This is a genomic window from Paenibacillus sp. 1_12 (assembly GCF_900114475.1).
GTDB lineage: Bacteria > Bacillota > Bacilli > Paenibacillales > NBRC-103111 > Paenibacillus_S.
In genome coordinates, this window is record NZ_FOTE01000013.1 from 1 (window position 1) to 167,704 (window position 167,704).

The following is a 167,704-nucleotide window of genomic DNA, read 5'->3' on the forward strand; positions in this document are numbered from 1 at the left end:
AGATTGCTCCGTGTTTCTTGATCTCAACATGCGTCAAAATCACTTATCCGGTCTTAGCTACCGTTTCCGGTAGTTATCCCGATCCTGTAGGCAGGTTGCCTACGTGTTACTCACCCGTCCGCCGCTAACTGTTCCCGAAGGAACAATCCGCTCGACTTGCATGTATTAGGCACGCCGCCAGCGTTCGTCCTGAGCCAGGATCAAACTCTCCATTAAGGTAGAACTTGAATTGCACTCATTCGTATTGCTGGCGAGAATTTGCATTCTCTTGTACTGCTATTTTACTCACTCGTTGATTCAGTTTTCAAAGGACAAACGCGATTCGTCAACATTGCTGCCAACTTTTCACTTCATTCATTTTTTAACCGCTGTTTAGCGGCGACTTCTTTAATATAACACACATCACTTCAGCATTGCAAGCTTTTTTTTAAGGCTTTAAAAAGTTTCTTATAAAAAATCTTCGTTGCTTGAAGCAGCGAAGATTAATTTACCACATATGATGGTCAAGCGTCAAGCAAAGACTGAAAATAACTATTTTTGAATAACGTCTTGTATATATAGACTGCGCTCTATAACCAAATTAATAATCTGACCATTCACATTAATCCAAGGACGAGTAGGGTTAGCACGATCTGAAAAGACAATTTCTCCAATACGTTTATCATTCAATTTAACGAGAACCCCATTATGGAATTGCGTCACTTTCTGTATGAACGTTTGAACTAATGCAGGATCCAATTTTCCAAACGATTCTGTAAACAACTGATCTAACACCAAATATGGAGAAGCTGCTTTTTTATGATACCGATCGGAGGTCATGGCGTGAAATATATCACTAATCGAAACAATTTTAGAGTAGAGATGAATTTTATCTCCCTTTATTCCCAATGGATAGCCTGACCCATCTTCACGTTCATGATGCTGAATGGCTGTCAGTTTGACACCTTCATTAATAGCAGCCACGTTCTTAATTAAATTGTATCCAATTGTAGTATGCTGCTTTAGTTCTTCAAATTCCACAGGGGTCAGCTTATTCGGTTTATATAAAATACCGGGATCAACCTTTGCATTGCCTATATCGTGCAAAAGACCGCTTATCGCAATAGGCATAAGATCCTTAGCTGCCAGCCCATGCCATTTAGCCAAAGTATAAGATGTCAAGCTGACCATGATGCTGTTATGGATAAGATAATCATTCAATTGAAATGCTCTTGGGCTAAAAGTCAAAATATGATATTGGTCAATATGTTGGAGCAGCGCTTCTAATTGTGTTCGAACCTCCAGTATAGGGAAGTTTTGTCCATTCGCTGAGCTAAATACCTTTTTTAAAAGCGCGAGCATCTTATCATATTGTATATGAAAAGGCAGAATGGTGTTATTCGGCACTTCTGCCACATCGTCAATAACAAGTTCATTTTCTTTCGATTCTATAGATATGGAAGGTATTAAAAATGCTTTCAGGATCTCGATATCCTTTTCGCTTACTATTTTCCCTTTAGTAAATAAAACGTTCCCAAGTTTCGTTTGTACGTTATCGCTTATCTTTTCGCCGGTCTTTAATTGGGAAACGGAAATTGTGGCCATGTTATTCCCTCGCTTTATTTTCTATCTTCTCCCTATTCTAAACGAAAAAGAATGGGGCTGTCACCCCATTCTTGAACCTTTTTTCATAATTTTATTTATTCTTCAATCTCCGTGGACAAGGCTGAATCTTCTCCATCGACTTCATCTTCTGAGGCATCTTCACTCTTTTCAACTCTAGCTACTGTAGCCACTTCATCTTCATCGCGAATATGAATCAGTCTTACACCCTGGGTATAACGTCCCATGATAGAAATGCCCGCCATACTGGTTCGAATGATCGTACCTAATGCTGTAATAATCATTAGATCTTCATCATCTTTTACGATCTTCAAGCTAACGACAGGTCCATTCTTCGGAGTGACATTCAATGTTTTGATACCTTTACCACCGCGTGATTGAAGTCTGTAATCTGCAACTGGTGTTCGTTTGCCAAACCCTTTGGAGGTTACAATCAGTACAGTGTCATCTGGATGAACGACATCCATCGCAATAACGGTATCGTCTTCTCCAATATTAATACCCTTAACTCCCGTTGCTGAACGGCCCATCGACCGGACATCCTGCTCTGGGAAGTGAATCGAGACTCCTTGTGCAGTTCCCATAATGATCGTTTGATTGCCTTCCGTCAGCCTGACTCCGATCAGATCGTCATCTTCACGCAGCGTGATCGCAATCAAGCCACCCTTACGGATATTTCCGTATTCGTTCAAAGCCGTCTTTTTGACCAGACCATTTTTGGTAGCAAAGAAAAGCTCCTGCTCGGATTCAAAGCCCTCCACCGGAATGACCGCATTAATGGTTTCACCCTGCTCAATCTGTAATAGATTGATAATCGGCGTTCCACGAGCTGTACGGCTAAGATCAGGGATCTCATAAGCCTTCAGACGGTACACCTTGCCTTTATTCGTAAAGAAGAGCAAGAAGTGATGCGTATTGGTAACAAATAAATGCTCGACAAAGTCTTTGTCCTTTGTATCCATCCCAATAACGCCTCGACCGCCGCGCTTCTGACTGCGATAAGTTGTGACAGGAAGTCTTTTAATATAACCGCTATGCGTGATGGTAATAATCACTTCTTCTTGAGGAATCAAATCCTCATCTTCGATGCTTTCTCCACCAATCGTAATTTCCGAACGGCGTTCATCTCCGAATTTTTCTTTGATTTCATTAAGCTCGGTGCTAATAATCGCTAATACCAATTGCTCGTCTCCCAGGATAGCGCGGAACTCAGCAATTTTCTTCAATAATTCTGCGTATTCTTCTTCAATCTTGTCGCGTTCCAAGCCGGTTAGGCGTTGCAGACGCATATCAAGAATAGCCTGAGCTTGATCATAGCTTAACGAAAATCTTTCGATTAAGCCTTCACGTGCTTCTTCCGCATTTTGAGATGAACGGATCAGTGTGATGACTTCATCTAGATGATCGAGGGCAATACGCAAGCCTTCCAAAATATGCGCTCTGGCTTCAGCTTTACGTAATTCAAACTCAGTCCTACGACGAATAACGACCTTCTGATGCTCCAAATAGTGATACAGCATATCTCTCAGATTCAGTACCTTCGGTTCTCCGTTAACCAGAGCAAGCATAATGATACCGAAATTGGACTGCATAGAGGTTTGCTTGTATAGGTTATTCAAGACTACATTCGGGTTCACATCACGGCGCAGCTCGATAACAATCCGCATTCCGTTACGGTCAGACTCGTCGCGCAGGTCGGTGATACCATCAATCTTTTTATCTCTGACCAATTCTGCAATTTTTTCAATTAAATGAGCTTTATTTACCTGATAAGGCAGTTCATGAACCAAAATCTTTGCTTTGTTATTGTTTTCTTCTATAATGGCTCTGGCTCTCATCGTAACGGACCCGCGGCCTGTATTATAAGCTTGCTTGATGCCTTCTCGTCCCAAAATAAATCCCGCTGTAGGAAAATCCGGGCCTTTGATCGATTGCATTAATTCCATCGGTGTGACGTCCGGATTTTCGATTAGCTGCTGAATACCATTAATGACTTCCGTCAGATTGTGCGGAGGAATACTCGTTGCCATTCCTACCGCAATACCGGAGCTGCCATTTACGAGCAGATTGGGAAAACGCGAAGGAAGAACGGCAGGCTCATGCTCTTCACCATCATAGTTGGGTATAAAGTCGATCGTTTCTTTGTTGATATCACGTAGAAGCTCCATCGCAATTTTAGATAGACGGGCTTCCGTATACCGCATCGCAGCCGCCATATCTCCATCTATCGAACCAAAGTTGCCATGGCCATCGACAAGCATATACCGCAAGGAAAAATCCTGTGCCATCCGTACCATCGTGAAATATACGGAGGCATCACCATGGGGATGGTATTTACCGATAACTTCGCCGACGATTCTAGCTGATTTTTTATGTGGCTTGTCTGAATACATGCCCAGCTCCGACATCGCAAACAAAATTCGGCGATGAACCGGCTTCAGTCCATCTCGAACATCAGGAAGAGCGCGACTGACGATAATGCTCATTGCGTAGTCCATAAAGGATGTCCGCATTTCCAAGCCAATATCTATTTCTTTTATTTGCGAAAACTGTTCTTCCGACATATTGCCCTCCTAAGAACTTTCCTTTCAGGAAAGTTTACTTCGTAAGCGTTACTTAAGTTTTGCTAAAGCAAAACTGACTTCATAAGCATATACTGAACTTTCACTTCAGGAAAGTTTACTTCGTAAGCGTTGCTTAAGTTCTACGATGCCAAACTGACTTTGTAAGCAAATACAGCTTAAAAATCTAGATTTTTTACGTATTTGGCGTGCTCCTGAATAAAATCTCTGCGTGGCTCTACGTTATCGCCCATCAGCGTATCGAAAATTGCATCGGCCTCGATTGCATCCTGAATGCTGACCTGCAGCAGTGTCCGACTATCTGGGTCCATGGTTGTTTCCCATAGCTGACCCGGGTCCATCTCACCGAGACCTTTATAACGTTGTATATTCAGTTTGACGCCTTCCCCGAATTCCTGCGTAATGAGATCCTTTTGTTTATCGTTGTATGCATATCGGATTGTTTTGTTGCGCTCGATCTTGTATAACGGCGGTTGAGCAATATAAATATATCCAGCCTCAATCAGCTTACGCATATAACGGAAAAAGAAAGTAAGCAACAAGGTACGGATATGTGCACCATCAACGTCCGCATCAGTCATAATTATAATTTTGTGATAACGGGCTTTGGCAATATCAAAATCATCACCGATACCTGTTCCTGAAGCTGTAATAATTGCGCGAATTTCCGCGTTCGATAAAATTTTATCAAGACGTGATTTTTCAACATTCAATATTTTACCGCGAAGTGGCAGTATCGCCTGAAAATGACGATCACGCCCTTGCTTGGCTGAGCCGCCGGCAGAGTCACCTTCTACGATGTAGACCTCACTGATCGAAGCATCCTTAGATGAGCAATCAGCCAGCTTGCCTGGCAATGAGCTGACTTCCAGAGCACTTTTACGGCGTGTTAATTCGCGGGCTTTACGGGCCGCTTCGCGCGCTCGCGAGGCTTGGATACCTTTTTCCACGATTTTTTTGGCTGTCGCCGGATTTTCATTCATAAATTCGCTAAGCTTCTCGGAGAACAACGATTCCACGATTCCGCGAACTTCACTATTACCAAGCTTAGTTTTGGTTTGTCCTTCAAACTGCGGATCAGGAATTTTCACGGAAATGATCGCAATCAAGCCTTCGCGCACATCATCACCGGATAAATTGGCGTCGCTTTCTTTAATCGCATTATATTTACGCGCGAAGTCATTCATAATTCGGGTCAAAGCACTCTTAAACCCTGATTCATGTGTTCCGCCTTCATGTGTATTAATGTTATTCGCAAACGAATAAATATTTTCCGAATAGCCTTCATTGTATTGAATGGCAACTTCAACCTGAATGTTGTCCTTGGAACCTTCCGTATAAATCGGAGCATGCAGTGCTTCACGATTACGATTCAAATACTCGACAAAAGAGACGATACCGCCTTCATACAAAAAGGAGTTGGCCACCTCTGTCCGTTCATCCGTCAACGTAATTTCAATACCTTTATTTAAATACGCCAGCTCACGAATCCGTGATTGCAGCGTGTCATAGTCATATTCAGTAACTTCCGTAAAAATTTCATCATCAGGCCAAAATCTAATTTGAGTTCCGGTATCCTCAGCTTCTCCAACCACTTTGATATCGTACTGTGGCGCTCCTTGCTGATATTCCTGCTGATGAATGTGTCCGTCTCGCTTAACCTGTACGACTAGTTTCTTGGAAAGCGCATTAACAACCGATACACCAACCCCGTGCAGTCCCCCGGAAACTTTATAGCCTTCTCCGCCAAACTTACCGCCTGCATGCAGCACAGTCAAAACAACTTCAAGAGTAGACTTCTTGAGCTTTACATTTTCACCTACAGGGATACCGCGTCCATTATCTATAACTGTGATGCTGTTATCAAGATGGATAATAACATCGATTTTGGAACAATAACCGGCAAGAGCCTCATCGATACTGTTATCTACAACTTCCCAAACCAAATGATGGAGTCCTCTTGAGCTGGTGGATCCGATATACATCCCCGGACGCTTACGCACAGCCTCGAGACCTTCAAGCACCTGTATTTGACTTTCATCATATGCATTTGCATTTGCATTTTCATTCACAGACATGCTGACACCCTCTTTTCCAAGGTAAGATCTAGTTTGTTAACAATTGGTTCGCCCGTTTCTTGAGGGTCATGGATGAAATCGGAGAGTAATATACCTTAGATTTTGTAACGACAAGCGACTTGCTGTCTTCCTCCCCGATCACTTCAACCTTTTTTTCTTTATTGGCATAGCTTAAAAATTGCTTCGATATTTTGGATGATTTCTCTATGGATAGATCGAAAATAGCCACGAGCTCGGATGCACGAATAATTTTTTCTCCGCCTAAATGAATGAACATGGGTGACCATCTCCTCAAAACGTGGAACTAATTATAGTAAATATATTAAATCAGGCTTCCGTTCCGCACATGAATCACAGAAGCATTTTCCAGTTTTGAACGATCTATGCTTTCAATTCCGGTCGTCGTAATAAAGGTTTGTACTTTATTTTGAAACGTTTCGATCAGTTGAGTTTGTCGGTTCTGGTCAAGCTCGGATAACACATCATCCAAAAGTAAAATAGGATATTCGCCTACTTCCTCATGAATCAGTTCGATTTCCGCAAGCTTCAGAGAAAGCGCCGTGGTCCTCTGCTGGCCCTGTGAACCGAAGGTCTGTACATCCTTGCCATTGATCGTAAACAACAAATCATCCCGATGCGGGCCTACCATAGTCACACCGCGCCGAAGCTCCTGTTCTTTCACCTGTGATAACTTTATCATAAATTGCTCAAATAAAACAGTTTCATCTTCTAGGCTTCGAGCGTCGAACGAGCTGGCATACGATATCTGGATATGCTCCTGACCTGCAGTAATCCCATAATGAATTTTTTCTGCCCACCGCTGGAGCTTCTGTATAAAGCTTTGACGTTTTTTAATAATTTTAATACCTAACTGGATCAATTGTTCATTCCAAACATCCAGTAGTACGGCTTTCGTGTCCCGCGTAGTAAAAAGCTGCTTTAAATAATTGTTCCGCTGCTGCAGTACTTTTTGATATTGGGATAAATCGTACAAATAGGTGGGATGGACCTGGCCAATTTCCATATCGAGAAAACGTCTTCGGACAGATGGGGAGCCCTTCACAATTTCGAGATCTTCAGGTGCAAACATCACGACATTGACAGAGCCGATAAAATGGCTCAGCTTCTTTTGCTCCAAGCCATTAATTTTAGCTTTTTTACCCTGCGGAGAGATGGTGAGATCGAGCTTGCAGGTTCCGTATTTTTTTTCTACTTCCCCATGCAGCATCGTTTGGCGTGCATCCCAATGAATCAATTCTTTATCCTGGTGAGTGCGATGGGATTTGGTAAGAGCCAGCACATATATGGCTTCCAACAGGTTGGTCTTGCCCTGTGCATTAGGGCCTATAATGATGTTAACCATGTCTTTCGTTTCAAAATGCACTTCTTCATAGTTGCGGTAATGCCGCAAGGAAAGCTTATTCAGATGCAAAACGGTTCCTCCTACAGACTGACTCTGCCAAGCAAAGCCGTTTTACAAGGTTATTAAGTACGGATGACTTGAAATTCCCCGCAGCCGTCGACAATGACCTGATCGAGATGAACCAGTTTTTTACCCCGTCGATTTTCCAGCTCTCCGTTGACATGAATGACTGTCTCCTGCAGAAAAAATTTCGCCTGTCCTCCTGTAGAAATGCAATCTGCCAATTTCAAAAATTGGCCTAACGTGATGTAATCCGTGTGAATGGATATAGGATTCATGACTAGCCGTGCTCCTTTAGCTTAATTAGTTGTCCGGTAAGGCAGAATCAATTGCAGAAGAGAGGACGTTTCTTCAGGTCGTATAATGATAGGCTGCATCGCACCCGTAAATCCGATATGAATCAATTGACTGTCCATAACCTTAAGTGCGTCCAGCATATATTTGGAATTGAATGATATGCGAAGCAGCTCTCCGCTTAAGCTGGAAACCTCCAACTGCTCGGTTACTTTTCCAAGCTCGGAGGAGCTTGAGGATATCTCGATAGTGTGGTCCTCATGCATGATTAGCTTGACGATGTTTGTCTTTTCTTCTCTAGAAAGCAGATAGGCACGATCAATGGCATCAGCCAGCTGATGAGCATTAATGACCAGTTCCGTCTTATAGGATTGCGGGATCAGCTTGGAGGTATCCGGGTAAGTTCCGTCCAAAATCCGAGTATAAAATAAAATCGAGCTCAGCTTAAACAACACCTGATTCTCAGCAAAAATAATATCGATCAGTGTATTTTGATCCGGCAAAATTTTGGAAAGCTCATTTAAAGTTTTCCCAGATATGGAAATATTATTAAGGCTGAAATCAGCATCTACTTCAATATTTGTTTCGCGTGTTCCCAGACGATGCCGATCACAGGCAGTAAATTTAAGCTTTCCGTTCTCTACAGTCCATAGAACACCGGTAAGGATCGGCGTCGATTCGTTAGTGGATACTGCAAAGGTCGTTTGTTTGATCATCGTTCTTAATAAATCACTTGGCAGCTGAAATCTTCTATATTCTTCGATACTTGGCAAGGTTGGATATTCTTCCGGATCAAGTCCTACTAATTGAATTTCTGAAGAACCGGAACGAATGATCGTTTGGAAATTATCTTTAACCTCAATTTCAACCTTTTGGGCCGGCAGCTTGCGAATAATTTCAACGAAAAATTTGGCTGACAGTACAATACTGCCTTGACGCTCTATTTCAATGATGCTGAGCTCATTTTTTTCTAAGGGGATAAAGCTTTGAATGGAGATGTCAGTATCACTAGCAGTCAGGGTCATACCGCTTGAATCCAGATCTATTTTAATCCCACTCAAAATAGGGATCGGTGTTTTGCTCGATATGGCTTTGGATACATGCTGGATGGATTCATTCAAGTATTCCTTTAGGATCGTTAATTTCATTCTTTCACTCCTAGATTTCAAAAATGGGTTAACAACTTTTATCCCCTTATATTACTCTTTTTTTATTAGTAATAGTAGTAGGGGCTCTGGATATGTGGATATGTGAACAAAAGGCGCAATACAAAAGCCTATCCACATGTGAATAGTTTGTGCATAGGCCTCAAGTTATACAGACTCATTATTTGGTTGTGGATAGCTTTTTTTTAGAAGTAATCAAAAAGTCGAATCTTGCATTTAGGCTCGAAGCCCAGTGCTGAAATGTCGACTTTTGAAATTTCATTTTCAAGCAGTAACGTTTTTAACTTTTTCAATCAGGCTGTGAACGATTTTATAGAGCTCTTGATCAGTCTTCAGCGCTACAGAAATTTTCTCATGGGCATGAATTACGGTCGTATGGTCACGTCCGCCAAAAGCTTCACCAATTTTGGGTAACGAAAAATCGGTCAACTCGCGTGACAGATACATCGCAATTTGACGCGGATATGCGACCATTTTGGTACGTTTGCGCGCCTTAAAATCCTCCATCTTCATTCCATAAAACTCTCCAACCTTTTGCTGGATATCCTGGATCGTGATGACACGAGGACGGCTGCTTGGCATGATGTCCTTTAATGCTTCAGCTGCTAGATGGGAAGTAATATCCGCATTAATCAAGGATGAATACGCAACGACGCGAATTAATGCACCCTCTAGCTCTCGAATGTTAGTATCGATTTGATTGGCTATGTAAACCATCGCTTCTATAGGAACCTCAAGATTGTCTGCTTTCGCTTTCTTTCGCAGGATAGCAATCCGCGTTTCGAGATCGGGCGGCTGAATATCTGTAATTAATCCCCATTCAAAGCGGGATCTTAAACGTTCTTCAAGCGTTGGGATTTCTTTGGGAGGCCGGTCACTGGAAATGATGATTTGCTTGCGTTCCTCATGAAGGGCATTAAATGTGTGGAAAAACTCCTCTTGTGTTCCCTCTTTACCAGCCAAAAATTGAATATCATCGATCAGCAGCACGTCAATATTACGATATTTGTTACGGAAGCTTTCGCCGCGGTTATCCCGAATCGCATTGATAAATTCATTCGTAAACTTTTCGGAAGAAATATAAAGAACCTTGGCACGCGGGTTATGCTCGAGAACAAAATGTCCGATCGCATGCATCAAATGTGTTTTTCCCAGTCCTACTCCTCCGTACAAAAACAATGGATTGTAGGCTTTGGCCGGCGCTTCTGCAACAGCGAGCGACGCTGCGTGAGCAAATCGATTACCTGAACCTATGACAAACGTATCAAATGTGTATTTGGAATTCATCATATGACTGAAGGTTTCTTCAGGGACAGCTAGCGTAGATTGCGCACTGGATTGCGCTGAAGAGGAGGGAAGATCAGCATTTTTGTCTTCCTCGGATTCGATAATAAATTTCACATCTGTAGACTTCCCATTATAATCGACGATGGTATCCCGAATCAGCTTGGTGTAACGATTTTCAAGCCATTCGCGGGCAAAGTTGTTAGGGGCACATATGACAACCTTGGCGTCATTAAAAGTTACGGCTCTTGTGGATGTAAACCAGGTCTCGAAGCTTGGTTTACTAAGCCGTGTTTGAATAATGGAAAGGACTTGCTGCCATTGCTCGTTAGGATGGCTTTCCACAATCTATTCACTCCTTTGAAAATTAAGCGATGTGGCGTAAGCCGGTAATACGTATATATTAGAAATATCGGTATCTGTCGAATATTGTCCACAGTGTGCAAGGTATATCTGATAACTTATACATAGGACAAATACTTGTGCACAAAGATATCCACAGCATGTTGATAACATTATCACAAAAAAGTGGCTATCCACAGGGAGGGCATAACCATAATATCAAAATTTATGGGCATTATCAATGTATTGTTTGGAATTATCCACATTGTCTATAGCTTGTGTGTAAGTTTTATCAACAGCACTATATATTGTTAGTACGCTGTTATTAATTCGACAGAAGGCGTGAAAATGTTAACTTTTTATACACAGGTCGTAATTTTCGACGAAAAGTTATTCACCCGTCTGTAAAAATTTGCGGATTTTGTGCTGATTTATTTAGATTGACTTTTCTTATAATTCTATGGTTTAATATTAAGAGGTATTTTTGGGAATGCTTTTTCCTCAAGGAGGTGCAGGATAGATGGGTCCTACGTTTAAACCGAATACTAGAAAACGCAAGAAGGTACACGGCTTTCGCAAAAGAATGAGTTCCGTGAATGGTCGTAAAGTATTAGCTGCTCGCCGTTTAAAGGGTAGAAAAGTTTTAAGCGCGTAATACAAGAGGCCACTAATCAAGTGGTCTTTTTTGTTGTTCAGATAACTACATGTATAATGGAGTCAAAGGCGCAACGATCCGGAACGTAATGGAGAGCTGAATGTGGATAGAGAACATCGTCTAACGAAGAGAGAATATTTTGACAAGGTATATCGCGGAGGGAAGTCGGTGGCTAACCACCAGTTTGTGCTCTATTCCTATACCCGTGTTCGACAGCCGTCTTTTCGTCTGGGGATTTCGGTAAGTAAAAAGCTGGGTAACGCCGTTGTACGAAACCGAATTCGCCGCATGGTCAAGGAAATTGTCCGGTTGAATGCCCCCAAAGTGATGGGCGGTTATGACTTCATATTGATTGCACGCAAACCTGTAGTCGGGATGAAATATAAGGAAATGGAAAAATGTATTTTGCATGTGTTAATGCGCGGCTCTTTACTTAAGAGAAAGTAGAAAGCTGCATTTCTTTTTTGGGGTGAGATATGCTATAGTTTATTATTGGAAAAGAACATTTAGGAGGATTTCATTTTGACCCGTCGATTAGCTAAATATTGGCCGCTTTCTTTCGTCTTTTTACTGCTTGCTGGATGTACTCCGGCAACAACTAAAATCGACCCTACCAATAGTTTTTGGGACAAGTATTTTGTAGGTCCTTTGGCTGATGTTTTGGATTGGTTTGCGGCAGCGCTTTGGGGACAGTACGGATTGTCCATATTGGTTGTTACCATTATTATTCGATTGATTATATTACCGCTTACTTTGAAGCAGTATAAAAGCTCCAAACGGATGCAGGATTTGCAGCCCGAGCTTAAAAAGCTGAAAGAGAAATACAAGGACGATGCTAAAAAACAGCAGGAAGAAACAATGAAGCTGTTTCAAAGCAATGGTGTCAATCCACTAGCTGGTTGTTTTCCGCTAATTGTGCAGATGCCGATCCTGATTGCTTTATATAACGCGATTATGCGAAATCACTCGATTGCAGAGCATTCTTTCCTCTGGCTCCAATTGGGAACAAAAGATCCTTACTATATTCTTCCGCTACTAGCTGCGATCACTACCTTCTTCCAACAGAAGATGATGTCTTCGCAAATGACTCCACAAATGCAAAATCTAATGTTTATTTTCCCTGTACTGATCTTTGTGATGGCGATGAATTTTGCTGCTGCCCTCCCGTTGTATTGGGTATTCAGTAATACGTTTACAATCGTACAATCGTATTTTATTTATAAAAAACCTAAACAACCTCAAAACAATAAGGGTGGCCTGACAAAATGAAAAAATTGTTGGTTACGGGTAAATCGATTGAGGAGGCCGTGAAGAATGGCCTTCGCCAATGGAGTACCACGGAGGATCGGGTAAAAATTGTTGTGCTTGAACAGCCCTCTAGAGGGTTGTTTGGCCTAATAGGAACCAGGGATGCGAAAGTTGAGCTGGAGCTTATTCCTGATGCTGTTGAAGAAACCATTTATTTTTTACAGGATGTCTTTCGAACCATGAAGCTTGAAGTGAGGATTGAACAAAAGCAGGATAACGAAAGTTTGGAGCTTCATCTATATGGAGCTGATCTGGGGATACTGATTGGCAGGAGAGGGCAAACCCTGGATGCCCTGCAATATTTAATGAATATTGTTGCTAATCGATATTCGAGCACTCATATGCGAATCGTACTGGATGCAGAGAATTTTCGCGAGCGTCGGAAAAAAACATTAGAGGAATTAGCCGATCGATTGGCGGAGAGAGTTATTCGCACCAAAAAAGAGGTTATTCTTGAACCGATGTCTCCACATGAGCGGAAGGTGATTCATGCTCAGCTGCAGGATCATGCTAAGGTCCGTACGTTCAGTAGAGGTGAAGAACCGAATCGAAGAGTCGTAATCGTATTCAGATAAGGTGCGCTACTGCAATGATGTCATCGTTATGACTCATTGCTTTTTTTTAATAGATTTTCTTTAAGCTCGAAATGCTTAAGTATAAGAAGTTGAGGTGTTATTATGATCCAAGATACGATTGCTGTTATTTCCACTCCAATGGGAGAGGGCGGTATTGCCGTTATACGCATAAGCGGTGATGAGGCGGTTGCGGCGGCGGATCGCATTTTTTTTGGTAAAAGCGAATTAGGTGTAGTGCCTTCACATACGGTACATTATGGTTTTATTAAACATCCCCAAACACTGGAGAGAGTGGATGAGGTGCTGGTCACGGTTATGAAAGCACCCAAATCATTTACCATGGAGGATGTCGTGGAGATCAGCTGCCATGGCGGATTTATTTCGGTGAAAAAGGTGCTAGATCTCTTGCTAGAGCAGCAGGTACGCTTGGCTGAGCCTGGTGAATTTACGAAGCGTGCTTATTTGAATGGACGTATTGATCTGTCACAAGCAGAAGCAGTCATTGATTTAATACGGGCCAAATCGGATCGTGCCCATCGTATTGCCATGAAGCAAGCAGAAGGCAGCCTCTCCACGAATATTAAACGGCTGCGGCATAATTTGGTGGAATTGATGGCACATATCGAGGTCAATATCGATTATCCGGAGCATGATGTGGAAGAGATGACTAATGCTTATATAACGAACAGCTGTACCCAAGCGAATGAAAAAATCGAGCAATTATTGAACACAGCCAATCAAGGCAAAATATTGCGTGAAGGTATTGTTACTGCGATTATTGGCAAGCCGAATGTCGGGAAATCTTCGCTTATGAATACACTTGCCCAGGAAAATAGAGCTATCGTAACCGAAATTCCAGGTACAACGCGAGATGTTATTGAAGAGTTTGTTACGGTCAATGGAATTCCGCTAAAGCTGTTGGATACTGCCGGCATTCGGGAAACATCGGATATCGTTGAGCGGATCGGTGTAGAAAAATCAAAGGGTGCACTCGCGGATGCAGATTTGATCCTACTAGTGTTCAACGGCTCTGAAAAGCTGGAATCTGATGAGCTGAGCTTGATTGAACAGCTGAAGGATAAGCAAACGATTGTAATCGTGAATAAACTTGATTTGCCGCAGCAGATTGAGACTGACATTCTGGAGGGACATTTTCCTGCCGAACGTGTGGTGTCGATGTCACTCCTGGAACAGCAGGGGATTGCCGATTTGGAAAAAGCTATTGCTAGCCTATTTTTCAGTGGACAGGTAGAATTAAATGATCAAACCTATGTGAGTAATGTGCGTCATATTGCTTTGTTAAAAAAGGCAAAAAACGCGATAGATGATGCTTATGAGGCTGCAGGTGCTGGGGTGCCTATCGATTTGATTCAAATTGATATTCGTAACGCATGGGAATACCTTGGTGAAATTATTGGTGATGCTGTCGGTGAATCGTTGATTGATCAAATATTTTCGCAATTTTGTCTGGGGAAATAATAGTCTTCCATTTTAGATATGGGTTTGAATATATTCAGTTTTAATTACATGATGCTTGCAAACAAGCGCAAGCGATTCTATAGAATGATTTAAGGAGGTTTCACAATGAGTTATATTGCAGGGAATTATGATGTCATTGTTGTGGGCGCAGGTCATGCTGGCTGTGAAGCGGCTTTGGCCGCTGCAAGAATGGGCTGTGAAACATTAATGATTACGATCAATTTGGATATGGTTGCGTTTATGCCATGTAATCCTTCCATTGGTGGTCCGGCTAAAGGCCATGTTGTTCGTGAGATTGATGCGCTCGGCGGAGAAATGGGTCGTAATATCGACAGAACTTATATCCAATTGCGGATGTTGAATACGGGAAAAGGTCCTGCCGTTCATGCGCTGCGTGCACAGGCAGACAAGTTTTTGTATCAGCACACGATGAAGCAAACGATGGAAAATGAACCTAAGCTGACGCTTCGTCAAGGCTTGGTTGAAGAATTGATCGTTGAAGATGGTGTCTGTAAAGGTGTTATCAGCCAGACAGGTGCACGATATATGGCTAAAGCGGTCGTTGTAACAACCGGAACGTATTTGCGCGGTAAAATCATTATGGGTGAATTGATGTACGAGAGTGGACCGAACAATCAGCAGCCATCAGTTAAGCTGTCTCATTCCTTAAGAGAGCATGGACTTGAGCTCGTTCGATTTAAAACCGGAACACCACCTCGTGTACGCATGGAGTCGATAGATTTTGATCAGATGGTTATTCAACCAGGGGATGAAAAGGTGAGGTTTTTCAGCTTTGATTCCACTGAAGAAATTCCTAATCAGCTTCCTTGTTGGCTGACCTATACAACAGAAGAAACGCATCAAATTATTACAGATAATTTGCATCGGGCCCCGATGTTCTCTGGTGTTATTGAAGGAACAGGCCCCCGTTATTGCCCATCGATTGAGGATAAAATTGTTCGTTTTAATGATAAGCCGAAGCATCAAGTTTTCTTAGAGCCGGAGGGTCGCAACACTTCTGAATATTACGTTCAAGGCTTATCGACGAGTATGCCTGAGGATGTGCAGTTACGTATAGTACGTTCGGTTCCTGGTTTGGAAAAGGCTGAAATCATGCGTAACGGCTATGCGATTGAGTATGACGCTGTCGTTCCAACGCAGCTTAAACCATCATTGGAAACGAAAGCTGTTGCTGGCTTATTTACAGCTGGGCAAATCAACGGAACCTCCGGATATGAAGAAGCGGCGGGTCAAGGTGTTATGGCTGGGATTAATGCAGCTCGCAAGGTACAGGGAGAAGAAGCGGTTGTACTTGATCGCTCGGAAGGCTATATCGGTGTATTGATTGATGACCTGGTAACCAAGGGCACTAACGAGCCTTATCGTTTGCTGACTTCGCGGGCGGAATATCGTTTGCTGCTTAGACATGACAATGCGGATCAAAGACTAACTCCTATCGGTTATAAAATTGGATTAATTTCGGAGGCTCGCCATCAGCGTTACCTTGAAAAGGTGCGTCTTATTGAAGAAGAAATGGAGCGTTTGAAAACAGTCAAAGTGAAGCCGGTCGATATCCAGGAGCTTTTGATCTCGATAGGCAGCGCGGAAGTGAATAACGCCATTGATCTGCTTTCCTTGTTGAAACGTCCTGAGATATCTTATACGCATATTCACCAAATGTCTCCTTCTCCAATTGAACTTTCTGAAGAAGTAACCGAGCAGGTGGAAATACAAATCAAATATGCAGGATATATTGATAAGCAATTAATACAAGTGGAACGGCTGCGGAAGATGGAGAAAAAGAAAATTCCAGACGATATTAACTATGATGAAGTATATGGAATTGCAACGGAGGCAAAGCAAAAGCTGATGAAAATTCGTCCGCTTTCGATTGGTCAGGCTTCCCGGATGTCCGGGGTAACGCCAGCCGACATTTCCGTATTGCTAGTTCACCTGGAGCACTATAATCGAGTATTGGCGGCTAGAGGATAAATGACAATGGATATCATACAAACACGTTTCCGAGAGCAGCTCGCTTTGAAAAACATAGAAATAACTGAGCGCCAGCTGGCTCAGTTTGAAATTTATTTTCACGAGCTTATTTCTTGGAATGAAAAAATGAATTTGACAGGTATAACTGATAGAGAAGAAGTATACGTAAAACATTTTTACGATTCTCTGTCAGTTTCTTTTTTTGTTTCGATGCGTGATGTGACGCAAATGGCCGATATTGGATCTGGCGCAGGATTTCCAAGCATACCTTTAAAAATTATGTTTCCTCATATAAAGGTAACGATCGTGGATTCATTAAATAAACGCATTCAATTTTTAAATCATTTAACGGCTGCATTAGGCCTAAATGAAGTAAACTGTGTACATGGCAGGGCTGAGGATATAGCACGATTACCGGAGCATCGGGATCAGTATGATCTTGTAACGGCGAGAGCAGTCGCGAAGCTTGCTGGTTTGAACGAGCTCTGTTTACCCTTCACTAAAGTTAATGGTACATTTGTAGCTATGAAGGGAAGCGATTATCAGCAGGAGCTGGATGATTCTTCCTATAGCCTGAATGAACTGCGTGCCAAATATATTTATACTAGAAGCTTGAATTTACCTGATGCGGAGCATTCAGCCCGCAACCTCTTATTTCTACGTAAATTCTCACCTACACCTAAAGCTTATCCGCGTAAGGCAGGTACGCCTTTGAAATTGCCATTGATAAAATAATGTTCCACGTAGAACATTATTTTGCTGTGACATAATATTCTTATAGTCTGTCTATTGTTGGCAGGAAAAAGGATATTACTAGAGAATATTTAATAGTAAGGCAACGAGATGTCTGGGTAAACTTTGATGCATATAAAGATCGGATGGTAATTGAATGAAGGAACAACTTTCGAAATTGTTTGGATTTACGGAAAAATCATCGTCTGATGAAATTAAAAATATTTCCATCCAAGATATTGTCCCAAGTCCATATCAGCCCAGAACTATTTTTGATGATGAGCGGATTGAAGAATTGTGTCAAACGATTAAAACTCTCGGAGTTATACAGCCTATCATTGTACGGGTTCGGAATAATGTATTTGAGCTGATTGCTGGAGAACGCAGATGGAGGGCGGTTACGAAGCTCGGGCTGGAAACGATTCCTGCTATAGTTCGGGATTTTAATGATTCACAAGCTGCCTCAATTGCTTTAATTGAAAACTTACAACGTGAAGGTTTGACTGCGATTGAAGAGGCTAGTGCTTATCAGCAGCTCATCGATCTGCATCATTTGACGCAGGAAAGTCTTGCTCAGCGGATAGGAAAAAGTCAATCTACGATTGCTAATAAAATTCGTTTGTTAAATCTCAGCGAGCCTGTAAAACAGGCTTTAATGGAGCGCAAAATTACGGAGCGGCATGCGCGCGCTCTATTATCTTTAAATCAGGAAGAGCTTCAACAGAAAGTGTTGGATGAAATTATTGTTAAGGAATTAAATGTTAAACAAACAGAAGCTAGAATACAGCTTTTGAAAGAAGTGGTTGCTGTTAAAAAATCTAAACGTGTATCTTTTTCTAAGGATGTCCGATTGGCATTAAATACGATTAGACAATCCGTGGATATGGTCACGTCTTCAGGTCTGCAAATCAATACCTCGGAGCAAGATTATGAAGACCACTATGAAATTGTTATTAAAATACCTAAAAAGTAGCTAATGGTTCCATACTTCTTTTATATGCAGCATGCGTTGATGGGCAGAGTTCGTTTGTATGTTTTTCATTTAGATACTGAGGTGAACAGATTTTGGCTAAGATTATTGCAATTACAAATCAAAAGGGTGGGGTTGGTAAAACGACTACATCGGTAAATTTAGGTGCTTCATTGGCAGCATTAGGAAAACGGGTATTGCTTGTTGATATTGATCCCCAAGGGAATACGACAAGTGGTATTGGAATTAATAAAGCCGATGTTGTTTACTGTATCTATGATATGATTATTAACGATATACACCCTAAAGATGTCATGGTCGATACGAACATACCGAATTTGAAAATCATTCCAGCAACAATTCAACTTGCGGGTGCCGAAATTGAGTTAGTTCCCACGATCTCCCGTGAAGTCAGATTGAAAAAGTCTTTGCAACTGGTCAAGCATTTATTTGATTATATATTGATCGATTGTCCGCCATCACTCGGTATCCTTACAGTTAATTCTCTGACTGCTGCGGATTCGGTTATTATTCCCATTCAATGCGAATATTATGCTTTGGAGGGACTAAGTCAACTTTTAAATACTGTGCGTTTAGTGCAAAAGCATCTGAATACGACACTGCAAATTGAAGGTGTGCTGTTGACGATGTTTGATGCCAGAACGAATTTGGGCATGCAGGTTATTGAAGAGGTTAAAAAGTATTTTCAACAAAAAGTATATAAAACCATTATTCCTCGTAATGTCAGACTGAGTGAGGCGCCGAGCCATGGTCAGTCGATCATAACGTATGATCCTCGCTCTAAAGGTGCTGAAGTGTATATGGAACTTGCGAAGGAAGTGATGAGTTATGAGTAAACGACTTGGAAAAGGATTGGATGCGCTTCTTCCTGCACTTAGTATTAACGATGATGATAAAGTAATGGAAATTCCTTTATCACAGCTCAGACCAAGTCCTTATCAACCTCGTAGAAATTTCAATGACGAATCGATTAATGAGCTTGCTGCTTCTATTAAGGAACATGGAATTATTCAACCTATTATAGTGAGAAGTGTTATGAAAGGCTATGAAATCATCGCTGGCGAGCGCCGCTTTAGAGCTTCTCAAGTATGTGGACTGGCTACTGTTTCTGCAGTAATAAAAAAATTCACTGACCAACAAGTAATGGAAATTGCTCTCATTGAAAACTTGCAAAGAGAAGATCTGAATGCATTGGAAATCGCTATTGCTTATCAGGCTTTAATTGATCAATTTTCTTTGACTCAAGAAGAGCTTTCCGTTAAAGTCGGAAAAAGTAGATCGCATATTGCCAATTTTTTGAGACTGCTTCAATTGCCTGATGAGGTGAAACAGTATGTTTCACGTGGAACACTTTCGATGGGACATGCAAAAGCAATCATTGGCTTGAAGGATGCAAAGCTGATTCGTGCTCTAGCTGAAAAGTCGATTAAAGAGCAGTGGAGCGTTCGAGAGCTGGAAGAGGAAGTAAAGCGGCTTGAGGATAAACCTGAAACGGCTAAAGCAAAATCGAAATCAAAAAAGAGTGATCCTTATATCAATGAATTGGAAGAAAATTTAAGAGAACTATATAGTACCACAGTGAAAATCAAGCATAGCAATAATAAAGGGAAAATCGAATTGCTCTATTATTCCAAAGATGATCTAAATAGGTTGTTGGATATTCTGCAAGGCAAAATTTCATAGTTGTTATGCAAAAGGTTCAGTGTGAAATCAATCATGATAACATAGGTAGCATACCTGATTATTGCCATCTCACTTGGGCAGAATAGGTATGCTACTTTTTGTGAAGGAGAGTGTTTCGGTTGAACGTTGCTTACTTTGATCATGCGGCTTCATCGTGGCCAAAGCCCCCGGAGGTATTACTGGCGATGCAGGATTGCATGCTGCATGCGGCAGCTAATCCAGGGAGAGGCAGTCATCAAATGGCTGTGAAGGCGAGTCGTATCTTATTTGACACTCGTAAGCAGCTGGCAAAGCTGTTTAAAATCAAAAACCCAAATGATATTTCATTTGCTTTAAATACGACGATGGCACTGAATCAGGCAATCCTTGGCTTCCTAAAGGAGGGTGATCATGTAGTATGTACATCGATTGAACATAATTCGGTCCGCAGACCTCTGGAATATTTGAAGAAAACTCGTGGTGTGCAGATCAGCTATGTGGAAACCAATTCAAAGGGCGAGCTTAGTATTGACAAGGTAAAAGAAGCGATTACTAATCGAACTACGCTTATGGTGTGCAGCCATAGCTCGAATTTGCTTGGCAGTATACTGCCTGTAGAACAATTGGGTGATCTTTGCCGAGAAAATAAAATCAAACTGTTGGTAGACGCAGCACAATCGGCTGGAACTTTAGATATCGATGTTGTAAAAATGGGTATTCATATGCTCGCTTTTCCCGGCCACAAGAGCTTGTTGGGACCTCAAGGAACTGGTGGGTTATACATAGAACCGGAACTAGAGCTGGAACCGCTAATATTTGGGGGGACAGGCAGTCAGTCTGAAATGATTGAACAGCCGAATGTACGTCCTGATCGTTATGAATCGGGCACTCAGAATACAGTCGGAATTGCGGGATTAGGCGAAGGTGTGAAGTTTATTTTAAACGAAACTGTGAGTAAAATTCATGGAAAAGAATGGGCACATACGCAGCAGCTCATGTCATCGTTAATGGAGATTGAAGGGGTGCAGCTATTAGGGCCGGATCTGGGGCAAAATAAGACAGGGATTGTTTCTTTTACGATTCATCAAACCGATTCCTCTGAGGTTGCTTTTATTCTTGATCAAACCTTTCATATAGCTGTTCGTGCTGGCTATCATTGCACACCACTTGCTCACGAATCGGCAGGTACTCTTGAACGGGGAGCTGTGCGAGCAAGTATTGGTTATTTTACGACGGACGAAGAAATTGATCGATTGGTGGGAGCCGTTAAGGAAATTGCCAAGCATATGAAATCATAAGGTTAGACAGACATGCAGGGGGAATTATTATGGAAAATCTGGTACAATTATTAGATGCGAGATTGCTTTTATTAGCATGCTCGATCATTAATCTTGTATTTCTGATTGTGGTTATACTATTATGGAGCAAGTTGAATAAGCTGCGTAAAATGTATAAGAGTATGCTTAATGGAACTGGAGAGCTGAACGTCGAGGAGACATTAATTGAAATTCAACAAAATAATGCCGCGTTGAGGATGGAAACAGAAAATGCCCAGCAGCAAATGAAAGCCATTGTTGGACAAATGAAAAAAATGAAATCCAATTTGGGCGTCTACCGCTTCAATGCGTTCGCAGAGAGCGGCAGCGACCAGAGCTTTTCTATTGCGTTAGTGGATGATGAGCAGGATGGAGTGGTTATATCAGGTATTCATAATCGGGATGAGACCTATGTATTTGCCAAGCCGTTAGAGCGTGGAACGTCCAAATACATGCTTTCACCTGAGGAAAAAGAGGCTATCCTTCGATCTGGGCAAAAGAAGCAACTGTGAATCGGTGCTGACTGCTGAGCGCGATCTGAAACGATTGAGCAATAACTTCGGCCATATGCACGACCAAGCTGAGTCTCGTATTTTGCAGCACAAAGTATTCCATAAATCCGCCAACATTGACAATGCCCGTTATGTGCATATTGCCTACTGGTGGGAGATCCTTATTAACGCCTGCACCGGGCTTGACAGGGCCGTTGCCGATCTGAATGCAGCCTACACTTGCCAGCTGTCCTAAACAGGCATCAATGGCGATAATAAAGGGATCGTGATGCAGCTGGTGGATCGATTCCAGTGTATCCTTTAAGTTCACGGCGTGTACAGGCTGATCTAGTGTCCCATAGAGGTGGAGGCCGTGCAGGGTTTGTTTTTCCAAATAGGAGCCGACCAGCGGGCCGAGGGAATCACCTGTAGAACGGTCTGTGCCTACGCATATAATGATGATGGGCTGGTGGCTTGGGATTTGTCCCAATATCGAATAAAGTCTTTCGGCTAGAGTGTCAATCGTGTTATGTTCTGAGTGGAGCACTTTTAAATTTTCGATTATTTGCGGGCTAGCAACCTCTCTACGAAAAGGCAATTTCATCTTAATAACCTCCGTATCTGTATGAAAGAATGATATTTTTATTAGTATACGGATAGTGGTGGTAATTTATACGTAACTCCATAAAAAATGGGGGAGGCATCCATATGCTGCTCATGGCTTTTGACTCCACGCAGCAGGCGCTGCGAGCCGAAATGCTGCTTGAATATGCTGACATTGAAAATGATATGTGCCCTACTCCCAAACAAATTACGGCAGGCTGTGCATTGTCATTGGAGTTTCCCGAAGACGATTTGGAGCAAGTAAAGCAAATAGTAAGGGAAGAAAGTGTAGAGATTCGAGGTATTTATATCAAAAAAGAAGACTATTATGTTGAGGTATAAGGTGGTTTGACAGATGAAGCATTGGCAGATACCCTTCCTGAAGGGAGAAAGCGCAGCTTCGGTAATTTCGTCCTGGGAGAAGCTTGGAGACGAATTATTCCAGTATATTGCCGACCCTGCAGTATGGACAGGATTTATCATCATTATAATAAAAGTAGCTTTTATTTTATTGGGTGCGAGAATTATTATTAAGCTGGCCGACAAGACTTTAGAGCATGTGATGGTGGAGCGGGAACGCAACCCTTTGAATCTGGATCGCAGACGCACCAAAACGATTGTCAAGCTGTTGGGGAATATTACATCGTATGTTGTGAATTTTATTATGATCTTAATGGTGCTTAATCAATTTGGTATTCGGTTGGAGCCGTTATTGGCCGGAGCCGGAGTTGTGGGCTTGGCTATCGGCTTTGGGGCACAAAGCTTGGTAAAAGACGTAATAACCGGATTTTTTATCATTTTTGAAGATCAATTTGCTGTTGGCGATGTGATTCAAACCGGCACTTTTAAGGGTACTGTCGAGGAGATCGGATTGAGAATCACTCGGATTAAAAGCTGGACCGGTGAGGTTCATATTATCCCGAACGGTACGATCACGCAGGTTACTAATTTTTCGGTCAATAACTCGCTTGCCGTTGTAGATGTATCCATTCCCAGTGATATGAATATTGATAATGCGATGCAGATTCTGAAAGATACCGTTATGAAAAATTACGAAAATAACGTAAATATGGTCAAAGAACCAGAGGTGCTGGGCGTACAAACGTTAAGCGCTTCAGAAATCGTTATTCGAACTACGGTCGAGTGCAAGCCTAACAGCCAGCTGCAAATATCACGCGAGCTGAATGCAGAGGTGAAAAAGGCGCTGGACAAGTATCGCTCGGAAGTGGCTTACACAAAGGGGGGATAGCATGGAAAGAAAACAGTTTCAGCTGGGCGATATTGTGCAGATGAAAAAACCACATCCCTGCGGAAGCAATGAGATGGAGGTTATCCGTCTGGGCATGGATATCCGTATCAAATGCGTAGGATGCAAGCATAGCGTCCTCGTACCTCGTGCCAAATTTGAAAGCAAGCTTAAAAAAGTACTGCGCTCTAGTCCCGAGGCTGCTTCCAATAAAGACGAGGATTAATTCCAATAAAAAATCCAGCCGAGGGGTTGCAATTTATCTCTCGGCTGTGATATAATAGCACTTGTCCGATTTCACATAACATGGAAAGGTACCCAAGTGGTCCAAGGGGGCTGACTCGAAATCAGTTAGGCGTCGCAAGGCGTGCGTGGGTTCGACTCCCACTCTTTCCGCCATTTTTGTAAAAGATCCGCTGCATGCGGTTCATATACGTGGGTACAATCAGTAAAATAAGTTTAAGCACTTAAAGAAAGCCATTTGCGATTCTTATCGTGAAGGGCTTTTTTTGTTGTCCTGTTATCCCTATGTGGATATATTGGCATGAATTTATAATTATCAACATTGGGGATAACGTGGATCTGGACATTGTTCACATGTGGATAAACTGGCGAATAACGCAATTCAGCGAACTGTACACATATCCACAAAATAAATCCACAAGGATGAATAGAGATCAAAAAGCAAAAAACCACGATCGTGATGATCGTGGTTTTTTGCTTGGACAGTTTTGGGAAAAGATTACTTACTGTCTTTTTTTGCGTGAGATCCGTCGCAGTTGCCTTCAGTGTTTTGAGTGTTACCACATGCACATTTGCCCATTTGTGTAGCCTCCTGCCTATTGGTTTTTCATAATTTTAAGTATACATTATTCACTTACTAAAGTAAAGCTTGTTATAAAAAATAAGTAAATGAGAACGATTATCCTTCTCAACGAAATCAAACTAATGCCGAACTTTCTTTCTCCATAACAAAGAATCGATAACGTATCCAATAAGAGTCCATGATAAAATCGTCGTGACATAGAGAAGAGCCTGGTTTATATGCGTGTACGTATACAAGGAATAAATCCAGGCGGGAACACTAAGACTGTAAAAAATCATATAGACTGGGTCCGAGTCATGGCCAATCATATGCATCAAGCAAAGGGCGGCACCTATAATTGTCAACAAGAGTGTGTATGTGTATTTCATAGGGGATATCTCCTTTAATGTTCTAATGGACCTCTACACCCACTCTGAAGCTGTCTGAGCGGGTGTAGAGGGCTTGACCTACGGTTTCTTACGTATCCACTTGCGGTTATGGTTGGAAGTTTGCGGGAAAGGTTCGCCTTTACCCAAGGAAACGATTTGGGGATCATTGATACCCATGTGAAAATCATTTTCGCCGACTTCGATGTACTTCCCTTCGTTGGGAGCTGTATCACCTGGATTAAATTTACGCCATTCGCCCATCGCTGTTTGACCTCCTTACGAAGTATATAGATAGAGTGCCCTGCATGTGTTCAAGTCATGAGGATAAATATTGCCAACTTTAGCTTTTTGGTGACATTAAGAAGAAGCATTGGAACTTGCACTTGTTATTGTCCGCACGTTTTGATATAGTATTACAGTGCGAGTTTTGAATACTATTTAATTGCTCGCTCCTTGCTCCGATCGACAATCGTTGATCTGTGGAGCCGTTTAGTCCAAAAGGAGGTGAAACCATGCGCAAATATGAGATTATGTATATCATTCGTCCGGATATCGAACAAGAAGCTGTTCAGGCTACGGTTGAAAAGTTTCAAAACATCATCAACAACGGTGGAGAAATTACGAAGCATGATGTAATGGGTAAGCGCCGTCTTGCGTATGAGATCAACAAGCATCGTGATGGCCATTATGTGTTAGTGAAATTCAACGCTAACAATGCGGTATTGACCGAGCTTGATCGTGTAATGAAGATTTCTGATGAAATCATTCGTTTCCTGATCACACAAGATGTAGCGTAAGCAGTACAAAATGCTGTAATTGACATGCTGGGAGGGTTTAGATTGCTAAATCGTGTGATTCTGATCGGAAGGCTGACTAAAGACCCTGAATTACGTTATACTCCTGCGGGAGTAGCTGTAACTACGTTTACACTCGCTGTGGATCGTCCTTATGCGAACCAACAGAAGGAACGGGAAGCAGACTTTATCCCTGTTGTGACATGGCGTCAGCTTGCTGAGACATGCGCCAACTATTTGCGTAAAGGAAGACTTGCCGCAGTAGAAGGCAGAATGCAGGTTCGTAACTATGACAATAACGAGGGCCGCCGCGTATATGTGACGGAAGTCGTTGCTGATAATGTGCGTTTCCTGGAATCTTCCAATAGTGGTGGAGGAAATCGTGAAGAAGGAATGGGTGGCCGTCAAGATCAAGGCTATGGTCAACAGCGTAATGCTGGACCGCGCGACAACAATCAAGATCCATTTCAGGATGACGGAAAACCGATTGATATTTCCGATGATGATTTGCCATTTTGACGTAGAAAGGACTGAATAAACGAATGGGTTTTCAAAGAAGAGATAACAATAGCGAAGAACGTGGCGAACGCAAATTTGGCGGCCGTAAGGGTGGCAAAGGCGGAAAACGTCGTAAAGTATGTTACTTCACTGTGAATAAAATTACTCACATTGACTATAAGGATATCGAAACTCTTAAGAAGTTTGTAAGCGAGCGTGGTAAGATTCTTCCGCGCCGTGTAACAGGAACTTCTGCTAAATACCAACGTGCATTGACAATTGCGATCAAACGCTCCCGTCAAATCGCGCTGTTGCCTTACACAACGGAATAAAGAACGAGAGAAAAACCGCTGCATATGTAGCGGTTTTTTTTCGTTTTATGGTATCATCAGAATCTCGCGAAGCTCCTGCTCGGTTAAGGTAGATAATGCCTCTTGTCCAGGCTGGATAACTTCATCGATTAAATTCTTTTTCTTTTGCTGAAGCTCGTACATCTTATCTTCAACGGTGCCTTGGGTAACCAGACGAATTACCTGCACAACGTTTTTCTGCCCTATGCGATGCGCCCGGTCTGCTGCCTGCTGCTCCACCGCGGGGTTCCACCATAGATCGTAAAGGATTACCGTATCCGCTCCAGTCAGATTGAGTCCAGTACCGCCTGCTTTTAATGAAATGAGAAATAGGTCATGTTCGCCTTCGTTAAATCGATTGCACAGCTCTACGCGCTCAGGAACAGGTGTGCTGCCGTCCAGGTAGAAATGAGGCAATCCCAGATAGCCAAGCTCTCGTCTGATCAGACCGAGCATTTCGGTAAATTGGGAAAATACGAGCATTCGTTTCCCCGCACTACGACATTCCTCTATGATTTCCATAAGCTGTTCGAACTTGGCGGAGCTTCCGGCATAGCCCTCGACAAAAAGTGCAGGATGGCAGCAAAGCTGGCGAAGTCGAGTCAACCCGGCGAGGATTTTGATCCGGTTTTTCTGAAAACCTTTCTCGTTCAAATGCTTCACGGTTTCCTGCTGCAGCTTGGCCAAGTAGGCAACATACAGCTTCTTCTGCTCTGGCAATAGCTCAGAGGCCTGCAGGGATTCGATTTTATCCGGCAGCTCCTTGAGTACGTCTGATTTTAACCGGCGCAGCAGGAAAGGGCGAACCCGTTTGGCGACAACCTCTCTCGGCAATTCATTAAACGCTTTGCGGCTTGGGAACAGCTCAGGAAATACGGCATCGAAGATTGACCACAATTCCTCCAATCTATTCTCCACAGGCGTTCCAGTAAGCGCAAACCGATATAAGGCTTGAATTTCCTTGACTGCCCTTGCCGTTTGTGTGGCATGATTTTTGAAAACTTGTGCCTCATCCAAAATGAGGGTATGAAACGAAAGCTTGGCATAAAGCTCGATGTCTCTGCGTAAAAGCGGGTAGGAGGTAATCAACACATCCGCCTGATACTCAGGTGCTCCCTTCAAGATATGGCAGCGCTCTTCCTTGCTGCCGTCCACAATGACGGTGCGCAGCTCGGGCGCGAATTTTTTTAATTCATTTTGCCAGTTATAGATGAGTGAAGCAGGGGAGACGATGATTGCTGGCTGCTGTCGAGTACGAATCTCAGGAAGCATCGATAGGATAAAGGCGATACTTTGCAGGGTTTTGCCGAGTCCCATATCGTCGGCCAAAATGCCCCCAAAGTGGTAGTGAGCCAACGTCCTTAACCATTGATACCCATATTGCTGATAATTCCGCAGAACAGGAGTTAGGCTTTCAGGAACAGGAAAATCAAGATGATCCGGGTTTCGCATATTGTCCAAAAGCCTGCGGAATGATTTGCCGAGCTTAATGGCATTGCCTTGTCTAGGTGAATCCAACAAATGCATGCCGCGGAGCAGGGGCAGCTGAATATTCGCTCCCGACAAATCGGCATTTTGGATACCGAATTCGTTCATAAAGCGGATAATTTCCTGAAATTCCGCGCTTTCGAGCGGAAGCATGGCGCCATTCGGCAGCCTGTAGAACTTATGCTTCTCCTCAAGAGACTTTAACAGATTGCGAATGTCCGCCTCTGGGATCCCGTCCATTTCAAAGCGGAATTCGAGCCAATCCGTCCGTTCATTCACTTCAACGGTTACTTTTGGAGCAGCAGGGCCGCTATGCAGCCTTGCCTTTACAGCAGAGGTTGCGTATACCTCAAGAAGCTTTTCAAGTTCAGGGAGAGTATGATATAAAAACTCGTATTCTGAATCTTCGTCATCCAGAAAATATCCGGCTTCGGTTTTGGCAAAAGGAGATTGCTCCATCAGCTCCAGAATGCGCCGTTCCTGCTCTCCGTCCCGCATCAGAATCCAGTCCGAGCCGCGCACGGGGCCGTGTGCCTCCAGAGGGTTGATCACAATATCCCCATATTGAAATTCCAATCCGGCCAGCAGGCGCGACTTAATCCGGTCTAAATAGAGCTTGGCTTTTAAAGACAGGTGAACAATACGCTCTGAAATAGCATGAGCGATGCTAACGCTGCCCAGCTTCATGAGACTTGGAATGACCTTTTCCATAAAAGATTCCATGTGTTCTTGTGGAATCTGAATGTGGTCTTTACGAGAATCGGCAAGGATATGCTTCAGCTCCGAAAGCCGCTTGATCGCATCGTTCTGCAGCTTCAGCAGCTTTCCTTCGGACAAAACGATCCCGTATGCATCCATCACAGTCAGATTTTCCATGCCTTGAATGTCCAGTTGGTAGCCTTCCACTTGTGATTGATCAAATTCAAACTGGAGCGGGATGCGTTCATCGGATAGCTGAATACCTTCATAGACCCGGTTGCCTTGATGGAGCTGTACGGCAGGTGCTGCGGCAAGCAATGGATAGAGGGTTTCCCATGAGAGCGGGGGAATCAGCAGCATGCGATCACCGCTTGAGCCGCTAGTCTGCTTGGAGTAGCCGTTCAGAGACTCACGGTACATGTTTTCATTATGACAGATCTGAATCAGCTGTTGAAGAATGGCAGCATGCTCCTTCTGAAAGCTGTGCAGCAGCGGATCATATATAAAATGCTTGGAAAATACGTATGCTTCCTGCTTGTCGAGGCGATCGAGAAACTCTCTTATTTTTTGTACGATATAGAGTCGCTTCGATCCGATCTTGAGTTCAATGCCAAACATATGCTTGCGATAGCTGTAGGGGAAGGGTCGGCAAATAATTTCTATATCCAGCTTCATGCGTGTATTCGTTAGCACCCGTGAACTGTCGGAACGCAGCGGTTTATCGCTAAAAAGTCCCAGCATTTCATCCATAAGCCGCAAATCTCCTGCAGAAACCCCGGATGCTCTAAAAGTAGAAGCTCCTGATCTTGCCCCTCTGCTTTCCTCGCCATCGATAACTCCATCTCTATGCAGCAGGGAAGAGCTCCTGGCACGAATAAGTGATCGGCCAGTATGCTGGATATCATGAATGTGCAGCAGCAAGGCGGCAATATGCTTGCAGTAATGATGTTGCGAATATAAAGAGCAGGTGCAATCGGCATGGATGTCGCCCTGTCTATCGATTTGTGCCCTGACTTGGTAGAGTCGGGTTCCTTGAACTTGAGCTTCATAAATGTGTTCTTCGGGATCATAATCAGTCAGCTTTACTTTATGGTCAAGGTAGTAAGCCTCTCCATCTTCATAAGCAAAACGTCCGCATAATAATTTAATGACCCGCTGGGTCAGTTGAAAGCTCATGAAAGGAATCCTTCTTTCTTCGTATATACGGGTTTCATTTCCAGAATGGTCCTGCATCTTATGATAACAGAATCGTATGCAAAAAAAACGAATGATCCTTATCGTTAAGTTGTAAATAAATGGAGCTGGCTTGAAAGGTGCAGCAAAGAATCGACAAGCAGGTATTCATTTTGGTCGATCAAATTCCGATAAAACTTAGAAGTCATGCAATTTGCAAAAAAACGAATGTCCTGATGCCAATGTCGATAGTAGGATCAAGTATAGCTCGACCTGAAAGAAAGAAGATTTATATTAATGGAGGTAAATTATTTATGATGGTAAGAATGGCTAGAGTGTTATCCTTGTTACTCGTGCTGATGGTGGCAGCAAGCAATTGGAGCGGAGCCCGTGTGTTGGCGGCAGACGACATTGCAAGTTTAGTAGTGAGCAAGAATGAGTTGACTCTAGAGGTAGGAAGTACGTCGAATATCACAGCAACAGCAGTGTTTACAAGCGGTACAACCGAGAATGTAACAGTCAAGACGGATTGGAATTCCGGATCGACGGATGTGGCTACGGTTTATGCCGGTGCGATATCAGCGAAGAAGGAAGGAAGCGCCACGGTAACCGCCACGTACATGGGCAAAACCGTAATTATCCATGTGACAGTAACCAAAAAAGTGAAATCCTTAACCAAAGATAAGCAATTAATTAATTTGCGCTTGAATCAGTCTGACAACGTACAAATTACAGCTTATTATGACGATGGAACGTTTGCAGATGTGACCAGTAAAGCGGACTGGAGCAGCGACAACAACTCTATCGCTACGGTTACGAATGGGGAGGTAAAAGGTCTTAGCTCTGGTAAAGCGACGATCACGGCTAAATACAACAGTTTAACGTTGAGTCTTCCGGTCAATGTTGAAATTGTCCAACGTATTGATCCCGATAAGTCACAGGTATCCCTGCTGTTGAAGGGTACAGAGAAGATCAAGCTGATGGCGACCTATCCCGATGGCACGCAGGTGGATGTAGCGGACAAGGCAGAGTGGGAAACAGATAAGGACACGGTTGCGGATGTACTTAAAGGCACCATTACCGGATATGGCCCGGGTCAAGCTACAATAAAGGCAACGTATGGCACAAAAAGCACGACGATTAAAGTAGATGTCGATAATGCGATCAAGCTGGATTTCGTTGAACAAACGCATCTGATGAAGAAAAATGGAACTTTGCAGCTTACGCTTAATGCAACCTATGCCAATGGGAATACAGAGAATATTACCGATCGTGCAGAATGGTCATCCAGTGATGACAGTATCGTTTATGCGTTAAAAGGCAAGCTGACAGCCAATGCGATTGGTGAAGTTACGATCACAGCCAAGTATGGCGAAAAGCAGATTACAAGAACCATTTATGTCGATGTACCCCGTCGACTGGAAGTCGATGAAGAAACGATCTCGTTAAAATCGGGAACCAATACCCAAATTATTTTATATGCTACTTATGCGGATTCTACTGCGCCAAGAGAGGCTGTCACGGACCGTGCGGAATGGACCGTAGACAACAGCTCAGCTATCGATGTAGTAAAAGGTAAGATTACAGCCTATAAATCCGGTGAGGCGCTGGTTACAGCAACTTACGGAGGTAAAACCGTTCAAATTAAAGTATTGGTGGATATCCCGAGCTTTGTAACGGCGAATAAGAAAACTTTAAATTTAGCGGTTGGCAGCTATGAACAAATTACGCTGGAAGCTTCATATGCCAATGATGCAACCAGAAAAGATACGGTGACCAACGCTGCGGAATGGAAATCGAGTGCTCCTGAAGTTGTTGATGTTTCCAGTGGTCTTATAACAGGTCTTGCTACAGGCTCTTCCGTGGTTACGGCCAAATATGGAACAAGAACGGTGACGATCCAGGTAACTGTCGGCGTACTGGAAAGCCTGACAACAGAGAGCACGGAACTGGTTTTAAAAAAGGGCGACGTTAGCAATATCGCAGTCAAAGCCAAGTACAAAGACGGTACCGTTAAGGAAGCTGCTCCGGAAGCGGTATGGACAAGCTCCAATCTGAAGGCTGTAACCGTAGATCAGGGGAAAGTGACAGCTGTTGGTTCAGGCGAGTCAACAATTACTGCAACCCTGGACAACAAGACAGTGAGTATCAAGGTAAGTGTAGATACGGCTGATGATTTAACCGCAAGCAGCACTTATCTCGTATTTGATCTTGGTGAGATCAAGCAAATTGTCTTAACAGCAACAGATCCATTAAATGTTACGAAAAATGTTGAGGCTGAAGCCGAATGGAAAACGAGCAATGCGCAAATTGTGCAGGTATCCAAGGGGACGATCACCCCAATAGCCAGAGGTAAAGCGACGATCACAGCGAGCTACGGTGGAAAGAGTGTTACGATTAGCGTAGAAATCGGTGTTGTGCAAAGTCTGGAAGTCGATCAACGCTTCATCTCGATGAAGACAGGTAATTCGGTTTCCGTTAAGCTGACCGCAACGTTGTCGGATGGTAGCAAAAGAGACGTGACCTCGGCCGCTACCTGGAAAACATCTGCCTATAAAGTAGCGGATGTTAGTGCAGGAACGATCACGGCTATCGGCTCCGGTAAAGCCAGTGTGACAGGTACTTTTGGCGGTAAGGCTATCGCTTTACCCATTGATGTGAACACACTCAAATATTTGAAGACCGATGTGGTGAAGGTTGATCTCACAGAGGGTCAAGAGGCACAAGTTACTGCAACCGGTACTTATTCGGATGGCTCAGATGAAGATGTTACGATCCCTGCATTATGGACATCTGCGAATAGTATGATCGCAGATGTAAAGGACGGCATAATCAAAGCGACCGGTAAAGGGAAAACGCGAGTAACCGTTACGTATTCCAATATCAGATGGTACGTGCAGGTAACTGTAAAATAATATAGAATGGCAATGTTGAACACAGTCAGCCTCGTGCTGGCTGTGTTTTTCCTATAGGTATACGTTTAAACTTGCAGATTAGCATGAGGAATATTCCGCGACAGACTTACCGTCCCTCCAAAAACGCGGGTCCTCAATGCCGAAATCGCAACGGCTTCTATTGTCTACCATGGTTACATATAGAAGAGGTATAGTTGTATATCTTCTATTTGCGTCATAGTGTATTATGAAGTAGATAGGATACACTGTTATTTCAGTCAAGAAAGGATTGGTTTTGTGAACATCGCGTTTTTTCTTGTTCCTAAAGAAGACGTTATTTACTTATCCCCTAACTCCACGATGCGCCAGGCGCTAGAAAGAATGGAATACCATCGATATTCGGCAGTGCCGCTTATTGATGAGGCTGGCAAGTATGCCGGAACGATTACAGAGGGCGATTTATTGTGGAAGCTCAAGCGTGAGCCGCAAATCGGGTTTGACCATACGCACAAAGTCCTCTTAAAGGATGTTGCACAGCATATGGAGATCAAGCCTGTCCGGATCGACCAACAAATGCAGGATCTGATTCTGCTCGCCACTAACCAGAACTATGTTCCTGTAATCGATGACAATGAGGTATTTATCGGAATTATTCGCAGAAGAGAAATTATTGATTATTGCTTCAAGTTGTGGCAGGCAGAACAAAAGGTTTGAGATGTGTTATAATGGTCAAGTCATCGTTAGCAGGTTAAGGGTAAGAACATATGTGTAAGAGGTGAACGGATTGAGGAAGGATTCCTTGTTGGGATTACTGGGTTGGGGCTTGGCGACGGTTATTTTAATGCTGTCGATTTCGGTACCATTTGTTAGTCAAATTACGATTTGCTTTTTGATGGTGCCGCTGCTAGTACAGTATGTGAAGCTGGATACGAAACGGTTTTTATTATTTTATATGATTAGTTTGGTTGTCGTTTATCTGGTAGCTACATTGCTGATAGCAGGATTTGTAGCTGTCATGCTTATTGCCGTATCCATATTCTTTTTACCCCCAGTTATCCAAATGGGCAATCAATACAAAAAAGGTGCGCCAGCGCGAAATGTTGTCACTGCGGGCACACTTACCCTGTTGGCGGAAATGCTGCTTAGCTTGGTAGTCTGCTATGCTTTTGGAATCAATTTGATTGAAAAAATGAAGCTGCTTATGTTGGAGAGCATAAGTATCATGCCTGCTTACCTGCAAAATGCAATGGTCATGGATAAAGATATGCTGGTTCAGATTGCAAGCCATATGCTACCTCTTTATATGATCGGGATTTCATTATTTCTCGTATTGGTAGCGCACTGGGCATCAAGGAAGCTGCTCAATCGGACGGGTGAGCATATTCTCGGGTTCAAACCTCTGCGCGATTGGATGCTTCATAAATCATTGGTATGGTACTACATGATCGGCTTGTTTTTGGAGTTTTTTGTGAAGGACACGAGCTCGATTCTATTTACAATCCTGATTAACCTACTGCCGATGCTGTCGTTTTTGTTTGCGGTTCAGGCGATTTCCTTTCTGTTTTTCCTGGCTCACTTCAAACGTTGGAACCGGGTTTTGCCGATTTGCGGAATTATTGTATCGTTGCTTTTTGCACCCTTCTTGTTAAGCTTGCTGGGCGTGTTCGATACTGCTTTTCCGCTCCGTGAACGTGTGACTCGAAAATAAGATTGGATTAGGGGCGAAAGGGATGCCGAAGTTCTTGTTAAAGCGATGGCATGGCTCGCATATCGTATGGATTTTTGCTGTAATGACGATATTAATTTTTGTACTTATGTTGTTTCAATGGATAGTCGGTATAATCGCTTTGCTTGTATGCGTTATTCTAGGCTTTTTTACGATGAGGGCCGAGCAGGCATTCAGCAGGGATATGAACAAATACGTAACGACATTGTCTCATCGCATCAAGCGGGCGGGTAATGAAGTTATCAACGAGCTGCCAATCGGGATTTTGCTGTATAACGAAGAAAAAATCGTGGAGTGGCACAATCCTTTTGTAGCCAAAATGCTGGGCAAGGACTCCTTAATAGGCGAACCCTTGCTGGAGCTGTTCCCGATATTAAAAGGCCGTAAGGATAAGGATCTTGCTAAAGTTGAGATCGCTATTGGTAAAAGTATTTATCAGGTACAGGTTAAGCCGAATGAGCGGCTGCTGTATGTGACGGATATTACGGCCTATAAAACATTATCCCTGCGTTATGAGGAAGAGCGGTTGTCGATCGGTATTATTATGATGGATAATCTGGATGAAGCGACGCAAGGCATGGACGATCAATCAAGGAGTATTATGTTGGCCAAGGTAACCGGTGAAATTACCGAATGGGCGCAAAAGTACAACGTGTACTTGCGTCGTACCGCCTCCGATCGCTACTTGATCTTGATTGATCAGAAGGGCTTGAAGATGCTGGAGCAGTCGCGTTTTGAAATCTTGGACGAGGTCCGTGATTTGACGATCGAGCATAAATTGCAGCTGACTTTAAGTATCGGAATCGCTTCTGGCAACAACTCCTTAACGGAATTGGGGCAATTGGCGCAAACCAGTCTAGATATGGCACTGGGCCGCGGCGGTGATCAGGTTGCAGTGAAGATCGGCGAAAGACTATCCTTCTATGGGGGCCGATCCAATGCGGTCGAGAAACGGACGAGAGTTCGGGCAAGGGTAATTTCCCATGCGCTGCGCGATTTGATCAAGGAATGTGACAAGGTTATCATTATGGGTCATCGGTATCCCGATATGGATTCGATTGGTGCGGCTATCGGCGTGCTGAAAGCGGCCCATGTCAGCAATAAAGAAGGTTACATTGTGCTGGAAGGGGTAAACCCTTCGATTCAGAAGCTGATGGAAACGATTTATGAAGATGAGAAGCTGAACCGCTGGTTTATAACGCCGGATCAGGCGATGCAGATTACGAATCAACGGTCACTGGCCGTTGTTGTCGATACTCACAAAGCGTCGATGGTAGCCGAGCCAAAGCTGCTGCAGCTGACACAACGTAAATTTGTCGTTGACCATCATCGGCGCGGTGAGGAATTTATTCAAGATGCGACGCTGGTATATATGGAGCCGTATGCTTCCTCGACCTGCGAGCTGGTAACTGAGCTGCTGCAGTATTTCAACGACCGATTGACGATGGGTGTGCTTGAAGCAACTGCACTGCTCGCTGGTATTGTTGTCGACACAAAAAGCTTTTCACTCAGTACGGGTGCCCGTACCTTTGAAGCAGCGTCCTTCCTAAGGCGCAATGGAGCGGATTCCTCGCTCATCCAAAGGCTGCTGAAGGAGGATTTGGAGGCTTATATCCAGCGTGCGGAAGTCATTAAGAATGCAGTCGTCATCTATGAACATATCGCGCTAGCCATAACGGAGCCAAATCGCAAATATCCACAGCTGCTGATTGCTCAAGCAGCCGATACGCTGCTTACGATGACGGGGGTATCGGCCTCATTTGTTATTAGTGAAAGACCTGACGGATTAGTCGGTATCAGTGCCCGTTCGTTAGGACAATTAAATGTTCAGGTTGTAATGGAACGAATGGGCGGCGGTGGGCATTTAACGAACGCAGCTACGCAATTCGAAGGAACGCTTGATGCGGCTGCACAAAAGCTAAATGAAGTTTTAAATGAGATGAATGCTGAGGAGGCGCTTTTCGAATGAAAGTTATCTTATTAAAGGATGTTAAGGGACAAGGCAAGAAGGGTGAAATTAAAGAGGTATCTGAGGGATATGCAACGAATTTTCTACTGCCACAGAAGTTGGCGGCACCTGCTAACGAAGGTTCTGTAAAGATGCTGGACCAGCAGAAGAAGGCAGAGCAGCGCAAGAAGGACCAAGAGAAGGCTGATGCTGTAGAGCTTGGAAACAAGTTGGAATCGGTAACGGTGGAATTAAAGGCGAAATCAGGTAAGGATGGCCGTTTGTTCGGAGCCATTCCAAGCAAGCAGGTGGCTGAGGAGCTGGAAAAGCAGTTCAAGCTGAAGCTGGATAAACGGAAAATTCTTATGGATGAGCCGATTCGTACGTTAGGTGTGACAGAGGTTGGCGTAAAACTGCACCCAGAGGTTTCTGGAAAACTGAAGATACATGTGAGTGAGGATAAGTAAACTTTCGTGATGGAAGTGCCCAGGAGGGGAAATCATTGAACGAGGGCATGTTTTTGGATCGTATCCCTCCGCAAAATTTGGAAGCCGAGCAGGCCGTGCTCGGCGCTATTTTGCTTGACGGCGAATCGCTCGTTACTGCGATGGAGCGGATCAATAGCGATGATTTTTATCGCACCTCGCATCAGCGGATTTTTGAATCGATGCTGGAGCTGGCCGAGGAGGATGAGCCCATTGACTTGATCACGCTGACGTCCAAACTGCAAAATAAGCAGCAGTTGGAGGAGATCGGCGGGATCAAGTATTTGTCTGAGCTTGCAAATGCGGTGCCTACTGCGGCTAATATCGACTACTATGCTCAGATTGTAGAAGAGAAGTCGATGCTGCGGCGGTTGATTCGGGCGGCAACGAATATCGTTACGGATGGCTATGCCAGTACGGACGATGTCGCTGAGCTGCTGGGTGAAGCAGAGAAGAAGATTCTCGAAATTTCCCAGCGTCGCTCTTCAACAGGGTTCATTGCGATTCGCGATGTGTTGATGGAGGTTTTTGACAAGGTTGAATACCTTTATAACAATAAAGGGGGAACGACCGGAGTCAGGTCAGGCTTTCAGGATTTGGATAAAATGACATCGGGGTTTCAACGTTCGGATTTAATTATCGTGGCGGCGCGTCCTTCAGTGGGAAAGACGGCATTTGCTTTGAATATAGCCCAAAATGTAGGTGTGCGGGAGAAGGAAACGGTTGCTATTTTCAGTCTGGAAATGGGCGCTCCTCAGCTTGTACAGCGGATGATTTGTGCGGAAGCCAATGTGGATGCGACTCGGATGCGTACGGGTTCGTTGGAGGCTGAGGATTGGGAAAAGATGACGATGGCGATCGGTTCCCTGTCTGAAGCGAACATTTATATTGATGATTCTCCTTCAGTTACGGTTGCCGATATTCGAGCCAGATGCCGGAGACTTAAGCAGGAGCGGGGGCTTGGGATGATCCTGATCGATTACCTGCAGCTGATTCATGGCCGCGGTAAAGGGGATAACCGGCAGCAGGAGGTATCGGAAATTTCACGTACCTTGAAGCAAATTGCCCGTGAGCTGGATGTACCGGTCATTGCGTTATCCCAGCTTAGTCGTGGGGTCGAGCAGCGTCAAGACAAACGTCCGATGATGTCGGACTTACGGGAATCCGGATCTATTGAGCAAGATGCTGATATCGTCGCCTTCCTGTATCGGGATGATTACTATGATAAAGAATCCGAAAAAAAGAACATCATCGAGATCATCATCGCCAAACAGCGGAATGGTCCGGTAGGAACGGTAGAGCTTGCCTTTTTGAAAAATTATAATAAATTTGTCGGGCTGGACCGCACGCATCAGGAAGCGGCAGGCAGATAATTCAATGAACGAACATTACAACACGATGGTCCGAAAATGTTCGTTTTTATTGACTTTAGATCCAGTAACTGCTAGAATACTAAGGGTGCTTTATGCCTTTTTGGCTAATTATAGGTGAAACTTTCACCTGATGGGGGTTAGATTGCATGTCAACGGTTGTGGTTGTCGGAACCCAATGGGGCGACGAAGGAAAAGGTAAAATTACCGATTTTCTTGCTGAGTCTGCAGAAGTGGTTGCACGTTACCAAGGTGGTAACAATGCAGGTCATACGATTTTGATCGATGAAAAAAAGTACAAATTGACAATGGTTCCTTCGGGCATTTTTTATGAAAATAAGGTGTGCGTTATTGGTAATGGTATGGTTATTAACCCAGGCGCGCTGCTTGAAGAGATTCAATATATTCATGATAACGGATTTACTACGAACAATTTGAAAATTAGTGACCGCGCACATGTCATTATGCCGTATCATCTGCTGCTTGATGGTCTGGAAGAAGATCGCAAGGGTGAGAACAAGATCGGTACGACACGTAAGGGAATTGGTCCTTGCTATATGGATAAAGCTGCACGTAACGGTATCCGGATTGCCGATTTGATGGATGCAGAGGAATTCACGAACCGCGTACGTCAGGTTGTTGCTGAGAAAAATGTGTTGATCGAGCAAGTATACGGTGCAGCGGCTGTAGACGCAGAGGCTATCATTTCTGAGTATTTGGGCTATGCAGAGCGGCTACGTCCTTATGTAACAGATACCTCCGTAATCTTGAACGATTTGATCGACGCAGATAAGAAAGTACTGTTTGAAGGTGCTCAAGGCGTTATGCTTGACATTGACCAAGGCACTTATCCATTCGTAACTTCTTCTAACCCATCGGCAGGTGGCGTTTGTATCGGTTCTGGTGTAGGACCAAGCAAAATCCAGCAGGTTATCGGTGTTGCCAAGTCGTACACGACACGTGTAGGCGATGGTCCGTTCCCAACGGAACTGAACAACGAGATCGGTGACTGGATTCGTGAAAAAGGCCATGAGTACGGCACTGTAACAGGTCGTCCTCGCCGTGTGGGCTGGTTTGACAGTGTGGTCATTCGCCATGCCCGTAGAGTAAGCAGCATTACAGGATTATCACTGAACTCACTGGATGTGCTGGCAGGCCTTGAAACGGTTAAAATTTGCACATCCTATCAATATCGCGGACAAACAATCGAGCATTACCCAGCCAGCTTGAAAATGCTGTCCGAATGTGTGGCTGTTTATGAAGAGCTTCCAGGTTGGAGCGAGGATATTACAGGCGTTCGTAAATTGGAGGATCTGCCTGTGAATGCCCGTAAATATATCGAACGCGTCGTAGAATTAACCGGGATTCCGATCTCGATCTTCTCTGTGGGCCGTAACCGTGAGCAAACGAATTTGGTACACGAAATTTTCTAAAGTATAGTGTATATCCAATCTCTCAAGACCTGTTTGACAGGTTTTGGGAGATTTTTTTGATCAAAATGGGTTGATTTGGTAGAAAGCCGTCCATACTGAAGGAAGCAAGCTGAATCTGCAGCTGCTGAGAACTGAATGGCGGGAGCGGATAACGAATGAAGCTAATCCAAGTTATGATCAAGCTGATTGTAAGCATGATGATCACCTCTATCGTATGTGTAGTGTGTACGTTCACGGTAATGAATGCCTATATTGACATGGTTCTAGATCAATATCAATTGAAATCAAGTGCGATGACGGCACCAAGCTGGTCGCAATTTATTGCGCATTTAGGTAAACAAGCGGAAGGCTTTCACTTATTTGCGGAGGGAAAGAACGATACCCGATCAGAGGGAACGAATCTTAATAATCGTACGGGTACTACCCAGGATACACCACCAAATGATGCCATAGCGGTATTTGGGCAGCAGGGTACAGATAAGAAAACGGAAAACAAAGTGAATACAGGAGGCTCAGCAGCTGAAGCTGGCACCGGATTATCGAAGCCAAGTGCTGGTGCTGTTTCTGAGGCTTCACCGAACAGTTTAAGCAGCGGGCTCAAAGTGGATGGCAGTACAGACTTGGGTTCAGGCGGGAAAGTGGTCGTTTCTGGAGAAGAGTTCACGAAGAAAAAGGAGCAACTATCGAACGAGGATAAGAACCAAATTTTCAAGCTGCTGCTGACTCGTGTCCCTCAGACTGAAATTCAGCATATTTCCAGTATGATGGAAGATGGCATCACAGCCAGCGAGTTGAATGAGATTGAAAAAATTCTCAAAAATTATTTGAAGCCGGAAGAATACTCCCAGCTTCTTGGTATGATCAAACCTTAGTCTTGCACCCCAGCTTGTCCTGCAATTCCTCCATATCTCGCAATAGTATCCTCCGCTTGGCGGAGTCGCGATGACTCGACAACGATCTGCATCATGAATCCAGAGGCGGGTTCTGATGTATCATTCGACAAGCTCGGGATCGCTGACTCTGCCCCGCCAGCTGGCGCCAAATCTCCAGATTGCATGTTGATATCAATCACTCCTTGCTCTTTTAGCAGGTGAATTGCGGAATCCATTTCTGCCTGACTGCTAAAAACGGCCGTTAAACTTTCCATATTATGGCTTCACTCCCCCGTCATGTTTCGACCTTCCTCTACAACCATCCTTACAAATGTGTTGAAATTCACAGTTCACCTATGTTAAATTGATTAAGAGCCTACGGCTTTCATTAGTGTGCCTACTTAAGTTTTGTTTATGTATTTGGCAAAAAACAAGATAAAGGAGAACAACATGAGTGTTTTAAAAGGAATGAGCTGGGCTAAGGAGCTGCTGGACAAGTCAAAGCAGAAGCTTACCAAAAACCCGTTACGTAATATGAAATTAAAGCTTCATTTGAAATCGGCAGTATCGGCGAATGAGCAATCACATAGATCAGCAGAAGAAGTACAATTAATAGAATCGGTAGATACCGTAGAATCAAGCACACCTGTACAAGTGTCTGAGCCTGTTGAATCGAATGAAACGATACAATTGGTAGAGAAGTCAGCTTTGCTAGAAAAGGCAAATTTGATAGAGACAGAAGAAGGGTCAAATCACGTTCAAGCCGCAGAAACTGTGGAAACGGCGCAAGTATTGACATCAGTAGAAACTGAAGAAACGATACATAAAGCTAAAGGAATTCTTGGACATAAGTGGACACTTATCAAGACTGCAGCTGTTGCCAGTGTAATTACGGCAGTTGTATGGGGCGGTAACCATTATATTGTGAGCAATATGAACCAGGTGTATCATGTGTTCGTGAATGGAACAGAGATTGGTGTTGTATCCGACAAATCAACGGTGGAGCAGTTTGAAGCCTCCAAAGTCAAAGAATTAGCCAGCAGTAAAGAAGATTTGAGAATGGTTGTTCAGGAACCTACCGTCACATATACCGCTGAAAGGGCTTTCATGGCTAAATCCAATGATAAGGAAGTATTGGACAAGATAGTTGGTTATATTTCAGCTTACCCAATTGGGACCGAGCTGTTGGTTGACGGTAAAAACGTAGGCGTGCTGAAAAACAAAGAAACAGCTAATCAGGTTTTAGAGCAGATCAAGACTAATGTGCTGGATAAGAAAAAAGACTCTAGTAAGGTTCGGGTTTTATCAGCGGCTGCGCCTGTGGAATCAGGTGAACTGCAGAAGATTGAGTTCGTGCAAAAGGTAGAGCTGCATGATATCCCGATCCAGCCTCAGGATGTAGTTAATCCGGACGAGCTTAGAAAAAAGCTGGAAACCGGTGATGTTCAACCCGTTCAATATACGGTGGTACAGGGAGATTGCGTCTCCTGCATCGCGACCAAGCTTAATATATCCAAGCAAGTCATCTATCAAAATAACCCTACGATCGTAGACGATAAGTTAAAAGTAGGCCAAAAGCTTGATTTAACCGTACTGCAGCCGACATTAGCGGTTCGTACTGTTGAGAAAGTAGTGGAAAACCAGGAAATCCAGTTTGACACGGAATTCGAAAAGGATAGCAGTGTGATGCTGGGAACAGATCAGACATTAAGACAGGGCAAAAATGGCTTGAAAAAAATAACGATTCTCGTTACCAAAGTGAACGGTTTGGTCATAGAGGAAGCTGTACAGGGCGAGGAAGTTATAGAACAGCCGGTTAAGGCTCTTGTGCGCAAAGGTACGAAGGTCATTACAGGCCAAGGAACAGGCAAATTTGCATGGCCGGTTCAATCCTACAGTATTACCAGTACATTCGGCTACCGTTGGGGCGCTCTGCATAAAGGGCTTGATCTGACTTCACCGAATAAAACGATCTTAGCTTCAGATAACGGAAAGGTCGTTTATGCGAGCTACGATAGCGGCTATGGCAATCATGTTATACTTGACCATATGAATGGCTACAAAACGTTGTACGGTCATATGAGTCAAATATATGTGAAAAATGGTCAGATTGTGGAAAAAGGCGAGAAAATTGGTTATATGGGCAGTACCGGTAATTCTACGGGTGTACATTTACACTTTGAGGTACAAAAAAATGATGTGGCTGAAAACCCGTCCAAATATTTGAATCGTTAGCACTTATAGTAATTATTAAATATTTTTAATTTTGAAGGATAGATAGCGAGACTAGAGAGAGAACCAACGGCGAGAGCCTGGCTGGTTCTCTCTTTTTTTATTACCATGAAGTGTAAATTGATTGTCATAAGCAGGCATAGCCGTTTATCCTCGCTTCAGGATGTGGTAAGATACAGGTAGTGAATTTGAGAAGGAACAGGCGGTGATCGTGAGGATGGCGAAGATACTCGTTGTCGATGATGAACAACCGATTGCGGATATATTAAAGTTTAATTTGGAAAAGGAAGGCCATGAGGTTATATGCGCTTATGATGGGGGCAGAGCGGTAGAGCTTGCTTTTGAAGAGAAGCCAGACCTGATATTACTGGACTTGATGCTGCCGGTTAAGGATGGCATGGATGTATGCCGCGAGGTGCGGATGAAGCTCAATACGCCTATCATTATGCTCACGGCTAAAGATAACGAGATTGATAAGGTGCTGGGGCTAGAGCTGGGTGCGGACGATTACGTTACTAAACCTTTTGGAACCCGGGAGCTGCTGGCACGAGTGAAGGCGCATTTGCGACGACAGACGAAGGTGCAGCAGACACCACCTGTGGAATCGGATGCCAGACAGGGCTTTAAGATCCATGACTTATTTATCGACAGTGATATGTATATGGTATACAAGGGTGAGGTACCGCTGGATTTGACGCATCGTGAGTTCGAGCTGGTACAGTATTTGGCCAAGCAGAGTGGCAAGGTTATGACACGTGAGCATTTGCTGCAGGCTGTATGGGGCTTTGAGTACTTCGGAGATGTACGCACGGTGGACGTTACGATTCGCAGACTGCGTGAGAAAATCGAGGATGACCCGAGCCGGCCGGAATATATTATGACACGTCGCGGACTCGGTTATATGATGCGCAATCCGAAGACCGGGAGCTTTTGATCCATGAAAGGGCTTCGGTTTTTTCAATCGATTCAGGCTAAGCTGATTATTATTTATGTGCTGCTGATTGTCATTGCGATGCAATTAATCGGAGTTTATTTTACACGGACGCTGGAGAGCTATTTTAAAACCGAGTTTATTAATTCCCATAATACGCAGGCGCAGCTGTTAGCCCAATATGTCGAGCCTTACTTGTCGGTCAACAATGAAGAGACGAAGTCGGGTGAAACACGAAAAACGAATGCGGATCTCAATGATGTCGTCAATAATTTGTTTGCGATCAGTAATGCGGAGATTCAGGTTATTGATGCCAACGGGATCGTGCTGTCAACGTCGATGGCAAGTCATCAGGCGGTTGTGAATCAGAAGAATATCCAGACTGAGGTCACTCGTGCGCTGCAGGGAATTAAGGATAACCAGCGGATGTTTACCGATTTTGACGGAGTGCGCAAGATGATTATTGCCAAGCCGGTCGGTACGGGCGTCAAGGTGAATGGCGCGGTTTATATTATCGCTTCTATGGAAGAAATGTATAAGCCAATGAATTTGATCAATCGTTTTTTGATCACGGGTACACTGATGGCGTTGGCATTGACGGCGATTCTTGGTGTGATGCTGTCAGCAACTATCACGAACCCGATTAAAGCGATCACAAGACAAGCTACGGCTGTTGCTGAAGGGCGATTTAATGCAGAGGTTCCGGTGCTCGGACGGGATGAGATCGGGCAGCTGGGGCAGACGTTTAATTTTATGATGGGGCGTTTGAAGGAAGCCCTTTCCTTAAATGAAGAGGAGAAGGAAAAGCTCGCCTCGATTTTGACGAATATGAATGATGGCTTGATCGCTGCGGACGATGATGGCAAGGTTATTGTGATCAATCGGCGCGCCAAGCAGATTTTGCAGGTGAATGAGGATACGACACTCGGCAAGCAGCTGCATGAGGTATTGGATATATCTAGGGATGTGCTGCAACAATTTGAGTTTGGTGAAGATCCGACCCTGCTGCTGCACATTGAGCATGACGAGGAAGAACGGCTGTCTTTAAAGCTAACCTTTACAGGTTTGTCGAATACGGAAAAGGGCCGCTCCGGCACGATAGCGATGCTTCAGGATGTAACGGATCAGGAGAAGCTGGAGGATTCCAGACGGGAGTTTGTGGCGAATGTGTCTCATGAGCTGCGAACACCGCTGACGACGATTAAAAGCTATCTGGAGGCGTTGGAGGATGGTGCTATCGACGACCCGCAGCTGGCTGGCAAGTTCATAAGTGTAACACGCAATGAAACAGAGCGGATGATTCGGCTGGTAACGGATTTGCTGCAGCTTTCCAGACTGGATTCGAAGCAGGCGACCCTCAGCAAGGAATATACGAATGTCTTTGAGATGCTGGAAGAGGTAGCAGACCGGTTCTCGTTTCAATTGGAGCAGCGGGGAATTACGATTGCTATTGAAGTTGCCCCCTTTTTGGAAGAAATCAAGATTGACCGCGACCGAATCGATCAGGTGCTTGATAATCTGGTGTCCAATGCGATTAAGTATACGTCAGAGCAAGGACATATTAGGATTGGAGCGAGTCTTCCTGAACCGGATATGCTGGAAATCGCTGTGCAGGATAACGGAATCGGAATTCCGAAGAAGGATTTGAGCCGGATCTTTGAACGGTTTTATCGTGTAGATAAGGCTCGCTCGCGTAATATGGGCGGAACGGGACTGGGTCTCTCGATTGCCCGGGAAATAGTAAGACTGCATGGCGGTACGGTATGGCTGGATTCGGAGCTTGAACAGGGAACGAAGGTGACGTTTACGCTGCCTTATCCTGGGGATGAGGAGGCTATATAATGATGGAGATGCTGAAATCGGCAACTCTCATATTGCTTGTTGGGCTCAGTTTCGTACAAAGCTATTTTTTATCCTACAGCTCTCCGAATTTTGATCCACTCGTACAAGATGAGTATGTCAAAACCGATCGTATCGGCTCGCAGGCGATGCTGGAGGATTTATTGTTTCCAGATCAGGTCGTTCTCCATTTGGGCAACCTGCAGCATACCGTTTTATATAGAGGAACGCCCGCTTATCGGATGGTAGTAGAAGGTGTAAATCAGCGTTCACTGGATGGGTTTCGTAAAATGAATCTGAGCGCCTTAAACATAAATTGGGAAGACGTGCGCAACAAGCAGCAAGGGATTGAAGTTAAATTCCGTGATGGCATACCGATTAACGTACTGCAGCGTGTCATGCAGCTTAAGGGTGAAATGCCGTTAGAAAATGATACGATCACTAAAATTTGGATTTTCACGAAAGAAACCAAGGACGAGGTACGGACGGTACTGTTTACTGATATACCGAATCTGGTGTATGAAGTACAGAAATCCGATATATCAGGCAAGGATATTGAACGTTTTGTAACCGAGGTGCAGAAGCCGGATGCAAGCGGCAAGGAAGTGATGATTCCTTATAAAACAACCTATGGGGATTATTATTTGCCTATGAAGCCTATAACCTTTGCTGAGGTGAGGCTGCCATTCAAACAGTTCACGGTTGACCAGTTGAAGCGAAGCTTCTTTGTAGATCCGGCGATTACCCGTAATCTATCAGAGCGTGATGGTTCAGAAATTTATACGGATGCCAAGCGCGGCCTCCAGCTAAAAAACGATCAGAAATGGATGACCTATTCCGACCCAGTCGCTGCAGCCACGGCTGTTGACAACAAAGAGGGATTGCAGGAAAACCTGCTGTCAGCCGTTCAATTTGTGAATCAGCACGGTGGCTGGAACGGAATATACTCTCTGCAAAAGGTTCCGCAGCGGCTGCTGCCGGGCAACCAGCCTTTTATTTTTCGGCAATATTACGGCTCGCTGCCGTTGATTGACCAGCGTATGTATACGCTTGGATCGATGAAAATGATCGTGCAAAAGGGGGTTGTCGCCAGCTATGAGCGGTCGACGATCATTCCCGATATGAGCAGCATCAGCAACAAGGAAACGACGATTATCGGCGGTGAAGCCTTGGATGAGAAGCTGAATGAGTACAGCAAAAAGAATTTAGTGATCTCGGTATTCCCTGGATATCGTACAGTAGTAAACGAGCAATCGATGGACTTGATCCCCGCTTGGGCTGTAGAGCTGCGGGATGGAAGCTATGAGTTTTTGGAATAGATCTTACGTATTTAGCAGGCGGCTATGCCGAGAAGGGGGAAAGCGATGGACTGGGGCCGGGCCAAAATGATTCTCATCGTGTCATTCTTTATTTTGAATGCTGTGCTCGGCTACCAGCTGTGGACGACCCGTTCCGACCTTCTGGAGTTCGATGCGAATACAACGAGCGCAGCGGAGGAAATCCAACGCCTTTTGAAAAGCAAAAACATTCAAATTTCGGCGGAGCTGCCAAAGGAAGTGCCTCGTCTGAAGGAGATTGTTGTCAGGTTTACAGAACCCGGGAATTCGAAAAAGCAGATTAATCTTGAGATTCCGTTTAAGTACAACCCGCTTGTAAGTAAAGGGTCCTCCAAGGATAATGTAGCAGCGCGGACTGCCATTCCGAATCTGGATAAATATCAATACGATCCGGTAACGAGCACAAATGAGCAGTACGTGTTTCATCAGCTGTATGGGACATTACCGATGTTCGAGGTGAGGCTTGAGTTAATTGAGCAAAATGGGCTGGTGACCGCGTACCGTCAAGGGTATGTGGAGGATCAGCTGACAGGTGCACAGAAGGAACAAAAGGTAATATCTTCTTATACAGTGCTGCGCAGTTTAATAGAAACGTATTTTCCAAGTGGATCGGTAGTCAGCAGCATCAAGTTGGGTTATCATGGACAAGAGTTTGATTCACAGACGATGTTTTTGGTTCCGTATTGGCGGGTAACGCTTGGGAACGGAGATGTTTATTATGTACATGCGTTTAACGGGGCTGTTGAGCCGCCGCAGAAAAATAAAAGCAATGCAGCAGGTTAAGGGGTCAGATGGGAGCTAGACAGATGGGAATTCGATTTAGTGTGTTGGCAAGTGGTTCCACGGGGAACATTACGATCGTGGCAACCGAGGAAAGCAAGGTGCTGATTGATGCCGGTTTGAGTGCGAAACGGGTGGAACAGCTGTTGAACGAAAAGGATTTGTCGGGCGCGGATCTGGATGCGATTGTCGTGACGCATGAGCATTCCGATCATATCAAGGGGCTTGGAGCGATGGCTCGAAAGTATGATCTGCCGGTTTATGCTAATGAAAAGACCTGGGAGCAGCTCGATAGACTGATAGGCGGAATAGCGAACGACAAGCGCTGTGTGATGGAAACGGGCGGCGTGTTGGATCTGGGCAAGCTGAGGGTGGAATCGTTCGGGATTTCTCATGATGCTGCCGAGCCGGTAGGTTATTGCTTCTATCATGAGAATCAAAAGCTGAGTGTGGCAACGGATTTGGGTTATATGAGTCCCAAGGTAAAGGAGCAAATCGACGATAGCGACGTACTGGTGCTGGAATCAAATCACGATGTTGAGATGCTGCGCGTTGGAAAATACCCGTGGAATATCAAACGCCGGATTTTGAGTGATATCGGGCATTTATCCAATGAAGCATCAGGTATAGGCTTGGTTGATGTGATGACAGATAGAACCAAACGTGTATATTTGGCGCATTTGAGCCGCGACCACAATATGATGGATTTAGCCAAGCTGACGGTCGGCCAGATGGTAGAGGAGCGATTGGCTCCGGATGATCACCGTGCCCGGCTGATGGATACGTATTATGATCGTGCTACAGCGTGGGATCGGCTGGACGAGGAGTAAATGAAGCGTCAAGCTCGGCAGACATCACGGCAATATCGCGAGCGGTCATAATTCCCTTCTCGACCAGCAGCTCGATAAGTGCAGTGACAAGCAGACTGTTATGGTAATGGGCATGCTTCAGATCGGCTAGCTGGGCGATCCAATTGACCTGGTCTAAATGCTGATTAATACGGTTCATGGGAGGAATCATCCTTTCAGGATTAAATGGTATATACTTAGTCTAGTCCGATCTTATGAAAATCATTCCTATTATTTGAAAGTTTTTGAGATTGCGAGTAAGGATGGGTGCTCTGTACGGGGAACGGCAGAGAGGGGGAGCGGAAGACGATGGGGTTGTTTGACGATGATTTTTATTCTACAAAAGTGTCTCGCCGTAATGAATGGTCTGTCAAAGGAAAGAAGTTTCAAAACGGATATAGAAGACGACAAGCCCCATCCTGGTTTCTTCCTGCTTTCGGTGGAGCCGCGATTATGCTTATTGTCTTAGCCTTGTTTCGTTTGGGCAGCGGCCCAGAGTCAGCAGCAGTACCAGTCACTGCGAATGGTGCAGCAGTTGCATCCGGGAATGGATCCGATACCCAGAAGCTGAGCAGTGACTCGGTTGTTAAAGCAGCAGAAAGGGTCGGCCCCACGGTAATCAGCATTATCGGTTCTCAAAAGGAAGGCGAAAAGGCAGGCGCACGCGGGTCGATGGGACTCGGGTCAGGTGTTATGTTCCAAAGATCCGGAGATAAAGTGCGTATCGTGACGAACAATCATGTCGTGGAAGGCTTTGCCCAACTGGATGTTGTGACCGCAAGCGGTGAACGCAAGAAAGCCTCACTGCTGGGTCGGGATCAAATGACAGATCTTGCCGTTCTGGAAATTGAGGGCAGCGGGATTAAATCCGTAGCGGAGTTCGGCGATTCGGATACGCTGCGGGCGGGTGAGACAGTAATTGCAGTGGGCAATCCACTCGGATTAGGTTATGCGCCTACGGTGACGAGAGGCATCATCAGCTGGCCGAAGCGGACCATTCCGGTATCGTTGGGTGTGCAGGGTGATTATGATTGGGAAATGGACGTCATCCAAACCGATGCTGCGATTAATCAGGGTAACAGCGGTGGAGCGCTCGTCAATCTGGAAGGCAAGATCGTCGGAATCAATACACTCAAGGTGGCGGATATGGGCGTGGAAGGGTTAGGTTTTGCCATTCCCATCAATTCCGTGAAACCGATAATCGAGACGCTGATCAAGGACCACAAAATCAAAAGACCTTATATGGGCGTGGTGACGCAGGATCTGCAATCTTTTACAGGGACAGAGGTATTAAAGTTGCCTGCTGATGTGAAAGCTGGTATTATCGTGCTGGACGTTACAGGTCCTGCTAAGGATGCGGGCTTGAAGACGAATGACGTTATCGTACAATTGGATACGAAGACGGTGGATAGTACGCTGGCGCTTCGTAAATATATATATAGTCAAAAGAAAATTGGCGATAAAATTACCATTACGTATTATCGCGGCGGGAAAAAGGCGACAACCACGATGACGATGGCGGAGCTGAAGGATCGTTAAGTGCAAGGATCTAGTATAGAGAAGAGTGGGGTCAGGTTATGTTTGTTGTATGCAAAGAGCATTTGGAATTAGCGATTGATCAGTTCGTGGATGAGTATGAGGATGCACCTGATATCGTGGACATCCAGGAAGTGTCCTTTACCGCATGGAAGCCGCCTGTCCATTGTGAGCGGTGTGAAGAACTGGCGCGTTTTTTGGTAGTATAACGGATATGGAAAGAAGCCGTGCATGTCGCGTGTTGGTTGCGGCTGTGGCTTCTTTTTTTGTTGGTATTGGTTAAATCTAAACCCTTAAGTTATGAAGAGCCTGGGAGCGTTAGTAGCTGCTGGAGCAAATAGAGTAGATATCAGGAGGTTGCGTATGCAGCAGATTCAGATCATAGCGGTTGGCAAGTTAAAAGAAGCTTACCTCGTACAAGGGATTGCCGAGTATGTCAAGCGCCTTGGGCCTTATGCCAAGGTGCAGATCGTGGAGGTGCCTGATGAGCGGGCACCGGACTCTATGAGCGCCGCTGAAGAGGCGCTCGTCCGACAGCGCGAGGGGGAACGCATCCTCGCGCAAATCAAGGGCGACGCCTACGTCGTGGCGCTCGCCCTTGATGGCATGCCGCTTACGAGCGATGAGCTCGCGCGGCATGTAGAGGGCTTGGCCACGTATGGGCGCAGCCACGTGGCTTTTGTGATCGGGGGCTCGCTGGGCTTAGCCCCCGCGGTGTTGGCGCGCGCCGAGCTGAAGCTGGCGTTCGGGCGTATGACCTTGCCGCACCAGCTGATGCGGCTGGTGCTGGTGGAGCAGGTGTATCGGGTGTTTAAGATTATTCGGGGGGAGCCTTACCATAAGTAAATGAGGTTTTTGCGAAAAAACTAGCAGCACCCCCTAATTTGATGGAGTGGTGCTGTTTTGTTATTTGAATGCCAAGATGAGAATGGTTGTATTTACTCTTGCTAATAATGCTTACTTCAATATTCTCCTTTAATTACAAAAAATGAGCCCCGAATTGTTCCAGCTAGATTAGACTTCTGCCGAGCAAACTTAAACTTGGTTTCTAACTCCTTTGGTATTTCCATCCCTTCAGAAAGCTTAAAGCCAACAGCTGGCTTCTTAGGTCCATCAATCGTATACATAACGTTGACCACAAGACCATCCTCATAAATGACGTAGGCAAACTTGATATTTTCCACTTGAAAGCGAGACGTTTCTAAAGGTTTGGTTGTAAACTCAATATCACGTTCTTCTTTCAAAATTCGATTTACATAATCAAGCGTCTCCTGGCTTTCGCTAGCTGGTATAACCGTAAATTCATGCTTGTATTTGTTCATAAAGTAACGGGCTTCATTAGCACGTAAACCAGCAAGCGCATCTGCTATAGGTGAAGATTCTAAACCAACCGTAGGACGGATATGGAGAATCTTGTTCTTGAACTTCTGCGGAGAAACCTACTACAAACAATGGCGAAAAATATTGTCTGATAAAAGCGTAGGAGCAGGCTGTGGTTCATCGATATGAGAAAAAAGAATAATAGGCCCTGGTCTATAAAACTCGGTTTTAGGGGTAGTTGTCGTGTGAATCTGGCATTGGTAGGCTACGTTGGTTTGCCTCTTGTTGTCAGTACCATCCACGATAAATTAAAGCGTTTTAACATATATTTGTTGATATATGTTTATATTGAATCTATTTGGTCAAAGACTGCAATATGACATAAATAGATTTTAATAAGTTCAAAGACGGAGGTCGCAATGACGCAATCTTGGAACAGGCTATGGCGAAGTTATTTTATTGTATTTTCATTTATTGTATGGGTGAAGTTTGCACTGCTGCGGTATTTTCTTTTTGAGAAGGTAGACTTGAAGTGGTGGCTCCTTGATTTGTCCAGTCTCCTAGTCATGACAGGATTGATGGAGATTCTCATTTCGAAGCGGGCCAAGCGATCCGCGTATTGGATTTTTAATGTTATTGTGTCGTTGATCTGTTTTGCCGCGACGCTTTATTTTGAGCATTTCGGGTCGGTCATTACGTATACATCTGTTTTGGAAATGAAACAATTACTGCAAATTTCATCAAGCATTAAAGCGACGATTCATCCTATGGATTATTTGTTTTTTGCCGATTGTATACTGGCATTTGTTATTTGGCTTGCAATGAGACGGCGCAGCTTAATTCTGATAAACGATCGACCGATGCGGCGGTCTACTCTTATGATTTTGACACTGGTCTGTTTGGTGGTGTCCGCTTGGTTTGTCAAAACAGACAAGAGCATTACGAATGAAATCGTCCGGGCGGAGCAGCTGGGTTTTGTGAATTATGAGGTATCCGTTGCCGTCAACGGAATTAGTGAAAAAAACAAGACGAATTTCGCGAATTTGACGCAAGCCCTAACCGTCATCAATCAGGTGGAAGCTAGCTATGGATATAATCAAGGGGCAAATCCTGCCGATAAGCCAAACTATTTTGCATCGCAGCAAGGCATGAACGTTGTTGTGGTGCAGCTGGAGGCGTTTCAAAACTTTTTGATTCATCTTACCTACCAGGGTAAGGAGATTACGCCTGTGCTAAATAAGTTGGCTGAGGAAAGCTTCTACTTTCCGTATATTTTTCAGCAGATCGGCCAAGGCAATACATCTGATGCTGAATTTATGTCCAATACGTCTATTTATCCAACAGGCACGATTCCAATGTCAACCGGCTACGGTGATCGAGAGCTCCCCAGCTTGCCCAAACTATTGGAGGATAAGGGATATGAAGCGGATACGTTTCATGTAAATGAGGTTCACTTTTGGGATCGGAATAAATTGTATCCTGCAATCGGGTTTACTCATTATTTTGACAAGCCCTACTATAACAATGATAACTTCAATGCCTTCGGGGCGTCCGATGAAGAATTGTTCCGTGTAGGCAGTGAAAAGCTGACTGAGCTGCAAAATAGAAAAAGCCCTTTTACGCGCAGTTTATAACGGTATCGAGTCATTTTCCATTCATTGTTCCGGCTAATTTCGAGAAAATGGCGGTACCGCCTGCTTTGCAAGGACAGCAAATCGGCGATTACATCGTCGCGACCAACTACGCCGATTATGCCATTGGGGGATTGATCGATAGATTGAAAACTTCTGGGGTGTGGGATCAAACCCTTTTTGTCGCTTATGGCGACCACTTCGGGCTGCAGCCAGAGGACATTAAGGCTGACAAGCTCAGCAGCGAGCTGGGAGTTACTTATCATGATCAGGTCACGCGGTTTAATATCCCGTTGTTTATTCATATGCCGGGTCAATCGAAGGGTGAGGTGATTAATCAAGTAGGGGGACAGCTCGATATATTGCCGACAATTGCTAACCTGCTTGGCATTTCCTTGAAGGAGCAGGGAGTCGTCCACTTTGGTCAGGATTTATTAAATATACAGAAAAATGCGTTCGGCATGAGATACTATTTGCCTACCGGCTCTTTTTTCAATGACCATATTTTGTTTGTCCCGGGAAAAGGATTCGATGACGGAACAGCTGTTTCCTTACAGACACTTCAGCCCGTTACTGATTTCAAAGCATACAAAAGCGATTATGACTATGTCATGAATTTGATGAAATTGTCAGATCAATATGTAAATATGCTGCCGAAGCGTTAGCTCCTTATTCTCCATAATTGGATGAAACAACGAGCAGGGGTAGTTCCATAAAGATATGCTGCATATACGATGGTGTTGGTGAGCACCATCGAAAGATTATGCGGCGTCTTCGCCCTGTAATCGTGCTGGCTGCTGCTGCGTCACAGACGAAAAGGATACGGCTGAAAAGTGCAGCCACGGTGCTTTCTTCTGCCGATCCGGTGCTCGTGTTTCAGGATTTTACTACTTGCATAACCAGCCCCGTCCATGTACCTAAAGATGGCAGGATCGGGGGATGCCCTTATCCTGCCTTCTTGCGTGTCATATGTTTTCTAGATTGCTAAATGATCTAGATCCGGCTGTAATTTGGTCCGCAGAACATACAGCATGATGGCACCAACAAGGAACGCGGCGGCATCCGCAATGACGAGCGACCAGACGACCCCGTGGAAGCCGTTCATTCGATTGGCGATATACAACACAGGAATCAGAGTAATTCCTTGAATAACGGACATAATAAACGCGGCGGTTCCTTGCCCCGTTGCTTGAAAGATCCCTGTAAACAACGCGGTCGTTCCTGAAATGAACAGGGATAAGAACGTAACATGAAGAATGTAGCTGCCCATTTCAATTAGTTGCGGGTCATTCGTAAATAAACCAATTAGGTGGTCGGAAGTCATATAGACAATGACGCCGAACACGACTGCTAACGCCACAATCGCTTTGATCGTGAATTCAATGGTATGCTTCATGCGTAATTTATTCGCTGTAAAAGAGAAGGCAATCAACGGTACGACTCCCTCGCATAAGCCCATCAGAATAAACTCAGGAAATTGCAGTAAACGTGATGAAATTCCGAACCCCGCTATGGCCTGATCCCCATATTCGACAAGATAGTGGTTCATGACGAGTGACATTGCACCCAAGAAGATACTCATAACAAAGACGGGAACTCCGATTTTGAATACATTGCTCAGAATGTCCTTGGTAACCTTGAACCATTTTACGGAGACGGTTAAGAATTGGCTCTTATAGCCCAAATGGAAGGCGTAGAATGCACTCGCAACTAAGTTAGAGATGACCGTAGCAGACGCAACGCCGATCACGTCCCAATGGAAAACGAAGATGACTAGCGCATCGAGAATAATATTGACGATAACACTGAGAATCATACCGATCATCGACGTGATTGCTGAACCCTCCGAGCGCACGATATTCTCCAGCGTGAAGAATAATACGACGACTGGTGATCCAATAAGCATAATCGTGACATAGCCCTTCGTGAATCCAAAAGAGTCAGGCGTTGCCCCCAGGCCATGAACGATTGGATCGATTAACGGGAGGCCAACGGCCATCACGATAAGACCGAGAACTAAACTGCTGTAAAAGGCGAATGAAGAGACATGCTTTACATCATCATATTTTTTCTCACCTAGTAAACGAGAGATAAATGTACCGCTACCCATGCCTATCAAATTGCCCAGCGCCATAATGATCGCGAATAACGGCAAGGTTAGTGCGAGTGCGGTCAACATGGCCGTATTGCCCAGTATACCAAGGAAATAGGCATTCAAGATGGAATAGATGACACTCATTGACATGCCTAGCATCATCGGTACAGCGAAGTGAGCTACGGCTTTTGCGATCGGTGCTTTTTCAAAGTAATGAAGGTTTTCTGCATCCATGCGGGTCACTACTTTCTTCATTTATTTTGGACTAGCCTAACGGTGTTAGATTGAACCTTACAGTGTTAGATGATATCATGAACCTATGAACCTGTAAAGAACAAACTTACACTGTTAGATAAAAGGGTGGATACGGATGAAAAAGCAGCAGCCTCAGATTTCGGAGGATAAGATTTTGGAAACCTCGTGGGAGCTTCTCGGGGAGGAGGGCATCGAGAAATTCAGCTTGAGGCGATTGGCCGACCGGCTGGGGATTCAGGCTCCCTCTCTGTACTGGTACTTTAAGAGCAAGCAGAATCTCTACCAGCGTCTGTCCAACCAGGTATCAAAAATGATTCTGGAGAAGTTCCACTCCGAGGGGGACTGGAAGGAGCAGCTGACGGGGCTTGCGGTAACGGTACGGAGTGTGCTCAGCCGGTATCCCTGCTCCACGCAGCTCATGATGATGACGCTACCCCACGAACCGGACATCATCCGGTTCACCAACCGTATGCTGCTATGCGTAGAATCGACGCCACTTGAGCAAGAGCAGAAAATGCAAGTGGTTACTACGCTTGTGAACTATGTCTTCTACTTCGTTCTAGACGATTATCAGCATGAGCGCAATGTCTCCGCTATCCTTAAGGACCAGGGAGCGCTTCCGGGTGAGGAGATGATTCGCCTTCTGGACTCCATGAGCGAGTCGGAAGCGGGACTGTTCCGGAGGATGTTCAAGAACGGGCTGTTCGAGCTGATGGGGACCGACGGGGCGTTTGAGTTCGGCTTGAAGCTGATTCTGCTAGGGATTGAGCAGGTTATAAAGGAGCAGGAGAAGTAGAATGTAAAAAACCGCTCATCCGGTAATCGGATGAGCGGTTTCAATGAGGTTTACCATTTATCCTTAGAGCATTTGGCGATTCTCAAGGCTAATGTACAATAGAATGCCCTGGCTTCGAGATTTCTCAAAGTCAAGTATAATAACTTTTGAAATTGGAAATATTGTTAAGCCCCTTGGAAGCTGGAACTTTACCACCTTTAATATCCGTTGAAGGATGGCCATGTTTCGTAACTTGTCATTACGAGATGAGCCTATCGCGTGCTCGCCACATAATTATAAATTGTATCTCTCAACTCGAACTCGTACGTCAAACCATTCACAATCCCCACAACGCGATCGTTGTCATACAGGTCAAGCATGAATCCAGCCATTTCCTTCGCGGTATGGAACTTCGGCACAGTCCCGTGATATTCGAATTCCGAGACATCGAAAGAACGCTTCGCGAATTCTGTTTCTGTTGCGGCAGGTGCTAACACTTTAGCCTGCATAAGTGCACCTTGACTGTTCAACTCATGAGAGAGTCCTTCAGTAAAGGCACTCACATAGAACTTAGTTGCGCAGTACGTAATGGCATTTCCCACAATCGTATAGCCGCCACCGGATGAAACGTTGATTAATTGTGTTCCTTCAACCTTGGAGTAGTCACGAACGAAAAGAGAGGAAAGTATCGTCAACGATTCAATGTTCAGATGCAGCATAGCAGATATTTTATCTAAATCTTGCTGGGCCACTGAAGCAAAGTTGCCAAATCCCGCATTGTTGATCCAAGTTTCGATTTGGAACCCTTGTAGACCTTCATAAAGCTTATAAGCATTCTCGGATACGATAAGTCAGTCGCTCGAATGACGACATCTACATCGGGGTAGATACGAGTGATTTCAGACTTTAATTCCTCCAGCTGTTCCTTTCTGCGGGCTGCAACAATTAAGTTTTTGCCGCGAGCTGCAAAAGCTAGAGCGGTTTCATAACCTATACCTGAACTGGCGCCTGTAACTACAGTATATTTCATGTGATTTCCTCCCGTTTTCTACAAGAATGTATGGTGAACCAACAACACGGTAGAACCGTTCAAAAACATGCTCTTGATCCTGTAAGGGAATGCCGCGTCCTTTACCGATAACCGTCATGAATAGGGCATCATCCTTTTCCGTAAGCCTGATTTCAAGTAATGGCCTTCTGATCCGTAACGGATCCCGTTGTCCAACAGGTTACGCAGCGCACGTTCGATTAGGAAGGCATTAAACCAGGCTTGGATATCCTCGTCCGGGATATTTACTTCAACCGTGAAGTTTTGCCCCTCAAGAAACATCAGGTCTTGATCACACTCAAATCATAACAAGAATAAATAGAGAAATACATATTTTAATGCTATCCATTAAGAATCTATTATGAAAAGTACATCTGTTTCTCATTCATATAAAAACTTGCGTCTAAAATGTGGAAGTTGGTTCAAAAGGGGCACCTTAATAGTATTAAGACTTCATTAAGAAAAATGCAGATTACTTCTATTAAGATAAACGTAGTGATTCTGTAATCAATTATTATTTAGAAAAGGTGTGTGTGGATAATAATGAGCAAACGTTCTATTCAATTTTGATGATGTGTTACCTACTGGCAGGGCTTATGCATGCACCGGCTTCTGATTCAGCCGCCGATACCCCAACTTTAAGTGCTGTGACTTACGGCGATGGGCTATCTGTAGCGGTGGGTGGTGACGGATTGATCTTGCCGTTAGAGACAGTGCGGGGAACGGTGCCACAAATAAGGTGAATTATTGCGGTTTTTATCTAGAATAGCTTTAACGGCTTCGAATGCTATCAGGTATACTTTCCTTACCGACTGAATAAAAGATTGGTAGGGTGAATACCTAGGGCTTAATTGAAATGACAGTCAATTATGCACCGGCTTTCGGTGAGATCGATATAATAGAAGGCGGGTAGAAGGAAAACGCAGATATGGTCTTGGGCGTATTCGTGCCTAACTCTTTCAGCAAGCCCTGAACAACTTACTTTTATGTTAATTAATGGTAGAATAAATAGGTAGATACAAGTAGAACGGACAGGTCTCAAGGGAGGATTGGACAACATTTGGCCAATGGAAGGGATAGGACTAAGGAAGTTGATGAATGCGACTCCAATGGATATTTCTCGTTTTCTACTGATAGCCACAACACTGACGGACTTAGTTTATACCTATCACAAACGAGATGCGATTATTGGAAATTTAAACCCGGCAGGAGTTCGAATTCAATTAAAAAATAAGTTTGCCGAGCTCGTCGAGGTTCGAATAACGGAATATGCTTACCTATCACCGGAACAAACGGGCAGGATCAATCGTACTGCTGAAAAGCGTAGCGATTTGTATGCCTTGGGGATGATTTTCTACGAAATGCTTGCAGGGAGCTTGCCTTTTCGAGCACAGAGTAAGGAACAATGGGTGCATGCCCATCTTGCGATGATGCCAATTCCTCTGAGCGAACTACGTCCGGAAATTACGGGCCCTCTCGAAGGTATGATTATGAAACTTTTGTCGAAGATGCCCGAGGACCGCTATCAGAGCGCTCACGGTTTGATAGTCGATTTACAGCGATGTTTCTTTTCTTTAGAGGAGACAGGTACAATTGTTCCTTTCGAGATTGCCTGTGCAGACGATGATAGCCGCTTTCAGCTCCCGAATAGCCTCTTCGGACGCGAGGCGGAAGAGATGCAGCTCTTCAAAGCTCTGGAACAGGCTCGTGCCGATGCATGCGCATTTGTCGCTGTGTCTGGAGGGGCAGGTAGCGGTAAGACCGCGCTCGTTCATCAGCTTCAAGGTTCGGTTATACGGGCAGGTGGCCGCTTCATTGCGGGCAAATGCGATCTGATGAATCGGGATATTCCGTTCTCGCCGATACTGGAAGCGCTTCGAAAATTGATTCGGCAAGTGTGTAGCGAATCTCCGGAATCCATCGCAAGACTCAAAGTGCGGTTAAGAGAGGTATTAGGCCGCAGAGCGGGTGTTATTGCACAACTATTACCGGAGGCGGAGAAGCTCCTTGGTAAACTTCCTTCGGCAGAACTGCTGGGTCCTGCAGAAGCGGCCATTCGTTTTCGTCTACTACTTCCTATTTTCATCCAAACGTTTGCCGACAGCGAGCATTGCCTTGTACTCTTTCTGGACGATCTGCAATGGGCGGATCCTGCTACGATGGATGCCCTTCGTACGGTTGCAGAAGACCCCACCTTACATGGTTTATTATTGTTAGGTGCATTCAGGGAAGAAGCAGCACCGCACCAGATAGCGACCGAAGATCCACGAGCAACGACAACCGCATGGATAGAAAATTCATTTCCTCTGCATACGACTTCAACTTCGCTTAGCGTGCAGCATATTGCGCTCAATCCTCTGACCTATATCGACGTCAGACAATTCGTATCGCATATCGTTAAGGAAAATTCGGCTCGTATTCGGTTGTTAGCGGAGTCGTTATATCACCGAACAGGTGGCAATCCGCTCTATTTACACCGTCTTCTGGACAGTTTGTACCGTGAGAAAAAGCTGTATTATGACGAGGAGAAATCCAATTGGGCCTGGGATACAGCAGTAGTTAAGCAAATACCCGAAGATCCTGACATCCTGATTTTAGTCGGTACTCGTATCCGCATGCTGCCATTCGATACCATTGAACTGCTAGCCGTAGCGGCGGCTATCGGGCATCGATTCCGATTGTCGGCGGTCGCTGTGGCAAGCGGGCACTCTGTGGTGTATGCGAACCGGCTTTTACGCGTAGTCGAGGAAGAGGGATTAATCTCGCAGGAGAATGATTCCAACGAAGCGGATACAGACGAAGTTTACTATACTTTTCTGCATGACCGAGTGCAGCAGGCCGCTTATCAGACCATTCACGAAACACAGCGAGCAGATCTTCACCTCAAGATCGGACGTTCCATGAGCAGCCTTGCATCGGATAGCTGGGACGATTGGTTATTTGATCGGGTTTATCACTTGAATCTAGGCAGCGAACGAATGGCAAGTCAAGCGGAGAAGAGGGAGCTAGCTGCTTATAATCTCCAAGCCGCTTTGAAGTCGAAGGCTTCCACGGCCTTTGCCACCGCCAAGAACTTCCTGGAAAAAGGCTTGCGTCTTGTCGAGAATGATGAGCAGGGGCAGAATTCGCTAACGTATCGTTTAATGCTGGCGCTGCCCGTGTGCGAATATATGTGCGGAAACGTCGACCGCGCGGAAGAGTTGCTCGATCAGCTACTGCTTCGCACCGTGGGCGTGGTCGAACGCTCCCGTATTTACCTGATTCAAATCTCCATGTATACCTATCTCAAAAGAGATCGAACGGCCGTTGCTATAGGATTCAAGGCGCTTGAGGAAATCGGATTTCTTTTGCCGGCGAAACCCTCCAATGCCCTGATCAAGGAAGAAATGCACTTGTCGCAGATCGCATTGACTAGCATGCTTAACGAACCGGAGCCTATACCAAGCGATGATCCCCATCACATTGCAATTTCCAATCTGGTTATGGCACTATCGACATCGGTATTTTTATTAAGTAATGAACGATCCATCGTGTTATTTTCCAGATTCATTCGTTTCAGCCTGAAGGCTGGAAAAGGAAGTAGTGAGGCTTTTGCATATATCCTTGCGTTTTACGGTGTCATCATTCTTAGAAATAAGATCGCTGCCGCCCCAATAGGACTTCATTGCATGGATGCAGCTTTGCGAATAGCGTCATCTTTCGAAAGTGCGGATTTGTTATGCAAGCTGAGCTATTTTAGGGGATTAGCTAGACTATTACACCAACCGGAAGAAAGTATTGCGCATTTCGAACAATCGATGCGTTATGGAATGGAATCCGCGAATTTGATCTTTGTTAGCCTAGTCGCGCCTACGTGTGTGATCACCCACACCGGAGATTTACACACATTGTCTGCACGGATAACGAATTACGAAGATCTCTCAAGGCAACTTCTAGATGAGGTCGCGAAAAACGTTTTTCGTATCTCGCGATGGTATATCGCCCAACTGCAGAGAGGAGCCGACGAGGGCAACGAAGTCGTATTGCCGGTGCAGAATGATCGTTTCAAGGGGACTATGAATAACGAAGTTTCTTATATATATACCTGTAAAATAGAAATCGCTTATTTGTTCGGACGGTACAAGGAAGCCCTGGAGTGGATAGAACAAGGAGAGCTCAATACCGCCAGACAGAATTGGTTGCAAGCTCGTAAGCAACATGTTTATCATGCGCTTACGCTTGCTGCTAGATATGCCGAGGCGCCTACGGAGGAACGCACAGGCATTCGAGCCAGACTGAAGAAGTTGCTGCGGGTAATGAAGCAATGGTCCGGATACTATGGGCAGAACACTTCGGTCTGCTTGCTTGTTTCGGCCGAGTTGCACAGGATTGACGGGAATTCAGTCGCTGCCGCCAAAGGGTACGATGATGCGATCCTTGAAGCGCGAAGCCAAAAAGACAGGCTAATGGAAGCGATTGCTTGCGAACGAGCTTCTACCTTCTATCGGGAAGCGGGAAGTCGGAACGGAGCGGACGTGTTGATGGCGGATGCATGCGTTGCTTATTCGGCTTGGGGGGCTTCACGAAAGGCACAGCGGTTGCGAGAGGATTACCCGGGTCTACGGTTCTCCGCCGTTGAATCGCAATGGCAAGAAGATGGAATGGTGGGTAAAGGATTAGCTGGATTTGAAAAGGAGAGCGAGAGGGTACCGACAATCAGCGACGAAAATGTGTTCATTAAACAAATTCCGGAATGGTCGAGTATGGAAAATAGCGAGGATGTGATGCATCATTTCCTGGAATCGGCGATTAATTATTCGGGTGCGGAGAAGGGATATGTGCTAACCAGTCACGAAGACGGTTTTAAGATTGAGGAGGAAGAGGGCGAAAGGAAAGATGACCGGGGTGAGGCTCCATTCGTAGAGTCTATCGTACGTTTTGTCATTGAAACAGGGGAACCGATTGTACTCGACAATGCTTCGCGAAGCTTATTTTCGCCTCATTCCGATGCCCATCACAGTCTGCCGCTGTCCGTTCTTTGTATGCCAGTTCTATTTCCGGGGCAAGCGCGGTCTTCTGTACTGTATTTGGAGAATAATCTCATCTCTGGTGTGTTCCCATCGGAGGTACTGGAGGTGCTGAAACTGATGATCGCCCGAACAGCGTACTCGAGGTTATGGGAAGATTACCTTTCACAGACGAAGGGATCAAGCGATTCGGTTAGTTCTCCGACATTGTCCGTCGAGGATTCGCTGCCGCTTATCGAGCCGCTGACGAACCGCGAAATGGAAATGTTATACGCATTGGCCGATGGTTTGTCGAACAAGGAAATTGCTTATCGGTTTGGGTTAACAGAAGGAACAGTCAAGAGCTATGTTTTTCACTTATACGGTAAGCTTGGGGCGAAACGACGAGCTCAGGCGATTGCGCGTGCAAGAGAAATGAAGCTATTGGATTAAGTGTTATAGATAGATGATAAGCCAACAAATGGGACGGAAAGATGCCCCGTTGTTGGTTTATTTTTTTGCGAGAAACTAACTTTTGTTAGTATTCATAATTGTCAAGCAAGATATATACTAAATAAAGTTAAAATTACGTCAAGTTCGTGTTCCGGAGGAAATGTTGTCTACTTGCGGAAATTTCCGGTAACACATATTTCTTAAAACTGCAGAAAGGAGTAATGACACCATATAAACATCAACTGTACACTTAGCGAAGGAGAGACAACAAATGAAATGGTTGGTTTTAATTCATATATTGTCTGCAATTATTGGGATCGGACCCACTTATGCTATACACATTCTTCTAAGAAAAAATCAATCGGTTCCAGAATTAAGAAGCTCGTTCAAAACAATTTCGATCCTGCTGTTATTTCCTAAAATATTGGGTACATTGGCAGTTTTATCAGGATTAGCTCTCGTTCTCTTGTATGACAGCTACGGAGGATTTTCCCAATTATGGACACTTGGTTCATTGATTCTGTATGTAATCATCCAAGTCATTGTTATTGCTTTTTTTGGTCGGACATCACCCCGTCTAGAGAAGTGGCTCGCAGATCCGGTCAGTCAGTCTCTTCAGATATTGCCCGCGGAACAAATTAAGCTTCAATCTAAATTAATGAGTTATATGAACGAGGCTTCTTTTTTCGGCATTGTATTGTTTATCTTTATGATTTTGAAACCGATAGGGTAAGTCTCAATTTATAGCGGAAAATCGAAGAGAAGATATGTATTAAATATAGGGATTCTTTTGTAAAGATAGATACATTTAGTATCTAAAAATCCATATAGGCACAAAATGTATCCAAGCAGGGATGACCTAGGTTATTAGCCAACAAATAAAATATGTAGTGAGGAGAATTATCGGATGAATAAAAGATTAGGTGCCTTGTTGTTATCCCTTATTTTAATGTTAGCTTTGGGAGGTACAGTATTTGCAGCAAATCCGGCTAGTTCAGAGCAATGGAACGTTTTTGTGGGTAAAGAACAAGGGCAAGTCTCTCTGGATTCCATGTTTCCAAAAGTTATTTACATTCATGAAGGGGATAAAGTGAAATTTACTAATGGGGCAAAGGCCACTCCCCATACCGTTACATTTCTTGCAGGAGCAGCACCTCTTAATTCAGAGGATCCCGTCAACCTTGCTCCTTCTACAGCAAGTGGAAGTAAGTGGGATGGTAAAAGCTTGATTAACTCTGGAATGCTTACACCGACTCAAGATTATTCCATTACGTTCACAACAAGTGGAGCATTTCCTTATTACTGTATCGTGCATCCGTTAATGACAGGAACCGTTGTTGTGTTGCCAGTAGGTGCTAGCATTCCAAGTCTGATCCAGCAAACTGCAGGCGCAAAATCTGACGAGGAGGATCTCATGGCTCAAGCAAATGCTTTGAATCATGTCAATATGGATGCTCATTATATGAAAAATACCGACGGCAGTATGATGTATATGGTAGATGCGGGGATGGGCAGTCGCGGCTTTTCAACAAATGCAATGATGCCAGAGTCTATCTATATTAATGAAGGGGATTCCATTCAATGGTTGAATGACAATCAATATGAACCTCACTTTGTTACATTTAATAAACCAGATGATTTGAACTTCTTTACTCCACAAGGAAGCTTTAATGATAAATTTATGGTTCCTTCAGGTGGGGCAAAATTTGATGGCACAGGTTTTTTTAATTCCGGTATAATGCTGGCTCAAAAGTCCTATTCATTAACTTTTACCCAAGCAGGTACTTATGTGTATGAATGCTATTTGCATTCAGGCAGCAAAATGGTAGGCACTGTAGTCGTTGCGCCTAAAGGCGATGTAAAGCTTGAGGTGAATGGAAAACCAATTACGGCGGCATCGGCTAAACTCTATAAGAATCATGTTTATGCGGCAATTATTCCGCTTGTAGAAGCAATTGGCGGAACGGTAGAGTGGAACAACGAGCTTGGTGCCGTGGTTATCAATTTTGGTGGCACGCATGATCTTCCTGCTAAACTTCAACCTGCACCAGGCGTTAAGCTTGTGATCAATGGACAGCAATTTATGTCTGTTCTTGAGCCACAAATGATAGACGGTCATGGTTATGTTGCACTTGAGGACATAGTCAGTTTGTTAGGCGGCAGCTATAGCTGGAATGCAGCCACTCAGTTATTCGCCGCAACCGTTAAATAATTTATATTCTATAAGCAATAAGCAATAAGGGAGAAGCCTAAGTGCTTCTCCTTTACATTGTATTTAAGGCAGGAGGTTTTACATCAGATGAAAGATAGGTTGTTAAAGAAACGCGGTCAATATTTGATCATACTTTTTAGTTGTATAACACTCTTGAGCTTGACCGGCTTTCTTTATGGGATGCCTAATTCAGCTTTGGCAGATAACTCAGGTGAAGTTAAAAAGTTTCATTTGTATGCAACAGACGGTTATTTAACCTTACCCGACAAAACGCAGGTTTACGTCTGGGGGTACAGCTTACAGAACGAAAAAGGTACCGCTGTATTTCCGGCACCTACCTTGACGGTGAATGAAGGGGATCGGGTAGAAGTAACCTTAACCAATATCGGGGCTAAAAAAGAAGGGATCAAAAGGCTGGCGCACACCATACATTTCCATGGCCTGGATACAGACCAAGCTAACGATGGAGTGCCCCATACTTCAGAAACCATTTTGGTTGGTGATAGCTTTACGTACCAGTTTATAGCTGACCATGCAGGTACTTATTTCTATCACTGCCATGTGGATACCGTAGAGCATTTGCAAATGGGGATGTATGGGGCATTTATTGTTAAGGCAAAAGGTGGTGTGAACCAAGCTTGGACGGGTGGACCTTCGTATGATAAAGAATATACTTTTTTGCTGAATGAAATTGATCCGATTTGGCACAAAGCGGTGGAAGAAGGTACACCCTATGATCGAACTGAGTTTCATCCACGCTATTGGACAATCAATGGAAAGGCATATCCAGATACGGAAGACGATCCAACCACTATGATTGAAGGAAAGGTCGGAGAAACCATACTGGTTCGTCTCATCAACTCCGGCTATCAGACACACGCCATGCATTTGCATGGCAGCCATTTTCAAGTCATCGCTTCGGATGGTCGACCACTGCAAGCGAAGGTAGAGAAGGATACGATCAATGTCGGTTCAGGAGAACGTTATGATTTGCTGATCACTTTTGCACAAAGTGGAGATTTCCCCATCCATAGTCATAACGTGATCGATAATACGAATAATGGCGTTTATCCCGGCGGACTGCATACGATGGCCAGCATTGCTTCTGCTGCGAGCAAATCTATTGTGCTGCTTGCTGGTGATGCGAATGTTCAAGTAGACGGTCAAACGATGAAACTGGATGTTCCCCCGCAATTGATCGAAGATACAACCTACGTACCCCTAAGATTCATCGGTAACCAGCTTGGAGCAGATATCAATTGGGACGAAGCGGAGAAATCTGTGGTATATACAACCATGAATACAAGAATTCAGCTATGGATTAATCAAAATAAAGTCGTTGTTAACAAAAAAGAACTTACAATGGATAAGAAACCGATTATCAAAAACGGCAATAGTATGGTTCCGCTGAGATTTGTATCTGAGAACCTTGGTGCAAAAGTAAGCTATGATAAAGTCACACGTAATATCACGCTCACCTATAATCCGGAGCATCAGCAAATGAAGATGGATCATACTAGCATGGCCCGACAAGACCCGGCTACAGTTGTGCCTGCTGATGGACAGCTTCAGAACCAACTGGGGGATCCAGTGGTGTTAATCAATAATGGGAGCTTCTCTATAAAGGAATTAAGGGTAAAAATAGGTACCAAGGTAACCTGGATTAATAAAGATACCCAGACGCATACCGTTACCGAGCTTCTAGACCAATTTGATAGTCGGAACCTGAATGAGGGTGATCAATGGAGCTATACTTTTACAAAGGCAGGTACTTATACGTATTATTGTGCCACACATCCAAGTATGGATGCTAAGGTCATCGTCGAGTAACGTAGCTTCGGATTATCAGAAGGAACGGATAAGGCTATGTAAATCGATTATATGGGAAGCTTGGTATTACAAGGCGGGTACAAGCTGCAATGCGGGTTAAAGAGCTGAGGCTTGCACCCTAAATTTTGCTATTGCATGGAGTTAAGTTGACATTGGTTAGTTAAGGGAGTTGCATTCCTTGCTTTGCAGGGTAAGGCGACTTTTTTTTGCATTTTATTGGATTTTGTGGAAATAGAGCCCCCATATCATCACATATGTAGATAAAACGTGAACGATAACGCCTGATTTATGGATTATTCGACATTATTTTTATGAGCTATAACTTTAGTAACATCCTATTTCCAGGCATAGAGTCTATACTAAGCCCTTGAAATAGAAAATGAAATAATGATAGGAATGAGGTTGCATCATTGGGAAGGCCTCTAGATAGGCGGCCCTCCGATTACGGAAATGGTCTTATAGTAGGACAAGATCATTGCATTTGGTAAGAAGAAAGGGGATATCTGCCTTCAACTAAAATTAGATTCGCTGAACCGTCAAACGATAAGGATACATCCATATTTTTAAGAGGAGTGAAAGAAAACCAATGATTTCAAAAGGTACAACAAGGTCTATGAACAAAGTGGAAGGGGCTGGATTCTTGTCCGGCTTCACCAAGATGCTGCTTAAAAGGGGTTCTATCAGTTTATTTCTGGTATTTACAATCGTAATGTCATCCTTCACGTTTAATTCTTCAGCATCAGCAGCTCCAGATGCAACACCAGGACCAATTAATTACGTGGGTTCCAGTTCCAATAATAATGGGTCTGAAGTATTCTTGAACTTTAATAAACAATTTACGATCAATAATAATTCCACTGATCCCACGGTTACTGCAAGTACTTATTTGAAAAGCCATATGAGTATAGCGACCGATGGAGTAAACTATCTCCCAATTTCAAATCAGATTGATGTATATCCTCCGGGTTTAGGAGGGTCTCAAATTCGGTTACAAGCAAATAACAGTATGAAAGTCATACTAGGCACGAATACGCTGATTAAAATAGCCAAAGGCACGCTGACGGATGCAGACGGCAACATCAACGAGGAGGTGCCTTTACACATAACCCCTCCGGTTATACAAAGAGTAGCTATTAGCGACGACTACAAAAAGGTGACGATTTCCTTCCAAGAAAATGTTGTGGATAATACGTATGTTAACGGATCCTCCACCTTGATCAGCGACAATAAAATTTATTTATTGCAAAATGGCTCCAACGCGAATCAGACATCCTGGACCTCAAAGGATGAGGCATTCGTTGAGTCTGGAAAGCTTGTCATCAAGTTTGATACACCTCTTTCAGGAGCAAAAAACCAGATCGTTATAAAAGGCGGCGCACTGAAGGACAGCTACGGAAACATTCTGAGCGACAATACGATAACTCCTTTGATTCAAGGCGCGGTAATCGGAGATACTTCACCGCTTGAGGTGGTAAACCGTTATTTAACAAATAGTTATCAGGATATAAAGCTGGTTTTCAATAAAGATGTGCTGAACGCCAAAAGTGACTCTGCGAGTCTACTTGCGGGTATAAAGTATTATGGTGGAAATCTCACACAAGGTGACTGGAAAAACCTTCCTCCTGGTACAAATCTGGAAATCTCGGGTAATACGGTGACTATTCATTTTGCAGCAAAGTTGGCTCGCCCTAATATTGGTTACTATTACTTTGAATTTGCTTCGAATTCTTTTAAAGATACACGCGGAAATATTTACAGTGATTATATATATTTGTATAATTATTACATCAATTCATCATTGAATCCTGAAAATCCAAACTTTTCAAATGATGGCCGTTGGTTGAGACTGGGTTTCAATGTGAATATTGCAGACCTAACAGTTGTTAATGGGGTGTCGCACTTAAAAGATCAGATTACGATTTCAACAGATAACGGCCCATTAACTTGGGATGCGCAGGATAATGTAGTTATCCAAGAGAATAATCTCGTCATTTTCTTTCATAATGCGATAAAAAGCGGCTCAGTTAAGGTTGAAATTGCCGCAAACGCAATAAGTGATGTGGGCAATAATGTGCAGAACCAGCAAATTGACCGAGTGATTGCATATAACTACCCCAATATGACAGGTTTTTTCTTAAGCGATACGGCAAGCCAGTTTGTATTCGAAGATAATGCCGAGTGGAGAAGTAAAGTACGCGATATTACGATCATCGATACAAGAAAAAATGCAGTTAGACAATTAAATCCTTCGGAATATACGCTTTCTGCAGGCATGCTTACAATCAACAATGGCGTATTTCAACAAGGAGTTAACTACTACATTTTGGTCAATGCTGAGGGCTATAGCAGTAAAGAATTCTATGGTACTACCTATGTATCAACTGAACTGTTTTATATGACTGCACCGGTAGTGACGAAAGATAACGGAATTACCGCCAAGGTGAACATTTTGAAACGATACAACACTTCTAACGGAACGCAAGCAATTGTCTTTAAGCTGATGAATGGAAAGACACCTGTAAGTATTGTGGCATCCAATTTAAGCATTGGTACAGGAGCATATTCAGCTAATTTCAATGTAGCAGACGCTGCAACGAATCCCAATTATACGGTTGAAGTATTTGTGGTCAATCAATTTAACAATGACCCTACGAATCTTGGTTTGAATTTGGCTTCGACCAAGTCGCAATTGGAATTCGATCAGGCTGCGAGCATAAATGGCGATGATGAGGAATAATTCGTGAATATGAGAGCGAGGAATATACGGGTGATATTACGCAAGTTAAGTATAATGGTCATTATAGCGCTTTGTTTGTCGATCGTGCCGATCACTGCTGCTGCCAGCAGCACGGTTACGTTGAACGCAATCTCGTCGGTTCAATCCGGCGGAACCGTAGCGATATCGGGTACGTCTACATTGAATGAAGTGATGATTAGGGTGCTTCGTCCCGGCAATAGCACGGTATATTATAGTATTGTCAAGGTTGCGAACGGGCAATTTGTTGACTCTTTTACAATTGGAAGCAATGAACCGGCAGGCATTTACACCTTGAGCGCCGGACAAGCGAATCAAGTCACATCAACAACTTTTGTGGTAGATGCACCAATAACACCACCAGTAACACCACCAGTAACACCACCAGTAACACCACCAACGTCATTAAGCAGCAATGCAGATTTGAGTGATTTGACGCTATCGAACGGTACGATAAGTCCTGCATTCACTTCCGGGGGAATCTCATACAGTGCAAGTGTGACTTATGATGTCCCCAGCATAACGGTGAAGGCTACTACATCCGATAGCAATGCAACGGTGAAGGTGAACGCAGCGGCAGTTGCAAGCGGGCAACCAAGCAGTGCGATCAGCCTGAACTTTGGTAATAACCTTATTAACATCGTAGTCACGGCGCAGGATGGCAAAGAGAAGACATATGCGCTTGCAGTGACACGAGCAGCTTGGATATCGACATCGACATCATCCGGTGGCGGTGCATTCTCAAGCAATACGGTTACCTCGACAGACGGTACACTGACGCTTCAAGTCGGTAAATCGGGTGAGGTTAGCTTGGGCGATGTGATCAAGATTGTGATTCCTGCCGATGCTTTCGGCAAAGATCTGAAATTAACGATAACCAAAGTGGCAGACACGCAAGGTCTGATCACGAATAAAGACGTATTAATCAGCTCGGTGTTCGAAATTCTGAAAAACTTCCCGGAGAACTTCAGCAAGGAGGTCACGTTGACCTTTGCATTCGATTCGGGAAGCTTAAAGGACAATCAAAAGCCTTCCGTATTCTACTATGACGAAACGAAGCAGATGTGGGTAGAAATCGGAGGCGAGGTAAACGGCAATACCATCACCGCAAAGGTGAACCACTTTACGAAATTTGCGGTATTCGGTGTAAGCCAAGGGGCAGACACGAAGCCGACGATTAACTTTAGCGATATCTCCGGACATTGGGCAGAGGCTAATATCAAGCAAGCGGTAAGCTCAGGCGTCGTTAGTGGCTATGAGGATGGCACGTTCAAGCCGGATCGTACTGTAACGCGCGCGGAATTTGCGGTCATGCTGATGAATGTGCTCAGACCGCAAGGAGATGGAGCGGCGCTGACTTTCACTGATAAGGCGAAGATCGGCACTTGGGCACAGAAATCGGTAGCGCAGGCGGTGTCTGCAGGTATTACTACTGGCTATGAGGATGGCTCCTTCCGTCCGGATGCCGAAATCACTCGCCCCGAGATGGCTGTGATGATCGCGAAGGCCACAGGCCAGTCTAGTGCAGCGGTTGCGGCAACGGACTTCGCGGATGACAAGGACATTCCTGACTGGGCGAAAGGCTCAGTGGCAGCTATGAAAAAGCTGGGCATTATCGAAGGCAAAGGCACGAATCAATTTGCTCCGAAAGATAAAACGACAAGAGCAGAGGCGGTAACGGTGCTTCTGAAAATGCAGGCGCAAAAGAGCAAGTAAGAAATCATAAGCAAGGCTGCTTTGAATTCAAATTCGAAGCAGCCTTGCTTTTTTAATTGCGATGGACCCCGATTTCCCCGGCTGCCGATCTTGCAGCTTTACTCGCACGTTCACTGGCATGACCTGTTCATGCAAAAGCAACTTCATTCAACGATGTTCATACAACCGATTGGTTTGCTCTTGTTCAAGAAGGATACCTTTTTCACTTTTCCTTCTGTCATGGAAGTCGTGACAATAATATCATGGCACTAACAAATGATAGTTAAGGTTATAAATGAATGTACGTGTAATCATTTTTGATGTTTGGTTATCCAACATCATGTTTAGCTACTTAATTTCATAATCCAGCTGCATCTTTTTGTGGTATTGTTATTTTATTACAAAGGAAGAAGGAGCGGATTGATGTGGCAGACTCGTTTGAGATAGCTAAAGTTTCAGTACGTAATAAGTGGGCTGACCCCAGCTCCAAATAAGTTATTTGTTAATTTTCAAAAAGGGTGTGAGCCATACTTTGTTACAATCAGAAGCGTCCATTCATAAGTACCCGTCATTCGCCAAATTCTGGATCTCGCGAATGTTATCTACGACATCCTTCCAGATGCTATCCGTTGCGATCGCATGGCAGATGTATGCATTGACTAAAGATGCCTTCAGTCTCGGTTTTGTGGGCCTCGCCCAGTTTGCCCCGATGGTACTGCTTACTTTCGTTGTTGGTCACGTCGCAGACCGCTTTGACCGCCGAAAGATTGTGTTCTTATGCCAGATTATTGAGGGCGGAATTGCTGTGCTGCTCCTGATTGGAAATTTGGCTGGTTGGCTTGGTCGTGAGCAAATTTTGGTGGCAGCAGCGATTCTCGGCGCTTGTCGTGCTTTCGAAGGACCCTCGTCTTCTGCGTTATTGCCACAGCTGGTACCGAAAGCTATCTTGCAACAAGCAGTCGCATGGAGTATGTCGGTCGGGCAAACGTCCCAAATCCTGGGTCCAGCACTGGGTGGACTACTAATTTCGTTAGGTCCTGCATTCGTGTATGTTACAGCGGCCATAGCGCTAGTAGTCGCTGGAACCCTTAGTTTCCTGATCCGCATGGAACGAATCAACCGAAAGATTGAACCGGTAACCTTACGCTCCATCTTCATGGGCCTTGTTTTCGTGTATCGCCATAAAGTGATTCTGGGAACGATATCGCTTGATCTTTTCGCCGTTCTGCTTGGTGGAGCTACAGCGCTCCTACCGATATTCGCGCAGGATATTCTACATACAGGTCCTTGGGGGTTGGGACTGATGCGCACCGCACCTGCGGTTGGTGCTTTAATGATGTCGATTATTTTTGCTTATTTTCCACTTAAAAAAGCTTATGGGCCTACACTTTTTGGGGCACTTGCCGTTTTTGGAATGGCTACCATGATCTTCGCTCTTTCGACAAACCTGGTTGTATCGTTGGTTGCCTTGCTTATTACCGGTGCTTCGGACGTGGTCAGTGTCGTTATTCGAACTTCACTCGTTCAATTGCAAACACCGGATGAGATGAGGGGGAGAGTGAGTGCAGTAAACTCGCTTTTTATCGGGACCTCCAATCAGCTTGGCGAGTTTGAGTCGGGTATGCTGGCCGGGTTCGCTGGAGCCGTGCCGGCTGTTTTCATCGGAGGCATCGGGACCATAGCCGTTGCCGGCTTGTGGATGTATTTATTTCCGTCGCTCAGGCGGCTGCAGTCACTAACCGAAGATATTCAAGAGAAAAAGCCAGCTTGACATGATTACCTTTCAGGATTTGACGAACAGGATAGTCTTAGATAATCTATAATTATTATTACTTGTAAATAATACAAATTTATTGAAAATAAAGGGAGGGTCACTCTATTGTCTGAAACTTTGCTATCTAATCGGCCACTTGGCAAAACGGGCCTGTTTGTTTCACCGCTTTGTGTCGGTGGTGCTCCACTCGGTGATATGCCTGAAACCTTTAACTACAGTGCACCAGAAGAAAACGCGCTAGCAACAATTCGTGCTGCCTTTGCAAGCCCGATCAACTTCCTCGATACAGCTGCTGCCTATGGTGACGGTGAGAGCGAGCGCCGAATTGGCAAGGTAATCAAAGAGAATGGTGGACTCCCATTGGGCTTTGTGCTCGCCACAAAAGCCGACCGCTGCTTACAGACTGGAGACTTCAGCGGTGAACAAATCAAACGCTCCATCGAAGGAAGTCTCGATCGTTTGGGGCTGGATTGCTTGCAATATGTCTATATCCATGATCCGGAGCATACCACCTTTGAAAATGTCATGGGACCCGGTGGTCCGCTTGAGGTGCTGAAAAACTTCAAGGATCAAGGCGTTATCCATCACATTGGCATGTCCGGCGGACCCATCCAGATGCTCATTCGTTATATAGAAACGGGGGAGTTTAGCGCCGTTGAGACCCATAACCGTTACACGCTGCTCAATCGATCAGCTGAGCCTTTGCTTGATGTCGCCAGTCGATTGGGTGTTGCTGTAATCAACGCAGCACCCTATGGTAGCGGCATGTTGGCAAAAGGCCCAGATGCTTATGCCCGCTATGCTTATAGTGATGCACCACCTTTGTTGCTCGAACGCGCACGATTGTTTGTAACCGTCTGCCAGAAATACGACGTACCCCTAGCCGCCGCGGCACTTCAATTCTCCATGCGTGACCCCCGTGTCACGAGTACTGTCGTTGGTATGACCAAGCCGGAACGAGTCACCCAGACATTGGAGCTCGCCAATTACCCCATTCCTTCCGAGCTATGGCCTGCGCTAGACGCTATTGGATTTGATACTGACGATCCCGAGGCGAATAGATTTACATAAATGGATAGATGGACATTCGTGAAGATCGATAGGATCGTAGAACACCAGTGAGTAACTTCATTGGTGTTTTTGTTGTTTTGGTCTAAATTGTTAAGGTGAACGCTACCAAAAGTAATGGCAAAAAATTATGTTGGGAATAGTTTGGAGAATTTTGAAAGATCATGTAGCAATAGCGTCAATTATAGCTGATAACTATCATATAATAGTAAATTAATATTTTAATCTACTATTAATAGTGATACACTATGATTAGGGTATTATTGATCCAGAAAAGATGTGTGACTAGGTCTTGCCCTGGCTAGCTATGGCGTCTAAACAAGAGCGCCTACATCCTTTCTGCAAATCGTAGGGTATAAGGAAGGTAAAAATGAGTAACATACAAACTAAAACAGACGTTATTTTAATTGGTGCCGGAATCATGAGTGCTACTTTGGGGTCACTGCTGAAAGAATTAGTACCTGACTGGAAAATTACTGTGTTTGAGAGGCGTGCAAGCGCAGGAGAGGAAAGTTCCAATGAATGGAATAATGCGGGAACGGGGCATTCTTCACTTTGCGAGCTTAACTACACTGTCGAAAAACCGGACGGAACCATAGATACTAGCAAAGCTCTACAAGTTAATGAAGAGTTTCAGCTTTCAAAGCAGTTTTGGTCTTATCTTGTAAACAGCGACCTGATACGTAATCAACGGGACTTTATTGTGCCAGTGCCTCATATAAGTTTTGTGCAAGGGGAAGAAGATGTAACTTTTTTAAAGAAACGTTTTGATTCGCTGTCTAACAATCCCTTATTTCAAGGGATGGAATTTTCCGATAACCCGGAAAAACTGATGGAATGGATTCCGCTGATGATGAAAGATCGCACAGTGAATCAACCTATAGCGGCAACAAGAATAGAATCTGGAACGGACGTCAACTTTGGCGCTTTAACGCGTATCTTGTTTGACCACTTAAAGAGTAAGAACGTGGATATAAAATTCAAACATAATGTTGATGATATTAAACGTACCAGCGATGGTTCGTGGGAATTGAAAGCGCGGAATGTCGATAGCGGTACCGTCGAACGCCACACTGCAAAATTCGTCTTTATCGGTGGCGGGGGAGGAAGCCTGCATTTGCTGCAAAAGTCTGGTATTCCGGAAGGAAAAGGTATTGGAGGCTTCCCGGTAAGCGGACTATTTATGGTGTGTAAGAAACCGGATATTGTAGAGCAGCATCGTGCAAAAGTATACGGCAAAGCTGCGGTGGGTACTCCTCCAATGTCTGTTCCGCATCTTGACACAAGAGTTATCGATAATAAAGAATCTTTGTTCTTTGGGCCGTTTGCCGGCTTCACACCAAAGTTTTTAAAGTTCGGTTCCATGTTTGATTTGTTAACTTCCATAAAACCGCATAATCTCGTAACGATGATGGCTGCAGGTGTAAAAAACGTCCCTTTAACAACATACCTGATCCAGCAAGTTCTGTTATCGAAAGAAAAGCGTATGGAAGCTTTACGGGAATTTGTTCCGAACGCCAAAAGCGAGGATTGGGAATTACTAGTAGCAGGCCAGCGTGTGCAAATTATTAAAGATACGGCTGCCGGTAAAGGAACGCTTCAATTTGGTACGGAAGTTATTAGTGCCGCTGATGGCTCGATAGCTGCATTGCTAGGCGCTTCTCCGGGTGCATCTACCGCCGTTTCCGTCATGCTTGAGGTTATGAAAAAATGCTTCCCGCAACATATAAAAGCGTGGGAGCCGAAAATAAAGGAAATGATTCCTTCTTATGGCGTCTCACTGTTGAAAAACCCAGAGCTTATCCACGAAATTCATACTTCTACAGCGCGGACGCTTGGCTTTACGGGACAAAAACAAGCAATTACGGAATAACCGAAAAACCTTACGTACAAGGAAGCATAATGGCCGTTTTGGCAAATTTATGCTTCTTTTAGTTTTTCACCGAGCGGGTGAAATACTTTCGGGCCTTAGGCTGGAGCCGTCAGGGATAGAGGATTCTCAGTAAAAAGGAGTTTTCTCTCATACTGTCGAAAAACATAGTAGCGTGCCTGGTTGGATTGTCCTTCAGGCAAGAAAGGGGACTTCATGCCTGCTTACAGCCTACTCGAACACATCTTATTCCCGCCAATTTTATTTAACCAGCAGAAGCTGAGGCGTGAATTGGAAGGAAAGACTGTTCTGATAACGGGCGCAAGCTCCGGAATAGGAGAGCAGCTTGCTTATATGCTGGCTGAGATAAAGGTTCATCTTATATTAGTGGCCAGACGAGGGGACAAGCTGGAAGCCATCAAAAGCGCAATTGAAATGAAAGCCGCTCAAATAACTGTATTCCCGGCCGACCTTCGAAATGAGAAGGAGATGGAGGGATTGCTAGCCTTTCTTCAGCAGCTTCCGGACGGATTGGATATCGTTATAAGCAATGCGGGGCATTCCATCAGGCGTTCCATTTATGAGTCCTTGGAACGCTATCATGATTTTACTCGCACGATGGCGATCAATTATTTTGCACCGGTTCAATTGATCATGTCTACACTTCCACTTCTTGAAAGAAAGCAAGGACACATCATCAACATCTCGACAATAAATGCTCTGCTGCTCCCGATCCCTCATTGGGCGGCTTATCAAGCATCAAAATCTGCTTTTGACACTTGGTTCCGATCAGCGGCTCTCGAGCTTCATATGAGAGGGATCTTCACCACCTCACTCTACCTTCCGCTAGTTCGAACACCCATGATCCTGCCAACAGCTGTTTATCAAAAACTACCAGCCATGTCCCCGCAGCACGTGGCAAGGATGATAGGCCATTCCATCTATACCAAAAGAAAAACATATCAACCCTGGTGGTTGGTTTTCGGACAGCTGGGCTCCATACTTTTCAGAGGATGTTGGGAATACCTAATTCTGAGAATGTTAAGAAGAAAGGAGGAGCAGCAATAGGAATATATAAATTGTTGTATGTGTTGCATACAATCAGATTGCTTTCCCCTGCAGCCTTGTTTCGGTTAGCATCTGCTATTAATCAATATGGAGTCAATTTGATGACGCTGCTAAATTTTGCAGCGAGGACCTATGGGCAAAAAATAGCCATTGTAGATGAACGGGAAATGCTAACCTATAACCAATTGTTTGCACAATCCGAAGAGCTCTCAATCGTATTTAGAGATAGGTATCAGCTTGGGAGCGGCAAGAAAGCAGGTCTCATATGTAAAAATCACGCTTCTTTAGTGAAGGCGATTTATGCGGTTTCTTTATCGGGGGCGGATCTGTATCTGCTTAATGCTGAAATGAGCGAGACTCAGTTCAATAATATCCTTGAGCGCCATGATTTCGATCTTCTGGTGTTAGATGAAGATAGAAGCGAATTGCTTGAGCAATCTTCGTATAAGAAATCCGCAATATGGAGTTATCATGATACTCTTCCGGCAATCAACAACTTATCTTCTATAAGCAGCTATAAGAAACGTAAACGATACCGGAATTCCACGAGTAAGCTTGTGCTACTCACAGGCGGAACGACAGGAAAAGCCAAAGAAGCAGCGCATCAACCATCATTATTCAATTATTTGAATCCTTTTTACGACTTCCTTCTGCGTTTGAAAATCTTAAATTATGATACGGCCTATATAGCAACACCCATTTATCACGGTTATGGAGCTGCGGTACTGCTCTTATTCTGTGCTTTGGGAAAGAAAGTGGTCATTCATCGCGGATTTGATGCAGAGAACGCATGTCGTTTAATTCGGGAGCATCAGGTTGAAGTCGTAACCGTTGTGCCCTTAATGCTGCATAAAATGTTAAAAACCAATGCTTCTGATTTGAAATCCCTTGCTTGTATAGCTTCAGGCGGTGCACAGCTTAATCCCAAACTGGTAAAAGAAACTCGGGACCAATTAGGAGACGTATTATACAATTTGTATGGAACTTCGGAAGCGGGCTTGAATATTATTGCAACGCCGCAGGATTTAGCTTACTCCGCCAATACGATCGGTAGAAAGATTAAGGGAGTCCTTTTGCAAATAGTGGATAATAATAAAGAGGAAGTTGAATTCGACAGAATAGGTCAATTGTGTATTAAAAACAGATGGTCCATGAGAAACGAGACTGCTACTTGGATAGAAACGGGCGATTTGGGCTATCGAGATAAGCATGGCTATTATTTTTTGTGTGGAAGATCGGACAGTATGATCGTCTCAGCGGGGGAAAATGTGTATCCTCTTGAAGTGGAGCAGGTCCTGCTCAGTCATCCTCACATAGAGGATGCGGCCGTGATCGGAATTCCCGATGAGCATTTTGGGGAGCGGTTGAAAGCCATTGTCCATCTAGCACCACACGCGGATACGACAGAAGAGGCACTGATTCAGTGGCTGCGACCAAGACTGGCACGATTTCAGCTGCCCAAAGAAATCATTTTCGTCGATCATTTACCCTATACCTTATTAGGAAAAATGGATAGAAAGCTGCTTAAATGATGGAAAACCGTATCGCAAATATTGGTAAAGCGGCGAATGGAACTTACAGTGAGAGCAGATATACCAGAGCAGTCTGGCCGTGATAACGGAAGAGCGTATGCCATAACTTATTGTTCTGGATCATCGGAACCTATTTCTTTAAATATATGGTTGTGGTACATCCGCTTTATCCCCTGACAGACGCTCAAGCGATTGTCTAAACAATTCTTGAGCGCAAGCTTGCCGATTCTTTGGAGGACCCAGTGATTTCTTCGACACTCGCAAGAATATCTAGCTTCAAGGAGGAACGAACGTTTGTTCAAAAACAATGAATTTCCATTTGACGTTTTGCTGGATGTTATATATCATATAGGGATTCAATACCCGTGGTTGAACGGGAGAGGTTCATAGCTGATACCCTCTATAAAAAACTATGGATACATGACACAAAGCCATGTCCATACTGGACGTGGCTTTTTTGGTTCTATCCTAGTCGTTCCAATAGAATGGTGGAAGAATCTCTTTTGAATAGGTGTGTGAAATATTAAACTTTTACAAGGAGGTTTTTGTATGTCTGGCCGAAGCCATCAAGAAGGCTTGAACGATTTGACTTTATTAGGCAATCAAAAGGCTCAATATGTTTTTGATTATGCCCCGGAGGTATTGGAGGCCGTTGATAATCTCCATGCTAATCGTGATTATTTCGTAAAATTTAATTGTCCTGAATTCACCAGCTTATGTCCACTGACACATCAGCCTGACTTTGCTACAATTTATATTTCTTACGTTCCTGATAAGAAACTTGTTGAAAGCAAGTCATTAAAACTATACCTTTTCAGTTTTCGGAATCATGGAGATTTCCATGAAGATTGTGTCAACATTATTATGAATGATTTGATTAAACGAATCGAACCCCGATATATGGAAGTGTGGGGGAAATTCACACCGCGTGGGGGAATTTCCATCGATCCGTGGTGCAATTATGGAATACCGGGTACCAAGTATGAAGAGATGGCCAATTTTCGTCTGATGAATCACGACCTCTATCCTGAAAAAATAGACAATCGATAAGTAAGCTCAGCAGCTGCTATGAGACGGATGTGGGCAATTAGCCTATCATTTTTTAGAGTGTACAAGCAAGCTCTTCGCCAAAATGGGAAGAGCTTGTTAGGTGATTACTTTCTAATAGTATTCGTTTTTTTACAATGTATAAAAATTTTGAAAAATGGTTATTGACTAATCAATAACGCGCTGGTATATTGATATTAATAAGTGATTGATCAATAACAAAACAAAAAATGCGAAAGGTTGATGAAAATGAAAAAAGCAATTGTTATAGGTGCAACAGGCGGAACGTGCGGTCATCACAGCAGAATTAGTTAAACGGGGGATTCCTACGATTGCATTCGGACGTTCACGCGAGAAGCTGGAACAGTTTGCAGCTCAGCTAGGCAATCCTGCTCATCTGTCCGTAGCTGTCGGCGATGCTTTTCGCCCAGATGACATTGCGGCCGCGGCGTTAGGGGCCGATGTTTTATTCCATTGCGCTAATGTACCGTATAACGAGATGGTAAGCAAACTGATCCCGCTTGGTGAATCGGTCATGGAAGCTGCCAATCGTCTAAGCCTGAAGGTTGTCGCGGTAGATGGCATTTACCCATATGGAAGAAGGCAGATGGACCGTGTGACCGAGGAACATCCCAAGCAGCCACACACAAAGAAAGGCAAGATCAGGCTTGCGTTTGAACAGATGATTTTCAACAGCCGCTGGAACCGTACTGAGGCCATGATCGTTCGTTTGCCGGATTATTACGGGCCCACAGCCAATCAAGCTTCTTATTTGGGATCTACCTTGGAGTCAATTGCTGCCGGTAAAATGGCGTTCTTTATCGGTAACATGCATGTGCCACGTGAATTCGTGTACTTGCCGGACGCGGCGATTATGATCGTTGAGCTTGCAAGTCATGATCATGCATATGGGCAAAATTGGAATATTCCAGGCTCGGGTATCATTTCCGGCCGTGAGATTGTTCGAATCGCTCAACAAGCAGGCGGAAACGCAAAGCCGGTCATCCCGCTCGGTAGAATGGGTCTGTCCCTGTTGGGTATGTTCGTACCGGTCATGAAGGAGGTATTGGAGATGCTTTATTTAACTGAAGAGCCGCTTCGTCTAAGCGGAGAAAAATATAAGCGCCTAATCGGTCCGATTCCTACAACAGCGTTTGCGGAGGGAATTGCAGCAACAATTCGAGAATTGCAAAAAAAGTAAAGGTGACAAGAATAATTTCACATCAAAGTAATTGATTAATCGATAAAATACCAAGGAGACTAGTGATGCGCAAGTTTACGTGGAAATGGAAAATCAGCTTGTTTTTACTGGCAGGTATCATCCTGCTTGTTGCTGCCGTCGTATTTTATTTATGGCAAATACGGCTGCAAAAGCCACTCGAAGTAAACATGGGGCATATGCATCACATGAATGGAGCACGCATAACAACGCTTGCTGAAGAGCATACGTCTGAGCAAGCAGTAAGGTCATGTGAAGGAATAACCGCGAGTGTGAGTAAAGCACCCATTCGCGAGTTTCGGCTAACCGCGGCCCAGACCGTCAAGCAGCTGGACAATGCTGTAGAGGATTATGTATGAATTAGGGTAGGAGGGAAGCCCGTTAAGCCGATCTAGAGGCTATAGCGGGCTTTTGATTATGCTAAATGGTATACTCTTCGTGTTCATTCAATGCGTCCCGTTATTCTTTATTCAAAGGGGTGAACAAGGCCCTGGTCTTGTAGTACTGAAGGAAACTTGAAAAAGGTAGTGTAAAGGATCAAAATATAAACATCGGGAATGGACATTGTTTGCTTACTTGCCGATGTGGCGGAATATATATCATAGGAGGTCTGTAAGTGGAGATAGGTGTGAGCACGTTTGTAGAAACAACGCCAGACGTTCAAACTGGTGAGGTGATGAGTCATGCACAGCGATTGCGTGAAGTTGTCGAAGAAATTGTACTTGCAGATCAGGTGGGTTTGGATGTATTTGGCGTGGGCGAGCATCACCGTAAAGATTATGCGGCTTCTTCTCCTGCTATCGTGCTGGCTGCGGCTGCGTCACAGACAAAAAGGATACGGCTGACCAGTGCGGTCACGGTACTTTCTTCCGCTGATCCGGTGCGTGTGTTTCAGGATTTTGCTACGCTCGATGGAATCTCAAATGGACGTGCAGAGATTATGGCGGGCCGGGGGTCTTTTATTGAATCGTTTCCGCTGTTTGGATATGATTTAAATAATTATGATGAGCTGTTTGATGAGAAGCTGGAATTGTTATTAAAAATAAGGGAGTCAGAAAAAGTAACCTGGAAAGGCGGGCATCGGCCAGCGATTAATAATTTAGGCGTGTATCCGCGTCCCGTTCAGAGCCCTTTGCCGGTGTGGATTGGCAGCGGGGGCAATTCGGAATCAGTGGTTCGCGCGGGCTTGCTCGGACTGCCACTGGTGCTTGCGATTATTGGAGGAAGACCGACGCAGTTTGCACCGCTCGTGCAGCTCTATAAAAGAGCGGCAGCTCAAGCAGGACATGATGTATCCAAGCTACAGGTCGGGTCCCATTCGCATGGTTTTATCGCGAAGGATACTTCGCTTGCGGCGGACAAGTTTTTTCCTTCCACTCAAGCTACCATGAATGTACTCGGTCGCGAGCGAGGCTGGGATCCTTACGACCGTTCAAGCTTTGATGCCGCACGAAGCTTTGAAGGCGCACTTTACGTGGGCGATCCGGAGATGGTTGCCCAGAAAATTATTCACTTGCGCAAGCAAGTAGGTATAACACGCTTTATGCTGCACGTACCCGTCGGCACGATGCCTCATGAGGATGTTATGAGAGCCATTGAGCTATTGGGCACTGAGGTTGCTCCGCGGGTTCGAGAGGAAATATACAGATGGGAGACTGAGAACGAAACGAAGCAGTAACCTCGTTCCTCCTTGGACACTGGGGTAACGTTCCAGCTTAGACGAGGAACTCTCCTATTTAAGAACGGCTTCCGCATCTTTTGTTGCTTCTACTACAACAACAAATCCATTCGAGGTCAGCATACCATTTAACATCGATTTAATAAAAAGGGGTTATCTCAGCAAGCAGTTTTTCTACTACTTTCTGAGATAACCCCCCTTCTTCAAATCGTATTTTGACCATATCGACTCGATTATGAGTGCTGTATCAACCGGCTTTCCTCTAGTGGAATCATTTCTGAATATCAAATATACTTATAAAAGAAATTTCGATGAGAGCTTAGAGAAAGGTTTATCAATAGGAGCAGATAATGACCTTATATACGAATATAAGGGTCTTCCAATATGTCTTTTGTGAATCTGAAGTATGGCTATTCTTTCGAAGGTTAATAAACAGGAAATTTCAAAAAAACTTATATTTAGAATGAATAATGACGAATGGAGAGCTGAAATATGCCTAATTTACCAAATTGCCCAAAATGCAATTCCGAGTACACTTACGAAAATGGAGGTCTATTGGTTTGCCCAGAATGTGGGCATGAGTGGACTTTAGAATCAGAAACCGAAACAAGTGAAGATCAAAAGATAATTAAAGACGCAAATGGAAATACCTTGCAAGATGGCGATACGGTCTCAGTAATCAAAGATCTTAAAGTAAAAGGAAGCTCATTAGTCGTAAAAATAGGCACGAGAGTAAAAAATATTCGTTTGGTTGATGGAGATCACGATATTGATTGCAAAATAGACGGTTTTGGAGCTATGAAATTAAAATCCGAATTTGTTAAAAAGATATAATTGCGGTTTATATACCGAAATACCACTCCTTCGCGGGAGTGGTATTGTTGTTTGGATGCATATAATAATCTTATGGTCGTTCTGGATGGTTATCCGTGATGATCATCATTTGATCATCATCAAAAACATGTAAAGGACTCGATGCGTTGTAAATCGTATCCGGAGTATACCCAACTTCTCCCGTTCCATCTGAAGCCAGAAACGGAAGTGCGGCCTACAAAAGTGGGGTAAAGCCAAAAGCCGCTCCCGTTTCTGGGCCAAATGTAGGTGTTTCGGTACAGACAACCTTTAATAGCACCAGGATCGACGGCAAATGCAGAAACAGGTGGATGTTGGGGTGGGATTTGTGGGGGCGGGGATGACGGACCCTGCTGCGGACCCTGGGGTCCTTGGGGTGGCATAAATGCCATGATGGATCACTCCTTAGTCGGGTTTTGTGTTGCTCTGGGTTGAATTCAATGGAAGAGACGGGTAAACGAGCTAATATAGCGCGATTAGTTTGGTGCCTGGGATGGATGCGGATAATCTTGAGGATATGAAGGCAGTACCACCCCATGACAACAGATTTTCCACATATCCCAATGTGTCCGCGTTAGATGTGCCAATGATGCGCTGAAAAGCAAGTAAATCATAGCTCATGCTCTTTAAGTCGGTAACGATCGGGTAAAGGGCACCCATAGAAAGAACCTCGCCCTCTACAGGTTGTTTTAGTTTTCCTTGCTCATTGTAATACTGAGACAAATAGTCATAACCCCGATAGCTGATATCTAACGTAAAAAGGACGTCGAGTTGGGGACTTCCTACGCCTACCTTATACAAATCCTCATAATTCACCTTGAACTGATGTTGCTCGTTATATTGTTGCACATTAAACAGTTCGTTCAGATCGTTATTCCGGAATGAGTAGATATAGAAAATGCCATATCCTCCGCTGCCGCCTGTCTCGATGCTTATCCATATGTCCGCGACTCGATCTTTGTTAACATCTCCGAGAAACAGCTGAGCATTATACCCGGAATTGTTTTGAAGATGGACCCTGGATATTTTTTGGGTAGATCCATCCTGAATGGCCAGTGTAATCTGATCAGCAAAGATGCCAGTCGGACCGTCAGGTTTGTTGCCGATGAGGTACACCAGATCCGGCACGCCGTCTCCATTCACATCGCCTTGTTTCATGTCTAACACTATGGGAGCAGCAGCTTGTCGATAGGATGCATATTGCCAATCCGGGATATGAGGTACAAATCCCATAACACGTTCCTCCTTGTTCAGTGAAAGCCTACGGCTCCTTTAATTAGAACCCGTACCTCAATCTCCTAAGTATATAGCAGAGTAATCACGAGTAATTCGAACAGGACAAGAGGTAAAATGACATCATTGTAGGCATTGGACGTAAAGCCTCGCATGCCCCCGTCACCTGGTAATCTTAAATATAAAATTCCACGATTGCACTGGACAATTACCCCTTCGAAGACGTCTCCATCGAGTGTTTCCACCCGAACGAATTGATTAACATGTTGACCGCAAATATGGTGTATGCGATCCCGAATGGACTTCAAATGGTGAGTCATGTTTGAATCAGCGTGATACAAGGTGTGTTCATGAAGCTTGGGGTTCTGTAAGCTCATAAGTTAAGACCTCCATCTTTGAGTTGTTATGTGTATTCTTCTCCATCGTATGCGGATGCCTATAGGGGGTGCGCGGGTAGTATCCTATATTCGGGAAATCGATCAGCATTTGCATAGTGAAGAAAGCAATAATCAATACTAAATTGCAGACAGGGTGAAAAACACCTCTTAAGGGAAAAAATAACCGAGGATTTTCATCTGAAGGTTTATTTTGGGGGAAATAATTTTCATTATAAATTTATTGGTGAAATAAATTTACAGAATCAAAAAATTATGATATGTTGTTCTTGCCAAACAATACAGACAACAGGAGGGGAATTCATTGAGATTAGAAAAGTTCCATGGAATTATACCGGCCTTTTATGCATGTTATGACGATCAAGGAGATATCTCAGAAGCCCGAACTAAAGCTTTATGTGATTATTTGTATGAAAAAAAGGTTCAAGGAGTCTATGTCGGTGGAAGTTCCGGAGAGTGCATTTACCAAAGCCTGGACGAACGTAAAGCAGTGCTTAGCTATGTAGCAAATCATTTGAAAGGTAAAATGACGCTCATCGCTCATGTGGGAGCGCCTTCCACGAGAGACAGTATTGAATTGGCTAAGCATGCGGCAGCGTTGGGGTACGATGCTCTATCAGCGATTCCTCCTATTTACTTCAAGCTGCCAGACCGTTCTGTTTATAAATATTGGACTGATATTATCGAAGCAACTCCGCTGGACTTCATTATTTATAACATCCCTCAGACTACGGGCTATACATTGACGACATCGTTGTTTGAGAAGCTTCTCGCCAACAAAAAGGTTATTGGTGTTAAAAACTCATCGATGCCGACTATGGATATTGAACGCTTCAAAAGAACGGGTGGAGACGATGTAATTGTATTTAACGGCCCCGACGAGCAGTTTGTTGCTGGTAGAATCATGGGCGCTGATGGCGGGATCGGTGGCACTTACGGTGCGATGCCGGAGCTATTCCTGCAGGCGAATCAATTCGTCCAACAAGGCAAGTTTGCGGAAGCCAAACAGATCCAGAGCGATATTAACGATATCATTATCGCACTATGTTCGCAGAACGGGTCTATGTACGCAGTGATCAAAGAGGTTCTGAATAGAAGAGGCGTAAATGTGGGTAGCGTTAGAGCGCCACTCGAAGGGATTTCCAACGAGGATTCAGGTCCGATCGATGACATTATTGTCATGATCGATCAGGCTATTCAACGTTATTGCAAATGATGCAATTGAGGACAAAAACCATTGTATGCTTTGGAGATTCAAATACATGGGGCTATGACGCGAAAACGGAATTAAGGTTTGATGATCAGACGAGATGGACGGGACTTCTGGCAACTTATCTGGACAGTTCGTACCGCGTTGTAGAAGAAGGTCTCAGCGGTAGAACAAGCGTTTGCGAAGATCCATTGTTCGAAGGGTTATCGGGGTTATCCTACCTCCATCCCTGTCTGATGTCGCATTCACCTTTGGATTTGGTCATCATCATGCTCGGAACCAACGATACGAAAGCTCGCTTTGGTCTAACTTCCTATAATATTGCTCAAGGTATTGTGAGACTGGCCAAGAAAGCCAGAGGAACTGTGTCAGGAATTGGTGGTCGCAGTCCTGAGGTTCTAGTGATCGCGCCACCTCCGATAGGAGAAAAGTATACGAAACTTCAATAGGTAAATCGATGGGAGATCAGTGCAGCGAGAAATCGTGGGAGCTGGGGGAACATCTGAACAATTTGCTTAAGGGAACGGACATTCATTTTGCGGATGCAAAAGCAGATGTTGTCATGAATGAGATCGATTACATGCATCTGGATACGGATGGGCATCGTAAAATGGCGAGGTTTGTATGGGGTCAGGTCATAAGTATCTTAAATGAGAGGTAGATGTATAAATGAAAAGAAAACGCCTACTTGTTGCAGCTAGCGCTTTAATGATGTTGACTTCGGTTGTTGCTGGATGCTCTGGCGGCAACGAAGCAAGCAATAATACCGGAACCAATGCAGGTCAAGCTTCCGCTGGAAAAAAGGTTGAGCTTAAAGTTTGGCTGACGCCCCAGTGGAAAGGTGTTTTGGATGCATCGGAAAAAGGTGCTGACTATGATAGCTTCTTAAAATATGCAGCCGAGAAATTCACAGCACAATACAAGAAGTATGATGCAAAAATTAATGTAGAGGTCATTGCTGGTGATCAACGTGATCAGCTTCTCAACGTTAACTTAAGCAGCGGTACGGCTCCTGATGTCTTTTTTGAGAGCATTTTTGCAATGGGAGATTATGTACATCGCGGTGCAATGGTACCGTTAAATGATATTGTGGATGACGCAGCGAAAAGCGATATTTCCAAAAGCTACTGGGATGCAGTGACTTTCGGAAAAGATATTTATTTCTACCCATTCCAGCATAACCCGGGCACCTTGGTGTATAACGCGGATATGTTTAAAGCCGCAGGCTTGGAAAAGTTCATCGGCGGAGAAAACGATATCAAAACGTGGACATTAGATGAATACGAACAAATCTTAAAAGGACTTAAAGACAATCTGCCTAAAGACAAATATTCCAATGCTTACCCGATGTCTCTATTTGCTGTAAATAACCAAGGGGATACATGGAACCTTGCCTATATGAGAATGTTTGGAAACAAATTCTTTGATGATCAGGGGAATGTTGCTCTGGATGATGCAAAAGGCGCAAAGGCTGCAGCTTGGCTGAAAAAAATCAAAGATGCAGGCTATACGAATCCAGGTCCTGAATCGGTATCGTCCAATGATGCGAATGGGATGTTCCTGAATCAGCAGCTTGCGATCAGCTTCACGAATCCGATCTTGTTCAACAACGCAAAAATCGATATGGCTAGCGGCAAATCTACCAAGTTTGATGCACGGCTTGCCAACATTCCGTCCGAAAGCGGAGATCCGCTATCCTTCACGTATGTGGTTGGAGCCAGCGTATTCCAAAATAAAGACCAGGCTAAAGTCGAAGTGGCAAAAGATTTCGTTAAATTCTTTTCCAGTGATCCGGAATTGGTGAAATCCTCCAAGAACGGTATTCCTGTAAGAAGCTCCGTTTCCAAGGAATTTGAGAAAGAGAAGCCGCTTTTTGCCGCTTACAATGCCAACTCCAAATATTTGTTTAACTTTACGGGTAACGTTCCAGGATACAGCCAACTACGGGAAGTCCTTTACCCTGGGCTTCAGGCTTTGTATACAGGAGCCAAAACACCTGAGCAGTTCGTGAAGGATTATCAGACCAATGCGAACAAAGTCATTAAAACAAATAAAGAAAACTCTGTCATTTACCAAAAAAAGTAACTCCATAAACAAATAATACACGATTAACGGCCTTAAGATCGACGAGATCTTAAGGCTGCTAATTAGAAAGGTAAAACGATATGAGACTACGTAATCATGCCACCAAAGAAAATATTACCGGTTATTTGTTTATCTTTCCTCAGATGCTGATTTTCTTGATTTTTCTGGTATATCCGATTATTGAAGGCATAAGACTTAGCTTGTATCAGATCAATTATCAAACTGAGAAGTTTGTTGGACTGAGCAATTACGTGACGCTCTTTAATGATCCTGTATTCTTTAAGGCGCTTTTTAACACGGTTGTGTTCGTTGTATTTATCGTCATCTTAACGGTTGGTTTTGCATTGTTTGTAGCTTCGGCTGTATTTGATAAGAATGCCAAGTATGTCTCATTCATTAGAGGAAGCTACTATATACCTGTTATGGTATCTATGGTCGTAATGAGCATGGTATGGAGCTTTTTGCTGAATCCTGCTAATGGACTTATTTCTTACTTTTCAAAGGAAATGGGTCTCGGTACGGTTAATCTCCTTGGGAAAACACAGACGGTTATGCCGGTTATTATATTCGTAACATTCGTTACCAATGTTGGGCAAGCGATCATTCTGTACATTGCCGCGATGCTCGGCGTTTCTAAAGATCTATTTGAAGCTGCGGAAGTGGATGGAGCCAGCAGATGGCAGGTTATATTTAAAATTCTGATTCCTTCTGTCAAATCCACGACGATATATATTGTGATCATCAACATCATTGCCGTTTTGAAAATATTCGTTGTCATCCAGCTCTTAACAGGCGGGGGACCGAATAATTCCTCTGTGACACTGATGTACTATCTCTATAATAACGCCTTTAAATTTAATCAACTCGGTACAGCTTCGGCGGTAGGGGTTATTATGTTCGTGATTACGTTGTTGTTGTCGATGCCTCAGTTAAGAAGCTTGATTAAGGATAAGTAAGGGGGTAGTCAGCATGTCGAAGGCCGTTAAAAAGAAGAAGATGGAACGTTCTGATCTTATATCGAATATAATCATCTTTCTCTTAGCACTTTTTAACTTGTTTCCTCTGTATTGGTTATTTACAAGTTCGCTTAAAAATAGCTCGGATGTTGTGAAGATGCCGCCTGACTGGTGGCCGTCCACGATCACGTTCTCCAACTATGCGGATGTATTTAAAAGCCAACCGGCTTTGAGATGGGCATTCAATAGTTTATTTGTATCTGGCATCACTACGGTTCTTGTCATCGCCGTAGGGGCGATGGCCGCTTACGCCTTCTCGAAGCTTAATTTCAAAGGCAAAGACACCATTTTCATCATTTTTATTGCCAGCCTGATGATTCCTAAAGAAATCATGATTGTTCCTTTGTTTCGGATCACGCAGCAATTCGGGATGGTCAATAGTTACAGCGGTATGATATGGCCAAACGTCGCAACCGCATTTGGTGTATTTTTATTAAAAGGGTTTTTCGACGCGACTCCTAATGCATTAAGGGAAGCATCCAGAATTGATGGGGCAGGGGAATGGAGAACCTTCCTTCAAATTATGCTGCCCATTGTTAAACCTGGCATCGGTGCGTTATTTATTTTAAATTTTGTTCAAGTCTGGAACGATTACCTATGGCAATCCGTCGTAGGACAAGAGAAAAACATGAAAACCTTGATGGTTGGTACCGCAACATTGATGCAGGATCTGAATCCGAACTTTGCCTATAAAATGGCTGGAGCTACTGTTGCTGCGATTCCGATGCTGCTGATCTTCATCTTATTCCAACGGTACTTTACCCAAGGAATGACAGCCGGAGCGGTCAAGGAGTAAAACTAATAGGTGTGGAGTTGGAAATAGATGCATACAAAAAGTCATATACTCGATACAATACAAAGAAAAGTGGTCGTTTCTTGTCAAGCATTGCCTGAGGAACCGCTGCACAGTCCATTTATTATGGGAAGAATGGCGTATGCGGCCTACTTGGGCGGAGCTTCGGGGATTCGAGCAAACAGCGTAGAGGATATTAAAGAAATTAAGAAACACGTGAGTTTGCCCATCATTGGAATTATCAAAAGTGTTTATGAAGGATCGGAAGTATTTATTACCCCTACCCTGAAGGAAGTCGATGAGCTTTACCGTGAAGGCGTAGATATGATCGCGATGGATGCGACGGATCGTATAAGACCTGATGGATCAACGATTTCGGAGCTATTTCCCCAGCTAAGAGAAAAGTACAAGGATCAGCTCTTTATGGCGGATTGCTCCACTTATGAGGAAGCCGTTCGGGCTGTAGAGCTTGGGTTTGATAGTATCGGGACAACTTTAAGCGGTTATACAGAAGCAACAAAAGACAGGTCTTTACCTGATTTTGTATTGGTTGAAAAACTTGTGAATACGATATCCGTTCCGGTCATAGCAGAGGGCGGCATTTCAACACCCGAGGAATTAAAAAGGTTATTTGACCTAGGTATTTATTCGGCAGTGGTGGGATCAGCCATTACGAGACCGATGGAAATAACTAAAAAATTCATCAAGGCAGTTGAATAACTATGGCGATGAAGATATTAGCGGCGGATATCGGCGGTACCAATACGAAGATGGGCATTTGCGATGAACGGGGACAAATCGAGCAATTTAAGGAATACCCAACGGAAAGCCATTTGGGCGGCCCGCATGTCATGGAAAAATTGCTTGTACAGATATCAGCTTATGAGGATTACGATGCTGTTGCCATCAGTACGGCCGGTCAAGTCAATGCCGAAGACGGGTATATTGTTTATGCCAACGAAAATATCCCCGATTACACAGGCATGAAGATTAGGGGGATCATTGAAAATCGATTCCACACGCCGGTAAAGGTAGAAAATGATGTGAACGCCGCAGCGCTCGGAGAGGCTTATTTTGGTGCGGCGGCATCGTTTGATGATTTCTTATGTCTTACTTTTGGCACAGGTATTGGCGGAGCCATCGTTCTGAATCATCAAATATACCGAGGAGCGAACGGAGTGGCGGCGGAATTCGGCCATATCTTTACGCGTCCGATGTCGGTTATGAGCGGCGAAGCGAGGAAACCGTACTATGAAAGTTATGCCTCAACGACCGCTTTGATTCAGATAGCCCAACAAGCTGATCCGGAATGTGTGGACGGGAAAGTTTTTTTTGATAAAATAAGATTAGGAAACAATAAATTAAATCAAATTTTACATGCTTGGGCTGCCGAAGTATCCGTTGGTTTAGCTTCACTCATTCATATTTTTAATCCCTCCGCTATTATAGTTGGTGGCGGGGTGATGGAGCAGGATGACCTGGTTCGTTTAGTCGAGGTACAAACCAAAAGTTTGATCATGGAAAGTTTCTCGGATGTGAAAATTCTCAAGGCTTCCCTTGGGAACAAGGCTGGTTTATTAGGTGCGGCATCACTGTTTTTACGATGAATATGACGCAGCTGTAATCCATAATGTCCTAAATGTCCGAATCCTGAGGATTAAAAGAGGTGATGGGTTGCGTGCAATCAATATTTTTACAACGATTCATTCCAAGTACAACAACCTGACCAATACAGAAAAAAAAGTAGCGGATCATGTCTTGGAAAATGCGAAAAGTGTCGTATATATGTCGATTACCGACCTTGCGGATGTTTGTGGAGTAGGCGAATCCAGCATATTCAGGTTTTGCAGGTCCTTGAGCTATAAGGGATACCAGGATTTCAAAATTGCACTGGCACATAGCATCACAGTGGAAAATGAGATCCCTCAGCTTAACGAAAAGGTTTTAATGAATGATACAATCGACCAGGTTGCTTCCAAGGTGCTGGCAACGAATATAAGCGCGTTGAACGAAACGTTTAATTTAATCGATAGCTCCAAAATCGATCAAGCAATAGATTGCTTGCTTAAAGCGGAACGAATCATATTTTTTGGTGTCGGTTCATCTTTAATGACGGCTATGGAAGCGAAAATTAAATTTATGCGCATCACCAACAAAACGGAATGCACCATCGATTCGCATCTTCAGATGATGTCCGCGGCTTTAATGACGAAACGGGACGTAGCTGTAATCATTTCTTACTCCGGCTCGACCAAGGATACGATTGAAGTGGCCCAGAAGGTAAAAGAATGCGGAGCTACTATCATTTCTATAACTCGGTTCGTGAAGTCTCCGCTGACTTCCTATTCTGATCTTACTTTGCTTTGTGGTGCGAATGAAGGCCCTCTGCAGGGAGGTTCCTTATCTGCTAAGATTTCACAGCTCTACTTGCTGGATGTATTGTATGTTGAATATTTCAAAAGATCTTACGAGGAATCGATTCGGAATAAAGAAGGTACAGCGGAGTCCGTGGTCGTAAAGATGCTTTGAGGTATTGCGAATCGAGCAAGCTGATGAAATATATCTTCAAATTGAGCCTGGTATGATCGCAGTCCATTCCCTTTTTTTGCACGAAATTGGGAGTGGACTGTGACGTATCAGAGTTTTGAGACACAATCCTCTATCCCTATTTGTCCATGGAGACGCGATCATTTCCGCTAACCTGAAGCGCATCCTGTAGCTCGTTAATCTCTTTTGTTAATTTTGAAAACCCTTTGATTTCAGGAACGGTTTTTTTGGATGGCAACTGATGATGTTCGGCAGCTTTTGCCATAGTATCAAAAACAAGAAGCAATTGGGACTGGCTTTCATCTGAGAGGATGGGCCTATTTGTTGTTTTTAGACAGGATTCAAGCAAATACCCCAACTGCTCTATGGCAAACATAGCAGGCCAGAGAAGTTCTAAAGCTTTTTTGTTGTTAGGAATTTCCCCCAAAGCTGTTGTGAATACGAGTTTTAAATTAGATAAATGGATTTGCAGTTTGCTTCGCTCTTTATCGTCAACATGCTTTTCCTCTTGTTGCTCTGAGAACAATACCAACAGAAACTGCAGCTCGCTTCGAATCGTTTTCGCCATTAAATGGGGAAGTAAGTTTGAAGCTTGCCTCGAGCCTACCAATAATGCTCCGACCAGGCCTATAATGGCTCCTATCACAACATCTATTATCCTTGCGGTTGCAAAATAGCTAAAGTCATATAATGGGGATGTGCTTTCTGCCATCAGCAGAGAATTGGATGTGATAAATAACGCTGCGATCCCATAGTTAAATACAATAGCAAGCTCCGTAAGTACTGTGAACAACACGATTGCGACTACGATAACAATCCCCTCAGGCTTAACGGATAGGATAAGGGTTGCAATGACAACTCCAACGATCGTTCCTATAGAACGCTGGATTGAACGGTGAAAGGTAGCAACGATAGTTGATCCTGACATCACAGCTGCACAGGATAAAGTAACCCAATAAGAGTGATTAAATTGAAATGAATTAGCTATAATAGCAGCAATAGTGAGGACTACGCCATATCTTATAGCTATAAAGAAAACAATGGAGTTTGTATCAAAGGATCCCCCTAAGACGGTCATGGGAGACGGTCTAGAACTGGGTATCATCTCCCTACTGATCTTGGTCATGGGTACCCTCAAGATGGCATCAGCATGATCGATTAAACTCAATAACCGATAGATGCCTTTGTCTGCCTGCTCTGTTCGGGTGGGCTTATTAGCATTAACGTTATCTTTATGATCAAGCGAAGCTGCGATAAACCGGACAGAACTCCCTAATTCAGACGGAAGCTTACCGCTGCGTTCCTCACAATACTCAAGGATGTGTAAAAATATCGTATTGGCTTGATCATTTAAAAGTAACAGTCTTTTATATTGATCTGAGCTGTGCCAGGATAGGTGTCCTGCTAGGAGTGTCTCTTCGGCTGCATTCAGTGTAGATATGAGCTTCTGTCTCGCTGCATTAAAATGATCTGTACCTACTGAATCCATAAAGTCAGCAAGCATGGTGTATACGTTCCTTACAGCAAGGGTCTCAGGCCCATGAGGCTTAATAAACCAACCGATCATTCCCAGAATCCAGGATAAAGCCCCGCCTACAAAAACAAGCCCTGCACGCAGTGGAGCAAGTGCCGGATCTATCGGCATGCCAGTAGACATTAGAAATCCTAAAACAAAAAATATAGCAGAGGGGCCTGCCATTTTGAAAGCGCCAAAAACAAATACAGCGATGGCCCCAATGATACCCACAGCAATTGCTGCTGCAGACGGGTAAGGAGCAAGCAAAGTTCCTAATCCAACGGATAAGGTCATGCCAAGAAGTGCCAAAAATAGCTTTTTGGCTCTATGGGCATAAGGTACATTGAATGTATACAGATAGGTGAAGCTTCCTATACCTGCAATCAGTCCGTATTGTAAACTCCCGAACAAGAGTCCCAGGAGGACAGGTAAACCTGAACATATTCCTGCACCGATGGCCTTTTCCCAGGGAAGAGGACTTTTGTTGATTGTAAAAGCTTGTTTTATCATCGTGTTAAGAGAGGGAGAGATAGATCCGGAAAGCATCATCCTTTTACTTTTATGCATCCAGCTTCCTCCATTCAGCGAACATATCATCGCCCTAACCCTAAGAAATAAGACGTAAACTCTTATCGTTATTATCTCTCATTACGACATGGTTCATGTAAAATAAAACAGATGAGCAAGAAACAAAAATCAGCTGGAGTTGCCTGAGTGCTTTTTCCAAATTAAGTATAAACCTTAGACCTGTTCTAAGGTCAATAACTAATCGGTTAAGTCCAGGATGTTTCATGAAATTTGATGAACATAAAAAAAGACAACTCCTGATGAATCCAGAAGTCATCTCTTGGACAATGTTAGAAATTCGCGTTTCCCATTTTGCCTGATTGAAAGTCTTGAAAGGCTTCAGCAATTTCTTCAGGGCTGTTCATGACAAAAGGCCCGCGTTGAAAAATAGGCTCATGGATAGGCTCGCCGCTTAGAACAATGACAAGTGCATCATCACTTAGACCTTCAATGAGGATTTCCCCAGAGGTGTTTCCAAATAGAACAAAGGTTCCTTCTTTGGCGATGGTGTCTTCGTTTATTTTAGCTTCTCCCCTTAGCACCAAAGCGGCAGTATTAAAAGAAGAAGGAAGTTCAAATTGTGCTTTCCCATGTTTTTTGAAATCAATATCAAACAAGTGGATCGGCGTGAAGGTGCTGGCAGGCCCGCGAACTCCGTTATATTCACCAGCGATGATGCGAACGACTCCACCTCCGTCAGGCAGTTCGGCTCTGCCCATATCCTTTTTCAATAGTTCTTGATATTGTGGAGGATTCATCTTATTTGCACGGGGGAGATTTACCCATAGTTGAATAAAATGAAAGGTACCTCCGCGTTGGGAAAATTTCTTCTCGTGATATTCCTTATGCAGCAGCCCTGAGCCTGCTGTCATCCACTGAACATCCCCAGGTCCAATAATCCCATGATTGCCGTGATTATCATGATGCTCGACGAAACCTTCGTAAGCAATAGATACGGTTTCGAAACCTCTATGAGGATGAGCGCCCACTCCCTTGGTTTCGTTGCTGGGTGGAAAAACAAACGGTGCATTATAATCCATCAGGATAAATGGGCTGAATCGTTGTCCAAAATTAGTACCTGAAGGGAAATAGTTAGATACACGAAATCCATCGCCTACCATGTGGAAAGGGGCACCGTGGTAAGTTCCTTCTATGTTCCGAAATGATGCTGTCATGTTATAACACTCCTTTACCTAATTGTTTTAACAGCTCAATAGCTTCTTGCTTTTGAGATGATGAGAGACCGTTCATCATTTGTTGAATACTTCCTGCATGCAGGGGGAAAATACGATCAAACATTTCTTTACCGGCAGACGTTAACTCAGCATAAACAACTCTTCGATCCTCTTGGCAAGGGATTCGGATAACCAGCTGCTTTTTTTCCAGCTTATCTAGGTTGTAGGTCATCGTGCCGCTTGTGATCAGAATTTTTTCGCCAATTTGTTGAATTGGTATTTTGCCTTTGGTATATAAAACCTCCAGGATTCCAAACTCGGATGGGGTCAGCTCGTAATTTTTAATATCTTTTGCAGCTTTATCCATGATGCTCTTGTAGGTTTTGGATAACACCACTAAAAGCTTGAGGGAAAGGGTTTGATCATCAGGTTCAGTTTGCTTCGTCAAGGTGAATCACTCCCTGTAAATATCTTGATATGAAATATCTTTAATTAAAGATATCATAGATTCAATGTTTAGTCAACTTGTTATCCCGATCTAATGTAGAGGTACTCGGTTAATATGGTATACTATTCTCGCGTATAAGGCTATCGCACCATTTTATGTGTTCTAGAAGGTGGAGTTGTAATGAAGCAAAAGGTCATCGATATCGGTTTTCTTATGGCAGGTGCACTCATGTTTGCACTTGCTGTCAATCTTTTTATTATTCCCAATACGTTTGGAGAAGGCGGTGTAACAGGCTTAACAATTATTTCCTATTACCTGTTCCAGTGGTCTCCTGGATTGGTCAACTTGATTTTGAATGCTTTTTTACTCATGATCGGCTATAAGTTTTTGGATAAGACAACGATTGTGTATACCATTATTGCTGTGGTATTCAATTCTTTTTTTCTATATTTAACAGAGGGCTGGCGTATTGCTTCAAATGAACTGTTGGTGAATGCCATATTTGGGGGCGTATTCGCTGGAATTGGCTTGGGTCTGATTATACGGGTTGGTGGCACAACGGCGGGATCTACGATTTTGGCCAGAATCGCTAATAAGTATTTGGATTGGAATATCAGCTACTCCCTGCTGTTTTTGGATTTGATCGTTGCGGCTTCTTCTTATTTTATTATTGGGGCTCAAAGCTTGATGCTTACGATCATCATGCTGTATATAGGTGCCAAAGTAATGGATTTTATTATTGAAGGCGTTAATCCCAAAAAGGCGATTATGATCATATCCGAAGAACAGAATAAAATCGCAGAGCAAGTGAACGTGCTGTTGGACAGAGGCGTTACGGTTATATATGGACATGGCTATTATTCAAAAAAGCCCAGAGAAATCCTGTATATTATTGTAAGCAAGCAGGAAGTCAATTTGCTCAAAAAAATTGTGAAGTCAATTGATAACGATGCGTTTATCACCATTCATGATGTGCGTGATGTGTTTGGAAACGGGTTTGTTGATATGTCTAAGTAATTCTACAGCAATTAATCTAACCTCTAAAGCCACGTTTAGAGGTTATTGCAATTTTTTTGGAGATAAATCAAGTTGTCAGGTATTGTTTTTGATAAAATAGAAGCTGTTATTTGGAAGATCAAATTGCGCATGGAGGATAGCCGACGCTTATGAGCTACAACCTATATATATCTGCATTACTAATGGCCGCTACCTGCTGCTCATTGTTTATATCCTATCTATGTTGGAAAAGAAGGGAGCTTCCGATCGCGGTTAGTTATGGCCTGGGCATGCTGGCGGGTTCCTTCTATTCCTTTGGATATGCTTTTGAAATTGTCAGCTCCAATCTGGAAGAAATCCGCTTTTGGCTGAGATTTGAATATATTGGCATTCCTTTTGGTACGGTACTATGGTTTATCATGGTGCTGCAGTTTACCGGATACCAAGCGTTTCTGAATAGACGGAGAATCGCTGTGCTTCTGATTGTTCCTTTTATTACGTTTGTCGCACATTATACGAACGATTGGCATCATTGGTTTTATAAAAGCATCGAAATTGACGATTCTGAGGGCTTTCCGCTGGCTTCCTTGGTCACAGGTCCACTATACAAACTTCATGTGGGGTATGCGTATTTCTTTTGTATCATCGGGATGGGGTTGTTGCTCCGTATGTACCAGAAAGCGGCTCCTGCGGTGAGGAAGCAAATTACTTTTGTGGTAATTGGGTCCTGCGGGCCATACGGAGTGACCATTTTATATTTGATCGGTATTGTCCCTACTCCCATTGACTTTTCTCCCTTCGGGTTTGTTTTTTCGGGGATTTTCTATATGTGGGGAATTTATCAGTTTAACATGCTGAAGCTGGCTCCTCTGGCTTTGCAAAAGGTGTTTGAATCGATGCGGGACGCGGTTATTGTATTGGATATGGATTACAAGGTCACGAGCTTCAACCAGTCAGCCAAGCGGGTGATGAGGGGATTGAATCATAAAAAAACAAAGAGAATGCCAGCTTCGGAAATTCTCTCCTTATACCCTGAGCTTTTGGACAGGATCATGCAGGAGCCATTTAAAGAGAGCAGGTTGATGATTACAGAACCGGAAACCTCCAAAATTTATAGTGTCCATCTTTCACAGGTCAATGACAGCAATCAGATTGCAATGGGTATCATGCTGCTGTTAAGCGATGTAACGGAGGATGTCCTCACTCAGAAAAAGCTGCTTGCCAATGCCCAACAGCTGGGTGAACTGAATTCGTTCAAGGATAAGTTATTCAATGTCATTGCTCACGACATTCGTGATCCGCTTGCTATACTTATGAGCCTGATGGAGCTTATGGAGGAGGAAATGCATTCCTGCGATGGGGAGCATGAGGAGGTAGTGAACGAAATGGGGCAGCAAATCCAGAATGCCTTTATATTGGTGGAAAGTTTGCTGGAATGGTTCCGCAGCCAAAAAGGGGGGATGGTGTTTAATCCCGTCATCGTTGATTTATCTCTAGCTATTCAGGCTAATATCCGGCTTCTACAGGTGCGCAGCAAAGGCAAACACATTCAAATAACTTCATACATCCCGGAGGGGACATGGATATATGCCGACAAAGAAATGTTGGATTTGATCATCCGCAACCTGCTCTCCAATGCAATTAAATTTACGAATAATGAAGGAAGCATTCAATTAGATGCTCGTCAGGTGGACAATGAAATGATCGTATCCATTGGAGACTCGGGAGCTGGTATGACACCGGATAAGGCGAGCACTTTATTTCAGGACGCTTATCCGGTTTCTTCCGATGGAACGGCTGGAGAAACAGGTGTGGGGATGGGGCTTACGTTATGCAAGGAATTCGTTCGAATGAACGGGGGGGATATCTGGTTCGACAGTATATTGAATCAAGGCAGCACCTTTTACTTTTCCATTCCAATGCTTCACGAGGAAGCTTATACGACTACCGGACAAAAGGGAAAGAGGAATGCGATATGAAGATCGTCGTGATTGATGACGAAAGGGCGATGCATTTAATCATGAGGCGGATGTTGGGCAAGATCGAGGAGGTCCATGTCGTGGGCTGCTTTGTGGAGACGATGACGGCATTTTCATATCTGGAGAACCACGAAGTGGATCTGTTGCTTGTCGATATTAGTATGCCGAGAGAGAGTGGACTTGATTTTGCCCAAAGGTTGAGAGAGCGTGGAGGACGCATGAAAATCGTCTTCGTTACCTCACACCAGGATTATGCCCTGTCGGCATTTGACGTCCATGCTTACGATTATATTGTGAAGCCAGTTACACAGGAAAGACTTCACCGAACGATTCAGAGAGCACTTTCCGAGCAGTCGGTTGAAGCTTCTCGGGAGGATCGAAGAATGGCGCCCCCTACTGCGGGGATGATGGAAACGAAACTTGAATTGAAGGGAGACGATCTAAAAGCTGTGCAGGAGTCCCGTATCAACCCGCTTGTGAATGGGCCGGATGACAGTTCAAAGCCTTTGGACCCTCATGATGTTACGGGTACCAGGGATTCCTCACAGCTCCTTCTAGATCCCTTGACGAACCGCGAAGTCGAGATTTTGCTGGCCCTGACAGAAGGCTTGTCCAATAGGGAAATAGCCGATCGTTTTAGATTGACAGAAGGAACCGTTAAAAACCATTTATACAATCTGTACAGCAAACTCAGTGTAAAGCGGCGATCACAGGCTATCAAGCGGGCAAGGGAGCTGCAGATATTGGGGTAAGGAATGCAGTTAATTAATGTAATTTCTATTAAATAAAAGCAATAAACTGTCGATATTAATAGAAAAGATTGAATTTGGGGTGTTAAATTTGAATGTTTCTACATATACAACACATCTGATACCTAACCTTTACGATGTTAAAGCGAGGGCAGCAGATCCAGCTATGTACGCAGGCGCGATGCCTGGCTCCAGGCAAAAAGAAGACATACTTGAGATTAGTTCAAAAGGCAGGGAGTTGGCTGCGGGTTCCATTGACATGCAGCCGGCACAATACTATGGCACAGCTGAAATTAACGATTCGTTGAAAAGTATTTTATCGGGCAAATCGCCTGAGGTCAGCAAAGCGGTCTATACGTTAATTCAGTCAAATTTGCTTCCTGACGGTTCGGTGTCGGATGAGCAGGAAAGGGCGGCTCTGCTAGAGACAGGCTTGTCGCAAGCGAAGTTTCTGGCCGATAACTATATGACGGGTGAAGAGTCTACCCGATTCTTGTCCACCATAAATCAAATTGCGGCAATAGCCAAAACAAGAACCGTCAATCCAGAAACGGGCCAAGCGTCCTATGTTACGCCTCCTGAGAGGCCAAGGGGTGCTCCTGAAGGCTATGTCAGTACGGGAGAGTTAATGAAAAGGTTCGATCCCGAGGCGTACAAACAATTAGGAGAGGCCATGATGAATGGTGGGGACTGGGGTAAGATTTTATTTCAATTCGCATTAAAGGCTTCCCATAACAATGAGTGGACAACCAAATATAAAGAAGAAACGAACAAGATTGTGAATGATTTACGGAACACCCCAATAACAAACCGATTCGCTGGCGCCGATACGTCCAGTATGAAAGCTTTCTTGACAGACATGATCACCCAATTTCAGCGATCTTCATTGTCCAATACGGAGTCTTTGACGAAGAATATGCAGCAGTTTGCAAACGTTTTGGGACATTGAAACAGTTGTTACATGTAAAATCCCGCTCCAGTGCGTTATTATGGAGCGGGATTTTTATATGTACATGCATTAGATAAGAGATACGCTGTTGGGGTATGATGTAAGAGAATATTGGAGTATGATGTTAAAGGATTATGGAGAGTTCCTTGATTAGGCATCATCACGCCATTAGAATCGAGGAAGCATTTCATTCAAGTTAAATAGGAAAGGTGAGAGAATGACTAGATTATCTTCATGGACAACTACCTTTGCATCTTTACAGTGGTTATTTTTTATTTTTGCCAATACGGTGGTTGTACCCGTATCTATTGGCTTGGCATTTGATTTGCAGCCGCAGGAAGTTGCCGGTATTCTTCGCAGTTCATTGATTTTTACAGGGGTCGCATGTCTGCTCCAAGGGCTTGTAGGGCACCGTTATCCAATCATGGAGGGACACTCGGGAGTGATGTGGGGATTAATCCTCAATCTCTGTTTATCAGCCTCTTCCATGGGAATGAGTTATTCGTCAATAGGCGGGGGAATTGCAACGGGTATGCTGCTCGCGGGAGTGGTTGTACTTATACTGGGGGCGTTTAATCTTCTGGTTTTTATTCGAAAAGTATTCGCGCCGATGGTTATGAGTGTTTACTTGTTTTTATTAACCTTTCAACTCGTGTTTATCTTTTTCAAAGGAATGCTAAAGATTTCACCGGACGGTACACTTGATTTACCGATAAGTTTATTTTCATTAGGAATTGTTGTTTTGGTAAGCTTAATAAAAATTAAAGGGGGGAATGTTGTAGGGAGCTTTTCTATTCTAATAGGAATAATCGTTGGTTGGATATTATACCTGATTATTTTTCCGTCAGAGCCATCATTTAGCAGCCCATCCGACACTGGAGTTCCGATTTTTCCATTAGGTATGCCGAATTTAAACATAGGTATTATTACGATCGTGTTCATAGCCAGTTTTATTAATCTGAGTAATACGATCACGTCTGTTCAAGCGGCATCAACCCTTCTGAATGAAAAACCATCGCAGGGTCAGTTTAACCGATCATATTTATTATCTGGCTTGTACTCCATAGGGGCCTCTGTTTTTGGGTTGGTTTCCTTTGCACCCTTTTCATCATCCATTGGATTCCTGGAAAGTACGCGTATTTTTAATCGTAAGCCATTTCTGATTGGCGGCGGACTGATCGCTATGCTGGGCATTATATCCCCCTTAAGCAGAATGTTAGCCACACTGCCTTTAACAGTGGGAAATGCGGTTTTATTTGTTGCGTATTTACAGCTGTTTGGAACCTCTTTAAGAAGCTTAAACGGGTACGTATTTAATTCAATAACGATTTATCGGTTAGCTGCTCCTGTGTTGATCGGAATTTGCATCATGAATGTTAATGTCGCGTACTTTAACCATTTACCTATTTTATTGCAGCCTTTAGTTTCAAATGGCTTTATTATGGGAGTTTTGTTATCCATTCTGCTTGAAAAACTTGTGAAATGGGATGAAGGAAGTGGATAGTAGTCACCGTTGACTAATCCATTTAAACGATATATAATCATAAATATAATAATCACATGTGACTATAATATTTTCGTGGACATAGATCAAACAAATTGCCCTTATGAAGAGTAACATACAACAGGAGGGATACAGTTATGGTTCAATTCGGCGCACTTCATATGCAAGCTGTTTCCAGTATCGGTATGATTGCAATGGCATTGCTCACCATCTTTGTTCGTATGCGGGCAGCCAGCAAACCGGTCTCTACGGTGAAGATCATTATGCCTCCAATTGGCATGAGTACGGGCTTCTTTATGTTTGTCTCGCCCGCTTTTCGGGTGCCTGGGACTTGGGCTTTGCTTGCTTTATTGGTGGGACTGCTATTCTTTTCCTACCCATTAATCCGCAGTTCTAAATTGGAGCTGCACAGTGGTGAAGTATTTGTCAAGCGATCGCAGTCGTTCGCCTACGTAATGCTGGGCCTGTTGGCACTTCGCATAGCGCTTCATAGCTACATTGAACAATATATATCGATCCCGCAAACGGGAGCCATTTTCTTTTTGCTCGCTTTTGGAATGCTCGTACCTTGGCGGGCCGCTATGCTGCTGAGATACCGCAGACTGCTGCGAACCGTTGCATAAAGCATGCCACCAGCTATTCACAGAAATAACTAGAATAGGCCCTATTAGCGTTCCAAGCTAAATAGGGCTCTTTTGCTATTCATTATTTAACGTTTTGCTCAGCAGCGTGTTGAATAATGGTTGAGATGTCTTTGTCCAGCTTATTGACAGAAGACCCGGAGTTTAGGGTAGCTTTTACTCGATCCATGGTACTTAAATCGTCGGTATTGTTAACCGTTAATACGCGGATATTTCCCCCGAAGATCGATTGAATCTCGCTTTGTGCACGCCCCAGGCCATTATCTTTAGTACCTTGAATCTGTATGGGTCCGGTACCTCTGGAACTCTGCAGCCCTTTTCCCGACGAGCCTGTATGTGAGCTCAATAATTTGCTCTGCAGCGGTTCATAACTTGCCCCATCGGTGTGCGGCTCCGCCTCTCCTAATACAACCAAATCACCCAGTACTAATACTTTAATCCCGGATATACCCGCATCGTTCAGCATGGTTTCAATCTGGGATGAAACACCATTGGCGAGAAGGCTTGAACTGCCAATACGGCTATATACAGATGTGCCCATTCCGCTAAAGGTCGATCCATGCTGGTTCGTAGTTTTAACTTTAGGACCATCGTAGCTTGGAATGATATTGCTATCCGTGTTGGCTTTTTCATTATGTGCATGCAGAGGTGCCGGTGTTGAATTTATTTCTGTCGATTTTGCTTGTTGGCCCTGTTGCGCACTCGTGCAAGCTGATAAAATAACTGCTGCAATTAAAATCGGGACCGTGCTTTTGATCCAAGTTGTTGTCATCCTAATCCCCCATGTAAGTCGTTGATAGCCACTTTCTACTATTATTATCCTAACGCTTATTTATTATTTGTTGAGCTTTCGAATCCAATTAACAAATTTTGATGTTTAATCCATTAATAACTTGCGAATAGTAATGTACAACGTAGGAGGTGGATTATCATAGCTAATCAAAGTGAACACAAAGAACCTGATGAATCTCGCCGCAAATTTTTAAAAAATTCAGGGTATGCGGTTGGTGGTCTTGTCGTGGGTGGTGTGGTAGGAAGTCTGTTTCGAAAAACGTCCAATCCGGCCGCTCCCGTCACTCCCGTCACGCCTGCTCCTGAAGCAGTGAACTATAACCAAGCATTGATGTATTTTAATCAGGAGCAATTTTTGATTACGGAAGCTGCTACCGAACGGATTTTCCCTGGTGATGACAATGGGCCTGGGGCCAAAGATTTGGGCGTAGCCTACTTCATCGATCACCAACTAGCTAGTGAATGGGGCTCTAATGGCAGAGAATATATGCAAGGTCCCTTTTTTGCAGGTGAAAAGACTCAAGGCTATCAAGGCCGATTAAAGCGCAAAGAAGTGTTTGATATCGCACTGCGTGAGATGCAGAACTACAGCATGCAAAAGTATCAGAAGGGCTTTACCAGTCTTGCTCCTGAAGAACAGGATGCCGTGTTGAAAGCATTTGAAACTGACGAGGCTAAGCTGACCACGATATCGGCTAGCGGATTTTTCAAGACGCTTTTCGGCAGTACGATGGAAGGGGTATATGCGGACCCGCTATATGGGGGCAACAATAAAATGAATGGCTGGAAAATGAAAAATTTCCCAGGAAATCAAATGTCGTATACCGACATCATTGAGCAGGACAAATTTGCGAAAATAGCGCCGGTAAGCTTGAGAGAGCATCTTCCCCATTAAAAAAGAGGTGAACCTATGGCAACAAAATTGGCTAAAGTGGATGTTGTAATTGTCGGAGTTGGTTGGGGCGGCGGGATTATCGCGTCGGAATTAACAAAAGCAGGACTATCCGTAGTAGGCTTGGAACGTGGAAAGGAACGCAAGACGGAAGATTATTACATGGTGCATGATGAATTGCGTTATGCTTTACGGTATGAGATGTTTCAGGATCTATCCAAAGAAACCATCACTTTTCGCAATAACGAGAAAATTCGCGCGTTGCCGATGCGTTCTTACGGTTCTTTTTTGCTTGGAGAAGGGCTCGGCGGTGCCGGCAGTCACTGGAATGGTCAAACGTTTCGTTTTTTACCGTACGATTTTGAAATCAAATCCAAAACAATTGAGCGGTATGGAAAAAACAAAATCCCTGAAGGCATGACCATCCAAGACTGGGGTATTACCTATGATCAGCTGGAGCCCTACTTTCTCCAATTCGAGAAAATGGCGGGAATTTCCGGTGAGGAAAATCCGCTTGGGGGGAAGCGCTCTGAAAAGTACCCGACTCCACCAATGAAGATCTCGCCTGTCATGAAAATGTTTGCTGATGCCTGCAAAGGGCTTAGCTATCATCCTTATATTATGCCTTCGGCTAATTTGTCAGAAACCTATACGAACCCGGATGGGATTACGAGAGCTGCTTGTCAATACTGCGGCTTTTGTGAACGTTTTGGCTGCGAATATGGGGCTAAGGCCGAACCTATTGTCACCGTCATTCCGGTAGCTAAGAAAACGGGCAAGTTTGAAATTAGAACCCATTCGAATGTGAGACGCATATTACATAAGGACAATAAAGCAACAGGGGTCATGTATGTCGATGTTACAACGGGAGAAGAATTCGAGCAGCCTGCCGATATCGTTGTCGTAACCAGCTATGTGTTCAACAATGTACGTTTGCTGTTAACGTCCAATGTAGGCCGTCCCTATGATCCTGCTACCGGTACGGGTGTAATCGGGAAGAACTATGCGTATCAAGTCGAGGCGGCAGCCGCTGTCGGATTTTATGAAAATAAGGAATTTAACTTGTTTGCAGGTGCTGGGTCGTTAGCCATGACCATAGACGATTTTAATGGAGATAATTTTGATCATAAGGATCTTAATTTTATTCATGGCGCAAGCATTTCCTTCGGACAATCGGGTAACCGGCCGATACAAAATAATACGGTTCCTCCGGACACGCCGAGCTGGGGCAAGGATTTCAAAGCTTCCTCGATCAAATATTTCAACCGTAACATATCCGTATGGGCAGAGGGATCCTGTATGCCGTATCAGCAGCATTTCCTTGATTTAGATCCAACGTATAAGGATTCATTCGGGGATCCGTTAGTGCGCATTACGTTTGATTTTGAGGAGCGGGACCGAGAATTAGTGAAGTTCATGGGGACTAAATGCGGTGAGGTTTTGAAGCAAATGGGCGCGGACCAAGTAGTGACGTACAACGAGCAAGGGCCTTATGAAATTACCCATTACCAATCCACGCATAACACAGGCGGGGTTATTATGGGGGCAAGCCCGGATACATCGGCTGTGAACTCGTACTTGCAAATGTGGGATATGGAAAACGTGTTTGTGGTCGGTGCTTCGGCATTTGCACACAATAGCGGCTACAATCCTACAGGTACGGTCGGAGCTTTGGCTTATCGCGCTGCGGACGGGATAGTGAAATATAGCAAAAGTGGCGGAATGCTCGTATAAAATATGTGATAAATATGGACCTATTCATGGGTGCTCTCAACTCAGATACAAAATAAGGACCACGGTGCTGCCATCGCAGAGCCATGGTCCTTATTCATGGTGTGGCACGTAATCTCTTGCTTTCATATACGAGTTCTGGGACAATAAAAAAATAGATTCTTGTAAGAAAAAGCAGACTGGAGAGGACGTTATAGAATGAACTATAAAATGATCGTACTTGATTTAGACGATACCTTACTTCGAAATGACCATACCATCTCACCGCGCACCCTAAAAGCCTTAATCAACGCACAAGAAGCAGGGGTTAAGGTTGTGCTTGCTTCCGGCCGCCCTACCTTTGCAATGAAGCATATTGCCGAGGAATTGGAGCTTGGAAAATATGGGAGCTATATTTTATCCTTTAACGGGGCCAAAATTACAAACTGCACCACCCAGGAGCAGTTATTTAGCAGTACATTGTCGCCGGAAACGGTACATGATTTATACATCATTAGCAAGCAGGAGGAAGTATGGATTCATACTTATGTCGGTGATGATATCGTAACAGAAACCAATAACGAGTATACCGATATCGAAGGCGAAATTACGGGCATGGAAATCGTACAAGTAGACAGCTTTGTCGACGCGATTCATCAGCCTGTCGTCAAAGTATTAATGATGGACGCCCCTGAAAAGCTGGCAACGGTCGAAAAGAAACTCCAACAACAGCTCGAAGGTAAATTGAATGTGGTACGCTCGAAACCATTTTTTCTAGAATTCACAGAAGCTGGTGTAGATAAAGCAACTAGCTTGCAGCAGCTTATTCAGCAGCTTGGAATTCAACAAGAAGAGGTAATTGCTGTAGGAGACAGCTTCAATGACCTTACCATGATTGAATTTGCAGGACTTGGTGTGGCCATGGGGAATGCTCATGCGGATATTAAAAAAATCGCCAACGTGGTTACGGATACGAATATGAATGATGGAGTTGCCAAGGTCGTTGAGACCTATATTTTAAATAAGCTTACAGGAACATATACAGTTAATTAACTAAAGAGCTGGATGGTTGAGGTGTCCTTCTGAATGAATCTATTCGGGTTACTGTAAATTGCCGGTATCCTGTATGTTGATGTCAACCGTAAATTGGTATTTCAGCTTAGGTAACCACTCGTCTCTCCAATGGCTTCTTTGCTGCTCCGACATGTGACTGCTGAAGCATAACCCAAGGCCGAGAATATCGACTTGATGTGCCTGCGTTTTTTTAAGCAAACGGTTGTATCGATCGCCGACAATTTTCACCAATTTATTCTTGATTTCGTCGTTGCTCATGCCCTCACTTTTTTCTTCAATAACGACATCTAATTTCATGCGGCTTCTAAGACTCGGACCACTTTTCCAATCAGCCTGATTGGAAATGCTTGCCTTTACAACAGTGACGGAGGCTGCATTCATCACTTCCAGAATGCCTCCTCCAAACGATCCTTCGAACAGATTATAGATGAACATCTCATCCGTAGATACCATTTCCAACATACGCCCATCACGCATCATGGCGGAGCCATGAAAATCGAACAGTGTATCTTTACCTTTGGATATAATTGGAATGGCGATATCCTCCAAATCGGAATTGATACTGCGAAATGCCTTCCATAAAGGGACAATAGAAATATTCGGAGTCCACCCCGCTTGTTTGCTGAAAAAATCGTATTCCGTCGCACCGACATTCGATGTCCTTTGGTCATGCATCAAAGGTTCCAGATCACCCTTAACCGATGCCACCAAAATCTTGGGAGGAATATCGCGTGAACGAATCGCATATTCCACGATATCTTTGATCCCCTTCTTGGCGATGCTTTCGCTGAACAGAATTAATTTTAAATGCATTAAATCGATGTCTACATCTGCTTTTGTCCGCATCTTGTCAAAGGACTTGGCAATGCTTTGTGCTTCCGATTCAATTACCCTCAATTTCTTCCCCATCGGATCGGGGATGCGAAGGATGACTTTATATTTTTCCTTTTGCCCCTCTGTGATCGCTATAACGACCGGTAAGTACCGCTTATTAATATCCTTATGGTTCCAGCAGCCGCTGAGCAGTGTGGCGCAGCAACAAAGGAGCGTCAGTCGAACAAGGCTCTTAAGCTTCAAGATGCTCTCCTCCTTCCGAGTTTACTTAGGATAAATACAGTTGTCGGTATGATGATCATACAATACAAGTAGGTTGCAGAAAGATACCCTTCCACATTTTTAAGCCAAGTCAAGTTTGGGATGAGCATGCCACAGACAAAAAGGGCAATCATCAACACGCCTGAGATCCAAACGCTGTTGAAAGGCACATAAAGCTTTTGAATGAGTTTAATGAGCATCCAGGCAACAAGCGAAGTATATAGAAACGAGCCCATCATGTAGGCAACCACATAAAACAAGGTTAACCTGTCAAACATAAGCCAAGCGATTTCTACAGTATCCATCACAGCGAGCATCGGAAATTGCAATTTGGAAGCAGCTTTTTGACCGAAAGTAAGGATGGGATTGTACACAGATAACAAATGAAAAGGGAGCAGGCACACATAGGTCAAGATCAGATATCGGCTCTTTTGCGGCATAAGAAACTTCCGAACCGGAATCATTCCTATAAATAAAAAAGGTAAAAACGAAAGCGTGCCGGAATAATAATTAGCATTGGAAAGAAAGTCCATCTTCATGTTCATAAGAGGGAAGACGTATCGGTAATCCCAGTTTTGAATTGAGGACGCAATCGAAAACAGAATCAGGGGAACTATTAAAATACTGAAGAGCACACATGTACGGAGAATGGTAGGGATCCCTTTTGATGCGCCGTAAAAGATAAGAGTCCAAAGGAGCATCACGGACCACAGCGGAAAACGGGGGAGAAAAGTTATGATAAGCATTTCCGAGTGCGTACGAGGGATGAGAGTCAGGTAGACAAACAAATAAACGGCCAACGGAATCAATAAAATGCGTGCGAGCCATTTCCCCATTTTTTCTTTGAATATGTCAATCAGATCCTCTTGTGGGGAGGACAATAATCCTTTTATCAGCAGCAAGAGAAATAGCCCTTCCAAGAGATAGGAGAACACCACCGGTTCCCAGAATCCCGATGTGGTAGATCCAAGTATGTACTTCGGGTAAGTGAATGCGGATAAATCAATATGAAACAGAAAAAAGGCGATGAATATGGCATATTTATTCATTCGGACCCACTTTTCTTCAAGCTAAAGCTCAGAAACGGAACCCGATATGTGGTAATCCCCGATAAAAAGAGTCCAAGCCATGTAAGCCCAATAGCGATTCCAACCACTCCATATAGGGAGCCGAAAAATAAGATGACATATTTCAACATGCGAATGGAAACGGTATTTTGAAATCCGGCTAAGGTTAGGTTGGCAATCATGGTCGCCGCTACAATAATGATCAGCAGATTGCTTACTAATTGCGCCTGAACGATGGCTTGTCCAAGAATAATCCCACCGATCATGGTGATTGTGGGTCCGATGCTTTTGGGCAGACGAATAGTAGCTTCAATAACCATTTCCATAATAATCAGCATGAGCAGCACCTCAACCAGGGCAGGGTATGGGACACCCATACGGCTCTTCGCGATGGACAGGGCCAATTCGATACGAAGCACCTCCGGGTTGACGGAAACGATCGCTACATATAAAGCGGGCATTAATAGAGCCACATGAAATCCTACGATCCGAATGAATCGAAAAAACAACATAAACAGAATAGGCTGGTTCGAGTCCGTCTTAACAGCCCAAAAGTCCGTAATTATGACCGGCAGTGCAAGAGCGATGGGAAGGTGATCGACCATGACAACGGCTTTGCCATCCAACAGGTTAAGCATCGTTTCCGCTGTAAGCTCTGTAGAAATGAATGGAGGCACAATGGAATACAGAGGTAATTCCAGTACTTGGGTCAATTGCTGAATATTATAGGCTTCCTTCTTTTTGCTATTTTCCAAGAGGGTTACCATTTGTTGAATCACATTCATATTTGCCTTATCGTCCATATAAAAGAGCCCTACATTGCAGGGATTGTCCACCCCGATAAGGTAGGTCTTCATGACCAAATGCTCGTTTTTCAATTGTTTGCGAAGAAGGCCCATGTTCGTTGAGAGATTTTCTGTAAACGCATCAAATGAGGACTGGAGAACATTTTCTGCTTGCGGTTCCGCTATGCTTCTTAGCAGTGACGGGTGTGCCGGATCGAAAAGGATAGGTTCAATGTCCCCATGGAGAAATACAGCCATCTTTCCGTCTAGCAGGTCTTGAATCATCGTATCCGCAGCCGTTTTGCGTGTACCCCCTATGGAGAGCAGAACAGGGCTAAGCATGTCGTCCGTATCCGAAGAAGTAGACCCCAGTTGATGAAGTGCTTCCGTTGTTTTCATATAATCGACAAGTGAATCCAAATAGCATACTTGAACATTCTGACCTAGCAATACAGTTCTAAGGGATACAAAATCAGCATTTTTTCCCAAACATTGATCGACTTGTTCGAAGGCTTGCGAAGAAGCACAGTTCATAGTCCCACCACCTTTTTCTCCGATTAGGTTGGGACATTTCTCCTTTAATTATACATAGCGTTCACCTGCATCAGAGAATCACTGAAGACAACTATACCGTGATTAAACCAACGAGTTGTTTCACGGGGAACGGCGTGATAAGCTCCATAGCAAGTCGGGCCTTTTTTTGGGAAGGTGCGTGAACACATGCTTAGCTCTGTATAAGCAGGATATCGTTTGATGTTTACGATTAGACATGTAGATGCGGTGAGGAGTGCAGATCACTTCGACGATGCCGCACTTACGCGGCGGTTTGAGGTCATTGCTGCAGAGATAGTTGCTTATTGCGGGATTTATCGTAATCGGAGTAGGTCCAATAGAAAAAGCTATCCTTCTGCCTGATCGGTGATGGATAGCCTTTTTTCCATGGATATGTTATTCTTCTTCTTCCCATTTACGTGAGTAAGCTTTCCGAGTAATCCAAAAAGTTAATCCTAATACGATAACACAGGAAGCAACCGACCCAAAGATGATAGCAGCCATCATTTTTAACACAACCCTTTTGGATATATTAAAAACCTGATTATTTAAAGACCCAAGCCCAGTTAAGCTGACTCTAGTCTGCCCATATCCCGATTGAAATAATAGTTACGTCGGTTATGGAATATGGATCGTACATAGCCCTATTATAGCATGGAGTTGGATATATCAGACTATTCGAATGTGGCGATTTTGAAGCAGACTTGGGTAGCCTCTTTTTTTATGGGTTAGACAGGGCAGAGGGGTTTTAAGTACAATGACATGGAGAACGGTCATTAGCTCTTGACATACATAGGGAGGAAACAATATTGAACAAGGCGGCACCCACGATCCTGATTTATCATAACGAGGCTGAAAAATATGCGGAGGTGGTGAAAGCACAAGGTTATACATCCGTAAGAACAGCGAAAACTCCCGAAGAGGCCAGCTTGCTTTTGCCTGGTACCGATGTACTGATGTGCTGGAATTTCCCTTCCTATTTGTTATCACAGCCCGAAGCAACTTCCGTTCAATGGATTCAATCAACTGGAGCGGGCATTGATAACTTAATATCAGATCCAACCGTACCAGAGCATATCGTGATAACTAGAGTTGTAGATCAATTCGGCGGCATGATCTCAGAGTATGTGTTTGCTTATCTATTATTCCATTGCAAGGATATGCAGAGACTACTGACTGCACGAGCTAGTCACCAGTGGGATTATTTCAGACCAGGATCGCTTGAGGGGAAAGTCATTGGCGTGGCGGGTCTGGGTTCGATTGGCTCTGAAATCGTCAGGAAAGCACGAGCATTTGATATGACGGTGTACGGACTAAGCTACAGTGGCAAACAGGCTGATTTGGTCGATCAACATTATTCGGCATCAGAGTGGAAAGCATTTGTCAGTGAACTGGATTATTTGGTGCTTACGCTACCGTTAACCTCTGAAACCCGACATGTGGTCAATCGGGATGTTCTGTTATCCATGAAGTCTAATGCCTGTCTGGTTAATGTAGGAAGAGGGCAGCTTATCGTCGAGCGAGACTTGATTGAGATATGGAACGAAGAACGGGAGCGCTCAGCGGTCCTGGATGTTTTCGAGCAGGAGCCGCTGGATAAGGAGAACCCGCTGTGGTCTTTGCCGAATGTGCAGATCACACCTCACTTGTCGGGACCGAGCAAGTTTGAAGATGTAAGTCGATTTTTCTTGGACAATTTGCAGCAGTTTGCACAAGGCAGCCCCCTGCAAGGTGTTGTAAACCGGAAACGGGGTTATTAAACAGCAGCAACACACCTCAAGCTTGCCAGAGAGGATTGTATTTGACATGAATAAAACAGACCGTATGTTAGCGATCGTACTTGAGCTGCAGCGCAAGGGTGTTTTGAGGGCGGAGGATCTGGCAGCCAGGTTTGAGACAAGTACGAGGACCATATATCGCGATATTCAAGCTCTTAGCGAGGCGGGTGTTCCGATTGTCGGTGCGCCGGGGCTCGGATATTCCTTGATGGAGGGATATTTTTTGCCTCCTGTGAGCTTTACGGTCGGTGAAGCTGTGGCACTCATGATTGGAACGGACTTTGTTGAGTACAAATTTGATTCGGATTACGGTACAAAAGCACAGAGCTCCCGGGAAAAAATCGAAGCGATCTTACCCGAGACGGTTCGCCAAGAGACATCCCGAGTACGAACAACCATTAGACTGATCACTGCGGGTGAAACGCATAATAGTGGACGTGAAAAAGAATGCATGGAAACCTTGCGCCGAGCGGTACTGGATAAGCGTAAGGTAAGATTCCATTACTCGAAGAATATGCCTGATGCTGATGGGAATCGCCATAGCGTTCGTGATGTGGCCCCATACGGACTTGTATTTATCCATGGCTCATGGATATTGGTCGCGCATTGTGATTTACGTCAGGAGCTTCGCCATTTCCGCCTATCTCGAATGAGCGATCTTACGGCTTTAGAAGATCCTTTTACGTTTCCCTCCGACTTTAAGCTGCAGGGTCATAAACCCGCAGATGACCGGAACGTACTCGTGCGTATTCAAGTACACCCGGATATTGCTGATAAAGTTAAGGAATCGAACAACTTTTTCATTACACAATTCGAGGATTATGAGGAAGGCTTATATGTGACGTTTCAAGTCCGCCAGCCAGAGGATTTACTGCATTGGGTGCTGAGCTGGGGGGCCAATGTTGTGGTGCTCGAGCCTGAATCGCTGCGGAATCGAGTCCGTGAAGAAGCCGAAAAGATGTTTAAACGCTACTGACATACTGTTGTCAGTAGCGTTTTTGTATAGTAAGAGCAGATGAATACAAAGGAGCTGCTTAAAGCCATGCATACAACCGAAGCCTTACAGCATTTTGAAGAAATTACGGCACATTATATCCAAGAATTAAATGATTTTACGATGGAACAATTAAGGCATCAATCGAGTGAAAGTGAATGGTCGCTTGGACAAATGTATCTGCATCTGATTAACTCTGCTCTGTATATGCAGCTGCGTAATGTGGATGATTGTATGACGCCAGGTGAGGAAGCCGTTAGTTCACCAGAGGGAAAAACAGAAGCAGGGAATGCCGTATTTGAACAAGGGAGCTTGCCGTCTATGCGTATTCAGGTTCCTCCTTCACCGCAATACACACCTGGGCAGCCCGAAAGCCAAGAGCAGCTCATTCAAGGACTGAACAAGGTGTTGAGTCGAATGAAAGAGATTGAACCATTGCTTGAAAAGGAATCCTTGCAGCAAACCGTTCCCCATCCCCGATTCGGTGGGCTAAATGCGAAGGAATGGTTTATGCTGGTTGAGATGCACTACCGTCACCATCTACGACAGAAGGACCGTTTGAAAAAGGAGTTAGCAAGTAATCTTGTATAAATGCTGCGTTGTCTACAGGTTAAACATTGTTTAAAGGCCTAGAGCTCATAGCTCTAGGCCTTTTTGTAATGAAACGGAACCGAACAGGGAGTAAAGGATAGAAACATGTATTAAATGAAATATCGTTATGCGTGGTAGCCCAATTTGGACGAAATCTCCTGCGTCACCCCAACAATTTGTTCAATTAATTTCTCCTTGAGAGGCAGCATTCGATCAGTAGGTCCGATGATGCTGATCGAGGCCGTTACTTCTCCATTGGCATCGAACAGAGGAGCGGCTACCCCGGTTACTCCTACATTTCGCATATTGGAGCTCATTTCATAGCCCTGCAGTTTGATTTCCTGGAGTCGCATCTTGATGGCTTCCGGTTCTTTAAACGAATAAGGTGTGAATGTACGGATTTCCTCGCTTAGCAATTCATCGATTAAAGCGGAGTCACAATGGGCAAATATTACTCTAGCTGCTGAAGTGGCATATAAAGGAAAACGGCGATACATATCCACGTTAAATCGAATGGGATACTGGGAATCGATTTTTTCTACATAGATGGCGTCCCGGTCATCTTTCACGCAGAGCGTAATTAATTCATTAGACATGGCCGCTAAATTTTGCAAATAAGGTTTAACAAACTCCGCTAAGTTATGGTCCTTGAGAACCTGATTACCCAGCTCCAGCAGCGTATACCCCAGACAATATTGCTTAGTGGCGGGATTTTGTCGAATAAACCCTTCACTTTCCAGCGTAGCTAGCATCTTATGGACGGCACCTTTGGATAAGGAAAGCTTCCGGCTTAAATCACTGACCCCAAGCTCCTTGGAGGGGGACTGAAGGAAAAACTTCAACAATCTGCAGCTATTTTTGACAGATGATAAATGCTCCATAGGAAACTCCTTCGTTATGAATCTAGCTTGAATAATCAAAGATAGTGTAGCACAAATTTACAAAATTGTCCTTGATGTAAACTTATCTGACATTAAAACTGAGAAATGATAATTTATTGTTGCAGAAGCGTGTGACAACATGTTAAAATCATAACATATTCACAAATAGAAAACGATGTTCTCTATATGAGAACGTTTACAAGGAGGAAATGATTTTATGTATAAAAAAGCAGGGTCTATTTTATCCGTATTAACGCTTTGTGGTGTTATTTTATCTGCATGTGGTACGCCGGCAGCTCCAACGAAGACTGATGCTTCAAGCGCACCTGTGACTGAAGCGCCTAAGACATTGGAGAAACAGCTGGTAGTGGCCGGTAACGGGGCAACCGTAGAAACCTTGATGAAAGATGAAATTTTCAAAAAATTTAATGAAAAATATCCGGACGTTAAATTGAGTTATGTATCTGGCGTTTCCACTGAAATTGTAGCAAAGGTAAAGGCTCAGAAGGCGTCTCCACAAATTGATATAGCTATTGTTGAAGGAGGAGAGCAGGAAGCCGGACGTAAAGAAGGACTGTGGGCACCCCTTTCGGACAAAGATATTCCAAGCATGAAGAAAGTGCTTCCTGATTTAAAAGTTGCTGAGAACAGTGGTATCGCTGTCAATTTCACGCCAATGGGTATTTCCTATAATGCCGAGCTCGTGAAGTCCAAAGGTTTGCCTATTCCGGAATCATGGAACGATCTGGCCAAGCCTGAAATGAAAGGCAATTTGACTCTTGCGGAAATTTCGAGTAATTTTGGACGTTCCGCATTAATTATGCTTGCCTACGCTAACGGCGGATCTGAGAAAAATATGGACCCCGGCTTCAAACAATTAGAGACCATCGCCGGCTATATGCCGACATTCGCGAAAACCTCTGCTCAGCTTCAGCAAAATGTACAAAACAAATCAGCCGCCTATACGTCCTGGACCATGGCAAGAAGCCTGGTGCAAAAGGATGCCGGAGTGAGTCTGGAATTCGTTATTCCCAAAGAAGGTGCAAACCTGGTACCTAACGTAGCTACGATGATCAAAGGAGCCAAAAACGAAAACGCAGGCAAAGCATTCATCGAATTCCTGCTGTCGGAAGAAGTACAGCAAATGTACGGCGCAAAGCTTTATTATAACCCAGCTGTCGACGTAAAGCTTCCAGAGGATATTGCGAAAAAGCTTTCTTTTGACCGCAGTAAGATCGTGAAGTTTGACCTGGAAACCGTAGGGAACGGCACATCAGGCTGGATTGACCGATTTAACAAAGAAATCGCGCCCAAAGTCGGGAAATAGGTGGACCTCATGAGCAAAAACATTGATGTTGAATTGAAAAACATTCGAAAATCTTTCGGCTCAAACGTGGTAGTGGAAAATTTCAATTTGCAGATCGAGCAGGGAGAGTGCGTCTCCTTTCTCGGCCCATCGGGTTGTGGAAAAACGACGACCTTGAACATGATTGCCGGTTTTCTTGAGCCTGATCAAGGAGATTTATTCATTAAAGGCAAACGGATGAATGGGCTGCCGTCCAATCAACGGGAGCTGGGAATGGTTTTTCAAACGTACTCGCTGTTTCCGCACATGACGATTTTTGAGAATGTGGCCTATGGTCTGAAGCTGCGGAAAACACCAAAAAGCGAAATGCAGGAACGGGTAAAAAAGATTCTGGAGGTCGTCAAGCTTCCTAATGTGGCGGATCGTTATCCGAAGCAGCTTTCGGGCGGCCAGCGGCAGAGGATTGCGATTGCAAGGGCATTAGTCACGGAACCGTCCTTGTTATTACTGGACGAGCCCTTAAGCAATCTGGATGCAAAGCTGAGAGAAGAGCTGCGTGATGAGCTCAAACGGCTGCAGCAGGAGATTGGCGTGACGACGATTTTTGTTACCCATGATCAGGAAGAGGCTTTATATTTATCGAACCGGATTGTTGTATTGGCTAACGGGAAGATGGAACAGGTGGGTAATCCTTGGGAAATCTATAATCGTCCAGCCTCCGAGTTTGTGCATACGTTTATCGGAAAGTCGAATCGGATGTCCGGCATATTGGAGGAAACGCAGCCTTCGCAACTAAAGATGCGGACAGAGGATGGTATCGTAATGAATGCTACGCCGAAGGGGATCGATCTACGGACAGGGGACCAAGTCTCCATGTATGTCCGGCCCGAGCGAATACAGCTTGCTCAGGAGCAGTCAGCTTCTACGCAAATGAACAGCGTGCAAGGCCAAGTCAAGCTGACTTCCTTCCTGGGAGCCTATACGGAATGCGAAGTCGCTATTGGCAAACAGACGATAACTGTTCGACTGCAGACGGAACAAGAGGGCGGCGTCATTAAGCAGGGAGAAACGGTTTATTTGGAATGGAAGCCGGAGGACATGTTTGTGTTCCCCAGAAAGGGGGAGTGAGCTATGTCAAAGAAGTCCTTTCTGAGCCCTGCGCTTGTGCTTCTGGTACCAAGTCTTGCTATCATACTCGGAGTATTCCTTATCCCGATGTTGTATATATTGATGCAGAGCTTTCAGGATCAGCACGAGCAGTTTTCATTTGAAAATTACCTTGTCTTTGTGAAGGATCCTTATTACCTGCAAATTTTGTGGCGAACGATCAAGATCAGCTTATTGACGGTCATCGTTTGTTTGGCCCTCGGTTATCCAGTGGCTTTGTTCATGGCTCAAGCGAGTCCGAAGTGGCGTGGGATCGTCACGTTTGCGATTATTTCCCCGCATTTGATCAGCGTCGTCATTCGGAACTTCGGATGGGTGATCATTCTGGGTGATAAGGGATGGATTAATACCATCCTGATGAAGATCGGCATCATCCACGAGCCGTTGAAATTAATGTATAACGAGCTTGGCGTTGTGATCGGGCTTGCTGATGCCAATATTGTTTATATGGTGCTGGCCATTGCCACGAGTTTATATCAAATCGACGCTTCTCTCTATAAAGCAGCTGGTATTTTGGGGGCGAGACGGGCTGAAAGCTTTTTTACCATCACGCTGCCGCTCAGCTTGCCGGGTATTATTGCCGGAACGACACTCGTATTCAGCTTGTCCATGAGTGCTTTCGTCACGCCTGCTCTGATGGGGGGAACATCAGTGAAGGTGCTGCCTGTTATCGCATATGAAAAAATAATGGCTCAATTAAATTGGCCAATGGGCGCCGCCATTTCTTTCCTGCTGCTGACCTCGACGTTTGCCTTGGTTGCGATATTCACCAAAATCGTGGAGACGAAACGATATAAAGAGGTGTTTGCCTCATGATGAAGAAAAATCCTGTGCTGACTATTTTCACTTTTATTGTTGTGCTCTTTGTCGTGTCACCTTTACTCGTGATCATCCCGACGTCATGGACCTCTGTTAAATATTTATCGTTCCCGCCGGTAGGTTTTTCGTTTATGTGGTACACGAAAATTTTGGATCGTCCTGAATTTATCGATGCTTTTCTGTTCAGCTTGCAACTGGCGGCATTGTCTGCCATATTGTCCACCTTGATTGGAACTCTTGCGGCTTTGGCACTGCATAAGTACAAATTCCCGGGTAAAGGATGGATTAACGGTTTGCTGCTATCTCCGCTGACAGTGCCGGCATTAATTATTGGGATCGCAGCGCTCGTATTTTTTACGAGAATCGGATTAGCAGGAACCTTTGTTGGCCTACTGCTGGCGCATATATTGATTTCGATACCTTATGTAGTCAGGCTCGTGCTGACAGGGTTAAGTTCATTTGATTATACGCTGGAGCGAGCTGCGTACATCCTGGGTGCGAAGCCCCGCAATGTGTTTTGGGATATTACGCTTCCTATTTTGAAGCCTGCCATCATGAGTGGCATGATCTTTGCTTTTTTGACTTCCTTTGATAATGTTACGGTTTCGCTGTTCCTGATTTCTCCTTCGACAACAACGCTGCCGATGGCTATATTCAGTTACATGCAAGAGACGCTAGATCCGCTCGTAGCCTCTATTTCGTCCGTTGTGATTTTGCTTAGTCTTGTGTTTATTTTAATTTTGGAGCGAGTGTATGGATTGGATCGTATGTTCGGTTCCAATACACACTCGCATTAATGGAGCTGCTTCCTTGTTATGCTACTCATCAATAGAATAGAAACGTATATGACTGAATTTATGAGACTGCTCGAAGAGTGTGTGAATATCGATTCACCCTCATCGAGCAAGGCTCAGAACGATAAAATGGCCGACTGGTTTACTCAGCTAGTGCTTAGGCTGGTTGGAGGCAATGTGGTCCGAGTCCCTAACACGGTTTATGGTGATCGTTTGCTGTGCGAGGTCGGTACGGGCGACAGAAAGATTTTGCTTGTGGGACATTATGATACCGTTTGGCCTTTGGGTGAAGCAGCTCGCCGTCCTTTCCATGTGGAGAACGGACGCGCTTACGGTCCAGGCGTTTATGATATGAAGGCGGGACTGCTGCAAGCCATTTTTGCGATCAAAGCGCTTCAGGATGCAGGACAATTTCCCGCTGATAAAAAAATAGTGCTGCTGATGAACAGCGATGAAGAATTGGGAAGTCCGTCCTCACGGGAATGGATCGAGGAACAGGCTAGAGAGGCGGAAGCTGCCTTCATTCTGGAGCCGCCCATGGAGCCGAGTGGCGCGCTGAAGACAGCCAGAAAAGGCAGTGGGCGATACCAGTTAGTGGTACGTGGCATTTCTGCTCATGCAGGTGTGGACCCGCAAAGCGGAGTATCGGCCATTGAAGAAATGGCCATTCAGATTCAACGGCTGCATGCGCTGACTGACTTTAGTCGTGGAACCACGGTTAACGTAGGTGTGGTTCATGGCGGCATCGGACGTAATGTGGTGGCTGATTTTGCAGAGGCTGAGATCGACGTTCGAGTCGCTTCATCAGAGGAAGCTGTAAGGCTGGAGAAGAGCTTGGAAGGGTTCTCCGCTGCTCTGCCAGGAGCTCAGGTGGAACTGACCGGAGGTATGAAACGTCCGCCTATGGAGCCAACAGAAGCGAGCCATTCCTTATTCAGGCTGGCGAAGGATATAGCTCAGCTAACGTATTCCTATCCATTGGAAGAGAAGCATACGGGCGGGGTCAGTGACGGGAATTTCACGGCTTCGATCGGAACGCCTACACTGGACGGGTTGGGGTCCAGAGGAGATCATGCGCACTCTCCGGATGAATATGTACGCATCGACGAAATTCCGTTTCGCACGGCACTGCTCGCGGAGCTTATGGCTCGCTCTTAATAGCTCATTTTGTCCAAAGGGGCTGTCTCAACAGTAGTTATAGCTACTGGGGAGACAGCTTCTTTTTGTTATGTGCGGGTTTACCGGTTGGATCGGTCGATTTCAGCAATTATTCGGATGCCAGGGTTTTCGGGAAATCAGGATAGATCCGTACTCTATAACGGTAATTTGTTTTATTTCAAGTTAGTGCGGGTAATTTACGGCAAATAAAGCCAATCTATACCATGAGGTTCTCCTCATTCATTTCCTTTCATGATAAGATGTCATTTAGGTATTGAATGCTATTCGTCACGTTTTCTTCATTCCAACAGTACTGGTGGTAACTACATGCGTTCCATATGGCAAATTTATAAAACAGATTGGTTGAATATCTTCAAGGTGCCCACAGGAATTTTACTAATCATAGCAATTATTTTGCTTCCATGCTTATATGACTGGGTAAATATTAAATCTGTTTGGGACCCTTACGCCAATACGGAAGGAGTTAAAGTGGCGGTTACGAGCGAGGATCTGGGTGCGACTGTTGCCGACAAAAACATCAATATCGGTCAGGAGCTGCTGGAAAGCCTAAAGAATAACAAGAAGCTGGGGTGGACCTTCGTCACCAAGGAAGAAGCCGAGAAAGGCTTAGACCGCGGCATCTATTATGCCAGCATCTTGATACCGTCGGACTTTTCCTCCAAAATCACAGGGATTGTGAACGGCAATCTGGACAGGCCTGAAGTGATATATAGCGTTAACGAAAAAGTAAACGCAGTCGCGCCCAAGGTTACCTCATCAGGTGTCTCTGCACTCACCAAGCAAATTAACGAGAATTTCACAGAAGCGGTGAGCGTTGCTTTGCTTACGAAGCTGACAGAGATCGGCATTCAGATTGAAGAGCAGCTGCCAACGATTCGTAAGATCGAGAATGGCATCTTTGAACTGGAGAGCAAGCTGCCCGATATTCAAGCCGCAGGACAAAAGGTGCTGGAGCTGGAACAAAAGCTGCCCGAGATTCATGACAAGGCGCAAATCATTATAGAAGTGGAGCAAAAAATTCCCGAGATCAATCAAGCTGCTCAATATGTATTGAAAATCCAACAAAATTGGCCAAAAATCAATGAGGCCCTTTCGGAAATTCTCGTCATTCAGAATAAGCTGCCTGAAATTCAGCAAGCCGTCGCCCGAATTCAGGAGCTGGATGCGAATTTTGACAAAGTAGCGGATACGATTGCTCTCGCTTCAGACAAAGCGGCGAAGGCCATCGAGATCGTGACGGCTGCCCAGAATGCGTTACCGCGTATGGCTGAAATAGCTGATCAAGGCACCGCATTCGCCGATCAATTAAATAAGTTCCTAACTGCAAATGAGGATGCGTTCAAGCTGATTGCGCCTTTAGTGAAGCAAAATTTAACGTTGGCACAGCAAGCAGCAGATGCAGCAGCGCTGCTCACGGAGAGACTGTTGAATACGAATCCGGCTTTACTACCTACTGCAGCAGAGGTAACAGCCGTGAAAGACAAACTTTCCACAGTCGTGAAATTGCTAGGACATACCTCATCGCTGCTTGGCCGAATCAACAGCTACATCCCGGGCCAACCTTTGAATAGTCAAATCGAACGACTGCAAACGATTCAGAATCAGATGAATCGGCAAATCGAAATATTGAGTGCGATTGCAACCGATCTGGAGAATGGGAAAACGCCTCTTAAGGATACAGTTAAACGCTTGAACGAGCTGTCCCAAAATACGAGCGCCGCGCTCGGCATCATTCTTGCCAGATATGATAGCGAGATCGTCCCCAACCTGACCAAGGGAATCGAAATACTGAAAACCGTTAACAATACATCCTCTGATATTCTGCAGACGGCTAAAGGAAAGCTTCCAGATATTCAAGCGATTCTTGAGGATACGAAGAAGGGACTAGAATTCGGACAAGCGGAGCTGAATAAGATTCAGGAGCAGATGCCCCAGATCCGCGCGAAGGTTCATGAAATGGCACAAACGCTGCAGAGTAAAGCAGATGCCTTCGAGAAGGCGATTCAAATCGCTGCACCTTTTGTTCAAGATAAGCTCCCGGAGATTGGGAAGAAGCTGGACAAAGCTGCATTATTCATTAATAACGACCTGCCTCAGACGGAGGAGGAGCTCGTCAAGCTGGCCGATTTCGTGCGTGATAAGCTTCCCGAGGTGGAGTCCGGCGTACATAAAGTCGCGGGATTGGTTCGTGACGATCTACCTCAGCTTGAGCGTGCCATTAGTCAAGCCGCAGGCAAGCTTAGAGAAGTCGAAGCTAACAATCACTTCGCTGATTTGGCCAAGCTGCTGCGTGGGGATATTAAGAAGGAGAGTGAATTCCTGGCTAGTCCCGTACAGATCAAAGAGAATCGAAAATACCCGATACCGAATTATGGCTCAGCGATGTCGCCGTTTTATTGTGTATTGTCCTTATGGGTGGGCGCTACTTTGTTGATTTCATTATTGAAGTCGGAAGCCGGTAATCCGGAAGGGCGTTATAAGCCCTATCAGCTATACGTGGGCCGATTGGCGACATTCGTGACCATTGGTCTGTGCCAGGCGCTGTGCGTTACACTCGGGGATTTCTTCATTCTGCACGCCTATGTGGCGGATAAAATTTGGTTCGTTTTATTTGCTATGCTGGTCAGCGCCGTATTCGTGACGATTACCTTTACGCTTCTGTCCGTTTTTGGCAATGTAGGGAAAGGCATCGCGATTATCTTTATGGTGTTTCAATTTTCCAGCTCGGGAGGCACGTTTCCCATCAGCATGACGACCCCTTTTTTCCAGGCGCTGAATCCGTTCATGCCATTCACTTATGCAATTAGTTTGCTGAGAGAAGGAGTTGGCGGGATTTTATGGGCAACGGCGCTCAAGGATATTGGTTGTTTAATCAGCATCATAGGCTTGAGTCTATTCGTGGCTTTGGTCCTGAAGCGACCGCTTAGTGGAATCATCAAGAAATCGATGGAAAATGCCAAAAAAACCAAAATCATAGATTGACTGAAGCGTAAGTGTGGGAAGAACGTAAGGGTGTGGAGTAGGTCGGGTGATGGATAGAAGAGAAGAGGCCCGGATTAGCCTAAATACATGCTAATCCGGGCCTATCGCTTTGCTCACTGGACATGATTTGAGATGACATGTTTGGCGGGGCCAATCAACAATTCGTTGCGGAGTGATACTGAGGTTGTTTGAGGAGGTGGCTTAAGATCGGCACAGTATGTGCCTCCACTTTTTCCAAAACAGTCAATACCGTCATCTATTTATTTAGAAAGGTAACTCAGATACTCGCGTTTTGCCCAGTCTATCAAAGGCCTACTGCAAGGATTTCTCTCTGAATTGACCCGGTGTCATATTCTCGTATTTTTTAAATAAACGAATAAAGTAAGAGGGTTGGTAGCCGATATGCTCAGCAATTTCGTTGACCTTCATGTCTGTGCCTCTGAGCAACTCCTTCGCTTTTTCTATGCGAAGTGAGGTTAAATAGTCGATAAAATTCATCCCGTTAATCTGCTTGAACGCTTTACTTAGCGTAAATGGAGTCGTGTTGAACATGTCCGCATACTCTTCCAGGGAAGTATCACTGGTAAAGCGTTGTTTCATAAGATTCATCACCTGCTCGACGAGCTGTTTCATGTTAATGTATTGGTGCTGACTAAGCTTTTCGATGTAAGGCAGGATAACCTTTTGCCGGAAAAACCGAATCATCCGTTCCGGCTCCCGCATTTGGTTCAGCTGCTCGTACAAATTTTCACCGCCGAATAGGCTATGCGGGAGGAAGCCGGTTTCCAGCATCGTATGCATAATACTGCCCAGCACCTGCATGACTCCCTCCTGCAGCATTCTTTCTTTGCCCGTTTGCCGGACAAGCTCTTTGACAAAAGTCTCGATAAGATTTATGGATTGTTCTCTATGCCCCATACGGATCGCATAGATCAGTTCCTTCTCGATAGCGAAAGGATACTGTACATCTTCATTGGAGCTAGGCAGCATTTCATCCAAATCAATCACCTGGTGATCTTCGTTCAAGTCACGGTAACGGATTGCGTTGCGTAGAAACAGCAAAAGTTGGGGAATGTCTTTAATCCGGGAGGTCAATCGCCCGATACAGATCGCTGTTTGCATTTTGAGTAATGAGCTGATGGTACGCACCAAAACATCGGACAGTATGTACAGCTCCTCCTTCACCTGCCGTTTGCTGCTGTCCATCGGATAAGACAGGAGGATACCTACGGTTAAGTCCTGAAAGTTAATGACTTCGGCCTGATCGCAGCGGGCACTCACAATTTCTTGTGCAATATTGGCTGCAGCGAAAGTGACCAACTGCTCCTCAGTTTCATGAAACCTTCCGGAACCCTTGGAAAATCCGGCAATCTGCACCAGCAGGAGGACGAAACGCTGTGATTCGGTTTTCCATCCGTTGCTTTCGATCCGGTTGCACAGCTCTGTTTCGCTTAGCGAATAAAAATGACCTTGTACGAGCTGCATTAAAAAGGCGGCTCTCAGTGACGGATACGCCTGCTCCAGCTTCGATTCAAGAGCCCGGCTCTCCTGCCGCATATGGTTCCACTGACTCTCTATAAATTCGAGTCCGTCTCCATGGCTGTTGAGGGTTGTTCTTTGATCCTTCATAACATTGACCAAGTTTTTAATAGGCCGGTATAACCGTCTAGACGCCACCCAGGACAGGAAGACGGCAATTAGTAGTCCGAATACACCGATGCCCAGCATAATTCTCGACATGAGCACAACCGGAGCTGTCATTTCCGATAATGAGGTAGCCGTTACATACCTCCATGGCACACCGAGGCGGGAAAACTCACCGTAAGAAACTGAGTAGGATTGTCCCTTCCAATCGAACAAATAGGAACCAGACTCTTCGTTTCTGTTCATAACGTTATCCTTCAAGGCCGTTTCCAACGCTTGGTATCCTTCTGTGGAAACGGTCCCGGAAACGATAATATGTCCGTCCTTCCCGATAAGAAAGGAAATTCCTTTATCGTCCGTCATCATGCCTTCGACCATTTGGACCAGCTTGGATTTATCCAAATAAAAAATTAGAGCGCCATATGGATGCCCGATACTGGGCACCTTTTGAACAAGTGCAACATAAGGCTCTCCCCCTCTGATATTCACCTTATTCAGGGAATCACTCCATTGGAGCCCATTTCCCTTATCCAATAAAGGTTGAAACACTTCCTGTTGCTGATCATCAGGAATCGGCACGATACCTTCGATGTCGGAAACGATAATCGGCTGTTGCTGATTTAAATATAAATGGACCTGATTGATTAACGGATAGGCTCCCTTCATGACACCCAAAAACCGATACAAATTATGCGTCAAGTTATATTCGTAAATCAGGTCGGCACTTCTCAATCTTTCGTCCAGCCTGCTATCCAGAGACCATTGCGTGGCCGCCAACTCCAGCTGGGCCAGATTATCGTTCATACGTTCAAGGCTTTTCTTGAGCAATGCTTCGTGATTCTGGGAGATCTCCCTTTCAATATGCGCACGGCCTGCAATATAAGAAGTGATACCGATGATAGCTGTAGGCAAGCTAGTAATACATAGCACCAGTATCAAGCTTTTTCGGTAAAAGTTATTTTTGCCGGATCGCTGGGTCCACCAGTACCATAACTGCTTCCATCGAAACCACATAGCTGTCCCTCTCTTCTCATTAAATTAATCTATTATACCTAACCCTTTATCGAAAACATATCACAACGTAAAAAATCCCCCGGTTCCAAAGTTTTTGGAATCGGGAGGGGATAGGGTTTATTTTTTTGCGCTCAAACGCTTTTGATAAGCATCGTTCATTTCAGCAGTGATTTTAACCAAATCGGGATCGTTTTTTAGTTTAGTGACATAATCATCCCAGGAAGAAATCGGTTCTTTACCCATGATCACCTTTGTTTTCATATCCTGAATTTTCTTATTCAGTTCAGAACCCACTTTGATGCTCGTTTCGGAATACAAACCGACGGAAGGATCTCCCATACTGATCTTAGCTTTCTCGTCGATAATTTTTTTGTTGCGCTCCAACACATCATTCGGCATGCCCGTTCTGTATGCGCGCAGGTACTTATCATATTTCAGGAAGATTTGACCAAGCGCTTGCTGAGCAACAATATCCTTTTTAGCTTGCTCGGTTGCAGTTAGAATTCCGTCTTTCTCGGTGTAATGCACATCCTTCAGGCCGTAATTGGCAAGGGTGCTTCCTTCTTCCGAAGCACCGTAATCCATCAATTTCAACAGCTGCTTCACTTTTGCTTCAGGCACTGATTTTGGTATCGAGAACATGCCGAAGAATCCGCTGTCTTTGTTCGAGTAGCCGTTTAACGAAACCAATGGTAAGAAATCAGCTTTCGGATTGGTCTTGCGAAGCTCTTCTGTCGGTTCCCAAGCCGCCTCAACCGAATCCTGGAAAGCTCCGCCACGATTAGCCTTCAATAAATCTTTAGCCTGCGTATTTTTCATTACCGCGACGTCCTCTGGGATCAGCTTCTCCTTAAACGCACGGCTAAACCATACCAGGCTATCCTTCACTTCAGGCAGTACATTCACATTGACCAGCTTGCCATCGATAAGCTTCCAGTCTCCGTTTGTTTTTGTAAAGCTGTTCTGCAGCTGGTTCAGATAAGACATACCGTTCTGGTCAACAAAACCGATATAGCCGATTGTGTCCGCTTTACCATTACCATCGGGATCTTTCTCTACGAACGCCTTCATCACATTGTACAGCTCATCCGTTGTTTTAGGCACTTCAAGCTTCAAGTTATCCAGCCAATCTTTACGCAAGTATGGGAAGCCACCGCCGTCGGTTGGGCGTGGACGCGGAATACCATAAGTTTTGCCATCAGCTTGTTTGGTATTCTCATAGGATTCTTTTGGGTATTGCATCAGATTCGGGTAATCCTTAAGAAGCGGAGTTAGATCCCAGAAAGCACCTTGCGCCACCATACTGCGCACCTGCGCACCAAATGGATTATCGAGTAGAATCAAATCCGGGATATCTCCCGAGGCCAAGGTCACGTTGATTTTATCCGCATAGTTGTTTGGTGAAACCCAAGTAATTTTCAGCTTCGTATTGGTCCTTTTCTCAATTTCTTTCATGACAACGTTATCCGGTCCAGGAGGCTCCGGCGTATAATACATTGTCATAATGCTGACATCGATCGGTTTGCCTGCTGCTGCACCATCCGTACCGGTTGCCGCCTGTCCGGGTTTATCCGGGCTGCTGCATGCCGAAAGAATAGAAGAAGCGAGAAGTGCGGATGCGAATACCGTTGTTGTTTTTTTGTTCATTTTCATTTTTTTTGACCTCCTGTTTGATCTTGTTTATTCTTTGACGGAGCCTACCATCGCTCCCTTGGCAAAATGCTTCTGCAAGAAAGGATACACCAGCAGAATCGGTACCGTTGCAATCACCACAGCGGCCATTTTTAGCGTTTCCGGCGGGATGCGCTGCTCCGAAATCATCTCTGCAGCAGCCGATCCTCCTGCCGCTGTGGAAGCGTCAATCAACATGTTCTGCAGCAGCACTTGAAGCGGTTGCTTTTCAAAATCATTAATATATAAGAGTGCCGTAAAAAAAGTGTTCCAGTAAGCTACCGCGTAAAACAACCCAAATGCAGCCAGTGAAGGCAACGATAACGGTAAAATGATCCGGTACCATACGCTGACATCATTGCAGCCGTCGATTCTGGCTGACTCCTCTAGACTGGCTGGAATGCTGTCGAAGAAGCCCTTCATCAACAGGACGTACCACCCACTGGTCAGTACAGGTAAAATAAGCGCCCACGTACTGTTGATGAGATGCAAATCTCGGACCAGCAAGTACGGAGGGATGAGACCAGGGTTGAACAAGGTGGTGAGCAGAATTAACAGCATCATCAATTTACGGCCTTGGAGCCGCTTTCGCGAGATCGCATAAGACAAGCAGGAAGTGACGAATAAGCTGAGCGCCGTACCGACGACCGCGAGGAAAACGCTGTTGCCAATCGCATTCAGGAAGGCGTTGGTCGACATCAAGTATTTGTATGAATCCAAGCTCCATTTCGTAGGAAACAGCGTGAATTGAGTTGAAAGATAGGAAGAAGGATCAGTGAATGAGACAACGAACACATAGTACAGCGGAAAAAAAGTAATAACGCCAACGATCCCGAGCAGGGTGACATTTACAGTATTAATCATACGGTCACTTGCAGTTTGCATCATGTGTTCCCCTCCTTAATAAACGCCGTCTTCACCGAATTTTTTAGCTAGCTTGTTGGCCCCGATAACCAACAGCAAGCCAATGATGGATTTGAATACGCCTACCGCGGTGCTGTAGCTGAATTGACCTTGCTTGACACCCAGCCGATAAACATAGGTATCGAACACATCAGCCACCTCGGATACAGCACCGTTCATCATCAGAAATACTTGCTCGAAGCCGACATCCATAATATGGCCAATCCGTAAAATCAATAAAATAATAATAACGGAGCGAATACCTGGCAGTGTAATATGCCATATTTGGCGGAAGCGCCCGGCGCCATCCATCTTGGCCGCTTCATTCAATTGAGGATCAATGCCTGCCATGGCAGCAAGGAAAATAATAGTTCCCCAACCAGCATCCTTCCAAATCGACTGAGCCGTCAGCATGCCCCAGAAATAGCTTTTATTCGTTAAAAAATCAATTTTGTTAAAGCCAAAAGCGACTAGTACTTGGTTGATTACACCGTCACCGGTTGAGAATAAGAGAAACGTAATCCCGACGATGATAACCCATGATAAAAAGTGCGGCAAATATACAATAGATTGAATGATCTTCTTATAAGTTGCCTGTCTGACCTCATTGAGCATGACGGAAAGAAAGATCGGCAGCGGAAAGAAGAGCACTAGAGACAAGATATTAATAGCGAGCGTATTGCGGAACAGCATGAAAAAATCAGGATTAGAAAAAAAACGTTGAAAATGCTCCATACCAACCCAAGGACTTGCTAAGACACCTTGATAGGGAGAATAATTTTGAAATGAAATAATAATTCCCCACATCGGTACATAACGGAATATAAGGAAATAAAGTAATCCAGGAAGGGCTAACAAATATAAAAATTTGTCACGGACGATACCTGACCAACCCTGTTTCATTCGACTTATACCTGCGTTTTTTTTCGTTCCACCTGCGGAATGGGTTGCCGGTTCCAATGTCGAAGCCATAATGTATACCTCCATTCATGTCTTTTGTCCTTATTGTCGGCTGCTGAGGTTGGAACGCTCCATTCAATCTATATCACTTCTTGATTTCCATCAATCATCCATTTTTGTAAAGCAAAACCCTGGTAATAACAAGGATTTTGAGGTCCGGTTTCCTGGTGTTGACTTTTTTTGTGTGCTGTATGAGTCACCTTTGTATACAAAAAAACAGGCGTCTTTCGCACAATCCAATTGTGTAAAAGATGCCTGTTTGACTATTCATGTTGCTGAGCCAAGAAAAAGCGCTAAGTGTGCCTACAATCAAAAAACACGTCGTATCTGCAGACGAGCTGCAGGAACGACGTGTTTTTTTATAGTTGAATCTTATTAAATTTGGTTGAACGAACTGGAGGAGTTAAGGCTTCACAACAGATACGAGAAACTCATTTCCTCCGGAAATAACCGTAACTTCTGACGGTAACTCCAAATCCTTCACATGCACGGATTCTCCGATATTCATATCACTGATGTCAAATTCTATTGCAGACGGCAAATGTCTTGGCAATGCCTCTACCTCAATAAACTCACATTGGATTTGCACAACCCCGCCCTGCTTCATACCGATGGGTTTGCCTTTGAACTTAACCGCAATTTTTGTACGTACGATCTCGTTAGTCTGCACTTGCTGAAAATCAACATGCAGTAAATCTCGCGTTAGAGGATCTCTTTGGAGATCCTCTAACAGTACGGACAAAGAACCTTTTCCCTCGAGCTGTATCTCGATAAAACCAGATGCACCTTGCTTCAACCACCTATGAAATTCTATTGTTGAAATATGAATCATCTTATTTTCCAAATTTCTACCGAATACAACGCCAGGCAGACGGCCTGATTTGCGTAGATTTCGAAGTCCGGATGGATTCAAATGTATGCGTTGCTCTGCTTGAAATAATGTCGTCATGCTCAACTCTCTCCTCTTCATTAAAAGATCTTTGCGCTCGGTCCTTAATCGCTGAATCTTCCCCGAAAGGGGATATAGAGAGAAACATAGCATCACCACCTCCATGTCCTAACAAATACGGCACAAGACATTTAATGTAAAAATCCTATACATATACACGAAGGCACCCCACTTGGAAGAGTGGAATGCCTATCAGTTATCCCTACCATATCATAGAAGCCTCCCGATGTCGAACCAAGACCATTGTCCATTACGGTATAGATCATGCAGCTTTTGAATTCGTTCTGCCGGTAGGGGAAGAGATTGTAATTTCGCTACTATGGATGACATTCGGTATTAGTAATTTACTAAGTTTTGGCTTGTGCTATACTGATATTAATTTAATATCTTTCATAGGAAGGAGGCGCTGAATGAATTGAATATGGGACTATCTAAATATTTTATACGTATGGTGGGGTTCATTCTGCTGCTGGGTACCTTGCCTATCCTGTTCCTTGGGTTGTTCTCTTACGTGAAATCGACGGCAATTTCAAGGGAACAAGTGATCAAGGGCAATATGAGTATGTTGTTCCAGACAGAGATGCGGGTCGAGCAGCTGCTCAAAACGGTGGAGAATGCTGTAACACAGCTGCAATCCTCTTCCTTGATTCAGACCATGAAGGATCGGATGCTGACGCAATTCGATTTCCAGTATTTTGATGAGCTGTTTTATCAATTGCACCATTTGCAATCCTATGAGAATGGCATTCAAGATGTGACTTTAGTGAACTACCCGCAGGATTGGATTGGAAATAACCGAATGTTGACTTCCTTGTCCACCTTGCCGAATAAGGAAAGCATCGATGCCTATATGCAAAGCCGTCAAAATGCATACTGGGCCAGAGAATTACCGACTGAATCCATTCCACCAGGCATGAGCACCACAATAGGCATCAATTTCATCAAAAAACTGCCGCTTCAAGTCCAAAATCAGAAGCCTGTCGGACTATTCATTGCCAAAATTACAAGTGCAGAGCTGAACAAGATTTTGTCGAACAGCGCAAGCTTAGGAAAAACGATGATCTTGGACGAGGACTATCGTGTCATTGGGAGCACCAATGATAGTGATGTAGGCAAAAGCCTATGGGGTTACGGCGAAAAGCTGCTGCGTCCCAAAGCGGAGCAGGAAGGATATTTCGAAAGCGAGTTCGAAGGAGAGGCCTCCGGCGTTACGTTCCTCAAATCGGCGTACAATGGCTGGTCCTACATTTATGTCATTCCGATTAGTGAAATAACCAAAGAATCGAGGGTCATCGGATGGATTACGCTGCTGGTCTCGCTCGGGGTTGGATTGATTATACTTGCGACTTCCTTTATCATAGCGCGCAGAATGTACCTTCCCATTAAGCAATTGGTAGATACGGTTAAAGGACTTCCGAGCAGCAGCACTAACGATGAACACAAATCGGACGAGTTTCAATTTATTGGCGGCCGGTTCGAGAAAATGAAGGATACCCAAGCAAGACTGGAAAACCAAATACAGACGCAGGTTCAATTTCTGCGCGAACTGTTTATTTTCAAGCTGTTCCAAGGAAAAGTCAAGCCGAGCGAGGTTAACGAAAAACTGAGCTTATACGGTTATTCTGAAAATTGGAAGCGCTTAAACGTGATATCTATCCAGATCGATTCGCTTAAGGATACCCGATATGAAGAGCGGAATTGGGATCTCCTTCTCTTCGCTATCAGTAATATCGTTTCTGAACTCATTCCAGCGCACCGTCGTTTGAGCCCGATCCAGTTTGATCATTTTCAAGTCACCATATTAGGGACTGAATCTGAGAACGTTCAGGAAGTGAAAGCTGAACTGTTCGAGATGGCTGATCGGATTCAATCTACTGTCCACAACGTGCTGGGGCTTGAGATCAGCATTGGCATAAGCAATTGCTACCCGCATATCTCCGATACGCCAAATGCCTATCAGGAAAGCATAGAAGCGTTACGTTACCGGATGCGATTGAGCGAAGCTTCTATTCTGCTCCATGAAGACGTTCAATCCGGTGTTAGTCAAACACTTCGATACCCGGAACAGATTGAAGCCGAATTAATCGATGCTATCAAACTGACTGATATTGCAAGGGCAGAAGAACTGATTGAAGCGTTTCTGGAATCCGTGTTCAGTGTACAGATGAATTTTCGCGTTCATCAGATGGCATTTGTCCGATTATTGGTGGACTTGGATAAGATCGTCCAGCCGTACGGTATTTCGCTCAGCACCATACATGAAGGAAACCACTCTTTGTTTCAGGAGCTGTTTGAGTTAAAAACGGTAAATGAGCTGAGGGCCTGGCTGCAGGATTCCATTATTAGCAGAATCGTGGGTATCCTTGAGCAGCAGCGCAATTCCCAATACCGTAGATTGTCCGACCATATGCTGGATCTGATTCATGAGCGTTTCCATACGGATTTAACGCTTGAATCGTGTGCCAAAGCGTTGAATTATCATCCCAATTACCTCAAACGGGTGTTTCGGGGCGAGCTGGGGATCAATTTCAGCGATTATTTGATCCAGTATCGGATGAATATAGCCAAACAACTGCTGTTAGACTCCGATATGAAAATTTCTGAAATCGCTGAAAAGATCGGGTACAGCAGCTCGCAAAATTTCATTCGCAATTTCCGCAAAACGGAAGGAACCACTCCCGGACAATTCCGGGAGAATGCTATTTAAAATCGATTTTCAAGACCTTTATAAATAAAATGATAGTTTACAAGGTCAAGGCACACCGTTGTACAGGGGTGCCTTTTTTCATCTCACTTGAATGAACATAGATGCCGCTGCTCTTGAAGGTTCCGAAATGCTTATGTCCAGGTTCCGCGAAGAACCTATATGTGTCTATCTGCCGTAAAATCGAAAACGGGAACGTATTTATGATCTGGCTCCCTAATGAACATCGACGTGAATTTCCTGCTAGGCATATAATCAAAATCATCAAGATTACCCTAATTTAGGGAAGGAGGTTTTCCATTGCTTCATTCTTCACCACTCATGCGCAGTCTGTATAAGAACCGCCTCATTTATTTAATGATCGCTCCTGGAATTTTCTACTTTTTGGCGTTTAAGTATTTGCCGATGTTTGGTCTTGTGATCGCTTTCAAAGATTTTCAGCCGTTTCTCGGTGTATGGAACAGCCAGTGGGTCGGCTTCAAGCATTTTGAATACTTTTTTATGTTGCCTGATTTTTGGATGCTGTTCCGCAATACATTCGTGCTCGCGTTTTACAATCTCGTATTTTTCTTTCCGCTGCCGGTTATTATAGCGCTCATGCTGAACGAACTGCGAAGCAATCTGTATAAGAGATTTATTCAATCGATGATTTATGTGCCTCACTTCGTATCGTGGGTCGTCGTCGTCGGAATCGCCTTTATTTTTCTGACAACGGATGGTGGAATTGTGAACGAACTGCTGGAATCGTTTGGTTTTACCAAAATCAACTTCCTGTTAAACAAAGACTGGTTCCGGCCGCTTGTCGTTTCGGAAATCATTTGGAAGGAAGTCGGCTGGGGGACGATCCTTTTCCTGGCGGCACTCGCCGGGGTCGACCAACAGCTTTATGAGGCGGCCCGCATCGATGGAGCAGGAAGAGCTCGCCAACTGTGGCACATTACACTTCCGGCCATTCGGAGCACCATTGTGATCTTGTTGATCCTGCGGCTCGGCCAATTTCTCGACACGGGCTTTGAACAGATTTACTTAATGCTGAACCCCATGAACCGCGACATTGGCGAGGTGTTCGATACGTATGTGTATACGAATGGCATTCAACAGGGGAAATTCAGCTATACAACCGCAGTCGGATTGTTCAAATCGGTCATCGGGATGGTGCTAGTCATCGGAACCAACTATCTGGCCAAAAAATTCGGCGAGGAAGGCGTTTATTAAGGAGGGGCTGCGAATGATAAACCGTTCTTTGGGCAACCGTGTGTTTGACACCATCAACGCGGTAACCCTTTTCATAGTGGGAATGCTTACTATTATTCCTTTTGTATTGATCATTAGCGGTTCGTTCGCACCAGCGGAAGAGCTGTTGAAAAAGGGAGTCGTTTTCTTTCCTTCCCGCTTTTCATTTGATGCGTATCGGTATATTTTCTCGACGGACTCTTTGATCCGCAGTATGCTCGTCACCATCTACATTACGGTGGTGGGCACGCTGGTCAATTTGTTCCTTACTTCCATTACCGCTTATGGACTCGCACGTAAGGATTTACTCGGACGACGGCCGTTCATGCTGCTGATTATATTTACACTGCTGTTCAATGGCGGGATCATACCTACGTTTCTGGTCGTCAAGTCTTTCGGCTTGTTGGACAGCTACAATTCCTTGATCATTCCTACAGCTATCAGCGCCTTTAATCTGATTATCCTGAAAAACTTTTTTCAGCAGCTTCCTGAAGGGCTGGAAGAGGCTGCGAAAATAGATGGATGTAACGATTTCGGCATTTTATTCCGGATCGTGCTGCCTCTGTCCATGCCGGCTTTGGCGACCTTTGCGCTTTTTTATGCGGTAGGTCACTGGAATGCGTTTTTCAATGCGATTTTGTACATTAATGATTCCAACAAATGGCCAATTCAGGTTCTTTTACGGCAGATTGTCATTATGTCTCAGGGCGGGATAGGCGATTCCGCGCAATTCAACGATCAATTTATTGTACCGCCCGCGCAGACGGTCAGTATGGCGGTTATTGTCGTCTCGACGATTCCGATCTTATTGGTTTATCCGTTTTTGCAAAAGCACTTCACCAAAGGACTGCTATTGGGCTCTGTCAAGGGATGATGACTTCCATCAGGAATGTTGATCATAATTTACAAGAAGATAAGGGAGGAAACTGCAATGGGGAAGGACAAGTTGAAAATTCGTACGATGTATCGCGCAACAACAATTTCGCTTTTGATTACGGTATTGGTTGGATGTAGTGCAGGACAAACGGCAACGGTACAACCGAAGGATGGGGGGGCAGCCCCAGTCGCTGACACACCGCTGAAGGAATTATCGATCATGACCCAGTATAGTACACCGGAGCCCCCTAAGCCGGATAACGTCGCGCTGGTGGAGATGGAGAAGTACACGGGAACGAAGTTGAACATCACATGGGTGCCAAGTACGGCGTACATCGATAAAGTGAATGTCACACTGTCTTCTAATGCGCTGCCCCAGGTTTTAATGGTAACCGATCACAAGTCTCCTTCCCTGGTCTCTTCGGCCCGTTCGGGCATGTTCTGGGAGGTTGGGCCCTATTTGAAGGACTATCCCAATCTCAGCAAAAAGCTTCCGGCTGTCACTAAAAACGCTTCGGTTGACGGGAAATTGTACGGAATATATCGCGGTCGCGTGTTAGGTCGTTATGGAGTTGTATATCGCAAGGATTGGCTCGATAATTTGGGGCTGAAGGAGCCCAAAACGATCGATGAGTATTATGAGGTACTAAAGGCATTTACAACTATGGACCCTGACAAAAATGGGAAAAACGATACCGTTGGACTCGTATTGGATAAAGCCAGTCTTGATACCAAAGATTTTTTCACATGGTACGGAGCACCTAACGGTTGGGAATATAAGGACGGTAAAATCACTCCCGATTTTATGACCAATGAATACTTGGATGCCTTGAACTTTTTGAAAAAGTTGTACAATGAAAAATTGATGAACGTCGATTTCCCCGTTACCCAAAACTATAAGGATCTCATTAACAAAGGTGTTGCCGGATCATCTATGAGCTGCATGTGCCATGCTTTGGACGGCTCGTTTAATAGTCTGGCTAAGATTGACACCAACGCCAAGATTGATATCGCCAATACCCTTAAGGGACCTAAAGGGGAACGTGCTGCGGCGAGCTCGGGATTCTTCGGCATGTTTATGTTCCCTAAATCAGTCGTAAAAACAGAGGCTGAGCTGAAGAAGATATTGGCTTACTTTGACAAAATCTCCGATGATAAAATGAACTTTTTGCTGGATTGGGGAATCGAAGGCAGACATTATAAGATGGAAAACGGAAATCCCGTATTTGTCGATGCCAAGCTGTTTGGAGACGAGGTCAACCCGATCAAGCAATTGAAAACGTGGGACGGCTCGTCGTATGGCACGGCTACTCCACTAGCCAAAAAGCTGCTGGATTTGTACGCGTTGAACGACAAAATTGTCCAGCACGATCCTACCTTGCCGCTGATTTCCAATACGTTTACTGAGAGAGGTACAGATCTGAAGAAAATCATTACCGATGCGCAAATCAAATACATTCTCGGAGAATTTAATTTGGATGCATGGAACAATGCAATCAGTCAGTGGAAGAAACAAGGCGGAGACAAGGTTATCGAGGAATTTACGGCCGAATATGCGAAACAGAACAAGTAAACACAACCCAAATTGATCATAGTGCCGATGAAAACGGAAGCATGGAAGCACTTTTATGCGTCCCAGCTATCGATTCATCGGCACTCCCCATAAGAGAGGAATGAGCTACCCATATGAAATTCGAAATCGAGAAGTTTATTAATCCTACGGGAGAGTACCGTATGCATCCGTTTTGGTTTTGGAACGGGGAAATGACCGAGGACGAAATTCGGCATCAGTACAATGAAATGGCAGATAAGGGTGTTGGGGGTGTATTCATTTGTGCCCGACAAGGCATAACCATTCCATACTTATCACAAGGCTGGTTCGATAAAGTCAAATTTGCCGTAGAAGAGGCCAAAAAACGGGATATGTACGTGTGGCTTTACGATGAATACCCGTATCCAAGCGGAATCGCGGGCGGGGAAGTGACCCTGCAGCATCCCGATGCCAAGCAATATACATTGGAGCACACGACCAAACAGATTAAAGGTGGAATAAGCTTCGCTATGGAGCTGCCGTGGGCGCGGATTTTATATGCTAAAGCGGTTCCGATCGGCTCGGACGGGGAAAAACGCTGGGATGATGCGGTTGACGTCAGCCCATGGATCGGCAACTACCAGTCGGAGCAGGTGTTCCAACAGATCGGTCTTACGGCATACACTGATAAGCGATATTTTTCCTACGGCCCCGTGCAAAAAATCGAATGGGCCGTGCCAGAGGGAGAATGGGAGCTTATTATCCTGCAGGAGAAAGAAATTGAAGATTTTAAATATTACGGAACCTACGTGGACCCAGCCCACCGTGAGGCGATGGAGACCTTCATTCGTGTGACTCATGATAGGTTTGCCGAGGAGCTTGGTGAATATTTCGGGACGACGATCAAAGGCATGTTTACAGATGAAACCGGATTTGTAAGCCGAATTCCGTGGTCACCGCGCATTCCTGAATATTTTAAAGAGAAATATGGCTACGACATCCGCGAGCATTTGCCTGCTCTTTTATACCATGATGCGGAAGATGCTGCACGGATTCGCTACGATTTTTTCCAGGCTGCTCACGAACTGCTTTTGGAAAATTATCATAAGCTGATGAGCGATTGGTGCGAAAAGCATGGCCTTAGTTATGTGACTGAAGTGCCGTCCATGCGCATGACCACCCAATTATACAGCCATGTCCCTGGGGGCGACACCGCCCATGAGAAGCTGGGAAGATCACTTGAATGGGTGCTGAACCGTTATGGCGACAACATTCGCGGCAACGCGAAAATGGTTAGCTCGATTGCGCGCCAGCTTGAAAGAGAGCGGAATTTGATCGAATGCTTCCACAGCGTGGGCTGGTCGATGACCCTGCAGGACGCCAAGTGGATGATTGACCGCATGGCGGCTCAAGGAACTAACTTTTTCAACCCTCATGCCTTCTTTTATACGCTCGACGGGTTGACCAAGCATGATGCGCCGCCTTCTCAGTTTTTGCAAAATCCGTATTGGCAGCACTTCCGCCAGCTGGGTGATTACACCGGAAGAATTAGCTATGTGATGAGCTGCGGTACAGCAGAGGTTCCTGTTGCGGTTTTGTTCCCGATAACGACTTACTGGACGCATATGGGTAATCCGAATCGATTAACGTATTGCGGACGAGAAGCTGACGAAAAAACACATTTTGAACAGCTGAAAAAAGAATGGGTCGATATCTGCAATCATCTAACCTTCATTCAAAGAGATTACGACCATCTCGATCCGGAGATGCTGGAGCGGGCGAAAGTGGAAAACGGAAAAATCACGCTTGGAGATGCCGAATATTCGGTTCTTATTTTGCCTCCAATAACTAATTTGGAGAATAAGGCATGGCATAAAATACGCGAGTTTTTGGATAGTGGCGGCAAAGTCATCAGTGTAGGTCAAATGCCGATTGAAACGATCGAAAAGGACGCTTCTGTCGAAATAGAGATGAAACGCACATTCGGTTTATTGGATAAGGAATCCCATCATCCAGGGACCTATGTCATTTCAGACAGTGAAGGGAACGCTGTGCAGGTTTTAGATGAATTGACCGAGCTGTTGAACGATCTGCTGCCGATCTCTATCCGGCTTCATAGCGAGCGTCCCCATAAGAGCTTTATGCTGCAAACTCGTAAAGTATCGGAGGACAGCGTTGTAGTCTTTATCAACAATCATGATGGTGAGGAGCATGATGCTTCCTTACAGTTGGATGTCTCCCAAATTTGGAAAGACGCTGGAATGAATCCGCAAGACGGTGAAGTCGTTTGCCATGAGTTGTCGTTGGACACTGGTGAGGTTGTTTCGCTTAGGGTTGAGCGGGTGGGAGAAACGTCATTTACGGTGGCGCTGCCATTTGTGCCCTATCAATCGCGGCTTGTTCAATTAACGCGGGGGGAAAGCGCCGGCGCTGCTGAAGTCGGGATGAATCCATCAGAGGCACCCGCCAAGCTCGAAATCGCTGCTGCCGGTCAATGGCAGCTTCGTTCAGAACGTAACAACATGGTGCGGTTCGATACCTTTACTATCGATATCCAAGGAGAACAAGGTGAGTCATTGTTATTCACTAACGGTAAAGAAGCGAAGGTTCAGGTTAAGACGTTTATCGATCAATGCTCGGATCTGGCAGCTTACGCGGGAATCCCTGTCGTCATGAAGAGTGAGTATTTCGGAACACCACTGAAAACAACGGTTTCATATCCGCTGAAGGCTATTTACAAGGTGCCTTTCTATACAGAGGAGCTTCCTCAGGAATGCCGGATTGTTATGGACCGTGGAGCGATATCAGGCGATTGGATCATCCGGGTCAACGATGAAGTACTTAGCAGCGACAGCTTTCAGCCGTACTTTTTGTACGACTATATGAATATAGCGGTAGACATCCACGAATTCCTGCAGCCAGGCTCCAACGAGATTGTTGTGGAGGTGAATGTTCAACGGGATTGGGACGGCCTGCTCGAAGCACTTTATTTGGCAGGGGATTTTGGTGTAAAGCATGACCTGAACAAGCAAGTGGTTTTGACCCGTTCAGTCGAGCAGACGGACACGTTAAAGGGCGGACTGGTCGATGGGTTTCCTTATTATGCGGGAACGCTTCGTTATAGTCGCAAAGTAACGATATCGGAGCTGCCCGAAACGCAGACGTTCGAGCTTTCGTTCCACGATTGGGACCCACATTTTCACGATGCCGCCGAGGTGCTCATTAACGGTCAGACGCTCGGTGCGCGATCATGGACGCCTTACCTTTGGCACGGTGACCGCTCTATCCTGCGGGAGAGTGACAATGTAATAGAAGTGCGAGTGACCAACACACTGGTCGGGCTGCTGGAAGGCAAAGTGTTTGATTATGCTACACATTCTCTGCACAGGATTAATGATATGACATCGCTGTAACTCACAGCCATGTCGTCGTTCTTTACGAAAAGGAGCTTTGCCGCTGAAATAAGGTGGCAAGCTCCTTTTTGCGTGTACACGGCTGCTGTCCGCGTTATCGTTTATGGTTGTAGGTTATTTGATTTTGGAGTCTTATTTTTGGACAATTAGTAAATTGTAATTTACAATTATTATGTTCAATAACATGAATCTGTATGAAATGGGAGTGGTGAATTTGGCTGGTGAAGTGAAGACCGAGCAAATACTTTCTATAGAGAATAGAAGAGATGAACTATCGGAGCTGCTTGTCCAGGTCGTAGAGGATGGCGCGTCGATTGGGTTTCTGCCTCCATTGAAGCTTTCGGAAGCATCACGATACTGGGAAAACGTATTATGTCCTGAGGTAATCTTATTTATAGCGACATTAAACGATCAGGTAGTCGGAACTGTACAGCTGCATTTATGTACAAAGCAAAATGGTGATCATAGAGCGGAAATTGCAAAATTAATGACCCATCCAAGGTATCGACGTCATGGTATCGGTCGTTTGCTCATGAACAAGGCTGAAGAACGAGCCAAGCAGGAGGGCAGATCGCTGTTAGTCCTCGATACAAGAGAAGGAGACCCGTCCAATCACCTTTATTCTTCTATTGGTTATATTCAAGCTGGACGGATTCCGGACTATGCGAGATCAGCGGATGGCGAATTACACGCAACGATTTACTATTATAAAAGCGATATATCCTTTTAAGAATCCAGTTCCCTGTACACTGCGATAAGCACCAAGGCAGGCAGGTCTCCCGTGTTGGTTACCTTATGGGGCACACTCGCATTCCAGCTAAAAGAATCTCCCTGCTCCAACACGGCGGAATCTTCCCCTTGTTCGGCTAAGATCGTTCCATTCAAAACAAAATGACATTCCTCTCCTTCATGCGCATGTGGATTATCTCCTGTCGTTGCACTCGGAGGTAACTCAACGATCCGCATGCGCAGATTTCCTTGTGTAGAGAGATGCTCGACTTTTAATTTTTCTTCCCCAGTCGTGGTGTACTGCCGTTCTGAGTGTCGCACGACTTGCATGCGTTGTTCTTTTTGGAGCAGCAAATAAGGAAGAGGAACTTTGAGAAAGGAGGCTATGTTTTCTAAAGTAGCAATGGAAGGAGAGGTTTTATTATTTTCTACATTACTGATAAACCCTTTGGAAAGACCGGTTCCTTCGCAAAGCTGTGGAATGGTTAGTTTTTTTCGTTTACGTATAGCCCGGATCGTAGTTCCAATATCCATCATTTTCACGCCCTTTGGTTTTGTAATACATATATAATATTCATAGTACCAAATTTATATTGACAATCCAATGATGAAATGATAAATTTGTTTCATTGAAAGTTTATTCATATAGAATTAAGTTTTCTATAAGGATACAAAAATGAGATTTTATTGAGGGGGGTGTTTTTTTATGAATAAAGGTTTTGCAATATGAATAAAATGTATACAGAAAAATACTTTTAATAGCAATTTCATATATATGGGATAGCTCAATAAAGACAAATATTCGGATTAAGCAGAAGGAGTGTTATAAAATGAAGACAACAACGATAGTAACCATCATGAGAGTTCTTGTAGGTATTCTGTTTGTGGCACATGGTATTTCGAAATTCCAGATGGGTCTCGACAATACAGCGGGGTGGTTTGGTAGTATAGGTCTTCCGGAATTTGCAGCCTATGTGGTTGCTTACTTCGAGCTCATTGGCGGAATCGCTTTGATCATCGGCTTCGCAACCCGATACTTTGCAATCGGCTTTATCATTATGCTTATTGGTGCGATCGTAGCGGTGAAGCTTCCGGTGGGACTGTTGGGCAACGCGCAAATGACTGGTTATGAGTTGGATCTGGCAATGATAGCTTTAGCCGGTTACTTTGCTATCGCGGATGAGCGTGGGCTTGGTCTGGATCGACTGCTGTTCAAAACTAAAAACCAATAAAACGTATCCTTCCGTACAACTGCCACAACTGCAGCAACTAATAATCGGTAAAGGAGCTTTACGATGATACCTTCTTTTTTTATTGCTCATGGTGCTCCATCACTTGCACTGGAACATAATGACTACACAACGCTTTTGAAAAATTTTGCAGCGGATTATCCTAAGCCTAAGGCTATTGTGCTCTTTTCCGCCCATTGGGAGAGCAGACAACAGCAGGTGTCAGCTTCTACTTCCCCATACGAAACCATTTATGATTTTTCGGGTTTTCAACCAGAGCTGTATCAAGTCCAATATCCGGCTCCCGGTGAACCCTCGATAGCAAACGAGATTCAAGCTTTGCTTCAACAAGAAAAAATCCCTGCCAGTCTCGATAGCGATCGGGGATTGGACCATGGAGCTTGGGTCATTCTGTCTCTGATGTATCCTGCGGCAAATATCCCGGTAATCGCATTATCCGTAAATCGGCACTTGTCGAATGCGGAGCAATATCGGATTGGTAAAGCATTATCTTCACTTCGTGAGAAGGACATCCTTATCCTTGGCAGCGGCGGAACGGTTCATAATTTGCGGAGGCTGGAGTGGGGTGCTTCCCGAACTACCGATTGGGCAGCACAATTCGACGGCTGGCTGGATGAAAAGCTGACTGCGTGGGATTTGGAGTCGTTGCTCCAGTATGAGCAGATGGCTCCTTATGCCAAGGAAGCGGTGCCTACTCCTGAGCATTTTATCCCGTTGCTGCTGGCTATGGGTACCGGAGATTCAAGTAAAAAAGCTTCGTTGGTACATCGCAGTTACCAATATGGAAATCTAAGTTTAAGCTGCTGGAAATTTGACTGAACCGATAATGGATATAGAAATAACAAGGACAACTCTTTTGGAGTTGTCTTTGTTGTTAATCCTACTGCTCGTCCTTGATAGGATGCGCCTGCACCTGCTCTAAAAGCTCACGGTTTTCACCCAGCAGCTCTTGAAGCTGCTGAAGCGCCTCTTGATTTTCTTCGCTTTGAAGCGTATTGGCAAGTCCGTTCTCTGCCCGCTCCATTGCATTGTGAGATTGCTGAATCATTTGCTCGCTTGGATGCGATGCTGCTTGCTCTACGGCGCTCGTTACCTTATTTACGGAATTCAACAGCTGGTTAATGGGTTTGTCCGGCTTCCAGCTTGTTTCGGTGTGTTTAGCCATATCGGTGACCTCCAAGTATCGTTATATACATGAGTATTACTTCTTTACTATGGCAAAATAAATATAATTTATGCATGGCAAACGATACCACAGAACCATATAGCCTCCTCGCTAGCTCTCGAACTATATAAGATGAACTAAACATCATGACAGCAGAGAGGCGCTGCGAAAGCAGACCCCTCTTCCAATCGCTGTTGCAGCCAGATTCTTTCGATTCTTAGCCCCATAGGGGTAAGAATCCGTCTGCAAAGGCGAACACTTCGTTTCTCCAGAAGGGTCCGCTATCTCCGCTCGGGCTGTGTGCTTCTTTTGTTCATTTCAAAATATGGTATGATGAATGGGGTAGATAAAGTCGGTTTGTTTGAATGCTTGTTACGAATAATAATAGGAGGAGGTGACAGAATTGAGCGTAAATCCGCTTATTCAGAAACTGCAATACAAAGATCAGGGTGAGGCCGTTCTTGTTTTAAATCCGCCGCAGGTGTATGAAGAAGTCATCGACCAATTTAAAGGTGAGGTTCATCGGGAGGTTCTTCATGATTCGTATCCGTTCGTACAGGTATTCGGAGCTAGCAACGAAACGGTTCAATCTTTAGCCCGACTGGGGGTCACGGTACTGAGTGAGGACGGTCTCCTATGGCTATGTTATCCGAAAAAAACGTCTAAAAAATACAAATCCTCGGATTGCAGCAGAGAGAGTGTAGCCTTCCTGCTCGGCACTGAGGGATTTGAGCCGGTTCGTCAAATCGCGATTGATGAGGATTGGTCTGCGCTTCGATTCCGGCATGTGGATCGAATTAAATCTATGGTTCGAGAATTTGCTGTGACGGAAAAGGGCAAGCAGCGTACCATAGATAACAATGAATAGAAACGACGAATGGTGGGTGAAGAAGCTGGAGAAGATTAGCTTTATTGGACTGGGAGTCATGGGCTCTCGGATGGCAGCGCGATTGATTAAAGCAGGATTTTCGGTAACCGTTTACAATCGAACAGTAAACAAGGTTGAGCCGTTGGTACAGCTTGGAGCGAGCTGGGCGGCGACAATCAGGGAAGCTGTAGAGCGGGCAGATGTGATATGTACTTGTTTATCGATGCCACAGGATGTTAAGGAGTTGTATACGGGGGAGCAGGGTGTTTTTAAACAAGCGAAGCTGGGTGCCATTTGCTTGGATTTTACAACTGTCGGCCGAGAGCTGAGTGTGCAGCTGGGTGTGGAGGCGGCGTCTCATCAGCTTACTTATTTGGATGCACCTGTGAGTGGTGGTCCAGAAGGTGCGGAACGAGGTACCTTGACGATTATGGTGGGTGGACAAGCGGAGGCTTATGAACAATGCTTGCCTGTGCTTCAGCAATTAGGTGCTAATGTACAGTACTTAGGCAATTCAGGCTTAGGCAGCGTAGCCAAGCTAATTAATCAATACTTGGTTGCTACTCATACTTTAGCGGCTTCAGAAGCTATGGCAGCGGGCAGTGCTTATGGAATTAACCCGGAGCAGCTGTATCAGATCTTGTCTACAAGCTATGGAGATAGCCGGATGCTGCGTCGGCATGTTGAGCAGCACCTCCTGGATCGTAACTTTCAACCAGGGGGCGCGCTGAAGTACCTGCTGAAGGATATTCGATTAGCTAATAAGCTCATAGCGGAAACAGGGATTGAAACCTCTACAGGAACCCATGTGGAAACCGTTTTGCATAAGGCGGTGGAACAACAGCACGGGGATTTAGATATGTCTGCTGTGATTTTGTCTTTGGAGCTGCTAACGGGGGTTAAGGTGGAAAGAAAATAAAGAAAGTAAAGCGTATCCCTGCCTAAGTGTATAACACAAGAAAAGCCCCTTCACAAAAAAACGGTGAAGGGGCTTCGTGTAAGCTAGGTTGAAAAGATTGATCGGATAACCAGCTTCTTAATAAGCAAGTGCAAACAATCCGTTAATGTGGGACAGATAGCGGGCGTTACTCGCTTTTTTCATCAAGGATGCCGGAGTACCCTTTAATTCAATACCGCTTCCACCAACAGAGCCGATTCCGTCTTTACGGCCAAGGCTTGCCAGTGTTCCCGAGAATACAGGGCTGAAGCTGTCCATTGTGGTGCCTTTGAACTGTGCTGCGATATTAGCGCCTGCAAGCTCACCCATTTGCCAAGCCAATTGTGCAGTTGGAGGGAAAGGACGGCCTTCCGGTCCAAATACGACTGCACAGTCGCCAGCAAGGAATACATCCGGATGGGAAACGGATTGAAGCGATTCGTTAACCGTTGCACGACCGCGGTTCACTTCTACTCCGCAATTCGCAACAAGCGAGCTGCCTTGTACGCCGCCAGTCCAAACCAACGTGTTTGTATCAATCGTTCTTCCATCTTTAAGGCTAACAGTTGGACCGTTTACTTCAGTAATTGCAAGGCCGGTCAAGAACTCAACACCGCGATTTTGCAGGCTGACTGTTGCACGCTCAATAAGCTCAGCTGAGAATATTGGCAGGATGCTAGGCATAGCCTCAACAAGATAAAGCGATACTTCTGCGAAATCAACGCCGTATTTACGGCAAATGCCAGGCAGCTCATCAGCAAGCTCACCGACCAGCTCAACGCCTGTCAGGCCGCCGCCGCCGATAACGAAAGTAGCGTCTGCTTTATCTTTAGTGTTGCTGTACTTGCGAATACTTTGCTCTACATGCGCAAAGAGACGGTTTGCATCTGCTACGGATTTCAGCGTGAAGCTGTTCTCCTGTAGACCTGGAATGCCAAAGTAGTTAGTCTCACTACCCAGAGCGAGCACTAGAGCGTCGTAGCTGAACGTTTTGCCGCCAAGCAGCAGGACTCTGCGTTCTTCCACATTAATTTCATCAACGGTACCGACTACCACATTGATTTGCTTACCTTTAAGCAGCTTTTCCAAAGGCAAAGCGACTGCCTTCTCAGCAACATTACCTGCAGCAAGACGGTGAAGCTCGGTAATAATTTGGTGCGATCCCACGCGATTAATAACGGTAATTTCTGCTTCTTCATGCGTTAGATGGGCACGAGCGGAAAGTGCGCTCAACAAGCCGCCGTAGCCGCCACCCAAGATCAAAATTTGTTTACTCACGGTTATCCTCCATCCTGACAATAGGTTGATTTATAGGTTTTCTTGCTTTTTTCTTTCGCCCAAAATATCAAGGTAAGCTTGGCTAAAACGAAGCATTTTTTGCAATTCCGGATCTTTAAGCAGCTTCAGCATACCAAATAGACCAATTGTGGCTTCGCTTTGATCAGCACGATCGTTAGCCTCAATAGCTGCGGATGCGTAACCCTTAACTTTTTCTTCAAGCGGTTTAACGACTTCCTGAATTCCGCCTACCATATCTTGAATCAAAACACGGTCATTAGCTACTTTATTAGCCAAATCATATGTTTTGGTAAGCAGGGTCATCATTTCGGTAAGCCGCGGCAGTTGATCTACCAATACGGTTAATGCCTCTTGTACCTCTGGCTTTAACAATTGATCCAATACATCCGCCTTAACGTTTGCGGGAGCTACAGAAGCATCTTGTTCTAATACTTGAGCATTGGTTTGTGACATGTTTGTTATCCTCCTTTATTCATCTGAATCTGTTCGCAAGTAGCAAAAAAACGTTATTCCGCGATCTATATGAAATATAATATAGGTTAATATTATATTATCCATTCACTTGTGAAAAAAATCACATAGAAGTTAGAAAGTTTCCGCGTCTAAGCTGCTGCGAACCAAGTAATTGCTAAGCTATATTGTATACCTAATAGCAGCAGGAGACAATAGTTTTTTCATCATATATTTACAAATTTTTCACTGTCGATGAGGTTGTCGCTCCAGCAGCTTGGCTGCCGAAGCAACATCTCCTTGTATGCGTCATACTTAACATGGGATTAATATTGTTTTCTGAAATCGATCACCACTCGAACACCTTAACTTCAATTCTTTTTCCCGATAAAAACAGCAAAATCCAGATACTTATACATGCAATCCACATCAGAAAAACCTGCCTGCTCGAGCCAGTCGATTTGATCACCAAGCTTGGCGTTCAAGTCCAGCTTTCTTCGCTCCACAGAGGTATCGATGGATGCTCTGGAAAGGCCACTGTCGTTAATATGGGCTAACCAGCGCTGTCTATGGTATTCATCTATAGCTGGGGTGTTGCCCTGTACCTGATCCGCATTGACAAAAATACCGCCTGGATTCAACAGCTGGTGAACGGTGGCGAACAGCTTTCTTTTGGCAGGATGGGTCAAATGGTGAATCGACAATGAAGAGACGATGATGTCATAAGATCGGGGAAATACGTAGCTGGAATAATCACCGATGATGTATTGAACGTGGTCTTCCTCGCGAAAACGACGGCGTGCTTCCTCCAGCATTTTATCACTCAGATCTATCAATGTAAGATGGGCTTTCGGGTATTTATGCAGCACCATTCGGGAGAACAGCCCTGTACCTGCACCTAAATCGAGAATATGCGGAGCTTGGCTTTTGCTTTCCGCCAGGGAAAGCGCCATCCCATAAAATTCATCGAAACAGGGGATCAGTTGTCTTCGCTGCTGGTCATAATCATTGGCAACGGCGTCAAACAGTTTTTTGACCGATGGGTCCATAAGAAGACCTCCTTGGTATGGGTTTTCTTCATTGTAACGACAGATTGCTAATTGAGGAAATATATAAAATGAATGGAAACTATAGGGAAGACCTATATGTGGCATGTGAATTCGCTTGGTCAACCTCTTCCTACCTTTTCTTGCGACCAAGTACGGCAGTGCGGTTCCGATTTCAATATCCGATATGGTAAGATCTGAATGACGAGGTTATACAGGTAAATGAATTACCTTATCGAAGACAGGAGGGAAACAGTATGAAACCATTCACGTTGAATGTCATCGCTATCATTAAAAGCATTCCAGAAGGGAATGTCATGACATATGGGCAAATTGCCGAGCTTGCGGGCAGTCCAAGAGGAGCGAGACAGGTTGTGCGGATTCTGCATTCGCTAAGTGCGATTCATCAGCTTCCTTGGTACCGTGTGGTAAATGCCAAGGGAGAAATCGCCTTCAACAATGAGGAAGCACGCTTTATGCAGACGTTCCATTTGGACAACGAGGGTGTGGCTGTGAGTGACAACGGGCGTATTGATTTGGAACAGTATCGATACACGCCAGTGGATAGGATAGACCCGCTCCCCTAATAGCAAGTGTGTAAAATCGTCCGATGATTTCGTCCCATCCCATAAAATCCAACAAAAAAACCTTCGCAATCGGCAGCAGCTCGATTGGAAGGCTTTTTTTGGCATTACTTGAGAAGCTGGAGGCTGTTATCATCGTGTACAGATGGGGAGCTTCAGCTTCTAATATCATCAGAACGAGCATAGGACTGACACGACAGCTTGTTCTTCGACAGATGGATTCAGGGCTTAGGTTGTGAAGGTGCACAAACCCCATCGTCACAAGTTCCATCAGCCGGATCGCTGCCCATGTCGTTAAGCAGCGTCAGCGGCTGGTCCTCATCCCATGCCTTCTGTATCGCACCTAAAAATACTTCGCTTGATTGAGCGCCTGAAATTGCATATTTGCGGTTGATCACGAAGAAGGGAACTCCGCGTACGCCCAGACTACCTGCTTCCTGCTCGTCATTACGGACCTCGGCTGTGAACGCATCCCCAGCAAGAACCTGTAAAGCTTCGTCCTTGTCGAGTCCGACTTCTGCGGCCAAAGCGGCTAATGTCTCATGATCGCCAAGATGCTTGGACTCGGTAAAATAGGCATGCAGCAAGCGCTCGGTCAATGCATACATAAGGCCATGCTGGTTAGCGAAATGCGCCAATCGATGTGCGTCGAACGTATTGGTCAAAATCATCGTGTCAAAGTTAAAGGTCAGTCCGACCGATTGAGCCTGAGCGGTAACACCCGCGTTCATCTCCTTAGCCTTATCAACGCTCATGCCATATTTGGAAGCCAGCATCTCATTGACACCATGAGGAAGATCTCGCTCCGCATTCGGGTCCAGCTCAAAGCTGCGGTAAATCACATTGACGTTCTCTTTGTTCGGGAAAAGGGCAAGTGCCTCTTCAAAGCGACGTTTGCCAATATAGCAAAAGGGACATGAAAAATCAGACCATATTTCAATATTCATTTTATAAGCCTCCAGAAAGTGAGTATAGGTATCTGTAACTAAAACCTCTGCTGTTGCTCGCAAATTTCATGAAATCATCGTTAAGAAATTCATAGCCGGATAAGGGCACTAATCTTAATTGCCTTACTTATCAAAGTTTACCTGATTACAAACAATAAATCCAGCATAGGAGCGCAAGCATGAACAGGTTAACAGCCTACTGGTGAAAGCAGCTGATAAAAAGCCCTATCCGCGAGTATAACCGGATAGGGCTTGTGTTTATGCAGACTTGCTTCGTGCTCTTCTCAGTAAATAAACAAAATAAGGTGCGCCGATTACAGCGGTCATGATGCCGACTGGCACCTCGCGCGGGATGATCAGAATGCGGCCCAAGCAATCCCCAAGCAGCATCAGATCGGCCCCGATCAGCGCAGCAAGCGGAATAAGCCATTGGTGTCGGGCACCGACAATGCTGCGGGCAATATGAGGCGCGATCAATCCAATAAAGCCAATGGCGCCCACTGCCGATACAGATATGCCAGCCAGAGCTACAGCCAGCAGCAGCAGCCAGAAGCGCTGCCGCACAATACTCAGGCCAAGCGAGGTTGTTGTCTCATCACCAAGCTGGAACACATTCAGCTTGGGATAATTGATCCAAACCACGGGCAGCAGCACCGCGATCCAGGGCAGCAGTGAGTAGACGGCATCCCACCGCTTGCTCCACAAGCTCCCCGCCAGCCAGAGCAGCGCCATATTGATATCGGTTGGATGCATCACGATCAAATATTGCGTACCCGCCTGGAAGACGGCCCCAATAGCAATTCCGATAAGAGCAAGCGACGCAGGCGTCATGGTCAAGCGTTTGCTGAGCAGCAGCAGAATACCAAAGGCGACAAAAGCACCGATAAAAGCGGATATTGGAAGGAAATAGCTTGGTGCTTTAGGAAACAGGAAAATGACGGCGGATGCAGCCAGTCCCGCTCCTTTGGTAATACCGATCACATCGGGGCTGGCCAACGGATTACGCACAATGCTTTGCAGAATCACGCCGCCTACAGCCAGGCCGAAGCCCGCCAGAATGGCGACTAGAACACGCGGCAGGCGAACCTCGTAAATAATAAAAAAGTATTTGTTATTCTCATGCAAAATGCTGGACCAAACATCCTGAAAGGAAACGGGCACTGCTCCCAAGCGCAGGGAGATTACCGCTAACACCAGCATCAGCAGAAATGCCAGGATTAGAGCTACAGATTTATTCATCAGCGGGCACCTCCCTTTTTGCGGGCCAAATAAATGAAGAAGGGGGCGCCGATCGCTGCTGTCACAATCCCGACGGGAGAGTCGTAAGGAAACGCGATAAACCGGCTGAAGAAGTCGGCATAAACGAGCAATGCCCCTCCGAGCAATGCTGTTAGCGGAGCCAGAACATGAAGATTATTCCCAACCAGGGCACGAGCGATATGAGGGACAATCAGGCAAATGAAACCGATCGGACCGCATATCGCAACCGCTGAGCCAGCCAATACAATAACAAGCAGCACGCTGATGGCGCGAATCACCGATACCCGCTGGCCAAGACCTGCGGCAATCTCATCGCCCAGCAGCAGCAAACGGAAGGAAGGCAGCATCAGGCCAAAGATGAGCAATCCGCCGATAAAGAAGGGAAGAATCGTACTGATCTCCTTCCATGCTGCTTGACTGACAGAGCCGACCAGCCAAAACATCATACTGTCAGTATTTTGCTGATTCAATATAATAAGTCCCTCCGTCAGCGAGGAGAGTAGAAAATGGATCGTTATCCCCGCTAAGGCCAAACGGACATATTGCTTCGATCCCGTCCCGGCAAGTGCCCAGACAAGGAATGCTCCGACTGCTGCCCCAATAAAGCCAATGCAGATAGAGCCTGTAAGCGAAATGTTTTTGAACACAACCAAACCGAACACAACTGCAAAGGCTGCCCCCGCATTAATGCCGAATACGTGGGGAGAGGCCAGCGGGTTTTTCGTTGTGAGCTGCGTCAACAATCCGGCTAGTGCCAGCTGAATGCCGACAATGCCTGCTGTTAAAGTACGCGGCAGCCGCAGCGTTTGAATATATAGATGATTTTTATCATGTCCTTGATACGTTAAGGCTTCAAATAAGACACGCCATGATATTTGCGCCTGACCCCATTTGACGCTGCACAGGAATCCGATGACCAGCAGGAGAAAAGAAGCAGAAAAAAGAAAGAGCAGAAACCCTGTCCGGTTCTGCTTTTCCAATTGGACCTTGTTTGTCATTGATCAGGCTCCCAGGTTTTTGAGGATATCCTCGGCGATTTTCTCGGATCCGAGCAATCCGCGTGAAAGAGACCAATCACGTCTTTCTACTATAAATACTTTCTTGTTGGCAACGGCATCGATTTGCTTCCACAGCGGGTTGGCCTCCCATTGATTAACAATCGTTTCTTTCTCGGATGGCAGCAGGAACATAGCTTGCGGATTGGCTTCGACCAGTTGCTCCAGAGTTAGCTGCGGGTTAGCCGCTGTGTTTTTCACCGGATCCGTAAATCCGAGCAGCATCAGGAAGGAGCCGCCGAAGGAGTGGTCCGAATGGGCATAAAAGCCTTTGGAATTCGTCACGGCTGGAAGTACACGCAGATTGGTGGTGGTTAGCTTCTTTTTCACAGCCTCGATTTTGGTCTGGTGCTCAGCAAGACGTTTCTTGCCTTCCTCTTCCTTGCCAAGGGCTTTTGCGATAATGACATAGTTTTTGAGCATTTGATTATAGTCTGCTTGCGAATCGTCCAGAACGAGCAAAGGAGCGATAGCCTTTAATTGCGGAATTGCATTTTTGTGTTTGTTTAAATCGGCGATGATTAGGTCGGGCTGCAGCGAGCTGATCAATTCAATGTTCGGTTCGTAGCGGGAACCGACAGAGGTGTAGTTTTTCAATTGGCTCTTAACGGCATCCATGAACAGGTCGGGGCTGGAATCATCAGCAATCCCGACTGGTTGTATGCCCAAGGTAACTAGTGCATCGGTAAAGCTAAAATCCATCGTCACAATTTTCACAGGTTTTTTGGCAAGCTCGACCGTACCTTGTGCATCCTGAACCGTGATTTTACCTTCAGTGCTTGCAGCTGCTGCCGGTGTTGGGTTGGTTTGTGGAGCGGTACCGGATGGAGTAGTAGTCGCTGTTCCGCATGCTGTAAGGCTTAATGCAGTAAATAAGCTCACCAGTGCAATACTGAGTGGGCGTTTTATCCAAAGATTCATCTGTATATCCCCCTGAAAATGATTATTATTATCATTTGGATTATAGCCGATTTTTTTTGAAAGTAACATATCTAATCCTTAGATTGGACATGTCTAATCTTTAGATGTTTGATTCGTTTACTTGGGATCATGACTTTGCTGAAAAGCGGAGGGTGAAGCTCCAGTTTTCCTTTTGAACACCCTGCTAAAATAAAAATAATCTACGTACCCGACTTTTTGTGCAATTTCTTTGGCAAGCAGGTCTGTTTGCTGAAATAGAAGCTTTGCTTTTTCAATACGTAGATTGTTGAGATAAGTCATTAAGGTTTCGCCGGTATGTTTTTTGAATAGCACCGTGTAATGGCCTTCGCTCATACCTGCTCGACGCGAGAGCATAGGGAGCGTAAGCTTCAGCATGTAATGTTCATTGATATATGAGAGGGTCTCCTCGATCGAATTTGCAGAGGACTTTAGTTCATCGCGCATTCGCGATTCATACAAATAAATGAAGAGGATACGCTCCAGCATCAATCGTTTTCTAAACTCCTGTGCCGCATCTTCATCTGGGGAATGGGTATCGATTTCATGTAAGGTACGAAGCAATTCCTCGATCATATAGTGGATTTTGATTTCACTGATTGTGTGGAGGGGACCCTGCAGGGTCCATGCACTGGTCACCGGGAGCACGCGGTAAGTGATGACTACGTACTCGACCTCTTTGGTTTTTGGGATTTGGATGAAATAGGGGCCATAGTCAGGATGACAAGCAAAGCCTTGTGTGCAAACGGTGGGCTCCTGATCTTTGGCTGAAATAAGAAGATGTCCGCGTTGGACAATAATGAGACGATGGATACCCTGAGAACTAACAAGGGTTTGTGAGCTGCTCTCCGCGGTGATATCGTCTAGCAGGGGCATGATCTGAACAAGCTGTTGGAAGTACATGGCGGATGGCCCTCTTTGCATGTTTATGGATAACAGAAATATAAGCATATAACCATTTGGACAGCTATTGCCGTGTGTCTGCTGGAAAAGTTGAGCGGAGGGACAATTAGATTGAGTCCGAGGAAATGGACAGCGAAGCCATCAGCATCACTGCCATTTCAAAGAACTCACCCTTTCACTGGCAATTACTGCAAGGATAATTTAGAGAGGAGTGATCCTAGGAAAGCAGGTCCGGCTCCTGTTCGATTCCTGTTAAACGGTATCTCCGTTTTTCACGAGCTCAGCCAAATATTGATAGGAGCGTAACCGAGCCTGATGGTCATAAACCTGGGCGGTCACAATGATTTCGTCCGCTCCTGTTTCATTCAGAAACTGCTGGAGCTTTTTCTGGACGGTTGCTTTATTTCCAGCAATAGAATAACTCAATTGCTTACGGATATGAGCTTCTTCCTGAAGATTCCACAGTGCATCCATGCTGTCGACAGGCGGGTTGAGCGGACCTGTACGGCCACGTATGAGATTAAGGAATTGCTGCTCCTGGGAGGTAGCCAGCCTTCTGGCTTCTTCGTCGGTATCAGCAGCTATGACATTTAGACCGATCATCGCATAGGGTTTGTCCAGTGATTCCGAAGGACGGAAGCTGCTGCGATACAGGTCCAGTGCAGGCAGTAAATAATCAGGAGCAAAATGGCTGGCAAAAGCAAAAGGCAGACCTAGATGACCAGCGAGCTGGGCACTAAAGCCACTTGAGCCTAAAAGCCAGATCGGGATATGCAGCCCTTCGCCTGGAACCGCCCTCACGCCAATAGGGCGTGCTTCCGGCGTATTATCCAGATAAGCGCGAAGCTCGCTAAGCAGCTCGGGGAAATCATTGCCGTCGCTGCCGAGTCCACGACGCAGCGCGCGGGCGGCAGGCTGATCCGAACCCGGGGCACGTCCGAGTCCCAGATCGATGCGACCCGGATACATCGATTCCAGCGTTCCGAACTGCTCGGCAATGACCAGTGGAGCATGATTTGGCAGCATAATGCCGCCGGAGCCGACCCGGATCGTATGGGTACCTGCTGCCACATAACCGATTACGAGGGAAGTGGCGGAGCTGGCAATCCCCGGCATATTGTGATGCTCAGCGAGCCAGTAGCGATGATAGCCCCACTTCTCGGCATGTTGTGCAAGATCAAGGGTGTTTTTAAAGGAATCTGCTGCTGTACCGCCCACGATGATGGGGGCAAGATCCAGCACGGAAATTGGGATATCTCTAGTGAGCATTGTATAGTCGCCTCCTGTTATTCAGATCGATATGAAACGCAGTATCTACATTATTATATAAAAAATATACGGAATCAAACATGCCACCCCCATACAGGGATAGAGAGACATTATTCTAATTAATAAAGTAAAGAAGTATCTGATAAAAGAGTACCTGAAAGCAGTGCATAAATCCAGCATGGACCCCGGACATGAAAGACTCTACAGCTTTACATATTATTCATATCCCGTTAACACTCCCCAAATAAACGTCTCCTATAATCAAATTGAGCACAAATGAACAAAACGAGCGTAAATGGACATATCATATAGTCGGGCTTACCATCTGCAAAATGTTGCTCGTGGAACAAATAGGTGATGTTGGACCTATGCAACTTTTCGGTAATGTGATTTCTGGGCGAATAGGTCAGCGCTAAAAGCGCGGTGAGTATATATTCGATTTACGTATTCTTCATATGAGCTTAACACCTGCTTGATGCTTCATGATTACAATCAAATTGAACATGAATGAACAAAATGAATGTAATTATTGCAGTAGTGAACAGAGTTGCTCAAGGGGGAAATAATGAATGCTGGCGGCCGAAAGAAAGCTACGTATTGTGGAATATGTGAGGCAGTATCGGACAGCAACGATTACTGTGCTTGCCAATGAGTTTAACGTTCACGAGGCTACGATCCGACGGGATCTTACGGAAATTGAGCAGGAAGGCATGCTGAAGCGGACCCACGGTGGCGTCATCATCGAGCAGTGGACCCAAGATGAGCCCTCCTTTAACGAAAGAACCCGCCAGCACGTAGACCAAAAGGAAAGAATCGGGCAAATGGCGGCAAGTCTCGTGGAAGACGGAGAGAACATTATTATCGATTCCGGAACCACAACACTGCATATTGCCAAGAATCTCGTTCACCGCTCCCATATAACGGTCATTACGAACGATATGAATGTTGCCGCCGAGCTGCGTGATGCCCCACGGATTAAAGTGATTTTAACCGGAGGGGAGCTGTATCCATCGAGTTATATGTTAAATGGCATGATCACGAATCATGTACTGGGATCGCTGCATGTGGAGAAGGCGTTTATTGGGACTCCGGCGCTCCACCCGCAGCATGGACTCATGCATCCGGAGGCGCAGCTAGTTATGGCTAAGCAGGGAATGATCAAGTCGGCTAGGGAAATTGTTGTGGTAACCGACGACAGTAAGATCGGCAAGCTTTCGCTTCATACCGTAGCTCCGAACACAGCGATTCACACCTTGATCACAGGCAAAGAAGTCAGTGATTACGATATCAAGCCCTTTCAGGATTGGGGCATGACGGTGTACAGGGTATAAATGGATTTGTATAAGGTGAGGGGGATTGCTCATGGCATCCATTGAGTTCAAACAAGTTACCAAAACATTTGATAAACATACGGTCATCAAGGATCTGGATTTAACCATAGAAAACGGCAAGTTCACTGTACTGGTAGGTCCATCCGGGTGTGGCAAGACGACCCTGCTGCGCATGATTGCAGGTATTGATCCGCAGACGTCAGGTCAGGTGCTCATTAATGGAAAAGATGTAACGAGCATTGCTCCCGGTAAAAGAGGAGTCGCGATGGTGTTCCAAAACTATGCTATCTACCCGACGATGTCGGTGCGGGAAAATATTGAATTCGGTTTGAAAAATAATAAAGTGCCCAAAGCGGAGCGGACCCGCTTGGTGGAGACGATCAGCGATACGGTGGGATTGCATGAATACCTGGATCGCAAACCTTCCACCTTGTCAGGGGGGCAGCGTCAGAGAGTTGCTTTGGCTCGCGCCATGGTTAAGCAGCCTTCAGTGTTTCTGATGGATGAGCCACTCTCCAATCTCGATGCCAAGCTCAGGGTACAGATGCGGATCGAGCTGATCGAGCTCCACAAAAAGCTCGGAACGACCTTCGTCTACGTAACTCATGATCAGGTCGAGGCGATGTCGATGGCCGATACGATCGTCTTGATGAATCAGGGGCAGATCCAACAGGAGGCTCCGCCGGATGTAATGTATCGCCAGCCCAACAATTTGTTTGCAGCACAGTTTATCGGAGTTCCCCCGATGAATGTAAGTGATTTGGCAGGAGTGGGCGGGGTGAGGTATGGCTTCCGCCCGGAAAGTGCAATTTTGTCAGACAAGCCTGCCGAGCATCATTTATTGCTGCGTGGCGTGATCGTGACGAGAGAAATGCTGGGGTCAGAAACGATTTATCAGGTCAGGTCTGGACCGGATGCTTTTATGGTGAAATGCACGGAGGATCTATTTTCCGTTGATCAAGAGGTTTATCTAGGTGTGCCGGAAGCGAAGCTGGACTTCTTCGGAATGGACAATAACCGGATCGACAAAGCTCACAAACAATTTGATGATTACATGCGAAGGCTGCGAGGATTTTCCCATGGATAAAAAAACGCTTTGGGAGACGCTGCGTCCGTATCTGATGATTGCTCCTGCGATGCTTGGTATTTTGACCTTTGTGATCTACCCAATTGCCTATCTCATCTACTTAAGCTTCTATAAATACAACCTGATGAACAAATCGAAAAGCAAATTTATCGGGTTGGAAAACTTCGAACAAATTTTCACCCGTGGTGACTTTTACAAGGCATTGATGAACACATTCACGTATACCATCGGTGTTGTCGTGCTCACCCTGTTGATTTCACTGCTGATGGCGATCTGGTTGAACAAAAAAATCCGCCTTAATGCGATCGTTCAAGCAGGTATGTTTACGCCGCATATCGTATCGATTGTGTCGGTATCGCTCGTTTGGCTGTGGCTAATGGAGCCGAATCAGGGCTTGCTCAATTTTGCGCTGAGATCGATGGGGCTGCCCACTTCCCAATGGCTGCAAAGCTCGGATACGGCATTAATATCAGTCATCATCGTATCGGTATGGCAGGGAGTCGGCTACTACACGCTCATTATTGTCGCTGCGCTGCAAAGTATACCGCCAACGATGTACGAAGCAGCAGCACTTGATAATGCAAGCAGATGGAAGGTATTTACCAAAATAACGCTGCCCCTGATTTCACCGCAGCTGTTTTTTATCCTGATCATCATGACAATCGGCTCGTTTAAGGTTTTTGATACCGTTAAAATCATGACGGGCGGTGGCCCCAATAATGCAACCAATACACTTGTTTACTATATATATGGGTTTCGAACCACGAGTATCGGTTATTCGGCCGCTACGGGAGTTGTGCTGCTGGTTATTATTGGCCTACTGACCTTTGTCTACTTCCGACTGCTTTCGAAAAAGGTGCATTATCAATAGCCGACCCATGACTGGGAGAAAGGGGGTTCATACATTCATGACATTTGCATCCAAGCATCTCTGGTCGCTATTAAGCACATTGTTAAAATTACTTCTTCTGATCATTTTTGTTTTTCCGTTTTTTTGGATGATATCCACGTCGCTTCAGACCATTCAGGAAACCTTGACGTTTCCTCCCACTTTAATCCCGGCATCGCCCCAGTGGAATAATTTTGTGGTTGCTATGAGTTCAGGGCCGTTTTTGACCTATGCCCAAAATTCGATAGTCGTGACACTTTCCATCATTATTTTGCAGTTTGGTGTGATGATACCGGCTGCTTATGCATTTGCCAAATACTCTTTTGCTGGGAAAAAAATCTTGTTTGGCATGGTGCTGCTCGCTTTTATGATTCCTGGTCAAGTCACCTTCATCCCTGTCTATTTGATGCTCGCTGATTGGGGATTAATCAAAACGTTATGGCCGCAATCATTCCGTTTATGTCAAACGCATTCGGCATCTTCCTTTTACGCCAATATTTCATGCAGATTCCAGAAGAAATTATTGAAGCGGCCAAACTGGACAATGCCAGTGAGTTCAAAATAATATGGAAAATCATGACCCCGATGTCCATGCCAGCATTGGCAACGATCGCGCTGTTCAGCTTTGTTAGTCATTGGAATGATTATTTTTGGCCGCTTGTGATGACAGATTCGAACCCGGTTCGTCCGCTGACACTCGGAATCTCCATGCTGAGAGAGACGGAAGGCATTAGTAACTGGCACATTATTATGGCCGGTAATGTTACCTTAGTCATTCCCATTCTGCTCGTTTACCTGATTTGCTCGAAGCAAATTGTAAAAGCATTTGTTTATTCAGGGATTAAATGATCGTTTAATCGCTTTCGAATAATGGTCAAAATAATGCAAACAGAAAAGGAAGGAAGATAATAATGAAAAAAAATGTGTCTATGATTATGGCATCAACGATGCTGCTTGGCGTACTTGCAGGCTGCAATCAAGCTCCTCAAGCAAAGGATAATGGAACCCCTGGAGCCACTCCAGCAGTTGCACCGGCGGCAGCACCTGCTAAAGCTGGCAAGACGACGATTCAGTATTGGCATTCTATGGGTGGGAAAAACGGCGAATATACGGATGCGCTGATTAAACGCTTCAATGAATCTCATCCCGATATTGAGGTTGTGGGTACCTTCCAAGGTGGCTACGATGAAGTGGTTACGAAGCTCCAGCAGGCAGCAGCAGCGAATACAGCACCAGACGTCAGCATGCTGGAGCGTTCTTTCGTACAGCTGTTTGCAGACGCAGACGTATTGGAAGATCTGACACCTTATTTAAAGAAATCGGGTTTAAGCACAGATGACTTTGTTCCCGGTCTGATGGGTCACTCTACCTTCAATAAAAAATTGGTCACCCTGCCTTTGAACCGTTCCACTCCTATCTTACATGTCAACAAGACGATGCTGGATGAAAAAGGGCTCAAGGTACCTACTACCTGGGAAGAAATGAAAACCGTCGCCAATGCGCTGGTTATTAAAGAAAACGGTGCTTATAAACGCCAAGGTTTATCGATGCCTTTTGACGATTGGTATGTGATTGCGATGATGACTCAGTCCAAAGGAAGATTTTTTAATGAAGAAGGAACTTCGGTCGGGTTTTATGATAACGGTGTGGGGCTTAAAGTATTCAGTTACCTGAAGGATCTTCAGAACACGGGAGCGTTGTTCTACCCGCCGACTCAGGATTCGGGAAATATAGTCAATCAGATGTTTGTCGATGGGAAAATCGGCATGCTGTTCCAATCAACGGGAAGTATCGGAAGTATGGCGCAAAATGCGAAGTTTGAATATGTAACCTCCTTCCTACCCCAAAATGATGTATACGCCACGCCAACCGGAGGAGCGAACGTTACCATGCTGGCCTCATCCAAAAACAAAGCAGCTGCATGGGAATTTATTAACTGGCTGATGACTGACCCTAAAGGCGGACAGCAGTTCGTGATCGACACCGGTTACCTGCCTTTTACAAAGAAAATGGTAGAGTCCAAAGAAATTAAAGAGCTGTATGCCAAAGAACCCAATCGTAAAGTCGCATACGATCAGCTTCAATATGCCGTTGACACGAATAAGCATTTGGCATGGACGCCTATTGTGCAAGAATTCCGCTCAGCTATGCAAGCGATCATGTATGACAACAAAGACATTCAAACCACTCTGACTACATTCAAAAATTCAGCCGAAAAACTTATGAAAAAATAGTGCATGTTTAAGAATTCAACAAGGTCTTTCAGAGGAGCAGGCAGACGGATTTGTGGCAAATAGCCGTAGGTCGTCTGCTTCTTTAGTTGCTGATATCTTAAATGGCGCACAACAACCCTATATTATAGGGTAAGTGCAGCCGGGAACTTCATATTGACAGAAATAGGGTTAAATGCTAATCTAAATAAACATAAATGAGCAAAAATGAACATTATATTAATGCCGCATCTTCCTATATAATTTGAGAGGAGTTCATTACTATGTCCGTTACGAATAAGAAAACTACCGCACAGCGTGTTCATTGGCAGGCCCATCAAAGCACTAATGCAGAAATTCCAGAGAACACAATGGCTGCCATGGAGTATGCATGGGAGCTTGGGGGCATTCCGGAAATTGACATCCGGCAGACTGCCGATGGCATCATTATCGGATTGCATGATGAAACCCCAAGACGCACAACAACGGCATCCGAAGCAGATCGTGACCGGTTAGTATCGGAATGTACGTTTGAGCAGACGCAAGCATGGGATGCAGGTGTTATATTTAACGATAAGTATCGGGGAGAAAAGGTACCGTCGCTTGAGCAGGTGTTAGCTGTATTGGCTAGCCACCCTGAGCGCGAGCTGTATCTGGATTACAAGCAGGTTGATCTGGACAAGCTGGCGGCATTGATCGAACGCTGCGGTGTTGAGCGTCAAATCATTTTCTGTCATCGGGATCATGATAACTGCAGAATCATGAAGCGGTTAGTTCCGGGCATTCGTACCATGCTATGGATATCGGGCGGCTCAAATCCAGAAGCAGAGGTTGCGCGCAAGTTTGCAGAGGCAGCGGTTAGCGGTTTTGATGCCCTAGACATTGTACAGATTCATCTGGTTGATGCGGATAACTTATCAGGAGAAGCCCAAAGCGGACCCTGGAGATATAAGGTACAGCGTGAGTATTTGCAGATGGCACTCGGACAGTTGGCGGAGAAAGGGTTGGAGCTCGAGGTGCTGCCGTTCCATTTTAGCGAGGACTCCCTATTTGCCTTGTTGGATTTAGGTGTACGGAGATTTGCAGTAGATGAGCCGAGAGTTTTTGTTGCGACACTGGAGCGTTACAGCTTTACATGATTGTGATCATTGCTCATAAACAAGAGGGAGGGGCTAAGCCCCTCCCTCTTGTTTATGCACTGCAGCTGTTCCTTGCGCATTATATAGAAGCCCATGCAAGGATCAAACCGTGATGACGTTAACACCGCAATCGCGAAATTCTTTGATATCATATTCGGGGGCTTCCTTCCCCGTTATCAAGGTGTGAATAGAACTATTCGGGGCGACTGAATGCAGGGAGAGCTTGCCGATTTTACTATCATCAGCTACGACTATAATCTCCTGCGATGCATTAATCATCCCTTGCTTGGCCATAACCAGCTGAGCCTCCGGATGCATCAAGCCGTGCTTGGGATGTATAGCCGGTATACCCAAAAATGCTTTTTCAACATGAAGAGATCTTAAGACATGATCAGTAAACATGCCATTCAACATATAACTGGAAGGGTAAAGCTCGCCCCCCGTTAAAATGACTTTAATGCCGGACGCATCCTTCAACTCCACGGCAATGTTCATATCGTTCGTTACTACCGTAATATTCGATCGGTGAACCAGGTTTTTGGCGATATGCAAGGTAGTAGTTCCGGAATCGATGATGATGTGTTCTCCATCCTCAACCATACTTGCAGCAATCTTGCCGATTCGCATTTTTTGATCCAAATGATGATTGGATCTTTCGACGAAGGGAGCCTCATCATGGGTCCATTGTTCAACAATAACACCGCCATGAGTCCTTTTTAGTAAGCCTTCCTGTTCAATTTCACCTAGATCCCGCCGAATCGTAGCTTCATGAACATTAAACTCCTGCGCCAATGCTGCAACGGTAGCTACCCTGCATTGTCTCACATATTCTACGATCCTTAATTTTCTTTCAGCAGCTAACAAGGATATCCCCCATTTTAGCGATTTTTTTCGCGCATTCTTGTTATCATTTTGTTCATATATGTTTGTAGGCTACAATAATCCACCCTGCATGTCAATATGAACGCCAGATTATACACGAATACAACGAGCAGGGTCTCTTGTTTCATTAAGGTATCAAAAGGATCATAACGGTACACTTTAGCATATGTGCTGCTGTAAAGTTACCAATGAAATTCCAATATCGTTTTTCTCCAATCCCTGTGGGCTGCCGCTTGTTCCATAGCTATAGTGAAATCATTGGCAGCATGTATATGTGTTATTTGATCGGGAAGAAGCTTTCGCAAAGTTGCCTGACACGATGGATCCTTCATAGCCTCAAGTACCGGGTAGTAATCCGTGGTTGAGCTTCGGCTGCTTCCTCTTAAGGTAAGTCCCTTTTCGAGCACATCTCTTGTATTGATCGGCACCTTATCTTCCGTTACACCCATCAGAATGAGGTGTCCTTCAGGCTTTAAAATGTCTATTGCTTGATTTATTGCACTTTCAGAAAATCGACCGCCTGTGCATTCGACAGCAATATCGTAGGACCCGCCGGAGGAGAAGTCATACTCTTGAACCAAGCTTCTGTTTGCGAAGTCGAATTTGTCCAATTTATCCGGAATGGCTCCGAACACTTGAAGTCGATCTGCACTTACCCCATAAACATGATAAAGCATTGCGGCGGCCAAATACCCTACAGGACCATCCCCAAACACAGCTACACGTGCATTTTTCAACTGTTCTTCCACATGATGCAGTGCTTGATAAGAGACTGTGCACAATTCCGCAAGTACAGCAATTTCATCCGGAATTTCATCTGGAACCGGTATGGCGCAGGACGCAGGGATGACCAGCCTGTTTTGGGCTATGCCGTCCATTCCGCTCCCCAAAAACTTTCCGCAGTGACAATAATTATCTCCATTACCGCTTTTGCAAGCAGGACAGCACTCCTCGGGAACAATTCCTTTGAGTAAGTAACCTGGAATATTGGGAACGATAACAACGCGTTGTCCGGGCTTCAGCTCAGCGGTTGCACTTTGCATGATAGTACCTATCCCTTCATGAATAAGGGCCATAGGCAGCTTGCGGGCTAGCGCTTCAGGTCTTCGTTGTCCAGTGAAATAACGTAAGTCCGCATGACAAATACTAGCGATGGACGGTTCCACGACTACCTCATAATCATGAACCTCGTGTACAATGGCTGCCTCGACAACCTCCCGTGGTTTGATTAGCCGATAAGCCTGTGATTGAATACGGGTGTGGTTTACATTAGGTTGTAACAATTGTGAACGCCTCCTAAGTTTTAATGATTTATGGAATCGTAAATATGAGCAATGTACTCACATTCAATTTCATTTAAGGGAACACGTAATGGTTGACACCACCAAACACTCATAATTGTTCATTTATATTAATAAAATAAACAATAATGCTCATATTTGCTTGTTTTAAGAATATTATTATGCATAACTTTTGTCAAGACAATTGGATGGAAAACTATGCTGCAGAGGTTACTCCCTTACCAGATAAGGTTTTTTATGAAAATAAACCATTTTCCATATTTAAAAGAAATTACTTTTGTGCGCGAATTAATTCGTTTTTGTTCACTGTAAGTTAAATTACAAGGGACTCTGGAGAGATATGTGTCCGATACTGAAGTGCCTGCGTGCTGCTCAAACCAAGAGTTGGTGACTTGTACTAGCTGCTGATATATAATTTGAGGCAAGCACTTGCGTTGTGTGATGCAATAGAGGCAAATAAAAGGAGTTCAACGATGAGTAAACGAAGCTTTAGAGACTATACATTAAGTGAAGATATTGTACGCGCTTTGGAAAGCCTAGGTTATGAGGAGCCGACTGATGTTCAAAGTCAAGTCATCCCGATTGCGTTGACGAAGCAGGATTTGGCTGTAAAATCCCAGACGGGAAGCGGGAAAACGGCAGCGTTTGGGATTCCGATCTGTGAAATGGTCGAGTGGGAGGAAAATAGGCCGCAGGCATTAATTTTGACACCGACCCGAGAGCTTGCCGATCAGGTGAAGCAGGATATGACCAATATCGGCCGGTTCAAACGGATTAAAGCGGTCGCTTTATACGGCAAGCAGCCGTTTGCCAAGCAGCAGCTCGAATTGAATCAAAAGTGCCATGTGGTTGTCGGCACTCCCGGACGGGTGATGGATCATATCAAAAGAGGTACGCTTGATCTGGAGCGGCTTGAATTTTTGGTCATTGACGAAGCTGATGAGATGCTCAGAATGGGCTTTATCGATCAGGTGGAGGCGATTATTGACGAGTTGCCTGAGGATCGGATCACGCTGCTATTTTCGGCTACTTTACCCAAAGACGTGGAAAAGCTGTGCCACCAATATATGAAAAATCCCGTTGATATTGAGATTCAGACCGCGGTAACGACAGCGGATCAGATAGAGCATTCTCTGTTTATGGTGAAAGAGGAGCACAAGTTCAAGCTGCTGCAGAACGTGATTATCGTGGAGAATCCCGATAGCTGTATGATTTTCTGCCGTACTCAGGAGCATGTGGACGAGGTGTGCGAGCAGCTGGAGCGGGCTGATTATACGTGTGATAAAATTCATGGGGGCATGCTGCAGGATGATCGCTTCAAGGTCATGAATGCGTTCAAAAGAGGTGAATTCCGTTATTTGGTGGCGACCGATGTAGCGGCAAGAGGTATCGATGTCGATAATATCACGCATGTCATCAACTACGACCTCCCTATGGAAAAAGCAAGCTATGTGCATCGGACAGGAAGAACCGGCCGCGCGGGTAAAACGGGTAAAGCAATCAGCCTAGTCACACCCTATGAGGATCGTTTTCTCGCCGATATTCAAGGCTATATTGGATTCGAAATCCCGGTCAGAGAAGCTCCTTCCGCAGAGGAAGTTGATCTTGCAAGGGAAGCCTTTGAAGAGAAAATGCAGACGCAGCCTGAGCTCAAGGCGGACAGAAATGAGCAGCTGAACAAGGGGATTTTGAAGCTGTATTTCAATGGGGGCAAGAAGAAAAAGCTCAGAGCGGTCGATTTTGTCGGGACTCTTGCCAAAATTGAAGGAGTTACTGTGGAGGATATCGGCATTATTACGATTCAAGATAATGTCACATACGTCGATATTTTAAATGGAAAAGGCCCACTCGTACTCAGAACGATGAAGAATACGACGATTAAAGGGAAGCAGCTTAAGGTACATGAGGCATTTAAGTAACAGTAATACGAGTTTATGAATACAAATAGGCCGATTGCGATGGTAGGTGTTATATCACAATCGGCCTATTCAGTAAATACAACGATAGATGCGGGAGTGACTGCATCCAAAAAATACAGTTGGAATATATTTTTTATATGCGGGGCACTGGGCTGCGACAATAAGCGGTTTTGATTCAGTAATTCAAAATGAAAGCGGTTGCCGACGTGATCATACCGTTGGGGCAACGATACCAGGAGGAGCAGCAGATGATTTATTTTGACGAGAAAAAGTATATTCAATCGATTCTGGCCAAAACCACTCGCGAATTTGACTATCACCAGGTGGTGGATTCAGGAAAGTGGCTGGAATGGAAGCAGGCTTTTCGCAGCAAACTAGCTGAGATCACAGGCCTTGAGCAAATCAGGCAACAATCAGCCGGCGTACCGTTATCGCCGCGAGTAACGGAAATAGTTGAGTTTCCTGATTATGTACGGGAGAAAATCTATATCACAAGTGAAACCAATATCGAAGTACCGTTCTATCTCCTACTGCCGAAGAATGTGGCGAGGCCCGTGCCTGTGGCGATTTGTGCACATGGGCACGGGAGACGCGGCAAGGAGGACTACGCTGGTAACTTCGAAAGCCCAGAGCATCGTGAGCAGGCTGTCAGTCAGGATCGGGATTTAGCGGAGCAAGCAATTTCGCAGGGCTATGCCGCTATAGTACCTGAAGTGCGCGGGTTCTGGGAGATGGCTCGTCAAGAGGATATGGATGAAGGGAAAAGCAAATCTTGTGATGATCTGCAGCGGATTTCGTTATTATTTGGCCGCTCTTTGATCGGCGAGCGGGTCCACGACTTCAGCAAGGTACTGGATTATGCGGCGACTCGCTCAGAGCTTGATATGGAGAAGGTCATGATAACGGGCAATTCCAGCGGAGGCGCGGTGTGCGTATTCGCTGCAGCTTTGGATGAGCGCATTAGTTTGGTGGCGCCGGGCTGTTATTTTTGTACGTTCGAGCATTCGGTTGTATCGGTCCACCATTGTATATGCAATGCTGTTCCGGGCATGATGCGATTTGGAGAAATGTATGATGTGATTGGGTTGATTGCCCCTCGTCCTGTATTGATGATCAACGGTGAGACCGATCCGCTTTTTCCTATAGAAGGCGTACATATTTCCTTCAAACATGTTCAGTGCATATACGAGCAATTCGGATCAGCTGACCGTTGCGAGCTGTTTGTCGGTGATGGGGGACACCGTTACTTTAAAAACCGAGTATGGGATTTTGTCAGGGAGCAGTGGGGTTCATGAATGTACATATAAAAGACTGCCGGAATTCTGAACTGCACCCCGTCAAGTAGACACAACAAATAATAAAAATCGGTTAAGCGGTCTTGGTCCTGAATTCTAATGGACTGAGGCCGTTTAGTTTTGCCTGCAAACGCTCGTTATTGTAAAAATAAATGTACGCATCCATGTCCTTTTGAAGTTCTTCGAAGGTTGGGTAGGTACGACGCAAATAATACTTCTCGCATTTAAGAGTTCCCCAGAAGGATTCCATGGGGCCGTTATCAATGCACCTGCCCACTCGAGACATACTCTGTACGATCTTGCCCTCTAAGAGCTTCTTGAAGCTTATCGAGGTGTACTGAAAACCACGGTCACTATGAAGCATAGGCGTGCTGGTCGGGG

General features: G+C 44.8%; 142 protein-coding genes, 1 tRNA gene, 1 rRNA gene and 5 pseudogenes. 102 read left to right on the top strand and 47 right to left on the bottom strand.

The annotated features are described in order from the left end of the window. The 9 genes from BM210_RS23835 to dnaA form a co-directional block, all read right to left on the bottom strand. Positions 1-216, bottom strand: a 16S ribosomal RNA gene (locus tag BM210_RS23835); the annotation flags it as partial. 315 nt (positions 217-531) lie between these two features. Continuing rightward, complete coding sequence (locus BM210_RS23840) at positions 532-1,584, bottom strand: HD-GYP domain-containing protein (protein ID WP_091174348.1); 1,053 nt, start codon at positions 1,582-1,584, stop codon at positions 532-534. A gap of 95 nt (positions 1,585-1,679) precedes the next feature. Next, on the bottom strand, positions 1,680-4,166 hold the full coding sequence (gene gyrA / locus BM210_RS23845; protein ID WP_091174350.1) for a DNA gyrase subunit A: 2,487 nt from the start codon (positions 4,164-4,166) through the stop codon (positions 1,680-1,682). A 176-nt stretch (positions 4,167-4,342) separates the two neighbouring features. Next, positions 4,343-6,262, bottom strand: coding sequence for a DNA topoisomerase (ATP-hydrolyzing) subunit B (gyrB, locus tag BM210_RS23850; RefSeq protein ID WP_091174352.1), 1,920 nt, complete (start codon positions 6,260-6,262; stop codon positions 4,343-4,345). Positions 6,263-6,290: 28 nt separating this feature from the next. Next, positions 6,291-6,539, bottom strand: coding sequence for an extracellular matrix regulator RemB (gene remB, locus BM210_RS23855; protein ID WP_076237596.1), 249 nt, complete (start codon positions 6,537-6,539; stop codon positions 6,291-6,293). Positions 6,540-6,584: 45 nt separating this feature from the next. After that, positions 6,585-7,694 (bottom strand): DNA replication/repair protein RecF, encoded by a 1,110-nt coding sequence (recF, locus tag BM210_RS23860; protein ID WP_091174355.1) that lies wholly within the window; start codon positions 7,692-7,694, stop codon positions 6,585-6,587. A 53-nt stretch (positions 7,695-7,747) separates the two neighbouring features. After that, the gene (yaaA, locus tag BM210_RS23865; RefSeq protein ID WP_091174357.1) at positions 7,748-7,963 is read right to left on the bottom strand and encodes a S4 domain-containing protein YaaA; all 216 of its coding nucleotides are present in this window, start codon (positions 7,961-7,963) and stop codon (positions 7,748-7,750) included. Positions 7,964-7,984: 21 nt separating this feature from the next. Then, the gene (gene dnaN, locus BM210_RS23870) at positions 7,985-9,127 is read right to left on the bottom strand and encodes a DNA polymerase III subunit beta (RefSeq protein ID WP_091174359.1); all 1,143 of its coding nucleotides are present in this window, start codon (positions 9,125-9,127) and stop codon (positions 7,985-7,987) included. A gap of 282 nt (positions 9,128-9,409) precedes the next feature. Further along, entirely contained in the window at positions 9,410-10,774 is a 1,365-nt protein-coding gene (gene dnaA / locus BM210_RS23875; RefSeq protein WP_091174362.1) for a chromosomal replication initiator protein DnaA, read from the bottom strand. Positions 10,775-11,291: 517 nt separating this feature from the next. Between dnaA and rpmH the strand changes: the two genes are divergently transcribed. From rpmH to BM210_RS23935, 12 genes are all read left to right on the top strand, one after another. Next, positions 11,292-11,426, top strand: coding sequence for a 50S ribosomal protein L34 (gene rpmH, locus BM210_RS23880; protein WP_091174363.1), 135 nt, complete (start codon positions 11,292-11,294; stop codon positions 11,424-11,426). Between the two features lie 102 nt (positions 11,427-11,528). Beyond that, positions 11,529-11,873: a ribonuclease P protein component gene (rnpA, locus tag BM210_RS23885; protein WP_091174366.1), complete on the top strand. Its 345-nt coding sequence runs from the start codon at positions 11,529-11,531 to the stop codon at positions 11,871-11,873. A gap of 75 nt (positions 11,874-11,948) precedes the next feature. After that, on the top strand, positions 11,949-12,695 hold the full coding sequence (gene yidC, locus BM210_RS23890) for a membrane protein insertase YidC (RefSeq protein WP_091174369.1): 747 nt from the start codon (positions 11,949-11,951) through the stop codon (positions 12,693-12,695). Next, positions 12,692-13,309: an RNA-binding cell elongation regulator Jag/EloR gene (gene jag, locus BM210_RS23895; protein ID WP_091174371.1), complete on the top strand. Its 618-nt coding sequence runs from the start codon at positions 12,692-12,694 to the stop codon at positions 13,307-13,309. The genes yidC and jag overlap by 4 nt, the downstream gene beginning before the upstream one ends. Before the next feature lie 102 nt (positions 13,310-13,411). Beyond that, a complete protein-coding gene (mnmE, locus tag BM210_RS23900) occupies positions 13,412-14,788 on the top strand; it encodes a tRNA uridine-5-carboxymethylaminomethyl(34) synthesis GTPase MnmE (RefSeq protein ID WP_091174374.1) in 1,377 nt (458 codons plus the stop codon). 105 nt (positions 14,789-14,893) lie between these two features. After that, positions 14,894-16,780, top strand: a complete 1,887-nt coding sequence (gene mnmG / locus BM210_RS23905) for a tRNA uridine-5-carboxymethylaminomethyl(34) synthesis enzyme MnmG (RefSeq protein ID WP_091174379.1) — start codon at positions 14,894-14,896, stop codon at positions 16,778-16,780. A 6-nt stretch (positions 16,781-16,786) separates the two neighbouring features. Further along, positions 16,787-17,515, top strand: a complete 729-nt coding sequence (gene rsmG, locus BM210_RS23910) for a 16S rRNA (guanine(527)-N(7))-methyltransferase RsmG (RefSeq protein ID WP_091174603.1) — start codon at positions 16,787-16,789, stop codon at positions 17,513-17,515. A 154-nt stretch (positions 17,516-17,669) separates the two neighbouring features. Further along, positions 17,670-18,485, top strand: coding sequence for a nucleoid occlusion protein (gene noc / locus BM210_RS23915; protein WP_091174381.1), 816 nt, complete (start codon positions 17,670-17,672; stop codon positions 18,483-18,485). A gap of 92 nt (positions 18,486-18,577) precedes the next feature. Beyond that, complete coding sequence (locus BM210_RS23920) at positions 18,578-19,339, top strand: ParA family protein (RefSeq protein WP_091174384.1); 762 nt, start codon at positions 18,578-18,580, stop codon at positions 19,337-19,339. After that, positions 19,332-20,186: a ParB/RepB/Spo0J family partition protein gene (locus tag BM210_RS23925; RefSeq protein ID WP_091174386.1), complete on the top strand. Its 855-nt coding sequence runs from the start codon at positions 19,332-19,334 to the stop codon at positions 20,184-20,186. The genes BM210_RS23920 and BM210_RS23925 overlap by 8 nt, the downstream gene beginning before the upstream one ends. Before the next feature lie 119 nt (positions 20,187-20,305). Continuing rightward, positions 20,306-21,463: an aminotransferase class V-fold PLP-dependent enzyme gene (locus tag BM210_RS23930; RefSeq protein ID WP_091174388.1), complete on the top strand. Its 1,158-nt coding sequence runs from the start codon at positions 20,306-20,308 to the stop codon at positions 21,461-21,463. 29 nt (positions 21,464-21,492) lie between these two features. Continuing rightward, complete coding sequence (locus tag BM210_RS23935; protein WP_091174391.1) at positions 21,493-21,993, top strand: DUF4446 family protein; 501 nt, start codon at positions 21,493-21,495, stop codon at positions 21,991-21,993. Here the strand turns inward: BM210_RS23935 and yyaC are convergent. Further along, positions 21,959-22,576 (bottom strand): spore protease YyaC, encoded by a 618-nt coding sequence (gene yyaC, locus BM210_RS23940; protein WP_091174393.1) that lies wholly within the window; start codon positions 22,574-22,576, stop codon positions 21,959-21,961. The two genes, BM210_RS23935 and yyaC, sit on opposite strands and share 35 nt — an antisense overlap. Positions 22,577-22,680: 104 nt before the next feature. Between yyaC and BM210_RS23945 the strand changes: the two genes are divergently transcribed. The 4 genes from BM210_RS23945 (at position 22,681) to BM210_RS23960 (ending at position 24,220) form a co-directional block, all read left to right on the top strand. After that, positions 22,681-22,917 (top strand): putative Se/S carrier protein, encoded by a 237-nt coding sequence (locus tag BM210_RS23945; protein WP_091174395.1) that lies wholly within the window; start codon positions 22,681-22,683, stop codon positions 22,915-22,917. Positions 22,918-22,930: 13 nt separating this feature from the next. Beyond that, entirely contained in the window at positions 22,931-23,824 is an 894-nt protein-coding gene (locus BM210_RS23950; protein ID WP_091174398.1) for a mechanosensitive ion channel family protein, read from the top strand. A 1-nt stretch (position 23,825) separates the two neighbouring features. Then, positions 23,826-24,047, top strand: a complete 222-nt coding sequence (locus tag BM210_RS23955; RefSeq protein WP_091174401.1) for a DUF951 domain-containing protein — start codon at positions 23,826-23,828, stop codon at positions 24,045-24,047. 82 nt (positions 24,048-24,129) lie between these two features. Continuing rightward, positions 24,130-24,220, top strand: a tRNA-Ser gene (locus BM210_RS23960). Positions 24,221-24,766: 546 nt separating this feature from the next. Here BM210_RS23960 and BM210_RS23970 read toward each other — a convergent pair. Continuing rightward, the gene (locus BM210_RS23970) at positions 24,767-25,015 is read right to left on the bottom strand and encodes a hypothetical protein (RefSeq protein ID WP_091174406.1); all 249 of its coding nucleotides are present in this window, start codon (positions 25,013-25,015) and stop codon (positions 24,767-24,769) included. 78 nt (positions 25,016-25,093) lie between these two features. After that, complete coding sequence (locus BM210_RS23975) at positions 25,094-25,276, bottom strand: YjzC family protein (RefSeq protein ID WP_091174408.1); 183 nt, start codon at positions 25,274-25,276, stop codon at positions 25,094-25,096. A 251-nt stretch (positions 25,277-25,527) separates the two neighbouring features. Between BM210_RS23975 and rpsF the strand changes: the two genes are divergently transcribed. The 3 genes from rpsF to rpsR are packed head-to-tail and all read left to right on the top strand — an operon-like array spanning position 25,528 to position 26,639. Next, a complete protein-coding gene (gene rpsF, locus BM210_RS23980; RefSeq protein ID WP_091174410.1) occupies positions 25,528-25,812 on the top strand; it encodes a 30S ribosomal protein S6 in 285 nt (94 codons plus the stop codon). 42 nt (positions 25,813-25,854) lie between these two features. Further along, a complete protein-coding gene (ssb, locus tag BM210_RS23985; protein WP_076237574.1) occupies positions 25,855-26,328 on the top strand; it encodes a single-stranded DNA-binding protein in 474 nt (157 codons plus the stop codon). 23 nt (positions 26,329-26,351) lie between these two features. After that, positions 26,352-26,639 (top strand): 30S ribosomal protein S18, encoded by a 288-nt coding sequence (rpsR, locus tag BM210_RS23990; protein WP_076237573.1) that lies wholly within the window; start codon positions 26,352-26,354, stop codon positions 26,637-26,639. A 45-nt stretch (positions 26,640-26,684) separates the two neighbouring features. Here the strand turns inward: rpsR and BM210_RS23995 are convergent, their stop codons facing one another. Continuing rightward, the gene (locus BM210_RS23995) at positions 26,685-30,020 is read right to left on the bottom strand and encodes a DEAD/DEAH box helicase (RefSeq protein ID WP_091174412.1); all 3,336 of its coding nucleotides are present in this window, start codon (positions 30,018-30,020) and stop codon (positions 26,685-26,687) included. Positions 30,021-30,331: 311 nt separating this feature from the next. Here BM210_RS23995 and BM210_RS24000 point away from each other — a divergent pair, with 311 nt between their 5' ends. From BM210_RS24000 to BM210_RS24035, 8 genes are all read left to right on the top strand, one after another. Next, on the top strand, positions 30,332-32,932 hold the full coding sequence (locus BM210_RS24000; protein ID WP_256223980.1) for an Ig-like domain-containing protein: 2,601 nt from the start codon (positions 30,332-30,334) through the stop codon (positions 32,930-32,932). Positions 32,933-33,208: 276 nt separating this feature from the next. Further along, positions 33,209-33,625 (top strand): CBS domain-containing protein, encoded by a 417-nt coding sequence (locus BM210_RS24005; protein ID WP_091174414.1) that lies wholly within the window; start codon positions 33,209-33,211, stop codon positions 33,623-33,625. Positions 33,626-33,695: 70 nt separating this feature from the next. After that, entirely contained in the window at positions 33,696-34,619 is a 924-nt protein-coding gene (locus tag BM210_RS24010) for a DUF2232 domain-containing protein (protein ID WP_256223981.1), read from the top strand. Positions 34,620-34,641: 22 nt separating this feature from the next. Continuing rightward, positions 34,642-36,606 carry a DHH family phosphoesterase gene (locus BM210_RS24015; RefSeq protein WP_091174416.1) on the top strand — a complete coding sequence of 655 codons (1,965 nt, stop codon included), beginning with the start codon at positions 34,642-34,644 and terminating at the stop codon, positions 36,604-36,606. Further along, the gene (gene rplI / locus BM210_RS24020; protein ID WP_091174419.1) at positions 36,603-37,052 is read left to right on the top strand and encodes a 50S ribosomal protein L9; all 450 of its coding nucleotides are present in this window, start codon (positions 36,603-36,605) and stop codon (positions 37,050-37,052) included. The genes BM210_RS24015 and rplI overlap by 4 nt, the downstream gene beginning before the upstream one ends. Before the next feature lie 47 nt (positions 37,053-37,099). Continuing rightward, the gene (gene dnaB / locus BM210_RS24025; RefSeq protein WP_177237977.1) at positions 37,100-38,443 is read left to right on the top strand and encodes a replicative DNA helicase; all 1,344 of its coding nucleotides are present in this window, start codon (positions 37,100-37,102) and stop codon (positions 38,441-38,443) included. A 146-nt stretch (positions 38,444-38,589) separates the two neighbouring features. Beyond that, positions 38,590-39,873, top strand: coding sequence for an adenylosuccinate synthase (locus tag BM210_RS24030; protein ID WP_091174423.1), 1,284 nt, complete (start codon positions 38,590-38,592; stop codon positions 39,871-39,873). Positions 39,874-40,028: 155 nt separating this feature from the next. Next, positions 40,029-40,745, top strand: coding sequence for a hypothetical protein (locus BM210_RS24035; RefSeq protein WP_091174424.1), 717 nt, complete (start codon positions 40,029-40,031; stop codon positions 40,743-40,745). Here BM210_RS24035 and BM210_RS24040 read toward each other — a convergent pair. Further along, entirely contained in the window at positions 40,742-41,020 is a 279-nt protein-coding gene (locus BM210_RS24040; RefSeq protein WP_091174426.1) for a hypothetical protein, read from the bottom strand. The two genes, BM210_RS24035 and BM210_RS24040, sit on opposite strands and share 4 nt — an antisense overlap. Before the next feature lie 175 nt (positions 41,021-41,195). Here BM210_RS24040 and BM210_RS24045 point away from each other — a divergent pair, with 175 nt between their 5' ends. The 6 genes from BM210_RS24045 to BM210_RS24070 all read left to right on the top strand — a co-directional run bounded on the left by BM210_RS24045 (position 41,196) and on the right by BM210_RS24070 (position 48,694). Further along, a complete protein-coding gene (locus tag BM210_RS24045) occupies positions 41,196-42,980 on the top strand; it encodes a peptidoglycan DD-metalloendopeptidase family protein (RefSeq protein ID WP_256223983.1) in 1,785 nt (594 codons plus the stop codon). Positions 42,981-43,194: 214 nt separating this feature from the next. Continuing rightward, positions 43,195-43,911 (top strand): response regulator YycF, encoded by a 717-nt coding sequence (yycF, locus tag BM210_RS24050; RefSeq protein ID WP_091174428.1) that lies wholly within the window; start codon positions 43,195-43,197, stop codon positions 43,909-43,911. 3 nt (positions 43,912-43,914) lie between these two features. Next, complete coding sequence (gene walK, locus BM210_RS24055) at positions 43,915-45,750, top strand: cell wall metabolism sensor histidine kinase WalK (RefSeq protein WP_091174431.1); 1,836 nt, start codon at positions 43,915-43,917, stop codon at positions 45,748-45,750. Then, positions 45,750-47,066, top strand: coding sequence for a YycH family regulatory protein (locus BM210_RS24060; RefSeq protein WP_091174433.1), 1,317 nt, complete (start codon positions 45,750-45,752; stop codon positions 47,064-47,066). The genes walK and BM210_RS24060 overlap by 1 nt, the downstream gene beginning before the upstream one ends. Positions 47,067-47,111: 45 nt before the next feature. Continuing rightward, positions 47,112-47,867 carry a two-component system regulatory protein YycI gene (gene yycI / locus BM210_RS24065; RefSeq protein WP_091174435.1) on the top strand — a complete coding sequence of 252 codons (756 nt, stop codon included), beginning with the start codon at positions 47,112-47,114 and terminating at the stop codon, positions 47,865-47,867. 23 nt (positions 47,868-47,890) lie between these two features. Next, positions 47,891-48,694: an MBL fold metallo-hydrolase gene (locus BM210_RS24070; RefSeq protein ID WP_091174438.1), complete on the top strand. Its 804-nt coding sequence runs from the start codon at positions 47,891-47,893 to the stop codon at positions 48,692-48,694. Here BM210_RS24070 and BM210_RS24075 read toward each other — a convergent pair. Beyond that, entirely contained in the window at positions 48,663-48,872 is a 210-nt protein-coding gene (locus tag BM210_RS24075) for a hypothetical protein (protein ID WP_091174439.1), read from the bottom strand. The two genes, BM210_RS24070 and BM210_RS24075, sit on opposite strands and share 32 nt — an antisense overlap. Positions 48,873-49,021: 149 nt before the next feature. Between BM210_RS24075 and BM210_RS24080 the strand changes: the two genes are divergently transcribed. The 3 genes from BM210_RS24080 (at position 49,022) to rlmH (ending at position 51,094) form a co-directional block, all read left to right on the top strand. After that, entirely contained in the window at positions 49,022-50,251 is a 1,230-nt protein-coding gene (locus BM210_RS24080) for a S1C family serine protease (RefSeq protein WP_091174442.1), read from the top strand. A gap of 38 nt (positions 50,252-50,289) precedes the next feature. Then, positions 50,290-50,457 carry a CxxH/CxxC protein gene (locus BM210_RS24085; protein WP_091174444.1) on the top strand — a complete coding sequence of 56 codons (168 nt, stop codon included), beginning with the start codon at positions 50,290-50,292 and terminating at the stop codon, positions 50,455-50,457. A gap of 154 nt (positions 50,458-50,611) precedes the next feature. Continuing rightward, positions 50,612-51,094 (top strand): 23S rRNA (pseudouridine(1915)-N(3))-methyltransferase RlmH, encoded by a 483-nt coding sequence (rlmH, locus tag BM210_RS24090; protein WP_091174447.1) that lies wholly within the window; start codon positions 50,612-50,614, stop codon positions 51,092-51,094. A gap of 116 nt (positions 51,095-51,210) precedes the next feature. On the opposite strand, the gene BM210_RS24095 is transcribed toward rlmH, so the two are convergent. Continuing rightward, positions 51,211-51,660 carry a phage tail protein gene (locus tag BM210_RS24095; protein ID WP_091174450.1) on the bottom strand — a complete coding sequence of 150 codons (450 nt, stop codon included), beginning with the start codon at positions 51,658-51,660 and terminating at the stop codon, positions 51,211-51,213. Positions 51,661-52,716: 1,056 nt separating this feature from the next. Between BM210_RS24095 and BM210_RS36300 the strand changes: the two are divergent. Next, positions 52,717-53,864: pseudogene (locus tag BM210_RS36300) on the top strand (LTA synthase family protein). 71 nt (positions 53,865-53,935) lie between these two features. Beyond that, a pseudogene (locus BM210_RS35785) lies at positions 53,936-54,091 on the top strand (LLM class flavin-dependent oxidoreductase); the annotation flags it as partial. Between the two features lie 84 nt (positions 54,092-54,175). On the opposite strand, the gene BM210_RS24110 reads toward BM210_RS35785, so the two are convergent. Continuing rightward, complete coding sequence (locus BM210_RS24110; protein WP_091174454.1) at positions 54,176-55,528, bottom strand: MATE family efflux transporter; 1,353 nt, start codon at positions 55,526-55,528, stop codon at positions 54,176-54,178. A 136-nt stretch (positions 55,529-55,664) separates the two neighbouring features. On the opposite strand from BM210_RS24110, the gene BM210_RS24115 reads away from it, so the two are divergent. Further along, positions 55,665-56,345 (top strand): TetR/AcrR family transcriptional regulator, encoded by a 681-nt coding sequence (locus BM210_RS24115; RefSeq protein WP_091174456.1) that lies wholly within the window; start codon positions 55,665-55,667, stop codon positions 56,343-56,345. 251 nt (positions 56,346-56,596) lie between these two features. Here BM210_RS24115 and BM210_RS24120 read toward each other — a convergent pair. Then, a pseudogene (locus tag BM210_RS24120) lies at positions 56,597-57,354 on the bottom strand (SDR family NAD(P)-dependent oxidoreductase). Between the two features lie 1,067 nt (positions 57,355-58,421). Between BM210_RS24120 and BM210_RS24130 the strand changes: the two are divergent. The 16 genes and pseudogenes from BM210_RS24130 to BM210_RS24205 all read left to right on the top strand — a co-directional run bounded on the left by BM210_RS24130 (position 58,422) and on the right by BM210_RS24205 (position 83,392). Next, complete coding sequence (locus BM210_RS24130) at positions 58,422-62,810, top strand: AAA family ATPase (protein ID WP_143101087.1); 4,389 nt, start codon at positions 58,422-58,424, stop codon at positions 62,808-62,810. Between the two features lie 271 nt (positions 62,811-63,081). Further along, a complete protein-coding gene (locus BM210_RS24135; RefSeq protein ID WP_091174463.1) occupies positions 63,082-63,543 on the top strand; it encodes a DUF2269 family protein in 462 nt (153 codons plus the stop codon). A 174-nt stretch (positions 63,544-63,717) separates the two neighbouring features. Continuing rightward, positions 63,718-65,022 (top strand): plastocyanin/azurin family copper-binding protein, encoded by a 1,305-nt coding sequence (locus BM210_RS24140; protein ID WP_091174466.1) that lies wholly within the window; start codon positions 63,718-63,720, stop codon positions 65,020-65,022. Positions 65,023-65,109: 87 nt separating this feature from the next. Beyond that, positions 65,110-66,852 carry a stalk domain-containing protein gene (locus BM210_RS24145; protein ID WP_091174468.1) on the top strand — a complete coding sequence of 581 codons (1,743 nt, stop codon included), beginning with the start codon at positions 65,110-65,112 and terminating at the stop codon, positions 66,850-66,852. A 586-nt stretch (positions 66,853-67,438) separates the two neighbouring features. Beyond that, positions 67,439-69,589 (top strand): hemoblobin-interacting domain-containing protein, encoded by a 2,151-nt coding sequence (locus tag BM210_RS24150; protein ID WP_091174471.1) that lies wholly within the window; start codon positions 67,439-67,441, stop codon positions 69,587-69,589. Positions 69,590-69,619: 30 nt separating this feature from the next. Further along, entirely contained in the window at positions 69,620-71,323 is a 1,704-nt protein-coding gene (locus BM210_RS24155) for an S-layer homology domain-containing protein (RefSeq protein ID WP_218184964.1), read from the top strand. A gap of 499 nt (positions 71,324-71,822) precedes the next feature. Beyond that, entirely contained in the window at positions 71,823-73,073 is a 1,251-nt protein-coding gene (locus tag BM210_RS24160; RefSeq protein WP_256223984.1) for an MFS transporter, read from the top strand. Between the two features lie 120 nt (positions 73,074-73,193). Beyond that, the gene (locus tag BM210_RS24165; protein WP_218184965.1) at positions 73,194-74,147 is read left to right on the top strand and encodes an aldo/keto reductase; all 954 of its coding nucleotides are present in this window, start codon (positions 73,194-73,196) and stop codon (positions 74,145-74,147) included. Positions 74,148-74,514: 367 nt separating this feature from the next. Further along, positions 74,515-76,017: a malate dehydrogenase (quinone) gene (gene mqo, locus BM210_RS24170; RefSeq protein WP_091174478.1), complete on the top strand. Its 1,503-nt coding sequence runs from the start codon at positions 74,515-74,517 to the stop codon at positions 76,015-76,017. Positions 76,018-76,230: 213 nt separating this feature from the next. Beyond that, positions 76,231-77,082 (top strand): SDR family NAD(P)-dependent oxidoreductase, encoded by an 852-nt coding sequence (locus BM210_RS24175; protein WP_091174481.1) that lies wholly within the window; start codon positions 76,231-76,233, stop codon positions 77,080-77,082. Between the two features lie 101 nt (positions 77,083-77,183). Continuing rightward, on the top strand, positions 77,184-78,614 hold the full coding sequence (locus tag BM210_RS24180) for an AMP-binding protein (RefSeq protein WP_256223987.1): 1,431 nt from the start codon (positions 77,184-77,186) through the stop codon (positions 78,612-78,614). Between the two features lie 549 nt (positions 78,615-79,163). Beyond that, a complete protein-coding gene (gene queF / locus BM210_RS24185) occupies positions 79,164-79,664 on the top strand; it encodes a preQ(1) synthase (protein WP_091174482.1) in 501 nt (166 codons plus the stop codon). Positions 79,665-79,904: 240 nt separating this feature from the next. Then, positions 79,905-80,862: pseudogene (locus BM210_RS24190) on the top strand (NAD-dependent epimerase/dehydratase family protein). A 65-nt stretch (positions 80,863-80,927) separates the two neighbouring features. After that, entirely contained in the window at positions 80,928-81,239 is a 312-nt protein-coding gene (locus BM210_RS24195) for a hypothetical protein (protein ID WP_091174485.1), read from the top strand. A gap of 257 nt (positions 81,240-81,496) precedes the next feature. After that, positions 81,497-82,558, top strand: coding sequence for an LLM class flavin-dependent oxidoreductase (locus tag BM210_RS24200; protein ID WP_091174487.1), 1,062 nt, complete (start codon positions 81,497-81,499; stop codon positions 82,556-82,558). Between the two features lie 492 nt (positions 82,559-83,050). Next, on the top strand, positions 83,051-83,392 hold the full coding sequence (locus BM210_RS24205; RefSeq protein WP_091174490.1) for a zinc ribbon domain-containing protein YjdM: 342 nt from the start codon (positions 83,051-83,053) through the stop codon (positions 83,390-83,392). A 480-nt stretch (positions 83,393-83,872) separates the two neighbouring features. On the opposite strand, the gene BM210_RS24215 is transcribed toward BM210_RS24205, so the two are convergent. Together BM210_RS24215 and BM210_RS24220 are read right to left on the bottom strand one after the other, a co-directional pair. Next, complete coding sequence (locus BM210_RS24215) at positions 83,873-84,643, bottom strand: spore coat protein (RefSeq protein ID WP_091174493.1); 771 nt, start codon at positions 84,641-84,643, stop codon at positions 83,873-83,875. Between the two features lie 65 nt (positions 84,644-84,708). After that, complete coding sequence (locus tag BM210_RS24220) at positions 84,709-85,020, bottom strand: hypothetical protein (protein WP_091174495.1); 312 nt, start codon at positions 85,018-85,020, stop codon at positions 84,709-84,711. Positions 85,021-85,342: 322 nt separating this feature from the next. Between BM210_RS24220 and BM210_RS24225 the strand changes: the two genes are divergently transcribed. The 9 genes from BM210_RS24225 to BM210_RS24260 all read left to right on the top strand — a co-directional run bounded on the left by BM210_RS24225 (position 85,343) and on the right by BM210_RS24260 (position 92,671). Continuing rightward, positions 85,343-86,254 (top strand): dihydrodipicolinate synthase family protein, encoded by a 912-nt coding sequence (locus BM210_RS24225; RefSeq protein ID WP_091174496.1) that lies wholly within the window; start codon positions 85,343-85,345, stop codon positions 86,252-86,254. Beyond that, a complete protein-coding gene (locus BM210_RS24230) occupies positions 86,251-86,697 on the top strand; it encodes a GDSL-type esterase/lipase family protein (RefSeq protein ID WP_218184966.1) in 447 nt (148 codons plus the stop codon). Before BM210_RS24225 ends, BM210_RS24230 begins: the two co-directional genes overlap by 4 nt. A gap of 8 nt (positions 86,698-86,705) precedes the next feature. Further along, positions 86,706-86,909 carry an SGNH/GDSL hydrolase family protein gene (locus tag BM210_RS35415; RefSeq protein WP_218184967.1) on the top strand — a complete coding sequence of 68 codons (204 nt, stop codon included), beginning with the start codon at positions 86,706-86,708 and terminating at the stop codon, positions 86,907-86,909. 8 nt (positions 86,910-86,917) lie between these two features. Beyond that, a complete protein-coding gene (locus BM210_RS24235) occupies positions 86,918-88,333 on the top strand; it encodes an ABC transporter substrate-binding protein (protein ID WP_091174497.1) in 1,416 nt (471 codons plus the stop codon). A gap of 80 nt (positions 88,334-88,413) precedes the next feature. After that, complete coding sequence (locus BM210_RS24240) at positions 88,414-89,289, top strand: carbohydrate ABC transporter permease (RefSeq protein WP_091174499.1); 876 nt, start codon at positions 88,414-88,416, stop codon at positions 89,287-89,289. 13 nt (positions 89,290-89,302) lie between these two features. Continuing rightward, on the top strand, positions 89,303-90,145 hold the full coding sequence (locus BM210_RS24245) for a carbohydrate ABC transporter permease (protein WP_091174501.1): 843 nt from the start codon (positions 89,303-89,305) through the stop codon (positions 90,143-90,145). Between the two features lie 27 nt (positions 90,146-90,172). Beyond that, a complete protein-coding gene (locus BM210_RS24250; protein ID WP_091174502.1) occupies positions 90,173-90,862 on the top strand; it encodes an N-acetylmannosamine-6-phosphate 2-epimerase in 690 nt (229 codons plus the stop codon). Between the two features lie 2 nt (positions 90,863-90,864). Beyond that, positions 90,865-91,749 carry an ROK family protein gene (locus BM210_RS24255; protein WP_371263531.1) on the top strand — a complete coding sequence of 295 codons (885 nt, stop codon included), beginning with the start codon at positions 90,865-90,867 and terminating at the stop codon, positions 91,747-91,749. A gap of 67 nt (positions 91,750-91,816) precedes the next feature. After that, positions 91,817-92,671, top strand: a complete 855-nt coding sequence (locus BM210_RS24260) for a MurR/RpiR family transcriptional regulator (RefSeq protein WP_091174503.1) — start codon at positions 91,817-91,819, stop codon at positions 92,669-92,671. A gap of 136 nt (positions 92,672-92,807) precedes the next feature. On the opposite strand, the gene BM210_RS24265 is transcribed toward BM210_RS24260, so the two are convergent. The 3 genes from BM210_RS24265 to BM210_RS24275 all read right to left on the bottom strand — a co-directional run bounded on the left by BM210_RS24265 (position 92,808) and on the right by BM210_RS24275 (position 96,395). Then, on the bottom strand, positions 92,808-94,772 hold the full coding sequence (locus BM210_RS24265; protein ID WP_091174505.1) for an FUSC family protein: 1,965 nt from the start codon (positions 94,770-94,772) through the stop codon (positions 92,808-92,810). Positions 94,773-95,062: 290 nt separating this feature from the next. After that, positions 95,063-95,947 (bottom strand): pirin family protein, encoded by an 885-nt coding sequence (locus BM210_RS24270; protein ID WP_091174507.1) that lies wholly within the window; start codon positions 95,945-95,947, stop codon positions 95,063-95,065. A 1-nt stretch (position 95,948) separates the two neighbouring features. Beyond that, on the bottom strand, positions 95,949-96,395 hold the full coding sequence (locus BM210_RS24275; protein ID WP_256223990.1) for a MarR family winged helix-turn-helix transcriptional regulator: 447 nt from the start codon (positions 96,393-96,395) through the stop codon (positions 95,949-95,951). 180 nt (positions 96,396-96,575) lie between these two features. Here BM210_RS24275 and BM210_RS24280 point away from each other — a divergent pair, with 180 nt between their 5' ends. The 6 genes from BM210_RS24280 to BM210_RS24305 all read left to right on the top strand — a co-directional run bounded on the left by BM210_RS24280 (position 96,576) and on the right by BM210_RS24305 (position 103,195). After that, entirely contained in the window at positions 96,576-97,412 is an 837-nt protein-coding gene (locus BM210_RS24280; protein WP_091174509.1) for a YitT family protein, read from the top strand. A 149-nt stretch (positions 97,413-97,561) separates the two neighbouring features. Beyond that, a complete protein-coding gene (locus BM210_RS24285; RefSeq protein WP_091174511.1) occupies positions 97,562-99,370 on the top strand; it encodes a sensor histidine kinase in 1,809 nt (602 codons plus the stop codon). Further along, the gene (locus BM210_RS24290) at positions 99,367-100,122 is read left to right on the top strand and encodes a response regulator transcription factor (protein ID WP_177237970.1); all 756 of its coding nucleotides are present in this window, start codon (positions 99,367-99,369) and stop codon (positions 100,120-100,122) included. Before BM210_RS24285 ends, BM210_RS24290 begins: the two co-directional genes overlap by 4 nt. 88 nt (positions 100,123-100,210) lie before the next feature. Beyond that, a complete protein-coding gene (locus BM210_RS24295) occupies positions 100,211-101,068 on the top strand; it encodes a hypothetical protein (protein ID WP_091174514.1) in 858 nt (285 codons plus the stop codon). Between the two features lie 217 nt (positions 101,069-101,285). Further along, the gene (locus BM210_RS24300; RefSeq protein WP_091174516.1) at positions 101,286-102,572 is read left to right on the top strand and encodes a uracil/xanthine transporter; all 1,287 of its coding nucleotides are present in this window, start codon (positions 101,286-101,288) and stop codon (positions 102,570-102,572) included. 137 nt (positions 102,573-102,709) lie between these two features. Next, on the top strand, positions 102,710-103,195 hold the full coding sequence (locus BM210_RS24305; protein ID WP_091174518.1) for a CcdC family protein: 486 nt from the start codon (positions 102,710-102,712) through the stop codon (positions 103,193-103,195). 82 nt (positions 103,196-103,277) lie between these two features. Here the strand turns inward: BM210_RS24305 and BM210_RS24310 are convergent, their stop codons facing one another. Then, positions 103,278-103,985 (bottom strand): hypothetical protein, encoded by a 708-nt coding sequence (locus BM210_RS24310; RefSeq protein WP_091174520.1) that lies wholly within the window; start codon positions 103,983-103,985, stop codon positions 103,278-103,280. Between the two features lie 159 nt (positions 103,986-104,144). Here BM210_RS24310 and BM210_RS24315 point away from each other — a divergent pair, with 159 nt between their 5' ends. The 3 genes from BM210_RS24315 (at position 104,145) to BM210_RS24325 (ending at position 107,660) form a co-directional block, all read left to right on the top strand. Then, complete coding sequence (locus tag BM210_RS24315; RefSeq protein WP_091174522.1) at positions 104,145-104,900, top strand: gluconate 2-dehydrogenase subunit 3 family protein; 756 nt, start codon at positions 104,145-104,147, stop codon at positions 104,898-104,900. A 15-nt stretch (positions 104,901-104,915) separates the two neighbouring features. Beyond that, positions 104,916-106,631: a GMC family oxidoreductase gene (locus BM210_RS24320; protein ID WP_091174523.1), complete on the top strand. Its 1,716-nt coding sequence runs from the start codon at positions 104,916-104,918 to the stop codon at positions 106,629-106,631. Between the two features lie 195 nt (positions 106,632-106,826). Then, positions 106,827-107,660 carry a Cof-type HAD-IIB family hydrolase gene (locus BM210_RS24325; RefSeq protein ID WP_091174525.1) on the top strand — a complete coding sequence of 278 codons (834 nt, stop codon included), beginning with the start codon at positions 106,827-106,829 and terminating at the stop codon, positions 107,658-107,660. Positions 107,661-107,708: 48 nt separating this feature from the next. Here the strand turns inward: BM210_RS24325 and BM210_RS24330 are convergent, their stop codons facing one another. The 3 genes from BM210_RS24330 to BM210_RS24340 are packed head-to-tail and all read right to left on the bottom strand — an operon-like array spanning position 107,709 to position 111,162. Continuing rightward, positions 107,709-108,758 carry a Ger(x)C family spore germination protein gene (locus BM210_RS24330; protein WP_177237971.1) on the bottom strand — a complete coding sequence of 350 codons (1,050 nt, stop codon included), beginning with the start codon at positions 108,756-108,758 and terminating at the stop codon, positions 107,709-107,711. Continuing rightward, positions 108,755-109,825 carry a GerAB/ArcD/ProY family transporter gene (locus tag BM210_RS24335; protein ID WP_091174528.1) on the bottom strand — a complete coding sequence of 357 codons (1,071 nt, stop codon included), beginning with the start codon at positions 109,823-109,825 and terminating at the stop codon, positions 108,755-108,757. The genes BM210_RS24330 and BM210_RS24335 overlap by 4 nt, the downstream gene beginning before the upstream one ends. Next, positions 109,822-111,162: a spore germination protein gene (locus BM210_RS24340; RefSeq protein WP_091174529.1), complete on the bottom strand. Its 1,341-nt coding sequence runs from the start codon at positions 111,160-111,162 to the stop codon at positions 109,822-109,824. The genes BM210_RS24335 and BM210_RS24340 overlap by 4 nt, the downstream gene beginning before the upstream one ends. A 219-nt stretch (positions 111,163-111,381) precedes the next feature. On the opposite strand from BM210_RS24340, the gene BM210_RS34935 reads away from it, so the two are divergent. From BM210_RS34935 to BM210_RS24355, 4 genes are all read left to right on the top strand, one after another. Then, a complete protein-coding gene (locus tag BM210_RS34935; protein ID WP_177237972.1) occupies positions 111,382-111,543 on the top strand; it encodes a hypothetical protein in 162 nt (53 codons plus the stop codon). Between the two features lie 446 nt (positions 111,544-111,989). Beyond that, entirely contained in the window at positions 111,990-112,940 is a 951-nt protein-coding gene (locus BM210_RS24345; RefSeq protein ID WP_091174531.1) for a D-2-hydroxyacid dehydrogenase, read from the top strand. Between the two features lie 46 nt (positions 112,941-112,986). Continuing rightward, positions 112,987-113,934: a helix-turn-helix transcriptional regulator gene (locus BM210_RS24350; RefSeq protein ID WP_091174533.1), complete on the top strand. Its 948-nt coding sequence runs from the start codon at positions 112,987-112,989 to the stop codon at positions 113,932-113,934. A 66-nt stretch (positions 113,935-114,000) separates the two neighbouring features. Beyond that, the gene (locus BM210_RS24355; RefSeq protein ID WP_091174535.1) at positions 114,001-114,543 is read left to right on the top strand and encodes a DinB family protein; all 543 of its coding nucleotides are present in this window, start codon (positions 114,001-114,003) and stop codon (positions 114,541-114,543) included. 125 nt (positions 114,544-114,668) lie between these two features. On the opposite strand, the gene BM210_RS24360 is transcribed toward BM210_RS24355, so the two are convergent. Beyond that, entirely contained in the window at positions 114,669-115,424 is a 756-nt protein-coding gene (locus BM210_RS24360; RefSeq protein ID WP_091174536.1) for an IclR family transcriptional regulator, read from the bottom strand. Between the two features lie 217 nt (positions 115,425-115,641). Here BM210_RS24360 and BM210_RS24365 point away from each other — a divergent pair, with 217 nt between their 5' ends. From BM210_RS24365 to BM210_RS24390, 6 genes are all read left to right on the top strand, one after another. Next, complete coding sequence (locus BM210_RS24365) at positions 115,642-116,751, top strand: ABC transporter substrate-binding protein (protein WP_091174538.1); 1,110 nt, start codon at positions 115,642-115,644, stop codon at positions 116,749-116,751. Positions 116,752-116,760: 9 nt separating this feature from the next. After that, complete coding sequence (locus BM210_RS24370) at positions 116,761-117,858, top strand: ABC transporter ATP-binding protein (RefSeq protein ID WP_091174539.1); 1,098 nt, start codon at positions 116,761-116,763, stop codon at positions 117,856-117,858. A 3-nt stretch (positions 117,859-117,861) separates the two neighbouring features. Further along, positions 117,862-118,713 carry an ABC transporter permease gene (locus tag BM210_RS24375; protein WP_091174541.1) on the top strand — a complete coding sequence of 284 codons (852 nt, stop codon included), beginning with the start codon at positions 117,862-117,864 and terminating at the stop codon, positions 118,711-118,713. Further along, complete coding sequence (locus tag BM210_RS24380) at positions 118,713-119,513, top strand: ABC transporter permease (protein WP_091174616.1); 801 nt, start codon at positions 118,713-118,715, stop codon at positions 119,511-119,513. The genes BM210_RS24375 and BM210_RS24380 overlap by 1 nt, the downstream gene beginning before the upstream one ends. An 18-nt stretch (positions 119,514-119,531) precedes the next feature. After that, positions 119,532-120,668, top strand: a complete 1,137-nt coding sequence (locus tag BM210_RS24385) for a M20 family metallopeptidase (protein WP_091174542.1) — start codon at positions 119,532-119,534, stop codon at positions 120,666-120,668. A 327-nt stretch (positions 120,669-120,995) separates the two neighbouring features. Continuing rightward, the gene (locus BM210_RS24390) at positions 120,996-123,671 is read left to right on the top strand and encodes a YhgE/Pip domain-containing protein (RefSeq protein WP_091174544.1); all 2,676 of its coding nucleotides are present in this window, start codon (positions 120,996-120,998) and stop codon (positions 123,669-123,671) included. A gap of 312 nt (positions 123,672-123,983) precedes the next feature. Here BM210_RS24390 and BM210_RS24395 read toward each other — a convergent pair whose 3' ends face one another. The 5 genes from BM210_RS24395 to BM210_RS24415 form a co-directional block, all read right to left on the bottom strand. Beyond that, positions 123,984-126,329 carry an AraC family transcriptional regulator gene (locus tag BM210_RS24395; protein ID WP_091174546.1) on the bottom strand — a complete coding sequence of 782 codons (2,346 nt, stop codon included), beginning with the start codon at positions 126,327-126,329 and terminating at the stop codon, positions 123,984-123,986. Positions 126,330-126,446: 117 nt separating this feature from the next. Then, complete coding sequence (locus BM210_RS24400; RefSeq protein WP_256223991.1) at positions 126,447-127,982, bottom strand: extracellular solute-binding protein; 1,536 nt, start codon at positions 127,980-127,982, stop codon at positions 126,447-126,449. A gap of 27 nt (positions 127,983-128,009) precedes the next feature. Further along, positions 128,010-128,888: a carbohydrate ABC transporter permease gene (locus tag BM210_RS24405; protein WP_091174548.1), complete on the bottom strand. Its 879-nt coding sequence runs from the start codon at positions 128,886-128,888 to the stop codon at positions 128,010-128,012. Between the two features lie 12 nt (positions 128,889-128,900). Next, a complete protein-coding gene (locus BM210_RS24410) occupies positions 128,901-129,806 on the bottom strand; it encodes an ABC transporter permease (protein ID WP_256223993.1) in 906 nt (301 codons plus the stop codon). A 460-nt stretch (positions 129,807-130,266) separates the two neighbouring features. Further along, positions 130,267-130,812: a 50S ribosomal protein L25 gene (locus BM210_RS24415; RefSeq protein WP_091174551.1), complete on the bottom strand. Its 546-nt coding sequence runs from the start codon at positions 130,810-130,812 to the stop codon at positions 130,267-130,269. A 421-nt stretch (positions 130,813-131,233) separates the two neighbouring features. Here BM210_RS24415 and BM210_RS24420 point away from each other — a divergent pair, with 421 nt between their 5' ends. The 6 genes from BM210_RS24420 to BM210_RS24445 all read left to right on the top strand — a co-directional run bounded on the left by BM210_RS24420 (position 131,234) and on the right by BM210_RS24445 (position 141,299). Continuing rightward, complete coding sequence (locus tag BM210_RS24420; RefSeq protein ID WP_177237974.1) at positions 131,234-133,519, top strand: helix-turn-helix domain-containing protein; 2,286 nt, start codon at positions 131,234-131,236, stop codon at positions 133,517-133,519. A gap of 318 nt (positions 133,520-133,837) precedes the next feature. After that, entirely contained in the window at positions 133,838-134,731 is an 894-nt protein-coding gene (locus BM210_RS24425; RefSeq protein WP_091174619.1) for an ABC transporter permease, read from the top strand. Between the two features lie 13 nt (positions 134,732-134,744). Beyond that, positions 134,745-135,623, top strand: coding sequence for a carbohydrate ABC transporter permease (locus BM210_RS24430; RefSeq protein ID WP_091174554.1), 879 nt, complete (start codon positions 134,745-134,747; stop codon positions 135,621-135,623). Between the two features lie 57 nt (positions 135,624-135,680). Next, entirely contained in the window at positions 135,681-137,198 is a 1,518-nt protein-coding gene (locus BM210_RS24435; protein ID WP_177237975.1) for an extracellular solute-binding protein, read from the top strand. Between the two features lie 113 nt (positions 137,199-137,311). Beyond that, positions 137,312-140,569, top strand: coding sequence for a glycosyl hydrolase (locus BM210_RS24440; protein ID WP_091174557.1), 3,258 nt, complete (start codon positions 137,312-137,314; stop codon positions 140,567-140,569). A gap of 214 nt (positions 140,570-140,783) precedes the next feature. Next, positions 140,784-141,299 carry a GNAT family N-acetyltransferase gene (locus tag BM210_RS24445; RefSeq protein ID WP_371263534.1) on the top strand — a complete coding sequence of 172 codons (516 nt, stop codon included), beginning with the start codon at positions 140,784-140,786 and terminating at the stop codon, positions 141,297-141,299. Here the strand turns inward: BM210_RS24445 and BM210_RS24450 are convergent. Continuing rightward, complete coding sequence (locus BM210_RS24450) at positions 141,296-141,832, bottom strand: helix-turn-helix domain-containing protein (protein ID WP_091174621.1); 537 nt, start codon at positions 141,830-141,832, stop codon at positions 141,296-141,298. The genes BM210_RS24445 and BM210_RS24450 overlap by 4 nt on opposite strands. A 296-nt stretch (positions 141,833-142,128) precedes the next feature. Here BM210_RS24450 and BM210_RS24455 point away from each other — a divergent pair, with 296 nt between their 5' ends. Further along, a complete protein-coding gene (locus BM210_RS24455; protein ID WP_091174561.1) occupies positions 142,129-142,530 on the top strand; it encodes a DoxX family protein in 402 nt (133 codons plus the stop codon). 63 nt (positions 142,531-142,593) lie between these two features. After that, entirely contained in the window at positions 142,594-143,367 is a 774-nt protein-coding gene (locus BM210_RS24460; protein WP_091174562.1) for a DODA-type extradiol aromatic ring-opening family dioxygenase, read from the top strand. Between the two features lie 61 nt (positions 143,368-143,428). Here the strand turns inward: BM210_RS24460 and BM210_RS24465 are convergent, their stop codons facing one another. After that, a complete protein-coding gene (locus BM210_RS24465) occupies positions 143,429-143,713 on the bottom strand; it encodes a hypothetical protein (protein ID WP_091174564.1) in 285 nt (94 codons plus the stop codon). A gap of 403 nt (positions 143,714-144,116) precedes the next feature. Here BM210_RS24465 and BM210_RS24470 point away from each other — a divergent pair, with 403 nt between their 5' ends. Beyond that, entirely contained in the window at positions 144,117-144,581 is a 465-nt protein-coding gene (locus BM210_RS24470) for a DUF3052 domain-containing protein (protein ID WP_091174565.1), read from the top strand. After that, positions 144,574-145,500: an NAD(P)-dependent oxidoreductase gene (locus BM210_RS24475; protein ID WP_371263535.1), complete on the top strand. Its 927-nt coding sequence runs from the start codon at positions 144,574-144,576 to the stop codon at positions 145,498-145,500. The genes BM210_RS24470 and BM210_RS24475 overlap by 8 nt, the downstream gene beginning before the upstream one ends. A 117-nt stretch (positions 145,501-145,617) precedes the next feature. Here the strand turns inward: BM210_RS24475 and BM210_RS24480 are convergent, their stop codons facing one another. From BM210_RS24480 to BM210_RS24490, 3 genes are all read right to left on the bottom strand, one after another. Next, entirely contained in the window at positions 145,618-146,796 is a 1,179-nt protein-coding gene (locus tag BM210_RS24480; RefSeq protein ID WP_091174569.1) for an NAD(P)/FAD-dependent oxidoreductase, read from the bottom strand. A 30-nt stretch (positions 146,797-146,826) separates the two neighbouring features. Continuing rightward, positions 146,827-147,270, bottom strand: a complete 444-nt coding sequence (locus BM210_RS24485) for a DUF1641 domain-containing protein (protein WP_091174571.1) — start codon at positions 147,268-147,270, stop codon at positions 146,827-146,829. A gap of 368 nt (positions 147,271-147,638) precedes the next feature. Beyond that, the gene (locus tag BM210_RS24490; protein WP_091174573.1) at positions 147,639-148,316 is read right to left on the bottom strand and encodes a class I SAM-dependent methyltransferase; all 678 of its coding nucleotides are present in this window, start codon (positions 148,314-148,316) and stop codon (positions 147,639-147,641) included. 254 nt (positions 148,317-148,570) lie between these two features. Between BM210_RS24490 and BM210_RS24495 the strand changes: the two genes are divergently transcribed. Next, a complete protein-coding gene (locus tag BM210_RS24495; protein WP_091174575.1) occupies positions 148,571-148,900 on the top strand; it encodes an MGMT family protein in 330 nt (109 codons plus the stop codon). A gap of 218 nt (positions 148,901-149,118) precedes the next feature. Here the strand turns inward: BM210_RS24495 and BM210_RS24505 are convergent, their stop codons facing one another. The 6 genes from BM210_RS24505 to BM210_RS24530 form a co-directional block, all read right to left on the bottom strand. Continuing rightward, the gene (locus BM210_RS24505) at positions 149,119-149,844 is read right to left on the bottom strand and encodes a DsbA family oxidoreductase (RefSeq protein WP_091174578.1); all 726 of its coding nucleotides are present in this window, start codon (positions 149,842-149,844) and stop codon (positions 149,119-149,121) included. Positions 149,845-150,102: 258 nt separating this feature from the next. Next, positions 150,103-151,083, bottom strand: coding sequence for a FecCD family ABC transporter permease (locus BM210_RS24510; protein ID WP_091174580.1), 981 nt, complete (start codon positions 151,081-151,083; stop codon positions 150,103-150,105). Beyond that, the gene (locus BM210_RS24515) at positions 151,083-152,102 is read right to left on the bottom strand and encodes a FecCD family ABC transporter permease (RefSeq protein WP_091174581.1); all 1,020 of its coding nucleotides are present in this window, start codon (positions 152,100-152,102) and stop codon (positions 151,083-151,085) included. Before BM210_RS24515 ends, BM210_RS24510 begins: the two co-directional genes overlap by 1 nt. 3 nt (positions 152,103-152,105) lie before the next feature. Next, positions 152,106-153,080 (bottom strand): ABC transporter substrate-binding protein, encoded by a 975-nt coding sequence (locus BM210_RS24520; RefSeq protein WP_091174582.1) that lies wholly within the window; start codon positions 153,078-153,080, stop codon positions 152,106-152,108. Between the two features lie 117 nt (positions 153,081-153,197). Next, a complete protein-coding gene (locus BM210_RS24525) occupies positions 153,198-154,001 on the bottom strand; it encodes a helix-turn-helix transcriptional regulator (RefSeq protein WP_091174584.1) in 804 nt (267 codons plus the stop codon). Between the two features lie 252 nt (positions 154,002-154,253). Continuing rightward, positions 154,254-155,270: an LLM class flavin-dependent oxidoreductase gene (locus tag BM210_RS24530; protein ID WP_091174587.1), complete on the bottom strand. Its 1,017-nt coding sequence runs from the start codon at positions 155,268-155,270 to the stop codon at positions 154,254-154,256. Positions 155,271-155,839: 569 nt separating this feature from the next. Here BM210_RS24530 and BM210_RS24535 point away from each other — a divergent pair. The 6 genes and pseudogenes from BM210_RS24535 (at position 155,840) to BM210_RS24560 (ending at position 161,926) form a co-directional block, all read left to right on the top strand. Further along, positions 155,840-156,601, top strand: coding sequence for a DeoR/GlpR family DNA-binding transcription regulator (locus BM210_RS24535; protein ID WP_091174589.1), 762 nt, complete (start codon positions 155,840-155,842; stop codon positions 156,599-156,601). A gap of 31 nt (positions 156,602-156,632) precedes the next feature. Continuing rightward, the gene (locus tag BM210_RS24540; RefSeq protein WP_091174590.1) at positions 156,633-157,688 is read left to right on the top strand and encodes an ABC transporter ATP-binding protein; all 1,056 of its coding nucleotides are present in this window, start codon (positions 156,633-156,635) and stop codon (positions 157,686-157,688) included. Next, the gene (locus tag BM210_RS24545) at positions 157,681-158,559 is read left to right on the top strand and encodes a carbohydrate ABC transporter permease (protein WP_091174592.1); all 879 of its coding nucleotides are present in this window, start codon (positions 157,681-157,683) and stop codon (positions 158,557-158,559) included. The genes BM210_RS24540 and BM210_RS24545 overlap by 8 nt, the downstream gene beginning before the upstream one ends. 37 nt (positions 158,560-158,596) lie before the next feature. Beyond that, positions 158,597-159,426 (top strand): annotated as a pseudogene (locus BM210_RS24550) (carbohydrate ABC transporter permease). A 62-nt stretch (positions 159,427-159,488) separates the two neighbouring features. Further along, entirely contained in the window at positions 159,489-160,811 is a 1,323-nt protein-coding gene (locus tag BM210_RS24555) for an ABC transporter substrate-binding protein (RefSeq protein WP_256223992.1), read from the top strand. A gap of 260 nt (positions 160,812-161,071) precedes the next feature. Further along, positions 161,072-161,926, top strand: a complete 855-nt coding sequence (locus BM210_RS24560) for a glycerophosphodiester phosphodiesterase (RefSeq protein ID WP_091174593.1) — start codon at positions 161,072-161,074, stop codon at positions 161,924-161,926. Positions 161,927-162,028: 102 nt separating this feature from the next. Here BM210_RS24560 and BM210_RS24565 read toward each other — a convergent pair whose 3' ends face one another. Next, positions 162,029-162,790, bottom strand: a complete 762-nt coding sequence (locus BM210_RS24565; protein WP_091174595.1) for a DeoR/GlpR family DNA-binding transcription regulator — start codon at positions 162,788-162,790, stop codon at positions 162,029-162,031. Between the two features lie 200 nt (positions 162,791-162,990). Beyond that, the gene (locus tag BM210_RS24570) at positions 162,991-164,091 is read right to left on the bottom strand and encodes an alcohol dehydrogenase catalytic domain-containing protein (protein WP_091174597.1); all 1,101 of its coding nucleotides are present in this window, start codon (positions 164,089-164,091) and stop codon (positions 162,991-162,993) included. 491 nt (positions 164,092-164,582) lie between these two features. Between BM210_RS24570 and BM210_RS24575 the strand changes: the two genes are divergently transcribed. Both BM210_RS24575 and BM210_RS24580 read left to right on the top strand, forming a co-directional pair. Continuing rightward, entirely contained in the window at positions 164,583-166,028 is a 1,446-nt protein-coding gene (locus tag BM210_RS24575) for a DEAD/DEAH box helicase (protein ID WP_091174599.1), read from the top strand. A gap of 248 nt (positions 166,029-166,276) precedes the next feature. Then, positions 166,277-167,323: an alpha/beta hydrolase family protein gene (locus BM210_RS24580; RefSeq protein ID WP_218184968.1), complete on the top strand. Its 1,047-nt coding sequence runs from the start codon at positions 166,277-166,279 to the stop codon at positions 167,321-167,323. A 73-nt stretch (positions 167,324-167,396) separates the two neighbouring features. On the opposite strand, the gene BM210_RS24585 is transcribed toward BM210_RS24580, so the two are convergent. Next, positions 167,397-167,704 (bottom strand): IS3 family transposase (locus BM210_RS24585; protein ID WP_143101089.1); only part of this gene is annotated, 308 nt, incomplete at its 5' end.

Coding starts and splice junctions, on each gene's coding strand:
- BM210_RS23840 (WP_091174348.1), bottom strand. CDS start 1,584: ATGGCCACAATTTCCGTTTCCCAATTAAAGACCGGCGAAAAGATAAGC.
- gyrA (WP_091174350.1), bottom strand. CDS start 4,166: ATGTCGGAAGAACAGTTTTCGCAAATAAAAGAAATAGATATTGGCTTG.
- gyrB (WP_091174352.1), bottom strand. CDS start 6,262: ATGTCTGTGAATGAAAATGCAAATGCAAATGCATATGATGAAAGTCAA.
- remB (WP_076237596.1), bottom strand. CDS start 6,539: ATGTTCATTCATTTAGGCGGAGAAAAAATTATTCGTGCATCCGAGCTC.
- yaaA (WP_091174357.1), bottom strand. CDS start 7,963: ATGAATCCTATATCCATTCACACGGATTACATCACGTTAGGCCAATTT.
- dnaN (WP_091174359.1), bottom strand. CDS start 9,127: ATGAAATTAACGATCCTAAAGGAATACTTGAATGAATCCATCCAGCAT.
- rpmH (WP_091174363.1), top strand. CDS start 11,292: ATGGGTCCTACGTTTAAACCGAATACTAGAAAACGCAAGAAGGTACAC.
- jag (WP_091174371.1), top strand. CDS start 12,692: ATGAAAAAATTGTTGGTTACGGGTAAATCGATTGAGGAGGCCGTGAAG.
- mnmE (WP_091174374.1), top strand. CDS start 13,412: ATGATCCAAGATACGATTGCTGTTATTTCCACTCCAATGGGAGAGGGC.
- mnmG (WP_091174379.1), top strand. CDS start 14,894: ATGAGTTATATTGCAGGGAATTATGATGTCATTGTTGTGGGCGCAGGT.
- rsmG (WP_091174603.1), top strand. CDS start 16,787: ATGGATATCATACAAACACGTTTCCGAGAGCAGCTCGCTTTGAAAAAC.
- noc (WP_091174381.1), top strand. CDS start 17,670: ATGAAGGAACAACTTTCGAAATTGTTTGGATTTACGGAAAAATCATCG.
- BM210_RS23925 (WP_091174386.1), top strand. CDS start 19,332: ATGAGTAAACGACTTGGAAAAGGATTGGATGCGCTTCTTCCTGCACTT.
- BM210_RS23935 (WP_091174391.1), top strand. CDS start 21,493: ATGGAAAATCTGGTACAATTATTAGATGCGAGATTGCTTTTATTAGCA.
- yyaC (WP_091174393.1), bottom strand. CDS start 22,576: ATGAAATTGCCTTTTCGTAGAGAGGTTGCTAGCCCGCAAATAATCGAA.
- BM210_RS23945 (WP_091174395.1), top strand. CDS start 22,681: ATGCTGCTCATGGCTTTTGACTCCACGCAGCAGGCGCTGCGAGCCGAA.
- BM210_RS23950 (WP_091174398.1), top strand. CDS start 22,931: ATGAAGCATTGGCAGATACCCTTCCTGAAGGGAGAAAGCGCAGCTTCG.
- BM210_RS23955 (WP_091174401.1), top strand. CDS start 23,826: ATGGAAAGAAAACAGTTTCAGCTGGGCGATATTGTGCAGATGAAAAAA.
- BM210_RS23970 (WP_091174406.1), bottom strand. CDS start 25,015: ATGAAATACACATACACACTCTTGTTGACAATTATAGGTGCCGCCCTT.
- BM210_RS23975 (WP_091174408.1), bottom strand. CDS start 25,276: ATGGGCGAATGGCGTAAATTTAATCCAGGTGATACAGCTCCCAACGAA.
- rpsF (WP_091174410.1), top strand. CDS start 25,528: ATGCGCAAATATGAGATTATGTATATCATTCGTCCGGATATCGAACAA.
- rpsR (WP_076237573.1), top strand. CDS start 26,352: ATGGGTTTTCAAAGAAGAGATAACAATAGCGAAGAACGTGGCGAACGC.
- BM210_RS23995 (WP_091174412.1), bottom strand. CDS start 30,020: ATGAGCTTTCAACTGACCCAGCGGGTCATTAAATTATTATGCGGACGT.
- BM210_RS24000 (WP_256223980.1), top strand. CDS start 30,332: ATGATGGTAAGAATGGCTAGAGTGTTATCCTTGTTACTCGTGCTGATG.
- BM210_RS24015 (WP_091174416.1), top strand. CDS start 34,642: ATGCCGAAGTTCTTGTTAAAGCGATGGCATGGCTCGCATATCGTATGG.
- rplI (WP_091174419.1), top strand. CDS start 36,603: ATGAAAGTTATCTTATTAAAGGATGTTAAGGGACAAGGCAAGAAGGGT.
- dnaB (WP_177237977.1), top strand. CDS start 37,100: ATGTTTTTGGATCGTATCCCTCCGCAAAATTTGGAAGCCGAGCAGGCC.
- BM210_RS24030 (WP_091174423.1), top strand. CDS start 38,590: ATGTCAACGGTTGTGGTTGTCGGAACCCAATGGGGCGACGAAGGAAAA.
- BM210_RS24035 (WP_091174424.1), top strand. CDS start 40,029: ATGAAGCTAATCCAAGTTATGATCAAGCTGATTGTAAGCATGATGATC.
- BM210_RS24040 (WP_091174426.1), bottom strand. CDS start 41,020: ATGGAAAGTTTAACGGCCGTTTTTAGCAGTCAGGCAGAAATGGATTCC.
- BM210_RS24045 (WP_256223983.1), top strand. CDS start 41,196: ATGAGTGTTTTAAAAGGAATGAGCTGGGCTAAGGAGCTGCTGGACAAG.
- yycF (WP_091174428.1), top strand. CDS start 43,195: ATGGCGAAGATACTCGTTGTCGATGATGAACAACCGATTGCGGATATA.
- walK (WP_091174431.1), top strand. CDS start 43,915: ATGAAAGGGCTTCGGTTTTTTCAATCGATTCAGGCTAAGCTGATTATT.
- BM210_RS24060 (WP_091174433.1), top strand. CDS start 45,750: ATGATGGAGATGCTGAAATCGGCAACTCTCATATTGCTTGTTGGGCTC.
- yycI (WP_091174435.1), top strand. CDS start 47,112: ATGGACTGGGGCCGGGCCAAAATGATTCTCATCGTGTCATTCTTTATT.
- BM210_RS24070 (WP_091174438.1), top strand. CDS start 47,891: ATGGGAATTCGATTTAGTGTGTTGGCAAGTGGTTCCACGGGGAACATT.
- BM210_RS24075 (WP_091174439.1), bottom strand. CDS start 48,872: ATGAACCGTATTAATCAGCATTTAGACCAGGTCAATTGGATCGCCCAG.
- BM210_RS24080 (WP_091174442.1), top strand. CDS start 49,022: ATGGGGTTGTTTGACGATGATTTTTATTCTACAAAAGTGTCTCGCCGT.
- BM210_RS24085 (WP_091174444.1), top strand. CDS start 50,290: ATGTTTGTTGTATGCAAAGAGCATTTGGAATTAGCGATTGATCAGTTC.
- rlmH (WP_091174447.1), top strand. CDS start 50,612: ATGCAGCAGATTCAGATCATAGCGGTTGGCAAGTTAAAAGAAGCTTAC.
- BM210_RS24110 (WP_091174454.1), bottom strand. CDS start 55,528: ATGGATGCAGAAAACCTTCATTACTTTGAAAAAGCACCGATCGCAAAA.
- BM210_RS24115 (WP_091174456.1), top strand. CDS start 55,665: ATGAAAAAGCAGCAGCCTCAGATTTCGGAGGATAAGATTTTGGAAACC.
- BM210_RS24135 (WP_091174463.1), top strand. CDS start 63,082: ATGAAATGGTTGGTTTTAATTCATATATTGTCTGCAATTATTGGGATC.
- BM210_RS24140 (WP_091174466.1), top strand. CDS start 63,718: ATGAATAAAAGATTAGGTGCCTTGTTGTTATCCCTTATTTTAATGTTA.
- BM210_RS24145 (WP_091174468.1), top strand. CDS start 65,110: ATGAAAGATAGGTTGTTAAAGAAACGCGGTCAATATTTGATCATACTT.
- BM210_RS24150 (WP_091174471.1), top strand. CDS start 67,439: ATGATTTCAAAAGGTACAACAAGGTCTATGAACAAAGTGGAAGGGGCT.
- mqo (WP_091174478.1), top strand. CDS start 74,515: ATGAGTAACATACAAACTAAAACAGACGTTATTTTAATTGGTGCCGGA.
- BM210_RS24175 (WP_091174481.1), top strand. CDS start 76,231: ATGCCTGCTTACAGCCTACTCGAACACATCTTATTCCCGCCAATTTTA.
- BM210_RS24180 (WP_256223987.1), top strand. CDS start 77,184: ATGACGCTGCTAAATTTTGCAGCGAGGACCTATGGGCAAAAAATAGCC.
- queF (WP_091174482.1), top strand. CDS start 79,164: ATGTCTGGCCGAAGCCATCAAGAAGGCTTGAACGATTTGACTTTATTA.
- BM210_RS24195 (WP_091174485.1), top strand. CDS start 80,928: ATGCGCAAGTTTACGTGGAAATGGAAAATCAGCTTGTTTTTACTGGCA.
- BM210_RS24205 (WP_091174490.1), top strand. CDS start 83,051: ATGCCTAATTTACCAAATTGCCCAAAATGCAATTCCGAGTACACTTAC.
- BM210_RS24215 (WP_091174493.1), bottom strand. CDS start 84,643: ATGGGATTTGTACCTCATATCCCGGATTGGCAATATGCATCCTATCGA.
- BM210_RS24220 (WP_091174495.1), bottom strand. CDS start 85,020: ATGAGCTTACAGAACCCCAAGCTTCATGAACACACCTTGTATCACGCT.
- BM210_RS24230 (WP_218184966.1), top strand. CDS start 86,251: ATGATGCAATTGAGGACAAAAACCATTGTATGCTTTGGAGATTCAAAT.
- BM210_RS35415 (WP_218184967.1), top strand. CDS start 86,706: ATGGGAGATCAGTGCAGCGAGAAATCGTGGGAGCTGGGGGAACATCTG.
- BM210_RS24235 (WP_091174497.1), top strand. CDS start 86,918: ATGAAAAGAAAACGCCTACTTGTTGCAGCTAGCGCTTTAATGATGTTG.
- BM210_RS24240 (WP_091174499.1), top strand. CDS start 88,414: ATGAGACTACGTAATCATGCCACCAAAGAAAATATTACCGGTTATTTG.
- BM210_RS24245 (WP_091174501.1), top strand. CDS start 89,303: ATGTCGAAGGCCGTTAAAAAGAAGAAGATGGAACGTTCTGATCTTATA.
- BM210_RS24250 (WP_091174502.1), top strand. CDS start 90,173: ATGCATACAAAAAGTCATATACTCGATACAATACAAAGAAAAGTGGTC.
- BM210_RS24255 (WP_371263531.1), top strand. CDS start 90,865: ATGGCGATGAAGATATTAGCGGCGGATATCGGCGGTACCAATACGAAG.
- BM210_RS24265 (WP_091174505.1), bottom strand. CDS start 94,772: ATGCATAAAAGTAAAAGGATGATGCTTTCCGGATCTATCTCTCCCTCT.
- BM210_RS24270 (WP_091174507.1), bottom strand. CDS start 95,947: ATGACAGCATCATTTCGGAACATAGAAGGAACTTACCACGGTGCCCCT.
- BM210_RS24280 (WP_091174509.1), top strand. CDS start 96,576: ATGAAGCAAAAGGTCATCGATATCGGTTTTCTTATGGCAGGTGCACTC.
- BM210_RS24285 (WP_091174511.1), top strand. CDS start 97,562: ATGAGCTACAACCTATATATATCTGCATTACTAATGGCCGCTACCTGC.
- BM210_RS24290 (WP_177237970.1), top strand. CDS start 99,367: ATGAAGATCGTCGTGATTGATGACGAAAGGGCGATGCATTTAATCATG.
- BM210_RS24300 (WP_091174516.1), top strand. CDS start 101,286: ATGACTAGATTATCTTCATGGACAACTACCTTTGCATCTTTACAGTGG.
- BM210_RS24305 (WP_091174518.1), top strand. CDS start 102,710: ATGGTTCAATTCGGCGCACTTCATATGCAAGCTGTTTCCAGTATCGGT.
- BM210_RS24310 (WP_091174520.1), bottom strand. CDS start 103,985: ATGACAACAACTTGGATCAAAAGCACGGTCCCGATTTTAATTGCAGCA.
- BM210_RS24320 (WP_091174523.1), top strand. CDS start 104,916: ATGGCAACAAAATTGGCTAAAGTGGATGTTGTAATTGTCGGAGTTGGT.
- BM210_RS24325 (WP_091174525.1), top strand. CDS start 106,827: ATGAACTATAAAATGATCGTACTTGATTTAGACGATACCTTACTTCGA.
- BM210_RS24335 (WP_091174528.1), bottom strand. CDS start 109,825: ATGAATAAATATGCCATATTCATCGCCTTTTTTCTGTTTCATATTGAT.
- BM210_RS24340 (WP_091174529.1), bottom strand. CDS start 111,162: ATGAACTGTGCTTCTTCGCAAGCCTTCGAACAAGTCGATCAATGTTTG.
- BM210_RS34935 (WP_177237972.1), top strand. CDS start 111,382: ATGTTTACGATTAGACATGTAGATGCGGTGAGGAGTGCAGATCACTTC.
- BM210_RS24350 (WP_091174533.1), top strand. CDS start 112,987: ATGAATAAAACAGACCGTATGTTAGCGATCGTACTTGAGCTGCAGCGC.
- BM210_RS24355 (WP_091174535.1), top strand. CDS start 114,001: ATGCATACAACCGAAGCCTTACAGCATTTTGAAGAAATTACGGCACAT.
- BM210_RS24360 (WP_091174536.1), bottom strand. CDS start 115,424: ATGGAGCATTTATCATCTGTCAAAAATAGCTGCAGATTGTTGAAGTTT.
- BM210_RS24365 (WP_091174538.1), top strand. CDS start 115,642: ATGTATAAAAAAGCAGGGTCTATTTTATCCGTATTAACGCTTTGTGGT.
- BM210_RS24370 (WP_091174539.1), top strand. CDS start 116,761: ATGAGCAAAAACATTGATGTTGAATTGAAAAACATTCGAAAATCTTTC.
- BM210_RS24375 (WP_091174541.1), top strand. CDS start 117,862: ATGTCAAAGAAGTCCTTTCTGAGCCCTGCGCTTGTGCTTCTGGTACCA.
- BM210_RS24380 (WP_091174616.1), top strand. CDS start 118,713: ATGAAGAAAAATCCTGTGCTGACTATTTTCACTTTTATTGTTGTGCTC.
- BM210_RS24385 (WP_091174542.1), top strand. CDS start 119,532: ATGCTACTCATCAATAGAATAGAAACGTATATGACTGAATTTATGAGA.
- BM210_RS24390 (WP_091174544.1), top strand. CDS start 120,996: ATGCGTTCCATATGGCAAATTTATAAAACAGATTGGTTGAATATCTTC.
- BM210_RS24395 (WP_091174546.1), bottom strand. CDS start 126,329: ATGTGGTTTCGATGGAAGCAGTTATGGTACTGGTGGACCCAGCGATCC.
- BM210_RS24400 (WP_256223991.1), bottom strand. CDS start 127,982: ATGAAAATGAACAAAAAAACAACAACGGTATTCGCATCCGCACTTCTC.
- BM210_RS24405 (WP_091174548.1), bottom strand. CDS start 128,888: ATGATGCAAACTGCAAGTGACCGTATGATTAATACTGTAAATGTCACC.
- BM210_RS24410 (WP_256223993.1), bottom strand. CDS start 129,806: ATGAAACAGGGTTGGTCAGGTATCGTCCGTGACAAATTTTTATATTTG.
- BM210_RS24415 (WP_091174551.1), bottom strand. CDS start 130,812: ATGACGACATTATTTCAAGCAGAGCAACGCATACATTTGAATCCATCC.
- BM210_RS24420 (WP_177237974.1), top strand. CDS start 131,234: ATGGGACTATCTAAATATTTTATACGTATGGTGGGGTTCATTCTGCTG.
- BM210_RS24425 (WP_091174619.1), top strand. CDS start 133,838: ATGCGCAGTCTGTATAAGAACCGCCTCATTTATTTAATGATCGCTCCT.
- BM210_RS24430 (WP_091174554.1), top strand. CDS start 134,745: ATGATAAACCGTTCTTTGGGCAACCGTGTGTTTGACACCATCAACGCG.
- BM210_RS24435 (WP_177237975.1), top strand. CDS start 135,681: ATGGGGAAGGACAAGTTGAAAATTCGTACGATGTATCGCGCAACAACA.
- BM210_RS24440 (WP_091174557.1), top strand. CDS start 137,312: ATGAAATTCGAAATCGAGAAGTTTATTAATCCTACGGGAGAGTACCGT.
- BM210_RS24450 (WP_091174621.1), bottom strand. CDS start 141,832: ATGGATATTGGAACTACGATCCGGGCTATACGTAAACGAAAAAAACTA.
- BM210_RS24455 (WP_091174561.1), top strand. CDS start 142,129: ATGAAGACAACAACGATAGTAACCATCATGAGAGTTCTTGTAGGTATT.
- BM210_RS24460 (WP_091174562.1), top strand. CDS start 142,594: ATGATACCTTCTTTTTTTATTGCTCATGGTGCTCCATCACTTGCACTG.
- BM210_RS24465 (WP_091174564.1), bottom strand. CDS start 143,713: ATGGCTAAACACACCGAAACAAGCTGGAAGCCGGACAAACCCATTAAC.
- BM210_RS24475 (WP_371263535.1), top strand. CDS start 144,574: ATGAATAGAAACGACGAATGGTGGGTGAAGAAGCTGGAGAAGATTAGC.
- BM210_RS24485 (WP_091174571.1), bottom strand. CDS start 147,270: ATGTCACAAACCAATGCTCAAGTATTAGAACAAGATGCTTCTGTAGCT.
- BM210_RS24490 (WP_091174573.1), bottom strand. CDS start 148,316: ATGGACCCATCGGTCAAAAAACTGTTTGACGCCGTTGCCAATGATTAT.
- BM210_RS24495 (WP_091174575.1), top strand. CDS start 148,571: ATGAAACCATTCACGTTGAATGTCATCGCTATCATTAAAAGCATTCCA.
- BM210_RS24505 (WP_091174578.1), bottom strand. CDS start 149,844: ATGAATATTGAAATATGGTCTGATTTTTCATGTCCCTTTTGCTATATT.
- BM210_RS24510 (WP_091174580.1), bottom strand. CDS start 151,083: ATGAATAAATCTGTAGCTCTAATCCTGGCATTTCTGCTGATGCTGGTG.
- BM210_RS24515 (WP_091174581.1), bottom strand. CDS start 152,102: ATGACAAACAAGGTCCAATTGGAAAAGCAGAACCGGACAGGGTTTCTG.
- BM210_RS24520 (WP_091174582.1), bottom strand. CDS start 153,080: ATGAATCTTTGGATAAAACGCCCACTCAGTATTGCACTGGTGAGCTTA.
- BM210_RS24525 (WP_091174584.1), bottom strand. CDS start 154,001: ATGTACTTCCAACAGCTTGTTCAGATCATGCCCCTGCTAGACGATATC.
- BM210_RS24530 (WP_091174587.1), bottom strand. CDS start 155,270: ATGCTCACTAGAGATATCCCAATTTCCGTGCTGGATCTTGCCCCCATC.
- BM210_RS24535 (WP_091174589.1), top strand. CDS start 155,840: ATGCTGGCGGCCGAAAGAAAGCTACGTATTGTGGAATATGTGAGGCAG.
- BM210_RS24540 (WP_091174590.1), top strand. CDS start 156,633: ATGGCATCCATTGAGTTCAAACAAGTTACCAAAACATTTGATAAACAT.
- BM210_RS24545 (WP_091174592.1), top strand. CDS start 157,681: ATGGATAAAAAAACGCTTTGGGAGACGCTGCGTCCGTATCTGATGATT.
- BM210_RS24555 (WP_256223992.1), top strand. CDS start 159,489: ATGAAAAAAAATGTGTCTATGATTATGGCATCAACGATGCTGCTTGGC.
- BM210_RS24560 (WP_091174593.1), top strand. CDS start 161,072: ATGTCCGTTACGAATAAGAAAACTACCGCACAGCGTGTTCATTGGCAG.
- BM210_RS24575 (WP_091174599.1), top strand. CDS start 164,583: ATGAGTAAACGAAGCTTTAGAGACTATACATTAAGTGAAGATATTGTA.
- BM210_RS24580 (WP_218184968.1), top strand. CDS start 166,277: ATGATTTATTTTGACGAGAAAAAGTATATTCAATCGATTCTGGCCAAA.